The following is a 230,686-nucleotide window of genomic DNA, read 5'->3' on the forward strand; positions in this document are numbered from 1 at the left end:
CGGCAGCGTGTCGTCAAACCAGCCCTTGATCAGCGTCACGTTGGGCGGAACGATTGGCAGGCTTGCCCGCGCGAATGCTCCCTTGTCGAATCCGCTCCGCCACGCCTCGGGCAGCCCTTCGAAAGAGTCGAAGCCGTAGAAATGGGTCCGCGGTGTGTTCCGGCCCATGTGGCTGATCGTGCGACCCGACGCCACCCCGAATTCGAGGAAGAGGCCGTTCGAGTGGGCCAGCTCCAGTGCTTTCGACAGCAGCGACAGATCGTTGTCGAACGCCGGGCATGTCAGAAAATGCTTCTCGTAGTGCTCCGCGCTGTCGAGCGCTGCCTTGAAACAGGCGACGTCCAGAATGTCGAAGCTATCCCCTCGGGGTCTGGGAAAGTTCATGCCGGGTGACGGGGTTCTCGTCGGATTTTTCGGGACCACCGGTATGTGGATTTCAGGCTGCGGTCGCCCGTCGTGCATCAGATAAGAGAGCGCGCCGGCCACCTGGGGGCTCAGGGGATCCTGCGCCTGAAGCTGCCTCAGCCTTGCGATGGCCTCGTCGCGCGGACCCGCGATGCCCTGGATGAAGGCCTCGAGGACATCAAAAATCTTGGCGACCTTGGGCTGCTGAACGGAGCGCAAAGCGCGTAGCACCACGAGGAGGTCGCCAGCATCGCCCTCTTCGACGACCATCTTGAGGAGCAGCCAGAGCTCCGGATGATCCAGGCCATCCTCCATGTCCCTCACAAGTCGATCGAGGGCCTTAAAGGCCTGGGTTTCCTCGAGCTCGGTCGCGCTCGTGCTCTCGTTTGATTGTAGTACGTGTTCGGTCACAGTCCCACCTCGCCGGTACGCCTGCGGACGCATCGGAATTTGTCGATCCTCACGCAGCGCGGCGGACGCTTGACTGACCGTCTCATGAGTCGCCCCAGGAGCGCCAAACATGGCTTACAATTGGTTAACATTCTCCATATGCGACCGGCTCGGGCCGCGGCACGCGGCTACGTAGGGTGGGTGGAGCGAAGCGATACCCATCAATGTTGTGCCGCGCGGCGGGATGGTGGGATATCGCTGCGCTCCACCCATCCTACGGGCGACAGAAAGCCGGCGTTGCCGCCGGCTTTCGTCACGCCATTATGTCCGCGGAGCCTTCCCCTTTCCGGGAAATGCCCTGGGGAGTCCGGCCGAAGGTTTCGTGACGATCTGGTGCGCATCGCGCCAGATCACTTCGTGCTGGCGCGACGCAGTGATCGTGCGCACCGGCAGGCCGCCTTCTTCGAGCAGCCAGGCGCAGTAGCGCGCGCGGCTGATCGCCTCGCAGGCCTCGGGATCGAACCAGCAAATACCCCAGATCGAGTCGCGCCGCTTGAAGTGCCGCGCGATGCGCCCGGGAATCGGCAGATGCTGTCCGAACCAGTCGAACTGGTCCGACAATTCGTGTCGGATCCAGTCGGGGCAGTTGTTCTGATAGAGATACCAGGATGCGCGAAAGAAGCCGCTCTCCACTCGGCTGCGCGGGTGGATGAGCGGTGTAACGAACCGCAAATACATGACGACACGGCGCCACGCCGTGTTGCGTGACGCCCCTCGCAATCGAATTGGATGAACGCAAGAACAGCCGCGCGGCGGCGTTCAGCTCATGACCGATCGCCGGTCACCAATGGGGTGGCGGCGTTCAGAACGTGTCGATCTCAACTTCATGCCGCCTCCCTTGAAAGCGCTGAACAGAAAGGCGCGATCTCGCGCCGGGCGGCAGGACATACACCCGCCCGTGTCCAGTGACAAGCGCGTTACGGTTCGAGCGGCTCCGTAGGATGGGTGGAGCTAACGGGTCGCACGAATGCCGCGATACCCATCGAACCTTGTGCGTCTGGCGGGACGATGGATGTCGTTGCGCTCCACCCATCCTACGGGCAACAGACAGCGGGCGTCACCGCCGGCTTTCGCATCTCGTAGTTACGCTTCGTTCGGGTCTCGGGCGGCACTATCGGGGCCATCGATTTCGCATCGCGCTACTGAAGTCCTGCCAGGACCAGAAGCTCAGGAATAACCGCTCTCCGCCAATCACGCGAAAGTCGCTTACGACAAAACCGCCGAACACTTGAAACTCGCCGCCAATATAATACGAGCGCTTTGCGAACTCCTCAAATTTCGTCTTGTCATTTGGAAAGCTCCACCCGCATTGACCGTCCCAGCTGGTTTGGACAACGAAGATTTGTCCTTCTTCAAGACCTTTAAGAGCCTCGACAACGCGAACACGGATGCGTCCCGTATCGGACCAGCTATCATCTTGCGCCCCAAATGGTCGCACAAGTTCCAGCGGTTCGACTCTGGCGACCAGCGGTTTGCTCTCCCATTTCATCGGCAAGTCTAGAGACATAGGGCTCGGTTGTAGAAGGCAGGCAGAAGCGGGCTGCATGATCAATAGCGGCGCTGCAAACAAGACAAACGGTTTCATGCCCAACGGCCCGTCCTATCACTCCGAAACCCAACCATCCTACGGCAACAAAAAAGCCGGCGTTGCCGCCGGCTTTCGTGTCTCTTGGTTTGGATCCCGCGCGCTTAGTGCGCGGCCTCCAGCGCTGCTTCCTGCCGGGCGATCGTGCCCTTGACGGCCGACTGCACCTTCTCGAAGGCGCGGACCTCGATCTGCCGCACGCGCTCGCGCGACACGCCGAATTCGGCGGCGAGGTCTTCCAGGGTCATCGGCTCGTCCGCCAGGCGCCGCGCCTCGAAGATGCGGCGTTCGCGCGGGTTGAGCACGCCGATCGCGCCGTTGAGGGCCTGGCGGCGATGATCGAACTCCTCGCTCTCCGCCATCACGGCTTCGGCGTTGGGCGAGTTGTCGACCAGCCAGTCCTGCCATTCGCCGGCTTCGCCGTCGTCGCGGATCGGAGCGTTGAGCGACGCGTCACCGCCGAGGCGGCGATTCATGTCGATCACGTCCTGATCGGTCACGCCGAGGCGCTTGGCAATGATCTTGACCTGGTCGGGGCGGAGATCGCCTTCTTCCAGGGCCGAGATCTTGCTCTTCGCCTTGCGCAGGTTGAAGAACAGCTTCTTCTGGTTCGCTGTGGTGCCCATCTTCACGAGCGACCAGGACCGCAGGATGTACTCTTGAATCGACGCCTTGATCCACCACATGGCGTAGGTGGCGAGACGGAAGCCCTTCTCGGGCTCGAATCGCTTCACCGCCTGCATCAGGCCGACATTGCCTTCCGAGACTACCTCGGAGATCGGCAAGCCGTAGCCGCGATAGCCCATGGCGATCTTGGCCACGAGCCTGAGATGGCTGGTGACGAGTTTATGCGCCGCGTCGCGATCGTCATGCTCGCGCCAACGCTTGGCGAGCATGTACTCCTGCTGGGGCTCCAGCATGGGGAACTTGCGAATTTCGGCGAGGTATCTTGAGAGGCCAGATTCTCCATTGAGAACCGGCAACGTAGCTGTACGGGCCATTCGTGCGCCCTCCAGTGGTTCAGGCCCCCGATAGCGGCGGGCCCGGCAGGCGGCCGCTGGGTTAAAGCCGGCCGTGCTGCGATGTTCCGCGTTGGATATTCAACGCAGGTGCAACATACACCAAACTGTCCGTGATAGGGAAGGATTGCTGACGTCACGTCCCCGTGTGGCAGATATAACCTGCTGTCATATCTCAGCTTTTCGGGAAGGGGTGCGTCATACCGCCGCTGTCAGCGCCCGTTGCAGGAGAAGCAAATCCTCCGGCAAAGCCCGTTCCCAGCGCAAAAGTTCCCCGGTTCTGGGATGCTCCAGAGCGAGCAGATAGGCGTGGAGGGCCTGCCGGTCGAGCGCGGTAAGTGCGTCCTTACCTTCCGTGCCGAGGTGCCCGGCCTTGGTCTTGAAGTGAGGTCCGTAGACGGAGTCCCCCAGCAGGGGGTGCCCGATATGGGCGAGGTGAACCCGGATCTGGTGCGTCCGCCCGGTCTCGAGCTGGCAGGCCAGCAGCGAGGCGACCGGCTTGCCATCGCGGCCGGCGAAGCTCGAGAGCACCTCATAATGCGTGACCGCCTCGCGACCGCCCTGGCGCACCGCCATCTTCTCGCGGGCATGCGGATGGCGGTCGATCGGCGCGTCGACCGTGCCATGCGGCCGGTTCGGCACGCCCCAGGCGAACGCCATGTAGCCGCGCTCCATCGGGCCGGTGCGGCCGTGATCGGCGAATTGCGCGGTCAGCGACGCGTGGGCCTGGTCGTTCTTGGCGATCACCATCAGCCCGGTGGTGTCCTTGTCGAGCCGGTGCACGATGCCCGGCCGTTTGACGCCACCGATGCCGGACAGGCTCGCGCCGCAATGGGCGATCAGCGCATTGACCAGGGTTCCGGTAGCGTGGCCGGCGGCGGGGTGCACGACCAGGCCCTTGGGCTTGTCGATGACGATGATGTCGTCGTCCTCGAAGACGATATCGAGCGCGATGTCCTCGCCCTGCGGCTCGGCGGGCGCGGCCTCCGGCACGTCGATTATGATCGTATCGCCTTTGGCGACATGATAAGCGGGGTCGCGGATGGCGGCGTCCTTGATGGTCACGGAACCGGCGAGGATCAGTGCCTTGAGCCGGGACCGCGACAGCTCGGGGGTGCGCTGCGCCAGCACGCGGTCGAGCCGCGCCGAGCCCTCGTCGCCGGCGACGATGACCTCCAGTTTCCGAGCACTATTCGAAGACGCCTGTTGCAATAGAAGAGCCTTGTGATGACCGACACCGCCGTGACCGAACCGACCGCCGAGCAGGCTGCGCTGATCGCGCGGGTGCGGCGCATGATGCTGATCGCGGGCCTGAGCTCGGCGCTGGCCGTGGCGGTGGTGCTGATCGCCGTGGGCTACCGCCTTTATCGCGGCGAGGGAAGCCCCGTTTCGGCGTCGGATGTCACCGCTGCGCTGCCGAAGGGCGCCCGCATCGTCGCGACCGGCACAGCCGGCGACCGTTTGGTCGTTACCCTCGACATCGGCGGTGCAACCGAAATCCGCACATTTGATGCAAAGACGCTGAAACCGGCCGGCAGGCTGTCCTTCGTCAGCGAGCCGTAAGGCGAAGGCGTCGCGAACAACGCCGCCGATCAACCAAAGGCTGCAAAGTATTTTTTGCACCTGCGTTCGCGCAGCGAGAATGCGCGCCGCCATCTTTTCGGCCGAGTTGCACGTTCAGCTTGCGCCATGTCGGAGTCCAACCCCAGCGCTTCCGTCGAACCGTTCGGTGCATCCGGGCCATCAGCGTCGTGCACGGATCCGACGCGCCGCGCGCTGCTGACGGCGCTCGCGGGGTGCGCCTGCCTCGCGGCGATCGAACCTGCTTCCGCCGATGATGAGGACAAGCCCGGCGCCAGTGAGCGACCGCAAAAAGCCGACGTGCTGGTGCGCGCCGAAGGCGACAAGGCCGGCGAGGTCATCAAGGCCGATGACCTGACGCTCGGCGGGCCGCCAATCCGCGCCTGGCCGAAGGATCCCAAATCCTCCGTCGTGCGCAGCGGCTCGCGGCTGAATGAAGTGGTGCTGGTCAAGCTCGATCCAAAAGAGTTCGACGACGACACGCGGGCCCGCTTCCCCGACGGCATCGTCTGCTACTCCGTGATCTGCTCGCACGCCGGCTGTCCGATCACCGCCTGGGTGAAGCAGGAGCAGGGCGACAAGAACGTCCTGAAATGCATGTGTCACAACTCTGAATACGATCCGCGGCAGAATGCGCAGGTGGTGTTCGGGCCGGCGCCGCGGCGGCTTGCGGCGTTGCCGCTCAACGTCGCCGACGGTGCGATCACGGTTGCAGCAGCGTTCGTCGGAAAGGTGGGTGCCCAGCAGGGAGGATGAGGCCGCACGGGTTTTGTGCACGACCAGGAGCATGATCCGGAACGGCGCGAAGCGGTTTTCCCGCGCGGACAAGCGGAACCGGTTGGCGTGGAGACCATGCTCACACACGACTGAAAAAACGTCTCAATAAAAATAAACGTCTCAATAAAGCGTCAAAACAAAACATCGCAGGGAGGTAGCATCTCATGACAAGCAAGCACTTGTTGTTGTCGAGCTGTGTCGCGTTCACGTGCCTCATCTCGACCGTCGCCGTCGCTGGGCCGATCGACAACTACAGTCCGGTGACGTCTCAGCGTCTCGAAAATCCCGAACCCGGCAACTGGATGCTCTATCGCCGGACCTATGACGGACAGGGTTACAGTCCGCTCACCCAGATCAACACATCCAACGTCAAGGACCTGAAGCCGGTCTGGACCTTCTCCACCGGCGTCATCGAGGGCCACGAGGCGCCGCCCATCGTCAACAACGGCGTGATGTTCGTCGCCACCCCGATGGGGCAGGTGATCGCGCTCAACGCCAAGACCGGCGAGGAATATTGGCGCTACAAGCGGCAGCTTCCCGACGATCTGTTCCAGCTGCATCCGACCAGCCGCGGCGTCGGCCTGTGGCAGGACAAGCTGTTTCTCGCCACCACCGACGATCATGTCGTCGCGCTCGACGCCAAGACCGGCAAGGTGGTGTGGGACACCAAGGTGCAGGACTACAAGAAGGGTCAGTACATGACCCTGATGCCGCTCGTGGTCGACGGCAAGGTGATCGTCGGCGGCTCCGGCGGCGAGTTCGGCGTGCGCGGCTATGTCGTCGCCTTCGACGCCAGCAGCGGCAAGGAACTGTGGCGTACCTTCACCATCCCCGGCGAAGGCGAGCCGGGCCACGAGACCTGGAGCGGCGACGACTGGAAATCGGGCGGCGGATCGGCCTGGATGACCGGCACCTACGACAAGGACAACAAGACGGTTCTCTGGGGCGTCGGTAACGCCGCGCCGTGGCCGGGGTCGATGCATGCCGGCGACAATCTCTACACCAGTTCGGTGATCGGCCTCGATCCCGAGACCGGCAAGATCAAGAAGCACTTCCAGTATCACCAGAACGATTCCTGGGACTGGGACGAGGTCGATGCGCCGATGCTGGTCGACCTGCAGCGCGACGGAAAAACGTTCAAGAGCCTGATTCACCCCGGCCGCGACGCGATCTTCTGGATCCTCGAGAACACGCCGGACAAGATCAACTACGTCGCCGGCTGGCCGTTCGTGAAGACCAACGTCTGGAAGGGCATCGAGGCCGAGACCGGGCGGCCGATCCTCGATCCCGACCACAAGCCGGTGCTCGGCAAGCGGGTCGAGTTCTGCCCGTCATTGTGGGGCGGCAAGGACTGGCCGTCGGCGGCCTACAGCCAGAACACCAAGCTCGTCTACGTGCCCGCCAACGAGAACTTCTGCGGCGGCTTCACCGGCGAGAAGCAACCGCTGGTGCCCGGCCAGCTCTGGCTCGGCACCAAGCCGGAAGACATCGGGCTGACGCCGGCGCCCAACGCCGACCATTTCGGCGAGCTGCAGGCGTGGGATCCGTCGACCGGCAAGAAGGTCTGGCAGCACGACTACAAGACCTCGCAGCTGTTCGGTGCGGTGACTGCGACGGCCGGCGACCTGGTGCTCGCCGGCGGCACCAACGACCGCATGTTCCGCATCTTCAACGCCAAGACCGGCGAGGTGTTGTGGGAGCAGAAGACCAACTCCGGCATCATGGCGATGCCGATGTCCTATGAGGTCGACGGCACGCAATACATCGCGGTGCAGTCGGGCTGGGGCGTCGACGCGCAGCGCATCCAGGACGCGCTTGCCGGCAAGGTGGCGGGCTTCGAGAACAACGTCCCGCAAGGCGGCGTGATCTGGGTGTTCGCGCTCGACAAGAAGTAGCGGAGCAAGCCTCGGACAGGGGGCGATGCGATCGGGAAGCGGCGGAGGGGGGAGCCCCGCCGCTTCCTGGTCCGCAACTGTCATTCCGGGGCATGCGAAGCATGAACCCGGAATCCATTTCGCCGCAGGTGATGTGGCCTGATGGATTCCGGGTTCTCGCTTCGCGAGCCCCGGAATGACGAGGAGTGGTTGGCAGCTCGAGCTACTTGCCCTTCGTATCGACCTTCCGTTTCTCGTCGTCGTTCATTTTCTTGATCGTGGGATCGCGGCTGGTCTCGCCGGTGGTTTGACCGGTGGTCGCCGGCGGAGCGTTGCTCGGCTCCGAGGTCTGGTCCGGCAGTGTCTTGGCCGGGCGCGTCGCGGTCGCGGCCGGCGGCGGGTTGGTCTGTGCGAGCGCAGCGTGCGCCGCGAAAACAAAGACGCCCGCGAACAGGGTTGCCGCGAGCGTCCGTGACGTCTTGGAAGGGGTTCTCATCGGTCTCTCCTCTGGACCGATGAGAACGAGCCGTCTGGCCTAACGTTCCAGTCTCACGTCTCCAGCTGCTTGCCGATCGGAAGCGCGCGGATGCGTTTTCCCGTCGCGGCGAAGATCGCGTTGATCAGGGCCGGTGCGAACGGCGGCACGCCGGGCTCGCCGACGCCGCTCGGCGGGGTGCCCGGGGCCGGCGGCACGATGTGGACGTGGGTCACCGCAGGCGATTCGTCGATCCGGATCACCGGGAAATCGTCGAAATTGCCCTGCTGCACCTTGCCGTCCTTGAAGCTGATCTCGCCATATTTAGCGAGGCTCAGCCCCATGATCGCGGCGCCCTCGATCTGCGACTGTATCCGCTCCGGGTTGACATAGGTGCCGCAATCGATCGCGGTGTCGACGCGCGGCACCGTGAGCTTGCCCTTGTCGTCGACTGCTACCTCGACGATGGTCGCGATGTAGCTGACGAAGGAGCGATGCACGGCGATGCCGAGCCCGTGGCCTTTCGGCACTTGTCGTCCCCACTCGCCCTTGTCGGCGACCAGCTCGAGCACCTTGCGTAAACGTGCGGTGTCGATCGGGTAGCTGTCATAGGGCTCGCCGTAGTTCCAGGGATCCTTCACGGAAGCGAGGTTGACGATCCGCGGGCTGCCGATCAATTCCAGCAGCATGTCCTTCTGGTCGCGGCCGGTCGCATGCGCGATCTCCGCGGCCATCGATTGCACCGCAAACGCCCGCGGGATGTTCGACACCGAGCGGAACCAGCCGATCCTCGTGAACGCGGCCGCTTCCGGATTCTCGCATTGCAGATTGGCGATCTCGAACGGGTTGTCGATCAGGCCCATGCCGAGCTCGAACGGCGCTTCGTGGTTGGCGCCGGCGGCAAAGGTCGAGGCGATGGTCGGCGCCACGCTGCGGTGCCGCCACGCGATCACCTTGCCGCTCTTGTCGAGGCCGGCCTCGATCCGTTCCACCGACACGGTGTGCAGGAAGTCGTGGTGCACGTCGTCCTCGCGGGTCCACTGCACCTTGACCGGCGCGCCGAGCTCCTTGGACAGCAGCGCCGCCTCGAGCGCGAAATCGCATTTCGATTTGCGCCCGAAACCGCCGCCGAGCAGTGTCACGTTGACGATGACATTGTCCTCGGGGATGCCGAGTGTCTTGGCGACGTCCTCACGGGTGCCGCCGGGGCTCTGCACCGGCGCCCAGACCTCCGCTCTGTCGCCGGTGACGTTGGCGACCGCGACCGGCGGCTCCATGCTGACATGGGCAAGATGCGGCAAATAATATTCGCCGACGAGCACCTTGTCGGCGCTCTTCAGCGCCGCATCGACATCGCCTTCCTTGCGCACCACGAGGCCGGGCTTGCGCGCGGCTTCTTCCAGCGAAGCACGATAGGTGGCGGAGTCATACTTGGCGTTGGCGCCGTCATCCCAGACGATCTTCAGCGCGTCGCGGCCCTTGATTGCGGCGCCGGTGTTGCGCGCGATCACGGCCACGCCGCCGAGCGGCTGGAATTTCGACGGCCACGGCCAGCCCTTGACCTCCATCACCTTCTCGACTCCAGGCACCTTCATGGCGGCGCTGTCGTCAAACGACTTGACCTTGCCGCCGGTGACGGGAGGACGTGCGATCACGGCGTATTTCAGGCCCTGCAGCCTTGTATCGGCGCCGTAATGCGCTTTGCCGGTGGTGATGTCGTGCAGGTCGACGATCGAGACCTCGCCCTTGCCGAGATAGCGGAAGTCTTTCGGGTCCTTCAGCTTGAGGCTATCGATGGCCGGCACCGGCTCCTTCGCGGCATCGGCCGCGAGCTCGCCGAAGCCGATCTTGCGTCCGCTCGCGGAATGCACGACCTCATGGTTCTGCGCCTTCGCCTCGGTGACCGGAACGCCCCATTTCTTGGCCGCTGCGGCTTCCAGCATGCCGCGCGCCGAGGCGCCGATCTGGCGCATCGGGATCAGATAGTGCCGGGTGCTGCGGGACCCGTCGGTGTCCTGGTTGCCGAACTTGACCTCGTCGCCATGGGCCTGCTGGACATGGACCCGGTTCCAGTCGGCCTCCATCTCCTCGGCGACGATCAAGGGCAGGCTGGTGCGCACACCGGTGCCCATCTCGGAGCGGTGCGCCAGGATCGTGACGACGCCGTCAGGCGCGATCGCGACGAATACGCGCGGGTCGACCACGACGCCATGCGGCATCTTGCCGGCGCCGGTCTCGTAGGCGAAGGCCGGCCGCGACATCACGGGGGCGGCGAGCACGAACGAGCCGGCGATGCCGAGCCCCTTCAGGATGCTGCGGCGCGAGACGTTCTCGACCTTGATTTGCTCGACCTTCACGTGCTTCTCGAAGCCGCGAAGTTTTCCGGGATTGGTGATGATGTTCATGTCACACCCCCGTCGATGCGAGATGCACGGCATTCTCGATTCTTTGGTAGCAGCCGCAGCGACAGATGTTGCCCGCCATGGCCTCGCGGATCTGGTCGTGGCTGGGCTTGGGGTTCTCGTTCAGCAGCGCCGCGGCCTGCATGATCTGGCCGGCCTGGCAATAGCCGCACTGGGGAACATTGACCTGGCGCCAGGCCTTCTGCAGCGGATGATCGCCGGTCGGATGCAGGCCCTCGATGGTGGTGACCTCGCGGCCGACCACGTCGGAGACCGAGGTGATGCAGGCGCGGACCGCCTCCTTGTCGACGATCACGGTGCAAGCGCCGCACAGCGCCTGGCCGCAGCCGAATTTGGTGCCGGTGAGACCGGCTTCATCGCGCAGATACCAGAGCAGCGAAAGATCCGGGTCGCCGTCCCAATTTTGTTCCTGGCCGTTGATTTTGAGTTTGATCATGGTCTGTCCTCGCTCTGCTTAAGCTATTGACCGGTTGCGGTGCGAGCGGCGGAACATCTTCCATCGCCTGCGGCCGCGTTGATTTTTGTGTGCCAAGATGTCGGTGAGCCAAATTGCCGTGCGCCAAAGGCCTGCGCTGTGTTCCAAGCACTCCTCTCGCTTCTCGCGCGCCTCGCTGGGTGCAGCATGGTGAAGAGCTGCGATGCTATCAGAGCCGGACGCCGAGTGACTTCACAGGCAGGTGTTTTGCATTTGCCGTTTGGCAAAAGCGGGGCCGATCGCGGCGACGATGTCACGTCAGGAGATGGGGCATCCTGTGATCGATGCTGCGATCTCGCGTTGCGGTGCGAGTGAGAGGCAAGGGGCCGGCAGCTGGCTTGGGACCGCTCCGCGCCGAAACCCGGCTCCGGCCTTTAGAGGATTGGTGACAAATTCCCCACCGCAGCGCACAAGCCATCTTGCGGCAGGCCGATTTCAAGGCTATTGCCTACCCTCTCAACGCTCCCTTCGTCTAGCGGTTAGGACGCGGCCCTCTCAAGGCTGAAACAGGGGTTCGATTCCCCTAGGGAGCGCCAAACTGCGATATTCTGCGATGATGTACGGATGTCGTACGATCCAGCCGCCAATCGACGCCCCGACTACGTCATTTTTCTTCGAATAGTTCGCGTTCATCGAGGAAGACTTGCGCGAGAAAGTCAATCATGCCGACGCGGGCCCTGCTTTTGCGCAGCCAATTCGTGAACCTTCAGCATTCCGTTGCAGGTTGATCTTGACCCGTTAGCCGCCAATCTTATGCAAGCGTCGTGTGATTGTAGCGGCTAGCGCGCTTCCAGCCGTCACTCACTTCTCCTCCGATCAGTGAGTGTTCGCGTCGAGCTCTTGCATGAAGGTCGCGACGTGATCGGCCCACAATTCGGGACGGGTCATCGTCAGATGACCCAAGGTGGTGGCCGATCCGGGCTGCACGACGTAGCGGCCATGGGCAACCTTGGGCGTCAGGCGCTGCAAGATGCCGAGCTCATCGGGATTGAACTCGTCATCGCCGAAGTTGAGCGCGAAGAGTTTCGCCTTGATCCGGCCAAGCCCTGGCTCGGGGTCATAATCAGCTGATGACTTCAACGAATAGATCAAGTCATTGGGGTCGGCGGTTTCGCCCTGTCTGTCCAGATTGTCCAGGAACGTACCTGCAGCGGCCCAGTCGGGCGTCGATGTTTGCAGGTGCGGCACGCCATCGATCATCATGAAGAGCAACTGATAGGCGTGAATAAAGCCGGAAAAAGTCCCCGTGTAGTCGCCGCCCTTGTAGGCGGGATCGTGCTCGATCATGTTGGTGGCAAGGTGGCGCCAGATCGCATTCCGTCCGGCGATCTTGGACGGGAGCGATACCACCGGCATGACGCCCTCGACATCATTGGGGTAGGTTTCCGCCCATTGCCACGCATTCATGCCACCCATGGAGATACCGAGAATGGCGTGCAGCCGCTTGATGCCTAGGGTCTCGGTCACGAGCTTGTGCTGCAAATCGACCATGTCATTGTAGTCGTAATGCGGGAAGCGTGCGTGCAGGCCGTCGCTCGGCTTGCTCGACTCCCCGCACCCGACGCTGTCGGGAAGGATCAGGAAGTATCGACGGGCGTCGAGCGGCTTGCCGGGCGCATAGAAGGACTTCACAAAGGTGGGGGTCATCAACTGACGCCCGTTTCCTCCCGTCCAGTGCAGGACAAGCACGGCGTTATCGATTTGGCCGTCCTTGTCGCGATGAGGCGTACCCATCGTGGTGTAGTGAAAACGCAAACTTTCCAGCGTCTCGCCACTTCGGAACTTGTAATTCGGGTAGACCACGTCGGCTTGGGTCTGCGCGGGGCTGTTCGCCTGGGCGAAAGAGCTGGCGGTCTGTGCCGCGGCCGGCCTTCCCATTGCCAGAGAGAGGGCGAGCGCGGCTGCGACGACGTCAGAGCGGATCATTTTCGTCTCCTGATTCCTGGCCGGATCGACAGCACTCGGAGGCTTACCTGAGCGGGCCGCCGCAGGCGATGCGGCGCATCACGCTCCTACGCCGCCCGGCCGAGATCGCGAGCGGATCTCGGCGCGAGAGCGACGAGGGGACTAACCCCTTGCAAACGCTGATGTCCGCCACCTCGATCAGCACAGCGGTTGATGCGGTAAACAGCGAGTTGGGCGTCTTCCGCGGGACGATCCGGCGCAACCCGTAGACGACGAGTCCATCAATCATGACCGCCTGGACGAGAGTACTCGACCGAGAAAATCATGCATCCGGTTGGCTATCTCTTCGCTCTTGTCGGCCAGGGTGCAGTGACCGCTGTCCGTCAGATGAATCTCGGCGTTTGGCACCACCTCGCGATACCGCACCTGATTTTCAGCCGTGAACAAGACATCGTTCTTTCCGCTGACAACCAGCGTCGGCGGCTTCTGTGCCCGCAGGTAGGCCTGAGCATTCTTCAATGTCGGACCGTTGGTACGGATATCGTAGAGCAGATCGAGCGAAATATCCCCGCCACCTGGACGTCGCAACGCGGAATAGTCCGATTGCCACTGATCGGGATCGATCAGGGAGGGATCGCGCACGCCGGTGACGTACAGATCGCGAACCACCTCGAGGGTGAGATAATGTTCGCCCGCCTTCAGGCGGCTGTCGGCCGTACCGTCCTTCCAATACGGCACGAGCGGCCCGAACCATGGGCTTTCACCGGGGATCAGCGGATTGTTCTGCGCGACCAGTGCTTTCATTCGTTGAGGCGATTTCAGCATCACGCGATATCCAACAAGGCCTCCGAAATCCGTGGCGTACAAAACGAATTGCTTGATCCCGACCTTGTCGACGAACTTGCCAATGACCTCGCCAAGGCCGTCGAACGTATAGCGGAAGCGCGAGCGGTCGGGCGCATCGCTGTTGCCGAAGCCAGGATAATCCGGCGCGAAAACATGATAGTTCGCGGACAGCTCACGGATGAGATCACCAAACATTGCTGACGACGACGGCCAGCCAGGCAGCAGCAGCACAACCGGCGCATTTGGTGCACCAGCTTCACGGTAAAAAATGGAAACTCCGTCGATATCTACGGTTCGGTAGTGGGTCTGAAGGACCGAATTTCCGGTGCGGGACGATTTTCTACCCGCAATGGTGGTTTGGGCTTTGGCCGGTGTTGCGTTGGATACGGCCAGGGCCGCGGGACCAGCGAGAAAACTCGTTGTAAGGGAACGACGCGTGAGCATGAAGGATTATCCTGCAAAGGTTGAATAGGTGGTGGGTTGTGGGTGGTGTTCGACACCTTCGGTATTTCTATCCGCCGAGGTGCAGCGCGACGTATTCCAGCTTCCGGTTGTCGGTCGACCACAGTTGCTGGACCTGCTGCGCCATGGGATCGGGGAAAATGTAAGTCTGCCCTTCGGCAATACCCTTCACGATATTGGCGGCGGCATATTCGGGTGTCGCCTTTTGCGGGTAGGGCACCGGCTTAGCCAGATCGGTTTCGATCGGTCCCGGATAAACGCCGATGACCGTGATGTTGTCCTTTTCCAGGGTCCCGCGCAGGGACTGCGTGATGGAATGGACTGCGGCCTTGGATGCGGAATAGCCGGCCATCACGGGCACCGCCGACAGGCCAACAACGCTGCTCATATTCGCGATCGTGCCGGACTTGCGGGCGATAAATTGCGGCGTGAAGGCTCGTAGAACCCGAAGGGTGCCGAAGTAGTTGGTCCGCATGTCGTCGTCGAAGGTCTCCAGGCCGCTGTCGATATAATCGCCGAAGGCCAGCGTTCCCGCGTTGTTGACGAGAACATCGACATCCCCGGCCACGTTTGCCGCTGAATCGACTGACGCATCGCTCGTGACGTCGAGCTGCAGCGGGACGACGCGCGGGTCGCCGAACGCCGGCAGCGTGTTCGGATCGCGGGCGGTGGCGTAGATTTTCGCTACACCCGCCTTCAACAGTTCCCGCACGATAGCCGCGCCGATGCCGCGATTGGCGCCTGTCACCAACGCAACCTTGTTCGAGAGACTCATGCTCTTCTCCTGAATGTCCGATCACTTACGGTTGGCGGGAGATGGGAATCATTTGGTTCGACGCCAACGATTTATGTTGCCAAAGCGCATTCATCCCTGGTCGCGCGAAAGGACGATGGACTCGATGTCAAGCATGAAGATCGAGGGCCCGGTCGGGAACGTGCGGCCGCTCGCATCGCGCCGGACTACCCTCCGATGGGTCGGGAAGACAAAGCCGTCGAACTTCCGGTGATCGAAGGTGTAATGCGCCGCTGTGCCGCCGCTGACCTCGGGGGCGTAGTCGTTGCGAACGAGATAGCTCGTATCGTTGAAATAGAACTTCTGTTCCGGGCAATGCACATGGATGCCGGCCGGGAAGGTCACCTTGAGCACCCGCCAGCTTTCGCCGTGCTCTTCGTGCGGTGCGATCTCCTCGCAACACACGCCATCCGTCGCGAGCAGGAACGGCATGGTCATGTAGTTTTGCAGTGCGTAGCCGACGAAGTAGAGAAATTGCTGTTCTGTCCAGGGCGTTTCGGGCCGATAGCCCTCAAAGGACTTGCGTGGCTCGTCGAGCTCCGAAATCTTCACTCCCGCCTCGGTCTCGATCGTCACACGACCGTCACCGAAGATGCCGCGCCTGCCCGGCGTCGGGAAAGGCGTGATCAGCGTGCGCTGGCGCCGCGGATCGATCTTGACCAGCACGTTCCGCAGGCCCTGCGGCTGCTTCTTGAATTCAAGGGCGGCGCCGCGAAACGTCATGCGGAAGTCGATCGTGTTCACGTGACGCCAATTGTCCAACCCGCCATGAACGGCGAGTACTTTTTCAAGAAGATCGGTCATTTGAGTGCCTGGTCCTCAAAGTTGCGCGGTGACGGCGCGGCTCAGCGGGCATCAGAGCTAAGTAAACAATATCGTTTACCTTGAAGGAGGATGTAAACGATATCGTTTACTTGGTCAACGGGATTCGCTATGAATGCTGAACAGGCGTTCGTGAGGATGATGTGATGGGCCAAGAGATTGGGATCGAAGGCAAAAAGCTTGAGATCGTGAAATATGCGTTCGACCGGTTCTCCGAGAACGGCTTTCACGCAACGGGAATGGAAGCGGCGCTGGCCGGTAGCGGCATATCCAAGCGGACGATCTACAAGTATTTCCCGTCGAAGGAAGACCTGATCGAGGCCGTGCTGGAGCTCTACAGCGCGGTCGTCCTGCAACAACTCTTCGGTCCGGTCGCGGACATCAGCGACCCGCGCGAACAGATCGTCGCGTTCTTCGATGTGCGCAAGATAGCCGGCCGGTTGCTCACACGCGGTTGCTTGGGCATGAAGGCCGCGCAGGAGTTTGCCGGAAAGCACGAAGACATCGTAACGCTTGGACGATGCGCGGCCTCACTTGGTGAATCGAAGTTCCTCGAGCTTTGCAAGGCGGCTGGTTTTGCCGAACCCACGCGCCTGGCAAAACAGCTCAACCTGATTTTTCAGGGCGCGCTCGCGATTTCTCATGCATCCGGCGACACATCGTCCTTCTTGCTGGCAAAGGACGTGGCGTCAGCCGTTCTGGAAAAGGCCGCCACGGCGCGCCGCAAGAGCACAAGACCGAAGCACTAGCCTTCTTCATTTCACGCGCGCTCGCGCGACGACAACCGCGGCGCGATCGTACCATTGACCAAATCGAAAACCGGGATCTGACAGGCAAGCAAATGAGCGACAAACCGTTACCGAAGAAAACCATCGAAATCCTTGGCAAGAAGATGGCCTACTATGATGAAGGAGAAGGCCTTCCGATTTTCTTCCTTCACGGCAATCCCACGTCATCCTATCTCTGGCGCGATGTGCTCGCCGAGCTCCATGGATGCGGTCGACTCATCGCCCCCGACATGATCGGAATGGGCGATTCCGAGAAGCTGCCCAATCCTGGACCCGAGACCTACACGTTCGAGACCCACAGGACCTATCTCTGGTCGCTCATCAACGGACTCGTTGGGCCGAGCCAAAAAGTCGTCATGGTCGTTCACGACTGGGGATCCGCCCTTGGCTTCAACTGGGCCTATTCTCATCCCAATCGCGTCGCGGGAATAACGTATATGGAAGCAATCGTCAGCCAATACGCCAAGTGGAGCGAGTGGAGTACGAACGCCATTCCGGTGTTCCAGGGCTTCCGCTCCGACAAGGGCGAGGAGATGATCCTGGATCAGAACATGTTCGTCGAGCGCGTATTGTTCGGCTCGATTTTTCGTGAACTGTCGGAGAAGGAAAAGGCGGAATATCGCAAGCCATTTCTGCAGCGCGAAGATCGATGGCCAACTCTTTCATGGCCGCGACAGCTACCGATTGAAGGTGAGCCGCCGCATATTGTGGATATGGTCAACGTCTATTCAAAGTGGATGTCCGAGAACGAGATCCCGAAATTGTTCATTAACGGTGATCCCGGAGCGATTTTGCACGGTGCTCGCCGGGAGTTTTGCCGCGGATGGAAAAGCCAGGATGAAGTCACCGTCAAGGGAAGACATTTCCTCCAGGAGGACTCCGGCGCGGAGATAGGACGTGCCATTCGGTCATGGCTCGGCAAGTACAAGCTGTAGCCTATGAAATGACCTGGCGACGTGCGCGAAGATCGCCTGCGGCATGATGACGTGATTGAAGACATGCCCCGCTACCCGGCACGGGCAAAGCCTACCAATGTCTGTTTGTGGACCCGACTCGGACCCAGCGCGATGTCTGACGTGAGGCGGTAATGCGATCAAAAGGCGGACCTTGGCCCAGCCGCTGCTGACAAACCTCGATCGGACGATACCGTGCCGCGCCGGCCAGCGCGTAGAGCGGAATTGCGAAAGCCATCGAACTCAACTACGGGATCCGCAGTACGGCGGGGTTATGGCGCACTGACCAGCGGGTCTCCCTGGTCGCTCTAAGAATTAGATAGTGATCTCAATCACATAAGAGTTCACAGGTTTTATTCTGGGTGGCGCGCCAAATTCCGCCCAAGCGCTGATAGCTCGGCCTGACAGCACCCGCATGTCATGCCGACGGGCCCGCGATCCAAATTCCTTTTGCCGGCCATGTCCCTTCGATCACGTTCGAGACGACGTATGTCGTCTCGTCGAGCATGTCGATGCCGGCCGTGCCGCGCAGCACGGTGCCGTCAGGCTTGACGATCAGGACCGGCCCCTCCTTGGCGACCATCTTCGACGTCACGATGAGATCGCCGTTCGGCATCGCAACCACCGGCCCCGCGCCCCAGTTCGCCGTGTCCTGCGCGTTGCAGGCGACGCGCGCCGCCGTTGCCTTGTCGAACGGCGACATTGCGGCGCACGCATTCAGATCGTCGATCAGGGGACGCAGGATCCCGGCTCCGCTCACGCCATGGTCCCTCAAGCGAGCCACGAAAGCCTTGCCGTAGGCCACGCCCGGCCCGCAATCGGGCGTCAGCGTCGAGGTCGGCGCGCTCGACACACCAGGCGATGAGGCTTCGCTGTCCGGCTGCTGCATGATCTGCAATCTGTGGTCGTCCTCGCGGCGGGACAAGACCGCCAGGCGCGGCTCCGCGCGCACTCGGACCGACTGTCAAACCGCCTCGTAGGACGCGATCTTCCTGATTTGCGGCGCGAGCAGGTCTTCGGCCGTTTCGAGATCGAAGCGGGCCTGCATGTTCATCCAGAACGCCGCACCGGTCTTGAAAAACTTGCCGAGCCGCAGCGCCGTGTCGGCCGTCACGGGCTTTTCCTCGCGCGCGAGGCGTTCGATCCGGGTCCGCGGCACATGCAGCGCGGCCGCAACGGCGTAAGGGGTCAGCTTGAGCGGAACGAGAAATTCCTCCCGCAGGATTTCGCCGGGGTGAACCGGCGGAAGTTTCCTTGCCACGTGCGATCACCATTTTTGGCAGCATTCGGCCTGTTCATACGTGTTCCAAGTTAATTCGTATCTCGATGAGATACTAGGGGTGACGCAACGTTTCCGTCCGTAGGGTCGGTTTGCGCCTCCTCACGCCGCGGCGAGCACGGCCTGCGCCGGCCGTCGGGTGATCAGCAGCGACAGCACGGCAGCGATGATGCCGGTCAGGCCTGCGATCATGAAGGCTTGCAGGTAATCGCCCTGGGCGGAGCGCATGAAGCCGGCGAAGAAGGCGGCGCAGGCGGCGCCGAGCTGATGGCCGGCGACCACCCAGCCGAACACCAGCGGCGCGTTCTTGTCGCCGAAGGCTTCGTTGGCGATCCGCACGGTCGGCGGCACGGTTGCGATCCAGTCGAGACCGTAGAACACCGCGAACACCGACAGGCTGACCAGCGAGAAGTCCGAATAGGGCAAATAGATCAGCGACAGGCCGCGCAGCCCGTAATACAGGAACAAGAGCTTGCGCGGATCGAACCGGTCGGTGAGCCAGCCCGAGAAGGTGGTGCCGAACAGGTCGAAGAATCCCATCAGCGCCAGCAGGCTTGCTGCCTGCACCTCGACGATGCCGTGGTCGCCGCAGAACGCGATCAGATGGGTGCCGACGAGGCCGTTGGTGGTGAAGCCGCAGATGAAGAAGGTGGCGAACAGGAACCAGAACGCCCGCGTCTGCGCCGCGCGCGCGAGGTTCGAGAGCGCCGCGAAGAACGGATTGCCTTGCGCCGGTCCTGCCGGATGATCGTCGTGCTGGCTGCCGTACGAACGCAGGCCGACCGAGGCGGGCCGCTCGGGCACCAGGACATACACCAGCGGAATGAGGGCCGCGCAGCATGCGGCCACCGTCAGCACCACCGGCTGCCAGCCGCCCCATGCCACCAGCGCCGCGAGGCCCGGCATGAAAATGAGCGTGCCGGTCGCGGTGCTCGCCGTCAAAAGCCCCATGACGAGGCCGCGATTGGTGGTGAACCAGCGATTGACGATGGTGGCGCCGAGCACGTTGGCGACCGCGCCCGAGCCGATGCCGGAGAGCAGCCCCCAGCTCAGGAACAATTGCCACGGCGCGGTCATGAAGTAACTTGCGCCTGTCGACACCGACATCAGCGCCAGCGCGCCGAGCACGGTGCGGCGGATGCCGAAGCGCTGCATCACGGCGGCTGCGAACGGGCCGGCGAGGCCGTAGAGGAAGATGCCGATCGCAGCCGACGACGAGATCACACCGACGTTCCAGCCGAACGCCTGTTGCAGCGGCAGCATCAGCACGCCCGGCGTCGCGCGCAGGCCGGCCGACGAGAGCAGCGCGAGGAAGATCACGGCGACGACGACGAACGCATATTTCTGGCCGAACGGGCGCCGTGCGACGGGGGCGGGTTGAATCGGGGTGCTGGGCATGTTACTTACCGGTACGTATTGCGACGCAGTCTGTATACGTACCGGTCAGTAACATTGTCAAGCGTGCGGGTGAGAACCCCGGAGAGCCGCCATGAAGAAAACCGCCGAACCAGCCGCCGAACGCCCGGCCAAAGCCGCCGACCGGATTCGTGCCTCCGCCAGTGAGCTGTTCTATCGCGAAGGCATCCGCGCGGTCGGCGTCGACGAGGTGGTGGTCCGCGCCGGCGTCACCAAGCCGAGCCTCTACCGCAGCTTCGCCTCTAAGGACGATCTCGCCGCCGCCTATATGCGCGACTACGAGGAGAACTTCTGGGAGAATTTCGAGAAGCCCGGCGGAAAATCCTATTCCGATGCGCGAGAGCACGTGCTGGCCTATATCCGCGGGCTGTCGGCGCGCGCCGTAGATGAGGGCTATCGCGGCTGCGGGCTGAGCAACGCCACCGTGGAATATCCGTCGCGCGACAATCCCGCGCGCCAGGTCGCCGAAGCGCACAAGAAGGTGTTTCGCAAGCGCCTGCGCGAGCTCGCAGCCGGCATGGGCGCCCGCCACCCCGCCGTGCTCGGCGACGCCCTGCTGTTGCTGATCGAAGGCATCTACGTCACCGGCCAGCAGTCGGAAGCCGGCCCGGCGCAGTCGGCGCTCACGGCGGCGAAGCTCCTGATCGATGCGAGCGTGGCGAAGCCGTCAGGCCGATGAAAGTCCGATGACCAGCGGCAAGGTCTGCCTGGACCGCGATACGAATGGCAGACCTGCCGCTGCGCCGCTCTGGTAACGGCCGCTATTTCCCGGCCGGAAACACCAGCTCGCGCTGGCTGGTATCGACCACGAAGACGGCGAGCAGTTTTGCCGGCTTCGTCTTGCTGGCATTTTCGCTCACGCCATGGCGGTCGCCCGGCATTTCCGAAAAGCTTTCACCGGCCTGGTAGACCGTGACGGGACCATCATTGACCTGGCTGCGGATCGCGCCTTCCAGCACGGTGGCGTAGATGAAGGCCGACGGCGGATGGGTGTGGGCCTCCGAGAATCCGCCGGGGCCATATTCGACGAGAACTCCCTTCATGCTCTTGCCGGGCACGTTCGGCAGTTCATGGTCGTAGACCAGCGTGACCTTGGCGCCCTTGCCGCCGCCGGGCGCATCGTGTGCGATGGCCGAACCCGACAGCAGCGTCGCGAGAGCGATCGCGATAACGCGTGATTTGATCATATCGATTGTCCTTCTCGAAGCCGGACGCCGCGCCGCCGAATTGCGGCAGGCGCGCGTGCTCATTTCCTGCTTTGGGTTGCGAACCATTGATCGAAGCCGATGCGGCCGATGCGGGGATTGCCGTCGGAGACGAGCGAGCCGTCCTGCAGCCTGGTCCCGAAATACTGCGCCTCCGGATCGGCGATCACGGTGCGGGTATCGCCAATGGCCTTGAGGTAGCGGGCGGCGAAATCGCACAGCCGCAGGCGCTCGGGGCCGGAGATCTCGATGATGCCGTTGACCGGCGCGGCAACGGCCGCATCCGTCACGAAGTCAGCGACGTCATCGGAGGCGATCGGCTGCAGATAGCCCGTAGACAGCCGCGCCGTATTGCCCACCGTGCCGCCCTGGGCGATGCCGCCGAGGAATTCGAAGAACTGCGTCGAACGCAGGATCGTGTAGGGGATGCCGGAATCCCTGATGATCTGTTCCTGCGCGACCTTGGCGCGAAGATAGCCGCTCTCGGGCAGTCGATCCGTCCCGATGATCGACAGCGCGACATGATGCTTGACGCCGGCGGCCTTCTCCGCGGCCACCAGGTTGCGGCCCGAGGTCTGGAAAAATTCCAGCACGGCCTTGTCCTCGAAGGACGGCGCGTTGGCGAGGTCGATGACGACCTCGGCTCCCTTCAGCGCCTCCGCGAGGCCTTCGCCGGTGATGGTGTTGACGCCGGTGCTGGGCGCGGCGGCCATCACGTCATGGCCCTGCTTGCGCAGGCGTGCAGCGGTTTTCGATCCGATCAGGCCGGTGCCACCGATGATGACGATTTTCATGTGATGTCTCCATTCGCGCCGCCTTCGCGGCGCACGTTGTTCGATGCTGCGAAGAGTGACGGGCCGTGAGCTAGTAGTCCCAAAAGGCGGGCACCCAGCGAAACACGTCGCCGGCGATCGCCACCCGACCGACGGACGGGAACGGCATGTGGGTCGAGACCAGAAGCTCACCACTCGCCGCCAGCTCGCGCAAGAGCCTGACCCGGACGCGGACCGCCTCGTCGGGGTCGTGCTCGAAGCCGTTGTGCCAGTCGGGATGCTCGAACCCGACCGGGAACACGATGTCGCCGGCGAAGGTCAGCCGCTCGCCGCCGGACGATACGCGCACCACGCTGTGCCCGGGCGTGTGGCCGCCGGTGCGGCGGACGACGACGCCCGGCGCGACCTCGGTCTCGTCCGCGAACGGACGCAACCGGCTGCCGTAATCCTTCACGAATTTGTTCGCGGCCGAGCGCAGCACGTCCGGCACCGGTGAGGGCATGTCGGTGTGGGAGAAATCGGGCGCGGCCCAGAACTTGACCTCGGCGTCGGCGACGTGAATCCGCAGATCCGGACGCAGCCGCTCCTTGACGCCGTCCACCAGCAGCCCGCCGACATGGTCCATGTGCATGTGGGTCAGCACCACGTCGGTGACCGAGCCGAGATCGATGCCGGCGGCCTCGAGCCGATGCATCACCTGGCCGGCGCGCGGAAAACCCGGGAACTCGCTGCCGAGGCCGGCGTCGACCAGGATGGTCCGGCCGCCGCTGCGCACCACGACCACGTTGAGCGCCCAGTCGAACATCTCCGGCCCCACGAACATGGTCTTGAACCATGCGCTGCGCTCGGCCGGTTCGACGTTGGTGGACATCGTCTGGGTCGGCAGCGGCAGCACGCCATCGCTGATGATCAGCACGTCGATGTCGCCGACCCGAACGGCGTAGCGCGACGGGACCATTTCGTCGGATGTCGGTCGCGCGCGTTGCGCGGTGTTGGCTGTACTCATGTGTCTCTCCTGCTGTCTTCGGATGTGAAATCGATCGCGTCGGCCACACCGCAATGACGCCATCGCGGTCGGCTCTTATTACGGATAATAAATATCCTTATGGATATGTACGATCCTTAATTTGGATTGTAAAGTGACTCCCGAGGTGGACATCCGGTCGCAGGTCCGTCGTGTTGCTCAAGCGCAACCGATCGCTCGGGCATGACCGAAAGCGGCTTTCCGAGAAGTCCATGTTCAAACGAGGAGAGTCGAGTCATGTCCGGTGAAGACCAGGTGCCGTCGCTTGCGCTCATCAGCACGCTGGGAGCCGCCGGCATCGTCATCTGGCATCTTCAGGGCCGCAGCCGTCCGACGGGCCGGCTGATCGTCCAGATCCTGGTCTTCGCCGCCATGAGCCTCGTGCTCTACGCGGGCGCCATCTCGCCGGCCCGCGTCGACGGCATCCACGCGCACGGCTTTGCTGCGCTGCTCAGCAAATCGGCCAGGATCCTGTGGTGGACCCATCTGGCATGGACCATCATCGGCCTGATCCATATCTGCATCAGGCTCAATCGCCGGCCGCAGGACGCACACCTGCTGCAGGACATGGCGGTCGGCGCGATCTATCTCGGCGTCGCGCTCTCGATCATCGGCTTCGTGTTCGACGTGCCGGTCGGCACGCTGGTTGCGACCTCCGGTGTCGTCGCGATCATTTTCGGCCTCGCGCTGCAAAACACCCTGGGCGACGTGTTCTCGGGCATCGCGCTGACGCTCGGCATGGCCTACGCGATCGGCGACTGGATCCAGTTGAAGGACGGCACCGAAGGCCGCGTCGTCGAGACCAACTGGCGCTCCACCAATCTGCTCACCGGCGGCTACAATGTCGTCGTGGTGCCGAACAGCGTGCTGGCCAAGCAGGGCGTCACCAATCTGAGCCGCCCCGACGAGAGCCACCAGATCGCGCTGACCGTGCGCATTGCGACCACGACGCCGAGCCTGGTCGAGCACGTCATGCACTCCACGCTGCAAGCCAGCACCGAAATCGTCAAGGACCCGGCGCCGATCGTCGCCTTGAAGGCGATCGATGCGGCTGCGATCGAGGTCGAGCTGCTGTTCCGCGTCGCGAGCCCGGCCGGCTGGACCGCGGCCCGCAACGAGATCATCGACCTCGTCTACAGCAAATGCAGCGCAAACGGTCTTGCGCTGGCCGCGCCGGCCGAAAGCCTCGTGCTCGGCCCGGCCGCGATCGACGCCGAACGCGCCGCCGGGGGTCTCGACGCGCGGTCATCCCGCGCGATCTGACACCCAAGCGAACGTGGCCTTCCAGAGCGCCGCAGGCGTTTCCTCTGCGAGCATCTCGCCGAGATCCGCCAGCGTGATGCTGCGCAGCTTCTCGCGCCAGGCCTCGTCGGCCTCCCACATGATGCGCGCGACCGCGCAGGTGCCGCGGCTGCGCTGGTTCTTGGCCAGGCAGGGATTGTTGTCGCGGATGTTGTTGCAGACGAAGGTGCGGCTCTTGCCTTCCACCGCCTCGACGATGTCGAGAAACGTGATGTCCGCTGGCCCCTTGGCGAGCCGGTATCCACCCGACGGGCCGAGCGTCGTATCGACCAGGCCCGCCTGCGACAGGCTCTGCAACGCCTTGGAGAGATATTCCTTCGGCAGCCCGTGCAATTCCGCCAGCGCCTTGGTCGACAGATAGCGCCCCTCGGGCAGCCCGGAGAGAATGGCGCAGCAATGCAGCGCCCATTCAACTTGGCTTTTCAGAATCATCGCGTTGTCGAGACCCTCGCCATCAGCGCTTATTATGGATACAGGCTATCCCTATTGTTAGGTGCTTGTAAATATGGGGGTTTGGCTCGCCTCGAGCTCAAGGGGCAAGCTCAGCCGGCTTCGCATTTCCCGCGCGGCAGGTCGCCGAAGCGCAAAAGGTGTTTCGCAAGCGTGATGGTGCACACAATTGCGAACTTTACTTTGTCGATCTCAGAGCTGTGCCATCTGATCAGCTTCCAGTCTTTGCAGGTATCGCAGAACAACTTCACCTGAAGTCATGATGTGTTGCTCGATAAATGCCGTCACGCCGACCTGGTCTTTGGCAACGCAGAGGTCCAATATTTTCTGATGCTCATGCTGAGTACTGGCCGGGAACGTCTGGTCGCCCCATGCGAGCCGCCAATAGCGATTGAGATTGTTGCGGGCGCGGCTGACCTGCTCCAGAAAGAATGGCCGGTTGGCGCGCGCATAAATGACGGTGTGGAATTCGGTGGCGAGTTGCAGGCGCTGCGTCGCATTGTCGGTGTTATCGATCTTCGCCATGATGAGGCGGGCGTGCTCGATATCGCGCTCCGTTAGACGATCGATCGCCCATCCGGCCAGCCGAGGTTCGAGGAGGGCGCGGAATTCCATCAGCTCACGCGCGACCGTGCTCGACAGATCCGAGACGAAACAACCGCGGTTGTGATGCAGGGTGGCAAGCCCCTCCGAGACCAGAACCTTGAGTGCCTCGCGCACGGGTGTATGGCTCACGCTGAACTCTGCCGCGATCTCATCCTGTTTCAGCGGTGTACCGGGCGCAATGTCTCCGCTACAGATCGCGGCGCGGAGTGCGTCGGAGATCATCTCTGTACTGCCGATCGATTTGGGTCTCGCCGCGCCTAGCACCGCTGTCTCCTCGAATCTGATTTGACATATAATATATGATCTACTAAGCTCTGCAATGGGAGAGGCCGAACAATGTCGTCGTATATTATATATAATATGCAATACCGCGTCAGTGTTGGCCCGACGACAGCCATAAGAGCTCCGGTAGATCTCCCAGCGGCTATCTCTGGTTGCTCGGATTAATTGGCCATGTCGTTCGCCATCGATTATTCGCGCCAGGAGATCGGTCAGTTGCTCGAGGTCCTGGAGACGCCGTGCCTGGTCCTGGAAAAATCTCGCCTCATTGCGAACGTCGCGCGATTGAAGCGGCATCTGCGACCGTATGGGAGCAGGCTTCGTCCGCATCTCAAGACCGCGAAAAGCATCGATGTCGCGCGGCTGGTGATGGACGGCGCGCGGGGGCCGATCACGGTCTCGACCCTGAGGGAGGCCGAATACTTCTTCAGCCACGGCGTGAGCGATCTGCTCTATGCGGTCGGCATTGCCCCGAACAAGCTCGATCATGTGTTCGATCTGCGGCGGCGCGGCGCCAACCTGGCGATCATTCTCGACAATCTGGAAACCGCACGACTGGTGGCAGCGAAGAGTGTCGAGCGGTGCGATCCGCTTCCCGTCCTGATCGAGGTCGATACCGACGACCATCGGTCCGGGATAAGGTCGACGGACCCTGCGCTTATTGCGGTAGGGCGGGCGCTTCACGCGGGCGGCGCGGTGCTTCGCGGCGTGCTGACGCACGCCGGCAGTTCCTACAACTTGCATGACCAGACCTCGTTCGAGGCGATGGCTGAACAAGAGCGGTCCGGCATCGTGGCGGCCGCCGCGGCGCTCAGAGCTGCGGGCTTACCTTGCCCGGAGGTGAGTGTGGGATCGACTCCGACCGCGCATTTTGCGCGCGACCTCACCGGCGTCACCGAGGTGCGTGCCGGGGTTTTCATGTTCTTCGATCTGGTGATGGCGGGCATCGGCGTCTGCGATATCGGGGACATCGCTCTCTCGGTGCTGGCAACTGTGATCGGCCATCAGCATGACAAGGGCTGGATCATCGTCGATGCCGGCTGGATGGCGATGTCGCGTGATCGCGGCACCGCGCGGCTCGCCGTCGATCAGGGCTATGGCGTGGTTTGCGATCTCGCGGGCAATCCGGTCCCCGATCTGATCATGATCGACGCCAATCAGGAACATGGCATTCTGGCTGGGCGCCCTGGCGCTCAACCGCCTGCGCTGACACTTCCGGTCGGCGCGATGGTGCGGATTTTCCCCAACCATGCATGCGCCACCGGCGCCCAACATGACCGCTATTACGTCGTCGACCAGGGCAGGACCGTGTCCGCGATCTGGCCCCGTATTTATGGATGGTGATCTGATGTCGAGTCCAATCAAGGCCATTGCAACTGAAGCAGCTCCGCCGCCATTTGGGCACTACGTGCAGGCCACGGAGGCCGGCGGAGTTGTGTACGTCTCCGGCCAACTCGCAGCGCGCGCCGACGGGACGTCGCTTGCGGACGAGCCTTTTGAGGTCCAGGCCGGTCAAGCGCTCGCTAACGTCATTGCGATCGTCGAGGGAGCCGGTCTTGGCCGCGATCGCATCGCGAAAGTGACTGCCTATCTCGTCGGCGTCGAGTACTGGCCGGCGTTCAACGCCATTTATGCCGACGTCTTCGGCAGTCACCGTCCGGCACGCGCGGTGGTGCCGGCTCCGGCACTACATCATGGCTACCTGATCGAGCTCGAAGCTATCGCCGTGCGATGAAGCCCGCACGCGTGCGACCGCGCACGCTCATTCAGAATGAAAGCATCATCCGGAAACTCGATTGATGAATAGCGAGACATACCCGACACGCCTGCGACCGAAGCTGATGTCATTCGATGTGTTTGGAACGCTGATCAGCGTTCGCGACAGTTCCTATGCCGCGTTCGAGCGCATACTGGCCGATGCCGGCGCTCACCACCTCGATGTCAAGGCGTTCTGGGAGCATTGGGAACACCGGAATATCGTGCACTATTGGGACCCATATCGTTCCTACCGGGAGATATGCGAGCTCTCGCTCGTCGAGACCTTCAAGCACTTCGACGTCAAGGGCGACGGCCGGCTGATCAATCGCTATTTCGAGGCCTTCCCGAGCTTCTTTCTTTACGACGACGTGGTCCGCACCCTGGATCGACTGTCACGCCACTACAGGCTCGCCGTCGTATCCAACATCGATGACGATCTTCTGGCGTTGACACCCCTGAAGCGGAACTTCGACCTGGTATGCACCGCGCAACGCGCCAAGGGCTACAAGCCTGACGGGACGCTGTTTCGCTACCTGATCGAGCATGCGGGCGTCGCGAAGGACGAGATCCTGCATTCGGGGCAATCGCAATTCACCGATCTCGTCGGCGGTAAACCGCTGGGATTGACCATCGCTTGGATCAATCGCCGCCAGATCTCCCTCGACGATTCCGTTCCACGTCCGGATTTCATTTTTCCGGATATTCAGTCGCTCAGTCGCGTCGTCCATACCTGAGATCAACACAACGAGGTACGCGAGATGTTCGTTAGAAGGTTTGGTTTGCTGACCCTTGTTGTCGCAAGTCTACTACCCGCGCTGGCGCGCGGAGAGGAAGTCGATACTGCACTGACGCGCATTCGGCAATCCAAGGCTGTCACGATCGGATTTCGCGAGAGCGCGGCGCCATTCGCGTATCTCAACGAGGGCAAGCAGGCGAGCGGCTATTCCATCGACATCTGCAACAAGATCGCGCAGGAGATCGGCCGCAAGCTCAACATTCCTCACATCGATATCAAATACGTACCGGTGACGCCGCAAACGCGGATTCCGCTGATCGCCAACGGAACGGTCGATATCGAATGCGGCACCACCGTCAATTCGTTGGCACGTCAAGAGCAGGTCGACTTCAGTTACGCCGTCGCGCTCGCCGAGGGCAGGCTTCTGACAAAAAAGACATCAGGCATCAAGGATCTGTCAGACCTTAACGGCAAGATCGTCGCGCTTGCCGCAGGCACAACGGCCGAGCGCTACGTGCGCGCCGCATTGGATCGGGACAAGATAAACGCCCGGGTACTTCAGGTCCGGGACAATGCGGAAGGGCTTCTTGCAGTCAACTCGCAGCGGGTCGACGCATTCGTCAATGATACCATCTTGCTCGGCGGCGTACTCCGCACGGCGCAAAACAAGGATGATTTTGCAATCGTCGGCAAGCCGCTGTCGTTCGAGCAGGTCGCTTTCATGGTTGGGAAGAACAACTCGGGACTCTTGACCATCATCAACGTGACAATTGCCCGGCTTCTGGCCAGCGGCGAACTTCAGAAACTCTATGACCAATGGATCACCCCCTACGGAGCGCCGATCGAGGGTGAGGTCGACGCGATGTTCAAGATCGAAGCCATTTCCGAATGACGACAGGCCGGCAGGCGTGGTGCTGTTCTCAGCGATAGAAGGGCGAGGCGCGGCGTCATGAACTATCAATGGAATTGGGGTCTCTTGATCAGGGATCCCTATGCCGGCTGGTTGCTGACGGGACTTGGCTGGACGGTCGGGTTGTCGATCGCGGGCTGGCTCATCGCGTTGCCGCTCGGAGCTGCAATCGGCATTGCGCGCACCTCTTCGTCGAACTGGGTACGACGCCTGTCCGGCTTTTACGTTTCCGTGTTTCGTAATATTCCATTGCTGCTGCAGATGTTCGTGTGGTTCTTCGTGGTACCGGAACTGCTGCCTGCCAGGCTCGGTCTGTGGTTCAAGCGAGATCTCCCCAATCCCGAGTTCTGGACCGCCGTGCTGGCGCTCGCGTTCTATACGTCCGGCCGTTTGGCGGAGTTATTTCGGGCCGGGTTGCAGGCCGTTCCGCGCGGGCAGAGGATGGCTGCCGACGCAACCGGGATGAACCGGGCGCAGGCCCTGCGGTACGTCGTCATGCCTCAGGCGCTGAGGATCATCCTGCCGCCACTGACTTCGGAATTTTTGTCCATCGTCAAAAACTCGTCGTTGGCCTTGACCATCGGCGTGCTCGAACTGACGGCACAGAGCCGGCAAATCGAAAACTTCACCTTTCACGGCTTTGAAGCATTTGGTGCCGCGACGGCCTTCTATGTGCTGGTCGCGTTCGTTCTCAATCTGGCCATGGTCCGCCTGCAACGGACCCTGGCCTTGCCCGTTGCGGTATGACCCTGATGCTCGACTATGCCTTCATCGTGCGGAATGCCGGCTTTCTCTTCGACGGTCTGCTGCTCAGCCTGATCCTGACATTGGCCGGCGTTATCGGCGGACTTGCCGTCGGCACCGCGCTTGCCCTGGTCCGGCTGTTCACTGGCGCCATCGGCAACTACGTGGTCGACACCTACGTTTTCCTGTTTCGGGCGATCCCCCTGATCCTCGTGATCTTCTGGTTCTATTTCATGGTGCCTTTGATCTTGGGGAGACCGGTCGGCGCCTGGACCTCGGCGATCGTCGCCTTCACGCTGTTCGAGGGCGCTTACTACAGCGAAATCCTCCGGGCGGGTTTGAAAAGCGTTCGCGCAGGACAATTGAACGCGGCACTGGCCAGCGGCATGAGCCGGGCGCAGGCGCTGCGCTATGTGATCCTTCCGCAAGCGTTCACCGCGATGATACCGATTTTCCTCACCCAGGCGATCATCCTGTTTCAGGACACGTCGCTGGTTTTTGTCGTCTCGCTGCATGACTTCTTGACCGCGACGTCGATCATCGCGAACCGGGACGGCCGACTGATCGAATCCTATACGTTTGCCTGTCTGGTTTATTACCTGATCTGTCTTGCTGCGACAGCCGGCGTGCAAAAGCTAAAAAGGACCTTCGCCCGATGATCGAGTTCAAGCGCGTCAACAAGTATTATGGCGCACATCATGTGCTTCGCGATGTCAATATGACGGTCTCACGCGGAGAGGTGGTCGTGGTTTGCGGACCGTCCGGTTCTGGCAAATCCACGCTGATCAAATGCGTCAACGCACTCGAACCCTATCAGCACGGCCAAATTCTCGTAGACGGCATCGAGGTCGGAAGCAAAGCTCGGCGCGCTACGGATCTGCGGAAACGCGTTGGCATGGTGTTCCAGAATTTCGAGCTCTACCCGCACCTCAGCGTGATCGAAAACATCTGCCTTGCGCAACGTGTTGTCCTTAAACGCGAGGTCGAGGAAGCGCGAGAGCGAGCAAGGCGTCTGCTCGATCGGGTTGGCCTGAGAGAAAAGGAGGCGGCTTATCCCATGAACCTTTCGGGCGGGCAACAGCAGCGCATTGCGATCGCGCGAGCGCTGGCGCTCGATCCGGCGATCATGCTGTTCGACGAGCCGACGTCGGCGCTCGATCCGGAAATGATCAATGAAGTTCTCGATGTCATGACGGCGCTAGCGGACGACGGCATGACCATGATGGTCGTCACTCACGAAATGGGATTTGCACGCCGCGTCGCAGGCCGCGTGGTGTTTATGGATATGGGCGAAGTGGTGGAGGATTGCTCGACCGACGAATTTTTCGGTCATCCGCAGTCTCGCTCGGATCGCGCGCAGTCGTTCCTCGACAAGATATTGTCCCATTGATGAGGAGCAATTGTTGCTCAGCGAGCTCGCGCCGACTGTTGATGGCCGGTGCCCACGCTGTTAACGCGCGCCATTTGCGAAAGCCAATCATCTCATCCTCGCCAGCATCCTCCGCGCTTCCCCCAACAACACCCGTATCTCTCTCCGCTCCGCGATCGCACCCCTGGTGAACAGCCCGTGCTTGCGCGCGTTCCGGTTTGCCCTCGGCGCGCCCGAGCCCTTGGCGCCGCCGTGCATGCGACAGCGCTTCTTGCCGTGCACCGCCGGCGAGCGGCACGCGCCGCCCGCACGGGTCTTGGCACCACAACGCGGGCTCGCCAGCATCGGGCCGGTGTCGGGCGTGTGATCGCTCATGCCTGTGCGTCTCGCCCGGTATCGGCGCAATGGCGCCGTTGCCTGGCGCCCGTGGTCTTTCGCGCTTTCAGCGCCGCGGATGTCGCCGGCTTGTCGGACACGATCACGCTTGCATGCTGGGTGACGTTGCCGACGATGGCCTTGCCGCCGTCCTCCACCTTGACGTTCTGCACGGTGATGGCGGGCTCGCCGTGGCTGCGGTAGCGGTTGAGCGCCTCGAGCTGCGCCGGGAAGGTGCGGGCGAGCCGGCCCAGGGCGCGCGCGGCGCTGTCGTGCTGCGCGAGGTCGTTGGCATTGGCGAGGTGCTGGGCGCAGCGCATCGCCATCACATGCACCGAGACCATCTGCGCCACCAGCATGGCCTCGACGGAATCCCGCGGGCGAATGCTTTTCACCATCGCGACCATGAAGGAGAGGTTGGTCTGGTCGCGCCTGCCGCCGCTCGTGCTCGCCTTGACCAATTGCCGGAGGATGCCGTGCATCGCCTCGCGGTCGGCGACGCCCAGCGCGTTCGCCATCAGCGCCTCGCCGAGCTCGCGCTCCGGGTGGTCGATGAAGAAGCCGCGCGGCGAGAGTTTGACCCGCGGCACTGTGGCGGCTTGGCTGTCGGTCTGGGATTGGGTCTGGTCGGTTGCGGCGATCGTCGCCGGTGCGGTGATTTCAGGTGCGGTGGTCATGTCGATATGTCCTGTCGATAGTTGCTTGCACGCGCGCTGAACGCGCGCATGTCTGGCCACGCGCAGGCAATCGCTCGCCGCGGCGGGGCATCTGCATGATTTCGGAATATTGGAATAGTGCCCCTGAGTTGCCCGACGTGTCAAGTTGCCTGATCGACTGCCGGGCCGCCGGCCCCTTTGCATGGGGTTGTTTTCGAAGTTTTGCCAGCAAGCACCTTCGGGCACCGTTCCATCTGTTTGCGCGCCGAATAGTGGGTGCGAGCGGCGGAAGTGCCTTGAACCCGCCGTCCGATGGGTTAGAAGGCGGCGCACGCGATATGTACGCTGGAACGCGCTGAAGGACGCCGGCACCGTGGACACCAATCATTCTCCCCAGTTCTCGCTCGCCAAGGACAAGATCCGGGTCCTGCTGCTCGAAGGCGTCAACGACAGTGCCGTCGAGCTGATCGAGGCTGCCGGCTATTCCAGCACGACGCGGCTGGCGAAGGCGCTGGAGGGCGATGCGCTGAAGGAGGCCATCAAGGGCGTCCACATCCTCGGTATCCGCTCGCGAACCCAGATCACGCCAGAGGTCCTGGAGGCCGCGGACCGGCTGATCGCGATCGGCTGCTTCAGCGTCGGCACCAACCAGGTTGAAATCGACGCCGCGCGCCGCAGCGGCATTCCGGTGTTCAATGCGCCGTTCTCCAACACCCGCAGCGTCGCGGAGCTCGTGATCGGCGAGATCGTGTTCCTGTTCCGCCGCATCGTCGCGCGCTCCAATGCCGCCCATGACGGGCGCTGGGACAAGTCCGCCAATGACAGCCTCGAGGTCCGCGGCAAGACGCTCGGTATCGTCGGTTACGGCAATATCGGCTCGCAGCTCTCCTATCTCGCGGAAGCGATGGGGATGCGGGTGATCTTCTACGATCACACCGACAAGCTCCGCCACGGCAACACCGAGCCGACCGCGACGCTGCACGATTTGCTGGCCTCGAGCGATGTCGTGAGCCTGCACGTGCCGGAGACGCCGGCCACCGCCGGGATGATCGGCCGCGACGAGATCGCGGCGATCAAGCGCGGGGCTTTCTTCATCAACAACAGCCGCGGCACGGTGGTCGATCTCGACGCGCTGGCCGAGGCGTTGCGCGACGGCCGGCTCCGCGGTGCCGCCGTCGACGTGTTCCCGGTCGAGCCGAAGTCGAATGCGGATCGCTTCGAGTCGCCGTTGCAGGGGCTTCCGAACGTCATCCTGACCCCGCATATCGGCGGCTCCACCGAGGAGGCGCAGGAGCGCATCGGTGCCGAGGTCGCGCGCAAGCTCGTCGACTACAGCGACACCGGCTCGACCATGGGCGCGGTCAACTTCCCCCAGGTGCAGTTGCCGGCCCGCGCCCTGGGAACGCGGTTCATCCAGGTTCAGCGCAACGTGCCGGGCATGCTCGGCCGCTTGAACGAAGTGCTCGCCCGGCATTCGGTCAACATCGCCGCGCAATATTACGAGACGGCGAATGACGTCGGCTACGTCGTGCTCGATGCCGACGCCTCGGCAGCCGACAGCCAGCGCGTCCTCGCCGATATCCGCGGGCTGGAAGGCACGATCCGCGCCCGGCTGCTCTATGAGCACAAGATCTAGATTCTCGAAAAAATGAGCGGGGCGGACGGACCACCCCGCTCAGTTTCAGGAGAGACGCTGCCCGCTCACCAGGTATAGCGCGCCACGACCTTGCCGGCGTAGCTCTGGGTGACGTTGGAGAATTCTCCCTCGAAGGTGCCGGCGAGCGAGAAACCGTTGGTCCATCGCTGCTCGACGCCGGCGGTGGTCAATGCGGCATCGCGGGCCTGCGCCGCGCCGCCGACCACGAAGGACGCGCCGGGCAACGACTGGAAGGTGGCGGCGACCGTGCGATCCGGATTGTAGTCGTGCGCCCAGGCAATGCGTCCGCGCAAGGTGACGACCGAATTCGCCGCGGCAAAGGACTTGTCGGTGCGGATGCCGAGTTCGCTGCGGGTATCCGTGACGTCACGTGCGCCATAGGCGAGTGCGAAGGTGCCGCTGCCGGACAGGACCTGCTCGGCGTAGCCCGGCAGGTCGAAGCTGGTGAATTGGCCGGCCGCATAGGGCGTGATGCCGAGGCCGCCGATCCACGGCGCGACGAAGCGATAACCGCCTTCGAGGCGTCCCGACCAGGTATTGGCATTGAACTCGGCGCGCAGATGGTCGATGCCCGCAATGGCGATGGTCCGGTCGGTCGTGATGTCCTGCCAGCCATAGGCGAGGGTGCCGGTGACATAGGCCTGACCGATCGTGTGGCGGACGAAGGCGCCGGCCTGGAACAGATCGGACCGACCGCTGCCGGCGCCCGCGACGCTGAAGCTGGTGCCGCCGCCGGCGAGCGCGAAGCCCGCAACCGTGAACGGAGAGAAGCGATAATCGGCACCGACCGCCGTTCCCGCGATGCTGCTCGTCGCGCTGCTCGAGCCGAGCGTCGCGTTGCCGTCGGTGGTCTGCGAGCCGCCGAAGCCTGCCGCCCACACGCTCCAATGCGCGTCATAGACATCGCGGATCGGCGCCTTGGTGAACATGGCATAGGCGTCACGCGCCGCGTTGGACTCGTTCTTCTTTGCGGCATAGGCGTTGGCTGTTGCTTCCTCCGTGTAGCCCGGTGCGGGATTGGTCACATTGCCCCTGCCGTCGGCGAACGGATCGGTCAGGATTCCCATGAACTGGGTCATCGCGTCGAAGGTGGTCTGCTGCGAGCCGGTGGCGCTCTCGCCGGAGGCCTGGCTGAGGTTGCCCGGGGTCAGCGCGCCGAAGCCGAGCGGAATGCTGCCGGTGCGATTGAAGAAGGCGCCGAGCGCATTGCCGACCGCCTGCTGATTGCCGTTGAGCTGCCCGGACGCGCCATAGTTCAGGCCGAGATTGAGGAAGACGTCGTTGGCGTCGTAGCTCAGCGTGCTCTGCACCGTTCCGGGAAGGTTGGTGGTCACTGTCGTCGCGAACGTCCCGGAGATGCCGCCGCTCGCAGTGAGGATGGTGTACTGCTTGGCAAGATTGCCGGAGGTGAGGAACGCATTCACCGTGCCGCCGCCGAGCGTGGCGGTGCCGGTGACCTTCGCTAGCGAAGCCGCGGACGGGCCGACCTGGACCAGATAGATCGCGCCGGACTGGAAGGCGAGATTGCCGGAGACCGTCATCGACGATCCCGCCGTGCCGTTGCCGGGAGCGAACATCGCACTACTGTTGACCTGCGTATTGCCGACGGTGCCGGTGCCGATCAGCGCGGCACCGGCGTTCACCGTGGTGAGACTGGACGACGCGATCGAGCCGTTCACCTGCAGGATGCCGCCGGCGATGGTAGTGGCGCCGGTGTAGGTGTTCGCTCCGAGCAACGTCACCAGGCCCGAGCTGTCCTTGATCAGCCCGCTGCTGCCGCCGAGCGGTGCCCAGATGGTGCCGACTTGCAGTTCATAGGTCGAGACGGGCCCGCCGGCCCGCACGGTGTCGGCGGCCGCGATCGCGAGTAGCTGCGCCGTCGATGCCGAAATGCCCAATGCATTCGCGGCCGATGACGCGAACGCCGGATCGTTCGGGTTGGCTTCGGAGGCCAGCAGGACCGGGTCGATGCCGGTGATCTTGTAGAACAGCGTCATGGCATCGAGATAGGCGCCGTAGGCGCTCGGATGATAGCCGATCGGCGTGGTGCAGCACGCGGTGAGCGGATTGCTGTCCCACAGGTTGATCTGGTTGGCAGGGTTGTTCGCCAGATACGGATTCTGAACCGCGATGCCGAGATTGATCGCGCTGACCCAGGCGTCGCCCGACAATGCGACGCTGACGTTCGATTTGGTTGGATTCGCGGCGTTATAGGCGGCGGCTGCATTGCTGTAGGCGTTGTGCAGATCCGAGGCCATCTGGGCGATCGGATTGGCGGCGCCGACATACGGCGCATAGGCTGGATTGTTGCCGTTCTGCGCCGGCGTGCTGCTGCCGAACAGCGGCGCACTCGGGTTGCTGCTCGTATAGCCGTAGGAGGCGAGCGGCTGGGTCTGCTCCAGGGTGATCGCGGCATTCGACTTGCCGGCCGATGCGTCCGCGGCGTCGATGGCGTTGACGAGGCCGGTCATGCCGGACACGAAGCCGGAGGGATTGCCACGGGTCGGCACCGCCACGCCATTGACCATGACGGTCGTGGGCAGCGGCCGGAAGCTCTGGTCCTGCATCACGACCTGATTCCACTTCGAATTCGCGATCAGCGGAAGCATGCCGGCTTCGCTGCCGGCATTTGAGAGGTATCCCGTCAGCGTGGCGCTGCTGACGGCCACCAGCGAAACGTCGTAGTGCAGACCGGCTTCCTTGGTGAATTGCAGGAACACACCGGCGACGCCCGAGAATGGCCCGACCTCCGAATATTGCGACGAGGGATGGTTTTGCAGATAGGTCAACTGTCCCGGCAAGGTGCCGCCGGGCGTGTTGGCCGATGTCGGCGTCACCGGAGCCACCGCCTCCGGACCCGACGAGCAGGCGCCCGACGCCGTCAGCGATGGGCAGAGCAGATCGTGGACGACGCCGGGATTCGTCGAGTTGCCAGGGCCGGCATTGTAATTGAGCGCCGGCGGATATCGTCCATGCGTGAAGCTGTTGCCGACGAACAGGAGCTCGATCGGATTGTCGGCGGTCTGCGCAAAAGCGGGACTGTCGGCCAGTATCCACGTCGCCGCGATCGTCGCGGATGCGATCGACCAGACCCGCGCTGCACGAATGCCGTTGTCCGGCTTGCTTTTGCGCGCGCCAAGACCACGACCGATTGAGTTCGGCATGACGTCCCCCTGCCCCTATCGCGCCGCGGCTGTGCCGTCGGCGGCCCCTGCGAGTCCATTTCCGGACCTCGCTTGGGTTGCAGTAGAGCAAGCAGGAGACATGTTGTAAAATATACTGTAACACTGTGATCCATATGTTTTAGATATCGGTCTGCAAATGGAACTGCGCCATCTCCGCTATTTTCTGGCGATCGCTGAAGAGCGGCACATGACGCGTGCGGCAGCCCGGCTCGGGTTGCAGCAGCCTCCGCTCAGCCAGCAGATCCACGCACTGGAAAAAGAACTCGGCGCGAAGCTGTTCACGCGCCTGCCGCGTGGTGTCGAGCTGACGCCGGCCGGTGAAGGATTTCTCGAGGAGGCGCGCGCGGTGCTGAGCGGCGCCGAGCGGGCCATGGTGCGCGCCCGCGCGGCCGCCATGGGCCAGCGCGGCCGGATCGCGATCGGCCTGACCACCTCGGCTTCGCTGCATCCGGGCGTGACGCGGATGTTGCGCGCCTATGCCGACGGTCATGCCGCCGTCGCGCTCGAGTTGCGCGCGAGCAGCGCCGCCGGCCTGACCGAAGCGCTGCTGCGCCGGGACGTGCAGGTCGCCATCATTCGCGCGGCCGTCGCGCGACCGGCGGATTTGATCTTCAAGGAGCTGACCCGGGAGAACATGCTGATCGCGCTGCCGATCGATCATCACCTCGTCAAACGCAAGGCATCGGGCGGCAACGCACCGGTGCCGCTGCGGGCGCTGGCCGGCGAGCGCATGATCCTGGTGCGCCGCCACGCCGCTCCCGGCATGTACAGCAACGTGATCGATGCCTGCTACAAAGCGGGCTTCGAGCCGCTCGTCGTCGCCGAGGTCGAGCAGATGCTGATCAGCATCAACCTGGTCGCGGCCGGTGTCGGCATTTCGCTGGTCCCGGCCTCGATCCGGGAGGTCCGGCAGGAAGGCATCGCCTATTGTCCGATCCTGGATGCGCCGTCGCTGGTTGCACCGCTGACCCTGGTCTACAGGCGAGACGAAGAGCGTCCCATCGTCACCGATTTCATCGGGCTCACGATCAGCCAGGGCAAGGCGCTCAAGGCAGGCCGCACCAGAAAGGCGAAAGGGTCTTAACCGATCAGATCAACCATTGCGGAGATAGTTGACGACCATCATCGTGATCATCCCGCCGAGGGCCGGGATCACGGTGCGCCTGACGATATCGAACGGCGCGCATTCGCCGGCCTTGCTGACCGCCACGATGACCCCGGACACCGGGGAAATGGCCCGCCCCATCGCCGCAACCAGTTGCATCGGCAGCAGCATCGTGACCGCGCTGACCCCGAACTTGGTCGCGATACCGGGCGCGAGGCCCGAGAATGCAAAGAACGCCGCGACGCCCGACCCGGTGATCACGGCGGTCACCGCCACGATCAACGTCATGACCACGGACATCGTATCGACGCCGAAGCCGGCGTTGCGCGCGGACGCGATCAAGAAGTCCACCGCGCCGATCGCCTCGACGCCCTGCGCGAAGACATCGGCGCAGACCAACAGCGAAACGACGCTGGCGAAACTCGAGCCGATGCCGTTGAAGAAGACCTGAAAACCCTTCAGGACGCCGCGGACGTCGCGCTTGATGCAAAGCTCGCAGGCGAGGCCGACCACCGCGCCGATCACCATTGCGGTGACGACGTCGATGCTGATGTCCTTCACGAGCAGTGGGCTGAACAGCAGAATCAGCGCGATCGGAACCAGCGGCAGCAACGCATAGAGGTTGGGCGCATCGCTTCGGATCTCCGCGCCCTGCGCTGCCTCGGATGTTGCCTCCGCGACGGAGACGTCGCTTTTGCCGTCGAAGGAGCGGCATGTGACGAAGATCAGGATCGCGACGACCGGCACGACCCACGCGACGACCGGAAGCTGGTACTGCACAAAATAGATTGTCGGCGCGAGCCCGGCGGTCTTGGCGGCGAGATTTGCCGTTCCGACCGCCGGTCCGAGATCCATGAACGAACACAGCGCAATCGTGGCCGCGGCGGCAGGCTTGCTGACGCCGAGCGAGACCATCATCGGAAAGAAGGTCACCAAGAGCAGCATCGCGAGCCCGGCAGCGCTCGGAATGGCGATGTGAAGGCATTGGCCGAGAACATAGCTCAGCGCCACCACGAGATGTGGCGCCTTGATCGCCTGCAACGGCTTGATGCATAGCCGCACCATCGCGGCGGTGGCGCCGATATGATCCATGTAGTCGGCGAACGCGGCGGCGGCCATGATGATCAGCCCGATCCCGCTGAGCTGCGCGACAAGGGAGTCCTTGACGACGGCAAAGACGTCGAACCCGGTCCATCCGCTCGATTTGGCCTTGTGATGCAGCGCGAATTGTTCGGGAAACAGGATCGCGGCCGATGCCAGCAGGATCAGCCCGGCCAGCAGCAGGACGGTCTGCGGCTGATAATTCCGCACGATCATCGCCGCGGCGACGGCAACGATGGCAATGCCGATCAGGAGGCCGATCAAGATCTGCTCCTTATGCGTGCTGCGGTTCCGACAGAAAGCCCGCAATGAGGCCGCTGTAGTAATCCGGGGCCTGCAAATAGGGGGCATGGCCGAGGCCCGGCATTTCGACGTGCCGGCTCGCGTGTGTCAGCCGGAGCAGGTCCGCCTTCAGGTTCGGCCTGACATCGGTGTCCATTTCGCCGGTCAGGATCAGGACCGGCATGTTCAGCGTGGGCAACAATGGCCGGTTGTCCGCGCGCTGCAACATCCGCGTCGCACGACGCAGGCCTTCCGGATTGATCTCCGAGGCGATCTCCGCGGCATGACCGAATACGCTGACGGGGACGGAGGCGGGCAGCAGATCGCGCGCGCGGTTGACGCCATAGGCTGCCGGACCGATCGCATGAAACTCGCGCATCCGGTTCTCGAATTTCTCGGGCATCGGTGCGGTTTCAGGCTCGCCGTAACCGGCATGCGAGCACGACAGCACGAGACGCGAGACGCGCTCCGGAAACCATGCGGCAAAGCGTGTAGCAACCGTTCCGCCCATGGAATGCCCGACCAGCGAGATGGTGGGACCGCAGACATAGGCGACGAATTCGCGCAACGCTTCGACATATGCATCGATCGAGGCGTCGACCAGCGCGGACTGTCCGAACCCCGGAGCATCCCAGGCGATCACGCGGTAATTCTGCGAGAGCTGCGCAAACTGGAACGCCCAGCTTTTCGAGCTGCCGAGCAGACCGTGCAGGAACACGACGGCCTCGCCGTCGCCCTGCGAACGGAACGATAACGGGCCATCCGAAAGCGAAGCCAGTTGCAGCGGCGGAGGCGCAGGGACGGAGACTGCGGTGGCGCTGGTCACGGGAGAGTTCTCACGGACAAGGCGCATCGGCAAAAATTCGGGTCGTGGATTCCGCTTCGCAACACCATGTCTCCGCCGTCTGTCCGCAGACAGTAAATCGCAATTGCCTGGCTCGGCATCGGGCCAACGGGCCGGGCCTGCCAACGCACCTCGCACTGCTCGATCGCAGTTGATCAAGCATGCTTCGCCGGAGCGATACATGTTGCCGGAAACCGGTCAAATATCCAAAACTGCGTCGTGCGATATGAATTAGATATGAGTGGCGTGGACCGCGGCGATTCCGCGGGCCTTAGCCCTGCGGTCTTGCCGATGCCGTCAGAGGCCGCGCCGTCGCATTCGAGCGCCTGTCGTCGCGTGGGATGAACATCGCAAACGTTTCCCTAACGCGTGCGGCCGGTGTCGGGTCGACGGATGCCGCGGGACGGGCGTCGGCGGCAGTACGGAATTCATCTGCGGCCGGCCATCGGCTCGCAACGATGTCGGCGACTGCGAGCGCCGCAGGGCCGCCAATGCGCGAACACGCATCGTAGACGTACAAAAAAGCAAGACACGCCGCTGTGGCGGCAAGAAAAGTCCTGAAAATGGGCATCTGAAATCGCGCCTTCTTGATTGAGGCGACGATGCCATCGCGATGGTGAAGGTCGCGTTCAGGGTCGCGAACGATCGTGCGATACGGTTCCTGCTTGGTGAATGCGGCCAATAAACCCTTCGCTCACCAATACGCGCAAGATCGCGGCAACCAGGTTTCCTCATCCGCCGGCAACGACTCTCAGGCATTGGAGACAAGGATCAAAAGAGGAGAGGCACCATGTTCGTCGTCGTCAGGATCATGATCTTGATCGCCACTGCCTACGCCGGATCCGCGTTTGCGGAGATGCAGTTCGCGCCGCTGCCGAGCACGGCGCTGTCGTCTCAACCGTAGCGCAGGGCAGCCAGCGAGCTCTTCAAAGATCGACCGAGATTCTCAAGATCGCCTTTTCCAGGCGGGTCTTGATCGCGTTCATCTTGCCGGTCAGCTGGAGCAGCTCCTTGAGATCGAGGTCCGCATAGACGAACTCGTTCAGCTCCCTGCGCTGCGAGGACAGGCTCGCCATCTGCTTGTGCGCGTGGTCGGTCAGCGACAGGTTCACGACGCGGGCATCCTCGGTGGAGGTTTTCCGGCGCAGAAGATTCTTCTTCTCGAGCAATTTCGATTGCGTCACCACGAACGACTGATCGACGCGCAGGGCCCGCGACACGGCCCCGACGGGCAGGCCGACGGCGCGGTCCTCGGCGTTCGCCAGAACCATCATGATCATCCATTGCGGGCCGGTGATTCCAATCATCTTGGCCCAGATGCCGCGCAACTCGTCGAGGCGGGTGGAGGTCGACACGATCTCCCAGGCCAGTCGCTCGGCCGCATCCTGCAGCTTGTCGGTCGATTTGCGCTCGTTCATGGCTTTCCTTCGCAATGAATCATTTTCACAGATATCCGGCTCGTTTTGAAGCTCGGTCGGCGAAAATGTTCACGTCTGCGGGCGTTGCCTGAATGTCACATGGCGGCATCAAACATAGAATGACTTACTAATATAAGTTGAACACGTGAATACCTAATGCATAGTCGCGTGGTGGCGGAGGGGGGCACCCACCGTCTCATACCTAAGGTGGCCTAATCGACCACTGGCATCTCGAAAGTCGCTGCGGGGCAGCGGTTTTCGGGACGGGGTAGTTTTGTCGCTTTGCCAGCGGGCAGGGCATCACTTGGAGGACGACAATGAAGATGGTTAAGGGCCTTTTGTTCGGCTCTGCGGCGACGCTCATCGCGGTCGGCGGAGCCCAGGCGGCCGACCTTCCCGTCAAGGCCAAGGCGGTCGAATACGTGAAGGTTTGCTCGCTCTATGGTCCCGGCTTCTACTACATTCCGGGCACCGACACCTGCATCAAGCTGGGCGGCTATTTGCGCGTTGACGTGCTGGCGAACACCAACTCGGACGCGACCGGCAACACCTCGGGCGCTGCCGGCGCCAACAATCGCTTCACCAACGGTTACACCTGGCGTTCGCGTGAAGACCTGAACGTCGATACGCGCACCCAGACCGAATACGGTGTGGTCCGTACCTATTTCGACGCGACGTTCTCGTGGACGACGGATAGCTACGGCGCGAACAACGCGGCCGCCGGCGCGACCGTCTATTCGCCGCTCGGTGGCGGTGGCACGGTCGCCCCGGGCTCTGCGGGCGCCAACGCCGGTGCCGGCAACGTCGCTTACGGCACGGTCGGCGTGTACTACGCCTTCATCCAGTTCGCCGGTTTCACGATCGGTAAAGCGGTCTCGCAGTTCTCCGCTCCGTGGGCCAACTATCCGGGCAACAGCGTCGACAGCCTCGTCGGCGGCGGCGGCACGATCACGGGCGTGAACCAGTTCACCTATACCGCGCAGTTCGGCAACGGCGTGTCGCTCTCTCTGTCGGCTCAGGATCAGGCGGCCTACTACCAGGCCGGCGTGAACAACATCAGCGCCGGTGGTGCGTGGGGCACCAGCGACTATGCCGGCACGATCTCGCCGGACCTCGTCGCAAGTCTCCGTGTCGACCAGGCCTGGGGTCTGTTCCAGGCGTCGTTCGCGGCGCATGACAACCACGCGGCCTATTACGGCGCCACCGAAGTCACCGGTCATCCGGACGACAAGTGGGGCTGGGCCGGTCAGCTGGCCCTGTCGATCAAGAACATCCCGACCGGACCTGGCGACACCATCAACGTGCAGGGCGTCTACACCGACGGTGCGACGCGCTACAACATCCAGGATCTCGCTGCCTCGGCCGGCGGCAACACCATCTTCGGCGGCACCAACCTGCCTGGCGCCTACCAGAGCGTCGGGTTCGGCATCGCGCCGGACAGCGTGTTCATCGCCGGTGGCCAGCAGCAGCTGGTGCAGACCTGGGGCTTCCGTGGTGCTTACGTCCACAACTGGAATCCGAACTGGAACACCAGCATCTACGGTGCCTATGCCGGGATCTCCTACACCGGCACGGCCAAGTCCTACATCTGCGGTCCGACCGGCTCCGGCGTGGGTGGTTCGTTCGGCGCAACCTTCGGGACGGCCGGCCTGACCTCCTGCAACCCGGACTACAACATCTCGCAGATCGGTACCCAGACCCAGTGGACCCCGGTCAAGAACCTGACCTTCTCGGCTGACTTGACCTATACCCACCTGGATCAGAAGTTCGCCGGCACCATCACTTCCGCCAGCGGCGCGGTCGGCAAACCGGCTGCCGTGTACGAGCTGAAGGACCAGGATACGGTCACCCTGCTGCTCCGCGCTCAGCGCAACTGGTAACACCGGTTGATCTGATCACGATACCAACAAGGCCCCGGCGGAAAATCGCCGGGGCTTTTTCGTTAATACGAAACCAAATATATAATTTACTAACATGATTTGATCAGCTAAGATCAGGTTATCGGCTTAGCCGCCGATGACGAGGAGAAATCTTCGTGTACTAACCTCCGAAAGCCTCCGGCAATGCCCTGCCGGAGGTTTTTTGTTTGGGCGCTGCCTCCGTGGTCGGTGAACCCAGTTCGGCAAGTGCCGAACCCAGTTCGGCAAGTGCCGAACCCGGTTCGACAAGCGCATCATTACGGTTTCGCAATCTCGGTTTCGCTTACGCAGGCCCGGCACACCGAATAGTGACGGCAGATGCGAGCAACGCGGCACGATCTCGCTGGACGAAATAAGGGGTCTTTTTTATATGACCATATCATGTAATTGCGGCTCGGATCGGGAAGCGTCGCTCGGCATGCCGAAGACAACTGCAAAATCAGGCCGTCACCGCAGAGCCCTCTCGACGGCGTTTCGCTCGGCCGCTCGACCCGGCCGTCGTGCGAGGGCTGCCGAACCCGCGCTCGAGCGCCTGACGGGCTGCTTGCATTCCTTGTCGTTGCGCCATCATGACCTGATCCAGGGTTATGCAGCACGCGTCGGGATCGCGAGCATGCAGTACACGATCTTGACGACGATTCGTCATCTCGAGGCGAGAGGTGACGTCTTCCTCGTGACCGTCGCCGAGCACCTCCGTTTGACGAGCGCGGGCGTCACGAAAACGATCCAGCACCTGACCGAACTTGGATTGGTCGAGAAGGCCGAAGACCTCGGGGATCGGCGCCGTACCAGGCTGACCGTCACGCCCCGCGGCCGTGAGCTCCTGGACTCGCTCGCGCCCATGCAATCGAAGATCAACAACGTCTGGCTCGACTGCATGAACGACACGGAGTTCTCGCTGTTCCTCGACCTTGCCGAACGCTTCGTCAGGTCCAGCGATCGAGCACTGGCACTGCAGAACTACCTGGCGAAGAATGCCGACGCCGTTCCGCTCTAGCGTTGCGATCGCGCAGGGGCCCGGTGCGGTGTGCAGTCCTGCCGCGAGGTCACCAACGAGTGATGACCGATCTCTCAAGTCTCGCGATTCCGTGAATGCTCGCCGGTCAAGATGATTGCGCGCAACCAGCTCGCGACAGGCATAAGCGCAATGCATTCCTGTATCGCCATATCGTCGATTGTGACCGACGGACGACTCCTATTAAACAAGCAAATACTGCGCACTCGATCTGAAGCGCGTAACGGGGGAGCGAGGTGCGCTGCTAGTCGCAGGGGAAACAATTGCCGCACAATTCGTTCACGCCGATTACTTCAGCCTTAGCGATGTTGACCGACCGTGCATTGCCGGAAGGTGTCGTCACGGTGCTCGATATTGAGACGCGCGCTCGCCGAGCTGCACTGAAGGCGGTCGGCACCTCAAGCAAAATCGTCGGCTTGCCCTCGAGGCATTAGGATCAGGAAACCGCTACGAGAAGCGCACGGGTTGACGGGAAATGCATGGTCAATGTGGGGCGCGGGGCGCCTCGTCAAGCAGCGTCGAGTTCGATGACAAAGGCTGGCCGTTCTGGCCGGATCGCGAGGATTTGTCGGCGGAGTTCGTCAGGGTCCTGGCCGCCGCGCAAGAGGGCGGCGCAACGGTTTCCGAATGCTGGCTGACGTTGAGCAGGATCGACCTTTGCTCGGAGAGCTCCTGGTCCGAGGAGTGGATCAAGACCGCCGAGCTGAACGAAGAGAGGGCTGAGCAGTCCCACGCCAACGGCAACTTGATCACCGCGCGTCGGAATTGGCTCCGGGCAATCACCTATTTTCACGCAGCCGCAAGGCCGCCTGGATCTTCCAGCAACCTCCTGCAATACGCCGTCGACGGCATGCGGCGATGCGCAAGCAGCTTCTTGAAGAGCCGGGTTCCGGAAGGCCAGGTGCTTTCGATTCCCTGGACGGACGACGTCTCGCTGCAAGCGTACTATTTGCCGTCCTCGTTTCGCGATAATGGGCCCGTGATCGTATGCGTCGGCGAGCCCGGTTCGTACAAGGAAGAACTGATCGCGAAGTACGCCAATCATGCGAACGAACGCGGTCTCTCGCTTCTGACGGTGGACATGCTGGGCACTGAGACGACTTTGCCGCCGGAGCCGCTCGAGGGCCGGAAGTTCGAAGCCGCCATGAGCCAGATCCTCGATTATCTGGCGGAGAAGCCCGGCGTCGACAGCACCCGGATTGCCATCGTCGCAGATGCGTGGAGTTCATCTGTGGTCGCTCGCGCGGCGGCAAGCGACGCCCGATTCGCCGCGGCCGTTTGCGACGCGGGAATCTGGGATGCGCATGAGAGAAGCTTCTTCTTCCGGCACGCCGGCCATCGGCGCAGCACGTGCCTCGACGAGCCCAACGCGATTTCACGCGGTATCGATTGCCCGTTGCTTGTCACGGCGGCTGAAGGCGGCTGGCTGCTTCCAAACGCCCTGATCGAATTCGGCAATCAGCTCGCCAATATCCATCATGATGCGAGATTGGTCATGTTCCGGCGTGCCGAGACGGCGGCGATGCAGGGGCATATCGATAACCCGACCCTGGCCAATGAATTGATATTCGACTGGCTCGAAGACCGGCTCCGGTTGAGGAAGGGACTGTCCTGAGGCTTGGTCGGCGTTGCTTTCGGCATTGCGAGTCACGCGGTAGCGGCTAAAACTGGCCGTTTCGCAATCAGGACGTCGCCGAATGACCGAAACGATTGGCTATCCCGATCCCGGCCTCGACCTGTCCGACGGCTTCAAGCCGCACACGTCGCATTGGGGTGTGTTCTCGGCGCGTCTGCGCAAGGACGGTCTCGAGGTCAGGCCGTATGCCGCTGATCCCGATCCGAACCGCATCATCGACAATTTCCCCGCGGCCTTGCGCCACCAGGCGCGGATCGCGCAGCCGGCGATCCGTCGCGGCTGGCTCGAACGCGGGCCCGGGCCCGACGACCGTCGCGGCCGTGATGAATTCGTCCCGGTCAGCTGGGAGCAGGCGCTCGACCTGCTCGGTGGCGAGCTGACGCGGATTCGCGACACGCGCGGCCCGGGCGCGGTGTTCGGCGGCTCCTACGGCTGGTCCAGCGCGGGCCGGTTCCACCATGCGCAGAGCCAGGTGCATCGCTTCCTCAACGTCGCGCTCGGCGGCTATGTGCGTTCAGTGAACACCTATTCGTCGGGCGCGTCCTCGGTGCTGCTGCCGCAGATCCTCACCGGCTACGAGGACATCACCAAGCGCAACGTCACCTGGGAGCAGATCGCGGCCGAGACCGACATCGTGCTGGCGTTCGGCGGCATGGCGCTGAAGAACTCGATGGTCGCCGGCGGCTCGATCAGCAAGCACGTCGAGCGCGGCGCCATGGCGGCGGCGCGCCGGCGCGGCTGCGAGTTCGTCCTGGTGAGCCCGCTGCGCGACGATCTGCCTGTCGAGGCCGGTGCCGAATGGATGACGGCGGTGCCCGGCACCGACACGGCGCTGATGCTCGGCATCGTCCACACGCTGGTCAGCGAAGGCCTGCACGACCAGGCCTTCCTCGATCGCTACACCGAGGGCTGGCCGGTGTTCCTGCGCTATCTGATGGGCGATACCGACCGTCAGCCGAAAACCGCGGAATGGGCGGCCGCGATCTGCGGCGTCGGCGCGCAGACTATCCGAAAGCTCGCGCGCCGGCTCGCCGGGCGTAGAGCGCTGATCACGGTCTCGCATTCGCTGCAGCGTGCCGAGCATGGCGAACAGCCGGTGTGGATGGGCATGGTGCTGGCGGCAGCGCTCGGCCAGATCGGCCTGCCCGGCGGCGGCTACGCCTATTCGCTGGGCGCGATCGGCTACTACGGCCGTCGCGTCAATGCCGTGCCGGGGCCGACGCTCGGGCAGGGCCGCAACGGCGTCGCCGATTTCATTCCGGTGGCGCGCATCGCCGACATGCTGCTCAATCCAGGCGGCAGCTATCGCTACAATGGCGAGACCCGCAGCTATCCGGATATCCGTCTGGTCTACTGGGCGGGCGGCAATCCGTTCCACCATCACCAGGACATCAACCGCCTGCGCAAGGCGTTTGCCAGGGTCGATACGCTGGTGGTGCATGAGTTGGCCTGGACCGCCACCGCGCGCCATGCCGACATCGTCTTGCCCTCGACGATGACGCTGGAGCGCGAGGACATCGGCTATTCCACCAACGATCCGCTTGTTGTCGCGATGCACCGGATCGCCGAACCGTTCGGGCTGGCGCGCGACGACTACGAGATTTTCGCGGATCTCGCCGAGCGGCTCGGCGCGCGCGAGCCTTTCACCGAAGGGCGCACCGCGCGGCAATGGCTGGCGCATCTCTACGAGCCGACCCGCAAGTCGCTGGCCGGGCAGGGGCTCGAAGCGCCTGATTTCGAGGCGTTCTGGGAGCGCGGCAGCCTGGTCGTGCCGCAACAGCTCGACGACGGCGGCACGCTGCGCCGCTTCCGCGAGGATCCGGTGGCCCGGCCGTTGCCGACGCCGAGCGGGCGCATCGAGATCTTCTCGGCGAAGATCGCCGGCCATGGCGATGCGGATTGTCCGGGCCATCCGGTCTGGCTCGAGAAGACCGACGTGCCGACGCCGGGTTCTCCCTGCTTCCTCGTCGCCAACCAGCCGGCGACGCGGCTGCACAGCCAGCTCGATTTCGGCGGGCATTCGACCGCGGCCAAGCATCGCGGCCGTGAGGTCGCGCGCATGAACCCGCGCGACGCGGAGGTACGCGGCATCAGGGATGGCGACATCATCCGCCTGTTCAACGCGCGCGGCGCCTGCCTCGCGGCGGTGCATGTCACCGACGGCATCGCACCCGGTGTCGTGCAGCTGCCGACCGGGGCCTGGTACGACCCTGTTGATCCCGAGGAGGAGGCGCCGCTCTGCGTGCACGGCAATCCGAACGTGCTGACGCGCGACATCGGCACCTCGTCCTTTGCGCAGGGCTGCACCGGCCAGCTCACCACCGTCGAGGTCGAGCGCTTCAACGGCAATCTGCCGCCGATCCGCGCCTTCGATCCGGTGTAGCGGCGTCTCGCGGCCGGATCACGAACAAATCATCGGAGGGACGCTGGATGGCGCCGATCCGATCGGCTACGGCAGCGCCAGATCAACCTCACGTCTGGATCTCCTAAGATGCACCCCAAAGCCCTGTTTCATGTTGCCGTTGCTGCGATCGTCATATTCGGCGCATCCAATGCGCTCGCGCAATCGACGAACGAACCGGCTTACGGACCGGAGCTGCAGGGCTTCGACTATCCTTATCCGGTCGCGCATTATCGCTTCAGCTCGCAGGGCCACGAGCTCGACATGGCCTATCTCGACGTCAAGCCGGCGACGCCGAACGGGCAGACCGCGGTGCTGCTGCATGGCAAGAATTTCTGCGCCGCGACCTGGGACGGCACCATCAAGGCGCTCAGCGGCGCCGGCTACCGCGTCATTGCGATGGATCAGATCGGCTTCTGCAAATCGTCGAAGCCGGAGGGCTATCAATTCACCTTCCAGCAGCTGGCCGGCAACAGCCGCGCGCTGCTGGCTTCGCTCGGGATCGAGCATGCGATCATGGTCGGCCACTCCACCGGCGGCATGCTGGCGATGCGCTATGCGCTGATGTATCCCGACGCCGTCGACCGGCTGGTGCTGGTCGATCCGATCGGGCTGGAGGACTGGAAGGCCAAGGGCGTGCCGTGGCTCAGCCTCGACGGCTGGATGCAGCGCGAGACGCGCGTCACCGCGGACGGCATCCGCGCCTATGAGCGCGCGACGTATTATGCCGATACCTGGGATCCGTCCTACGAGACGTGGGTGCAGATGCTGGCCGGCATGTATCGCGGTCCGGGCCGCGCGGCGGTGGCGTCGAGCTCGGCGCGGCTCTACGACATGATCGCCACCCAGCCGGTGTTCTACGAGTTCGAACAGATCAAGCCGCCGACCTTGCTCGTGGTCGGCGACAAGGACACCACCGCGATCGGCAAGGACACCGCGCCGCCGGAGATCCGCAAGACGCTCGGCAACTACCCGGTGCTGGGCAAGGAAGCCGCGAAGCGGATTCCGCATGCGCAGCTGATCGAATTTCCCGACCTCGGCCATTCCCCGCAGATCCAGGCGCCGGCGCGCTTCCACGCCGCGCTGCTCGGCTGGCTGCAGCATCCGGAGACCGGCGCGACGCTGGTCAAGTAGCGACACTTTCGAGCCGGGCTGATCGACCCCGCGGACGAAGCGGTCGACGATGGGCTGCGCCAGTCTCTCAATGAAGGGCTAAGCCTGCTCGACGGTTTTCCTGGCGCGCTCCTGCGCCTTGGCGTGCACCGGTGAGGATTTCTGCGCGCCGGGGCCGCGATGGACGTGGACGGCCTTCGCGCTCAGCGGCTCGCCGCATTCCGAGCAGACCATGATGGGGTCGAACATCTTCTGGCAGGTCTTGTGTTCGTGCAGCATCGGCCGGCCGCGCGAATCGACCATGTGGATGTCGCCCCAGTGCACGATCGACATGATGACCGGATAGAGGTCGAGACCCTTCTGCGTCAGGATATACTCGTAGCGCTTCGGCGCGTCCTGATACGGAATCTTGCGTAGCACGCCAAAGCGCACCAGCTTCTTCAGCCGGTCGGCGAGCAGATGGCGCGTGATCCCGAGCGACGCCTGGAAATCATCGAACCTGCGGATGCGCAGGAAACATTCGCGCAGGATCAGCAGGCTCCAGCGATCGCCGATCACGGCCACCGTGCGGGCCAGCGAGCACGGCTGCTCCTCGAGGGCATCCCATTTCATCGATGTCTCCAGCGATCCGTCACTGCATTGCAAACAAAATTCTAAAACAGAACTTACGACATTTCAATAGGATGCCTTTCGGAGTGATATGGGATGATAAATATCATATTGACAGTTCTAAAATAGAACTTAATGTCCGGCCACGATCAACCCGGCGGTACGGCACCGCCGCATCTCGCAAGGGTAGGGCGTTCGATGGCTGCTCCGCTGAAGGTCGAATTCCACTTCGATTTCGGAAGTCCCAACGCCTATCTCGCCGAGCTCGTGCTGCCGGAGATCGAGCGGCGCACCGGCGTGAAGTTCGAATACGTCCCTGTGCTGCTCGGCGGCGTCTACAAGGCGACCGGCAACATGTCGCCCGGCGAGTCGCTGCTCGGCATCAAGAACAAGCCGGAATACAACGCGCTCGAGACCGAGCGCTTCCTGCGCCGCCATGGCATCACGACGTTCAGGTCGAACCCGTTCTTCCCGGTCAACACGCTGGCGCTGATGCGCGGCGCCGTGGCCGCGGAATTCGAAGGGCTGTTCGAGCCGTATTTCCGCGCCGCCTATCATCACATGTGGTCCGAGCCCAAGAAGATGGACGATCCGCAGGTATTCCGCGAGGCGTTCCTGTCTTCCGGCCTCGACATCGACCGCATCAGCGCCCGCGCCCAGCAGGACGACGTGAAGAAGAAGCTGATCGAGAACACCGGCAATGCCGTGGCGCGTGGCTCGTTCGGCTCGCCGACGTTCTATGTCGGTGACGAGATCTTCTTCGGCAAGGATCGTCTGCGCGAGGTCGAGGAAGAGATCGCAGCGCAACTTGCGGCGAAGCAGCGCAAGACGGCCTGAGCAATACGCCCCGGAAATAAAACAGGCCGCAAGGCCGTCGCAGGGAGGTTTCGGTGGACGCGTTGACCGAGTTGGAAGGAAGTGTGGAAGGTTTGCCGAACCGCATCCATGAGGTGATGGATGCGCACGTCGCCGCGACGCCGGATCATCCGGCGCTGATCGACGACAAGGTGCGGCTCTCCTATCGCGAGCTCGATCGCGCCTTGAGCGGTGTTGCGGAGGCGCTGCGTGCGCTCGGCATCCGCGCCGGCGACCGCATGATGATCGTGAGCGAGAATTCCGTTCCGCTGGCTTGCCTGCTGCTGGCGGCGAGCCGGCTCGACGCCTGGGCGATCGTGGTCAATCCGCGGCTGTCGGCGCGCGAGCTGGACCAGATCAGGGATCACAGCGGTGCGCGGCGCGTGTTCCTGACGTCTGATGTCTCGCAGGAGGCCGCCGCCCACGCCGATCGCTACCAGGCAGCCGTGCAGGATATCGGCCCGCTGCGTGGCGTTGCCGTCACCAGCCTCAACCTGGCGACCGTCGCCGAGCCGCTCGAGGCCGACGGCGCCAGCCAGGTGGCGGTGCTGATCTACACGTCGGGCACCACGGGCACGCCGAAGGGCGTCATGCTCACCCACCGCAATCTGCTGTTCAGCGCTCGCGCCACCGCCTCGTTCCGCAAGATGGCCGACGATGACGTGCAATATTGCGTGCTGCCGATCTCGCACATCGTCGGCATCTCGCTGCTCACGATGACCTTGATGGTCGGCGCCACCGTGCGTCTGGTCGCAAAATACGATCCCGCCGCGCTGGTGAAGGCGATCACGCAGGAGGGCATCACCATCCTGAACGGCGTGCCTGCGACCTATCAGCGGCTGCTCGAATACCGGCGCAACGCCGGCTTGCCGAAGCTCGGCCGCGGCAAACTGCGCGTGATCTCGGTCGCCGGCGCGCCGCTCGACCTCGAGCTCAAATCGCGGGTCGAGCAGGAGCTCGGCCTGCCGCTGCTGAATGGCTACGGCATCACCGAATGCTCGCCGGGCATCTCCGGCGTGCGCCCCGGCAGCCCGCGGTCCGACCATGCCGTCGGCACGATCATGCCCGGCATCGAGGCCAGGCTGGTCGGCAACGACGGCAGTCCGGCCGCGGACGGCGCGGTCGGCGAGCTGCACGTCCGCGGCCCCAATGTGATGCGCGGCTATTACCGCGCGCCGGACCTGACCGCGAAGGCGATCGATACCCACGGCTGGTTCAACACCGGCGATCTCGCGCGTTTCGAGGATGGCGCCATGTACATCGTCGGGCGGACCAAGGAGATGATCATCCGCTCCGGCTTCAACGTCTATCCCGCCGAGATCGAGGCGGTGCTGAGCACGCATGATGCCGTGGTGCAATGCGCCGTGGTCGGCCGGCAGGTCGAGGGCAATGAAGAAGTCGTCGCCTTCGTGCAGCTGATCAAGGGCTCGACGGCGACGGTGCAGGACCTGATGGCGCATGTCGCCCCACAACTCACCTCGTACAAGCGCCCGTCCGAGATTATCCTGATGGATGCGCTGCCCGCGACTTCGACGGGCAAGCTCCTGAAGCACAAATTGGCCGAGTCGCTGCGCAGCTGACGCAGCGTTCGGAGAACGAGCTTAGACCAGCACACAGGCCGGAGAACGCCATGCAGAAGAGAAACAGGACGGTGGCCGTTATCGGTGCCGGTGACTTCATCGGCGGCGAAATCGCCAAGAAATTCGCATCCGAGGGTTTCACGATCTTTGCTGGCCGCCGCAACGGCGACAAGCTGGCGCCGCTGGTCAAGGATATCGAGGCTGCCGGCGGCGAGATCCATGCCCGCTCGCTCGATGCGCGCAAGGAGGAGGAGATCATCTCCTTCCTCAATGATGCCGACAAGCATGCGCCGCTGGAGGTCGTCATCTTCAACATCGGCGCCAACGTCAACTTCCCGATCCTGGAGACCACCGAACGCGTGTTCCGCAAGGTGTGGGAGATGGCCTGCTATTCCGGCTTCCTGGCCGGGCGCGAGGCGGCGCGACTGATGCTGCCGCGCGGCGGCGGCAACATCTTCTTCACCGGTGCCACCGCATCGCTGCGCGGCGGCAGCGGCTATGCCGCGTTTGCCAGCGCCAAGTTCGGCCTGCGCGCTGTGGCGCAGGCGATGGCGCGCGAATTGGGGCCGAAGAACATTCATGTCGCGCACCTCATCATCGACTCCGGTGTCGACACCGAATGGGTCCGGCAGCGGCGCATCGAGGCGCTCGGCCCGAACGCGCTGGACAATCCCGACCTGCTGATGCCGCCGGCCTCGGTCGCCGCGTCCTACTGGCAGCTCTACCAGCAGCCGAAGAGCGCCTGGACCTTCGAGCTGGAGATCCGGCCATTCGGCGAGAAGTGGTAGGGAGCAGGTCCGATGGAGCTCGCGCTATCCCCTGAAGACGCCGCGTTTCGCGACGAGGTTCGCGCCTTCATCAAGGACAACTACCCGGCGGAGATGCGCGTCGCCAATCCGGAGACTGATCTCTCCAAGGAGCAGATGCTGCTGTGGCATCGCATCCTGCACCAGAAGGGCTGGATCGCGCCGCTCTGGCCGAAGCAACATGGCGGACCCGGCTGGTCGATCACCCGCCGCTTCATCTTCGAACAGGAGACCACGCGCGCCGGCACGATGCCGCCGCTGGCGTTCAGCGTCACCATGGTCGGTCCAGTCATTTATACCTTCGGCAACGACACACAGAAGAGCAAGTACTTGCCGCGTATCCTTTCCGGCGAGGATTGGTGGTGCCAGGGCTATTCCGAGCCCGGCTCCGGCTCCGACCTCGCCACCGTCCGCACCAAGGCGGTGCGCGATGGCGACCATTATGTCGTCAACGGCCACAAGACCTGGACCACGCTGGCCCAGCACGCCGACTGGATCTTCTGCCTGGTCCGGACCGATCCGACCGCCAAGCCGCAATCCGGCATCTCGTTCCTGCTCATCGACATGAAGACGCCTGGCGTCACCGTGCGCCCGATCATCACCATCGACGGCTCGCACGAGGTCAATGACGTCTTCCTGGAGAATGTCCGCGTCCCCGCCGAGAACCTGATCGGCGAGGAAAACAAAGGCTGGACCTACGCCAAATTCCTGCTCGGCAATGAGCGCACCAGCATGGCCGGCATCGGCCGCTCGACGCGCTACATCCAACGCCTGAAAAAGATCGTGAAGGCTGAGATTCCGGAGGACGATCCGGCGCATCTGGAGTTCATCCGCGACATCGCCCGCGTCGAGCTCGACGTGCTGGCGCTGGAGGCGACCGAGTTGCGCGTCGTGGCGCAGATGGCGCGCGGCATCGATCCGGGACCGGCAGCATCGCTGTTCAAGATCCGCGGCACCGAGATTTTCCAGAACATCACCGAACTGACCCATCGCGCGATCGGCAATTACGGCCTTGCGATCCGCGAGCATCCGGTCAGCGCCAACCATTTCATGCCGGGGCCGGACTACGGCCATACGGCGTCGGAGAAATACCTCAACGCGCGAAAACTCTCGATCTACGGCGGATCGAACGAGATCCAGCGCAACATCATCGCCAAAGCGGTGCTTGGTCTCTAGCAGCAGGCAACGAGGATCGGATGGATATCCAGTTCACGGAAGAGCAGGAATTGTTGCGATCCAGCGTGCAGCGGCTGCTGCGCGACCAGTATGATTTCGACGCCCGCCGCAAGATCGTCGCGAGCGAGGACGGTTTCAGCCGTAAGCGATGGGGAGCGTTCGCCGAGCTCGGTCTGCTCGCTGCGCCGTTCTCCGAGGATGTCGGCGGGCTCGACGGCGGGCCGATCGCGACCATGATCATCATGCAGGAGTTCGGCCGCCATCTCGTGGTCGAGCCCTTCGTCGAGACCGTCGTGGTTTGCGGCGGATTGATCGCGCAGGCAGGGTCAGGCGAGCAGAAGCAGGCATTCATCCCTGATATCATCGCCGGAACAAAACTCTGGGCGCTGGCCTGGACCGAGAAAGGCTCGCGCTTCGATCTCGCCACCGTCACCACCACGGCGCGTCGCGACGGCGACGACTATGTCCTGACCGGCGAGAAGACCGCTGTGATGACCGCACCCTGGGCCGACTATCTCATCGTGTCCGCCCGAACCTCCGGGCATCGCCACGACCGCGGTGGCGTCAGCCTGTTCGTGGTCGATCGCCGCGCCGCCAATCTCGACCTGCAAAGCTTCAAGACCATCGACGGCCGCCGCGCCGCCGAGATCGGCCTGCGTGGCGTGCGCGGGCAGCTTGTGGGCAAGGAAGGCGAGGGCGTCGCCGTGCTGGAGGCCTGCCGCGACCGCGCGATCGGCGCGTTCTGCGCCGAGGCGGTCGGCGCGATCGACGAGCTCAACGCGGCGACGCTGGACTATTCCAAGACGCGCAAGCAGTTCGGCACCACGATCGGCGGTTTTCAGGTGCTACAGCACCGGATGGTCGACATGTTCATCGCGCATCAGGAAGCGCTGTCGCTGATGCAGCATCTCACGCTCGGTCTCAGTGACGGCGACGCCGGCGTCTCGCGGCTGGCCTCGGGCGCCAAATCCAGGATCGGCTATGCCGGCAAGTTCGTCGCCGACCAGGCGGTGCAGCTGCATGGCGGCATGGGCATGACCGACGAGCTCAATGTCGGGCATTACTTCAAGCGGATTTCCTCCATCAACATCCAGTTCGGCGACCCCGCCTATCACGTGCTGCGCTATGCGCAGCTCGACGCGGCCGCCTAAGTCGAGAAAGGCAAGCAATGTCATCCCCAGAAGCAGTCATCGTCTCCACCGCGCGCACCGGCGTCGGCAAGGCCTATCGCGGCGCGCTCAACAACACCGAAGGTCCGACCCTGGCCGGCCATGTGATGGCCGAGGCCGTGAAGCGCGCCGGCATCGCGCCCGGCGAGGTCGAGGACGTGGTGATGGGCTGCGCGATGCAGCAGGGCACCATGGTGATGAACGTCGCGCGCAAGGGCGCGATCCGCGCCGGGCTTCCCGTCACCGTCGCCGGCACGACCATCGACCGCCAATGCGCGTCCGGCCTGCAAGCGATCGCTGTCGCAGCGCGCTCGGTGATGCATGACGGCGTGGAGATCGCGATCGGCGGCGGCATCGAATCGATCAGCCTGGTGCAGAACGAGCACATGAACAGGTTCCACGCCGTCGACGACGAACTGATGGCGATGAAGCCGGACATGTACATGTCGATGCTGGAGACGGCGGAAGTCGTCGCCGAGCGCTACAAGATCGGCCGCGACAGGCAGGACGAATACAGCCTCGAATGCCAGCGCCGCGTCGGCGCCGCGCTGCAAGGCGGTCGCTTCAACGACGAGATCGTTCCGTTCGCGACCAAAATGGCCGTGCTCAACAAGGACACCAAGGAAGTCAGCTATCAGCAGGTGACGCTCTCGAAGGATGAGGGGCCGCGTCCCGACACCACCGCCGAGGGGCTCGCAAAGATCAAGCCGGTGTTCGAGGGCAAGACCATCAGCGCCGGCAACGCCAGCCAGCTCTCGGACGGCGCCTCGGCCTGCGTGATCATGAGCGACAAGATCGCCGCGCAGAAGGGCCTCAAGCCGCTCGGCATCTTCCGCGGTTTCGTCGCCGCCGGCGTCGAGCCGGACGAGATGGGCGTCGGCCCGGTCGCCGCGATCCCGCGGCTCCTGAAGCGGCACGATCTGAAGATTGACGACATCGACCTCTGGGAGCTCAACGAGGCCTATGCGGTGCAGGTGATCTATTGCCGCGACAAGCTCGGCATCGACCCCGAAAAGCTCAACGTCAACGGCGGCTCGATCGCGATCGGCCATCCCTACGGCATGACCGGCGCGCGGCTCACCGGCCATCTGCTGATCGAAGGCCGGCGGCGCAAGGCGAAGTACGGCGTGGTCACGATGTGTATCGGCGGCGGCATGGGTGCGGCCGGCCTGTTCGAAATCATCCACTGATCGGCAACGCGGGGAGAGAGACGTGAAGACAGCGATCACTGAACTGTTCGGCATCCAGCATCCGATCATCCAGGGCGGCATGCACTATGTCGGCTTTGCCGAGATGGCGGCTGCGGTGTCCAACGCCGGCGGCCTCGGCATCATCACTGGGCTGACCCAGAAGACGCCGGAGCTGCTGGCGAAGGAAATCGCGCGCTGCCGCGACATGACCGACAAGCCGATCGGCGTGAACCTCACCTTCCTGCCGAGCTTCACCGCGCCGCCCTATCCGGAATATATCGCGGCGATCAAGGAGGGCGGCATCAAGGCGGTGGAGACCGCGGGCCGCAGCCCCGAGCAGTACATGCCGGCGCTGAAGGCCGCCGGCATCAAGGTGATCCACAAATGCACCTCGGTGCGGCATTCGCTGAAGGCCGAGAAGATCGGCTGCGACGCAGTCAGCGTCGACGGCTTCGAGTGCGGCGGCCACCCCGGCGAGGACGACATTCCGAACATGATTCTGCTGCCGCGTGCGGCGGACGAACTGAATATCCCCTTCGTCGCCTCCGGCGGCATGGCCGATGCCCGCAGCCTGGTCGCGGCGCTGTCGATGGGCGCCGCCGGCATGAACATGGGTACCCGTTTCATCGCGACCAAGGAAGCGCCGGTCCATCCCAATGTGAAGCAGGCGCTGGTCAAGGCAACCGAACTCGACACGGTGCTGGTGATGCGCGCGCTGCGCAACACCGAGCGCGTGCTGAAGAACAAGGGCGTCGACGAACTGCTCGAGGTCGAGCGCGAGAAGGGCGCGAAATTGAAGATCGAGGACATCCACGAGCAGGTCGCCGGCGTCTACCCGAAGGTGATGATCGACGGCCAGATGGATGCCGGCGCCTGGAGTTGCGGCATGGTGGTCGGTCTCATCAACGACATCCCGACGGTCAAGGAGCTGATCGATCGGATCATGGCCGAGGCCGAGCAGATCATCCGCCAGCGGTTGACCGGCTTCCTCGACGGCACCTTCGAAACCAAGCCGGCCCGCGCGGTCGCCTGAGGGAGATGATCATGACCGAGCATGTCAAGACCGAGATCGCAGACGGCGTGCTGACGCTGACCTTGCAGCGGCCGGAGAAGAAGAATGCCCTGACCGGCGCGATGTACAACGCCATGTCCGACGCGCTCAACAAGGCGGAAGCGGATGCATCGGTTCGCGTCATCCTGTTCCAGGGCGAGGGCGACAGCTTCACCGCCGGCAATGATCTGGCCGATTTCGCCAGTCAGGCGCGTGGCGAGGCGGCGGTCGATAGTCCCGCGCATCACTTCATCGAGACCATCAGCAAGGTCGGCAAGCCGATCGTGGCCGCGGTGCAGGGCAATGCCGTCGGCGTCGGCACCACGATGCTGCTGCATTGCGACCTGGTCTATCTTGCCGAGAACGCACGGCTGATCACGCCGTTCGTCAATCTCGCGCTGGTGCCGGAAGCGGCGTCGAGCTGGCTGTTGCCGCTGCGGATCGGGCACGCCCGCGCCTACGCGATGTTCGCGCTCGGCGAGCCGATGGATGCGGCGGGAGCGGTGGCGTCCGGGCTCGCCAATGCGGTGGTGCCGCAGGGCGAGCTGCGCAAGAAGGCGCATGACGCGGCGGTTGCGCTGACCAAGCGGCCGGCAGGTTCGCTCAGCTTCACCAAGAAACTGATGCGCGAGCAGCAGCGGATCGCAGCCCAGATCGCCGAGGAAAGCCTGCTGTTCAAGGAGCGGCTGAGCACGCCCGAAGCGCGCGAGGCGTTTGCGGCGTTCGCCGAGCGGCGTCCCCCGGACTTTTCCAAGCTCTCGAGCTGATTGACCGGGGATCACGGATACACCGAGGGAGTGAACCGCATGCGCGTCGTCGGCAGCCATCAATATCCCACCATGGAATCCGTGATCTATGGCAAGCCGGCGGCCGAAGCGCTGCGTGAGGAGGCCGAACGGCTCGGCGTCAGCCGCGTCTATCTGATCGCCAGCCGGACGCTGAACACCACGACCGACGAGATCGAGAAGATCCGCAAGGCGCTCGGCGAGCGTCACGCCGCGACCTTCGATGGCGTGCCGCAGCACACGACGAGAGATGTGGTGACAGAGATCGCGCGGCAGGCCAGCGAGGCCAAAGCCGACCTAGTCGTTGCGATCGGCGGCGGCTCGGTGGTGGACGCGGCGAAGATCGTGCTGATGTGCATGGAGAACGAGATCTTCGAGCCGGCCGGGCTCGACGGTTTCGAGACCACCCCGGAGCGCCGCTTCGGGCCGTTCCGGACGCCGAAGGTGCGGATGATCGCGATCCCGAGCACACTGTCGGGTGGCGAGTACAACTCCGGCGCGCTGGTCACCGACACCGGCCGTAAGCTGAAGCAGATATTCAATCACCCGATGATGATGCCGCGCGCCATCATCCTCGATCCCGCGATCACGAAATATACGCCGGAAAAGCTCTGGCTCGGCTCCGGAACGCGCGCGATGGATCACGGCATCGAGGCGATCTGCTCCAGCCGTCCCAATGTGCTGGTCGATGCCGTGTGCCAGCAGGGCCTGCGTTATTTGCGCTACGGCCTGCTGCGCACCAGGGAGAACCCCGACGACGAAGCGGCCAGGCTGAACTGCCAGCTCGGTTCCTGGCTCTCGGCCTTCGGCTTGCAGTCGCGGGTGCCGATGGGCGCGAGCCATGCGATCGGTCACGTGCTCGGCGGCACCTGCGACGTGCCGCATTATTTCTGCACGGCGGTGATGATGCCAAGCGTGCTGCGCTACAACCGGCCCGCCACGGAGGCAGCCCAAACCTCGATCGCAGCCGCGCTCGGTGCGCCCGGGCGCGACGCCGGGGAGGCGTTCGCCGCGTTCATCGCCGAGCTCGGCCTGCCGCGGCGGCTCGCCGATGTCGGCGTTTCCGAGGACCGTTTCGAGCTGATCGGCAGGAACGCGATGCTGTCGATCTTCACCCGGGCAAATCCACAGCCGATCCGCGAGCCCGCCGACGTCGTCAAGATCCTCAAGCTCGCTGCCTGAGCTTTCACATCCGGAGCAATTCCGATGGCCGACCTGCGGATATTCTCATATTTGCCGAATCCACGCGTCTGGAAGGCGACCATCGCCGCGCGGTTCTGCGGCGTCGACGTCGAAGTCAGGGGTGCGCCGAGCAAGGAATTGCGCGACTGGCTGTGGGACTATGATGCCCGCCCCCTGGCCGAGGACGAGCGCAGCTCGCTGTCGTCGCTGGCGCGGCGCGGGCGGGTCGGCTTGACCGGCGCGCAGCTGCTCAAGACCGAAGCGTTCATGGAAGCACAGCCCTTCGGCACCGTGCCCGCCGCGTTCGGCCCCGACGGCAAGATCGGAATCTTCGAGTCAAACAGCATCATGCGCACGGTGGCGCGGCTTGGCCATGCGAAGTTTCCACTCTACGGCCGCGACGCCTACGAAGCGTCAAGGATCGACGGCTTTCTCGATGTCAGCCTGGTCTTTGCCAGGGACTCGCAGATCTATCTTCTCGCCCTGTCGGGCGGCACGGTCGATGCCGCTATTCATGCGCGCGCCAGGGAAGCGTTCGCGATCTATGCTTCCGGTATCGAACAGGCGCTGTCTCCCCAGCGTGAGACGCTGGTCGGAAACATCATCTCGCTCGCCGACATCTGCTTCGCGGCCGAGCTGGCGCTGTTCATGAACGAGCATGCGCGGGCCGCGCAACTGCGCGAGCGGGGGTTGGAGAGGATCCTGCATCCGGGCGTGCAGCAGGAATACCCGCTGGCCTTTGCTCATTTTGCCCGGCTGGTCGAGCACGCGCATTTCAGGCCGGACCTCAAGCCCTATGTCGAAAAATTGCAGTCGAAGGCGGCCGCCTGACCTGGGCGGCGGAAGCCTGCAACGCGGAGATTGGATCGCATGACCGCACCTGTCTGTCTGATATCCGGCGTCGGACCCGGCACGGGGTCGGCACTCGCACGGCGGTTTGCCGAGGGCGGCTATCGCGTGGCGATGCTGGCGCGGAACGAGGAGCGCCTGGCCGCGCTCGAAAAGGAGCTGCCGGACGCGAAGGCCTATCGGTGCGACGTCTCGGATCCGGCGCAGATCGATGCGGTGGCGTCCGCCGTGGAGTGCGATCTCGGCAACCCCGGCGTCGTTATCCACAATGCCGTCGGCGGTGGGTTCGGCAGCTTCCGCGAGATCGATCCGGCGATGCTCAATCGCAACTTCCAGGTCAATACCATGGGATTGTTGTATCTGGCGCGGCGGTTCGCCCCGGCGATGATCGGCGCCGGCAACGGCGCCATCGTCGCCACCGGCAACACCTCGGCCCTGCGTGGCAAGGCCGGCTTCGCCGGATTCGCGCCGACCAAGGCGGCGCAGCGAATCCTTGCCGAAGCGATGGCGCGCGACCTCGGGCCGCAGGGCGTTCACGTCGCCTATGTCGTGGTCGATGCCGTGATCGACCTGGAATGGACGCGCAAGCGCTGGCCGGAGCGGCCGGACGATTTCTTCATCAAGCCGAGCGCGATCGCGAGCGAGATCTGGCACGTCGTGCATCAGGACCGCAGCGCGTGGTCGTTCAATGTCGAGCTGCGGCCGTTCGGAGAAAATTGGTAGCGGTTCGCGCAACAGCGGTCCGTGCAATCAATCATGAACATAAGGGGGAATTCGATGTTGTTTGGAAAGCTTGCATTATCCGCTGCGGTGCTCGCGGCGTTCATGACCGCTGCCGTCGCGGCCGATACGCCGGGCGTCACGGAATCGGAAATCAAGATCGGAGCGACGTTCCCGTTCAGCGGCCCGGCATCGCCGCTCAGCAACACCGGCAAAGGCATGATCGCCTACGTCAAGTCGATCAACGATCGCGGCGGCATCAACGGCCGCAAGATCAACCTGATCACCTATGACGATGCGTATACGCCGCCGAAGTCGGTCGAGCAGACCAGGAAGCTGATCGAGAGCGACGAGGTCGCATTCCTGTTCGGCCCGCTCGGCACGCCGGCCATCGCCGCGACGATCAAATACGTCAACTCCAAGAAGGTGCCGCATCTCTTCGTCGTGAGCGGGGTGTCGAAGTTCACGAACTTCGCCGACTATCCGATGACCACCACGGGGCTGCCGAGCTACAACACCGAAGGCAAGATCTACGCACGGTACATCACCCAGACGGCGCCCGACGCCAGGATCGCGATCCTCTACCAGAACGACGATCTCGGTCGCGATTTCGTGGGGGCATTCAAGGAAGCGCTGAAGGGCGACTTCGACAGGAAGGTGGTGGCGTCGTCCTACGAGGTGACCGAGCCGACGATCGAGTCCCATGTGGTGACGCTCAAGGCGTCGGGAGCGCAGGCATTCCTGGTCGCGGGCACGCCGAAATTCGCGGCGCAGGCGATCAAGAAGGCCGCCGAGATCGGCTGGACGCCGCTCACCATCATCAACTACGTGTCGAGCTCGGTTTCGGCGACCATCGTGCCGGCCGGCGCGGACAAGGCGGCGGGCGTCGTGGCGGCGACCATCACCAAGGATCCGACCGACAAGAGGTGGGACGACGATCCCGGCATGAAGTGGTATCGCGCGCATTTCGAGAAATATCTCGTCGGCGCCGACATTGCCGACAACAACTATCTGTTCGGCACCCAGCAGGGCCAGATTCTGGAGCAGGTGCTGAAGCAATGTGGTGACGACCTGTCGCGCGAGAACATCGTCAAGCAGGCGCGTAACATCAAGGGGCTGGTGCTGCCGACGATGATGCCCGGCATTGCGATCAACACCGGGCCCGACAACAGCATGGCCTACACCCAGTTGCAGCTGCAGCGCTGGACAGGAAGCTCGTGGGAGCAGTTCGGCGGCGTGCTGAGCGCCGATCCGAAGTGATCAAAGCGCGGCGGCGCGCCAAAGCACGGTGACGATTGACCCGATCTCATCGCGCTTCAGTGCAGCCGCCTCGCGATCGGCTTCGCCAGTGCGCTGTGCCAATCCCATTGCGATGACGGATCGGCCGAGCGACGTCCGCCCAGGAAGGCCGTGGTCTTCGGCTGAATTCGCGAGCCGTCGATCACCTCGAGCTGGCCGCAGCGGTTGAGCGTGTGCAGCTTCCGGCCGTTCCACAGCGGCCCCGGCTTGAGCACGTGCCGAACGGCCTGCTTGTATGTCGTCGGCGACAATTCGAGGATTTCCGCGAGCCCGAGCGCCGCGCCGTAGCCGTTTGAGCAATCCTGCACCGGCCGCCACAGCGCGCCATTGACGGTGACGAAGTTTCCCGCTGGCCGCGCCGTGGCGCGATCCATCAGCACCGGATTGCTCGCATGCGGCAGCCACGGGCCGAGCAGCCGCTCGGCATAGTAGATCGCCAGCGTGTCGGAATATCCACCGGTGCCGTCGCGCCAGGCGCCGAACATGTAGTGCAGGCCGTTGTGCCGCGTGATGGTCACGTCGGCGAGCTCGAGCCCGGTCAGCAGCGTCGCGTGGCGCTCCCATCTGTCCGGGAAGCGGACGCATTTGTAGAGCGGCACATCGCGATGCGCCGTACTCTCCGGGATCATCCAGAGCTCGCCATTGTCCTCGATCAGGAACGGGTAGGACAGATGCCAGGGTTCCTCGAGCACCGGCAGCACACTGCCAACCGGTCCGTGGCCATCGAACTCGATCGCGGAAATGATGCCCTTGCCGGTGCGGTGGGCGAGGTCCTCGAAGTAGACGAAGGTTCGTCCCTGCCATTTCACCGGAAACGGATCGGCGTAGAAGCGGTTGCCGGGATCGCCGAGCACGTTCCAGGCCGGGCCGGAGAGGTCCCCGGTCCGCCAGACGTCCGCACTCTCGCTGTAGCGCCAGCCGACATGCCAATGCGGCGCGTAGCAGCACAGCCGATAGATCTCCTTGGCGATCGAAGCCGCCAGGCCGCGCGCGACATAGCGGGTCGGGCTTGGCGCCGCGCTGCTGCCCGCCGGTGCGGCCAATTGCGGCGTCAGTCGCGGTGCGTCCGATAGGACAGCCGACAGCATGCCCAGGGTTCGCGCCATCACCGTGTCGAGCCCGCCGCTCAACCCCGCTGCGATTTCGGCGGACGGATGGCCGCGATCCATCACCGTGCCGTCGAGCTCATTGACGATCTCGATCACCGGCAGGTCGCCCGCGACGATGGCCGCGAGCGCCGCATTTTCTCCGGCGCAGCCGTTGAAGCGTGGACGGAGATACAGTCTGGCGGACGAGTTCGCCTCCCGCTTGCCACTGGTGAAATCGATCACCACGTCGGCGTTGCCAGCGTGCGGCCGCTCCGGGATCGTCTTCAGTTTGTCGGCGCCGCCGGCCTTGCCCTTGCGCAGGATCATGCGTTCGAGCTCGAACAGCATCTCCAGGCCGGCTGGCCGAGACTCCGCCGTTGCAGTCCAGGCGATTTGAACCGGAATGTCCTGATCGTTGACGCGCAGCGTCTCGCGGTTCATCCAGAGCCGTGCTTTCTCACGGTCGCAGCGGAACTCGATAATCATGCCCAGCCCATTTCCTAGTCCGCGTCCGCTCCTGCGGCATTGCCGAGAATACGGACGTATTCCTCTATCATGGCATCCAGCGAATAACGCGACGTCAGGCCCACGGCGCTTTGCCGCAGCGCGTCGCTCAAAGTCTTGTCGGTCAGGATTCGCGAAACGGCGGCCGAGAACTGGGCCTGATCCGACGCATCGACAAAGAGCGCGGCGGGCTTGCCTTCAAAGGACAGCACCTCGCGCAGAACGGGAAGATCGTTGACCACGCAGGGAATGCCCGCGCTGGCGGCCTCGACGGCGGCAAGACCAAACGTTTCGGCCTGCGTCGGAAACACGAAGACGTCGAGGCAGGCGAGAAAATCCGCCATCCGGCGCGGCGGAATCTCGCCGATGAAGTGCATCCGGTCCGAGACACCGAGCTCATCCGCGAGCGCCCGCAACCGCGCTTCGTCCGCTCCCTGGCCGGCGAGCGCAAGGTGCCAGGATGCATCTTGGGTCAACAGCCGTATGGCGGCGTCGAGCCGCTTGTGCGGATGCAATCTTGCCGCGCAGCCGAGCAGGATCCGATCGGGCGGCAGCTCAAACTGTTGCCGCGCGACGTCCTTCGTCAGGCTGTGCGACTTGTCGTCGAAGCCGTGCGGGACGTGCTTCATGCGCGCGCGATAGGCCGCCGGATACCGTGCGTATTCGCGCTCCATGTCCTGCGAGTTCAGTGTGATGCACTGGTAAAAGCCCGTGCTGCCCATCACGATGTCGGCGGCCCGCACCGGCCAGCTCATCGACATCGCCGACGACACCTGGTTGGCGATGACGGGCGCGCGGCTGACGAGCCGCGACACGCCGCCGCCGATCACATTGCCGAAATGCTGGAAGGTCAGCACCACGTCGGGCCTGATGGCTCTCAGATGACCGGCGAGCGTCCACAGCATGCGCAGCAAAGCCAGCGGATTGCCGGGGCGGCTCGGCGCGCAATAGAACGTGTTGGGCGGCTCGTCGAAGGAGTCCGATTTGCGGAAGAAGAACAGGTTGAAGACCTGGTAGCCGCGCGCGGTCAGCCCGGTGCCGAGCAGCCGCGAAATTTCCTGCGCGCCGGCGTTCTCGGCCTGGGTCTGCACCAGGACGATGCGCAGCTTCGGCTTGCTCTCGTTCGGTCGATCGCGTGATGCGGTCGATGCCTCGCGCAATTCTGTGCTTGGCGTGTAATGGAGCACGGATTCCTCACCCGCTGAAGGAGTGGATTTTCCTCCTTCATTTTTGCGCGCGTCCATAGCACGCGAAGGGCGCTCGTACACCGGGTAGCGCGAGTTGAGGTTACTGCTCATTTAGTCGTCAGACGTTCGATGCAGGCAAGCGCGATTGTCGCACGGGCAGGATACAACTGGCTCGTTAACTAATTGGTTACGGCGACGGCGCTGAGGGGTAACCGCGGATTAACCATAGATATTTACGCTGGAGCAGGCACTGAACGGTGTTGCCAGTTGAATTCGAGTTCAAACCCATGATGTTCGGTGGCCGCGCAGGCCCGAAACGGTCCGGTCCGACGGAACCCGCAGCCTCGTGGGACACGTCCGGCTCTGCCAACGCCGCAACAGGCGTGCTGAGCCTGTCCGGCGTCCTTTCCTTTCTGCGTGAGAACGGCCAGCGCATCCTGATGCTCGCCGCCGTCATCTTTGCAATCGGTATCGTCGCCCTGATGGTGATCCCGGTGCGGTACGCCGCAACCGCGCTGGTCGTCGTCGATCCGCGCGAGCAGCGTGTCACCGCCGACCAGGATGTGTTGCCGGGGATCGGCCAGGATACCGCCGCGCTGCAAAGCCTCGTCGAAATCGCCAAGTCCGACGGCTTTCTCCGGCCGCTGATCGATCAGCTCAAGGTTGCCGATGACGCCGATATCGCCGGCGGCAGGACCGAGCCGATGCGCGTGCTCGAACGGTTCCGTAACCGTCTCGACATTTCCCGGCGCGGACTAACCTATGTTATCGCCATCAAGTTCACGTCGAACAATCCGCAACGCGCCGCCGCCTATGCCAATGCGGTGGCCGAGGCCATCGTCGCCAACCAGCGCGGCACCCGCAGCGTCGCGACCGACGAGGCGGCCGACTGGCTGAAGGGCCGGCTCAAGACATTGAACGACCGGCTGCGCGCGTCGGAGGACGCCGTCGCCGCCTTCAAGCTCGAGCACCGCATCGTCAATGCCGGCAAGGAATCCACCACCCAGCAATTGCGCGTCACCGACCTGACCCTGCAGGTCGCGGCCGCGCGCGCCCGCACCGAGGAAGCCAAGACCCGCTACGACCAGGCGCAACGCGACTTGAAGGCGAATGTCGAAGGGCCGGTGAAGCAGGATCTCCTGAGCACGCTGCGCGCGCAGCGTTCCACGTTGAACGACCAGATCGCACAGAAGCGCGCGGTGCTCGGCGACCGCCATCCGGATCTGGTGGTCTCGCTCAGCCAGTTGAACGATCTCAACCGGCAGATCGAGGTCGAGCGCAAGAAGAGCATCGACACCGCCAAGTCGGAATATGACGCGCAGCGCGACCAGCAGAAGGCGCTGGAGGACCAGATGAAGGCGGCGGAATCGCAAATCCTGGTCGACGGCCAGGCCCTGGTGAAGCTGCAGGAGCTGCAGCGCGACGCCGACGCCAACAAGAACATCTACGAGCAGTTCCTGTCCCGTTACAAGGCGACCGACGAGCAGCGCCAGTTGCAGGCCTCGCAGACCAAGGTCGCGTCGGCGGCGACGCCGCCGGTGCGCTCGACGCTTCCGCCGCTGCCTTTGCTGCTCGCCGCGCTGGCGTTTATCTCGCTCGCGACCTCGACGGCCATCGTCGCCATCCCCGGCCTGAAGCTGCCGTCCGTCAGGCCGGAGCCGAAGGTTCGTCGTGCGGAGGCGCCGGCGCTGCAGCCCACGCAGCAGCCCGCATTGCCGCCGGGTCTGCCGGTGCTGGCGCGTGTCCCGAACCTGGCGTCACCGGCGGCGGTCAGGACGGTCTGGCAGAATCCGGCCTCCCCGACAGCCGAGCCGGATCTCAGCCCGCATCTGCACCTCCTGGTCGAGAACATCGAGCAGCTTGCGGGACCTCACGGCAAGGTCGCGCTGCTGCTGTCGGTCGAGGCGGGTGCAGGCGGCAGCACGGTGGCGCGGTCGCTCAATCGCGCGGCGGTGAAGAACGGGACGCTCAGCGTCCTGATCGAGATGGAGCCGAACGGGGCCGCGGCTGCGCCCGCACCGGGTGCCGGCATCATCAAGTCGGATATTCACTCCGTCGTCGAGTTGCTGGGTGGCAGCACGAAATCCCAGCCGTTGCCGCCGGACGACATCCGCGCCGATTTCGGCCTGATCATCGTCGACGCCTCATCCTTCGCCTTGCAACCGGACGCGATGGCACTGGCCGCCCATGCCGACCTGGTGATCCTGGTGGTTCGCGACGGCGCCGCCGATCCCGCCGCGATCCGCAAGGCGAGAGCCGATCTGTCCAGGTCGGGCTCCATGCCGACGGCGCTGGTTGTCAATCGCGTGGCCGTCAGCTCTGCGGCCCGTGGCGCCCGAAGCGAGGCGCTGGCGAGTTGACCGGTCAGTCGTTGCTGTCTGCCCCACGAACTGCATAGCCGCCGGTCTTGGGCGACGAGACGTGGAACAGCGCCAGCACTGAAGGATCGACGCCGGTGCGCCGGCGGCACAGCACATTGAGTGCGATGGTGGTCAGCGCCAGCGAAACCGAGGCCGAGATCGCGGCACCGAGCACGCCGAGCCAGGGGATCAGCACCAGGAACCCGGCCAGTCGCAACACCACATTCGCAGCGACGACCGGAACATATTCGCGCTCGTGGCCGGTCAGTTGCAGCACCGCCGCGGACGGGCCGCCCGCCGCCTGAAACGCCGTCCCGACCGCGAGCACGATCAGCACCCATTGCTGCGCGGCGAAATGCGGCCCGAACAGGCCGAGCAGCGTGGGAGCGCCGATCCAGATGATGACGAGCCCAGTGACGACGCAAAGCCCGGTGACCTCGGCCATCAGCTTCAGCGTGTGCTCGAGCTCGCGATGATTCTTGCTGAAATACAGCGACGGCAGCCGGCGCGCGCCGAACGTATAGAGCGCGGCCGAGAGCATGGCGAACAGGTTCGCCAGCCGCGAGGCCGCGAAATAGACGCCGGCGGTAGCGGGATCCAGCATCCAATAGACCAGGATGACGTCGAAATACTGATTGGCGGCCTCGAGGATCGAGGCGAGCCAGAACCGGAATGCGCTCGAGCGCCAGCGCGACGTCTCGGCGCGCGCCGTCACGTTGCGCAGGTTCGGCAGCACGCGCACGATCGAAATGACCTGCACCGCCAGCCCGACGGACATTGCAATCGCCATCGCGGCGAACAGCTCGGCGGGGCTGAGCTGCCGGTGGCCGAACAGCGCGGCGATCAGAAACAGCACGACGGCAACCCGCCAGAAGAATTCCCGGTTGCCTTCCCCCATCAGGATGCTGACCAGCGATCGCGCGATCTGGCTGCCGAGCATCAGCCCGGAATTGACGGCGGCAAATGCCGAGACCGAGAGGATCAGCAGCCACCATTCGCCGCGGACGACCGCGACGGCCGCGATCGCCGCGATCGAGATCAGCATGCCGATCGCGGAGATCTTCAGGCTCGACAGCAGGACGCCCTTGGTGAGGTCGGCCTGCCCGCGCACCTGGTACTCGTTGAGGAATCGAACCAGCAGCAGCTCCTGGCCGAGCAACCCCACCACCGATGCGATCTGGGCAATGGAAAGCAGCGTTGCAAAATCACCAAACGCGTCGGCCGACATCGCGCGCGCGGCCAGCGAGAACAGGGCAAAGGCAAGCCCCCCGCTGCCGACCTTGAGCAGAATGGTCCCGGCAACGCCGCGCGTCACATCACGCCGCATCAATTGGAGCAGAGAGGCAAACATGAAGACGTGGACTTCTCGCTATCCTGTCAGGCGGTTGAACGTAACACTCGGCGGAGCCCGAAGTGTTAATGAGCGGTTGCTAAGATTCCGTTGGTCCGGGGCCGCTCCGGCACCGCGAAGATGCGAGATCGGACCGATACACGACCCTGCGCCATTCTGAAACGCAGCCGTCCTTGCTGTCTCCAAACGACGCAGCCGCATTCCTTTCGTCGAGATGCGTGCAACCGTGCGGACGACGCCGGATCGGCGCATCGCGCGCGAGGCCTCGCCGCAAATGGCCGTCCATCCTGTCGCCGGGCGTGAGTCATCGATTTCCATGGCGCTTGCGGTGCAAGGCATGTGCCGGGACCTTGTCAGTCGTTGTCCAGATATTGCCGTTAACCTCGATTGCCGAACCCATCGCGCTCGCACGGCGGACGTCGACGATGGGCAAGGAAATTGCAGTTCCGCTGCCAGCAGCCGGAGCTGACACCATGATCGTCGACGAAAATACGATACGGCCGATCGTCACGGACGAGGCCCAAGATGAGGCCCAAGCAGAGGCCAGAGCAGGGACCGAGGTCATCGAAACGGACGTCGCCATCATCGGCGCCGGGCTGGCGGGATCGCTTGCGCGGGCGATCCTCGTGCGGGCCGGATACCGCGTTGCCCTGATCGACAAGCGCGTGGTTCCGCCGGATGAATTCCGCGTCGAGAAGATCGGCGGTCGGCAGGTCGACATCTTCCGCCGGCTTGGCTTCATGGCCGACGTCGAGGCCGTCGCGTCGCCCTACGATCGCGTCCTGAACATCAAGGATGGCAAGCTCGTCGACGTCAGCGTCGGCCGGGCCTATGGCCTGCTCTATTCCGATCTGGTGGCGATGGCGCGCGGCCTGACCCCCGATCAGGACGGCCTCCTGATCGACCAGGTGAACAATGTCAGCTGCAGCAACGATCGCCAGCACCTGACGCTGGCTTCCGGAAAGCGCGTTTCGTCACGGCTGGTCATCCTGGCGACGGGCATGGCCGGCGCGCTCGCGTTCAATCTCGGGATCAAGCGGCGGATGATCGCGCCGCGCCATTCGGTCTCGTTCGGATTCACGATTGCTCGTCCCGACAACGCGCCGTTCGATTTCGAGGCGCTGACCTGCTATGGCGAGCGGACGTCCGACGGCGTCGATTATCTCAGCCTGTTTCCGGTCTCGTCGGGCATGCGGGCAAACCTGTTCATGTTCCGCGACCCGAACGATCCGATCATGCGCGAGCTGCGCCGCGACACCAGGCGGACGCTGTTGCGCCTGATGCCCGGGCTGCAATCCTATCTCGGAGATTTCCAGATCGTCGGCCAGGTGCAGAACTGGGTGATGGATCTGTCGGTGGCGGAAGGCCATCTGCAGCCGGGCATCGTCCTGATCGGCGATGCATTCCAGACCAACTGCCCGGCCGCCGGAACCGGCGTCAGCCGCCTGCTGGTCGATGTCGAGCGGCTCTGCACCGACCACGTGCCGCGTTGGCTCGCGACATCAGGCATGAGCACCGAGAAGATTGCGCAGTTCTATTCCGACCACGACAAGCTCGCCGCCGACCGTCACTCGCTGCAGATGGCCCGCTTCCGGCAAGCCATGACGTCGAACACCGAAGCGAAGTGGCATGTCCGCCGGAGGCTGCACTTTCTGCGCCGCATGATCACATATCGGGTGGACCGGATTCATCCGGGCTGGGTCTCGCGCCTCCGCGGCGCGCTGCGCTAGCACTTTCCCGTTCAGATGGAATCGGAACGGCGCTTCAGCTTTGTTTGGACGAGCTTTCTTCGGGCGCCTAGCGCGTGCCGGTCGAGGTGCGGATCGGCGGCAGCCTGAGATCGGCCACCTTCTTGGCCGCCTGCTTGATCCAGGGCGCTTGCTTCAGCGCGAACAAGGCGACCGAACCGGCGGCGCTACCAGCCTGTGTCACGACGGAAACCGGCGTCGGTTGTCCGCCGAACTGCTTCTTGTACGGTTCGTCACCGATGGTGAAGTCCAGGATTTGATCGCCGCGCGCGATACAATCCCGGGCGACGCTTTCGAACGTCAACGCGCCGATCGACTGGCTCTTGTAGCCTTCGATGTCGAACGCGGTCATGATGACGAGCAGGCTGTCACAGTGCGCCAGCCCCAGCGCGGTCGCGATCACGTTGCCGTCCATCTTCATGGTATAGAGCCGGACGAAGGAGCCGAGGCCGCGGAGCGCCACGTCGGAATAGAAGTCGAAATATTCCGGACGCTGCAGCAGGTCGCCGTCACCGTCCTCCTGGAACCGCGGCCCGCGGAACTTCTTCATCGTCTCCATGGCTTCGCGGATCGAGTCGCTGTCGTCGCAGCATGCGAACTTCAGATCGCCCTTCTTGTGGATCTGGCGCCACTTCTTGGCGAGTTCCTTCTGATACGACTTCCCCAGCGCATTGGCCTGCCACTGCTCGAACGGCGCGACCAGCATCGTCGCATAGGCATTGGTATCCATCGCGGCGCGGCGCGGCGCGCCCAGCAGGTTTTCGATCGGCATCCTTGCGTCGAGCAGCTTGGGGATGCGCAACAGGTCGAACGGTTTGAGAAGCTCGCGAAGCCTGGCGCAGGCAGCCTTGTCGCGGAGCAGGTCGGCGAATGTGTTGACCGCGCAAACCGGGGCCAGATAGTCGGAGACACGGAGATCCGCGAACTCGATCGTGCGCATCGGCCCGCGCCGTACCCGCAGCAACGGCAGCACCGCTGCCAGCGCTCCGGTCGCGCGGCGGCGAACCAGGACGATCAGCGGCTTCGCGGCCATGGCGGGAGCAAGCTTGCGATACAGGCTGTCCAGCCACAGCGGATGCTGGAAGGCAGTAGCGTCAGAGCCTTCGAACAGGTCCGCATATTCTTCAGACAAGAAATCGAATGCGTCGTCGATACAGACATCGAACGCGTCATCGTGCTGATTCATGTGAGACCAAACAGCCGGCAGTTCCAAAAAAGCACCGGTCAAGCCGGCGTGTTCCAATTATAGCAAGAGCCGGGCCAACCGGGCAGCGGTGCAATGCGATTTGTATTAATAGACTGCACTGATGTTTACGCAGTATTGCTGACCAGCCGTCGCGTCCATCCGGGGAAGGAAGACCCGCTGATTGCGCGTACGCCTGTCCGGCTAAGATGTCAGTCGGCTGTTTTCGTCGCATTGTTGCGCGTCGTTAACGCTCCTTTAACCACATGCTTAACCGCCCGCGCGGCACGCGATGGCCGGACCGGATATTGCAATTCAGGGCTCGCAAGTATGGGAGCCCTTGGTGAGATGCTGATTCACAATCAAAAGGCCCGCGTTTCCTACGCAATTTCGCCCTCGCGATACGATCGCGAGCCGAACGGGCGTATCAATTCGGGCACCGATGCTCCGCCTGTCCGGATTTGCAACACCTCGCGCGCCTCGCAGCCGAAGCCGTCGTCTGATGTGCCAACCCGGTCAGCGGGGTTTGGCGAGGCGGCCGGCATGCGCGAACGTCGCATCAATCCACTTGGCCGTGCCGCAACCGCCGGCATCGCGCGCGCCTCGGTGGGCGGGCTGCGGCTCGCCGTGCTCGACCTCGAGCAAACTGCGAACTTCATGATCGACATGGTGCATCCGCAGCGGCGCCTGCGCCGGCCGCTCTATCTGACCTCGGCCAACGGCGAGGTGCTGTCGCGCTGCTCGACCGAGCCGGTGACCGACAAGCTGTTCCGCGCCGCCGACCTGATCAATGCCGACGGACAGCCGTTGGTCATGATATCCCGCCTGAGGTCGTCGAAGCCGCTTCCCGAGCGCGTTGCGACCACCGACCTGTTCCACGTCGTCGCCCGCAAGGCCGAGGAACTCGGCTTGACCTTCTATTTGTTCGGCGCGGACGAGGCGGAGAACGAGGCGGCGGTCGTCAATGTCCGCCGCGCCTATCCCGGACTGAAGATCGTCGGCCGGTGCCATGGCTACCTGCGCGGCGACGCGCTGAGGTCCAAGGTCGACGAGATCAACTTGCTGGCGCCCGACATCCTCTGGGTCGCGCTCGGCGTGCCCTATGAGCAGGCCTTCGTCGAGGAATTCATGCCGCGGCTGTGCAATGTCGGCGTCATCAAGACCTCGGGCGGGCTGTTCAACTTCCTCTCGGGAAGCCGGCCGCGCGCGCCGCAATGGATGCAAGACATGGGTCTGGAATGGGCCTGGCGCATCTGGCTCGAGCCGCGCCGGCTGTTCTGGCGCTATCTGACCACCAATCCGCGCGCGCTCTATCTGCTGTTCAACCAGACCCGGTCCTCGCTCACCAAGCGGGACTGAGCGGCGAACTAAATACCGGCCAGTATGGCGTAGCGAATAATTAACTGCGTCTTACGAAGCTCGCGAGATCAAGGAGCACGAACTGGGATGGATGGGCGCGCGCTCGACGGCACGATCTGGCAAGCGCCCGACGTCGAGGCGGGAACGTTCACGCGAACCATCATCAATTGGTCCGTCACCCTCAACGTCGTCATGTCGATGGGGCTCTTCAACACGACACTGTTGCCGCCGGCATTGACCCTGGTCCAGCAGATGGTCGCCCTCCTGATGTGGGGCGTGTTGATCTACGCCAGCCTGTTCATCCGCCCCCGGCTGCGGCTGGCGTTCAATCTCGATACGCTCTCGATCGTCGCGTTCTACGGCTTCGCCACCATCTCCGTGTTCTGGGCCAATATGAGCGCCGAGGCGTTCATGAAGGCTGCGGCGCTCGCCATGACCACGCTCGGCGCGTTCTGCCTGATCACCCGCGTCAGCATCGATGACATCGTGAAATCGACGTCGCACGGCCTCTTCATCCTGGCCGCGGCGTCGGCGCTGTGTGCGGTGCTGTTTCCCGACATCGGCGTCGACCAGAGCTGGATGCACAAGGGGCAATGGCAGGGTGTCTACGAATCGAAGCAGACGCTCGGCTTCGTCGGTGCCTACCTGATGTTCTTCGCGTGCTATCGGAAGATCACCGGCCAGGGATGGCTGTCGTTCCTTGTCATGTTCCTGCTGGCGTCGGCCTGCGTGCTGCTGTCCGGATCGCGCGGCGCCGGCGCGCTGGCGCTGGTGGCCTGCGCGCTGGTCCTGACCTCGCTGTGGTCGGTCCGGTGCATGCAGATCTATGCGGTGCTGCCCTGTGTCATGTGCGTCGCGGCAGCGCTCCTGATCTCCTATTTCTACGTGACCGGCTACGATTCGATCCATGTCGGCGACGCGACGATCGACTTCACCGAGCGCACTTTCATCTGGCAGTATGCCATCGGCCATTTCGACGATGCGCCGCTGCTCGGATTCGGCATCAACGGGTTCTGGACCAATCCGGCGATCTACGACTATTTCGAGCAGAACCACGGCTGGGTGCTCGACAATTACCACAACGGCTATATCGCCGTCCTGATCGAGACCGGCTTCCTCGGCTATCTCCTGTTCACGACGAGCATCGTGCTGCTCTCCTACAAGGTGCTGCATCTGATCGCAGCGCAGGCCATCGACCGGCTGCATTGCGCGCTGATCATCGCTTTCGTCTTCCTCAATTGCCAGACCAACTTCACCGAGACGACCTTTCTGCGCTCGACGATGTTCACGTCGGTGCTGTTCGTCGCGTTCTTTCTCGCAATTTGCCGGCCGGTGCCGCCGTCGGACTATCGTGAACCGGAGCTGCAATCATGACCGTTCGTGCGCGTTGGCGACGAGCCATTGGCCATCTGATTCCAGCAGTCCTCACCATCGTGCTCGCGTCGCCGGCTGATGCGGCCGGGCAGGGCGCATCAGCCGACGCGGCGGCGTTGGGACGCGGCATCAACATCCTTGGCTATGACGGAATCTGGGACGGCTATCCGAATGCGCCGTTCCGCCTGGAGAATTTCGATGCCATCCGTGACGCCGGCTTCTCGCATGTCCGGATCAACTTCTTCGCCTTCAGGCACATGGGTGCAGCGAACGTCGTCGACGAGGCCGTTCTGAAGCGTCTCGATAGCGTGATCGAAACGGTGCTCGCGAAGAAGCTGATTCCTATTCTCGACGAGCACGACACCGACCTGTGCCAGCGCGACGTTTCGACATGCACCGTGAAACTGACCTCGTTCTGGCACCAGGTCGGCGCACGGTATGCCGGAAAGTATCCCGGGTTGATCTTCGAGGTCTTGAACGAGCCGGGAGGACACATGTCGTCCGCGCAGTGGAACGCGCTGCTCGGCCAGTGTCTCGGTATCATCCGTGGCACCAATCCGGTGCGCAGCGTCATTGCTGCGGTGCTGAATGTCGACGAGATGCCGATCGACGACTTGATCTTGCCGGCCGATGACCGGAACATCATCGTCACGTTCCACTATTACGCGCCTCTGGAATTCACGCACCAGGGAGCGCCTTGGTCCCGGAAGTTTTCGAAGATCGGACCGCTGCCCTGGGGCTCGGCCGAGGATGAGGCCAGGGCGGCCGCCGATTTCGACAAGGTCCGGGCCTGGTCGGAGCGCGAAAAGCGTCCGATCTATCTCGGCGAGTTCGGCGTCTACGAGCGTGCACCTGCGGACAGCCGCGCAAGATACCTGTCATTCATGGCGAGACGCGCGGAAAAATTCGGCTGGCCGTGGGCCTTCTGGCAGTTCGATCACGATTTTTCCGCGTTCGACAGCGACCGCCAGAGCTGGAAACCGGATATCCTGCGCGCGCTCATCCCTGCCACGCACTGAACGCAGCACGCGCTGCCGTCGGTGCCTTGCCTAACGCGGCCGGAGCAATGATACTCCGCGGAGGCAGGCGCACAGGGAATCAAGATCGTTGTCCGATATTGCGAGCAAAGACGGGCTTGACGTCAAACGCGCAGCCTTTGCGGCGACCATCGGCAACATGCTGGAGTTCTACGACTTCATCACCTACAGCTTCTTCGCGACCGAAATCGGCCACACCTTCTTCCCGGCGCAGAGCGAATACGGCAGCCTGATGCTGTCGCTGGCGACGTTCGGCGCCGGTTTCCTGACCCGGCCGATCGGCGGCGTGGTGCTCGGTATCTTCTCCGATCGGGTCGGGCGCCGGCCGGCGATGCTGCTGAGCTTCGCACTGATGGGCTGCGCGATCCTGACCATCGCGCTGACACCCTCCTATGCATCGATCGGGGTGGTGGCGCCGATCATCGTGATCCTGGCGCGGATGGTGCAGGGATTTGCGCTTGGCGGCGAGGTCGGGCCGACCACGGCCTATCTGATCGAGATCGCAGCGCCCCGGGATCGCGGGCTGGTGGTGGCGTGGCAGCCGGCCAGCCAGGAGATCGCGGCGACCACGGGCGCGCTGGTCGGCGTCATCCTGAGCAGCACGATGGCGCCCGAGGCGCTGCAATCGTACGGCTGGCGCGTCGCCTTCCTGATCGGCGCGGTCTGCCTGCCGTTCGGCATCTGGATGCGCCGCACCTTGCCGGAGACGATCGCGCATGGCGAGCACGCTGCCGGGCCGGTGGAAAGCGCGAGCCATGTCGTGCTGGCGCGCCGGCATCTGCGCGTGATCGTGCTGGCCGTGATGATCCTGGCCAGCGGCACGATCTCGACCTATGTCACGCAGTACATGACGACTTACGCCAAGACCACGCTGCACGTGTCGCAGTCGCTGGCGTTCACCGTGTCGCTGGTCAGCAACGGCCTGCAGATCATCGGCGCCGTGCTCGGCGGCTGGCTCGCCGACCGCCTCGGGCGCAAGCCGATCATGATCTGGCCGCAGCTCGTCGTGCTGGTGCTGACCTATCCGGCGTTCCTGTGGATCGTGCAGTCGCCGGGCGCATGGTCGCTGCTGTTCGGCTTCGGCATCCTGTCGTTCATCGGATCGCTGCCGTTCACCGCATTCTACGCCGCCTTCACCGAGGCGCTGCCGCAGAACATCCGCGGCGGCGTGTTCGCGACGATCTATGCGGTTGCGATCGCGACCTTCGGCGGCACCGCGCAGCTCGTGGTCACATGGCTGCTGCACGTGACCGGGGATCCGCTGGCGCCGTCCTGGTATCTGCTGCTCGCGGCAGCGGTCGGCATCCTCGCCATGAGCCTGATGCCCGAGACCGCGCCGGTCAAGACGGGTGAAGCGTAAGCGCGCTCAATCCATATCGCGGAAGGCGTGGCCGTTGGCCTCGATCTCCTTCACGATCTGGGGCGGCAGGTTGGCCTGCGCCGAGGTGCCGTCGAACACCCAATCCTTGGCATCGGAGAGATCGGGAAGGCCGGCGCCTTTGCGGACGTAGAGACCGACCGAAGCCTTCTTCGCGTTGATGTAGAGATCGTATTCCTGCATCAGGGTCTCCTCTCCATGTTCGCGTTTGACGGATCCTCGTCGCGGGCGGTGGCGCCGCCCGCGCGATGTATGCGGCAGCGGTCAGCCGGCCTTCTTCGCCTCCGGCGCCAGCACCACGGAAGCCTCGCTGGTCAGCATCAGGAAGGTCATGGTCTCCTGGAAATAGAGCTGCACGGCCGTCGCCGAATGGCCGAGATAACCGATCGACAGATCCTGGCCGATCGAAAGCTGGAAGTCGCCGCCGCGGGTGGTGAGCACGACGCCGCCTTCGATCGCCGGCGCCCAGATGATCCTGTCTTCGACCAGGCGCTGGATGTGCGTCAGCACCGGATAGCCGTCGTCGGTCGCGCCGCCGATTGCGGTATATGGCTCGGTGCCGAGCAACAGCGCGTAGGGGCCGTTGACGCCGGCCAGCCGCAGCTGGCTCACCGCCTGCGCGACCACGCTCGGGTAATTCTTGACGCTCGACGGCAGCGTCAGCACCGGGTTGCTGGAGCCCGGGCGAATGCCCTCGATGGCCGCGGCGGCGTAGCCATCGAATACCGCGCGGTCCTCGGCGAACGCGATCTTCCGCGCGGCCTCCTTCAGCGGGTCCCAGTCGGAATCATTGGAGCCGCGCTCGACATCGTCGATCGCCTGGCGCGTCAGCTCGAACGGAACGCGCAGCTCGACCAGCGGGCGGACCTCGCGCTGCCTGGCCTCGATGCCGTCGCCCGGCTTCGCGATCTGCTTGAGATGGCCGGTGCCGACCGCGGCAAAATCCGTGCCCTTCGGGCCGTCGACGTCGACGACACGGCGCGCCGCCAGATGGCGCTTCAGCGTCCGCGAAGCTTCTTCCTCGATCTGAGCCCAGGCTGCGTCCGAGACCGGGGCTAAGGCGCGATGAAGGTTGTTCATGTTCAACTTCCTTTCAGTGAGCCGATCCCGAGCGAGCCGTCGGACGGCGGCATTTTGGCTGTGGGCGCCGCGTCGGCCTGATCCTCATTGGCCGGCGACGGCGCGGCAGGTGCCGCGTTCGCGGCATCCTCGAGGAACGGCGCCGACGGCACGAAGAACAGCATGCCGGTCACGGCGCGGCTGAAGTCGAGCAGGCGGTCGTAATTGCCCGGCGGCTTGCCGATGAACATGTTCTGAAGCATCAGCTCGATCCGGTGCGGCGACCTGGCGTAGCCGATGAAGTAGGTGCCGAACTCGCCCTTGCTGATGTTGCCGAACGGCATGTTGTCGCGGACGATGTCGAGCTCTTCGCCGTTCTCCACGATGGTGGTCAGGGCGTTGTGCGCGTAGCTCGGCTTCACGCTGTCATCGAGCTCGATGTCGGACAGCTTTTTCCGGCCGATGATCTTCTCCTGCATCTCGACCGGCAGCTCATTCCACTTGCCGAGGTCGTGGAGGTATTTCTGCACGATCACATAGCTGCCACCGGCGAAGGCCGCATCCTCACCACCGATGATGGTGGCGTCGGTTGCGGCCTGGTCCTCAGGATTCTCGGTGCCGTCGACAAAGCCGAGCAAATCGCGCTCGTCGAAATATTTGAAGCCGTGCACCTCGTCCGCCGAGGCGACCGCGTCGCCGAGCCGCGTCATGATCTGGTTCGCCAGCTCGAAGCACAGGTCCATCGGCACGGCGCGGATGTGAAACAGCAGATCGCCCGGCGTGGCGACGGCGTGATGCACGCCGTGGATCTCGCGGAACGGATGCAGATCCTTCGGCCGCGGCGCGCCGAACAGCCGGTCCCAGGCGTCCGAGCCGATCCCCATCACGCAGGACAGCCGGCCCTCGAGATCGCGAAAGCCGACGGCGCGCACCAGCGCCGCCAGATCGCCGCACAGCGATCGCACCACCCTGTCGTAAGCCGGATCCGGCTTGATCGTGACCGCAAGGAAGATGGCGGCGCGTGTCAGCTTCGCAGCGACCGGTTGCGGAACGGCTGATGGCACGCATCTCTCCTTATCGAACTGCTTTCACGACCACGGGCGGGGGCAGGACGTCCGCAGGCGCCCAAGCATTTGGAGAGGAGCATGCCGATGGAACCTTTACAAGGGCCGGATATCTAGGCTTCCGCGGAGGGCCCGATCGGCTTTCCGGATTGCTCCTCCTCGAGCGTCACCGCAATCGCGGCGTTGGCGGACAGGCGTACCTTCGTGCCTTCGACGCCGGCAACGAAGCCGAGCTCGATGTAGTGATGATGGCCCTTGTGCTGCCCATCGCCACTGTCGCTCTTCTTGAGCTTGATGCGCTTGTCCTCGACGCGGTCGACCGTGCCGACATGGACGCCGTCGGCGCCGATCACGTCCATCCCGTCCTTGATGTTGTGTTGCGACATGGCTTCCTCCTGGTTGAAGGCCTGCTTGCATATGCTGCCGGCAGACGACGTGGCGATGACATCGCGCGCGGTCAGCGTGATCGGATGGATGGGCTCACGCCTGCTCGAACTCGTCGGCCGATGCGCTCTCCGGCTTCTTGCCGTTGAAGGTGAGACCGGCTTTGGTCGCGGAGATCTTGACCTGCGCGCCGTCGCGGACCTCGCCGGCGAGGATCATTTCGGCGAGCGGGTCCTGCACGCTGCGCTGGATCACGCGTTTCAGCGGGCGGGCACCATAGGCCGGATCCCAACCCTTTTCCGCGAGCCAGTCGCGCGCCTTGGGCTCCAGCTCCAGCTCGATCTTGCGGTCCTCGAGAAGCTTGCGCAGCCGCGCGAACTGGATCTCGACGATGCGGCCCATCTCGCTCTTCTGCAAGCGGTGGAACAGGATGATCTCGTCGATGCGGTTGAGGAATTCAGGACGGAAATGCGCGCGCACCATGTTCATCACCTGGTCGCGCACCGCGCTCGTGCCCTGGCCCTCCGGCTGGTTGACCAGATATTCCGCGCCGATGTTCGAGGTCATGATGATCAGCGTGTTGCGGAAATCGACGGTGCGGCCCTGGCCGTCGGTCAGGTGGCCGTCGTCGAGCACCTGCAACAGCACGTTGAAGACATCCGGATGCGCCTTCTCGATCTCGTCGAACAGCACGACCTGATACGGCCGCCGCCGGATCGCCTCGGTCAGCGCGCCGCCCTCGTCATAGCCGACATAGCCGGGCGGCGCCCCGATCAGCCGCGCCACCGAATGCTTTTCCATGTATTCGGACATGTCGAGACGGATCATCGCGGTCTCGTCGTCGAACAAATATTCGGCGAGCGCCTTTGCGAGCTCAGTCTTGCCGACGCCGGTGGGACCCAAGAACATGAACGAGCCGATCGGCCGGTTCGGATCCTGCAGCCCGGCGCGCGCGCGGCGGACCGCGGTCGACACCGCGCGTACCGCCTCGGCCTGGCCGACGACGCGCTTGCCGAGCATTTCCTCCATCTTCAGCAGCTTGTCTTTCTCGCCTTCCAGCATCTTGTCGACGGGAACGCCGGTCCAGCGCGACACCACTTGCGCGATGTTGTTGGCAGTCACGGTCTCGCTGGCCGACGAGGTCTCGCTGGCCTCGACCGTGGCGAGCTTCTTCTCCAGCTCGGGAATGCGGCCATAGGCCAGCTCGCCCGCCTTCTGGAATTCGCCACGGCGCTGCGCATTGGCCAGCTCGACGCGCAGTGCATCGAGCTCGCCCTTCATCTTCTGCGCATCGGAGAGCTTACTCTTCTCGGAGCGCCATTTCGAGGTCATGTCGGCCGACTTCTTCTCCAGCTCGACGAGATCCTTTTCCAGCGTCTCGAGGCGGCTGCGCGAGCCGCGGTCGCTCTCCTTCTTCAGCGCCTCCTGCTCGATCTTGAGCCGGATGATCTCGCGGTCCAGCGAGTCGAGTTCTTCCGGCTTGGAATCGACCTGCATCTTCAGCCGCGCCGCGGCCTCGTCCATCAGGTCGATCGCCTTGTCGGGCAGGAAGCGGTCGGTAATGTAGCGGTTCGACAAGGTCGCGGCGGCGACCAGCGCCGCGTCGGAGATGCGCACGCCGTGATGCTGCTCGTATTTGTCCTTCAGCCCGCGCAAAATCGAGATGGTGTCCTCGACGGTCGGCTCCGATACGAATACCGGCTGGAAGCGCCGCGCCAGCGCTGCGTCCTTCTCGACATGCTTGCGATACTCGTCGAGCGTGGTGGCGCCGATGCAGTGCAGCTCGCCGCGAGCGAGCGCTGGCTTCAAGAGATTGGAGGCGTCCATGGCGCCGTCGGCCTTGCCGGCGCCGATCAGCGTATGCATCTCGTCGATGAACAGGATGATGCCGCCTTCAGCCGAGGTCACTTCCTGCAACACCGCCTTGAGCCGCTCCTCGAACTCGCCGCGGTATTTTGCGCCCGCGATCAGCGCGCCGAGGTCGAGCGCGAGCAACGCCTTGTCCTGCAGGCTCTCCGGCACGTCGCCGTTGAGGATGCGCAGCGCCAGGCCCTCGACGATCGCGGTCTTGCCGACGCCGGGCTCGCCGATCAGCACGGGATTGTTCTTGGTCCGCCGCGACAGAACTTGAATCGTGCGGCGGATCTCCTCGTCGCGGCCGATCACCGGATCGAGCTTGCCGTCGCGCGCGGCCTGGGTCAGGTCGCGGGCATATTTCTTCAGTGCGTCATAGGCATTTTCCGCCGAAGCGCTGTCGGCGGTGCGGCCCTTGCGCAGCGCATTGATCGCTGCGTTCAAATTCTGTGGCGTGACACCGCCCTTTGCGAGCAGTTTGCCTGCGTCGCCGTCCTTGTCAGCGGCGAGTGCCTGCAACAGCCGCTCGACCGTGACGAAACTGTCGCCGGCCTTGTCGGCGGCCTGCTCCGCGGCGGAGAAGGCACGCGCGGTGTCCGGCGCCAGGTAGATCTGTCCCGCGCCGGCGCCGCTCACCTTCGGCATCTTGGCGAGCGCGTCCTCGGTCGCTTGCAGGATCGCGCGCGAATTGCCGCCGGCGCGGTCGATCAGACCGGCCGCAAGGCCTTCATTGTCGTCGAGCAGCACCTTCAGAATGTGCAGCGTGGAGAATTGCTGGTGCCCTTCGCGCATTGCGAGCGACTGCGCCGATTGAATGAAGCCACGCAGGCGATCGGTGTATTTCTCTATGTTCATCGTGGCACCTCAAGGCAGAAAAATTGCTCGATTGCCGCAAGGAAGCTGTGGGCATGGCGTCGTTGGAGCTTATCGTGTGGCGGTTTCCGGGGAGTGTCAATCTCCGGCTGCCGGCCGCTTCGTGTCATCAGAATTGCAGGCGCGGATGCCGATCCGAACCATCCCGGCGACGCGACAGCTCGAGTTGACGCAGCAGACGAACAGGCGAACATCTGCGTTGCGCGTCACCATCGTCGACGTTCAACGACGGTGGCACGACGCGCGCGTGACATCAGGCGTGGCTGAATTGTGGCGAGGTCTGGGTCGTTTCGCGTAACGCGACGCTTGTTGTGTCGCCGGCTGTGACATTTCAGTCCGGTGTAAGGTTCGGGCGCTAGCGATGACGTGCGTCGGCGTGCGCCGGCACGGGAACCTTTGTTCCTGCATCTTCGTTCAAACCTCCCCAACAAGAGGCTCACAATGACAGTTCGTCTCCCTCAGACCGTGTGGCGTGCGGCGATCGCTGCGGCGTTGCTTGGCACAACCAGCATCACCGCCGTGCCCGCGATCGCACAGGACGCGGCCTGTGCGCCGGTCAATGCCGTCGAGACTGCGCCGCCGCCGCTGCCGACCTATGATCAGCCGCCGGTGCCTGGCGCCGGCTACATCTGGTCGCCGGGCTACTGGTCGTGGGATGAGGATCGTGGCGATTATTATTGGGTGCCCGGCACCTGGGTGCAGCCGCCGCGCGCCGGCTTGTTGTGGACGCCGGGCTATTGGGGCGGGTTCGCAGGCGGCTACATTTTCCACCCCGGTTACTGGGGCGATCGCGTCGGCTTCTACGGCGGCATCAACTATGGCTTCGGCTATGGCGGCGCTGGCTATGAAGGCGGCCGCTGGGACCATGGCCAGTTCTTCTACAATCGCACCGTGAACAATCTGCAGGGCGCGCGGATCATCAACGTCTACGAGAAGAACGTCACGATCAATCAGACGACGATCAACAACATCAGCTACAATGGCGGCAAGGGCGGCATCGAGGTGCGGCCGACCGCCGAGCAGCGGACCATCGCGAAGGAGCAGCACTTCGCGCCGACGCCGTTGCAGCGCAAGCAGGTGGAGACCGCGAGCCAGGATCCGAGCCTGTTCAAGCGCACCAACAACGGCGTGCCGGCGGTCGGCGCCACCGCGCGTCCGGGTGAGCTGAAGGGGCCGGGCGTGGTGCGCGCGCGGCCGGCCGGCGAGGCGGTGCCCGCGAATGGCGCGCGGCCACCGGCCGAGGAGCCGAAGCGGCCGGGAGCCGCGCCCGCGGTTGCGCCCGCCGAGCAGTCCCACGCGCTTCCGGTTCCCGGCAAGGATGTCCCGGCGCGCGTGCCTGTGCAGGAGGGCCGGCCCTCCACAGCGCCTGCTCCCGAAACGCGGGTCGAGCCGAGGCCCGCGGCAGAGCCGACACGGCCTGCGGCAGAGCCGACACGGCCCGCGGTGCAGGAAAGCCGGCCGGCGGTTGAAGAGAAGCGACCTGCGGAGGTGCAGCCGCGGCCCGAGCAACTCGCCCGACCAGAGCCTGCCGCGAAACCCGAGCCGAGACCGGAGCCGGCGACGCGGCCTGAAGCACGACCGGAGCCAGCGGCGAGACCGGAAGCGCGGCCGGAGACGATGGCCCGCCCCGAGGCGCGACCGCAGCCAGCGGCGCGGCCGGCGGTGCCGCCGCATGCTGCGGCTCCCGCGGGACATCCCGCCGAGGAGAAGCGGCCCGAGCAGCATTGATGCAACGGCGCGCTCCGTTCGATGTGGCGGAGCGCGCCGCCCGCGCGCAAGCGATTATCCAGAGGAGGTCGATCATGGCACAGCGACTCGGCGGCGATGGACAGCTCGACGACGGAAAGCCGCGTTTGAGCGAGGACGATATGCAGCGGGCCCTGCTCGGTCCGCGAGGTGTGCCCGGAAAGCCGGACACCGCCAAGATGACGCCGCAGCAGGAAAAGAATATGCCGAAATATCTGGACCCAGGACACACGTCTTAGTCTGCGCGGCATGAATGTGTCCCGCGCCGCCCGTCGCAGGGTGGCGTCCGAGCGGTATTGCAAATCGGCCGATTTTGCGCCCTCATGACGCCGGGCACACTCATGCTGTCGCGGAGCAGGATGTGAAAAATCCGTACGAGGTTCTCGGCGTTGCCCCGGCTGCGTCAGCGGCCGATATCCAGAAGGCCTATCGCAAGCTGGCAAAGAAGCTGCATCCGGATCTCAATCCGGGCGACAAGGCGGCCGAAGAGAAATTCAAGGAAGTCGCCGCGGCCTACGATCTGCTCGGCGATGCCGACAAGCGCAAGCGCTTCGACGCCGGCGAGATCGACGAGAGCGGCGCCGAGCGCCCGCAGCATCGCTACTACCGGGATTTCGCCACGGCAGACGAGGGCCATCCCTATGCCGACAGTTCCGGCTACGCCGACTACATGGAATCCGACGACGGCCTTGCCGAGCTGTTGCGGCGCGCCGAGCAGGCGCGCGCCAACCGCCGCGGCCGCGATCTGCACTACAGCCTCGCGATCGATTTCGCCGACTCGATCACCGGTGCGAACAAGCGCGTGACCTTGCCCGATGGCGGCACGCTCGAGGTGACGATCCCGCCGGGCCTGCTCGATGGGCAGATCATTCGCCTGCGCGGCAAGGGCGCGCCCGGTGCCGGCAAGGGCGGCCCCGGCGATGCGCTGATCGAGGTGGAGGTGCGCTCCGACCCGCGCTTCACCCGCGAAGGCGATGACATCGCGCTGGAGCTGCCGATCTCGCTGGTGGAAGCCGTGCTCGGCGGCAAGGTGCGCGTTCCGACACCGACCGGTGCCGTGACCATGACGGTCCCGAAGGGATCGAACTCCGGCACCACCATGCGCCTGCGCGGCAAGGGCGCGCCGCGCCTTGGCGGCGGCCACGGCGATGAGCTGGTCAAGCTCAAGGTCGTGCTGCCGAAGGGACCCGATCCCGAGCTCGAGGCGTTCGTCGAAAAATGGGATCGCAAGGCATTCAATCCGCGCGAGGATGGCGCATCATGAACAAGCAGCAATTCCTCGCCGATGCGGGGCTGGAAGTGCAAACCTTGGAGATCTGGATCGAGCAGCAGTGGCTCGTTCCCGATCAGACCGAAAGCGAGCCGAGCTTCTCCGAGGCCGACGTGGCGCGGGCGCATCTGATCCGCGACCTCAGCGGCGATTTCGGCGTCAATGACGAGGGCATCGACGTCATCCTGCATCTGGTCGATCAGCTTCACGGCCTGCGCCGCGCCTTCGCGCAATTGCAGCAGGATCTCGCCCCACCCGAAGCATGATCCGGACCGGCACGGCCGCGTTAGCGCAAAGTGCGAAGCGGTTTCCGAAAAAGAAGCGCTAAGGTGCGGTCAGATCGGGATGTGTATCTCAGGAGACGATCAAGATGGAAAAGCCGACGCAGCTTGCTCACGGCGAGATCGACGTTCTTATTTTGCAGGCGCTGGTGCGCAAGCTGGTCGCCAAGGGCGTGCTGACGCCGGATGACGTCAGATCGATGCTGTTCGAGGCCGCCAAGAATCTCGACCTGGTCGGCAGCGAGCTGACGGCACAGGCAGCCAACATCATCGTGCAGGAAGACTTGGCCCCCGCATTCCTTGGCGGCTGAGCCATCGCCACAATTCGTGATCTATTGCTCAGATGGTGAGCATATGATCTCATGTCGGGATGGATACGAGGCTTCCCGACACCGATCTCGTCATCTTCGACTGCGACGGCGTGCTCGTCGACAGCGAGGAGCTGAGCTGCCGCTGCCTGTCCGAGGCATTGGGCCGGGCAGGCGTCGCCGTCAGCACCGAACAGGTGCTCGTACTGTTCCTCGGGCGCAGCACGGCTGCCGTGATCGATTACTGCCAAAGCCTTGGACAGCCCTTGCCGCCCGATTTCCTCGACTCGCTGGCAGGCGAGGTGCGCGAGACATTCCGCACCGAGCTCAAGCCGATCTTGGGTGTCGCGACCGTGTTGGCCGATTTGCGCCTGCCGCATTGTGTCGCATCATCGAGTGATCTCGAACGTGTCAGATTTTCACTGTATCTGACCGGCCTCTCGTCTCATTTCGGGCAGCATCTCTACACGTCCCAGATGGTCAAGCACGGCAAGCCGGCGCCGGATCTGTTCCTGCTTGCGGCGAGCCGGATGGGATGCGAGCCGCGCCGGACGCTGGTGATCGAAGACAGCGTCAGCGGGGTGCAGGCGGCGAAGGCGGCCGGCATGAAAGTCTGGGGATTCGTCGGCGGCGCCCACTACCGCGCGCGGGATGCCGGTGATTTGCTCCGGGACGCCGGAGCGGATCGAATCTTCGCTTCGATGACCGATTTCTGGACGCAAGGCTGATCTCAAGGCTGACGGACGAACAATGGCGCCGCCCGACAATGAAAAGTCCCGCCTCGACGACGCGGCGCGCGCCGGCTGGCTCTATTTCATCGCCGGCCACACCCAGGATGAAATCGCCAAGATGCTGCAGGTGTCGCGCGCCTCGGCGCAGCGGCTGGTGTCGCTGTGCCTGGCGGAGCGGCTGATCACGTTTCGTCTCGAGCATCCCATCGCGGCCTGCATGGAGCTGGCATCCCGGCTCAAGGCGCGCTTCGATCTGGTGCATTGCGATGTGGTCCCGACCGATCCGGCGGCGCCGCTGTCGACCGCCGGGATCGCCGAGCGCAGCGCCAATCTGCTGGAGATGACGCTGCGCGCGGAAACGCCTGTCATCGTCGCGCTCGGCACCGGCCGCGCGGTGCGCGCCGCGGTCGAGCGCGTCTCGCCGGTCGAGCGGCCCGATCACCAGATCGTCTCGCTGGTCGGCAATATCTCGACCGACGGCTCGGCGAGTTTCTACGACACGGTCGGGCGGCTCGCCGACCGCACCGGCGCGCGGCATTACCCGATGCCGCTGCCGTTCTTGATGTCAAGCGAGGACGAGCGCAACCGCATGATCCGGATCGATCCGATCGCGCGGGTGCGGGCGGTGGCCGCCAAGGCCGATCTCCGGCTGATCGGCATTGGCCAGATGGACCAGAAGGCGCAGGTCCATGTCGATGGCTTCGTCACCCGCGAGGAGCTGCTGGAGATGATGCGGCTCGGCGCCATCGGTGAGGTGACCGGCTGGGCCTATGACGCCAAGGGCAAGCTGATCAAGGGCGGCACCAACAAACGCCTGACCAGCATTCCGCCGCAGATCCCGGCGGAAGCGACCACGATCGGCGCCGCGGTCGGTACGGCAAAAGTGCCGGCGATCAAGGCCGCGCTGGCGGGCAGGGTGGTCAATGGGCTGATCACCGACGAGGCGACCGCGCGCGCCGTGCTCGATCGATAGCTCTTCACCTCGCCCCGCCTGCGGGGAGAGGTCGAAATGCATCGTAGATGCGTTTCGGGTGAGGGGGAGTCTCCGCAAACTCCCTGTCACCATCAATGCGGAAGCGGCCCCTCACCCCAACCCTCTCCCCGTAAGAACGGGGCGAGGGAGCGCAGTCCCGCCGCAGTCGCAAATTCGACCTGACTTTGTCGAATGCTCAGCGTCGTCTTCGCAGCTGCACAACTCCATCCCAGCGTGTAGCGGAACCCACAATCGCGCGCGCCGACCTTCGCGCCGGCTTGACAAAATTTGGCGACAGGATGAACATACGCTCAACACGTGGGCATATGCTCAACGTGACATATGGGAGGTCACCTTGAAAAACGTCCTTTGCGCCGTTGCGGGCGCCGCAGCCATATTGATATCCGCTCCCTCGCTGGCCCAGACCACGTTGACGATCGCGACCGTCAACAATGGCGACATGATCCGCATGCAGGGGCTCACCAGCGAATTCACCGCCAAGAACCCCGACATCACGGTCAAATGGGTGACGCTCGAAGAGAACGTGCTGCGCCAGCGCGTGACCACCGACATCGCCACCAAGGGCGGCCAGTTCGACGTCCTGACCATCGGCACCTACGAAGTTCCGATCTGGGCCAAGAAGAGCTGGCTGGTGCCGCTCGACAAGCTCGGCGCCGACTACGACGTCGGTGACCTCCTGCCGAAGATCCGCGACGCGGTCTCGGTCGACGGCAAGCTCTACGCCGCGCCGTTCTATGGCGAGAGCTCGATGGTGATGTACCGCACCGACCTGTTCGACAAGGCCGGCCTGAAGATGCCGGACAGCCCGACCTGGGACTTCGTGGTCGATGCCGCCAAGAAGCTGACCGACAAGAACGCCGGCGTCTACGGCATCTGCCTGCGCGGCAAGGCCGGCTGGGGCGAGAACATGGCGTTCCTGACCGCGATGTCCAATTCGTTCGGCGCGCGCTGGTTCGACGAGAAGTGGGAGCCGCAGTTCAATTCGCCGGAATGGAAGAAGACGCTGACGACCTATGTCGACCTGATGAAGCAGGCCGGCCCTCCCGGCGCCTCCTCGAACGGCTTCAACGAGAACCTCGCGCTGTTCAACGCCGGCAAATGCGCGATGTGGATCGATGCCACGGTGGCGGCGTCGTTCGTGACCAACCCGAAGGAATCCTCGGTCGCCGACAGGGTCGGCTTCGCGCTGGCCCCGAACACCGGGCTCGGCAAGAACGCCAACTGGCTGTGGGCGTGGAGCCTCGCGGTCCCCGCCGGCTCGAAGAAGGTCGACGCGGCCCAGAAGTTCATCGCCTGGGCGACCAGCAAGGATTACAGCAAGCTCGTCGCGGACAAGGAAGGCTGGGCCGCAGCCCCTCCCGGCACGCGCACCTCGCTCTACAAGAACCCCGACTATCTGAAGGCGGCGCCGTTCGCCAAGATGACGCTGGCCTCGATCGATGCGGCTGATCCGAGCCACCCGACCGTCAAGCCGGTGCCTTATGTCGGCGTGCAATATGCGGCGATCCCCGAGTTCCAGGGCATCGGCACCGCGGTGGGCCAGCAATTCTCGGCCGCGCTCTCGGGCTCGTCCACGGTCGATGCCGCGCTGGCGGCTGCCCAGTCCTCGACCGAGCGTGAAATGAAGCGCGCGGGCTATATCAAGTAGCGCTTCCCGCACACTGAACGCCAGGACGCGACACGCGCCCTGGCCCTCCGACCAGCTCAATCCTCCCGAGCTGGGCCACTGGCGGCCATCCTGTCCCGCAACGGGATGGCCGCTCCTTCGGTTCTTTTGATTGAGGCGTTTTCTTCGCGCGAACCGGCGTCCACTTCGCTGGAAAACGCTATGGGCAAGGAGACGGGGATGGCGACCCAGCAGACCCAACTGCTCGCGCGAACACTGCTCACGCCCGCCGTGGCGCTGTTGTTCATCTGGATGATCGTGCCGCTCGCGCTCACGATCTATTTCGCGACGCTGCACTACAATCTGCTCGATCCCGGCTCGGAGGCCTTCGTCGGGCTGGAGAATTTCCGCTACTTCCTGACCGATCCGGCCTTCCTCGCCTCGCTGCAAAATACCCTGGTCCTGGTCGGCTCGGTGCTCGCGATCACGATCCTGCTCGGCGTGCCGATCGCCATCTTGCTGAATCAGCACGTGGTCGGGCTCGGTATCGTCCGGTTGATGGTGATCGCGCCGTTCTTCGTGATGCCGACCGTCAGTGCGCTGGTCTGGAAGAACCTCCTGATGCATCCGGTCTCGGGACTGTTCGCCTGGATCGCAAAATTGTTCGGCGCGACCCCGATCGACTGGTTCACCGACGCGCCGCTGCTCGCGGTGATCCTGATCGTCTCCTGGCAATGGCTGCCGTTTGCGACCCTGATCCTGCTGACGGCGCTGCAATCGCTCGACGAGGAGCAGAAGGAGGCGGCCGAGATGGATGGTGCCGGGGCGATGTCGACTTTCATCTACATCACGCTGCCACATCTGGCGCGCCCGATCACGGTGGTGATCCTGATCGAGACGATCTTTCTGCTCACCGTGTTCGCGGAGATCTTCGTCACCACCGGCGGCGGCCCTGGGCTGCAGACCACCAACATCGCCTTCCTGATCTATTCGTAGGCGCTGATCCAGTACGATATCGGCAGCGCCTCGGCGGGCGGCCTTGTTGCCGTGGTGATCGCCAACATCGTCGCGTTCTTCCTCGTTCGTATCGTCGGCCGGAATCTGGAGGCGTAACGTCATGGCGCGGATGGTCACGACACAGAACAAGGTGATCTCGACGGCGGCGGCCTGGCTGGTCGGCTTCCTGATCTTCTTCCCGATCCTCTGGATGGTGCTGACGAGCTTCAAGACCGAGCTCGATGCCTTCTCGATCCCGCCGTCGTTCCTGTTCTTCCACTGGACGACCGAGAACTACGTCACCGTGCAGGAGCGCAGCGACTACTTCCATCACGCGCTCAACTCGATCATCATCGCCGGCGGATCGACGCTGATCGCGATGCTGATCGCGATCCCGGCGGCGTGGTCGATGGCGTTCTCGCCGACCAAGCGGACCAAGGACATCCTGCTCTGGATGCTCTCCACCAAGATGATGCCGCCGGTCGGCGTGCTGGTGCCGATCTACCTGATCTTCCGCAATGTCGGCCTGCTCGACACCCGCACCGGGCTCGTCTTCATCCTGTGTCTCGGCAACCTGCCGATCGTGATCTGGATGCTGTTCACGTATTTCAAGGAAATCCCGAAGGACATCCTCGAGGCCGCGCGGATGGACGGTGCCACGATCGGGCGCGAGCTGATCTACGTGCTGACGCCGATGGCGATCCCCGGGCTCGCCTCGACCATGCTGCTCAACCTGATCCTGGCCTGGAACGAGGCGTTCTGGACGCTCAATCTGTCGACGCTCGAGGCCGCGCCGCTCACCGTGTTCATTGCGTCCTATTCGAGCCCGGAAGGATTGTTCTGGGCGAAATTGTCGGCGGCGTCGACGCTCGCGATCGCGCCTATTCTCGTGCTCGGCTGGTTCAGTCAGCGGCAACTCGTCCGCGGCCTGACCTTCGGCGCGGTCAAGTAGCAGAAAGGCTTTTGCCATGGGTCAGATTACGCTGCAGGGTGTGCAAAAATCGTTCGGGCCGGTCCACATCATCAAGGGGGCCGACCTCGATATCGCCGACGGCTCGTTCGTCGTGTTCGTCGGGCCGTCCGGCTGCGGCAAGACCACGCTGCTGCGGCTGATCGCGGGGCTGGAGGACGTCACGGGCGGCGCCATCCTGATAGACGGGCGCAACGTGGTCGATGTGCCGCCGGCCAAGCGCGGGCTGTCGATGGTGTTCCAATCCTACGCGCTCTATCCGCATATGAGCGTGCGCGGCAACATCGCCTTCGGCCTCAAGATGGCCGGGTTGGCGAAAGACGAGATCAACCGCAAGGTCGAGGGCGCCGCGGCCACCCTCAATCTCACGCCGTATCTCGATCGCAAGCCGCGCGAGCTCTCCGGCGGCCAGCGCCAGCGCGTCGCGATCGGCCGCGCCATCGTGCGCGAGCCGAAGGCGTTCCTGTTCGACGAGCCGCTGTCGAACCTCGATGCAGCGTTGCGGGTGCAGATGCGGCTCGAGGTGACGCGGCTGCAGAAACAGCTCGCCACGACCGCGATCTACGTCACCCACGACCAGGTCGAGGCGATGACCATGGCCGACAAGATCGTGGTGCTGAACGCCGGCAAGATCGAGCAATATGGTTCGCCGCTCGAGCTCTACGAGAAGCCGGCCAATCTGTTCGTCGCGGGGTTCATCGGCTCACCAAAGATGAACTTCGTCACCGGCGAGCCGGCGAAGCAGCAGGGCGCGGCGACCATCGGCGTGCGGCCCGAGCATCTGAAGGTGGAGCGCAACGGGCAGGGCGGCTGGCCCGGGACGGTCTCGGTCGCCGAGCATCTCGGCAGCGACACCTTCCTTTATATCGACGCCGGGCCGCTCGGGACATTGACGGCTCGCTATGTCGGCGAGCTCGGCCTGAGCCCGGGCGACAAGGTGTCGCTGATCCCCGAGCCGTCACGCGTCTATCGTTTCGACGACAGCGGAAAATCGATCCGCGCGTAAGACGCGGACGACGATCTCAGGGGAGAACGCTCGGGCCGGGGCGACGCGCCCGCTCATCGCGGGCATTGGCAAAGGAAGAAGAAAATGTATCTCGAGAAATTCAAGCTCGGCGGCAAGACCGCCATCATCACCGGCGCCGGCCAGGGCATCGGGCTCGCCTGCGCCGAGGCGCTGGCGGAAGCCGGCGCCAAGGTGATCATCGGCGACCGCGACGCCAAGGCGGCCAATGACGCCAAGGCCGAGCTGAAGGCCAAGGGCCTCGACGCCGACATCGCGCTGATGGACGTCACCGATTCCAAGCGCGTCGCCGCGGTGGCCGATGAGCTGGTCGCGAAGTACGGCAAGGTCGACATCCTCGTCAACAATGCCGGCATCGCGCGCAGCGAGACGCCGGCCGAGACCGTGACCGACGAGCACTGGCTCAACGTCGTCGACGTCAATCTCAACGGCACCTTCTGGTGCTGCCGCGCCTTCGGCAATCACATGCTGAAGGCGAAGTCCGGCACCATCGTCAATGTCGGCTCGATGTCCGGCTTCATCGTCAACAAGCCACAGGAACAATGCTTCTACAATGCCTCAAAGGCCGCGGTGCACCATCTGACCAAGTCGCTGGCCGCCGAATGGGGCACGCGCGGCGTCCGCGTCAACGCCGTGGCACCGACTTATATCGAGACGCCGCTGAACGCCTTCGTCAAGAACAGTCCGAAGATGTACGACGCCTGGATCGGTGGAACTCCGATGGCCCGGATGGGCCAGGTCGACGAGATCGCCTCGGTCGTGCTGTTCCTCGCCTCCGAGGCCGCCAGCCTGATGACCGGCAGCATCGTTTTGGTCGATGGCGGCTACACTTGCTGGTAAGCTCGCGTCAAAGCTGACGGAGCGGAAATGCAGCAAGCCTATATCGGGGTGGACGTCGGGAGCACCAGCGCCCGCGCGGGCGTATTCGACGAGAGGGGAAAGCTGCTCGGTTCGGCGCGGCATCCGATCCGGGTCTGGCACGAGCCCGGCGACATCGTCGAGCAATCGTCCGAGGACATCTGGGCGGCCTGCACGGCTTCGGTGCGCAACGCGATGCGCGAGGCGGCGGTTGCCGCCGAGCACGTCAAGGGCATCGGCTTCGACGCGACCTGCTCGCTGGTCGTGCTCGACAAGGCCGGGCAGCCGCTCACCGTCAGTCCCTCCGGAGATCCCGCCCGCAATGTCGTGGTCTGGATGGACCACCGCGCGATGGACGAAACCGCGTTCGTCAACGCCACCGGCGACCGCGTGCTGCGCTATGTCGGCGGTGTCATCTCGCCGGAGATGGAGATCCCGAAGATCCTCTGGTTGAAGCGGCATCTGCCCGCGACGTATCAGGCCGCCGGGCATTTCTTCGATCTCGCCGACTATCTCTCGTTCCGCGCCACCGGTTCGCTGGCGCGCTCGACCTGCACGGTCACCTGCAAATGGACTTACGTAGCCGGCGAGGGCGGCTGGAGCGAATCCTTCCTGAGGCGGGTCGGGCTCGAGGCGCTCGCCGCCGGTCGTTTTGCCCGGATCGGCACCGAGATCGTCCCGCCAGGCTCGCCGCTCGGCCGCGGCCTGTCGGAGGCCGCCGCGCGCGATCTCGGCCTGATGCCGGGGACAGCGGTCGGCGCCTCCTTGATCGATGCCCATGCTGGTGGCGTCGGCGCGATCGGCGGCCGTGACGGCTCGGGCGCCGAAGTCGATGTCTGCCAGCGGCTCGCCTACATCATGGGAACGTCGGCCTGCATCATGGCGACGACGGTCGATCCTTGCTTCGTGCCCGGCGTCTGGGGCCCGTATTTCGAGGGCATGGTGCCGGGCTTCTGGCTGAACGAGGGCGGCCAATCCGCGGCCGGAGCTGCGATCGATCATCTGCTGCGCTCGCATCCGGCGCACGTCGAGGTGCAGACTGAAGCGAAAAAGGCCGGCGTCGATATCATCGAATACCTCGAGAAACGCATTCTGGCGCGCAGCGGCGATGCCGGCGCGGCGGCGCTGCTCGCGCGCAACGTTCACGTGCTGCCGGAATTCCTCGGCAACCGGTCGCCCTATGCCGATCCCGGCTCGCGCGCGGTCATTGCCGGCCTCGATCTCGACACCGACGTGTCGGCGATGGAGCGGCTGTTCATCGCCGGCCTGTGCGGGCTCGCTTACGGGCTCGCCGATGTGATCGACGCGCTGCAGGCCCACGGCGTCACTGGCAAGACCATCGTGATCGGCGGCGGCGCCAGCCGCAGCCCGCTGGTGCGCCAGATCATGGCCGACACCACGGGTTACACCGTCGCGCTGCCGCAGACCCAGGAGCCGGTGCTGCTTGGGGCTGCGATGCTCGGCGCAGTTGCGAGCGGCGCGCACAACTCGATCAACGCGGCGATGGCCGGGATGTCGGCGCTCGGCCGCCTGAGCGAGCCGACGAAGCCCGCGATGACACAGTTCCATCAACGCAAGCGCGCCGTGCACAAGATGCTCCGCGAGCTCGATCTCGGCGCGCGCGAAGCCATGAAGTCGGCGCCCGAAGCGCCGGCGACGTGAGGTGATGGCATCATGCTGCTGAGCTGCGGAGATGCGCTGATCGATTTCCTGCCGTCCAGGACCGCGGATGGAGGCGAGGCGCTGACACCCGCGGTCGGCGGCTCCTGCCTCAATATCGCGGTCGGCATGTCGCGGCTCGACGTGCCCACCGGTTTCGTCGGCGGCATCGCCAATGATACGTTCGGCAAGATGATCGCCGATCACGCGGCCAATTCCGCCGTCGATCTCAGCCGCGCCACGCGCAGCGACGATCAGGCGACATTGGCCTTTGCGCGCGTGACCGGCACCGAGACGCAATACGCCTTCTACGACGCGGATACCGCGTCGCGAAACTGGACCTATCGGCACGATGCGGTCGCGCTTGCCGGCGTCGCATGCATTCATACCGGCTCGACCACGCTGGTGCATGATCAGGGCGCGGCCGAGACGCTGGCCCTCATCGACGCTGCACGCGCGAACGTGACGATCTCGCTCGATCCGAACTGCCGGCCCAACCTGGTCAAGGACAAGGACGCCTATCGCGCGCGCATGCTGGCGTTCTGCGGCAAGGCCGACATCGTGAAGATGTCCGATGTCGACTTCGCCTATCTGTTTGGCGACAAGGCCTATGCCGACCGAGCCGAGATGCTGCTGTCGACGGGCCCATCGCTCGTCGTCGTGACGTTCGGTGATCACGGCGCCTGTGGCTGGCATCGCCAGGCCGGGATGATCGGGGCCCAGTCGCCGGCGGTAACGGTGGTGGATACGATCGGCGCCGGTGACAGCTTTCAGGCCGCGCTGCTCGCGGCGCTGCATCGGCTGGATCGGATCGCGCGGCCACGCTTGCGCGACGTTTCCGCGGCGGAGCTCAGCCGCGCGCTATCCTTTGCCTGCAAATGCGCCGCCTTCACCTGCACGCGCGCCGGTGCCGATCCGCCACGCAGCCGGGAATTGCCCGCTGATTATTGGTAGCGGTGCACGGCGTCACAGTCGCGCGACGACCTTCTCCGCGCTCTTCAGGAAATTCCGGATCAAGGGGCTCGAAAAATCCCGCCGCCAGCAGGCTGCGATCTCGATCGTGTCGGCGATGTCGACGAAGCGGCGGAACACGATGCCGGGCGGCGCGCCGAGCTTGGCGCAAGCGGGGAGGATCGCAAACCCTTCGCCGGCGAGCACCAGGCTGAGCGCCGAGTGCACGGTCTCGACCCGGCTGACGACCGGCATCACGACCTGATGCCGTCGCAGCATCGCCGAGACCGCCGAGGATGTCGGCTCTTCCGGCCGCGGCAAGGCGACCAGAGGCCGGCCCTGCAACCGGCTCACCGGCACGGCGGCGAGGCGCGCCAGCGGCGAGCGCGCCGGCATCGCCAGCATCAGGGGCTGGGTGCCGATCTGCGCCACCTGGATCTCCGGGTGATGGATCGCAGGCATGCACAATGCGACGCTGACGGCGCGGTCGAGCAGCAGCGTCTCGCGCGTCGAGGCGCTGAGCTCGACGAAGTCGAGATCGACGCCCGGCAGCGCGCGGCGCAGCTCCGGAACCAGCCGCGGCAGCATCGCGCTCGCCAGCACGAACATGTAGCCGACCGAGAGCCGGCCCCGCTGCCCGGCGGCGATCGCGCGCGCGGCCTCGACGCCCTCCTCGGCCAGCGCCAGCGCCTCGCTCGCCCGCGACAGCAGAGCGAGACCGGCCTCCGTCAGGTCCATGCCGCGGGTGCCGCGGCGAAACAGCGGCGTGGCGAGCTCGGCCTCGAGCTTGCGGATCTGCACGGAGAGCGGCGGCTGCGCCATCCGCAGCCGTTCGGCCGCCTTGCCGACGCTGCGCTCTTCCGCCACCGCCACGAAGTAACGAAGCCGACGCAAATCCATAGGCATACCCAAATCGTATGGGTTGGTCTTCAAATTCGTATTGGACGGCGAGTTAACACGGGTGTCATTCTCGCTGTCAACGATCATGGAAGGCGCGGCCTTGATGATACGAGGCGCGGCCCTGGGAGACCAATTCTGAGATGAGCGGCGATCCCTGCCTTCTGTCGGCGACCGAGCTGCGCGCGCGCATCGGCCGCAAGGACGTTTCCCCGGTCGAGATCACGGCCGCGGTGCTGGCCCGCGCCGAGCGGCTGCAACCCGAGCTGAACTGCTTCATCACGCTGTGCGGTGATGCGGCGATGGCACAGGCGAAGGCCGCGGAACGGCAAGTCATGGCCGGCGAGCCGCTCGGCCTGCTGCACGGCATCCCCTTCACCGTGAAGGACATCGTCAGCACCAAAGGCGTGCGAACGACGTTCGGCGCGGTGCCTTACCGTGACAATGTCCCCGACCACGATGCCGTCGCGGTGGCGCGGCTGCGTGCGCAGGGCGGCATCCTGATCGGCAAGACCACGACGCCCGAGTTCGGCAGCAAGTGCCTGACCGACTCGCCGCTGTTCGGCCGCACCCGGAATGCGTGGGACGCACACCGTTCCAGCGGCGGCTCGAGCGGGGGCGCGGCAGTGGCGGTCGCGAGCGGCATCGCGCCGCTGGCGGTTGCGACCGACGGCGGCGGCTCGACCCGGATCCCTGCGGCCTGCAACGGCGTGGTCGGAATCAAGCAGAGCAACGGCGTGATCCCGCACAGCCAGGTGCAGGATGCCTTCGGCAATCAGACCTATGTCACGCCGACCACGCGCACTGTCGCCGACACCGCGCTGATGATGCAGGCGATGGCCGGGGAGGATCCGTCCGATCCCTGGTCGATCGGCGTGCCGGTGCCCGATTATCTCGAGCTCGCCGCGCCGCGCGGCGATCTCCGCGGCAAGCGGGTTCTGTTCTGCCTGTCACCGCCGGGAAGGCCGGTGACGGCGGATGTCGCCGCCGCCTTCAAGGCGAGCCTCGACCGGTTGGCCGGTCTCGGCGCCGAGCTCGAAGAATTTTCCGGCGACGATTTCGATATCGAGCCGATCTGGCGCGCCATCAACCACACCGTCTGGCGCACCCGCTTCGAGAAGCTCGCGGCCGATCATCCGAACGATCTCAGCGAGACTTTCCTGAAACAGCTCGCGCTGGCCGCCCATGTCAGCGGCGTCGAGTACCAGCAGGCGATGTTCGACCGCACCGCGCTGTTCCGGCGCGTCCAGTCGCTGTTCGCGCGTGCCGATTATCTGGCGATGCCGACGCTGACCCGCACCGCGCTGCCGATCGACCAGGACCTGTTCGGCACCATCGAAATCGACGGCCAGAGCTTCGACAGCGTGCGGCCGCACTGGTTTCCCTGGACCATGCTGTTCAACATGACCGGCCATCCCGCGATCAGCCTGCCGGCCGGATTCGGCCGCGACGGCCTGCCGATCGGCCTGCATCTGGTCGGCCGCTTCCGGGCCGACGCGGAACTGCTGCGCGTCTCCGCGCTGTTCGAGCAGGCCAGCGACCTGCTCGGCCGCTGGCCGGCGTGATCCCATGCACGGCGCCGCAAAGCACTTGCTTTCGCTGCCAAACCTGTTGAAACCTGCGGCCAGTTCGACCTGCTCCGGGCACGCATGAGCCTGTTCATCCTACGGCGAATCCTGACCCTGGTGGCGACGCTGTTCGCCGCGTCGGTGATCATTTTCCTGGTGCTCGACGCGTTGCCCGGCAATGCCGCCCAGATGCTGATGGGCGCCGACGCCTCGCCCGACGCGGTGCGCGCGCTCACCGTCAAGCTCGGGCTCGACCAGCCGCTTGCGCTTCGCTATTTGCTCTGGATCAAGGGCATCGCGGTCGGCGACCTCGGCAACAGTTATGTCTACGGCACGCCGGTTGCCGCTCTGATCGCGGAGCGGCTGGTGCTGACCATCCCGCTCGCCATCATGTCGATGTCGATCACGGTGACACTGGCGCTTGCCGCCGGCATCTACACCGCCGCCAACCACAACAAGCTCGGCGACGTCGGCGTGATGTCGCTGACCCAGGTCGGCATCGCGTTGCCGAATTTCTGGTTCGCGATCCTCCTGATCCTGCTGTTCTCGGTGAAGCTGCATCTGCTCGCCGCCGGCGGCTTTGCCGGCTGGGATGACGGCATCTGGCCCGGTGTCAAATCGCTGCTGCTGCCTGCGGTCTCGCTCGCGGTGGTGCAGGCCGCGATCCTCGCCCGCGTCACCCGCTCGGCGGTATTGGAGGTGCTGCGCGAGGATTTCGTGCGCACGGCGCGCGCCAAGGGACTTGGTAAACGCGAGGTGCTGTGGCGTCACGTGCTGCGCAACGCGATGATCCCTGTCATGACGGTGATGGGCCTGCAATTCGCCAACCTGCTCGCCGGCACCATCGTGATCGAGAACGTGTACTACCTGCCGGGCCTCGGCCGGCTGATCTTCCAGTCGATCGCCAATCGCGACCTGATCGTGGTGCGCAACTGCGTGATGCTGCTCGCTGCGATGGTGGTCATCGTCAACTTCGTGGTCGACGTGCTCTATGCCTTCATCGATCCGCGCATCAAGGTGGCCAATCTGTGAGCGCCCCGCTGACCATTCCCGCCGATGCGCCGGCGATCGTGCCCGGCATGAGGCCGGCAACCGGCTTCTGGCGCCGCGCACTGCGCCATCGCAGCTTCGTGCTCGGCGCCGTGCTCAGCCTGCTCGTGCTCGGTTCGGCTTTGCTGTCGCTGGTCTGGACGCCGTGGCCGGCCACCGACATCGACATCGCCGCGAAGCTGCGCCCGCCCTCGGCCGCGCATTGGCTCGGCACCGATGCGTTCGGCCGCGACATCGTCTCGCTGCTCCTGGTCGGCGCGCGCTCCACCATCATGGTCGGCGTCATCGCGGTCGGCATCGGCCTCACCTTCGGCGTCTGCCTCGGCCTGATCGCCGCCGCGCGCAGGGGCTGGACCGAGGAGCTCATCATGCGGATGAGTGATTTCACCTTCGCCTTTCCCGCGGTGCTGTCGGCGATCATGCTCGCCGCGGTGATCGGGCCGGGCATGGTGACGTCGATCACCGCGATCGGCATCTTCCAGATCCCGACCTTCATCCGCGTCACCCGCGGCTCGGCCAATGCGGTCTGGGCCCGCGAATTCGTGCTGGCGGCGCGCGCCGCGGGCAAGGGCAAATTCCGCATCACCATCGAGCATGTGCTGCCGAACATCCTGTCGATCCTGATCGTGCAGGCGACGATCCAGTTCGCGCTGGCGATCCTGGCCGAGGCCGCGCTGTCCTATCTCGGGCTCGGCACCCAGCCGCCGCAACCGTCCTGGGGCCGCATGCTCAACGATGCGCAGACGCTGCTGTTCCAGTCGCCGATGCTCGCGGTCTATCCCGGCGCTGCGATCGCGATCGCCGTGCTCGGGCTCAATCTGCTCGGCGACGGCCTGCGCGATCTGCTCGATCCGCGGCTGGCACGGGAGCGTTGAGCATGAACGAGGCCAACGCAGCGCTGATCGAGGTCAGGAATCTCGGCGTCAGGCTCAACACCAGCCGTGGACCGGCGCAGGCGGTGCGCGGCGTCAGTTTCTCGCTTCGTCGTGGCGAGACGCTCGGGCTGGTCGGCGAATCCGGCTGCGGCAAGTCGGTCACCGCGCTGGCGCTGATGGGCCTGTTGCCCGACAGCGCCGTCGTCAGCGGCAGCATCCGGCTCGACGGCTCCGAGCTGGTCGGCCTGCGTGATGCGAGTTACTGCAAGCTGCGCGGCAACCGCATCAGCATGATCTTTCAGGAGCCGATGACCGCGCTCAATCCGATGCACACGATCGGGCGGCAGGTCGCTGAGCCGCTACGGCGTCACACCGGCTGCTCTCCGTCGGAGGCGCGCCGGCAAGCCATCGCCTTGCTCGATCGCGTTGGCTTGCCGGATGCGGCAAAACGCGTCGACGCCTATCCACACCAGTTCTCCGGCGGCCAGCGCCAGCGCGTCACCATCGCGATGGCGCTGGCCTGCCAGCCCGACGTGCTGATCGCGGACGAACCGACCACCGCACTCGATGTCACGATCCAGGGCCAAATCCTGGATCTGATCGCCGACCTGGTCGAGGAGCGCGGCATGGCGATGATCCTGATCTCGCATGATCTCGGCGTGATCGCCGAGAATGTGCAGCGCATGATGGTGATGTATGGCGGCACCGTGGTCGAAAGCGGCGCCACCGATGCCGTCTTCACCCGGATGGGCCATCCCTACACGCAGGGCCTGTTCCGCGCCCGCCCGCGGCTCGGCGCGCGCAAGGGGACGCGGCTGAGAACCATCGCCGGCACCGTGCCGGAGCTCGCCGACCTGCCGGCCGGCTGCACTTTTGCGGATCGCTGCGGCATCGTCGAGCCGCGTTGCCGTGCGGCGCTGCCTGATGTGGTCGATGTCGGGGCCGGCCATGGCGTGCGCTGTATCAGGACCGACGTGTCGATGGCCGACGCCGCTGGGGTCGGCGCATGACGCTGCTCGACCAGCCGCCCGCGCCCGAGACGCCGCTGCTCGACGTCAAGGACCTCGCGCAGCGCTACACGTTGCCGCGGGAAAATCTGTTCAAGCCGGCGGCGCAGGTGCATGCGCTCAACGGCGTCACGGTGCAGGTCGCCGCCGGGAAAAGCCTCGGCGTGGTCGGCGAGTCCGGCTCGGGCAAATCGACCTTCGCGCGGCTGGTGATGGCGCTGGAGCGGCCGACGTCGGGCTCGGTCTCGCTGCTCGGCCGCGATCTCAACCGGATTCCGGCCGAGGAGCTGCGCCGCGCCCGGCGTGATTTCCAGATGGTGTTCCAGGATCCTTATGGATCGCTCGATCCGCGGCAGACCATTGCGCGCATCGTCGCCGAGCCGTTGACGGCCTTGGGGCGGATGGATCGCGCGGAGCTGCGCCAGCGCGTCGCCACGGTGCTGCGCCAGGTCGGCTTGCGCGACGCCGACATGGATAAATTTCCGCACGAATTCTCCGGCGGCCAGCGCCAGCGCGTCGCGATCGCGCGCGCGTTGATCACCCAGCCCAAGCTGATCGTCGCCGACGAGCCGGTCAGTGCGCTCGACGTCTCGGTGCAGGCGCAGGTACTGAACCTGATGCAGGATCTGCAGGACCAGTTCGGGCTGAGCTACATCCTGATCAGCCACGACCTCGCGGTGGTCGACCTGATCTGCGACGAGATTGCGGTGATGTACCACGGCCGGGTCGTCGAGCAGGGGCGGCCCGAAGACCTGTTCGCGCGCGCGGCCCACCCCTACACGCGTGCGCTGCTCGATGCGGTGCCGCGGGCAGCTGCCGGCGGCACCCGACGGCGGCGCGGCGCGCAGGCGATCGCTTCGCAATCATCGGCCGGTGCGGGGTGTCCCTATGCGTCGCGCTGCCTGCTGGCCGATCCGCATTGTCGCGAGATCGTGCCTGCGTTACGCAGCATCGGGCCGGCGCATCTCGCCGCATGCCACCACGCCGAAGCCGTGATGGCGTTGCCGTCGGTGATGGCCGGGCCGGGTTAGCCTTTTGCGCGGGATTGGCCTAGGCTGATCGAACGAGACGTCCGGGAGCGAACGAATGTTGAAGAAACTATCGATTGTCGCGGTGCTGGCCGCAATTGCCGCGGCGCCGCTGCCGAGCCTTGCTCAGTCCAAGAAGGACAGCGTCGTGATGGGCATGACGCTGGAGCCGCCGGGGCTCGATCCCACCAACGCGGCGGCGGCTGCAATTGCCGAAGTGACGCTCTACAACATCTACGAGACGCTGACCAAGATCAACGAGGACGGCTCGGTGGCGCCGCTGCTGGCCGAGAGCTGGCAGGCTTCGGCGGATCTCAAGACCTACACTTTCAAGCTCCGCAAGGGCGTCAAATTCCACAATGGCGAGCCGTTCGATTCCGCGGCGGTGAAATTCTCGTTCGAGCGCGCCGCGGCGCCGACCTCGACCAACAAGGACAAGAGCCTGTATCAGGCCTTCGAGTCCGTCACCGCGCCCGATGCCGACACCATCGTGGTCAAGCTGAAATACTCCGAGCCGAACCTGCCGTTCCTGCTCGGCCAGGCCTCCGGCTCGATCGTCGAGCCGAAGAGCGCGCCGACCGACGTGACGCAGCCGGTCGGCACCGGGCCGTACACGCTCGGCGCCTGGGCCAAGGGCTCGTCGATCACGCTGGTGAAATGGCCGGAGTATCGCAACGCCGCCGCAATCAAGCTGTCCAAGGTGACGATCCGCTTCATCGGCGATCCCGCCGCGCAGGTCGCGGCCCTGCTGTCCGGCGACGTCGATGCGTTTCCGCGAGTTGCGGCGGCGCGCAGCCTTGCCCAGTTCAAGGCCGATCCGCGCTTCTCCGTGCTGGTCGGTGGCAGCAAGGCAAAGACCATCGTCGGCATCAATGAGCGCAAGAAGCCGTTCGACGACGTCCGCGTTCGCCGCGCCATCCTGGCTGCGATCGACCGCAAGGCGATGATCGACGGCGCCGTCGACGGTTTCGGCACGCCGATCGGCAGCTTCTACACGCCGGGCTCGCTCGGCTATGTCGATACGTCAGGCATCAATCCCTACGACCCGGAGAAGGCCAAGAAGCTGTTGGCCGAGGCCGGCGTCACCACCCCGCTCGAGCTGACACTCAAGCTGCCGCCGCCATCCTACGCGCGGCAGGGCGGCGAGATCCTCGCGGCCCAGCTCGCCAAGGTCGGCATCACCGCCAAGATCGAGAACGTCGAGTGGGCGCAGTGGCTGTCGCAGGTCTTCACCGGTCTGCACAATTACGACCTCACCATCGTCTCGCATGTCGAGCCGTTCGATCTCGTGAAGCTGACCGAGCCGGATTATTATCTCGGCTACCGGTCCGAGGCGTTCAACGGACTCTATCAGCAGATCATGGCGACCCCGGACGAGGCCGGCCGCGCCAAGCTGCTCGGCGACGCTCAGAAGATGCTGGCAACCGACGCGGTGGCCGGTTTCCTGTTCCAGCCGCAATGGATCACCATTGCCAACAAGAAGCTGAAGGGCGTCTGGAAGGAAGTCCCGCAGTTCGAGAACGATTTCTCCGCGTGGTCGTGGGAGTAGTAGGAAGACGTTCCCCGTCATCTTGAGAGGATGTGAGGTCATATATTCTCATCCACCGCTGTCATCGCCCGGCCTGTGCGCAATTGCGCACATGGACCGGGCGACCCAGTACGCCGCGGCCCATCGGTTCAATCACTGCTGCCTCTGGAGTACTGGGTCACCCGCATGCGCGGGTGACGACACTGAGCAAATTACCCCGTCTTCCCCGTGCTCGCGTCGGCCACCGCACGCGCCACCTTGGCGATCGCCGCATTGCAGTCGGCGAGCGGTGCGGTCGCGCCGGTGAGATAGACCGTCACCACGATCGGCTTGCGGCCGGGCGGCCAGAATACGCCGATGTCGTTATAGGTACCGCGTTCGCCGGTGCCGGTCTTGTCTGCGACCCGCCAATCCTTCGGCAGCCCGGCGCGCAGCCTTGTATCGCCGGTCTTGTTGGCCACCATCCAGTCCGTCAGCCGCCGACGTGACGCCGCGGACAACACGTCGCCGAGCAGCACGCGCTGCAAATTTTTCAGCATCGCGGTCGGGCTCGTGGTATCGCGCTCGTCACCGGGAACGGCCTCGTTCAGCGCGACTTCCCAGCGGTCGAGCCTGGAGACATTGTCGCCGATCGCGCGGAAGAAGCTGGTGAAGCCGGCCGGCCCGCCGATCTCGCGCAGGATCATGTTGCCGGCGGTGTTGTCGCTCTGGGTGATGGCGGCTTCACAGATCTCGGCCAGCGTCATGCCGGAGGCAACGTGCTCCTTGGTCACAGGCGAGTAGGGCTGGATGTCCTTGGCCTCGAACTGCACGCGCTGATCGAGGCTCGATTCGCCGCGGTCGACCCGGCGCAGCACGGCGGCGGTGGCCAGCGCCTTGAAAGTACTGCACATCGGAAACCGCTCGTCGCCGCGCAGGCTGGCGCGCGCGCCGGTTTCGGTGTCGAGCACCGCGATCCCGAGCCGCCCGCCGGTCCCTTGCTCGATGCGCGCGAATTCCTGCTGTAGCCGCCGTGTCGGCTCGTTGCCGTCCGTCGCCGCGCTGTAGCGCGGCAGGGCGAACGACATCGCAAAGCCCAGGGCGCGCCCGCCAAATGTCCGTCTCGTCAGCATGTTTTTCTCCGTTGACGGCGGCGAACCTGCCGGGCGGCGTGACGGCGCACAAACGATCATTTATACAACGAGGCATGAGAAAAACTTGGTCATGATACCGTGCGCCGACATCTCCCATTGAACGCGTTGCGCGCCTTCGAGGCGTCGGCCCGGCTGTTGAGCTTCACCCGCGCCGGGATGGAGCTGCGGGTGACGCAGACCGCGATCAGCCATCAGGTCAAGCAACTCGAGGACACGTTGGGCGTGCCGCTGTTCCGCCGCCTGTCGCGTGGTCTCGTGCTCAGCGACGAGGGCCTCGCGCTATTGCCGGTGCTGACCGAGGCGCTCGACCGGATCGGCGCCGCGATCGATCGCATCGAAGCCAAGGGCACCCGCGAGGTCGTCACCGTCGGTTGCGTCGCGACCTTTGCCACCGGCTGGCTGCTGCAGCGGATCGACCGCTTCAAGCGCGCGCACCCCTATATCGATCTGCGCCTGCTCACCAACAACAACCGTGTCGACATCGCCGGCGACGGGCTCGATCTCGCGCTGCGCTTCGGCGACGGCTCATGGCACGGCACCGAGGCGATCCATCTCGTCGCCGCGCCGTTCTCGCCGGTGTGCCGGCCCGAGGTCGCGGTGCGCCTGCGCAAGCCGTCCGATCTTGCCCAGGAATTTCTGTTGCGCTCCTACCGCGCGGAGGAATGGCCGCTGTGGTTCGCGGTCGCAGGCTCCCCATGCCCGAAAATCCAGGGCCCGATCTTCGACAGCTCGGTGGCGATGGCCGAGGCCGCGGCACGCGGCGTCGGCGTCGGGCTGGTGCCGGTCGCGATGTTCCAGAACGAGTTGACGTCGGGCCGGCTGGCGCGGCCATTCGCGATCGAGGTCGCAGCGGGGTCGTATTGGCTGAGCTGGTTGAAGTCGAAGGAGGTGACGCCGGGCATGCGCGCGTTCCGTGACTGGCTGCTGGAGACGCTGCGGGTGGATGCGAGCGAGGCGGAGACGGCGAGGGACGAGGCGGTCCCAATCGCGCGCCCCGAGGCGAGAAAGTCGAAAGCCAAGGCAAAGACCAAAACAAAGGCAAAGACCAAAACAAAGGCCGCGAAGAAGCGGCGACGTTAGTCACAGGCCTCGCCAAATAGCCGCTGTCGTCCCGGCGTAGGCCGGGACCCATAACCACCAACGATCATTGTGCGCACCGGTGGTACGACGAGCTCCGCCCACGACATTCGCCACGGAGTATGGGTCCCGGCCTTCGCCGGGACGACAGCGGTAATTTCGGAATATTGGAATATTGCCCCTGAGTTGCCCGACGTGTCAAGCGGCCATGTCGACACTGCAATGTTGACGTCGACAGCCGTCTGCTCCTTTGCATGGGGTTGTTTTCGCTATTTTGGCAAGACGCGCCCAACGACGGCTCGCATCCGGCGCGGCAGCTACGCCAGATGGCACGCCACGAAATGGCCGTTGGCGCCCTCCCGCAGCTCCGGCGCGCTTTGCTTGCAGCGCTCCTCGGCCACCGGGCATCGCGTGTGGAAGTGGCAGCCATTCGGCGGATTCATCGGGCTCGGCACGTCGCCCTTGAGGCGGACGCGCAGCTTCTTCGCCTTGGGGTCCGGCACCGGCACGGCCGACAGCAGGGCCTTGGTGTAGGGGTGCTGCGGGTTGCGGTAGAGGTCGCTGGCCTTGGCGAGCTCGACGATGCGGCCGAGATACATCACCGCGACGCGGTCGGAGATGTGCTCGACAACAGAGAGATCGTGGGCGACGAACAGATAGGTCAGGTTCAGCTCGGCCTGCAGGTCCTCGAGCAGATTGATCACCTGGGCCTGGATCGAGACGTCAAGCGCCGACACCGGCTCATCGCAGACGATCAGCTTCGGCTCCAGGGTCAGCGCACGCGCGATCGCGATGCGCTGGCGCTGGCCGCCGGAGAACTCATGCGGGTAGCGCCGCATGTGCTCGGCCTTCAGCCCGACCTTGATCAGTAGGCTCGCGACGCGGTCCTCCCGCTCGCTCGCCGAAGTCACGGTGCCGTGGATGATGAAGGGCTCGCCGAGGATCGCCCCGACCGTCATGCGCGGGTTCAGCGAGGCGAACGGATCCTGGAACACGAGCTGCATGTTGCGCCGCATGGCGCGCAGGTCGCCGCCGCCGAGGCCCATGACGCTTTGTCCGTCGAACACCACCTCGCCGGAGGTCGGTTCGATCAGCCGCAGCACGCAGCGGCCGGTAGTCGACTTGCCGCAACCGGATTCGCCGACCAGCCCGAGCGTCTCGCCGCGGTTGACCGAGAACGACACACCGTCCACCGCATAGACCTGGCCGACCTCGCGCGACAGCAGGCCGCCGAGCACCGGAAAATGCTTCTTCAGATTGCTGACGCGCAGCAGCGGTTCGCTCATGACGCCTCTCCGAGATGGCAGGCGATGCGATGGCCGGGCGCGATCGCGCGCAGGCGCGGCTCCTGCGCGGTGCAGATCGGCATGGCATGCTTGCAGCGCGGCGCGAAGCGACAGCCGGGCGGCGGATTGATCAGGATCGGCACCGAGCCGCCGATCGCCTCCAGCCGGGTCTTGTGCTCGGCGTCGAGATCGATCCGCGGGATCGAGCGGATCAGCCCCTGGGTGTAGGGATGGCGCGGATCACCGAAGAGATCGTCGACCGGCGCCTCTTCCACCACCTTGCCGGCATACATCACGACGACGCGCTGCGCGGTCTCGGCAACCACGCCCATCGCGTGGGTGATCAGCATCACCGCCATGCCCAACCGTTCTTTCATGTCCTGCAAGAGGTCGAGGATCTGGGCCTGGATGGTGACGTCGAGCGCGGTGGTCGGTTCATCCGCGATCACGAGCTTGGGCCGGCACGCCAGCGCCATCGCGATCATCACGCGCTGGCGCATGCCGCCGGAGAACTGGTGCGGATAGTGGTGCACGCGGCCTTCGGCGTTGGGGATCTGCACCAGCTTCAGCATTTCGATGGTGCGCTCGAGCGCCTGCTTCTTGGTCACAGGCTCATGGCGGCGCAGGCTCTCGGCGATCTGCTCGCCGATCGTCAGCACCGGGTTGAGCGAGGTCATCGGCTCCTGGAAGATGAAGCCGATCTCCTTGGCCCTGATGTCGTCGAGCTGGTCGCTCGTCAGTGGCACCAGGTCGCGGCCCTCGAAGATGATCTCGCCGGAGACGATCCTGCCCGGCGGCATTGCGATCAGCTTCAGGATCGACATCGCGGTCACGGTCTTGCCGCAACCGGATTCACCGACCACGCACAGCGTCTCGCCGCGGTTGATCGAGATGTCGACGCCGTCGACCGCCTGCAAGATGCCGTCGTCGGTTGAGAAATGGGTCTTCAGGCCCTTGATCTCGAGCAGCGCCATCAGATCACCTTGCGGGCGTCGAGCGCGTCGCGCAGCCCGTCGCCGATGAAGTTGATGGCGACCACGGCGATGAAGATCGCGCCGCCGGGAAACAGCGCCCAGTGCGGGCCGATGTCGAGAAAGTCCTTGGCGTCATAGAGGATGCGGCCCCAGGTCGGGGTGTCCGGCGGAAAGCCCAGGCCGAGGAACGACAGCGTCGATTCCGCGATGATCGCAGCCGCGACGTCGATGGTGCCGGCGATGATCACAGGCCCGAGCGCGTTGGGCAGGATGTGGCGGATCACTTGCCGCGTCGGGCTCGCACCGAGCGCCCGCGCCGCCTCGACGAATTCCTTCTCGCGCAGCGAGAGGAACTGGGCGCGCACCAGCCGCGCCACCGGCATCCAGCGCAGGCCGCCGATCACCAGCACGATCAGGATAAAGATGCCGCCCTCCGGGCCGAAAACCGCCTTCAGCCCGTCGCGGAACAGATAGATCAAGAGCAGCAGCAGCGGCAGTTGCGGCAGCGACAGGAACAGGTCGGTCACCCACATCAAGAGATAGCCGAGCGGCCCGCGCGACATGCCGGCGAGCGCGCCGATCAGCGTGCCGACGAACACCGAGACCAGCATCGCGGCGAGCCCGACCGCGAGCGAGATGCGGCCGCCATAGATCATGCGGGCGAGCAGGTCCTGGCCGAGATCGTCGGTGCCGAACGGATGCGCCAGTGACGGCCCCTGCAGGCCGGCGACGACGTCGACGTCGTTGATGGCGACGCGCCAGATGAACGGGCCGATCACGACGGCCGCGATCAACAGCAGCAGCAGCACGGCGCTCACCACGGCAAGCTTGTGCCGGCGGTAGCGCCGCCAGGTTTCCCGCCACGGCGAATAGCCGCGCCGCTCAGCGGAAGGAGATGCGAGGGTCAAGCCAGCCATAGAGGATGTCTGCGATCAGGTTGAACAACACGACAAGGCACGCGAAGACGAAGGTCACTGCCATGATGACCGGCGTGTCGTTGGCGAGGATGGATGAGATCAGGAGCGAGCCGATGCCGGGGATCCGGAAGATCTGCTCGGTGACGATGGCGCCGCCGAATACGGCAGGCATCTGCAACGCGATCAGCGTGACGACCGGGATCATGGCGTTGCGCATCACATGCTTGACGATCACCTTGGCCTGCCCGAGCCCCTTGGCGCGCGCGGTGGTGACGTAGTCGAGCCTGATCACATCGAGCATCGCCGAGCGCACGAAGCGGGTCAGCGACGCCGCCTGGAACAGGCCGAGCACCATCACCGGCATGATCGCCTGGCGGATCATCTCCAGCGCCCATTTGATGCCGCCTCCGGGGACATCGGTGTAGACGAAGGGCAGCCAGTCCAGCTTCACCGAGAAGATCAGGATGAACAGGATGCCGGTGAAGAAGGTCGGCAGCGAGAAGCCGATGAAGGCGAAGGTGTTGGCGAGCTGGTCGAACAGCGAGTAGGGGCGGGTCGCGGCATAGACGCCGACCGGGATTGCAATCAGGAGCGCCAGCAACTGTGCAGATCCGATCACGTAGAGCGTCGCCGGCAAGCGTTGCAGGATCAGCGTGTCGACATCCATCCGGCTGACGAAGGAAAAGCCCCAGTCGCCATGCGCCATCGCCGCAAGCCAGTGCAGGTAGCGAAGATAGATCGGGTCGTCGAGGCCGAATCTGGCGCGCAGCGCCGCCTGCACTTCGGGCGGCACGTTCGGATTGGTGGCGAGCTCGGAGAAGGGGTCGCCCGGCGCCAGCGCCAGCACGACGAACAGCACGAGCGAGATGCCGAGCAGGCTCGGCACCGCGATCATCAGGCGACGCAGGATATACTGACTCATGAGGAAGCGATCCGTTCGAGGCTTGTCGTCACGCCTCGCGGCACCAGTCCTGCAGATTGTCGAGATCGTTGGCCCAGCCGCTCATCACCGGGCGCAGCGTGTTGGAGGTCGCGCCCACCTTGATGCGATGCATGACCGGAATCATCACGTTATCCTGCCACATCAGGTCGTTGCACTTGATGTAGAGATCCGCGCGCTTGAGCGGATCGATTTCGGTCTCGGCGGCGTCGACCGCCGCGTCGTAATCCTTGTTGACCCAGCGCGGGAAGTTCTGGCCCTGCCACTTGTTCTCCTTGGTGGCGACATAGCGCGAGTGATAGCGGCGCATCTGCAGCGCGGGATCGGGCTGCGCCATCGGGATCTGGAACATCTCGATGTCGGCATAGAAGTGGGCGTAGGTGTCGGGATTGGCGACATCGGAGGAGAAGAACACGGAGGCGACCACCGATTTCAGCTCGACGTCGATGCCGGCCTTCTGGCAGGCCTGCTTGACGATCGCCTGGGTCTTCTGCCGCGGCCCGTTGATCGAGGTCTGGTACAGGAGCTTCAGCTTCTTGCCGTCCTTCTCGCGGATGCCGTCACCGCCGGCCTTCCATCCGGCTTGATCGAGCAGCGCGCCCGCCTTCTCGATGTTGAACTCCCATTTCGTGTTCTTCGAGACGAACTCCTCGGGGCCGTTGAGATAGTTCGCAGTGGTGCGGCCGGCGCGGCCGTAGATCGCCTTCTTGACGGAGTCGCGATCGACCAGCATCGCCAGCGCCTGGCGCACGCGGGGATCGGACAGGATCGGATGCTTGGTCTTCATCGACGAGCGTTCGCCGTCGACCTCGGTGTTGGGATCGGTGAAGTTGACGGCGATGAACTCGATGTCGCCGCCGACGGCGTAGATCGTCTTGCCCTTGCCACCCTTCTCGAGCCGCAGCAGCACCTCGTCCTCGACCTGCATGTTCCAGGCATAGTCGTATTCGCCGGTCTGGATGATGGCGCGCGCCGCCGAGACGGCGTCGCCGCCGCCCTTCAGCTCGATCGTGTCGAAATAGGGCCGGTTGGGCATGTGGTAGTCGGGATTGATCTCGCCGCGGATCTGGTCGCCGGGCTTGAACTCGACGAATTTGTAGGGTCCGGTGCCGACCGGCTTCAGATTGTTCGGCGCCTCGCGCGATTTGCTGCCCTTGTACTCCGCGAACAGGTGCTTGGGGATGATGCAGCCATAGGCGCCGATAAAGGCGTTGGCCCAGAACGGCGTCGGCTTCTTGAATCGGATGCGAATGGTGAGATCGTCGACCTTCTCGATCGCGTCGACGTCGCTGTAGGAGCCGATGCTGACGGCTGCGGTGGCGGGATCGGTCGCATACTCCCAGTTGAAGATCAGGTCGTCAGCGGTGAGCGGCTTGCCGTCGTGAAACTTGACGCCCGGCTTGAGCTTCCAGACCACCGATTTGGCGTCGGCGGCGAGCCCGCCGTTCTGCAGCGATGGGATTTCGGCGGCGAGGATCGGGTTGAGGTGGCCCTCGAGATCCCAGCTCGCGAGCGGCTCGTAGAAGATGCGCGAGCCGTCCTGGTCCTTGGTGCCGGTGGCGAAATGCGGGTTGAGCAGCGTCGGACCCTGCCACCACAACAGCTTCAGCGGACCGCCGCCGCCGCGCTTGGTCGGCTTGTAGGGCGACGGGCTTTGCGCCATCGCGACGCCGCCGAGGCTGAGAAGCTGGCTCGCCATCGGCGCGGTGAGGCCGACGGCGATCATGCGCTGGATGAAGGCGCGGCGATCGATCCGCCCGCCCTTCACGTCATCGATCATTGTTCGCAGGTTGGTGTCGAACATTGTCCCCTCGGTCCGGCTCAAATGTGATTGCGGCGGGCCGTGAAAACCGGCCGCCGTTGCTGGCGGCAGATGGCACACCGAATGACCGCTGAGGTCAACGCCTCCCGGGCCACACCGTCTCAGTCTTTTGGCTATCGCTTGAGCAGAATGTCCTGCGGCCGCACATCGCTTCGGCAATTCGGCGGCAAAGACCGCCTATCCGTGGCTCGTGCTTGCGGAAAATTTGTGCGTTATCCCTTCGTTCCGAGGCCTTTTTTTCAAGGCGCTTTTCTCTAGCGCAAGCCGGGCCATGCCGCCGAAGCGCCGGCCCGGCTCGCAACTGCTACATCACCGACATGGTCAACGGCGGTGCAACATTTGATGGCAGCGGGCTGACATAGGGGGTGCGGGCCGTCCGCCTGGTCAGGTCGGCCTTGGCGTCTTCGATCAGCTTGGGCTCCAGCAGCGCCCGTACGCCGAGGCCGGCCATCGCCTTGGCGGCCTGTACCATCGCCTTGTGCGCGGCCGGGGTCTTGCCCTGCGCCACCACCTGCCAGGTGTGGAACGGGGTGCCGATTGCAACCGTCGGGGCATGGACCTGCACGGTCGGCACCACCCAGGAGACGTCGCCGACATCGGTCGAGCCGATCAAAGGGTTGCGCTTTGCGTCCATCGGCACCAGGAAATCGGCGAGCGGCCGCTCGGTCGGCTCCATGCCGATCGCGTAATAGACCGAGGCGATGTCCTTGTCGGTCAAGGTCGCGCGGATCTTGCCGGCGAAATCCTTGTCGGCATCGTCGAAATGCGGCGGGCCGAGCTCTTCCATGATGCCGTGCAGCTCCTGCTCCAGCGGCGTATTGGGCAGGATGTTGGAGACCGCGGAGATGATCTTCATCTCGACCTTGGTCTCGGTCATCAGCGCAGCACCCTGTGCGATCTTGTGCACGCGCTCGACCAGTTCGTTCATGCCGGGCAGGTCGCGGGCGCGGATCGAGTAGCGCACCCGGGCATGGGCCTGCACCACGTTCGGCGCAATGCCGCCGGTGTCGAGCAACGCGTAATGCACCCGGGCGTCGCTCGGCATGTGCTCGCGCATGTAGTTGACGCCGACATTCATCAATTCCACCGCGTCGAGCGCGCTGCGGCCGAGATGCGGCGAGGCCGCGGCATGCGAGGTGCGCCCGGTGAAGGTGAAATCGGCGCGGGTGTTGGCGAGCGACGGCGTCACCGCCACTTCCCAGAAGCTGTGCGGATGCCAGGTGATGGCGATGTCGGCATCCTCGAACGCGCCGGAGCGCACCATGAACGCCTTCGCTGCGCCGCCTTCCTCCGCGGGGCAGCCGTAGTAGCGCACGCGGCCCGGCACCTTGTTGGTGGCGAGCCAGTCCTTGACCGCGGTCGCGGCGAGCAGCGCGGAGGAGCCGAGCAGATTGTGGCCGCAGCCATGGCCATGGCCGTTGGTCTCCACGGGACGATGCTCGGCGACACCGGCTTCCTGGCTGAGGCCGGGCAGTGCGTCATATTCGCCCATGAACGCGATCACGGGCCCGCCTTCGCCCCATTCGCCCATCAGCGCGGTCGGAATGCCGGCGACGTTCTCGGTGATGCGAAAGCCCTGATGGCGCAGTTCGGCCAGATGCTCGGCGGACGAGCGCGCCTCGGTGTAGCAGACCTCCGGCGTCGCCCACACTTTGTCGCTCAATTCGATGAAACGCGGCTTGATCGCGTCGACGCCGCGCCAAACGTCACTACGGTTGTCCATTTGCTTCGGTCCCTTTAGATAAGGCAATCTGAAGCGCCGGAAGCTAGCAGCTTGCCGTGAGCCCGCCTAGCACTTGCCGGCAGAGCAGGTTCCCCGCCGCGTCACGTCTCGCAGAAATGCGTCTGTCGCACTTCGTCAACGCGCGCTGAGCCGCTCCAGCCCGTTCCAGTCGAAGGCGATGCCGTGGCCCGGGCGGTCCGGCGCGATCGCCATGCCCTGATCCAGCACCAGCGGGTTCTCGATGTAACGGTCGAGGCCGAAGCCGTGCGCTTCGAGATAGGAGCGGTTCGGGCAAGCGGCCAGCAGATGCACGGTGACGTCGTGCGCGCCGTGGCTGGTCACCGGGATGTTGAAGGCTTCCGCAAGGCGGGCGATCTTCATGAAGCTGGTCACGCCGCCGCAATTGGTGACGTCGGGTTCGGCATAGGACAGCGCGTTGCCTGCGATATAGGGCTTGAACTCCCACAGGCTGCGCAGATTCTCGCCGGCTGCGATCGGCACGCCGCCGGCCTGCAGGATGCGCGCATGCCCTGCGACGTCGTCGGGAATGGTCGGCTCTTCCAGCCAGGTCAGGTCGAACGGCTGCAGGGCGCGCGCGGCGCGGATCGCCTCCTCGACGGTCCATTTCATGTTGGCGTCGGCCATCAGCGGAAACTCATCGCCGAGATGGCCGCGCATCGCCTTCACGCGCGCCACATCGGATGCAAGGCTGGGCCGGCCGACCTTCATCTTGATGGCGCGAAAGCCTTTCGCGAGATTGTCGTCAGTCTGCTTGAGCAAGCCGTCCAGTGGCAGGTCGAGATCGATGCCGCCGGCATAGCAGGGCACGCGCCGGTCGAATCCGCCGAGCAGGCGCCACAGCGGCAGCGACGCCCGCCGCGCCTTGAGATCCCACAGCGCGATGTCGAGCGCGGAGAGCGCCAGCACCGTCGGGCCGCCGCGACCGCCATAATGCAGCGCCCACCACACTTTGTGCCAGAGCTGCTCGGTGTCCTCGGCCTCCATCCCGTGTGCGACCTCGGTGATTTCGCGGGCGAGGATGTTGGCGACCGCGCCGCCATTGCGGCCGACGGTGTAGGTGTAGCCGATGCCCTCGGCACCGTCGGCATCGCGGGCGCGGATCGTGATCAGCTCGAATGCCGTGATCTCGCCATGGGTGCTGTCGCTGAGCACGACCGGCAGCGGGATCCTGTAGAAGCCCACTGCAAAATCCTTGAGGATGGCCATGGCAAAGCTCCTTCGCGCGGGGATCGGATGCGCAGCACGATCCCAAGAGGCGCGACAAGCTGCAACCCTTGGCCGCCGAATGCCTGCCTTGAGCGATCAGCCTGCCTGATCCAGGTGGCGGCTTCGATGCATCGGCGCAAAAGAACGCGCTCAAGGCGCTCAGCGCCGAAGCCCAGGCGCTCGCCGGCCTGCTGCCGGCAAGCGAGGCGTGATCGCGCGGCTAAGGTTCGGAGCCCTCGATCCGCTTCAGCTCGCGGTCGATGATCGTGCAGACCCTTCGCTGCGCCAGCAGGTCGAGCCGTGCGCGCGTGGTGCCTTGCTTGATCTTGCCGTTGATTTCGAAGGACCAGCTCCACAGGTCCGGTTCGATGTTGGTGAGCGTGTATTCGATGTCCCGATGTCGATCGATCAGCTTTTTCATTCCGTTTCTTCTTGTTGGCTGACTGTTGCATAGCGAGATCGGGAACTCCTCTGTATCCGGTCCACTACTTACGCATTTGGTCTAACCGTTGCGCCGTGCGGCGGAATTTCCGCAACCAGGTTGGGATGCTTGCCCCCGGAAAGCCGCGAGAATGCGGACTCAAGTTCTGATCGCTATTTGGCAGTCGAACCGGGCCAACCCGTCATCCTGAGGTGCGAGCTCTTGCGAGCCTCGAAGGATGCACGGCCCGGCCGGTGGCCGTCGATCCTTCGAGGGCTGCTGAAGAAGCAGCCACCTCAGGATGACGGGACTACGGGTGTCGTCCGGGCAAGGGACGGGATGACTGGGCAGCTGGACCTTCAGAATCTCGCCGCCATCTCCGCGAGCCTGCGATGCGCGGCGTCACGGGCGGCGCGGATCGGCTCGGCGGGGCCGGTAGTCGGGCCGATCGGCACGAAGCTGACGTTGCTGATGCCGATGAAGCGCAGTGCCTCGCGCAGGTAGGGCGTCGCCATGTCGATGCGGCCGCGGTTCATGCCGGTGACGAAATCGCTGCCGCTGGCGAGGATCACGATCGTCGGACGATCCTTGAGCAGCGGCAGGTAGCCGGTCGCGGGATCGAAGCGGAAGGTCAGTCCCGGCTGGATGATGAGGTCGAGCCATTGCTTGAGCTTGTAGGGAATCGAGAAATTCCACATCGGCGTCGAGATCAGCACCCGATCGGCCAGCGACAGCCGCAGCGCGAGGCGTTCGGCGACCGCAAACGCATCGCGCTGTGCGTTGTTGAAAGCGCGTCCGCCGATGCGGGCATATTTGGCCTCCAGCACGTCGCCCGTGAATTCGGGCAAGGACTCGCGCCAGAGGTTCAGCTCATCGATATCCCAATCAGGCCGCGCCTTGTGGAACTGATCGAGAAAGACGCGTGCCGCCGCCGCCGACTCCGAGTCGGCGCGGGGCGAGCAGGCGACGTGGAGCAGCTTTGGCACCGCGTTCACCTGTCAGCCGAGCGCCTTGATCACGGCATCGGCGTTGGTGACGACGGAGACGTTTTGCAGAGCGAAGTTGATCGCGGCGTTGTGCCAGTCGGCGTTCATGGTCGAGCAGCAATCCTCCGGCACGATCATGAAATAGCCCTTGTCGGCGCCGGTGCGTGCGGTGTGCTCGACCGACATGTTGGTCCAGGCGCCGGTGTTGATGATCATGTCGCGGCCGGTGGCTTTGAGGATCGTTTCGAGTCTTGTGCCTTCCCACGCGCTCATCCGCATCTTCTCGACCACGAAATCGCCCGGCCGCGGCTCGAGCCCCGACACCGGCGCCGCGCCCCAACTGCCACGCACCATCGCCTTGCTGTCGACCAGCCCTTCGAACAGCGGCGCGTTCAAGGTGACGCCGGGCGCGCCCGGCTCGACCACGAACCAGACATGGATGATGGCGACGCCACGGGCGCGCGCCGCCTCGGCTACGCGGCGGACATTCTCGACCACATGCTGCTGGCGCGCATGCGCGGGCGCGCCGGACTCGGCGAACGCGCCGCCGTCCATGATGACGTCGTTCTGCATGTCCTGGATGATCATCGCGCAGCGCTGTGGATCGATCCGCATCTCGCCGGTGGCAAGGTTCGGTGCGGAAGCGGACGGCGACGTCGTCGAGGCCGTCGCACCCGCGCCGCCGCGTCTGCCGCTCATATAGGGCTCATGCCGCGGCCCGACCTTGGTCGGGATCGCATAGACAGAATGCGTCGCGGTCAGATAGAGCGTGCGAAAATCAGCGCCGCCCCAGGCGAGGTTGGCGACGAGCTCCGGCAGTCGCAACTTGCCGAGCAGATTGCCATCTTGCGAATAGACCCAGACGCCGCCGGGCGCGGTGACCCAGACATTGCCGCGCTGGTCGCACTTCATGCCATCGGGAAGGCCGGGCTCGAGCTCGGAGCGGATGCCGGAGGCGAACACGCGGGGATTGGCGAGCGAACCGTCGCCCAGGACATCGAAGGCGCGGATCAGCGCCTGCACGGTGTCGTTGACATAGAGAGTGCGCTCGTCCGGCGAGAAACACAGCCCGTTCGGCTGCTCGAACAAATAACGGTCGACCAGAAGCTGCGGCGCTCCGCCACCTGGCGGCACGCGATAGACACCCTGGAAACCGAGCTGACGCGGCCGCTCGACGCCATAAACCGGCATGCGGCCGTACCAGGGATCGCTGAAATAGATCGCGCCGGAGGAATGAACGCAGACGTCGTTCGGGCTGTTGAGCTCCTGGTTGTCGAAATGCGAGGCCAGCACTTCACGCCGACCATCGGGCCGCTCGCGAATCAGCGACGACGTCGTATGCTCGCAGACGATCAGATTGAGCTCGGCATCATAGGTCATGCCGTTGCATTTGTTCGACGGGCGCTTGACCTCGACCACGCCGCGCCGCGCATCCCACCTCCTGCGCACATCGCCCGGCATGTCCGAGAACAGCAGGAAATGATCGAGCGGGTGCCAGATCGGCCCCTCCGTGAATTCGAATCCCGTACCGACCTGGCCGACCGGCGCATAGGGATCGATCAGGGCCTCGAACTCGCTGCGCAGCGTGACATGCGTCATCGCATTGATCCTCTAGGCGGGGAACCAGCTGCGCTGCGGCAGGCTCTGCACGATCGGCCCGGGCACCTGGTCGTGCAGACGGCCCACGACCATGCCACCCTCGATCTTCGCCGGGCGATCATGCACCGGCAGCAGATAGCGCGAACTCGACAACAACTTCTTGATCGAAGCCTTCTCCGCCCGCTTGCTGGTGCCGTGATTGCCCGTCGTGCGCGGCTCGGCGTCGTGGATCTCATTGAAGGGATTCACAATCTGGTCGTTGAAATCGTAGATCACGTCGCCGCAGATCGTGGCGATGCCGTCGGCGGTGTGGACGTGGATGTTCATCGACCCTTCGGTGTGGGCGTTGGCGGCGTCGCAATAGACGCCGGGCATCAGCTCGACCGGCCCGGTGATCTCGAGGTCGAGGAAGCGCAGCGCGCTCTTGGTGTGCAGGCGGTCGATCAAATGCTTGATGTCGGGCGCCGGATATTGCGGATGCATCAGGCCGGAGACGGAGTATTCCAGCTCCTTGCGGTTGACCACGACCGTCGTGTTCATCGGGAACAGATCGTCCTTGCCGGCATGGTCGATGTGCAGGTGGGTGTGGCAGACGAAGCGCACGTCGCCCATCCGCACGCCGTGGCGCGCGAGCTGGTTCTCGATCATGTTCTCGTGGAACTGGAGCCCGCGCATGCCGAGCGTCTCCATGATCCGGTTGGAGCGATAGCCGGTGTCGACCAGCACCGGGTAGGGACCGCCGAGGATCAGAAAGCCGAGCGTCAGCACGCGGCGGGTGCGGCCGCAATTGTGCCCGAGCACGAGGAAACTCGATTCCAGCTCGATATCGCCATAGTCCAGGACCTTGATCTCCAGCGGCATTGCATCCCTCCCAATTCGTTGCGTGTGTCCGTCTGCGCAGCGCGGCTATGGATCAAGCCGGTAGACCTGCGCGGCCGTCGTGTTGAAGATCGCCTCGCGCTGATCAGGGCTCAGCCGTGCGGCTGCCGCCTTGAAGGCGTCGACCAGGTCGCGGTAGCTGGTCCACAGCTTCTCGATCGGAAAGTTCGAGCCGAACAGGCAGCGGTCGGCGCCGAAGATCGCGACCGTGTCGGTCACGACATCGGCGATATGCGCGGGATCGTTGCGGTGGATGAAGGTGCCGAGCCCGGAGAGCTTCGACACCACGTTCGGGCAGCTCGCGAGCCGCGCCATCCCGGCGCGCCAGGCCGCGTGGCCCCGCGGCGACAGATCCTCCAGCATGCCGGCATGCTGCAGGATGAAGGTGACGTCGGGACAGGCCTCGGCGAGGCCCGCGGCCTCGGCCATCTGCGGCGCGAACACCTGGAGATCAAAGCTCCAGCCATAGTCGGCGAGGCGGCCGACATTGCGCCGGATCACGGGATCGGCGCAGAGGTCCGGCCGCGACGCGAAGCGATACAGCGGATTCTCATGCCAGTGCAGCTGCATGCGCACGCCGCGCACCAGCGGATAGCGCTTGAGACGATCGAGCTGCGGGCGGACATCGTCGACCGAGAAATCGGCATAGGCGACCAGCGCATGCGGCCAGCCGTGCGCGTCGGCGGTCTGCTGCACCCAGGCGGCCTCGTCCTCGAACTGGCCGGTCGGCCAGTTGGTCTGGACATAGACCGAGCGGGTGACGCCGGTGCCCTTGAGGTCGTCGCGGAATTCTTCGATCGGATAATCGCGGCGGATCGGCTCGTAGGGACCGAAGATGCGGGGCTGCATCGGGCCGGACAGCCAGGCGAGATCGGACTTCCGCCAGATGTGGTGATGTCCGTCGACGATATCGGTCACGCAACTCTCCTTCGTCCAAGCGACAGCAGGTGCGCAACGATCGCCGCGCTGGAGCCGCCGTCCACGAGATCATCGACAAAGCGCTGGATCGCGACCAGCGCCTCGGTCTGCGGCTTGAAGCCGGGCGACGTCGCAAGCGGCGTCAGCCAGCTCACCCGCCAGGCCCGGCGCGACAGCTTTGCCACCGCATCGCGCAACGCCGTGGGGTCGCCGCGCTCCAGGCCATCGGAGACGATCACCACCGCGGCGCCACGGGCATATCCGCCGAAGCGCGGCACGGCGAGGAACGCCTGCAACGCATCGCCGATCCGGGTGCCGCCGTCCCAATCGCTGACCAGGAACGATGCCGCACTGAGCGCCTGCTCGCGCCGCTTCAGCCGTAGTGCCGACGTGACGCGGGTCAGCCGCGTGCCGAAGGTGAAGACCTCGACATTGCCGGCCGATTGCACCAGCGTATGCGCGAGCCGCATGTTCTCCTCGGTGCGCGCCTTCATCGAGCCGGATACGTCGATCAACAGCAGGATTTTCCGTGCACGCTGCCGCCGCCGCATCCGACCGAGCCGCTGCACTTCGCCGTCATTGCGCACGCTGTCGCGCAAGGTGCGACGGAGATCGGCGAACGGGCCGGAGCGTGCGCGCCGCCGCCGGTGGCCGCGCCGCCGCGGCAGGCGCCTGGCCGCCTCGCGTGATAATTGCCGCAGCGGATCGCTGGTCGCGATCTGCGCGAAACGGCGCTCGACCAGCGCCTCGGCCCGCGCCGCGGCGAGGCCGGATTCGTTGGCCTCGTCGGCGAGCGGCGGCTCGTCGTCGCCGCGACCTTCTTCCTGCAGGCGGACGACTTCCTCGTCCTCGCCCTCAGCCCTTTCGATCGCCTCCGCTCCGCGGAAGTGGATGTCGAACAGGCGGTCATATGTCGCGCGGCGCTCCGGCGGCGGCGCCAGGGTCGCAAGGCCGGCCTGGCGGATGTGCTCCAGGCTGCGCGGTCCGAGCAGCTCGATTGCGGCGAGGAAGCTCGTGGTCTGCTCCGGGGCGACGGAGAAGCCGTTGGCCCGCAGCAGCGCGACAAAAGAGACGAAGACCTGCGCGGCGCGCGGCAGCCTGAGATCGTCGCTCACGCGGCAGCCTCCGCGATGATCGCATCGAGCCGGGGCGAGATGAAATGAATATCTTCCTCATCCTTCAGCGCCACACCGATCGAGCGCTTGAACGCGTCGGGCCAGCGCGTCCCGCCCTTGTTGAGCAGGGTTGCGGCCTCCGCCCAGTCGACGGCTTCGGCGATGCCCGGCGCCTTGCTCAGCGGCTCGCGGCGCAGGCGGCCGACCGCCGCCACGACGGCGCGCGCCGTAGCCTCGGCGACGCTCGACGCCCGCATCATCACGATGCGCGCCTCGCGCTCGGCATTGGGATAACCGATCCAGTGATAGACGCAGCGGCGGCGCAGCGCTTCGTGCAAATCGCGGGTCCGGTTCGACGTCAGCACCACGACGGGATGCTCGGCGGCGCGGACGGTGCCGCGTTCCGGGATCGAGATCTGGAAGTCGGAGAGGAATTCGAGCAGGAAAGCCTCGAACTCCTGGTCGGCGCGATCGATTTCGTCGATCAGCAGCACCGTTGCATCCGGCGCGCGCAACGCGGCGAGCATCGGGCGCTCGATCAGGAAGGATTCGCCATAGATGTCGATGCTCTGTTCGCCTGCTTGCCGGATCGCCAGCATCTGGCGCGGATAGTTCCACTCGTAGAGCGCCGATGCGGCGTCGATGCCCTCATAGCATTGCAGGCGGATCAGCCTGCGGCCGAGCACCGCGGCGATCGCCTTCGCCGCCTCGGTCTTGCCGACACCCGGCGCGCCCTCGAGCAGCAGCGGCTTGCCGAGCGCGAGCGAGAGATAGGATGCGGTCGCGATGCCGTCGTCGGCGAGATAATAGGCCGCGCGCAGCGCCTTCTCCAGCGCCTCCGGGCTGTCGATGCCGACGATGTTGCTGCGAACCGGCATGCAAAGACCTCAGCGCCGCGGTTGCGGCCGGGCGCCGCCCTGTGCCTTGATCGCGCGCAGCACCTTCTCCGGCGTAATCGGCAGATCGTCGATCCGCACCCCGACCGCATTGAAGATCGCATTGGCGACCGCGGGCAGCACAGGATTGGCGCACATTTCGCCCGGCCCCTTGGCGCCGAACGGGCCGTCCGGCGCCGGACGTTCCAGCACCGCGATATCGTGCGGGCAGATGTCACCCGGACCCGGCATCAGATATTCGACGAAGTCGCGCGGGCCGTGCACGGGATCGGGATAATAAGGCTCGGGCGTCTCGTACAGCGCGTGGCTGACGCCCATCCAGGCACCGCCGACCAGCTGCTGCTCGACCAGGCGCGGATTGAGCGCGCGGCCGAGCTCATAGGCCGAGTCCATCCGGATCATCGCGACCTCGCCGGTCTCGTCGTCGACCTCGAGCTCGGCGACGAGGCAGGCATGCGCGTAGCAGGTCGCTGGCGACATCTCGCCGGTCTCCGGATCGACGTCGGACAGCGGCACCAGGAAGATGCCGCGGCCCGAGATGGTCTTGCCCTGCTTGAACTGGGCGGCTATGGCGACGTCCTTGGTCGAGATCGAACGGTGCGGTGCGCCCTTGATGTGGATATTGCCGCGGCCGTCGGTTTCGAGGTCGGCGGCGTTGACCTCGAGCTCCTCGGCGGCCGCCTCCATCATCACGCCGCGCGCCTCCCGCGCCGCCGCCATCACGGCATTGCCGACGCGATGCGTGCCGCGCGAGGCGAACGAGCCCATGCAGTGCGGACCGGTATCGGAATCCGCTGTGTCGACATAGACGTCCTCGACGGGCACGCCGAGCGTCTCGGCGCAGATCTGCCGCGTCACCGACTTCATGCCCTGGCCGAGATCGATCGACGACAGCGCCACGGTGAATTTGCCGCTGGGATTGGAATGCACCAGTGCCTGGCTCGGATCGCCGCCGAGATTCATGCCGATGGGGTAATTGACCGACGCGATGCCGCGTCCGCGATGCCTGGTCATGCTTAGCGCCTCCTGGTACCGAAGACGGAAGAGAAACGCGTGGCGCCATGCGACGGCGCATTGGGTCGCGGCGGCGAGGGTGGTGCCGGCGGAGGAGGCGGTGGCGGCTCACGGGTCGCGGCCGGTGCGCGGTCATATGTCGTGCGCTGCTGGGCCGGGGCGGCGGCCATCGGCGCATGCGTCTCGCGCGGCGTCAGCGGGACGGCTGCGCGGAGACCGCCGCCATCCTTGCGCGACGACATCTGCCTGAACTCCTCGCGCAGCGGCCATTTCGCTTTCTCGGCGGCGACCTGCACGCATTCGATCAGCGCCGTGTTCTTGGCCTCGCGGCGATGCGCCTTCATGTCGCCGTCGCGATACGCATTGAGGATGCGGAACTCCATCGGGTCCATGCCGACGAGATGCGCGAGCTTGTCCATCTGGCATTCGATGGCGAAGTCCATGGCCGTGACGCCGAAGCCGCGCATCGCGGTCGCCGGCGTCCGGTTGGTGAAGACGCAATAGACGTCGCCATGGACATTGGGGATCGTGTAGGGACCGGGCAGATGCGCGGCGCATTTCACGGCGGCGTAGCTCGACAGCCGCGTGTAGGCGCCGCTGTCGAAATAGGCGCGCACCTTGCGTGCGACGACGCGGCCATCACGCATCACGCCATCCTTGATGTAGATGCGCTCGGCGCCGCGCGGCGGGCCATATTGCATTTCCTCCTCGCGCCCGAACAGATAGCGCACCGGGCGTCCCGTCAGCATCGCGCCGAGGATGCACAGCGGCTCGGTCAGCGTATCGACCTTGCCGCCGAACCCGCCGCCCACGGTGCCGCCGATGAAATGGAAGGTGTTGGACGGCATATCGAGGATCTTTGCGCAGGTATCGACCGAGAAGAACAGCGCCTGCGTCGAGGTGTAGACGATGTAGCGGCCATTGGTGTCGGGCGCTGCGATCGAGCCGTTGGTCTCGGTCGGCGCGTGCTCGATCGGCGACATCTGGTAGCGCTGCTCCAGCACATGGTCGGCGGAGGCGAGCGCATGGTCGGCATCGCCGAAGCGCAGCTGCTGGCGATCATAGGTCTCGTGATAGGTGAAAGTGTTCTTGGGATAGACCTCGTTGACGACGGGCGCGCCCGGCTTCAGCGCGTCCTCGACGTCGAACACCGCCGGCAGCACCTCGTAGTCGATCTTGACCTTTGCGATGGCCTCATAGGCCTCGCGCGGGCTGTCGGCGACGATGGCGACGATGGGCTCGCCCTTGTAGCGCACCTTGTCGACTGCAAGCGACGGCTCGTCGTCCTTGCCGAAATTGATCAGGCTGAGCAGCGTGTTCAGGTTGCGTGGCACGTCAGAGGCGCGGATGACGCGACGCACGCCCTGCGACCGCTCGGCCTCAGACGTGTCGATGCGGCGCAGCCTTGCATGCGAATGCGCGCTGCGCACCACCTTCAAATGCAGCATGCCCTGCAGATTATGGTCGTTGAAATAGGGCGAGGTACCGGTGACATGGCCGAGCATGTCCTGGCGCTGCGTGCCTTTGCCGATTTCCTTGAGATTGTCGTCGCGCTCGTCGGCGAACAGGTCCTTGCGCAGTTCCAGCATGGTGTTGTTCCTCTACGCGCGAGCCCGGCCGCCGGATGCGGCGGCGAGCACGGCGTTGATGATCGGCTCATAGCCGGTGCAGCGGCAGATATTGCCCGAGATCGCCTCGACCACCTCGGCGCGGCTCGGCTGCGGATTGCGGTCGAGCAGCGCTTTTGCGGCCATCAGCATGCCCGGCGTGCAATAGCCGCACTGCGCGGCGAAATTATCGGCGAAGGCGCGCTGCAGCGGATGCAGGTTGGGGCCGTCCTTGATGCCGTCGAGCGTCTCGACCGAGCGGCCGGCGACCGTCTCGGCCAGCGTCAGGCAAGACAGATGCAACTCGCCGTCAACAAGCACGCTGCACGTGCCGCAGCCGCCCTGGCCGCAACCGAATTTCGGCGTCATGTCGCCGATCAGCTCGCGCAGCGCGACCAGGAGATTGGTGCCGCCGTCGACGAAGATCGCGACGTCGCGGCCGTTATGGCGGAATTGCAGGGGAGTTTTCGCCATCGTGCTCTATTCCTGACCGGACAACAGGCGCTTCAGATGCACGCCGACGATCTCGCGGCGATACCAGGCGCTGGCGATTGCATTGTCGCCGGGCGAGGTGCCTTCGACAGCGGCTGCGGCGGCCGCGTTGATCGTGGATGCATCGAGAGCGCGCCCTTCCAGCGCGCGCTCGGCGGCGCGGGCGCGGATCGGGGTCGGCGCCATCGAGCCGAGCGCGATGCGCGCGCCGACAACGCGGCTGCCGTTGACCGGTAAATGCGCGGCCAACGTGATCACGGCGCCACCTTTCGGCTTGATCCGTGCGATCTTGCGGTAACGGAAGGCCTCGGAGTTGCCGGGCTTCGCGAAAGAGATCGCGAGCACCAGCGCGCCGGCCTGCCGGTCGCGCGATTGCAGGAATTCCTCCAGCGCGATCTCACGGCCGCCAAGGCCGCCCTGGACCGATACGACAGCATCGAGCGCCAGCATCGCGACGGTGAAGTCGCCATACGGAACGGGCGCGAACAGGTTGCCGCCGATGGTGCCCATGTTGCGCACCGCCGGTCCGCCGATCGAGCGGGCCGCGGCATGCAGGAAAGCAAGCTCGCGCTCGGCGAGGATGCGCGCATAGGTGACGCCGGCGCCGAGCATGATCCGCGCGCCCGAGGTGTCGATCCTCGTCATCGCCTGGTCGCTTGCGCGCACGATGGTCGAGATCGAGATATCCCCCTCGTTCAGCGCCCGCATCACCAGCGTGCCGCCGCCGAGATAGCGCGCGCCGCGATCCGACGACAGCGCCGCCGCCGCGTCATGGGTGCTGGTGAAGGTCTTCACCGTGATGGGCATGATGTCTTTCTCCGCTTACGCGGCCTCCTTCAGATGCCGGCGGATCGCCTCGAAACCGGCTTGATAGATGTCTTCCGCAACCATCTGCGTGATGCGATCCATGTCCTCCGGCCGGGTCGAGAAGCGCGATTCCCAGTGCCAGAAGGTGCGGTCGCCATCGGTGACCGGCAGCAGACGGACATGCGCCACATAGTTGAACATCGGGATCGGCGTATCGAGCAGGCAGTAGCTGAACGACTGCTCCAGATCGGACAGCGCCAGCAATTGCTCGCGCAGTTCGGCACCGTCCTTCAGCTTGAATCGCCTGACACAACCAACCTTGTCCGAAGATTGCGCGCGCTCGATCGCGCTGGTCGCGACCGCAGGATGCCAGCGGTCGTGGCCATTGAAATCGCGCAGCACGGCCCACGCCGCGTCGGTCGATGCGTCCAGGATCGTGCTTTTGACGATATGCGGCACGGCTACAATCCAACATCTGACGTTTGCACCGATATTGGCGCGCGCATCACCTCTCCCCAACGGGGAGAGGTCGCGCCGGAGGCGCGGGTGAGGGGGCTCAGGTCTCTCGATAGACCGCAACCCCTCACCCGGATCGCATCTGGCGATGCGATCCGACCTCTCCCACAAGGGGAGAGGTGGACCGTCTGCGTGGCTGTGAGTGATCGATGCATCCGTCAGCCTCCAAATGCCCGCTTCAGGGCGTCGAAGCCGCCCTGGAACACGCCGCCGCCGATATTGTTGACCAGCTCCGCCTCCCGCTCCTGGGCGCAATCGAACTCCGCCGTCCATTCCATGAAGGTCTGGTCGCCGTCGGTGACCGGAGTCAGCCGCAAGGTCGCGACGTAGTTCTCGACGCCCATCGGCGATTCCAGGATCGAGTAGGTGCAGAACATGTCGTAGTCGGAGAGCCCGAGCAGCTTCTCCCTGATCCGGTCGCCATTGCGCAGCCGGAAATCCCTGACGCAGCCGATCTTGTCCGAGGGCTCGCCGCCCTCGATGCGGCTTTCGGCGATCGCGGGATGCCAGTTCGGCAGGCCGTTGAAGTCGCGCACCCGGGCCCAGACGCGGTCGTTGCGGGCGTTGACGACAGTGGAGACGTAGACTCGTGCCATGGCGTCAGCTCAGTCCTTCTTGCGCGGCGTACGCTCGGGGCGCGCTGGCTCGCCGCCGCCTTCGGGCGCGGCCGGCTTGGCTTCGCCGCCGCTCTTGCGCGCGGAGTCCTTGATGCCCTGCATGTCGCGGGCCTCGCGGATCAGGCCGGGCATTTTGGCGAGGCTGCCGCCCTCGACGCCGATGTCGGAGAGGATCGAATCGATCAGCGGCGCCTGCACGCGATAGCGCAGCGCGGAGTCGATCACCTCGTCGGTGGCGCTGCGGCCGCTGCCATTGCCATGGCCGTTGCCGTTGAGCCCATCGACCTGGAGGATGCGGATGCCCTCGATCTTCTCCATCGGCTTGACGCTCTCGCGCACGATGCCCTCGATGCGGTCGAGCAGCTTGCGGCGGAACAGCGAGTAGCGCGCCTGGTCGGTCAGCACGTTCTCGGCTTCGTTGAGCAGGCGTTGCGCCTCAGCCTCGACCGTGGCGCGGACACGCTCGGCCCCGGCCGCGATCCTGGTCTCCTCGGCCTGCTTCTCGGCGAGCAGCACCTCGACGGTCTTGCGCCGTTTTGCGATCTCGCTCTCCCGGGCGGTCACGACGCGCTCGGCCGCTTCAGTGGCATGCATCCGCGCTTCCTCGGCCGCGGCGCGCGCTGCGGACTCTTCCAGCGATTTCTGATGGATCGCAATAGCCTTCTCCATCAGCGTGGTCTCGACGTCCCTCTCGCGGTTGACCTCGAGCTTGCGCAGCTCGCGTTCACGGCCGACCCTGGCCTCGTCGAGGCCGCGGTCCGAAGCAATACGCGCGCGCTCGACCTCCTCGCGCGCGGCGATCTCGGCCTCCTGCAGCGACTGGTTGCGCGAGACTTCGAGCTGCTCGATGGAACGGCGCCGCGCGATCCGAGCCGCCTCCAATGCCTGCTCACGCGAGACGTCGGTGGTCTCGACTTCCTTGCGGGCCACGATCTCGGCCTGCTTGACCTGCCGATCGGCGTCGATCCGTTCCGAGCGCTTGGCGGCGAGCGCGATCACGCGTTCCTCGTCGGCGAGCTCGATCGCCTTCTTCTGGTCGATGTTCAGCACCTCGCGGGTCCGGGAGGAGGCGATCCGCTCGCTCTCCAGCGTCAACTCGACATCGATGCGCTGCCGCTCGATCGCGTCGCGGCGCTTCAGCTCGGCGGCCTCGATCGCCTCGGTGCGCTTGATCTCGAGCCCGCGGGTCTCCTGCTCGGCGCGAATGCGCTGCGCGGCGACGGATTTCTCCTGTGCAATGCGCGCCGCCTCGATCGCTTCGCGCGCGGCGATATCGGCTTCCTCGATCGTGCGGGTGCGCGCGATCTCGAGCGCCCGGACGTGTTCCTCCTGCGCGATCCGCGACGCTTCGGTGGCGTCGCGCGCCGTAATCCCCGCGATCTCGACGGCCTGGTTGCGTTCGATTTCGAGCTTGCGCGTGGTGTGATCGGCGCTGATGCGCTCGGCGGCGAGCGTCTTCTCTCGGGTGATGCGCGCTGTTTCGACCGCCTTCTGCGCCTCGATCTCGGCCTCCTGGATGGTGCGGACCTGATGGATTTCCAGCGCGCGGGTGCGTTCGTCGGAGGAAATCCGCTCGACATTGACTGTCATGGTCTGAGCGATGCGTGCCTTCTCGGTCGCCTCGCGGGCAGCGATCTCGGCCTCCTCGACGGCGCGGGTGCGCTCGATCTCGCGCCGGCGGGTCTCTTCCTCGTTGGCGATGCGGGCGTCGGTGACGACGCGATCCTGCTGGATGCGCGCCTTCTCGATCGATTCGCGGGCGGCGATCTCGGCTTCCTCGACCGTGCGCATCCGCTCGATCTCGCGCTGGCGAACCTCGCGCTCCGAAGCAATGCGCGTGGTGTCGACCGCGCGCTGGTTGGCGATCCTGGCCTTCTCGATCTCCTCGCGCGCCAGCAGCTCCTTTTCTTCCACCGCGCGGGTCCGCTCGATCTCCCGGTGCCGGGTCTCGCGTTCGGAGGCTATCCGCGCCTCGGTGATGGCTTGCTCATTGGCGATGCGGGCCTTCTCGATGGTTTCGCGCGCGGTGATCTGGGCCTGTTCGGCCTCGGTCTCGCGCAGCGCGCGTTCGCGGGCGACCTCGGTGCGTTGCAGGGCGCGGCGCATCTCGATGTCGCGTTCCTGCTCCAGGCGCGCGGTCTCGCTCTCGCGCTCGATGTCCAGCGCCTGCCGCTCGGCCTCGAGGTTGCGGGTGCGGATCTTGATCATCGAGTCCTGTTCGATGTCGTTGCGCAGCTTGCGCCTGGCCTCGATGTCCTCCATCAGGCGGGTCAAGCCTTCGGCGTCGAAACGGTTCGAAGGATTGAAATATTCGAGGTCGGTCTGATCGAGGTCGGTGATCGCGACCGATTCCAGCTCGAGACCGTTCTGCGCCAGCGCTTCCGCGGCGTTGGCCTTGACGCGCGCGACATAGTCGCCGCGCTGCTCATGCATCTGCTCCATGGTCATTTCGGAGGCGACCGAGCGGATCGCGGAGATGAACTTGCCGGAGAGCAAGGTGTGCAGCTGCTCGGGCTCCATGGTGCGGCGGCCGAGCGTGGCGGCGGCGATCGACACCGCTTCGCGAGTCGGCTGGACGCGGACGTAAAAATCGGCCTCGATGTCCACGCGCATGCGGTCGCGGGTGATCACGGCGTCCTGCCGGGAGCGCACGATCCCCATCGGCAGCACGTTCATGTTGACCGGCGTGGTGTCGTGGATGAACGGTAGCACGAAGGCGCCGCCGTTGATCACCACGCGTTCGCCGAGGAAGCCGGTGCGGACGAAGGAGACCTCCTTCGATGAGCGGTGGTACAGCCAGTTCACGACATAGACGATGATGATGATCGCGACGATTGCGACGATGAGCCAGAGGATCAATTCACCTGCCAGCATCCCCGACATATCTTCCTCCCTTGGTCACAGCGCGTTAGCGCGCGCCGATCGCCTTGAATTTACGAACCTGATCCGTCAGTGCCCGCTCCACCGGCAGGCGCTCCATCGAGGAGGCGCCGTAGAAGCCGTGGCAGTTGCGGGTCTGCTTCATGATGAAATCGGCATCGGCGGGGTCGGCGATCGGACCGCCATGCGCGAGCACGATGATGTCGGAATTGACCGCGAGCGCGGCCTCGGCCCAGGCCTCGATCCGGGCAGGGCAGTCGGCGAGCTTCAGCGCGGTCTGCGCGCCGATCGTGCCGCCGGTGGTCAGGCCCATGTGGCAGACGATGATGTCGGCGCCGGCGATCGCCATCGCGGCGGCTTCCTGCTCGCTGAACACGTAGGGCGTGGTCAGCATGTCCTTGTCATGGGCCTTGGCGATCATGTCGATCTCGAGTGCATAGGACATCCCCGTTTCCTCCAAGTTGGCGCGGAAGGTGCCGTCGATCAGGCCGACGGTCGGGAAATTCTGCACGCCGGCGAAGCCGAGCGCCTTGATCTGGTCCAGGAACAGATCCATGTCGCGGAACGGATCGGTGCCGTTGACCCCGGCAAGTACCGGCGTCTTGCTTACGACCGGCAGCACTTCGCCGGCCATCTCGACCACGATGGCGTTGGCGTCGCCATAGGGCATCAGGCCGGCAAGGGAGCCGCGGCCGGCCATGCGGTAGCGGCCGGAATTGTAGATCACGATCAGGTCGACGCCGCCGGCCTCTTCGCATTTTGCGGAGAGGCCGGTGCCGGCGCCGCCGCCGACGATCGGCTCGCCGCGCGCGACCATGTCGCGAAATCTCTTCAGCAGCGCCGCGCGTTCAAACCTGGCCATGGGTCACCTCGCCACTCTCCGCCGACCACCGGCGCGTCCGAGCAAAGGACGGAACGCGCTGACGATGGCGGCGGTGAACTCGGGATCGTTGATGTTGCGCTTGATGCGGATGATCTGTCGGTTGCTGGTTTGGCGCACGGTGCGCTCCAGCGCGCCGAACAGCGCCGCGTCGGCATCGGGGTCCCAGAACGGCTGGCCAGGCGCATCGAGCGCGGAGACGCCGCCTTCGGGGAGGAAGAAGCGCACGATGCCGTCCATCTGGTTCAGCCTGTCGCCGATCCAGCGGCCGATCCGCTCGTTTTCGTCCGGCGTCGTCCGCATCAGGGTGACCTGCGGATTGTGGACGTGGAATTTACGCTGCCGGTAGCGTTCGGGGATGGTGTCCGGCGCACCGAAGTTGACCATGTCGAGCGCGCCGACCGAACCGACATAGGGCACGCGGCTGCGGATGATGGCACCGAAGCGGTCGTCGGTCGCCGGGAATACGCCGCCCATCAGGAGGTCGCAGACTTCGGTCGTGGTGAGATCGATCACGCCGGCGATCTGGCCGGACTCGACCAGCTTCTCCATCGAGCGGCCGCCGACGCCAGTGGCGTGGAACACCAGGCATTCGAAGTCCTCGCGCAAGTCGGCTGCCATCTTCTGGACGGCCGGCGTCGTCACACCGAACATTGTGATGCCGATCGCGGGCAGGCCGGAGCCTGCGTTACGCGGCTTGCTCGACTGTTCATCGAGCCGCGCCTTGACCATGCCGACCAGCGCGTTGGCGCCGTTGCCGAGCACCGTGCGCGAGATCGCGTTGAGGCCCTGCACGTCGGTCACGGAATACATCATGGTGATGTCGGCCGGGCCGACATAGGGACCGACATCCCCGGAGGCGACCGAGGAAATGATGAGCTTCGGCACGCCGACCGGCAGCGCGCGCATCGCCGGCGCGACCAGCGACGCACCGCCCGACCCGCCGGCCGAGATGATTCCCGCGATATTGCCCTGACGGCGCAGCCATCGTTCGAATGCCTCCGCCATCGCGGTGACCGAGGCGCCGCGATCGCTGCCGAACACGCCCGAGCCGCCACGGCCATGATTCAGCGCGATCTCCTGCGCCGTGACATCGCAGCTCGCCGCCTTGCCGCTGGTCGAGACATCGACCAGGCGCGTGCGCAGTCCGCTGCCCGCAATGATGTCGCGGATGAAGCGCAGCTCGGCGCCCTTGGTGTCGAGCGTGCCAACGACCAGCACGACGGGTGGCCCCGACGTCCTCGATGCCACAGGCTCGCTCGTTCGGCGATTTGTCCCGTCCAACCGCGTGACACCCGCGGATTGCGTCCGTGCCGCCGCCTCGATCCGGGCGATCGGCACCGGTCGCGACCAGCGCGTCGGGAGCACGGGATTGGAGACGTAGATGCGGACCGGGCCCTTGCGTTCGGGTTGCGGGCCGCCGGCGGCGTCAGTCTTCGCCGGTCGGACCTCGACGTCGGTCTCGTCGCTGCCATGCGTGCCGACGCCGAGCAGCCGCTGCTGCAACTCGCGGTCGGCGGCAAGGCGCGCGGAGTCGATGATGCGGTTGATACGGCCATTGACCATGATCGCGACGTTCTGCGACACAGCCGTCGCCACGCCGATATTCTGCTCGATGACCAGGACCGAGATGTCGCCTTCGTCGCCGAGCCGCAGCAGCATCTCCTCGACCTGCGCCACGATGACGGGCGCCAGCCCCTCGGTCGGCTCGTCCATGATCAAGAGCTGCGGGTTGGTCAGCAGCGCGCGCGCGATCGCGAGCATTTGCTGCTCGCCGCCGGAAAGCTGGCTGCCGCCGTGACCCTTGCGCTCGGCGAGCCGCGGGAAGGTGTCGTAGATGCGTTCGGCCGTCCAGGCGCCGCGCCGCAGGCCGCCGGCAAGTGCGAGATGCTCGTCGACGGTGAGCGAGCGCCACAGCCGCCGGCCTTGCGGCACATAGCCGACGCCGAGCCGGGCGATCCGCGCCGGAGGTTGCCGCGTTACCTCTTCGCCTCGGATCCGGATCGAGCCGGCGCTGACACGAACCAGGCCCATGATCGCCTTGCACAGGGTGGTCTTGCCCATGCCGTTGCGGCCGACCACCGAGAACACGCCGGAAGAGAGCGTGAGGTCGACGCCCTGCAGCGCGTGCGAATGCCCGTAATAGACATCGAGGCCCTTCACCTCGAGCGCGGGAGCTGTGCGGCGGTCATTCATGGCCGCCTCCGAGATAGAGCTCCTGCACCTCGGGATCGGTCTCGATCTCGCGCGGAGGGCCTTCCTTGAAGATGCGGCCGTTGTGCATCATCGTCACGCTCTCGACCACGCGCAGCGCGACGTCCATGTCATGCTCGATGATGATGTAGCCGATATGCGCCGGCAGCGAGGTCAGGATCTCGATCAACTCGCGGCGCTCGGTCGGCGACAATCCTGCCGCCGGCTCGTCGAACAGGATGAAGCGTGGCGCGCCGGCGAGCGCCAGCGCAATCTCCAGCTGGCGTTGCTGGCCGTGGGCGAGCTCGGCAACGCGTTGGTCCTTCACGGCGGTGAGATGCACGGCTTGAACCAGCGTCTCGGTCGCGTGCATCAGCGCGTCGTTCTGGCCGGGGCGGAGGAACGAGAAGCGGCCGCGCGAGACGCCACGGCAGGCGAGGTAGACGTTGTCCTGTACCGTGAGGCCGGGGAACAACGCCGAGATCTGGTAGGTGCGGCGCAGGCCGCGGCGGATCCGTTCGTAAGGCGGGAACTGGGTGATGTCCTCGCCGAAGAAGCGGATGGTGCCGGATGAGGGCGGGAAGTCGCCGGTGATGCAGTTGAACAGCGTGGTCTTGCCGGCGCCGTTGGAGCCGAGCACCGCGCGCCGCTCGCCGGGACGGACGGTGATAGTGACGTCGGTCAGCGCCGCCAGCGCGCCGAACAGCCGCGTCACGCCGCGCAGCTCCAAGGCCGCACCGGCGCCGACCGCGGACAGTCGCTGTGCGACGCTATCCATGGCGGCCTCCGCGTGAGCGCGTTGCAGAGGAGGTGTTGCGGCGGCGCCAGCGTTCCCACAGGCCGATCACGCCGTCGGACGACCAGAACACGATGGCGAGGAAGCCGAGCCCGATCAGCAGCCGGAAGCGATTGCCGTCGAGCCCCACCTTGACCAGCAGGTCGATCGCAAATGTCCGCAGCAGGACGAAGATCAAGGCACCGATGAACGGGCCGATCGGCCGCGTGATGCCGCCGACCACGGCGATGATCAGGACGTCGATGCAGGCGTTGACGCTGACCGAGCCCGGCGAGATTTGCCGGTAGTTCCAGACCTGCAGCACCCCTCCGAGCGCGGCGATGAAGGCGGCGAAGGCATAGGCTGCGATGCGGTGCGCATTGGGATTGAAGCCGAGCGCGGCCATGCGGCGCGAATTGTCGCGCACGCCTTGCAGCGCGAGGCCGAACGGGGCGCGCGAGATGTACTGGACCGCGAAGTAGCAGATCGCGGCGACGCTGAGCGTCACGTAGTAGAAGGCGATATCTGCGCGCCAGTCGACACCCCAGAAATGCGGCGTCGCGATCGTGTTCATGCCGGTATGGCCGTTGAAGATCGCCCAGTTCTGGTTGGTGAAATAGTAGAACGCCGCGCCGATCGCCAGCGTGATCATGATGGTGTAGATGCCCTCGGTGCGCACCGCGAGCGCGCCGCCGAGCGTGCCGAACAGCGTCGCCAGCGCCAGCGCCATCGGGGTCGCCAGCCACCATGGCCAGCCCAGGCTGATATTCGCGTTGCCGCTGACGCCGAACACCGCGACCATGTAGCCGGCAAAACCGGCGATGGTGAGCTGCATCAGGCTGACCATGCCGCCATAGCCGGCGAGGAACATCAGGCTGAGCGCGATGATGCCGAGGATCAGCGTGGTGGCGAAGATCTCGATCAGGAAGAAGCCGTTGGCGATGACAGGCATGATCACGAGGATCAGCGCCACCAGCCATGCCGCCGGGTTCTGGAACTCCGGCCAGGCGCGGATGAAGGCGCGGCGCGCCGTTGATGCGGTGGCGTCGGGGCGAAGCTGGGTGCTCTGCAACAGCGACATTCATCGCCTCGCGAGCAGGCCCTGCGGCCGCACTGCCAGCACCAGCACCATGATCAGGAAGGTGACGACGATGGCGTAGGTCGGGATGTAGACCGAGCCGAGCTGTTCGGCGAGGCCGATGATGACGGCGCCGAGTGCCGCCCCCGGGATCGAGCCCATGCCGCCGACGATCACGACCACCAGCGAGGCGAGCAGGAAGCGGGTGTCCTCGCCTGGCGACAGCGACTGGAAGGTGCCGCCGACGACGCCGGCGATGCCGGCCAATCCAGCGCCGAGCGCGAACACCAGCACGAAGACGAGCTGGATCCGCACGCCTGTCGCCGCCAGGATGTCGCGGTCGTCGACGCCGGCGCGCACGATCATGCCGATCCGGGTGCGGTTGAGCGCGAGCCACATCGCGACGCCGATCACGACGGAGGCGGCGAAGATCACCAGCCGCACCAGCGGATATTGCAGATAGACCGGCTCGCCGGAGGATTTCACCGCCGTGAGCAGCGGCAGCTGTACCGGGCCGATCAGCCAGCTAGGGGTCTGGATCTGGTAGAAGTCGCCGCCGAACACCCACAGCATCAGGTCGGCGAACACGATCGACAGACCGATCGTCACCATGGTTTGCCTGAGGTCCTGGCCCTCCATGCGGCGGAACACGGCAAGCTGCAGGATCACGCCGAGCGCCGCCACCGCGATGAAGGCGACGATGAAGCTCAGGATCCACGACCCGGTCCAGGTGCTGATGGCGTAGCCGATATAGCCGCCGAACAGATAGAGCGAGCCGTGCGCGAGGTTGACGTTGCGCATCAGGCCGAAGATCAGCGTGAAGCCGCTCGCCACCAGGAAATACAGCCCGCCGAGCGTGATGCCGTTGAGCACCGCGTTGAGGAACACGCGCTTGCGGCCGATCGCGGCTTCCAGCCCCGGCGGCCAGATCGCGAACACGAGCCACAGCAGCACCGCGATCGCGATGATTGCGATCAGCGCCCAGGCCGGATGGCGTTCGATGAAGGAGGCCATCTCCGTCGCGTTCCCTCGAGCCGCGACCGTCTGCCGGGTCGCGTATCTCCCATCCTATCGAGGGCGAGCGGGCCTGATTTGATCGAGAGTATCTTTTATCGTTCCGGAACCCGCTTACGGCCGCAACACCTTGGCGGCGCGGCGATAGTCGGTCGGGGCCATGCCGACATTGGCGGCGAAGAAGCGGGTGAATCCGCTCTGCGAGGAGAAGCCGAGGTCGAAGCCGATATCGGCGATCGGCGATTCCGTCGCGACCAGTGCATCCAGCGCCTGCTCCATGATCAACGTGTTCATGTAGAGGTGTGGTGTGACGCCGGTCTGGGTGCGGAACAGCCGGTAGAAATGCGGCCGCGACAGGCCGGCTTCGCGCGCGATCGCGTCGAGCTCGATCTCGGCGCCGGGGCTTTCCGACATCAGCTTGATCGACTTGCGGACCCGGAAATCGGTGACCGCAGCCGTCGCCCGCGCCTCGGCTGCCGCCTGCCAGCTCTCCTCGTAGCAGGAATCGATCAGTTGCCGCAGCTCGCAATCGAGGCTGCGCAGCGATGGCGCGCCGCACACCAGCGCTGCGGTGCGGCGGATCAATTTGTCGAGCGCCGCGGTGCGGGGAAAGAAGGTGCGGCCGAACCGCATGGCTTGCGTATTGGCGCCGGCGGGCGCGAACCATTCGGCGTTGACATAGAGCACGAAGAAGATCGCGCCGTGGTCGATGTCGGCCGGCAGAAAATTGTGCGGCTCCCATGGGTTGACCGCGACCACGGTATCATCCTTGAGCAGCCAGCGCTGCTCGGAGACGTCGATCTGCGCCGGCGTACCGCCGACATGAAAGATCAGGTGCCCTTCGCGGTGCGCATGCACGTTGAAGGGACGGTTCAACTGATAGACCGTCGCGCGGCCGAACCGGCCGTGGAAGACGGCAAGCGCCCTGCTCATGCCTCCCCTCCCGCGGGATGTTCTTGTCTTTTCGACAAGCGTTCAACATCCGCCCGCGGAAAGCAAGGGCGAGCAAGGCACCTGACGCAACCTTGTCACGGCCGGCTGCCCGCACTGCAACAAATACGTCAGTACTTCTTGCACTCCGGAACCGTGCGGCTCGGCAGCCCGATCTTGGCGAATACCGCCGGATCGTAGCCCAGCGTCTGGTTGACGTTCGGGATCACCTTGACGACCTTGGAGAACAGCGCGCCCTTGCCGTCATCGACCACTTCGGTGACGAAATTGGTGCCGATCGCCTGGCGGTTGGAGTCGAGCTTGATCTTGCCGTTCGGCGCGTCGATCTCGATCTTGGCCAGCGCGTCCTTCAGCTTGGCCTGGTTGTTGGAGAGATCGCCATTGACCTGGCGCAGCGCCAGGATCAGCGCCATCGTCGAGTCATAGTAGTTGGTGGCGAGCAGCGACGGGCTCGGGAAACGCTTCTCCGGCGGGAAGGCGTCCTGATAGGCCTTGACGAATTTCTGCCAGGCCGGGTCGTCCCAGGTGTCGGCCTGGCCGCTCGCCGCGAGCGTGCCGACCAGCGCGTTCTTGGCGCTGCCTTTCGACGACAGGATGGTCTGGTCGATCATGATCGAGCCCCCCATCAGATGCGCCTTGCCGCCGGCCTGCTGGTACTGGTTGAGGAAGTTGACGGCGTCGGCGCCGCCGAGGCCGAGATAGATCGCGTCGACATCGTCGGGCAGTGCTGCGATCACCGAGGCAAAATCCTTGGTGCCGAGCGGCACCCATTGCCGGCTCGTCACCTGGCCGCCGGCGCCGCAGAATTCCAGCACCAGGCCGAACACCTGGGTGTAGATGAAGGAATAATCCTCGCCGACGGTTGCGATCTTGCGATAGCCCTTGGTCTCATAGGCGTATTTACCGAGGCCCACCTGCCACTGCGCGCCATCCATGTTGTAGCGGAAGAAGTTCGGCGCCGGATCGACATAGGTCGTCTCCTGCGCGCCGGAGGCGGCGTTGACGAAAGTCAGCTCCGGATGCGTCTTGGCGAAATTCTTCACCGCGATGCCCTCGTCGCCGGACAGCGGTGAGAGCAGGATCTGCACCTTGTCCTGCTCGATCAGCTTGCGCACCGCACGCACCGCGGAGTCCGGCGTCGCGTCGGTCGAGGCGACCACGAATTCGAGTTCCTTGTCGCCGATCTTCTTGCCGAGCACGTTGAGCGCGGTCTGGAAGCCGCGCATGCCGTCCTCGCCGAGCACGGTGTAGGTGCCTTCGAGCGTGGCGGTGACGCCGACCTTGATCTTCTCCTGCGCCGACGCCGTGCCCGATAGCAACAGGCTCAACGCGATCAGTCCCACACTGCGTTTCAACATCGCTCTCCTCCCTGGCGTTTTTCTTGGCGTTGTCGCCGGCCTGCGTTTGGGCGCGGGCGTTCGGCTATTGCGCGCAAGGCTAGCCGATGGCGAGCGGATCGCGGATGTCGTCGCCCGTCACCGGCTTGACGGGTAGTCTCATTTTGATTGTTGCGCCGCAGCGGGATCAGCGACGCTATGCCGCTGACATCGTCGGCATTCGCAGGACGCCAGCAATGCTTTCTCTGCATCGATCGATAGCCATTCGCTTTTGGCGCGACTGCGGTTGCCTCGCTATCATCGGCTGAACAAGACAAGCCGCAAGAAAAACTGAAGGAGGCCCCATGATCGGATCGATACGCGCGTTCGCCGTCGCATTGCCGCTTGCGCTAGTGGCGATCCTGGCCGGAGGTGGAGCGGGAATGGCCGATACGTATGTCTATGTCGCCAACGCCGACAGCAACGACATCAATGTCTTCCGTCTCGCGCCCGAGACCGGCGAGATGGTTCCGGTGCAGACCGCCGCTTTCACCGGCGTCGAGAAGCCCGGCGCGTCGACGCCGCTCGCGATCAGTCCGGACCACCGCATCCTGATCGCCGGCGTGCGCTCGCAACCTTATCAGGCGGTGAGCTTTGCGATCGACCCGAACAGCGGCATGCTCAAGCATATCGGCAACGGACCGCTCGCCGACAGCATGGCGAACATCGCGATGGACCGCACCGGCAAGGTGCTGTTCAGCGCGTCCTATGGCGGTAACAAGGTCGCGGTCAATCCGATCCAGACGGGCGGCGTGGTCGGCGCGCCGAGCCAGGTAATCCCGACCGGACTGAACGCCCATGCCATCCTGCCCGATCCCGCCAATCGCTTCGTGTTCGCCACCAATCTCGGCTCCGATCAGGTGCTGAGCTTCCGCTTCGACGCTGCGCGCGGCGCGCTCACCGCGAACGATCCGCCGGCCATCAAGGTCCTGGAGAAGTCTGGGCCGCGGCACTTCGTGTTTCATCCGAACGGCAGGTTCGTCTATCTGGTCCATGAGCTGAACGGCGACGTCGCCGCCTTCAGCTATGACGGAGGTGCCGGCACATGGCAGGAGATCCAGCGCACCACGGCGCTGCCGTCCGGCTTCAGCGGCAAGCCGTGGGCCGCCGACATCCATCTCACGCCCGATGGGCGGTTCCTCTATGCGTCCGAGCGCGGCTCCGACACGATCGCCGCCTTCAAGGTCGATGCCGCGACCGGGAAGCTGACGACGATCGGAAGCGTGCCGACCGAGCGACAGCCGCGCGGCTTCAACATCGATCCGTCCGGGCGCTATCTCGCCGCGGTCGGCGAACTGTCCGACGGAATAACGGTCTATCGCATCGATCCGGCCAGCGGCGCGCTGACCAGGCTGAAATCCTATCCGGTCGGGAAAAAGCCGAACTGGGTGGAGTTTGTCAGCCTGCCGTGATGGGCCTGTTTTTTTGTCGTCCCGGCGCAACTTGTTCGATGTCGTCACCCGCGAAGACGGGTGATCCAGTATTCCAGAGGCAGGAGTGCTTGAGCCGAGAGGCCGCGGCGTACTGGGTCGCCCGATTAAATCGGGCGATGACAGTTGTAGGTGGGGATACAGCTTCGCGTTCTCGCGACATGAATTGTCCGAGTCTTGCTGTTCGTTCCGCCCTCTCATTTCGCAGAGGGCGCAGGGAAAGCCGGGTGCCGATTGCACCCATGGGTCCCGTGCAACAAAAAGCACGGGAGTAGGACCACAGGTGTAACCGGGAACAACCCGGCTTTCCCTGCGCGATGGGTTACGGCTTATACGTGCTCGCCCCGGCGAGACTGGGCTTTTGTGTCACCGCGCCCAGCAAGAAGGCTTCGCCTTCTGCCAGGGGACATCTGCCACTAGGACGTCAGGCCTGCACGATTTCGCCGTCCGCCTCGCATGCTGTCGTCACTGGCACGCGAACCGTCCACCGCATCTCACACCGCGTCTGTGACGATGCGCAGCGCCCCTCGATCGGGTGAGACGGGGACACCATACATCGAACCGGTGTTCGGATAAAGAGAATTATATTTATCCGAAGGGCTTGCGCCGTCGGGCAACTCAGTGATAGCGGCGCCGCCTCACGACTTCGTGGAAGCGGAGAGCCCAGCGCCTGCTTGCGATCGGCCAACCTAGCGAGTTCCAATGACACCGGCGTCACCCAATCAGGTGACGCAGAGACGCGCTGACGAAGTATTCTCGGCGTCGCCATAGGTTTGCTCACAAGCGAACACGCCGTGTGAATGGGATCATAACCCTTCGACAAGCCACCGTCTAACGTTCGCTTGCGACGACTCTGGCGCCATTGAACGCCACTCGAATTGCTCATGGTCGCCCTCGCAATTCGACATGAACCGCTGCTCCGGAGTATCCAACATGAGACGTTTATTGGATCTTGACCTCGGTGCGAAGGATAGATCGCCGGCGCGCCATTGGGCGATCGCCCTTCCTTCGGCTTGTTCGTCGATCCTCGTCATCGCCATGATTGTCGTCGCCTTGGTCACTTCAGCCGCCGACAAGCCGATTGTCGTGACCAGCTCCGAATCGAAGAATCCGTTGCCGGACCGATCCGGCGTTCGACCGCACGGACTTTCGCCATACGGATCGCTGCCCAGCATGGTCGCCGGCTGGTCGATGACCAAAACGTGAGTCGTCGCGATCTGACGCCAGCGCGGCGGCGGTCGATCCGTGGCGAGCGCTTCAGGAAAGATGGTGTGGTGCAGTGCCGTGACTGATCAATTTGAAGCGTTGGTCACCGAGGTTTACGACGCCGCAGTCGACCCGCTGCTTTGGCCCATCTTCCTCGAACGGCTGAGGACGCGCCTCGGCGCCGAATTCGTTTCGATTGTCGCAATCCACAAGCCGACGATCCGGGTGACCCATGTCCATCACACGACATGGGATGCCACGGCGATCAGCGATCTTGCGGACCGACAACTGGTGCGGATTCCCATGCGGGACAAGATCCTGTTCGGCATGCTCGATACGCCGGTCTCCACGCTACAACTGATGCCGGAGCAGGAATTTCAGCAATCAAGCTTCCATCGCGAATGGGTCGCGCCAAACGGTCTGCGCGACGGCAGCACCACGCTGATCGCGGACACGGCAGAAGAACTGATTACGATCGGTTTCGTGACGTCGCAACGGCGTGACCCGGTCACGGCCGACGAAATGATGCTCGTGCAACGGCTTTCCCCTCATCTGCGGCGCGCCTTCATGATCGGGGAAACGCTGGAGCGGACGCGCTGGGGCGCCGAGATCACTCTTGCGGCTCTTTCCGGGATCGCGACGCCCATTCTGATCAGCGATGCGACCGGGCGTCTGATCTTCGCCAATCCCGCCGCTGAAAGGATCCTGGGTGCCGACGGGCCATTGCTTGTGCGACGCGGCCGTGTCGAACCACGTTCGGCTGCAGTCAGGGCGAATTTCTCGGAGGCCTTGCAGCGGGCGGCGTCGAGCGACCTTGCGCTCGGGCGGCGCGGTGTAGGCGTGCCGCTGCTGGCACAACTCGAGGCGACCTATGCCTACATTCTTCCCTTACTCGGAGTCGGGACCCGACGCGTCGGCAATCAGCCGCTCGTCGCGATCTTTCTCTCAACCCGCGAGAGCCGTGCGCTGCCCGAAGACGCCGTTCTCATGACCCTGTTCGATCTGACGCCTTCCGAGGCCAGAATCATGTCGCGGATTGCCGACGGACAAAGCGCGATAACCCTCAAGGATGAGCTTGGGATCAGCATCAATACGTTGAAGTCGCACCTGGCACGGATTTTCGCCAAGACAAATTGCGGCAGGCAGGCCGACCTCGTGAAATTGATGTCAGAACTCTCGCTGCCAACGCGGCTGTGACACGCCGGCCCTCATCCGGCGGCGTCCGCTGCCGCCGGCCGCGTCTTCATTTCGCCGAGATAGGCCTGCTGCACCATCTCGTTGTCGCGCAGGCTCCGGGCCGAGCCGTGCAGCACCACCTGGCCGGTCTGCAGAACGTAGCCATAATTGGCGATCGACAGCGCCATGTTGGCGTTCTGCTCGACCATGAAGATGCTGGTGCCCTGGCGGTTGATGACCTGGATGATGTCGAACACCTGCTCGACGAAGGCAGGCGACAGCCCCATCGACGGCTCGTCCATGCACAACAGCTTCGGACGCGCCATCAGCGCGCGGCCGATCGCGACCATCTGCTGCTCGCCGCCCGACAGCGTGCCGGCCTGCTGCTTGAGGCGCTCCTTGATGCGCGGGAACAGGTCGAAGACGCGTTCCTTGTCGGCCTCGATCTCGGCGACGTCGTCGCGGGTGAAGGCGCCCATTTCCAGGTTCTCGAGCACGGTCATGCGCGGAAACAGCCGGCGCGCCTCCGGCACCGGCGCGATACCGCGCTTCACCCGCTGCGCCGTCGGCAGATCGTTGATCCGCGACCCCGCGTAGCTGATCGTGCCGCTCTTCGGCGTAACAATGCCGAGGATCGTCTTCATGGTGGTGGACTTGCCGCAGGCGTTGCCGCCGAGCAGGCAGACGATCTCGCCTTCGCCGACGCGATAGTCGACGTCCTTCAGGACGTGCAACTCGCCGTAATAGGTGTTGACATCCTTGAACTCAAGAAGCGGCGGCGGCCGCTGCGACGGCGTCGGTTGTTCGTCCGAGATAGGCACGCAGCACTTCCTTGTTTGAATGAACCTGTTTCGGGGTGCCCTCGGCGATCTTCTCGCCATGGTCGAGCACGATCACCTTGTCGGCGATCTCATTGACCACATCGAGCTTGTGCTCGATCAGGAGGATCGAGACGCCGCGTTCGCGCAATTGCCGGATCTGGTCGGTCAATTCCAGCGTCTCGGTCGGGTTCATGCCGGCGGTCGGCTCGTCGAGCAGCAGCAGCACGGGCTCCGACACCAGCGCACGCGCGATCTCCAGCCGCCGCCGGTTGGCGTAGGACAGCGAGAAGGCGAGATGCTGCAGGCGCGGCATCAGCCGGTTGCCGAAGATGCCGAGGATGTCGAGCGCGCGGGCGCGTGCGGCGGCTTCCTCGCGCTTGACGCGGGGCAGGCGCAGCACCGCGCCGATGGCCCCCGTCGCGGTGCGCGAATGGGCTCCGACCAGCGCATTCTCCATCAGCGTCATGTGCGGGAACAGGCGCAGGTTCTGGAAGGTGCGCGCAATGCCCTTTTCGACGATCCGGTGCGGCTTCAGTCCGGTGACGTCCTCGCTTGCAAGCCGCACGTGACCGCCGTCGGGTGCGATCAGGCCGGTGATGAGATTGAAGAACGTCGTCTTGCCGGAGCCGTTCGGTCCGATGATGGCGACGATCGCGCCGGGCATCACGTCGAGATCGACGCCGTTCACGGCCTTGATGCCGCCGAACGACTTCTTCAGGCCCTTGATCTCGAGCAGCGGTCTGCCCGGGTCGATCGTCCGCCGGTGCAGCGGCGCTAGTCCGGCCTCCACCTCGTTGCGCGACGGCATCGCGTTCTGCTGGTCGTAGGACAGCGCCGTCACCGGGGCACGTTCGGGAATCAATCCCTGGCGGCGATAGAGCATCATCACCACGAGGATGATGCCGAAGATCAGCTCGATCGACTGCACCAGATCGAGCTTCTGCAGGAAGCCGATGCCGGTCAGCTTGCCGAGCGCGTGGATCCATTGCGTCAGGTCCTGCAGGAACCAGGATTGCAGCAGCTGCAGGAGCAGTGCGCCGACCACCACGCCGGCGACGCTGCCGATGCCGCCGAGCACGATCATGACGAGGATCATGACCGAGACCGGGAACATGAACATCTCCGGCGTGGCGGTCTGCAGCTTGGCGACGTAGAAGGTGCCGGTCACGCCGGCAAATCCCGCACCGATGGCAAAGGCGAGCAGCTTGAGCCTGGTGCGGTTGACCCCCATCGCCTCGGCGGCGATTTCGTCCTCGCGGATCGCAAGCCAGGCCCGGCCGACGCGCGAATTCTTCAGCCTCGTGCTGATGAAGATCAGGAGCACGATGAGGGCGAGCCCGAGATAGTAGTAGGGCGTCGACATCACGCCGAAATCGTAGCCGAACAATTTCGGCGTGCTGACGCCGCTGAGGCCCTGCGCGCCGTTGGTGACGGTGGGCGTGTTGCGCGCCACGATCGGCACGATCTCGCCGAAGCCGAGCGTCACGATAGCGAGGTAGTCGCCCTTGAGGCGAAGCGTCGGTGCGCCGAACACGACACCGAAGAAGGCGGCAACCAGGCCCGCGATCGGCAGCATCAGCCAGAACGACACGTCGAAATGCACGGTGCCGGCGCCGCCCCCGGCGTTCAGATGCTGCACCAGCCCAAGCCACTGGAACGGCTCCCAGAAGCCGCTCCATGGCGGCTGGATCTGGTAGGACGACAGCGCGCCGTAGGTGTAGGCGCCGATGGCGAAGAACGCCGCATAGCCGAGATCGAGCAGGCCGGCGAAGCCGACCACGATGTTCAGCCCGAGCGCCAGCATGGCATAGGAGAGCGCATTGGCGGCGGCGTCGATGTCGCCCTCATTGCCGTCGAGATAGGGGAAGGCGAGCGCCGCCATCAGGATGATGACGAGCAGATAGGGACGGAACTGCTCGCTGGCGACGCGCGCGCGGAGCGCCGCGATCCCGCCTTGCGGGCGTGCGATTGCAGGGGCTGCGATTTGCTGGGCGCGTTCGAGAGGTGAATCCGACACGCCGTCACCCCTTACGATTTGTTCGGCGCGGCGCGGCCGAGCAGCCCCGAGGGGCGCAGCACCAGCACGATCACCAGCAGCGAAAAGATGATGACGTCGGTCCAGCGCACCGCGATGTACTGGCCGCCCAGCGATTCGATCAGTCCGATCACGACACCGCCCAGCATCGCCCCCGGGATGTTGCCGATGCCGCCGAGCACCGCCGCGGTGAACGCGCGCAGGCCGGAGGTGTAGCCGATCAGATAGCTCGTATAATTGTAGTACAGGCCGAAGATCAGCCCGGCCGCGCCGGCCAGTGCCGAGCCCAGGAAGAAGGTGATGATCACGACGCGGTCGACATCGATGCCGACCATGCGCGCCGCCTCCTGATCCTGTGCCATCGCCCGCATCGCCTTGCCCATCTTGGTCCGCCGGACGAAATAGTTCAGCGCGATCATGAGCAGCAGCGATATGGTCCAGAGCAGCACCTCGCGCAGCCGCAGCGTGACGCCGCCGAACTCCCACGCGGTCTTCGGCATCGGGTTGGAATAGTTCTTGGTATCGGCGCCGGCCCCGAGCAGAACGATGTTGTAGAGGATGTAGGACACGCCGATCGTGGTGATCATCGGCGCGGTGCCCGATACGCCGCGCAAGGGTCGCAATGCGAACCGCTCGATCACGACGCCGAGCACGCCGGATCCGAGCATCGTCACGGCGAACGCGGCGATCAGGATGCCGGCCAGCGGCAGCCCGTAAAGGACGTGCGACTGCCCGGCGAAGCCCATCGCCTCCAGCGTCCACATGGCGATGAACGAGCCCACCATGAAGACGTTGAAATGCGCGAAGTTGATCAGCTCGATGATGCCGTAGACCATGGTGAAGCCGAGCGCGAGCAGCGAGTACATCGCGCCCAGGCTCACACCGTTGATCACCTGCTGGAGCAGGACATCCCAGTTGCTCATGGCCGGCCCCCTCGATGCGGCATCGCGAACCGAATGCCTACGATTGCGGCGCGGGTTCCAGATACTTCAGCTGGTGCGTGACGTCGTCCGCAGGGAATTTGTCGTCATGCCGATACTGGAACACGCTGACGGTGCGGTCGAGGATGTCGCCGTTCTCGTCGAAGGCGACGGTGCCCTGCAGGGTCTGGACGTGTGAGGCCTGGATCGCGTCACGGACGTTGGAGCGGTTCATCTCCTTGCCGCTCTTCGCCACCGCCTCGACCGCGGCGAGAATGACCTTGGTCGCGTCATAGGCGGTGATCGAATAATCGTCCGGCGTCTGGTGATACTTCTCCTGGAAGGTCTTGACGAAACCGGCCGCCTCCGGGCTTTCGGTCAAATGCGGACCGGCATTGGTGCCGTACCAGCCCTCGACCGCCGGGAAGCCGCCGCCCTTCAGGAAGCTGCCGCCGGCCACGCCGTCGCCGCCTGCCTTGATCACTTTCGGAATGGTCTCCGCAGCCTGCTTGGCGAGCTTGACGCCGGCCTGGGCGACGCCGCCGTAATAGATCGCGTCCGGATTGAGTGCCTTGATCTTGGTCAGAACCGTCGTGTAGTCGGCTTCCTTGGGATCGAGCTGGTCATGCCCGAGCACCTGGATGCCGATCGCCTTCGCCCGGGTTTCGAACGCATTGGCGAGACCGACGCCGTAGGCGCCGGAATCGTCGAGCACGAACACCGTCTTCACGTTCAGCTTGGCCTTGTAGTAGTTGGCCATGTTCGGCCCCTGGTAGGCGTCCGTCGTCACGGTCCGGAAATAGACGGCCTTGCCCTTGGGGCGGAATTGGCCGGCCATCTTCGGATCGGTGATGTCGGGGTTGGTCGAGGAGGGCGTGATCGTCGCCATGTCCGCCTGGCTGAGGATCGGCGACATCGCCTTGCCGCTGCCGCTCATTTCCGGCCCGACATTGGCGACGACCAGGGGATCGGAGACGAGCTTCTTGGTGTTGGTGGCGGCCTGCGCCGGATCATACTGGCCGGCGGTGGCCGTGCCGTCGTCATAGATGACCGGCTCGATCTTGTAGCCGGCGACGCCGCCCGCCGCGTTGGCCTCGTCGAAGGCGATCATCGCGCCGTTCTTGATCAGGGTGGCGTCCTCGGCGTCGGCTCCCGTGAACGGCAGCGTGATGCCGATCTTGACGACCTTCTGCTCGGCCAGCGCCGCGGCGCCTCCACCAATCGCGGCAATCGCGGCGACCGCAACGGCTGCTGCATTCAACGCTCGGCGTGTGGTGTGGAACGGTTTCATCGGGGTCTCCTCATCAGGGTGAGAGCGCCTCAACCAGAGCCTACATCCGATCTGTTCGCTCGCCTATTTGACTTAAGCACCGCATTTTGACCTCGAGCTTGAGAAAGCAACATTCAGGCCACAGGGCCAAGCATGCATGAGTTCGGGACTTGCCGCGAGGGAGCGATTGACGAATTCGCGAAATTGCGACGCCGGCAGCGACGGCGCTTCCACGGCCTGGTTCGACAGTTTTGTGCAGTGCCGCTGAATTATTAGGCGCTTCGCAGAACTGGAGGTGATCGCTCGAGAGCAGGCCGCAATTCAGCAGCGATAACAACCAGACCCGTTGAGGTCAGCCGTTCCGCTGCATCGCAAGATGCCGGGCCGCAGCTCACGCGTTCCAGCGCAACACCAGCGGATCGAGCCGTCTGGCGATCTCGATCAATTGCTGCCGCGTCGCCGGATGCATCGGCGGCATCGGGTGGCGTCCCGCCTCGCAGGAAATGATCCCGCCTTCCTTCATCAACGCTTTCGCCGCCAAGAGGCCGGCCTGCCGGTTCTCGTGATTGATCAGCGGCAGCCAGCGTTGATAGACGCGAAACGCCTCGTCGCGGTTGCCCTGCCGGAACGCCTCGAGGATGGGGCGGATGCCGTCCGGGAAGCCGCCGCCGGTCATCGCGCCGGTCGCGCCGGCCTCGAGGTCGGCCAGCAAGGTGATGCCTTCCTCGCCATCCCAGGGACCTTCGACGGCGTCGCCGCCCAACCGGATCAACTCGCGGAGCTTGTTCGCAGCGCCCGCCGTCTCGATCTTGAAATAGGCGACGTGCGCGATCTCGCGCGCCATGCGCGCCAGAAACTCCGGCGAGAGCGCGACGCCGCTGGCCGGCGCATCCTGGATCATGATCGGAATATCCAGCGCATCCGACAGGCGCTGGAAGAACTCGAACATGCGCGCTTCCGGCACGCGAAAGGTCGCGCCGTGATAGGGCGGCATCACCATCACCATGGCGGCGCCCATCTCAGCGGCGAGCCTGGAACGCTCGACGCAAATCCCGGTCGCATAGTGGCTCGTCGTCACGATGACCGGAACCCGTCCGGCCACGTGCTCCAGCGCAGTGCGGGTGAGGACCTGGCGCTCATCGTCGGAGACGGAAAACTGCTCGGAGAAATTCGCCAGGATGGCGAGGCCATCGACGCCGGCATCGATCATGAACTCCAGCGCCCGCTTGTAGCTTGCGATGTCCAGCTCGCCGGACTCGGTGAATGTGGTCGGAACGACTGGAAAGATGCCGCGATAGGGCCGCGCTGAAGATGTCATGGAAGGTTCATGCTCCGCTTGGCTCTCACAGAGAGCAGCGCAGCCTATGAATCGGCCACACATCAATCAAGTGACTATTTCTCGCCGGCACATGGCGGTTTTGACATGTGCGTGAGACGACGATCGGGCCTTCGTCAGAGATAGCCTGACACCCCGTCCCACAGCAGCTTCAGCGCGGTCACGACCAACAGGCCGTAGCAGGCGCGATAGATCTGGCGCTGGTCGAGGCTGCCGTGCAGCCGCCAGCCGAGCCACACGCCGGCGGGGATCGCGAGCAGGCAGATCGCCATCAAGGTCCAGACGTTGCCCGCGGGCTTCACCAGCAGCAGCCACGGCACCGCCTTGGTGGCGTTGCCGACGGTGAAGAACAGGCTGGTCGTTCCCGCATAGACCTCCTTGCTGAGGCCGAGCGGCAGCAGATACATCGCAAGCGGCGGGCCGCCGGAATGCGCGACCATGGTCGTGACGCCGGAGGCGAGGCCGGCCGCGACCGCCTTCGGTGCCGAGCGTGGACGGATCGCGACTTTCGAGCCGGTGACCAGCCACAGGCCGACGAAGATCAGGGTGACCGTCGCCATCACGATCGAGACGGCGCGATGATCCAGCACCCGGAACAGGAGATAGCCGAGGCCGATGCCGATCACGAGTCCCGGCACAGCAGCACGAGGTCCGGTCGAGACCAGGTCGACGGCTTCCAGTAGCGCAGCGCGAACAGGTCCATCGCGATGAACAGCGGGGCGAGCAGGCCGCCGGCCGTCACCGGGTCCATCACGATCGACAGCAGCGGAATGCCGACGATCGAGAAGCCGCCGCCGAACGCGCCCTTCATGAAGCAGATCAGGAACACGCCGGCAAAGGCGATCAGGATCGTGGTGACTGTCAGCTCCATGCGCCACGATGTTGCGATCGACCCGGCGGTGCAAGCGAAACATTGCACTCGGTGCAATGGAGCGGGAGGTGGCGGGATCAGAACGCGCCCGCCACGGTGACTCTGAAGGTCAAGGGTTCGATCGGATGCAGCGCGGTGTCCATCACGCCGGTCTGGCAGACCGCGGCGGGAGCGGTCTGCACGGGATAGCAGAGGTTATAGACGATCATCGCCGGCGCATTCCATGTCATCGCAGAGCGCGGCGTCCGCCATGGTCATGTCGTGATGATGCCGCTCGACGGCGAGCACGCGGGACACAGCCACGACACCCGACACCACCATCGGCCGAAACGCTAGGCTGATCGTTTAGCGGGCGATCACCAACGCGAATAGGATCACAAACAGCATGCCCGTCATCACGACCGCGGCGACGGTCCCGGCCGTGATCCTGGTGGTCTCTTTGCGGACCCAGGGCAGATCGTCCCAGCGCGCCACATCGCTCTCCACGGCTGCCGGCGCAAGTCTACATCCCGCGCCGCGCCGGTAGAAGCAGAAAGCCGAACGCTCCCCCTCAGAACTTCGCCCTGATGCCGGCATAGGCGGCGAGCGGCATGCCGGGCACGAAGGTGCGGGGATCGGTCAATTGCGCCATCAGCGCGGTGACGCCGCGCGTGGTGCTGGCGAAGCCGCCGGTCTGGAAGAAGGCGCCGGCGGAATAATACTGCTGGTTGAACACGTTGTTGATCAGGCCGAACAGCTCGATGTTCTTGGTGAGCTGGTAGGAGGTGTGCAGATTGACGACCCAATAGGCCGGCACCTTCGGGCTCTGGTTGGTGTCGTCGTGGATCAGCCACTGGCTGCCGACCACGTTGAGGTCGGCGCCGACCTTCCAGGCGTCGGTGGCGAGATACTCGACACCGGCCTTGAAGCGGTGCGCGGGAATGCCCGGGATGTGATCGCCGGGCTTGACGTTGACATAGGAGACGTCGCCGTTGTTCGGGTCGGTCAGCGCATTCGGGTTGTTCGGCGAGAACAGCGTGATGTTGCTCTGATAGGTGGCGTCGACATAGGTGTAGTTGGCGTAGGCGTTCCAGCGATCGTAGCGATAGTCGATCTTGGCCTCGATGCCTTGCCGCAGGGTCTTTCCGGCGTTCTGGAAGAAGCCGAAATTGTTGACGCCGAGCGGGCTCGCCACTTCGATGATGTCGTCGTCGGACAGCGTGTGGAACGCGCCGAGGCCCCAGGTCAGCATCCCGGTCCTGACGTCGCGCCCCCAGCCGCCGCGCAGGCCGGCCTCGACGGTGTGCGAGACCACCTGCTTGAGCGGCGGATCGGCCACCAGGAAGCTGTCGATCATGCAGGGATGGTTGGGATCGGAGCAGCCGAGCTCGAGCGGCGTCGGCGCGCGGTTGGCTTCGGAGTAGCCGGCATAGGCGGTGACGTTGGGCGTGATCTTGAAGGTGCCGCCGATCACCGGGTTGAAGCGCTGGAAGGTGTTGCTGCTGTTGAGCAGCGGGTTGAGGCCGGTCTGGTCCTGCAGGTCGATCTGGGCGAGGTTGAAGCGGCCGCCCGCGGTGACCGCCAGGCGGTTGGTCACATCGAACGTGTCGGTGGCGTAGACGCCGGTATAGGTGTTCTTGGCGTTGAGGTCGACCGGGCTCAAGCCCGCGTCAGGCTGGTTGATATAAATGCCGGTACCGGTCACGAACAGGTTCTGCTGGACCTCGCCGAGTTCGCTCGATGCGGTGAACTTGGTGAAGCCATGGTCGACGCTGGCGCCCATCACGACATGGTTGTCGTGCCCGAAGATCTGATCGGTGTTGGTGAACTGCCCGGTGCCGCCGACGGTGTTGCTGGCCACCCAGTTGCGATCGATCTCGCCGAGGAAGAAGGTGCCGAGCGTGTTCTTGACCGGCGGACCGCCGACCGGTCCGTAGATCGGGTCGTTGTCGTTGACGCCGTCGATGCAGAGGTTGGCGCCCCTGCTGCAACCTTCGACGTCGGTGCCGTTGCCGTCGACATGCGCCTGCCAGAAGCCGCGGTAATAGACGTTGCCCTGGAACGACCAGGTGTCGGAGAAATTATGGTTCAAGGTCGCGTTGATGAAGGCGAGCTGCAATGCCGTCGATTGCGGCCAGGTGTAGACGCTCGACCAGCGCGAATTGAGCATCTGGATCGGCGTCGCCGCGACGTTGCCGAGAATATTGCTGGCGCCGGTGAAGTTGATGTGGGCCTCGGTGTCGTCGTTGCGCGCGCCGACATCGACATACATCCGGTTGACATGCGACGAGTTGGCGTAGTCGCGCCAGCCGCTGTCATAGGCGGATTCGAACGCCGCATAGGCCGAGACGTTGTCCTTCTGGGCGCCGACCTGCACGCTGCTCTGCACCCGGCCGTAGGAGCCGCCGAACAATTCGGTCTCGATGCCGTGATAGGTGAAGCCGTTCTTCATCTGGATGCTCAGCGCGCCGCCGACCGCGTTGAGGCCGTACACCGGGTTGTTGGGGAACAGCGAGACCCGGTCGATGGCCTTTTCCGGGATGAAGTCCCAGTTCACCACGTCGCCCCAGGATTCGTTGATGCGGACGCCGTTCTGGTAGACCGCGATGCCCTGCGGCGTGCCCTGCACCGGCGAGGCGGTGAAGCCGCGATAGTCGAGGTCGCGCTGGAACGGATTGCCGGTCTGGTCGCTGAGCGAGACGCCTGGCAGCTTGCGATTGACCGAGTCGAGGAAGTTGGTCGAGTAGTTGCGGCTGAAATCCTCCGACGTCAGCACTTCGGTGTTGGACGGCACCTTGTCGCGATCGATCAGGTTCGGATCGTGCTCCGGCTGTCCCGGAATCGCCGTGGTCGCCGCCGGCGGCGCGGCGGCCGTTTCGACCGGCGCGCGCCGGGTTCTGGTGGTGGTTCGCGCCGTGCGCGCGACCGGCCGCGCCACGGGCCGGCTGCGCGTGCCGGCCAGCGGCGAGGGCGCGATCACGGTCACCGGCGGCAGCGCGGTGGCGGCGGGCGTGTCCGTGCTTTGCGCGTGCGCGCCCGAGGACAGTGTCACCGCGCCAATAGCGGCCAGCACGGCTGCAGCTTCGCGGGTATGTGAAGAAGAGAACAGAAATCGTGTTGCCGTACGCAACAACGTCCCAGCCATGACGCCCACCCTGTTGTCGCGGTTCGCCATTTTCCCCAACGAACCTGCGGGTTTGAGACTGCTGGAGCGGTACAAATTTGGCAAACGAGTTCTGTCCCGAAGGTTCGGGATTCTTTTCCAGATACGATCGGGAAAAATTCCCGATTGCCCTGGAGCCGGCCTTGGAACCGGGACCCGCAGGGGCTGAATGAGGCGGCTTCACTCCGCAAACAGGTGGATGGGGGCCCGGCTGTCACCGGGCCCCATCCGTCAGTCCATGATCTCCGTCACGACGCCCGCACCGACGGTGCGGTTGCCTTCACGGATCGCGAAGCGCGACCGCTCCTCGAGCGCGATCGGCTTGTGAAGCTCGATCGTGAACTCGGCGCTGTCGCCCGGCATCACCATCTCGGCGCCGTTGCCGAGCTGGACGGTGCCGGTGACGTCGGCGGTCCGGAAGTAGAACTGCGGACGATAATTGGCGAAGAAGGGCGTGTGGCGCCCGCCTTCGTCCTTTGTCAGCACATACACTTCCGCGCGGAAGGTCTTGTGCGGCGCCGCGCCACCCGGACGCGACAGCACCTGACCCCGCTGCACGACAGCCTTGTCGATCCCGCGCAAGAGGCAGCCGACATTGTCGCCGGCCTGCCCCTGGTCGAGGATCTTCCGGTAGCTCTCGATGCTGGTCACCACCGACTTCCTGGTGTCGCCAAGGCCGACGATCTCGACCTCGTCGCCGAGCTTGATCGTGCCGCGCTCGATCAGCCCGGTCACGACGGTGCCGCGGCCGGCGATCGACTGCACGCCCTCGATCGGCATCAGGAACGGACGATCCTTCGGCCGCTCGGGCAGCTCGATATAGGCGTCGAGCGCCTCGAACAGTTTGAGGATCGCCTGATCCGCCAGCGGACCGTGCTCGCCGCGCAGCGCGGCCATCGCCGCACCGCGCACGACCGGCGCGTTGTCGCCGTCATACTGGTACTTCGACAACAGGTCGCGCACCTCGATCTCGACGAGATCGACCAGCTCCGGATCGTCGGCAACGTCGCACTTGTTCAAGAACACGACGATGCGCGGCACGCCAATCTGGCGCGCCAGCAGGATATGCTCGCGCGTCTGCGGCATCGGTCCATCGACCGCGGAGACGACCAGGATCGCGCCGTCCATCTGCGCCGCGCCCGTGATCATGTTCTTCACATAATCGGCGTGGCCGGGACAGTCGACATGCGAGTAATGGCGTTCCGCCGTCGAGAACTCGACGTGGCTGGTCGCAATAGTCAGGATCTTCGAATCGTCACGCGTACCTTGCGCGGCCGACGCCTTGGCAACGTCCTGGTAGGACACGAATGCGCCCCAGCCATTGTCGGCCGAGACCTTCGTCAGCGCTGCCGTCAGCGTCGTCTTGCCATGATCCACGTGGCCGATCGTGCCAACATTGCAGTTGGGCTTGAGGCGGATGAACTTCTCTTTGGCCATGGGACACCTGTGGTGTTCGAGCTCCCGTGCTTGGTTTGCACGACTCGAGGCACCGCGAGAGCTCGTTCGGCGCCAGGAGCCGCTTCCGCTCCGGGCCGCTTACCGATGTCAGGTGTGACGTGGTGAGGTCAGGTCCAAAGCAGATTGGCGGCGGACGAGGGTTCTAGCCCTCCCGTCGTCATCAGCATCGATGCTCGCTGTGACTGCCGCATTGTTGGAAACCTGGGTCGCTCTCTGCTTGGAAAGAGGCGTGTACATAAGGGGTGACTGCGCCGTTGGCAAGAGGCACGCCCGTGGTGCCGTGGCGCCGGCTGGCGTTTCCGCGGTGCCTGGCGTATGATTTCGACCCAGGAACGGTTACTCGAATGTCGATCTTTGCAAGCAAAACTGGACTCGCAATCGTGCTGGCGGCGCTCTGCCTGGACGGCCAGCAGGCCCTCGCGCAGTCAGCCCCCGTGCAATACTGGACCGCTGGTTCGTTGTTCGGTTTCGGCGGCAGCTTGGCCGATGCCCAGAAGGCGGATGCTTACGGGAATTTTCCGAGTTTTGGCGATCCGCGCGCCCAGGGCGGGAACGCGTATCTGAACGGCAAGGGTCCAGACGGCTGGTTCATGGGCAGCGAGGGCGGGCGCTTCGGTCTGACCGGGCTCGGCCAGTCGAGCGCGTTCGGCTCGTATGAATACCAGGGCGCGCAGGTCGGCTACAATTTCAAGAGCGGCGACGGGTCGTCGCCCGTGACGTTCTTCGCCGGCTTCGACAGCCTGAAATACAATCCGCCGGGCGCCGGCGGCCCGCTGGCGCCGTTCAGCAGCAGTTCCAGCACCAACGCCGGCTATGCAGCGCGGGCCGGGATCGAGTACCGGCCGACCTCGAACCTCAGCCTGTCGATTGGCGCAAGCTTCGCCCAGCCGCAGGCGGAGCGCATGGACAGCGACATCAATTCGCCGTTGCTGCCCGGCCAGTCCCCGCTTCTGTTCGGCGGCCGCTGATCAAGCTGACATACCCCGGTCGTCATGGCCGGGCTTGACCCGGCCATCCACGTCTTTCGTACATTCGGTGAAGCAAGACGTGGATGCCCGGGTCAAGCCCGGGCATGACGAGCTACGGACTGTGGCGCCAAGCCTCAGTCCTTGTACTCGCAGCCGAGCCGCGCCAGCGTCTCGTCGACCCAGCGACGATCGGGGGTGCCGGCGAGGATCTGCTGGATCGCTTTCTCCTCGCTCGCCTTTTTGGCTTCGGTCTGCTTGCAAATATCGACGGCCTGGTCATAGGGCACGCAGAGCACGCCGTCGTCGTCGGCTACGATCAGATCGCCCGGCTCGACGATCATGCCGTCGATCGAGATGGCGCAGTTGATCTCGCCCGGGCCGTCCTTGTAGGGGCCGCGATGGGCGACGCCGGCGGCGAACACCGGGAATTTTCCGGCGCGGATCGCACCGGCATCGCGGATCGAGCCGTCGATCACGAAGCCGGCCACGCCCCTCTTCTCGGCCAAGGTCGACATGATCTCGCCGATGATGGCGTTGATCAGCACGCCACCGGCATCGACCACGATCACGTCGCCCGGCTGGGCGAGATCAATCGCCTTGTGCACCATCAGATTGTCGCCGGGGCGGGTCTTGACGGTGAGGGCAGGGCCGCCGAGCCAGCCGCCGGCATGCATCGGCCGCAGCCGATTGGTGCCCGCGATCCGCGACATGTTATCGCTGATGTTGGCGACGGGCAGGGTGCGGTAACGCGCGACGAGGTCGGGCGCCACTTTCCGCTTCGCCTTGTGAATTGCAAATCCTATGGCCATCGGTTTTCTCCGGTTGTTCCTGTGCGCGATTGCTTAGTGCGCGCGGCGGTCGAGATGGGCGTTGAGGCGGGGGTAGACGCGGCGGGCGTTGCCTTCGAAGATCTTCGCCTTGTCCTCGGCGCTGAGTGGCAATGCGTCGACATAGCGGCGGGTGTCGTCGAAGTGATGGCCGGTCTCCGGATCGATGCCGCGCACGGCGCCGACCATTTCCGAGGCGAACAGGATGTTCTCGACCGGAATCACCCGCGTCAGCAACTCGATGCCGGGGAGATGATAGACGCAGGTGTCGAAGAACACGTTCTTCAACAGATGGTCCTTGAGCAGCGGCAGCTTCATGTCCTGCGCCAGACCGCGATAGCGGCCCCAGTGATACGGCACCGCGCCGCCGCCATGGGGGATGATGAACCTGATGGTCGGGAAGCGCTTGAACAGGTCGGAAGTCAGGAACTGCATGAAGGCGGTGGTGTCGCCGTTGATGTAGTGCGCGCCGGTGCCGTGGAAGCAGGGATTGCAGGACGACGAGACGTGGACCATCGCCGGCACGTCGAGTTCGACCATCTTCTCATAGAGTGGGAACCACCACTCGTCGGTCAGCGGCGGATCGCACCAATAGCCGCCGGCGGGATCGGGGTTGAGGTTGCAGCCGACAAAGCCGAGCTCGTTGACGCAGCGCTCCAGCTCCTTGATGCAGTTGTCCGGCCGCACGCCGGGGCTTTGCGGGAGCTGGCAGACCGGCACGAAATTATTCGGAAACAGGGTGCAGACCCGGTGCACCATGTCGTTGCAGATCGTGGTCCATTCGACGCTGGTGGCTTCCTTGCCGACATGATGCGCCATGCCGGCGGCGCGCGGCGAGAAGATGGTGACGTCGGTGCCGCGCTCTTTTTGCAGCTTGAGCTGCGCGCCCTCGACGCTGTTGCGGATCTCGTCGTCGGTGATGCCGAGATTGGTGGTGAGCGGGCGGCGGCTCTTGTCGGCGAGGCCGGCGAGCTGCTTGTCGCGGAAGGCGTGCAGCTTGGGCGGCTCGGTGGTGTAGTGGCCGTGACAATCGATGATCATGGATCTGTCTTCTCCTTCAATGCGTGACGGATGACGGGATGGCGCCCGTGATGTCCGTCTCGCGGGGCGTGACGCGCATGGTGGCGGCGACGGCGGATGCGATGAGCAGGAAACCGGCGATCCCGACCAAGGCCCATGAGAAACTGCCGGTGGAATCCTTGATCAACCCGATGCACCAGGGCCCGATCAGGCCGCCGAACTGCGCCAGCGTGTTGACCATGGCGATCGAGGCGGCGCCGGCCGCGCCGGTCAAGAGCGAGGCGTTGATGCTCCAGAACAACGGATTGCCGGCGTTCAGGCTGAAGCCGACGATGCAGAGGAAGACGAAGGCGAGCACCGGGCTCGCCACGTAGGCGCTGCCAAGCATCGCCACCGCCGCAAGCAGATAGACGCCGGCGAGGTGGAACTTGCGGTCGCCGGTCCTGTCCGAGCTGCGGCTGACCACGATGGTGCCGATCACGCCGAGCAGCGGCGGGATCGCCGAGAGAAAGCCGACCTCGATGTTGCTGAGATTGCCCATTCCCTTGATGATCTGCGGCAGCCACAGCAGCAGGCCGTAGATGCCGACCAGCGCGCAGCCGAACAATGCGGCTAAGAGCCAGACCCTGATGTCGAGGATGCATTCGATCAAGCGGTGCTGTCCCTGTCGTTCGATCTCGGCCCGCTCGGCGGCGAGTTCGCCCTCCAGCCAGGCCGCCTGCTCCCTGGTGAGCCAGTCCGCCTTGGCTGGGCGGTCGGTCAGATAATAGAGCGTGAACAGGCCGAGCAGAATGGTCGGCACGCCCTCGGCGAGGAACATCCATTGCCAGCCATGCAGGCCGGCGACGCCGTCGAACCAGGTCATGACGCTGGTCGAGATCGGCCCGCCCAGCACCGCCGAGAACGAGCCGGCGATGATGTAGCCGGCCACGGCACGGGCGCGGTAGCGCGCGGGAAACCACCAGGTCAGATAGAGCACGACGCCCGGCATGAAGCCGGCTTCGGCGACCCCGAGCCCGAACCGCATCACATAGAGGCTGAGCGGATTCCAGACGAAGGCGGTGAGCGCGGCGACCAACCCCCAGGTGATCAGGATGCGCGCCAGCCAGATCCGCGCGCCGAGCCAGTGCAGCATCAGGTTGCTCGGCACCTCCAGCACCATGTAGCCGAGGAAGAAGATGCTGGCCGCGAAGCCGAAGATCGCCGGGCTGAGGCCGAGATCGTTGTTCATGGTCAATCCGGCATAGCCGAGATTGATGCGGTCGAGATAGTTGAAGAACATCATCACGAACAGGATCGGGATCAGCCTCCAATAGACGCGGCTGATGGTTTGCCGTTCCAGCTCGCTTGCAGCCGCTTGGGCCATCTCAAATCCTCCCGTTGATTGCGATGGCGTTCATTGGGTGGCGACGCCATTTCGCATGGTGTTGGGGCGCCCGGCTGCGTGGTCGGGCGCCGTTTCGTTGGATGGCCCGCTGGCCATCGTTCTGAGGTCGATGCCCTGCTGTTCCGGTAGCATCAGAGCAGCGATGAACGCGGCCGAGTAGCCGCAGATCGCGCAGAGCGCCATCGCGTCGCCGAGATGCATCCGGGTCGAGAGGATGCCGACGGTCGCCGGCACGATCGAGCCGAGGCCGCGGCCGGCGCTGAGGCCGAAGCCGGCGCCATTGGCGCGGATCGAGGTCGGAAACAATTCGGCGAAGGTCGGCATCAGGCCGGAGGCGAGACCGGCCTGCAGCGCGCCGAGGAAGAAGCCGAGGATGATAGTGATGCCCTGGCCGATCGGCAGTTGCGTGTAGGCGGCGACGTTCACTGCCTGGCAGACCAGGAACAGCATGAAGCTCTTGCGACGGCCGAGGCGGTCGGCGAGCAGGCCGAACGCGATCGGGCCGACGAACGAGCCGAAGATATTGACGCCGAGATAGCCGGCGGCGTGGGCAACCGGCAGATGCAGCCCGGTCTGCAAGTAGGTCGGCAGCCAGGTGATCATCACATAGGCGGCGCCGAGTGTGCCTGTGGTGAAGAAGGTCGCGACCAAAGTCTTGAACAGATGCTCGCCGGTGAAGATGGCCCAGAAGCTGCTCCGCGCGGTGCTGTCGCGCGCGGCCTGCTCGGCGAAGATCGCGGATTCCGGCACGAAGCGGCGGACGAAGAACACCAGGAGCGCCGGCAGCACGCCGATCGCGAAGAACACGCGCCAGGCCATGTCCTGCGACAGCCAGCCGAAGATCACCGGAAACAGCGCCACCGACAGCGCGTTGCCGACGGCATATCCGCTCTGGATCGCCGCGGCGACACGGCCGCGCATGTTGGCCGCAACGACCTCGGACACCAGTACGGCGCCGACCGCGGCCTCGCCGCCGTAGCCCATGCCCTGGATCGCGCGCGCGACCAAGAGATACCGGAAGCCGTCGGCAAAGGCCGCGGCGAAGGTCGAGACCGCGACCAGCAGGATGGTGAACTGAAGCACGCGCACCCGGCCGAACCGGTCGGCGGCAATGCCTGCGATCCAGCCGCCGATCGCGGTGCCGATCAGCGAGGACGACGCGAGGATGCCGGCATCGGGTCGCGACAGGCTCAAGGTCGCGATCAGCGCCGGTGTCACCAGCGCGTAGATCGTCGTGTCCATGGAGTCGAGCGCAAGGCCGCCGAAGGCTGCGAAGAAGGTCTTGCGCTCGACGGCGGATAGCTCGGACAGCCATCCCAGTTTCATTGTCGTCTCCCCCGGTGATCTTGCTTGTTGTTTGTCGTTGTATCCCGCTCCGGCTACGGCGGGCCGAGCGCGGCCGGGTTCACCACATTGCCGCGATCGATCTCGCCTTGCGTCAGCACGGCGGCGATGTTGCGCGCCGCCTCGATTCCGGTCCGGGTGATCGAGGCGCCGGTTTGCGCGGCGATGTGCGGCGTCACGATCAGGTTCGGTGCGGCGAGGATCGGGCGATCCTTGGCGGGCGGCTCTTCTGCCAGCGTATCGACCGCGGCGCCGGTGAGGTGGCCGCTCTGCAGCGCCGCCAGCAGCGCAGCCTCGTCGACCAGCGCGCCGCGCGCGGTGTTGATCAGGATCGCGCCCTGCTTCATGGCACTCATGCGTTCGGCATTGATCATGCCGCGCGTCGCGTCGGTCAGCGGCGCATGCAGGCTGACGATGTCGGAGATCGCGAGCAATTCGCCGAGATCGGCGGCTTCGCGCGCCAATTGCGGATCGACGCGCCCCTTGTCACGGCCGAGCGCGATGACCTCCATGCCGAGCGCGCTCGCGGTGCGCGCGACATGGCGGGCGATGCGGCCGAAGCCGATCAGGCCGAGCGTGCGGCCGCGGATCTCGCGGCCGCGATAGGTGGCGCGGTCCCAGATCCCGGCATGGGTGCGTTCGTTGAGGCTAACGACGTCGCGGCCGAGCGCGAGGATCAGCGCCATGGTGTGCTCGGCGACCGCGGGCGCGTTGGCGTCGCCCGCCACCATCACCAGCACGCGATGCTCCGTCGCGGCGTCGAGATCGACGCTGTCGACGCCGGCGCCGTGCTTGGCGATTACGCGCAGATGCGGGTTGCCGGCGATGACGGCGGCGGAAAAGACCGGATTGCCGCGCATCAGGATCGCCTGCGTCGGCACCGCCGCCATCTCGTGCGTGAGGCGTTCGGGCGTGACGGCATCGCGCATCAGCACGACTTCGGCGCCGATATCCTGCAAGACCTTGACGGCCGCTGGGGCGAGGTTGTCGCCGGTGACGAGAACGCGGAACGGGCCGGACATCGCTCTAGCGCCCGCCGCGATTTCGCATGGCTGATCGGCGCGCCCATTCTCCCATCTTTGGCATTTTTCGCGCGTCTCCTCTTGGAGGTCAGGTCAATTCGCGCCAAGATCGGGAAACGGTCCGGTGAGGTCAAATACCGCTTTGGCCCCTCACTTATAGGGAATCGGAATAAGCGATGGACTACAGGCAGCTTCGTTACTTCATCGCTGTGGCCGAGGAGCTCTCGTTCAGCCGCGCCGCCAAGCGCTTGCACGTCAGTCAGCCGCCGCTGAGCACCCAGATCAAGGCGATGGAGGAGGAACTCGGCACGCAGTTGCTGGCGCGGACACGACGGACCGTGGAACTGACCCAGGCCGGACGGCTGCTGCTGGAGCATGCGCGGCGCGCGGTCAGCGAGCTCGATCTGGCGTCTGAGACGGTGCGACGTGCCGCCCGCGGCGAGGCCGGTGTGGTTCGCGTCGGCTTCACCGGCTCGGTCCCGATGCTCGACATGTTCGCCGAACTGTTCCGCAGCTTCCGCTCCAGCTATCCGCGGGTCAAGATCGAGCTCAGGCACATGTCGACCGCCAAGCAGTTGCAGGCGATTGCGGACGCGGAGCTCGACGTCGCGATCATGCGGCCGCCGCTGGATTTCCGCCCCGCCCCGGATCTGCAAGTCCATGTGGTCTGGCGCGACCGGCTGATGGCGTTCCTGCCGCTCGATCATCCGCTGGCCGGCACGACCGGCGCACTGAAGATGGCCGAGCTTGCCGAGCATGAATTCGTCGGCATGGCCGATAGCGGCTGCGGCGTGGCCGACCAGGGCGCGATGCTGTGCCGGCGCGCCGGCTTCGTGCCGCGCGTGGTGCAGGAAGCGCACGAGCTGCGCACCGTGCTCAGCCTGGTTGCGGCGGGGCTCGGCATTGCGATCCTGCCGTCGTGTTATCAGGACGCCGGCGTTGCCAATGTGGTGGCCAAGCCGCTGGACACGGTGGATGCCGAAAGCCGGATGCTGGTCGCGATGCGCGCCAATGCTTCGCTGTTGCCGCGCCGTTTCGTCGAGTGCGCGCTGCAGGCCGCGTCACGCAGCGCACCCGCGCTGGTCCCTGATGTCGCCGTCGTGAGCCGCTGATCATTCGGCGAGATCGCTCGTGCGCATGTGCCGCGAGGGGTACGCGCGCATCCCATACTTTCGTCGGCAGTAATCTCCCGGAATCCAGTTTGGCGCCCCTCTTGCATACCTGAATGACGAGTGGCCGGGGCGCCGATGTGTCGTCTTCTCGCTCGCCGCTGCGCGGGCGGGTGAGCGACAATGCGCGTGTCCGCGGCCGGATCGAGACCTGCGGAGACGACAACATGCACGCCACCACGCGTGCGGCATTGCTGCTGGGAATCATGTGGGCCGCATCGCCGGCGCTGGCACGCGACGATGGCCGCTACGCGAACTCGCCTCTCAAACCCTGGTTCGAGAGCCTGCACAGCGGCTACGGGCAATGCTGCTCGGACGCCGACGGATACGTCCTCGCCGATCCCGACTGGGAGTCGGATCACGGGCACTACCGGGTGCGTATCGATGATGAGTGGGTGGTGGTGCCGAACGAGGCCGTGATCACCGAGCCGAACAAGATCGGGCGGACCATGGTGTGGAAGCGCTATATCGACGGCCATCCGCGCGTGCGCTGCTTCATGCCGGGCAGCATGACCTGAGGTGCGCGATCGGGATACGCACTCACGCCGGCGGCACGAAGACGCGGTTCGGAAACGCCTGCTCGACGACGTCGAGGAACGCGCGAACCTTGGCGCCGACCAGGCGGCGCGAGCTCTGCAGCGCCCAGATCTCGACCGGCGGACCGGCCCTGGTGCCCCAACAGGCGAGCCGGCCGGCGGCGATATCGTCGTCGACCAGCAGCTTGGGCAACAGCGCCGCGCCGGCGCCGGCCAGCGTCGCCTCGCGGATCATCAGCAGCGAGGACAGGCGCAGGATCGGCTTGGGCATAAGCGTGATCTCGTCCCCGCCGTGTTTCCGGAAGCGCCAGGTGACGTCGGCAGGTGTCGTGCTCGTCAGCACCGCATTCACCGTCACGCTCTCATGCACGGCACCGATCGGCTCCGGCAGATCGGGGTGGGCCACGACGAGCAGATCATCGTTGAGGAAGCGGCGGCCGACGAGCTGTTCATCCGGCGACGGGTTGATGCGGATCACGAGGTCATAGCCGTCTTCCACCGGATCGACCACGCGATCCTCGGCGACGATCTCCAGCTGGACGTCGGGGTAGGCGCGCGCAAAGCGCGCAGCGATCCGGCCGAAGGCGACATGCGCGATCACGAGCGGCGCACTCACCCGCAGCCGGCCGCGCGGGGTTGAGGCGCCGAGCACCACGGCTTCGCCGGCCTCTGCGATATCGGAGAGGGGGCCGGTGGTGCGCTCATGCAGCGCGCTGCCCTCGTCGGTCAGTCGAAGACTCTGCGAGCCGCGGTCGATCAACCGGACGCCGAGGCTTTGCTCGAGCTCGGTGACGCGGCGGGACAAGGTGGCCTTGGCCCGTCCGGACGCGCGGCTGGCGCGGCCGAATCCGCCATGCGCGGCAACCAGATTGAAGTCGGCGAGCGCCTGAAGATCCATCTTTCCGTTCCATAATTGAGACGATCTGTCCAGATATTGGCATCTCGGAAATAAAAATGGAACGGATAGTTTCCTCCTCAACGGCAGACGGTCTGCCCTGAAGAGGAGTATGCGAAATGGCTATTCTGGTTACCGGTGCCACGGGCACCATTGGGATGCAGGTGCTCAATCACCTCGCCGGCCGCGGCGTTGAGGTCCGCGCGCTGACCCGCTCGCCCGGCAGTGTGCAGCTTCCGTCCCACGTCACGGCGGTTCGCGGCGACACCGCCGACGTGGAGTCGGTGCGCGCGGCGCTCGATGGCGTCAGCACGCTGTTTCTGCTGGTGCCCAATGTCGCCGACGAATTGACCCAGGCCATGCTGACGCTGACCGCCGCCCGCGAGGCCGGCGTCAAGGGCATCGTCTATCTCTCGGTGTTCAAGGGCGAGGCCTATGCCGACGTGCCGCACTTCGCCGGCAAGCACACGGTCGAGCGGATGATCGAGGCGCTCGATCTGCCCGCGACCATCCTGCGTCCGGCCTACTTCATCCAGAACGATCTTCGGCTGAAGGATGTGCTGCTGAAATTCAGTGCCTACGGCATGCCGATCGGTGCGAAGGGAATTTCGATGGTCGATATTCGCGATATCGGCGAGGCCGCCGCGGTCGAACTGGTGCGGCGCGAGCGCGCCGCCACGCCGCTCGGCCGCGAGACCTACGCGCTGGTCGGGCCCGACGCGCTGACCGGCGAAAGCATCGCTGCGATCTGGAGTGAAGCGCTTGGCCGCACCATCGGCTATGGCGGCGACGATCTTGCGGCGATGGAGCAGCGCCTCAAGGCAGCGGCGCCGGCCTGGCTCGCGCTCGATATGCGCCTGATGCTCGGCCGCTACCAGACCGACGGCGCGGTCGCGACCGCCGACGACCTTGCGCGCCTGACGCAACTGCTCGGCCACGCGCCGCGCGCGTACCGCGACTTCGCCCGCGATGCCGCCGCCCAGTGGCGCAACGGCTAAGCGCGCGGCGGGTTCAGGAACCGCGTGATCACGCCGCCGAGCCTGGCGTGATCGAGCGGGGCTGTGAGCGAGGCCTTGGCGGTCGCGATCACGTCGTCCGGCGCGCGGCCGCGGCGCAGGTCGCACAGCGCGTCGGCATAGTCGGCGCTGAATTCAGGATGGGGCTGCACCGACATCGTGGTGCCGCCGGTGTAGAGCAGTCCGGCATGCGGCGTGAACTCGGACGACATGAAGGTGCGCGCGGAAGCCGGCGGGGTGATCACCTGGTCCTGATGCGAGCAGGCGACAGCGATCTCACGGCCTTCGATCAGGCCGTTGTCCGGCGCTATCTGATAGACGTGGCGCCCGATGCCCCAGCCCTTCTCCGATTTGCGCACGGTGCCGCCGAGCGCCTGCGCGATCAGCTGATGGCCGAAGCAGACGCCGACCATCGGAATGCCGTTGTCGTGGGCGGCGCGGACGAACGCCTCGAGCGGTGCGACCCAGGCGACATCGTCATAGACGCCGGCCGAGGAGCCGGTGATCAGGATCGCATCGAGGCCGGCGGGATCCGGCAGCGTCTCGCCATTGGCGACGCTCACCGCGCCGGATGTGACGTTCTGGTCGGCGGCCGCCATCATCCGCTGGAACATCAGCGGATAGGTGCCATGGCGCTCGCGGAATTGCGGGCTGACGAGCCCGGTTTCGATGATGGTGATGTGGGGCATCGGATGCAGGGTCGGGGTAAGCTGGTGCGTGCTTACCCCGAAAGTGCGGTCGCGCTCAAGACGCGCGGTTGATCAATTCCGCGCCGCCGCCTCGATCGTTGCGGTGTGCTGTGCCGCCGGTGCGGTGGTAGCAATCGCCGGCGTTGCACTCGCAATCGCCGGCGTTGCACTCGCGATCGCCGGCGTCGCACTCGCGATCGCCGGCGTCGTGCTGACGATTGCCGGCTCGGTGCGGTAGCGCGGCAGCTGGTCCTCCAGCGAATAGCCGACGCAGAGCGCGAGGCTCGACCACACCGCCATGCTGAAATAGAGCGACATCCAGGCGATCTCTTCGCGCCACTCGGCGATGTCGTGGGTGACGACCCAGCGCGTGCTGACGTCACGCCAGCCCTCGAGCGGATGCAGCAGCTTGCCGCCGGCGGCAAGCTCGGCGCGCCAGCGGTTCAGGTACATCGGGACATCGACCGTCATCAGGAAGGCGAGATAGCCCGTGATGCCGGCGATCGCGACGATCAAGGTCCAGCGTACGACTCCGTGAAATTCCGGCAGCAGCCGGCACAGCGCAGCCCCGACCAGGAAGAACACGACCGCCCAGATCGAGTTCTCGATCGCGTTGCCGAGATAATGCTTGGTCAGCACCGCATACCAGGAGAAGCATTCCGCGATCAGGATCAGCGGCACGATGATCCAGGCGATGTTTACCGTGGTCTCCGCGCCGGTCATGGTGCCGAGCTGATGGAGGATCATCGCCCATTGCGCGGCAAAGCACATCTCGGCGACCGTGGCGACGGTGCGGCCGACGGCCACGCTCGACAGCCAGGTGTCGACCAGGCAGATGCGCTGCACGTCGGCGCGCGGCAGCACCGAGCGGAAGGCGCAGCCGAACACATAGCCGGCACAAAGCAGCAGCATCAGCCCGGTGCCGGACGGGCCGCCCAGGGCGCCGCTCGTCTGCTCGTGGAACTGGCGATACAGCACGAACCAGACCGCGATGTTGGCGCCGCTGACGGCCGTCAGCAGGCCCCACCACCGGACCACCGGATTTGACCAGGCCAGCGAAACCGGCCGTGCCCGCCACTCGCTGCTCATTCACCGCTCCGCATGTAACCGAACTGATATGTTTGTGTAGTAATTCTGTCACAAAAGATTGGGAATCACGACTAAAAAATGCGTGTGGAAGGGACCGGGCGGCTCCGGTGGTGAAGAGCGCGCCAAGGTTCTCCTCACGTCATTCCGGGATGCGCGAAGCGCAGGCCCGGAATCCATCAGGCCGCAATGTTGCTGATGAATGCATTCCGGGCTCGCGCCTCGCGCGCCCCGGAATGACGGTGGAAGGCCTCTGCCGCCTTCGCGATCGTGATCGAAATTGACCCTTGCGCCGGTAGGCAGGCGCGGCGCGATCATCTACTCAGCGGCCCCGAACCCAGCTCGAAGGCTGCTTGTGACGACGGAAGTGAAGGCCAGCTACGATCCGCTGCTGCGCAAAATCCATTGGGCGACGGCGGTCTTGTTCATCGCGGCGATGCTGATCGGGCTCTATTGCGGATTGCAGCCGGCAGGGACGTCGCCGCGGCGCGAACTGCTCGAGGTGCACAAATCGCTCGGCGTCACGCTGTTCTTTCTCGCGATCCTGCGGCTGATGGTGCGGGCCGCGACCACGGCGCCGCCGGAGCCGGGGTCGTTTTCGCCGCTGGTCAGGATCGCCGCGCGGCTCAATCACTGGGCACTCTACGCCATCCTCTTCGTCATGCCGGTGACCGGCTACATGTTCTCGTCAGCCGGCGGCTATTCGCTGCGCTACTTCTGGACCTTCAGCTGGCCGCGGCTGTTCGCCGGAAATCGGGCGGTCGAGCATGCCGGCGAGGTGGCGCACGGCCTGCTCGCCTATCTCGTCTATGCCGTGGTCGCGCTGCATATCGCCGCGACGCTGTGGCACGTGCTGGTGAAGAAGGACGAGACGTTCTCGCGGATGTGGCCACGGGCGAGCCGCAGTCCATTGGCATAGCGCGTCAGCCGCGCAGCGCCGTCTCCGGAATGGTACGGCGGACCACCTCGCGCATCGCAAAGCTGGAATGAATGCGGGCGACGCCTGGCATCCGCGACAGGTGCTGCTTGTGGATGCGCTCGAAGTCGGCGATGTCGCGGGCGATCACCTGCAGATGATAATCGTCGCTGCCCGACATCAGATGGCAGGACACGACGTCGGGGCAGCGCGCGATCGCGGCTTCGAAGGCCGCAAGATAGTCCTCGCTCTGCTTCTCCAGCGTGATGGTGACGACAACTGTCGTGACGAGGCCGAGCGCGGTCGGCTCGAGGTCGACGCGATAGCCGCGGATCACGCCGCTCTCCTCGAGATGGCGGATCCGCCGCGCGCAGGCGGTCGGCGACAGCCCGACCTTTTCCGCCAGCTCGATCTGGCTGGCGCGGGCGTCGGCGACCAGCTCGGCCAGGATTCGCAAGTCGATACGGTCGAAACCGTCCACGCAGTTTTCTTTCAAAAGGTGAGCCGCAGGCGAAGAGTATGAGCGTATTCCGATGTGCACAAGCCGGAATTCGCTGAGAAACGCCATAGGGCCGGGACTAGCCTTGATGATGGCGGAAACCCATTTTCAAGGAGCGGACCATGCGCATCGGCGTGCCCAGGGAGATCAAGGTCGAGGAGTATCGGGTCGGGCTGACGCCGGCCTCGGTCCGGGAATATGTGGCGCATGGGCATGAAGTCGTGGTCCAGCGCGGCGCGGGCGAGGGCATCGGTGCCGGCGATGACGTCTACCGGCAGGCCGGTGCCGGGATCGCCGACACCGCCGAAGAGGTGTTTTCCGTTGCCGACATGATCGTGAAGGTGAAGGAGCCGCAGCCGGCGGAATGGGCGCGGTTGCGCGAAGGTCAGATCCTCTTCACCTATTTGCATCTCGCGCCCGACGTGCCGCAGACCAAGGGGCTGATCGCCTCCGGCTGCACGGCGGTCGCCTACGAGACCGTGACCGACGCGCATGGCGGGCTGCCGCTGCTTGCGCCGATGAGCGAGGTCGCCGGCCGGCTCGCGATCGAGACTGCCGGCGCGGCGCTGCGCAAATCGGCCGATGGCATGGGCAAGCTGCTCGGCGGCGTGCCGGGCGTCCCGCCGGCCAAGGTTGCGATCATCGGTGGCGGCGTGGTCGGCACCCACGCGGCTCGGATGGCCGCTGGCCTCGGCAGCGACGTCACCATCCTCGATCGCGCGCTGCCGCGGCTGCGCCTGCTCGACGATCTCTTCGCCGGCCGCGTCCGCACCCGCTACGCCACGCTGGAGGCGATCGAGCAGGAGATCACGGCCGCCGACGTCGTGATCGGCGCGGTGCTGGTGCCGGGCGCCAGCGCGCCGAAGCTCGTCTCGCGCGCGCAGCTCGCCGGCATGAAGCGCCGCGCGGTGCTGGTCGACGTCGCGATCGACCAGGGCGGCTGCTTTGCGACCTCGAAGCCGACCACGCACCAGGCGCCGACCTATCTGGTCGACGACATCGTGCATTACTGCGTCGCCAACATGCCCGGCGCGGTGCCGGTCACCTCGAGCCATGCGCTCAACCATGCCACGCTGCCGTTCGGCCTGGCGCTGGCGTCGAAGGGCCTCCGCGCGCTGGTCGAGGATCCGCATCTGCGCGCCGGCCTCAACGTCCATCGCGGCCGCATCACCAACCGCGCCGTCGCCGAGAGCCAGCATCTCGCCGTCGTGATGCCGGAAGAAGCGCTGGCGTCGTAAGGTTTGCAGGCTTTCTCCAATCGTCGTCCCGGCCGAGTGCGCTGTTGCGCACGGAGCCGGGACCCATACCGCGCGATCTCTCCAGCGCGGAGATCGCAGTACCGTGGCAAGGACGATAACTTCCAATCTTCGCTAAACTTTGCCCTGTGGTTATGGGGCCCGGCTCCGTGCGCAACCGCGCACTCGGCCGGGACGACACCGAATATGTTGTGCGGGCGCGTAGTCGCGCTCCATCCGGGCTACGACACTCAGGATGTTGCGACGTCCGTCACCGTCATCCGCACGATGCGTTCGGCGTCCCGAGATGTCATTTCTCGGACGATCGTCGCCCGGTTTCGTCCGTCAGTTTTTCCAGCCGACGCTGCATGACTTCAATGATCAGCTCGCGCTTTGCCGCGATTCGTTCGATTGGTCCGCCGATGCCGATAGCGAGCGGAGCGCGTCTCTTTGGCAGGGGAACGAGCATGCCTATCGTGTTTGCTCCCGGCGTCGTGCGGCCGCCTGACTCGGAAAACCCGCGGCGGCGGATGCGCTCGATCTCTTCGAGAAAGACCGATTCTCGAACGCGCACCGACTGAATCGGCTCTTCAGCGTTGTTGCGACGGATAATGCCGCGCACGGTTGCGTTTGGCATTTGGCTCAGCAGCACGTGTCCGAGGGCGGTGCGAACCATCGGTCGTACCTGACCGGCTTGCGCAGTGTATTGAAGCCGAGAGGCGCTGGGCACGACGTGGAGATACTGCATCCCCGCGGCGCCCGCCTGATGTCCGAGCATAACGGTTTCGCCGCCAGCCGCCCTCCAGAGTTCTTCCATCAGGTCTGTGAGCTTTGTATCGCGGAACGGAGAACGACGGATCCAATCACCAAGCAGGTTGACCCGATAGCTAGGTATGAAACGCCGGGTCAGTCGGTCGTATTCAAGGTAGTTCAATTCAACGAGACTGCTCAGCAACACCGAAGTGCTCGACTGAGGCATCTCCAGCGCGGCAGAAATTTCAGTCACGGACGCAGCCCGCTTTGTTTCCCGAAAGAACTCCAGAACCGCAAAAGTCCGCATGGCCGATTTGACGATGGGCGTCTTGTTCGAGTTCGGCATGCCTGTCTCCGCAGCGGGGCAAGCCGCACCTCTATCACATATGTGATGTTAGGGCGAAGCGGCTTCACTTCAGGGCAACTTTGGCACAGATTGGCGTCAATTAAATCAAGCCGCATGGAAACGCAGAGCACAGGGGAAGGCGGATGCCCGGACGAAGCCTGTTCGAGAAGATCTGGGACCAGCATGTCATTGCCCGGTTGAACGAGGACACTGACCTTCTGCACATCGATCGTCATCTGCTGCACGATCTCGGCGGCTCGCGCGGCTTGCTCGATCTGAAGAGCCGCGGCCTCAAGGTTCACAATCCCGAACTGACCTTTGCGACGCCCGATCACGCGCTGTCGACTGCGCCGGGCCGCGCCGGAACCAGCAAGATCGGGATGGAATTGCTGGCGGCGCTGCGGGTCGAGACGTCGGCGAGCGGCATTACCTTGTTCGATGTCGATCAGCCCGGCCAAGGTATCGTCCACGTCATCGGGCCGGAGCTCGGCCTGAGCCTGCCGGGCGCGACGATCGTCTGCGGCGACAGCCACACCTGCACCCATGGCGGCCTCGGCGCGCTCGCCTTCGGCATCGGGTCGAGCGAGCTCACCCATGTGCTGGCGACGCAGGCGCTGATCCAGCGCCGGCCGAAGACGCTGCGCGCAAGGTTCGAGGGCAAGCTGCCGCTCGGCGTCACCGCCAAGGACATGATCCTGGCACTGATCGGGCATATCGGCGCCGCCGGCGGCACCGGCCATGCGGTCGAATATGCCGGCAGCGCGATCCGCGAATTGCCGGTCGAGGGGCGGCTGACGATCTGCAACCTCTCGATCGAGCTCGGTGCCAAGATGGGGATGGTCGCACCCGACGAGAAGACGTTTGAATTCCTGCGCGGCCGTCCCTACGCGCCGAAAGGCGAGATGTGGGACTTGGCGGTGAAGGCCTGGCGCGAGCTGCCGAGCGATCCGGACGCGGTGTTCGATCGCGAGGTCATGATCGATGTCACGAAGATCATCCCGCAGGTGACCTGGGGCATCAGCCCCGAGCACGTCATCGGCGTCGACGGCAAAATTCCCGATCCGAAGGCGGTCGACGATCCGGCGCGCCGCGCCGCGATCGAGACCGCGCTCGACTATATGGGCCTCAAGGGCGGCGCGCCGATCGCGGGCACGCCGGTCGATTGGGTGTTCATCGGCTCCTGCACCAACAGCCGGCTGAGCGATCTCCGCGCCGCGGCCGAAGTGGCGCGCGGCCGCAAGGTCGCCGCCGGCGTCCGCGCCTGGGTGGTGCCGGGTTCGGAGAACGTCAAGCGCGAGGCGGTGGCCGAAGGGCTCGACAAGATATTCGTCGATGCCGGCTTCGAATGGCGCGAGCCGGGCTGCTCGATGTGCCTCGCCGCCAATGGCGAGGTGGTGGCGCCGGGCCAGCGCTCGGTCTCGACCTCGAACCGCAATTTCGTCGGCCGGCAAGGACCGCGCGCACGGACGCATCTGGCAAGCCCGGCGAGTGCTGCGGCCTCCGCCATTGCCGGCGCGATCGCCGATGTCCGGATGATGGGACGCTGACCATGCCAAAACCGTTCGACAAGCTCACCGCAACCGCCGCGCCGATCATGCGCAGCAACATCGATACCGACGTCATCATCCGCATCGAGCGGCTCGTCGGCAATTCGATCCGCGGCACGCTCGGCAAATGGGCGTTCGGCTCGCTGCGCTATCTGCCCGATGGCTCGGAAAATCCGGAGTTCATCCTCAACCGCGAGCCGTATCGGGAGGCGGAGATCCTCGTCACCGGGCCGAATTTCGGCTGCGGCTCGTCGCGCGAGGGCGCGGTGTGGTCGCTGCAGGAACGCGGCATCCGCGCCATCATCGGCTCCGGCTTCGGCGACATCTTCTTCGCCAACTGCTTCCAGAACGGCATCCTGCCTGTCATCGTCGACAAGGCGGTGGTCGATTCCCTCGCCGCCGACATCGAGGCGACACAGGGCGCGGGCAAGGTCTCGATCGATCTGGAGGCGCAGACCATCGTCTCGCCGTCGGGCGCGCGCCATTCCTTCGAGATCGACCCGCGGCGGCGCGACGGACTTCTGAAGGGCCTCGACGAGGTCGCGCTGACATTGCAGCGCGACGACGAAATCCACGCCTTCCAGGCTTCCGACCGGGCGGCGCGGCCCTGGATTCATTCGACAAGGATATCGGCATGAGCACGCAATCCAACATGATGAAGGTCGCCGTCGTCGGCGGCGAGGGCATCGGCCCCGAGGTCACCGCGCAGTCGCGGCGCGTGCTCGAATGGTTCGCGGCCAATCGCGGCGCGCCGATGACGCTGCGCGACGCCGAGTACGGGCTGATCCCGTATCTCAAGACCGGCAAGGTGCTGCCCGAGGATACCGCGGAGGCGATGGACGAGGCTGACGCGATCCTGTGGGGCGCCACCGGCGGACCGGAGACCACCGAGGTGCCGCCGGCCGCGCGCAAAGCGGGCAGCCTGCTCGGCCTGCGCAGCAAATACGATCTCTACGCCAATCTGCGGCCGATCCTGGCGAGCCCGGCGCTTGCGGCCTCCGCGCCGCTGAAGCCCGAGGTGCTCGACGGCGTCGACTTCGTCATCATCCGCGAACTGACCAGCGGCATCTATTTCGGCCAGCCGCGCGGCATCGAGACCTTGCCGGACGGCCAGCGCCGCGGCTTCAACACCGAGGAATACGCCACCAACCACATCCGCCGCGTGGCGCGCGCAGCGTTCGAGCTGGCGCGGACCCGCCGCAACAAGGTGTGCTCGGTCGACAAGGCCAATGTGCTGGAGGCCAGCGTGGTCTGGCGCGAGGAGATCATCGCGCTGCATAAGGAAGAATTCTCCGACGTCGAGCTCGTCCATCTCTATGTCGACAACGCCGCGATGCAGATCGTGCGCGAGCCCAGGCAGTTCGACGTCATGGTCACCGGCAATATCTTCGGCGACATCCTGTCCGACTGCGCGGCGATGGCCTCGGGCTCGCTCGGCATGCTGCCGTCGGCCTCGCTCGGCCCGGTCGACCGCTATGGCCGGCGCAAGGCGCTGTACGAGCCGGTGCATGGCAGCGCGCCCGACATCGCGGGCAAGGGCATCGCCAATCCGCTCGGATCGATCCTCAGCGTCGCGATGCTGCTGCGCTTGACACTGGACCGCCCCGCGGATGCCGACCTGCTGGAGAAGGCGGTGCAGACCGCGCTCGCATCGGGGGCGCGGACCGCCGATATCGCCGAGGCCGGCGCGAAGAAGCTGTCGACCGCCCAGATGGGCGATGCGGTACTCAGCGCGCTCGACAAGATCGCGGCGAGGGAGCACGCCTGATGGCTCACATTTCCAGGCGCTCGGCACTGACCGTGATCGCGACCGGCGGTGCTGCGCTTGCGTCGCGACACGCCTGGGCGGAGGCGATGCCGGGCCGCGCGATCTATCCGGTCGCGGTGCCGGTCTACCAGACGCAGTTTGTGGCCGATCGCATCGGCTACTTCAAGGAAGCAGGCCTCGACTGCAAGCTGATCCAGGGCGGCAGCGGCGTGAAGACCCGCGAGATCATCGCCTCCTCGCAAGGCGATATCGGGATCGGCGACGTCACCCATCCGATGCAGCTCACCAATCACGGCCGCGCCGCGCGCGTGCTACTGCCGATCGACACGCGGTCGAATTCGGTGATGTTCATCATCCGCAAGGACCTGAAGGACCAGGGCATCACCACGCTGGAGGCGTTTACGCAGTGGAAGCGGCCGGATGGCCGCAAGCCGATCGTCTCGGTCTCATCGCTCGGCGGCACCAACCATGTCTGGGCGTCCTACTACATGGAAACCATGGGGCTCGACGACAAGGTGACCTGGATCGGCACCGGCAATGTCGACACCATGCTGGGTACGCTGAAGTCGAAGCAGGCCGACATCCTGGTCTCGTCGCTGTCGCTCCTGACCGACGCGCAGAAGCAGGGTTGGGGCGAGCTGCTGTTCGACGGCACCGATGAGGCGATCTGGAATAAGCATATCGGCGGCAAGGTGCCCGTGACGGCGCATTTCACGTTGCAGGCCACGATCGACAAGGATCCTGCCAAGATGGAGGCCTATGTCACCGCGCTGTGGCGCGCCGCGCAGTGGATCAAGGCGCACAAGGCCGAAGAGGTCTACGACGCGATCGAGCCCTATGTTGGCAGCACCTCGCGCGAGTCCAACCTACTCGAGATCTCCTCGATCCAGAAGGTCGCGGACTATGACGGCCGGGTCGACGCCGCGAGCTTTGCGCGCGGCGAGAAGGTCTGGTTCCGCGAGATGACCGGCATCAAGCCGCTCAAGATCGAGGACGTGGTCAACACCGCCCTGATCGACGCGGCGCGAAAGGCCTATCCGGGTTGAGCGCGCTGGAGACGAGCGTCGTTGCGCCATCGCGCTCGCCGGCGGACCGCCGCGTCGAGGTCAAAAGCCTGAGCAAATCGTTCCAGCTCGCCAAGACCACGATCGAGGCCGTCCGCGACGTCACCTTCGACGTCCGCCGCGGCGAGTTCGTCGCGCTGCTCGGTCCCTCGGGATCCGGCAAGAGCACCGTGCTCAACATGATCGCCTCGCTGATCCGGCCGAGCGGCGGCGAGATCCTGATCGACGGCAAGCGTGTCATCACGGGCAAGGCGACGCCTGATGTCGGCTATGTCTTCCAGCGCGACACGCTGTTTCCATGGCGGACGGTCGCCGACAATATCGGCTACGGGCTGGAGCTCGCCGGCATTCCCGCGCAGGAGCGGAAGGAGCGCATCGCGGAATGCGTCGCGCAGGCCGGCTTGAGGGGATTTGAGACCGCCTATCCGTCGGCGCTGTCGGGCGGCATGCGGCAGCGTGCGGCCTTGATGCGGACGCTGATCGTCGAGCCGCAGATTCTCCTGATGGACGAGCCGTTCGGCGCGCTCGACACCCACACCAAGATCGACATGCACGAAGTGCTGCTGCGGATCTGGGAGCGCGAGCAGCAGACCGTGCTGTTCGTCACCCACGATCTCGGCGAAGCCCTGACCCTGGCCGACCGCATCATCCTGTTCTCGGCACGGCCGGGCCGGATCAAGGACATGTTCGAGGTCGACTTCGCCCGGCCGCGCGACGCGGTGAAGGTGCGCGAGACGCCGCGCTACGCGGAGCTGTTCCAGCACATCTGGCACTCGCTCGGCGAGGAATTCGTCAAGGGCCGCAGTGCATGAGGCGGTTCAGCACGCTCAGCACGATCGCCTGGCAGGTCCTGATCTGCGCCGTCGTGCTGTCGGTCTGGCAATGGGGCTATGACTTGCGGGCCAAGCTGCCGTGGCTGGTGCCTGATCTGCTCGACCCCTACTTCATTTCAAAACCGTCGATGATCTTCGACAACTTCCTGATCCAGAGCTGTCTGACCTCCAAGCTCGGCGCGTTCAACAGCTGGTTCAATGGCGAGTTCGGAAAGTGCCTGGCGCGCAATGAGAACAATCTCTGGGCGGCGACGGCGATCACGCTGAAGAACACCTTCTTCGGCTTCGTCACCGGCGTGGTCTCCGGCTTCGTCGCGGGCTTGATCCTGGGACGCTCCGATCGGCTGAGCGCGATCTTTCAGCCCTTCATCACCGCGGTCAATTCGATCCCGCGGATCGCACTGGCGCCGATCATCGTGCTGGCGTTCGGCATCGGCGACATGTCGAAGATCGTGACGTCGTGGATCGTCGTCGTCTTCCTGGTGTTCTTCAACACCTTCGAGGGCGCGCGCTCGATCGATGAGGGTTTTACCAACGCCGCGCGCCTGCTCGGCGCCAGCGAGTGGCAGATCACGCGCACGGTGGTGATCCCCTCGACCATGGCCTGGGTGTTCGCCTCGCTGACGCCGGCGATCTCGTTCGCGCTGATCGGCGTGATCGTCGGTGAATTCATCGGCGCCGAGCGCGGCATCGGTCGGCTGATCATCGAGTCAGAGGCCCGCGGGGAAGCCTCCGGCATGATGGTCGCCGTCGTGGTTTTGATGCTGGTCGGCGTCGTGCTGTCGGCGATCATCCGGCGGCTGCAGACCTATCTGCTGCGCTGGCGGGTCCAGCGCAGCGCGGAGTAGGGGACCCGCCAGGGCTAGGCGGCGTGTTCCGCCGGCGAGGTCTCGCCGTCGAGCCAGTCCTGCTCCTTTGCCAATGCGCGCCAGGCCGCTTCCATCCGCTTGTAGCGATTGTGGGTGGGCTCATCGTCGGCGCGCTCGGCAAGCTGGGCGCAATTCTCCGCATTGTCGAGAAAGTGCTGCGACTGTTTCATGGAATGTCCTCCTGTTGATGAGGACGTGGGACGGCATTTGAGGCTATTCAACGCGTGGAACATGATCATTTGGCCACACTGGTGAATGCCCGTTCACGCTGGTTCCAGGAGGATTGTTCCGCGTGCGGTGCGTCGCTGAGGTAGGAACGGTTTGTCGCAATCGACGTTCGTCTCTTGCACATCGTAACTCTGGAGGAGACGAGCCATGAAGAAATATCTGTTGGCTGCGGCCATGGTGACTGTGATTGCGGCGCCTGCTTTTGCTGATGAGATCGGCGTTCGTGCCGGCCCCGTCGGCGCAGGCGTGACGGTTGGCGAATCGCATGAATATCGCGACCGCGATCGTGACCGCACCACCGTGATCAAGGAGCGCGAGCCGCGCGATCGCACCACCGTCATCAAGAAGCAGGATGACATGGGCAACCGCAGCAAGACCGTGATTCATCACGACGACGAGTGATGCCTCGGAGCGCATCCGGTAAAGCAGGAATCCGTCGCGGACGCTGTCCGCGGCGGATTCCGCTCTTGGTGCCCCCTCAACTCACCTCGTCATTCCGGGCTTCGCGCCAAGGGGCGCGCCCGGAATGACGAGGTCAGAGCTAGGTCACCGGCGCCGGGTTGAACAGCGTGAGGTCGTTGTGGATGCCCCAGCGATCCGACCACGGCTTGGTGCGGCCGCTCGCGACGTCGAGGATCAGGCGGAACAGGTCCCAGCCGGTCTCCTCGATCGTCTTGTCGCCGGTCGCGATGCAGCCGGCATCGAAATCGATCAAATCCTTCCAGCGCCGCGCCAGCTCGCTGCGGGTCGCGACCTTGATGACGGGCGCGGCAGCCAGGCCATAGGGCGTGCCGCGGCCGGTGGTGAATACCTGCAAGGTCATGCCGGAGGCCAGTTGCAGCGTGCCGCAGATGAAATCGCTGGCCGGCGTCGCCGCGAACAGCATGCCCTTCTGGCGCGCTTTCTCGCCGGGCGACAGCACGCCGGCGATCGGTCCCGAGCCGGACTTGACGATCGAGCCCAGTGATTTCTCAACGATGTTGGCGAGGCCGCCCTTCTTGTTGCCCGGCGTGGTATTGGCGCTGCGATCGGCGCCGCCGCGGGCGAGATAGGCGTCGTACCACGCCATCTCGCGGATCAGCGCGCGGCCGACATCCTCGTTGATCGCGCGGCGGGTCAGAAGCTGGATCGCGTCGCGCACCTCGGTCACTTCCGAGAACATCACGGTCGCCCCGGCACGCACCAAAAGGTCGGCGGCGAAGCCGACGGCAGGGTTCGCCGTGACGCCCGAAAACGCGTCGCTGCCGCCGCATTGCAGGCCGATCACGAGATCGGCGGCCGGGCAGGTCTCGCGGGTGCGGGCGTTGAGCACCTTCAGGCGCGCCTCGGCCTGCGTCATGATCGCATCGACGATGGCGCCGAAGCCGTCGAAAGCCTCGTCCTGCATCCGGACGATGGCGTCGTTGATGCCCTCCGGCACCAGCCGCTCAGGCGCGAGCTTTTCGCAGCCGAGACCGATGACCAGGATCTCGCCGCCGAAATTCGGGTTGAGCGCGAGGTTTTGCAAGGTGCGGATCGGCACCACCGCGTCGGGCGCCGTGATCGCGACACCGCAGCCATAGGCATGGGTCAGCGGCACGACGTCGTCGACATTGGGATATTTCGGCAGCAGCTCGGCGCGGATACGCTTCACGGCATACTCCATCGTGCCCTTGACGCATTGCACGGAGGAGGAGATGCCGAGGATGTTCTTTGTGCCGACGGAGCCGTCGGGATTGCGAAAACCTTCGAAGGTGAAACCTTCCAGCGGCGGCAGCGGCGAGGGCACCGCCGTCGAGATCTCGAGCTGGTCGAGTGGCGGTGCCTCCGGCATGCGGATGCGCGCCTCGTCGACCCATTCGCCGGCCAGGATCGGCGAAAGGGCATAGCCGATCACCTCGCCGTAGCGGATGATCGGCGCGCCCTCGGCGATGTCCGCGAGCGCGGTCTTGTGGCCCTGCGGCACGAAGGCGCGCAACGTCAGGCCGCAGGCGAAGCGCGAACCGGCGGGCAGGCCGAAATCATTCACGACGATCGCGACATTGTCGCGCGCGTTGAGCTTGATGTAACGGGGCTGCTCCTTGGCGCCGATCGACTGGTCCATGACGTCTTCCGCTGTTTGCAAACTTCGTAGGATGGGTAGAGCGTAGCGAAACCCATCATCGCGCCTTGCCGAAAGTCGATGGGTTTCGCTGCGCTCTACCCATCCTGCGATCCCATCATCAACCTGGGAACGTATAGGCCGTCTTCACCGTCGTGTAGAACTCGCGGGCGTAGGCGCCCTGTTCGCGGGCGCCGTAGCTCGAGCCTTTGCGGCCGCCGAACGGCACGTGATAGTCGACGCCGGCGGTCGGCAGATTGACCATCACCATGCCGGCTTCGCTGTTGCGCTTGTAATGCGAGGCGTATTTCAGGCTGGTGGTGCAAATGCCGGACGCTAGCCCGAACTCGGTATCGTTGGAGATCGCGAGCGCCTCGTCGTAGTCCTTGGCGCGGATCACGCAGGCGACCGGGCCGAAGATTTCCTCGCGGGCGATGCGCATCGAGTTGCTGGCCTCGGTGAACAGCGCCGGCTGCAGATAGAAGCCGGGTGTCTCGCGGTTGAGCAACTCGCCGCCCCAGTGCAGGCGGGCGCCTTCGTCCTGGCCGATCTTGATGTAGCGGAGGTCCTGGTCGAGCTGGCTCTGGTCGACGACGGGGCCGACATGCACGCCGCTCTTCAGCGCGTCGTCGACCGAAAGGCCCTTCATCCGCTCGGTCATCGCGGCGACGAAGCGGTCATGGATGCCTGATGTGACGATCAGCCGCGAGGACGCGGTGCAGCGCTGGCCGGTCGAGAAATAGGCGCCGTTGACGGCGACCTCGACCGCGACCTTGACGTCGGCATCGTCGAGCACGACCAGCGGATTCTTGCCGCCCATCTCGAGCTGGAACTTCTTCATCGGGTTCGACAGCACGCAGGCCTGCGCGATCTTGCGGCCGGTCTGCACCGAGCCGGTGAAGGAGATCGCGGCAACATCGGGGTGTTCGAGCAGGGTCTGGCCGACCACCGAGCCCGAGCCCACGACCAGATTGAACACGCCGGCCGGGATGCCGGAGCGCGCGATGATTTCCGACAGCGCGTGTGCCGAGCCCGGCACCAGCTCGGCCGGCTTGAACACCACTGAATTGCCGTAGCAGAGCGCGGGCGCGATCTTCCAGGCGGGAATCGCGATCGGAAAATTCCACGGCGTGATCATGCCGACGACACCGACCGGCTCGCGGGTGATCTCGACGTCGAGGCCGGGGCGCACGGACGCGCCTTTCTCGCCCGTCAGCCGCAGCGCTTCGCCGGCGAAGAACGCAAAGATCTGCCCGGCGCGGGCGACCTCGCCGATGCCTTCCGGCAGCGTCTTGCCTTCCTCGCGCGCAAGCAGGCGGCCGAGCTCTTCCTTGCGGGCGAGGATTTCGAGGGAAACCTTGTTCAGCGCGTCGAAGCGCTCCTGCGGCGTCGAACGCGACCAGGCCGGGAAGGCGGCCTTGGCGGCGGCGATCGCTTTCTCGGTCTGCGCCTTGTCGGCCTTGGCATATTCACCGACGACGTCGTTGGTGTTGGACGGGTTGATGTCCCGCGTGATGGCTGTGCCGTCGACCCATTCGCCGGCGATGAAGTTCTTCTGGTGAGCGGTCATGTGTCCAACCTTTCTTTCTAACGCACGAGGCAGGGACGCTTGTCGTCGAAGGTCCAGCCCGGAATCAGGAACTGCATGGCGAGCGCGTCGTCGCGGGCGCCGAGGCCATGCTGCTTGTATAGCGCGTTCGCGGCCTCAATGGCAGCGCGATCGATCTCGATGCCGAGGCCGGGGCGATCCGGGATCGCGATCTTGCCGCCCTTGATCTGCAGCGGCTCCTTCGTCAACGCCTGGCCGTCCTGCCAGATCCAGTGGGTGTCGATCGCGGTCACCTTGCCGGGCGCGGCGGCGCCGACATGGGTGAACATCGCCAGCGAAATATCGAAATGGTTGTTGGAGTGCGAGCCCCAGGTCAGGCCGTTGTCGCGGCAGGTCTGCGCCACCCGCACGGAGCCCTGCATGGTCCAGAAATGCGGATCGGCGAGCGGGATGTCGACGGCACCGAGCCGCAGCGCGTGGGAGAGCTGGCGCCAGTCGGTCGCGATCATGTTGGTTGCGGTGGGCAGCCCGGTGGCGCGGCGGAACTCGGCCATGATCTCGCGGCCGGAGAAGCCGGCCTCGGCGCCGCAGGGATCCTCGGCATAGGCGAGGACATCGTGCATGTTGCTGCACAGACGGATCGCCTCGTCGAGGGACCAGGCACCATTCGGATCGAGCGTGACACGCGCTTTGGGAAAACGTTTTGCAATTGCCGTGACCGCTTCGATTTCTTCCTCGCCGCGCAGCACGCCGCCCTTCAGCTTGAAATCGGCAAAGCCGTAATGCGCCTGGGTGGCTTCAGCGAGGCGGACGATCGCGTCCGGCGTCATCGCCTCCTGATGGCGCAGGTCGAACCAGTCGGACTTGCCGGTCTCGCCTTCGACGTAAGGTAGACTGGTCTTGCGGCGGTCGCCGACGAAGAAGAGATAGCCGAGCGTCTCGACGCTGGCACGCTGCTGGCCCTCGCCGAGCAGCGCAGCGACCGGCAAATTGAGATGCTGGCCAAGCAGATCGAGCAGGGCGGACTCGACCGCCGTCACGGCGTGGATCGTGACGCGCAGGTCAAACGTCTGCTTGCCGCGGCCGCCGGCGTCGCGGTCGGCGAATGTCTTGCGCATCGAGGCCAGAATATTGTTGAGGGCGCCGATGCTCTGGCCGACGACGAGGTCGCTTGCGTCCTCGAGCGTCTTCCTGATTTTCTCGCCGCCGGGCACCTCGCCGACACCGGTGTGGCCGGAGTTGTCGGTGAGGATGACGAGGTTGCGGGTGAAGAACGGCGCATGCGCGCCGCTCAGATTGAGGAGCATGCCGTCGCGTCCGGCGACCGGGATCACCTCCATCGCCGTGACAACGGGGGCGCCGGCAAAACCGGTGTGGACCGTATCCTGGATCATCTGCTCCTCCCTTGTCTTTTGCCGTTCGGCTTATTCCGCCGCCTGCTGCTTCGCGGCCCGCGGCAGCTTCGCCACCAGTGCCGCAAGCTCGGCGACCTCCTGCTCGGCGAGATCGGTGAGCGGTGGCCGCACCGGGCCGGAATCGCGGCCGATCACCTTCATGCCGGCCTTGATGATCGAGACCGCATAGCCCTTCTTGCGGTTGCGTATCGCGATCAGCGGCAGGATGAAATCCTTCAACCCTGCATGGATGGCCTGATGATCGCGCCGGCGCACCGCGGCGTAGAAGCTGGTGGCGAATTCCGGCACGAAGTTGAACACCGCCGATGAATAGGTCGTGACGCCCATGTCGAGATAGGGCAGGGCGAAGGTTTCCGCCGTCGGCAGCCCGCCGACATAGGTCAGGCGGTCGCCGAGCTTGGTGTAGACCCGGGTCATCAGCTCGATGTCGCCGATGCCGTCCTTGTAGCCGACCAGGTTCGGGCAGCGTTCACAAAGCCGCGCCAGCGTGTCGGGCTGCAGGATCGCATTGTCGCGACTGTAGACGATGACGCCGATCTTCACCGAGGCGCAGACCGCCTCGACATGGGTCGCGAGGCCGTCCTGCTCGGAATGCGTGAGGTAGGGCGGCAGCAGCAGCAGGCCGTCGGCGCCGGCCTTTTCCGCGCCGATCGCGATCTCGCGCGCGATTGCCGTGCCGTAGCCGGTGCCAGCCAGCACGGGCACGCGGCCCTTGGTCTCCTCGACCGCGACCTTGACCACTTGCGGAACTTCAGACGGCGTCAGCGAGAAGAACTCGCCGGTGCCACCGGCGGCGAACAGGCCCGCGACGTCGTAGCCGCACAGCCAGTCCATGTTGCTGCGATAGGTCGCCTCGTCGAACGAATAGTCGGGATTGAACGGGGTCACCGGAAACGACAGGAGGCCGCCGCCGATCTGCCGGGCCATCTCCTGAGGGGACATCTTGCTCATGGCGCCACTCCTTGAATGTCTGGGAACGGGATGCGCTGACGAGCAGCGCGTCCATGGCGGTATGTCTAGAAAACGGTTCGATTCGGGTCCAAGCCAAAGCGGGTATCGAGCGATGCAGAATCCGCATCAATCGCCGCGCAGATGCGGTTCGGCGACGTCGGTCGCGATCTCGATCAGCGACGGCAGCAACTGGTTCTCGTGCTCGCGCCGCCACACCATGAACAGCTCGACCGGCACCGGCGTGCGCAGCTTCAAGGGTTTCAGCCGGACCTCCGATATCTTCAGGCTCGCGGCGGCCTCCGGCACGATCGCAATCCCAAGGCCGGCGCGGACCATCGCGAGGATGGAATGGATCTGGCTGAGATGCTGGACATAGCGCGGCAGCACGTCGGCGCGGGTGAACATCGATACCAGCAGATCGTGGAAGTAGCGGCTCTCATAGGGCGAATACATCACGAAGGGCTGGTCGTCGAAATCCTTGATCGCGACGGTCTCCGCCGAGGCCAGCGGATGCTTCTTGGGGATCGCGGCCAGCAGCGGTTCGGCGACGACGCGGCGGCTCGCGAGCTCCGGCCGCGCGACCGGCGGCCGCAGCAGGCCGGCGTCGATCTGGCCGGTGGCGAGCGCCTCGAACTGGTCGCCGGAGACCATTTCCTTGAGCGAGAAATCGACCTCGGGCAGCCGCGCGCGGCAGGCCGCGATCAGATCGGGCAGGAAGCCGTAAGCGGCCGCGGCGGTGAAGCCGATCTTCAGCGAGCCGGTCTTGCCGAGCGCGATGCGCCGCGCCACCTGCGCGGCGGATTCCGCGAGCTTCAGGATGCGCCGCGCCTCGGGCAGGAAGCTGCGCCCGGCCGGCGTCAGCCGCACCGAGCGGCTGGTGCGTTCCAGCAGCGGCGCGTCGATAATGTGTTCCAGCACCTGGATCTGCCGGCTGAGCGGCGGCTGCGTCATGTTGAGCCGCGCCGCGGCGCGACCGAAGTGCAGCTCCTCGGCCACCGTGACGAAGCAACGGAGCTGGTTCAGGTCGAACATCGATGCTAGCCTGGAATGGATCAAGCGAGGTTTTGTGCGTTCTAGCATCGATGCCTCCCCAAGACCAACCCAACAAAACGGCGGCCGCAGCCGCCGTCGACATGTTGCCATTTGCCGCGGCGGCTTTCTCACGCCGCCTTCAGCTGCACCCGCTTGATCTCGCCGACGATGAAGAGGTAGGCGATCGCCGCGACCAGCGCATTGGCGCCGACGAACACCAGCGCGCCGTTGAACGAGCCGGTGGCGGCCAGGATGTAGCCGATGATGATCGGCGTCGTGATCGAGGACAAATTGCCGAAGGTGTTGAACAGACCGCCGGAGACGCCGCCGGCCTCCTTCGGCGAGGTGTCCGAAACCACAGCCCAGCCGAGCGCGCCGATGCCCTTGCCGAAGAAAGCGAGCGCCATGAAGCCGATCACCAGCGCCTGGCTGTCGACATAGTTGCAGCCGATGATCACCATCGACAGCAGCATGCCGCCGACGATCGGGATCTTGCGTGCCATGGTCAGGGAGCCGGTGCGGCGCAGCAGATAGTCCGAAATCACGCCGCCGAGCACGCCGCCGATGAAGCCGCACAGCGCCGGCAGGGTCGCGACGAAGCCGGCCTGCAGGATCGAGAGCCCGCGCTCCTTGACGAGATAGACCGGGAACCAGGTCAGGAAGAAATAAGTCAAGGTGTTGATGCAGTACTGGCCGATATAGACGCCGAGCATCATGCGGTTGCCGAGCAGTTGGCGGATGTGATTCCAGCTCGGGCCGCTGTCTTGCGTCTTGGCACCTTTCGCGGTGTCCATGTCAACAAGCGCGCCGCCGTCCTTGATGTAGTTGAACTCGGCCTCGTTGATACCAGGGTGCTGCTTCGGCTCGTGGATCGTCTTGATCCAGGCGATCCCCATCAGGATGCCGAGGCCGCCCATCACGTAGAACACGTGGCGCCAGCCATATTCATGCGCGATCCAGCCCATCAGCGGCGCGAAGATCACGGTGGCGAAATACTGCCCGGAATTGAAGAAGGCCGAGGCGGTGCCGCGTTCGTTGCCGGGGAACCAGGCCGCCACGATGCGCGCATTGGCCGGGAATGACGGCGCTTCCGCGAATCCAACCAGGAAACGCAGCCCGAACAGGACGATGACGGCAGTTCCCGCGGCGAGGAAGCCGACCAGGCCCTGCATCGCGGTGAAGATCGACCAGATGATGATGCTGACCGCATAGACCCATTTGGAACCGAAGCGATCGAGCAGCCAGCCGCCCGGCACCTGGGCGATCACGTACGACCAGCCGAACGCCGAAAAGACATAGCCCATTGCGATGGGATCGAGATGCAGTTCCTTGGAAAGCGCGGTGCCGGCGATCGAGAGCGTGGCGCGGTCGGCGTAGTTCACGGTGGTGACGAGAAACAGCATCGTCACGATCAACAATCGGACGCGGGATCGCCGCGCCTCGGCGGCGGACACAATTGCGCTCATTAGCGCCTCCTCGAAAATTTCCTCGCGAACTGTCCTAGAGAGGTGGTGGCAATGGGTCCAAGCCGAAACGGGTATCGATCGATACCCGTTTTGAATGGATCGACCCGGTGCCATGCCACCGGTGGCAAGCATCTGGGGCCGTCCTGGCGAAAGCCAGGACCCATTACCCAGTCGCTTATTGTTGCGCGACGTTGGGGCCGCGATCCTGCTCCCAATCAAATGCGGTGGTAATGGGTCCTGGCTTTCGCCAGGACGACTGCGATGGAAAGCTGCATCACAGAATGACGGCCTTGCGATGGTCTGAAGATTAGTGTACTTATAGTACAGTTATTAAAGGCGCAACGATGCGCTGCTTCATCGAGGTCGATTGCCCATGACCACGCCTCGCGACCATGAAGTGTTCGAAGCCGGCGACGTGACGCTGCAGGGCGGGGCGGTGTTTCCGCAGGCGATGCTCGCCTACAAGACCTACGGCACGCTCAATGCGGCCCGCGACAACGTCATCCTCTATCCGACGTCGTTCAGCGCGCAGCACTACGACACCGAATGGCTGGTGCAGCCGGGCGGCGCGCTCGATCCCGAACGTTATTTCATCATCATCCCGAATCTGTTCGGCAACGGCCTCTCTTCCTCGCCGTCGAACTCCGCTGACGTGCTCGGCAACGCGCCGTTTCCGGCGTTCAGCTTTCACGATGCCGTTGCGATCCAGCGACGGCTGCTGGTGGAGCGGTTTGGCATCTCCAGGCTGGCGCTGGTCTATGGCTGGTCGATGGGCGGTATGCAGGCCTATCACTGGGCTGCGCGTTATCCCGATATGGTGGAGCGCGCGGCCGTGGTCTGCGGCAGCGCGCGGTGCTCGCCGTACAATCATGTCTTCCTCGAGGGCGTGAAGGGCGCGCTGACGGCCGATCCCGCCTACCGGGACGGCCGCTTCGTCGCCAAGCCTGTGGCTGGTTTTCGCGCGATGGGGCGCGTCTATGCCGGCTGGGCGATGTCGCATGAGTTCTATCGCGAGGAAGCCTGGCGGGAGGCCGGCTTCAAATCGCTGGAAGACTATCTGGCGGGGGTATGGGACGCCGCCTTCGCGCGGCGCGCGGCCGACGACCTGCTGGCGCAGATCGCGACCTGGCAGAACGGCGACATCGGCCGCTGCGACGAATTCGGCGGCGATTTCGACCGCGCACTGGCAGCGATCAAGGCGCACATGCTGCTGATGCCAGGAAGCACCGATCGCTATTTCGATATGCGCGACAATGCGGACGAGCTTCGTCGCCTGGTCAATGCGCGCTCGGCCGTGCTGCATGCGATTCCCTCTATCCACGGCCACCGCGCCGGCAATCCGGTCAAAAATGCCGCCGATCGCGCCTTCATCAACGCCGAGATATTGGCGCTTCTGCAACGTTGACGGATGAGACGATGAGCACCGCAGATATCCATGACGCCGGTCCCCGGTTGAAGCCGCTCAACCCCGCGCACTTGCGTGAATTGTCGGCCAAGTCGAATCGTCAAGGCGTGGTGCGGGCGGCAAGCCACTACGGAATGATCATCGTGGTTGGAACGCTGATCTGGCTGGTCTCGTCGCGCGATGGCCTGCCATGGGCATTGCCGTTGATCGCGCTGCAAGGCTATTTCGTCGCGTTCCTGTTCATGGTGGTGCATGAGACTGCGCACAAGACGGCATTCCGCAGCCGCGCACTCAACCTCGCGGTTGGCAACCTCTCCGCATTCGTGATCGGGCTGCCGTACGAATATTACTGCCTGTTCCACTGGAATCATCACCGCTACACGCAGGACCCCGACAAGGACCCGGAGCTGATCCTGGGACAGAAGCCAATGTCCGACGCCCAGCTCGCGATTGCCTATACCGGCTTGCTGCAAGTGCTGACCCGCGTGCGCCTGATGGTTCGCCATGCGTTGACCGGCAAGGTCACCGTGCCGTGGATTCCTGCGCACAAACGGGCGATGGTCGTGAGGGAGGCGCGGTTCTATCTCGCCGCTTACCTGATCCTGCTCGCCGCATCGCTGGCGCTGCACGGCGCGCTCCTGCTCTGGGTCTGGATCGTGCCGCTGCTCGCCGGCCAGCTCATCCTGCGGCCCTATCTTTACGCCGAGCACACCGGGTGCGAGCGGACGCGCAGCGCGTTCGAGAACACGCGAACGACGATGACGGGCCGCATCATGAAGTGGTTCGCCTGGAACATGCCCTATCATGTCGAGCACCATGCCTACCCGACGGTGCCGTTCCACGCGCTGCCGAAGCTGAACGCGATGGTCGACGGCCATATCGTGTTTCGCGGCAGAAACTATCGCGCCGTGACGCGCGAGACCTGGGCCTGGTTCCGCAGGCAGCGCCGGAGTGCTGCCTGATCACAGATCGGGATTTGGTCGCAGCACCAGATTGACCAGATTGCGCGCATAGGCCGGCGTCAGCGGCGCGATGCCGAAGATGGAGCGATAGAACAGGCTGCCATAGATCGCGTCGTAGAGATCGCCGGGCGCGCCCGATGCGCCGATGCTGCCGTCACTCTGGCCGGCAACGATGATCTCCAGCAGCTTGCTGCGGCGATGGCTGAGGTAGCGGTCGTAGAACATCTCCGCCGATCCGGTCTTCGAGATGCATTCCGAGATCACCGCGAGCTGCACCCGCCCGACCTCGCCTTGCAGGGCGCCGACATAGCTCGCCACGTGGCGGCGGATGCGTGCGATGGGCGTGCCGGTGCCGGCGATCGGCACTGCGCGCGAGGCCTGGTCGAGGAAGGCGTCGATCAGCAGCGCCTCGCGCGACGGCCACCATTTGTAGACCGTCATCTTCGAGACGCCGGAATGCCTTGCAATGGCGTCGATCGTGGTGGCGGCAAGCCCGGTCGTGGCCATCAGCGTGTAGGCGGCTTGCAGGATGGCGGCGGTGGTCGCAGCGGAACGCGGCCGGCCGCGGCGCGGCGTCGCGTCGTCGGCGGTTTCCACCCTGCTGTCCACCATCGGTCCGGTCTTCCATGGGCGCATCTGAATCACGCGCCATCGCGACCGACTTAGCACAAATCGGCGAACGGCGTGGTGCGCATGCGCGCCATCATGCCGCTTGACAGTCGCTCGCGCTCGCTTCAACGAGCAGGTCTGTCCGCTCCCGGAGTTTTCGAATCGACAATGGACAACCCTTCCCGGTCAGAACGATCCCGCAACGCGGCGCTGCAGGCCGCGATCACGATCATCTCGCGCGATGGGCCGGGCCGGCTGACGCTGGACGCGATCGCGCGCGAGAGCGGGCTGAGCAAGGGCGGACTGATGCACCAGTTCCGCACCAAGGAGGCGGTGCTGAAGGCGCTGCTCCAGCAGCAGATGGCCCATTTCGACGAGTTCGCCGCCCGCTACAAGGAAAAGGCGCGCGCAATGTCGGCGCAGCCTGAGCTGGCGACGCAACTAGCGACCGTTCGGGAGGCGACGACCAAGCCGAATTCGGCGGCGCTGGCCCTGCTCGCGGCGATGGTCGAGGATCCGAGCCTGATGAACGCGCCTCGCGACATCGACATCGAGCAGATCAAGGCGATCAAGGCCGAAGCCAGCGATCCCGAATTGGCGATGCTGCGCTGGGCGGCGGCGAGGGGGCTGCTGCTGAGCTCACTGTTCGGACTTTCACCGCTCACCGAGGCCGAGCGCGACCGGCTGTTCGAGCGCCTGCTCGACGACCAGCAGTGGGCTGCGCTCGAGCGGCCCAAGCCTGACGCCAAGCCTGCCAAGCCTGCGCCCGCTGCCAAATCCGCTTCGCCCGCACGGCCGTCCCGCAAGCGCCACCCATCCACCTGATCCCAGCGGCGATCCTGCGGTCGAACGTTTCTGTTCATTTTCGCACTTTACAAACCGACTGGTCGGTTTTATGGTGATTGCATCAATTCGGGCTGGGCATGCGTCGGATGTCGACGCTGCCGGCGGCGTCGGGCCTTTGCCCGCGTCACCTGCCTGCAGACGGGGGCTTGCCCGCAAGGCCGCCAAAGGAGACTGGAATGGATAGCTCGATCGCGACACGCGGTCTGGGAGTGCTGGCGCTTTGCTCGATCGCAGTGGGGTGCGCCAGCGTTGCGCCGGTGCCTTATGCGGACGTGGCTTCCTCGTCCTACATGGCGCCTGACCCCTCCGACACGACGGGCCGCGTGCCCTATCGCTACGACGCCCAGGTCGACTGGCGCAGCTACAACAAGGCGATCCTCGATCCGGTCGTGGTCTATCGCGGCCGCGACCAGCAGTTCGGCGACATGTCCGACGGCGACAAGGCCGAGCTCGCCGCGCACATGCAGTCGAGCTTCATGACCAGGCTCGCGACCCGCTTCACGATGGTCAACAGCCGCGGCCCCAACACGCTTCGGGTGCGGTTGACCCTGACCGGTGCGGTCGCCACCACGCCGGTACTCGGCACGCTGTCGCGCTTCGACATGGCGGGCGCCGTGTACAACGGCGTGCAGGCGGCGCGCGGCGGCGAGGGCATGATGACCGGCTCGGTGATCTATGCCGTCGAGATCTTCGACGCGCCGTCATCGCGCCTGCTCAGCGCCTATGTCAGCAAGCAATTCCCCGACGCCTACGACATCAAGGCGAGCATCGGCTCGCTCTCGGCGTCGTTCGCCGGCATCGACAAGGGCGCCGAAAGCCTGGTGGCGCAGTTCAGATGATTTTTGCGCGGATAGCTGCGCGCCGTTTGGCGCAAGGCCGAGCGCAGGCATGTGTGAGACCAACGAGGAGTGCCACGGATGAATTTCTTGTTTCGATTGATCGTGCGCGGCGTCATTGCCGCGGTCCTGATGAGTACGATCGGCCGCGCCGAAGCCGTGAGCCCGGTCGATCCCAGCGGGACATGGGTGACCGAAGACGGACGCGCCCGCATCCGGCTCGAACGCTGCGGCATGACGCAGTCGCGGATCTGCGGCTACATCGTGTGGATGAACGCGCCGCTCGACGAACGGGGGCAGCCGATCCGCGACAGCTACAATCCGGATCCCTCGAAGCGGGCGCGCTACGTCCTTGGCCACCAACTGATCATGGGCCTGAAGCCGACACCGGAAGGCTGGTTCGACGGCGACATCTACAATGCCGAGGACGGCCGGTCCTATTCCGTGATGCTGTGGCGCGACGCCCCGGATCGGCTCAAGCTCCGGGGATGCATGCTGAAGCTGCTGTGCCAGACCCAGACCTGGAAGCAGACCAATGACGTGCTGCCGGGCCAATTGGTCGGGCTGACCGGCGATCCCGGCGGTCCCAAGGCCGACAAGGAATGGGCCGCACTGCCGCCGTCGAAGACCGTGGCGGTCGGAGCGAAATAGACGCAAGGCCGCCGTTGTCGGTCAGCCCCGCGGGATATCGCGCAGCGCCTGGTCGAGCGTCTCGATCAGGAGATCGGCATGCTCCCTGCCGAACACCAGCGGCGGCCGGACCTTCAGCACATTGGCGTTCGGGCCGGCCGCGCTGATCAGCACGTGCCGCGCGCGCAGGCCATTGACGAGCTGCGCCGTCTCCTTGGCCGCGGGCGCATCGCCGCGGCGCAGCTCGACGCCGATGAAGAGGCCGGCGCCGCGGACGTCATGGATCAGATCGTGCCTGTCGCGCAGCGCGACGATCCGCTCGCGCAAGTACGCGCCGGTGCGCTTCGCGTTCTCGACCAGGCCCTCCTGCTCGATCACATCGAGAACGGCGGTCGCCGCGGCAGCGGAGACCGGATTGCCGCCAAACGTGTTGAAGTAGCGCGAGCGCGCGCCGAATTCCTTCAAGAGCTCGGGCCGTGCGGCCATCGCGGCCACCGGATGGCCGTTGCCCATCGGCTTGCCCATCGTGACTACGTCCGGGATGAGCCCGTGGCGGGCGAAGCCCCACAGGCCGTCGCCGCAGCGGCCGAAGCCGGGCTGCACCTCGTCGGCGATGAACAATGCACCGGCGGCGCGTGCGGCATCGACGGCGGGACGCAGGAAGCCGGGCGGATCGGCGAACACGCCGTCGCTGGAGAAGATCGTGTCGACAAGGAGCGCGGCCGGGCGGATACCGCTGCGCTTCATGTCGTCGAATGCCGCGCGGATGTGGCCTGCGAAGATGTCCCCGGTTGCGTCGCCTGCGGGTTGCGGTGCCGGCACCAGACGGACATGGGGCGCGGTCGGCTCGGGCAGGCCGAGCGACGGCGACAATTCGGCAAGCAAGCCCGTAACGCCGTGATAGGCCGTTTTGGTGACGACGACACCGGTGCCGCCGGTGCAGGTGCGGGCGACGCGGAGCGCCAGATCGTTGGACTCGCTGCCGGTGCAGGTGAACATCACATTGCCGATCTCGGGCGGAAAGGTCGCGAGCAGGCGCTCGGCATAGTCGAGAACGGTCTCGTGCAGATAGCGGGTGTGGGTGTTGACGATCGCGGCCTGCCGCGCGATCGCCTCGACCACGCGGGGATGGCAGTGGCCGACGCAGGCGACGTTGTTGTAAGCGTCGAGATAGCGGTTGCCGGCCTGGTCGTAGAGCCAGACGCCGTCGCCGCGGACCACCTGCACCGGTTGCTCGTAGAACAGCCGATAGGCCGGGCCGAGCAGGCGATTGCGCCGCGCGATCAGGTCTTGTGTCGAATTTTCCACCGACATCGTGTCACTCCGCTTGGCAGGCGCGTTCGATCTGCTGCGCGGCTTGCGCGCGCGACAAGGTCGCGATCCGGGCGAGCCGCGCCGAGGCCTGCTTGTTGTTGCGCAGAATATACGCGCTGTTCTCGGGATAGCGAGCGGCCCTGATGTTGCTGATCACGATCGTCATCACCATGCGGGTCGCGATCAGGTCGAACAGGATGCCGCACTCATGTGCCTCGAGCGGCGCCACCGCATGATAGGCCGCGATCAGCTCGAGCGCCGGCGCCAGCGGATCGTCGCTGTCGGTCACTTGGTAGGCGGCAGCGATCGCGAGGTCGTTGATCCGGGCCGTCGCGGTCAGATCGCCGAAATCGATGATTCCGACAATGCGCGTCGCGTCGGCGGGATCGACCACGACGTTGTGCGGGTTGAGGTCGTTGTGCAGCGGCTGCTTCGGGAGCCGCGCCAGCACCGGCACGGCATGGGTTTCAAAGTCATCGAGGAAACGCGCGACCAGATCGCGCTGGGTGGATGGCACCGTGCCGATCAACGGCCGCAGCTCGGCGGCGTGCTGGATATCCCACAATAGCTTGTGGTTGGCGCCGGGATGGACGAAATCGCGCATCGCCAGTGCGAGCCGGGCCGCGCATCGGCCGACATCGCGGCGCAAGGCTGCCGACGGTGGTGCCTGATGCATCGGCGTTCCCGCCAGGAAGGACAGCAGCCGCACGATCCGCTGCGAGCCGTCGTCGAAGGCGAGGTCGAGCTCGACCGCGCCATTCAGTGCCGGAACGATGCGCGGGATCGGCAGAAGCGGATCGCGCGCGGCGACGTGGCGCAACACCTCGGTCTGCAGATTGGTGACGGCGCGGTCCTCCGCGGGATTGGCGATCTTCAGGACGTATTCGCTGCCGTCGGCCGCGCGCAGCCGGAAATTCTGATCGCGCTCGCTGTCGAGCCGGCGCACCGCGGCCTTGACGCCGAAATGCTCGGCGACCAGCGCCGTGGCGCGGGCTTCGGGGATGGGGGAGGCCGCGCGCAGTCCGTCGATCGGATCCGCGGCTGCGATGGCGGTTGAACGGTCCTGCACGCGAGGCGTCCTTGCGTCTTTCAATAGCCGCGGCCGCGGTCGATCGCATGCGGCGGACGCTGTCCGGCGCGGAGTGCGTCGGCGGTCACGGCAAGCGTCGTCGCGACGGCGTTGATGCTGACGTCGCTGGCGTCATGCGGCGTGATGACGATCTGCGGATGGTACCAGAACGGATGCGCCTGTGGCAGCGGCTCGGTGGCGAAGACGTCGAGCGCGGCGCCGGACAATTGGCCGCAATCGAGCGCGGCCACGAGGTCGGCCTCGACCAGATGTTCGCCGCGGCCGACCTGGATCAGAAAGCCGCCGCGGCGCATCCGGTTGAAGAGGTCGCCATTGAGGATGCCGCGCGTCTCGGACGTGAGCGGCAGCAGGTTCACCAGCACCTCGGTCTCGCCGAGCATGGCAGTCAGGCCATCAGGCCCGTGATATGAGCGGCTCGCCGAGGTGACCGCCTTGGCGGTCCGGCTCCACGACATCACGGGAAAGCCGAGACGGGCGAGATCGGCGGCGACCCGCTGCCCGATCTCGCCATTGCCGAGGATGCCGACCGCGACGTCTTGCGCGCGCCGCTGGTCGCCGCGCCGCCAGATGCGGTCTCGCTGCTGCGTGCGGAAGGCGGCAAAGCCGCGCTGGTGGCCGATCACATGCCAGGCGATGAAGCCCGACATCATCTGCGCCTGTCCGCGATCGACGACGCGCACTACGTCGACACCGGACGGCAGGCTCGGGCAGGCCACGATGTTGTCGACGCCGGCGGCGATCGAGCACACCGCCTGCAGATTGGGATAGCGTTCGAACGCATCGTCCGGCGGATGCCAGGCCAACGCGAGACGGACTTCCTCGACTGGACTGCCGGCTGCGTGGTCCACCACCTCGATGCGGGGTGCCGTGCGCGCGAGTTCCGCGCCGAAATAGCCGCGGAGATCGAGGCTCTTGCTCACAAGGACGCAACGCATGATCAGGCCGCCCGTGATGACGCGATCTGGCCGGGCACCGCCGCGAGCAGTTCGCGCGTGTAGGCATGCTCCGGCGCCGAGAACAACGCCGCCGTCTGCTTCAGCTCGACGATGGCGCCGCGCTGCATCACCGCGATGCGGTCGCAGATCTGCGCCGCCACCCGCAAGTCGTGGGTGATGAACAGCATCGACAGGCCAAGGCGCGCCTTGAGGTCCTCCAGCAGGTTCAGCACCTGCGCCTGCACGGAAACGTCGAGCGCCGAGACGGCCTCGTCGGCGACGATGATCTCCGGTTCGAGTGCGAGTGCGCGGGCGATGCCGATGCGTTGGCGCTGGCCGCCGGAGAATTCGTGCGGATAGCGTTCCATCGCGCCGGCGTTGAGGCCGACCATGCCGAGCAGCTCGGTGGCGCGCTTGTGTGCGGCCGCAGGAGTGGTGCCGTGGGCGATCGGGCCGTCGGCAATGATGTGGCCGACCTTGCGGCGTGGATTGAGCGAGGCGAACGGATCCTGGAAGATCATCTGGATGCGGCTGCGCTCCTTGCGCAACGCGCGGCCGGCAATGCGGGTGAAGTCGGTGTCGCCGAGGCGCACCGTGCCTTGATCCGGCTCGATCAGCCGCATCACGAGCCGGGCCACCGACGACTTGCCGGAGCCGGATTCGCCGACCAGGCCGACGGTCTCACCCTTGAGGATGTCGAAATTGACCTGGTTTGCGGCGCGCACGCGGCGCTCCGGCTGGAGCCAGCCGCCGCCACTGACATAGGTCTTGTCGAGGCCGACGACCTCGACCGCCCTGGCGCGATCCGTGAGCGGCGCGCGGGGCGGCGGCTGCATCGAGGGAACGGCCGCGAGCAGCGCGCGTGTGTATTGGTGTTGTGGACGCCGCAGCACATCGTCGGCCGCGCCCTGCTCGACCACCTTGCCGTGCTGGAGCACGACGACGCGGTCCGCGATGTCGGAGACGACGCCGAAATCGTGAGTGATGAACATGACTGCCATGTTGCGCCGCCGCTGCAGGTCGCGGATCAGCTCGAGGATCTGCGCTTGCGTGGTGACGTCGAGCGCGGTGGTCGGCTCGTCGGCGACCAGCACGGCCGGCTCCAGCGCCAGCGCCATCGCGATCATGGCGCGCTGGCGCTGCCCGCCGGACAATTGGTGCGGATAAGCGCGCATCGATCGTTCCGGGTCGGGCAGGCCGACCTCGCGCAACAGCTGCAACGCCTTCTGCTGCCGCGCCTTCGGCGTCAAGAGATTGTGTGCCTCGAACATCTCCGCGATCTGGTCGCCGATCCGCATCAAGGGATTGAGCGCGGTCATCGGCTCCTGGAACACCATCGCGATGTGCCGGCCGCGCAGCGCGAGCCAGCCTGTGTCGTCGAGGGTCAGCAGGTTCTTGCCCTCATAGGCGATCGTGCCGGCCTCGCGGATGATGGTGTCCGGCAACAGCCCCAGCAGTGCATGCGCGCACATCGACTTGCCGGAGCCGGATTCGCCGACCACGCACAGGATTTTTCCCGGCGTGAGATCGAAGGAGACGTCGTCGACGGCGTAGGGTCGGTCGGAGCCTGGCGGCAGCGCGAGCTTGAGGTTCTTGATCGAAACGACAGATGCGGCGGACATGCGTCAGCGCCCCTCCTTGTTGAGGCGCGGGTTGAGCGCGTCGTTGAGGCCTTCGCCGATCAGGTTGAGCGCCAGCACCGCGAGCAGGATCGCGATGCCGGGAAACACCGTGATCCACCAGGCCTGCCGGATCACGGTCCGGCCGGCGCCGACCATGTAGCCCCAGGACATCAGGTTCGGATCGCCGAGGCCGAGGAAGGAGAGCGAGGATTCCAGCAGGATCGCGGTTGCGACCATCAGCGAGGCCAGCACGATGACGGGCGACAGCGCATTCGGCAGGATCTCGCGCCAGATGATCCAGCTGTGGCTTTGTCCGGTCACGATCGCGGCCTGGACATATTCGCGGGTGCGCAGCGACAGCACCTCGCCGCGCACCAGCCGCGCCACCGGCGGCCAGCTCACGATCGCGATCGCCAGCACGATCGAGACGATCGAGGGCTGCAGGATCGCGACCAGCACGATGGCGAGCGCAAAGCTCGGCACGGTCTGGAAGAACTCGGTGAAGCGCATCAAGGCGTCACCGATCTTGCCGCCGTAGTAGCCGGCCAGCGCGCCGACCGGAATCCCGATCGCGAGCGCGGCCATGGTCGACACCAGGCCGACCAGCAGCGAGACACGGGCGCCGTAGATGATGCCGGCGAGCACGTCGCGCCCGAGCGCGTCGGTGCCGAGCGGCACGCGTGAGAGGGTGAACGGCGGCAGGAACGGCCGCTGCACCATACGCCAGGGCGAGGTCGGGAACAGCAGCGGGCCGAACACCGCGATCGCGATCGCCAGCAGCAGGATCACGAGGCCGATGGCGCCGCCCGGGTTGCGCAGCATCGTGCGCCAGAACTTGCTCATGAGGCGAACTCGATACGCGGATCGACCGAGCGGTAGATCAAATCGGTGATCAGGTTGAAGGCCAATACCATCGCCGAGCAGACCACGAAGACGCCGAGCAGGAGATTGTAGTCGCGTTGCAGCAACGCCTCGTACATCAGCCGGCCGATGCCGGGCCACGCGAACACGGTCTCGGTCAGCACGGCGCCGCCGACCAGCGTGCCGGCCTGCAGGCCGGCCAGGGTCACGACCGGCAGCAGCGCGTTGCGCAGCACGTGGCGGCGCTGGATCACGCCATCGCGCAGGCCCTTGGCGCGCGCCGTCTTGACGAAGTCATGCCGCTTCACCTCCAGCATCGAGGCGCGGGTCATGCGGGCATAGGTCGCCATGAAGAACAGGCCGATCGTCGTCGCGGGCAGGATCAGGTGCGCGCCGACGTCGAGCATATGGGCGAGGCCGGTATAGTTGGCGCCGACGGTCTCGTAGCCGAAGCTCGGCAGCCAATCCATCGTGACCGAGAACAGCAGGATCGCCATCAAGGCCACCCAGAACAGCGGCGTGGCATAGAAGATCAGCGCCAATATCGTGATCGCGGTATCGGCCCAGGTGCCGGCGAAGCGCGCCGCGAGCGCGCCGAACAGCACGCCGAACAGTAGCGAGATGAGGAACGCAGTCCCGGTCAGGAGCAGCGTCGCCGGCAGTCGCTCGGCGATCAGTCTGGCGACCGGCATCTGCTGGCGGAACGAGAAGCCGAGATCGAGCGTCGCGATGCCCTTGACGTAGCGATAGAGCTGCACCGGCAACGGCTGGTCGAGCCCGAACTTCTCGCGCAGTTGCGCGACGAAGATCTTGTCGCTGGCGCCGGCCTCGCCCGCCATCACCATCGCCGGGTCGCCCGGCGCCATGCGGATCAGCATGAAGTTGAAGACCACGATCGCGAGCAGCACGACGACGGCCTTGGCAAGTCTCTGGGCAATGAATGCGAGCATCGGTGAGGTCGGTTGCGTTCGAGGAAACGACTGCGGTGCCTGGACAGCGCCGCAGTGGGAAGCGTCGTTACTTGTCGAGCCAGGCGTCGCGGAAGCCGTCGTTGACGCCGATCGCGGTCGTGACGAGGTTCTTGACGTTGCAGCGGGTGATGGTCGGGAACTGGAGCTCGAGCTGCCAGGCCACCGGCACGTCGTCGGTCAGGATCTTCTGCGCCTTGAGATAGATCTCCTCGCGCTTCGAGTCCGGGAAGGCGGTCGCGCCGTCGGCGAACAGTTTGTCGATTTCGGGATTGGAATAGCCCTCGACATTGTTGAACGGCGAACCCTTGGCTATCTGGCTCGAGATGTAGTTGCGGCCGACGCCGAGCGCGGGATCGCCATACTGATAGAGATAGGTGAAGGCGATGTCGTAATCCCAGTCGGCGACCTTCTGGTTCCAGCCGGGCACGTCGGTTGCGATCATTTCGACATTGATGCCGACGTCCTCGAGATTCTGCTTCACGGCTTCGGCCCAGCGCTGCCAGGTCTCGCCATAGGGTAGCGGCAGCAGGCGGACCTTCTCGCCGTTGTAGCCGGCTTCCTTCAGCAATGCCTTGGCCTTGGCCGGATCGTAGTCATAGGTCGTGACCTTGTCGGTGTAGTACTTGATCGTCGATGCCGACGGGCCGGTCGCGACCTTGGCGAGGCCGTTCCAGATCACGTCCTTGGCGAAGTTGCGGTCGATCGCATACATCAGCGCCTGGCGGAATTTCTTGTTCGCGGTCGGGCCCTGGCGGTTATTGAGCCACAGCCAGGAGTGCGGGCTGAAGAATTCCCAGCCGGCGCCGGTGACGCAGACATTCTTCAATTTAGTCAGACGCGGTACGTCGAAGTTCTCGACCGATCCGCCCGGCAGCACATCGACCTTGCCGGTCTCGAACGCCACCGCGCGCGCCGCGGCGTCGGGGATCACGTGCCAGTAGATCTCGTCGAGATGGGGCAGGCCCTTGATGTAGTAGTTCGGGTTCTTGACCAGCCGGATGAACGAACCCTTCTGCCATTCCTTGAACATGAAGGGGCCGGTACCGATAGGTGTGTTGTTGGCCGGATTGGTCTTGAAGTCGGTGCCTTCGTAGATGTGCTTGGGGATCATCGGCAGCGAGCCGACCTCGAAGATGCCGAGGAACGGACCGAACGGCTGCTTCAGCGTGAACACCACAGTGGAATCATCAGGCGTCTCGACCTTGTCGAGCATGGCGAGATTGCCGCGGGCGCGCGCATGGGTCTGCTTGAGGAATTCGATCGAGAAGGCGACATCCGCCGATGTGAACGGCTTGCCGTCGTGCCAGGTGACGCCCTTGCGCAGCTTGAACGTATAGGTCTTGCCGTCCTCGCTGACGCTCCAGCTTTCGGCGAGGCCGGGGAGCGGCTCGAGCTTCGGTGAGTAGCGCAGCAGGCCTTCATAGATGTTGCCCGCGACCATCTGGGTCGGGCCGTTCTGCACCAGGCCGATCATCAGGCTCGGCGGTTCCGGCTGGATCACCGCGTTGACGATGCCACCGGATTTCGGCTCCTGCGCAAACGCGGCAGCGCTCAACGCACTCGCCATGACAAGACCAAGCAATACTCGTTTCAACATATCCAATCTCTCTTGTTCGCTTCGCCCGGCAGCGGCCCCGAGCAAATGGCTGACGGCTAGTTCACGAAATCCGGATCGGTGCGCGCCAGCATGCGCTTGAAGGCGGCCCACTCGGTGTCGGGCACGCCCTTGGTCTCGATGCTGTCGTAGAAGGTTGCGTATTGGCCGGCGGTCTTGTGCGCGACCGCATCCGACAGCGGCACGACCGCGGCTCCAGCGGCCTGGATCGCTAGCTGCGCGCGGCAGGAGCGCTCCAGATTGTGCATCAGCTTGAACGCTTCGGCGACCGAGCGGCCGCAGGTCAGCATGCCGTGATTGCGCAGCACCATCACGAACTTGTCGCCGAGATCGGCGACCAGGCGCTGCCGCTCGTCGAGATCGAGCGCGATGCCTTCATAGTCGTGATAGGCGAGGCAGCCGGTGAACTGCATCGACCATTGATTGAGCGGCAGCAGTCCCTGCTTCTGGCTGGACACCGCGACGCCGGCCACCGTGTGGGTGTGCAGCACGCAGGCGACGTCGTGGCGCGCGGCATGCACTGCGCTATGGATGGTGAAGCCGGCCGGATTGATGCCGAGTCCGAGCGGATCGTCGATCACGTTGCCGTCGAGATCGACGGTGACGAGGTTCGAGGCCGTCACCTCCTCGAAACGCAGGCCGTAGGGATTGATCAGGAAGCGGTCATGGCTGCCGGGCAGCCGCACCGAGATATGGGTGTAGATGCTGTCATCGAGACCGAGCCGGTGGACCAGCCGATAGGCCGCGGCGAGGTCGATGCGGAATTGCTGGTTCTGGTCCGTCACGGCCTCGGGCCGTACATGCGTCGTCATCGTTGCTGCTCGTCCCTGTCCACGGGCGTTCTTGTTGCGCTGCAATACCCGCGCCACTAAACTGTCGACAATCTAAGAATTGATCAAGGCTAAACTGTCGACAATCGGCGATTAAATAATGTACAAGGGTCGAAACGGACCCTTCTGATGCGCACAATGTCCCCTCCGGTCGGCTTGCCGGCCCTCAACGAGACCGATCTGGTCGGCCAGGTCGCCCGCCGTCTGACCGAGGCGATCGTCCAGGGCCGACTGCCGCCAGGATCGAAGGTCGTCGAAGCGGGAGTCGCCCGCGAACTCGGGGTCAGCCGGGCGCCAGTGCGCGAGGCGGCGCGGCTGCTCGAACAGCAGGGCCTGCTCGTCGCCCATCCGCGCCGCGGCTTCTTCGTCCGCCAGTTCGCGGCCGACGATATCGACGAGATCTACGATCTGCGTCTTTGCGTCGAGCGCCACGCCTCCGTGCTCGCCGCGCGCAACCTGACGCCTGCGACGCGCGACATGCTGCGCCGGCAGATCGACGTGCTGCACGAGATGGCCGATCTCGACGAGCCGGCGCGGCAGGTCGAGGAGGACTATCGCTTTCACCGCCTGATCTGCGAGATCGCCGGCAACAAGCGCATGCTGCGGCTGTTCGACGATCTCGCCTCCGAGCTGCGCATGGTGATCGGCCTGATCGGCCGGCTCTACGACGATCCGCACGAGATCGCGCGCACGCATGAGCCGGTGCTCGCGGCGATCGAGGCCGGTCATCCCGAGCGCATCGTCGCCCATGTCGACTATCACATCGGCCATGCCTGGCGCGAAGTCGGCAGGCTGGTGCGGGAGATTCCGCCCTGGCCGGTGCCGGCGAAGTAGCTGCCGCATCGCGCGCAGACAATTCAGGGTTCAGCGAACAGGAGTATGTCAGTGAAGGCCGTCTACAGCGAAAAACACCGCAGCCACGATCCGCAATTCTTCCTGGTGCGCGGTGTGGTCCAGCGCACCACCGAGCAGCCCGAACGTGCCGATCGCCTGCTCGCGGGATTGAAGGCGGGCAAGCACACGCTGGTCGAGCCTGTCGCGTTCGGGCAGGGGCCGCGCGCCCGCGTGCACAGCCCGGAATATCTGGGCTTCCTTGCAACCGCCTTCGAGGAATGGACCGCGCTCGGCGATTCCGGACCGGAGATGATTGCGAACATCCACCCCGTGCGCAACGCCGCGACCTATCCGACGCATATCGTAGGTCGGCTCGGCTGGCACACCGCCGACACCGCGGCGCCGATCGGGCCGGGCACCTGGGCCGGCGCCTGCGCGTCGAGCGACGTCGCTGTCACCGCGGCGCAGATGGTGCTCGACGGCGACGATGCCGTTTACGCGCTGTGCCGTCCGCCCGGCCATCACGCCTATCGCGATATGGCCGGCGGTTTCTGCTTCCTCAACAACAGCGCGATCGCGGCCGAGCATCTGCGCCAGAAGCACGAGCGGGTCGCGATCCTCGACGTCGACGTGCATCACGGCAACGGCACGCAGGGCATCTTCTACGAGCGGCCGGACGTCTTCACGGTCTCGATCCATGCCGATCCCTCGTTCTTCTATCCGTTCGTCTGGGGCTACGCGCACGAGCGCGGTGCCGGACCCGGGCTCGGCGCCAATCTCAACATTCCCCTCGCGCGAGGCACCGGAGACGACGGCTACATGCAGGCGCTCGCGACCGCCGAGAAGGCGATCCGCGCCTTTGCGCCGACTGCACTCGTGGTCGCGCTCGGTCTCGATGCTTCCGAAAAAGATCCGCTTGCCGGGCTCGCCGTGACCACCGACGGCTTTCGTCGCATCGGCGAGGGGCTCGCGCGAATCGGCTTGCCGACCGTGCTGGTGCAGGAGGGTGGCTATCTCTCCGACATCCTCGGCGCCAACCTGACCTCCGTGCTCGGAGGGTTCGAAGCGGCGCGCTGAAGCGCCATCGCGTCATTGCGAGGAGCGATAGCGACGAAGCAATCCATTCCTCCGCTTGTGGCACGATGGAATGCTTCGCTCCGCTCGCAATGACGTGGGGATGGTGCATCCCCCGTCACCAAAAGTAAGATTATATGACTAGGAATTGCCGCTGACTTGTGGTCATCCTTGCGGATGAGCCGATCAGGGGTAACCGATCGATCGATGACGTCCGGCCTGGTGATCATTCCGGCGCGGCGCGCGCATTCCAATCACGCCGAGATCGCGCGCAGCATCGGCATCGACATCATCTCCGGCCGTCACGCCGAGGGTGCGCGGCTGCCCGGTGATGCCGAGCTCACCGCAAGCTTCGGTGTCTCGCGTCCGGTGCTGCGCGAGAGCATCAAGACGCTGGTGGCCAAAGGCCTGCTCACGACCAAGGCGCGGGTCGGCACCGTGGTGCGCGGCCGCGGCGCCTGGAACATGTTCGATGCCGATGTGCTGGCTTGGCATCTCGACGTCGGAATCGACAAGCAGTTCCTCGGCGATCTCGCCGAGATCAGACTGGCGATCGAGCCGCGCGCCGCCGCGCTGGCCGCGTTGCGCCGGTCCGAGGCCGACATCGCGGAGCTGCGCCGCTGCGTCGAGACCATGCGGCGCGAGCCCTCCGATTCTGATGCCTTCACGGATGGGGATCTGGCGCTGCACATCGCGGTCGCCAATGCGTCCGGCAATCCGTTCATGCGTTCCGTGGACGGCGTGATCGAGGCCGCGTTGCGCGCCTCGTTCGTCGTCAGTGCGCCGGTCGATCCCGATGACCGCGAGACGGTGCTGACCTGGCACCAGCGTATCGTCGATGCGATCGCCGATGGTCGTGCCGTCGACGCCGCCACCGCTATGACCGGCGCCATCTTCCACGGCATCCGCCGCCACGGCGCGACGGTGGTCGATCCTGCTTCGTACGACAGCAAGGGTGCTGCCGCCAAATCCGAGCCGTGAGGACCTGTTGTGAGCGAAGCGCTCCGCATCGCCATCGTCGGTTTCGGCGCGATCGCGCAGCGCCAGCACGTGCCGGCGATCGCGAAGACCGCAGGCGCAGCGCTCGTCGCCGTCGTCGATCCCGTCAATTCGCCGGCGGACCAGCCGCATTTCCGCGACCTCGAAGAGCTGCTGCGTGACGGTCCCGAGATCGATGCGGTCGCGCTGTGCACGCCGCCGCAGGTGCGTCGCGCCCAGGCCGCCACTGCGCTTGCGGCGGGCAAGCATGTGTTGCTGGAAAAGCCGCCGGGCGCCACCGTCAGCGAACTCGCGCCGCTGATCGCGGCCGCGCATGAGGCGGGACGGACGCTGTTTGCGGCCTGGCATTCGCGTTACGCGCCCGCCGTCGAGCCGGCGCGGCATTTGCTGGCCGGCCGCAACATCGCCAAGGTGACGATCATCTGGAAGGAAGACGTGCGGGTCTGGCATCCGGGCCAGGCCTGGATCTTCGAGGCCGGTGGTTTTGGCGTGTTCGATCCCGGCATCAACGCGCTGTCGGTGTTGACCCGCATCCTGCTGCAGCCGGTGTTTGCCCGAAAGGCGGAATTGATGTTCCCGTCCAACCGGCAGGCGCCGATCGCGGCGGAACTCGAATTGTCTGACGCGAACGGCACGCCTGTTCATGCCGAGTTCGATTTCCGCCAGGCCGGTCCGCCGAGCTGGGAGATCGTGTGCGAGACCAATGCGGGACCGGTGGCGCTGTTGAAGGGCGGGCGGCAATTGCTCGATGGCGGCCGGCTGGTCGTCGACGCCGAGAAGGATGAATATCCCGCGCTCTATCGCCACTTCCTCGCACTGACTGCGGACGGCGGATCCGACGTCGATCTGGCGCCCTTGCAGCTCGTCGCCGACAGCTTCATGCTGGGACGTCGGCGCCTCGTCGAGGCGTTTGAGGACTGATCATGACCAAAGCCACCATCGATCGCGCGCCCTTTGGCAAAATGCCCGACGGCACCGTGGTCGAGCGCGTGACGCTGCGCGGCCTGGGCGGCTTCGAGGCCGTCATTCTTCCGTTCGGGGCGACGATGCAGGCGCTGTTGACGCCCGACCGCGAGGGGCATTGCGACGACATCGTGCTCGGCCACGACGATTTCGACGGCTATCTCGCGCAGCGCAAATTCTTCGGCGCGACCATCGGGCGCTACGCCAACCGGATCGCCGGCGCGCGTTTCATGCTCGACGGCGCGGCAGTGGCGCTCGATGCCAACAACGGCCCCAATGCGCTGCATGGCGGGCCGCATGGATTCGACCGCAGGCTCTGGCAGATCGCCGAGCTCACCGACAGTCCGGGGCCGACACTGGTGCTGGAGCGTGAGAGCCCGGATGGCGAGGAAGGCTATCCCGGCAACCTCGCGACGCGCGTGACCTATCGCGTCCGCAGCGCAACCGAGCTCTCGGTGACGTATGAGGCGACCACCGATCGCCCGACATTCCTGAACCTGACCAACCATAGTTTCTTCAATCTCGACGGCGCGCGTTCGGGCACCCAGATCCTCGATCACCGGCTGACGATCGCTTCCGATCATTTCCTCGCGGTCGACGCGACCGCGATCCCGCTGCCCCAGCCGCCGCGCGCCGTCGACGGCACGCCGTTCGATTTCCGCAGGCCAATCGCGATCGGCGCGCGCATCAGGATGAACGACGAGCAGCTCCGGCTCGGCCGCGGCTACGACCATAATTTCTGTCTGGCCGCTGGTACCGGCCTGCACTTCGCCGCGCGCCTGGAGTCGCCGCGCAGCGGCCGGGTGCTGGAGCTGTTCACCGATCAGCCGGGATTGCAGTTCTACTCCGGCAACTTCCTCGACGGCTCCACGGCCGGCAAGGGCGGCCGGCTGTACCGGCAGTCGGATGCGCTGTGCCTCGAGCCGCATGCCTGGCCCGATACGCCGAACCGGCCGGACTTTCCGTCGGCGCGGCTCGATCCCGGGCAGATCTACCGGCGCACCATCGTCTATCGCTTCTCCACGCTGTGAGCATTGCAATGACTGTGTCGATCGAAGACGTGCCGACATCCGTGCTGTCGGCCGAACGTTGCCATCTCGGCGAGGGCCCGACCTACGACGCCACAACCGACACGGCGTGGTGGTTCGACATCCGCGAGCGGCGCCTGTTCGAGCATCGCTTTGCGGAGGGACGGACCGTCATCCATGCGCTGCCCAACAAGGCGAGTGCGCTGGCGCGGATCGATGATGCGCGGCAGCTGATCCTCACCGAGAACGGGCTTTATGTCCGGGACGTCGCCACCGGTCGCCTGGAGTTGTTCGCCGCGCTGGAAGCCGACAATGCCGCGACGCGCTCCAACGATGCGCGGGTGCATCCGTCCGGCACGTTCTGGCTCGGCACCATGGGGAAGCGCGCGGAGAAAGGCGCGGGCGCGATCTACGCGCTGCATCGTGGGCGGATCACGCGGCTCTATCCTGACATCACGATCCCGAATGCGATCTGCTTTTCGCCCGCCGGCGACATCGGCTATTTCGCCGATACCGAGATCAACGTGCTGTATCGTGTGCCGCTCGATCCATCGACCGGATTGCCGGTCGGCGAGCACGCTGCGCTGATCAGGCACGAGGGCGTCGGCGGCATCGACGGCGCGGTGGTCGATGCCGACGGGCTGATCTGGAACGCGCGATGGGGCGGCGGCTGCATCGACGTCTACGATCCCGCGGGCCGTCATCTGCGCTCGCTGCGGGTGCCGGCGACGCAATCGAGCTGCCCGGCCTTTGTCGGCCGCGATTTCTCGCGCGTGCTGGTGACATCGGCCTGGCAGGACATGGACGAGACGCAGCGCGCTGCCGATCCGGAGCATGGCAAGACGTTTCTGCTCGACGCCGCGGCGCGCGGCCGCGCCGAGGCGGACGTCAAACTGTCCTGACATCAGCCGCCTTGTTGACGCGACCTGATCATTTGTACGATAGTACAAATATGGTCCGCAGACCCGCCAAGAACGAGCCAAAGGCCGAACTCAAGGCCGTCAGCAGCCGCAAGCCGAACATGCGCGAGGCGATTCTCGCTGCGGCCGAGGAATTGTTCTCGACCTACGGCTTCAACGCGGTGTCGGTGCGCGACATCGCACAGGCCGCCGGCGCCAATCCCGGCAGCGTGACCTACCACTTCAAGACCAAGGACGGCCTGCTGCTGGAGATCTACCGGCGGCATTGCGGTCCGATGAACCTGCGGCGCTCCGAACTACTGGCGGCTGCGCGACGCGTGCGCGACTTGCAGGACCGGCTGGAGGCGGTCGTGCGTGCCTATGTGTTGCCGGCCTTCACGTCGGGCAGCGATCTCGCCGGCGGCGGCACCCGCTTCACGCGGCTGCGCGCGATCATGTCGGCCGAGGGCAACGAGGTGGTGCGCAAGATCATCGCGCAGACCTTCGACGACACCAGCCACGCCTTCGTCGACGCGATCCATGAAAGCCTGCCGCATATCCCGCGCACCGACATCGTCTGGCGCAGCCACTTCCTGCTCGGCGCGCTCTATTACACGCTGGTGACGCCGGAGCGCGTTTCCCGCCTGTCGCGCGGCAGTGCCGACGGCACCGATGCGGGCCAGGCGATCGAGGAACTGGTTCACGCCACCGTCGCCTCGCTGCAGGCCGCGCCGCTCGATCCGGCGACGCCGCTGCGGCGCAGGGCCCCGGTCGCAGCCAAGAGCGAAAGCTAACCTCAACCTGCCGGGTGCGCTGACATGGAAAAACTCAAGCTGCGGACCGTGCTCGGCAACCATCCGCACGTCGCGGCGGTCAAGTCCGGCGAGCTGCGCTCCGACCTGTTCGATCTCGACTTTGCCGAGTTCACGCCGACCCACACCGCATTCAAGCCGATGGTCCGCGAGCAGGCGTTCGACGTCTGCGAGATGGCGATCGTGACCTATCTGATGGCCAAAGCGCACGGCAAGCCGATAGTGCTGCTGCCGGCGGCGATGCTCGGCCGCTTCCAGCACGGCCATGCGCTTTACCGCGCGGATCGCGGCGCGCTCGCGCCCGCCGATCTCGCCGGCAAGCGGGTCGGCATCCGCTCGTTCACCACCACCACGGGCGCCTGGATGCGCGGCATCCTCGCCAATGATTACGGTGTCGATCTCGACAGCATCGATTGGATCACCTTCGAGGAGGCGCACGTCGCCGAGTATGTCGACCGGACCACGCGCGCGCCTGCCGGGAAGACCATCATCCAGATGCTGAAGGACGGCGAGCTCGACGCGGTGCTCGGCGAAACCTCGAGCGATCCCGCGCTGAAACCGTTGCTGGCCGATCCGGCCGGAGAGGCCGCGCGCTGGCATCAGCGGCATGGCGTCGTGCCGGTCAATCATCTGGTGGTGGTCAGCGGGCAACTCGCGGCATCGCGGCCCGATGTGGTGCGAGGGCTCTATGAGCTGCTCAAGCGCAATAAGGCGAGCGCGGGCTCGCCCGGCACGCCTGACGTCGTGCCGTTCGGCGTCGAGGCGAACCGCAAGTCTCTGCAAATGATCGTCGACTATTGCGTCCAGCAGGCGCTGATCCCCCGGCGCGTCGCGGTGGAGGAGCTGTTCGACGACACAACACGGGAACTGAATTGATGACAATCTCGAACGATCCGCGGCAATGGCAGATCGGCATGCTCGGCTATGGCGAAGTCGGTCGCATCCTCGCCGAGGACCTGCGCAAGCAGGGCGCCAAGGTCTCCGCTTACGACATCAAGCTCGGGGGCGAGCAGGGCGCGCCGTTGCGCAAGCATGCGGCGGAGATTGGCGTCGAGCTGATGCGATCCCACGCCGACCTTGCCGCGCAAGCCGATTTCATCGTCTCCGCGGTGACCGCGAGCCAGGACGTGCCGGTGGCCGACGCCTGCGCGCCCGCGATCAGGAATGGCGCCTGGTTCCTCGACTTCAATTCGGCATCACCCGGCGCCAAGCGCCGTGCCGCCGCTCGGATCGACGGCGCCGGCGGCCGCTATGTCGAGGGCGCGGTGATGACCTCGCTGCCGCCATACCGGATCAAGGTGCCGTTGCTGCTTGGCGGCGCCGGCGCGCGGGAATTGGCGCCGCTGCTGGTGACATTGGGCTTCGCCGCCAAAGTGGCGAGCGACGAGCTCGGCGTCTCCTCGGCGGTCAAGATGTGCCGCAGCATCATGATCAAGGGCCTGGAGGCGATGGTGATCGAGAGTTTTACCACCGCGCGCGCCTATGGCGTCGAGGACGCGGTGCTGGCTTCGCTGAAGGAAACCTTCCCCACCATCGACTGGGAAAAGCAGGGCGCCTATTTCTTCCAGCGCGTGATCGAGCACGGCCGGCGGCGCGCCGAGGAAGTGCGCGAGGTGGCGGAGACCGTGCGCGAGGCCGGGCTTGCGCCCTGGTCGGCATCCGGCACCGCGGAGCGGCAGGCCTGGATCGCCGATCTTGCCGATGAGGGCGTGTTCGGGACCAAGGGAACGGCGGACTTCGCCCGCAGCGCGGACTGGCGCACCGAGGCCGACCGGATCCTGGCGCGGATCAAATCCTGACCGGTCCGTACGCGGCGCATCCGCCGCGTTCCCTGTAGCCGCGCGATGCGCTATTGCTCCGGGAACGTTTTTCCTGGAGGCACTCTCATGAGATTTTCCGGCAAGGTGGTCGCCATCACCGGCGCAGCGCGGGGCATCGGCAAGGCTTGCGCGGAGCGCTTTCTCGCCGACGGCGCCAAGGTCGTCATCTCCGACGTCGATGGCGCGGCGCTGACGAAAACGGCCGGCGGGCTCGGTCATGCCGACAGGCTGCGCACGGTCGAGGCCGATGTCAGCAAGCGCGCCGATGTCGACCGGATCGTGGCCGCGGCGGTGAAGGAATTCGGTCGGCTCGACGTCATGGTCAACAATGCCGGCGTGGCGCGCAACCGCGATTTCCTCGAGATCAGCGAGGCCGAGTTCGACGACGTGATGGGGATCAACCTCAAGGGCGCCTTCTTCGGCGTCCAGGCCGCGGCGCGCCAGATGATTGCCCAGGGTGGCGGCGGCGTGGTGGTCAACATGTCCTCGGTCAACGCGCTGCTCGCGATCCCCTCGCTTGCGACCTATGCGATGTCCAAGGGCGCGATGAAGCAGCTCACCTCGGTTGCCGCAGTGGCGCTGGCGCCGCACGGCATCCGCGTCGTGGCGGTCGGGCCGGGCACCATCCTGACCGAGATGGTGGCAACGGCGATCTTCTCCTCCGAGGAGGCGCGGCGCAGCGTGCTGTCGCGCACGCCGGCCGGCCGCTGCGGCGAGCCGAGCGAGGTCGCCTCCGTCGTCGCCTTCCTCGCCAGCGACGATGCGTCCTACGTCACCGGCCAGACCATCTATCCCGACGGCGGCCGGCTGATTTTGAATTACACGGTACCGGTCAGCGAGAAGGGGTAGCCGGGCGCGATAGCCTGCCGTTGCAGGGCGCGCTGCCAAAACATCGAAAACAACCCCATGCAAAGGAGCCCGACGGCTGCCGGCGTTCGACACGGCAACTTGACACGTCGGGCAAATCAGCGATATTATTCCATTATTCAGAAATATAGCGGCGGCGTCCTCGTCCTCGACTGTCATCGCCCGGCCCGTGCGCAGTTGCGCACATGGACCGGGCGACACAGTACGCCGCGGCCCATCGGCTCAAGTACCGCTGCCTCTGGAATGCTGGATCACCCGCTTTCGCCTGCGCGGCTGACGACCCCGGATGGCTACCGCCCCTTGAACTCCGGCTTGCGCTTTTCCATGAAGGCGCGGCGGCCCTCGCGGAAATCCTCGCTGTCCATGCAGTCGCTGCCGATCTGCTTGATCGCGGCCATGTCGCGATCGGCGGGGTCCTTCAGCACCTGCGCGATGGTGATCTTGGCGGCCTTGATTGCGAGCGGCGCGTTGCCCGAGATGGTGCGTGCGATCTCCATGGTCGCATCCCACAGCGCGGCGTCCGGCAGGACGCGATCGACCAGGCCGATCCGCAGCGCCTCGGCAGAATCGATCCGCATCCCCGTATACATGATCAGCCGCGCCCAGGACGGCCCGACCAGCGAAACCAGATTGCGCAGGCCGTCATAGCCGTAGGCGATGCCGAGCTTGGCGGCGGGGATGCCGAACTGGCTGCTGTCACCTGCGATGCGCATGTCGGCGAGCATCGCGACCTGCATGCCGCCGCCGAGGCAGAAGCCGCGGATGCAGGCGATCGTCGGCTTCGGGTAGTTGGCGAGCAACGCGCGCTGGGCCTCGCTGCGCCTGGAATATTCCTCGGACGCCTCGGCGTTGTGCCTGGTCTTCTCGAACTGGCTGATGTCGGCGCCCGATACGAAGGCCTTGTCGCCGGCGCCGACCAGGATCACGACGCGGACATCGCCGTCGTCGCGCAATGTGGTCAGCGCCTCGCCAAAGCCTTCCCACATCTCCAGCGACATCGCGTTGCGCTTGTCCGGATTGTTGAAGGTGACGACGCCGACGCCGTCGGCGACGCTGTACAGGATCTTGCCGTCGGCGAGCGATTTTTGCGGAATGTTGAGCATGCGAAAGTCCAGTCTGCTTCAGGAATCGAGGAACGGGCCGAAATTGGCGCGAGCATAGGCAGGCCGAGCCTGCAGTCTGCCCCACCATTCGGTGACGCGAGGATGCCGGTTCGTCGTCACCTCGTCGGGCGCGATTTCTTCATCGATGCGCTTGACGAAGGGCGCGGCGGCGATGTCGGCGATCGAATAGCTCGCGCCGACCAGCCAGCCGGAAGTTGCCAGTGCCGCTTCCATCTTGTCGAGCAATTGAACGAGTTTCGCGCGCGCGGCATCGCGTTCTTGCTCGGTGTAGGGCTTGCGCGCCGCGCGCAGCCAGGCCTCCTGGCGCTCTTTGCTCGGAATGCTCTTCAGCTTCGCCGCCAGTTCCTCGTCCGACCATTGCGCCGCGACCTTCGCGAGATGGTGACGCCAGTTGAAGATGATCAAATTTCCGATCAGTGCGTCGATATGGCGGACCCAGTTGCGCATCTCGGCGCGCTCGAAGGGCGTGTCGGGCCGCAGCGGTGGGTCGGGGAAGGTTTCATCGAGATACTCGCAGATCGTGCCGCTTTCATGCAGCGGCCGATCATCGTGGATGATGGTCGGGATCACGCCGAGCGGATTGATCTTCAGATAGTCGGGCGAGTGATGCTCCATTCGGCCCATATCGACGACGTGGCCCTCATAAGCCAGCCCTTTTTCCTCGAGGCACAGCCGCACGCGGCGCGAGGCGCTGGATCGCCAGCCGTGGTGAAGAATGATCATGGGCGCGGTTCCCAAACCTTGTTCTTGTTGTTGCATTTCGAGCCTTCGCCACCGGCGGCGAAGTTTAGCCGAAGCCTCGGGCGAGTCATCCGCCGCCGACACGTACCGTGCGATGGATCGTTGCCTGATATTTCTCCCGGTAGTTGTACGGCTCGCGAAATAAACTTATGAGTAAAGGTTGGGCAATACACTGCAGCGCCCGCCTTGTATGCAGATTTAGCATTTTTTAGCTTTTCGACGGTACAACCGTACGTACCTGAGCGCCAGGACCATTCCCGCGCCGCGCAGGGGCGCGTATCGCAGCCCGTCCTTCTGCAATCGCGCCGGTAACGGACGTCCTCACCACCCGACCGGCAAGGGAAGCCGGTCAATCCAGACCTCCGTGCACTCTTCATCGCGTCAAGCGAGGGTCGTGTTGTGTCTGTCGAAAAGTTCCTCAAGCAGCGCGGCGTCAAGGTCACGGTTGACGGCAGCTACACGCTGCCGAACTGGTACGATGCGCAGGGCCGCCTGCGCACCTTCGCCTGCCGCACCACACGCGTCTCGCCGTTCCGCATGATCGTGGACGTCCCTGTCGTCGGCAAGATCGGCGACCGCCTGACGTCGTATTTCGAGGAGTTCGGCAAGTTCGAGGGTTGCATCACCGACACCATGAACCGCAGCTTCCTGGTCGAACTCGAGATGACGCAGGCGATGCGCGAGAAGTTCGCCGACAAGCTGACCTGGATCGAGAAGAAGCAGAAGGACCCGAGCGTCCTCGAGACCCGCAACAGTCCACGCTTCATTCCCGCGGCGCCGCACGCCATGCTGACGCTGGCGGACGGCAGCATGCAGAGCTGCTTCATCATCGACATGTCGCTGTCGGGCGCCGCGGTGTCGTCGGCGGTGCAGCCGCCGATCGGCATGCCGCTGGCGATCGGCGCCTGCGTCGGGCGCGTGGTCCGGCATCTGCCGAACGGCTTCGCCATCAAGTTCGTCGAGGCCTACAAGCAGAACGACCTCGGCCGCCTGATCGTGCGCAAGACCAAGGAGGTCCAGGCGGCACCCGCCGATGCGGAGCCGGTCGCCTGACGGAAGGCCATCGACCATGCCAGGACAGGAGCGACGTCTATCCCCGCGCGTGAGATTCGAGCAGCCGATGCCCACGCAGATGATGGCGATCGACGGCACCTGGCGCCGTGAGTGCACCCTGGAGAATGTCTCCGAGAACGGCGCGAAGCTCACCGTCGGAGCCTCGATCGAAGGCTTGCAGCTGAACGAATTCTTCCTGCTGCTGTCCTCCAAGGGACTTGCCTACCGGCGCTGCAAGCTCGCCTGGGTCAATGGCGACCAGATCGGCGTCACCTTCCTGCGGCGCGGCAAAAAGGCGGGGCCGCAAGCGAAGGAGCGACAGGCCTGATCGCTGTCGTGTTCTAGAGCCTCGTTCCGATGGAATCGGAACGGGGCTCCAGGTTTTTGTTTTGACGCGTTTTCTTCACGCGAACCGGCTTCCACTTCGCTCGAAAGCGCTCTAGCCCACGGCGTCGAGTTCTGCCGGATCCTGTGCCGCCCGCACGCGCGAGGCGATGTCGTCCGGCAACGCCGGACCGGACGCCGCGAGCGCGATTTCCCTGGCGAGGTTGGTGCACTCGCCCCATAGCAGGAAGAACACCAGCGGCGGCCGTTCGTGCGCCTCGAGCATCTGGGCGCAGCGCTCCGTGGCGCCGTCGATCGCCCACCACTGGCGCGCCACGACCATGACCTTGCGGAAGCTGCGCAACGTGCCGGAGAATTTTTGCGGGTCGGCACCCGCGATGGCGCCGCAATGGTTCAGCCAGTTCAGCGCGGCGTAGATCGCGATCCCGTAATCCTCGATCGCCAAGCCCGTGAAATCGACGACGGTGTTGTCGTGCGCGCGCTGTCGCAGGAAGGCGTCGATCATCTCCGCCTGTCGCGACGGATCGGCGAGCAGCGCTGTATCCTGCCGCGGCAGCATCGGGATGTAGCGCATCGCTTCGAGCCGCGTATGCTCCCAGATCGCGCGGATGTCGCCCAACAGGTCGCTGGGCTTGCGCTTGCAGGCCGGATAGATCAGCACGCCGGTGTCGGCGAGGTCGAGATAGCGCGGCACCACCTTGTCCAGCGCGGCGAGAAATGCCAGGGGATCGCTCAGGCCGCGCAAATCGGTGGCGGCGTCTTCCGCGGCTGCAGGCTTGTTGACGCGTGTCCAGCCGAATGCGGCCATGCCGGGGCGCCCCGATCTCAACCCGTCCGTCAGGTTAGATAAAAAATGCACCAAATCAAATGCGTCATTTGCGGCGAGGCGGCAGGTCGCGGCGCAGGCGCGCCTGGGAGGGCCGGTTGACGGAGGCAATCGCCGCGCCTAGCTCATGGTTAATGAGCTCGCGGCGTTGCTTTGCCGCCGATGCCGTCGGAAAGTTATCGCCATGACCGTGCCGGATCGCCAGTCGCATTGGCAGACCGTCTACCTGACCAAAGGTGAAGGGCAGGTGAGCTGGTCGCAAGCCAGCCCACAGCCGTCGCTGCGCCTGATCGAATCCGTCGCAGGCGGCCGCGACGTCTCCATCATCGATGTCGGCGGCGGGGCGTCTCGCCTGGTCGATGCGCTGCTCGCGCGCGGCTACCGCGATGTGACCGTGCTCGACCTCTCCGAGGCCGCGCTCGCAAGCGCGCGGGAGCGTCTCGCCGCTGCGGGCAAAGGTGTGCGCTGGATCGCCGGCGATGCGACCGTCTGGCAGCCGCCGCGCACCTTCGACGTCTGGCACGATCGCGCGGCGTTTCACTTCCTGGTCGAGGAGCATGATCGCGCGGCCTATCTCGACCGGCTCCATTACGGCCTCAGGCCGGGCGGCCACGCCATCATCGGCACTTTTGCGCCCGACGGTCCGGACAAGTGCAGCGGGCTGGCGGTGCAGCGCTATGATGCCGCGGCACTCAGCCGGACCGTCGGTCCGGGCTTCGCGTTGATCGCGCATGAGCCGCATCACCATGTCACGCCCTGGGGGGCGGCGCAGTCGTTCGAGTTCAGCGTGCTGCGGCGGATGTAAGACAGCGAGGAGATCGCCTATGACGGATCATGCGACTGACGCGCCACGGACGATCGGCGAGATCGCGAGCTACCACGCCCATGTCTATTACGATCCCGCCACCAGCCGCGGCGAGGCGGAGCGGCTGCGGGACTGGATCGGCGAACGCTTCCTGGTCACGCTCGGGCGCTGGCACGACGTCAAGGTCGGCCCGCATGACCAGGCGATGTACCAGGTCGCGTTCGCGGCCGAGCTGTTTCCGAGCTTCGTGCCGTGGCTGATGCTGAACCATGGCGGCCTCAGCATCCTGGTCCATCCCAACACCACCAATCCGCGCCGCGACCATCGCGACGATCCGCTCTGGATCGGGACGCCGCTCGCGGTGCATGCCGACAAGGTGCCTGAAGAGGCCGAGCTGGAGCATGCTCCGGCGCCGAACACGACGCCGACGCTGCGTCCCTGAACCTCGCCAAGTGCCGGGAGCCAGGTGCCGGGATCAAGTAAAATTTGAAGCAATTTCACTGCAACCAAGTCGTTTCAAACTCATCGCGTTTTGCAACGTGAGGTTAAATCACAGTTCTTACGCTCACCTGACAGTTTGTGTCGGGGCGTATCGGAATGTTCTTTTCGTTTCGAAGCTGGTCACTCTGGCGGGTGGTCGGACCGCTGATCGGGATCGTGTTGCTGCTGGCGAGCCTGTCGGCTGGCAGCCTGCAGGTGATGTCTGCGGTGCGGGCGTATGTCGCGGGCGAGAGCCTGTGGTCCAAGGGACAGAAGGACGCCGTCCACTACCTCCAGATCTATGTCAGCACCGGCACGCCGCTCTATCTGCAGAAGTTCGATGCCGCGATCGCGGTGCCGCTCGCCGACCGCATCGCGCGGCGTGCCCTCGAATCGCCGGGCAACAACGACGCCGTGGCGCGCGCAGGTTTTGCAAAAGCGGGCAATCATGACGACGACATTGGCGGCCTGATCTGGCTGTTCAAATATTTCCGCACCCTGCATCACGTGGCTGGCGCGGTGACAGCGTGGCGGAATTCGGATGCGCTGCTCGATCAGCTGATCGAGATACGCAACGAGGCCGCCAACGACGTCGCGCTGCATGATCCGTCAGCGGCGACGATCCGGCGCTGGGCCGAGCGGATCGGTGCGGTGGACGCCGCGCTGAGCACGCTTGCCGTCGACTTCTCCGATAACCTCGGCAAGGCCTCGCGCCAGGTCTCGGCGCTGCTGTTGCTGGTCAATGCGGTGATCGCGGCGTGCCTCGCCGGCATCGTGCTGCTCCACACCAGGCGGATGCTGCTGCGGCGCTGGCTCGCCGAGACCGCGCTCGCAGTCGAGAAGGAGCGCGCCCAGCTCACCCTGGCCTCGATCGGCGACGCCGTCATCGTGACCACGCCGGACGATCGCGTCAGCTACATGAATCCCGCCGCCACACGCCTGATCGCGGCAGCGCAGGACGTCGCCGACCGGCCGCTCTCGTCGCTGTTCAGCATCGCCGAGCAGCCGGTGCGCGGATCGTTCCGCAGCGGCGAGGCCGGTGGTGAAAACCATCCGCAGCAGCGGCTCCTGGTGCGGCCGGATCATTCCAGCGTTCCGGTTTCGGTGGTCGAGACCCCGATCACGCATGACGGCCACTGGGCCGGCCGGGTCATGATCATCCATGACATGACGGCGGAGCGGCGCCTGGTCGAGGAGCTGGCCTGGGCCGCGTCGCACGACGCGCTGACCGGGCTCGCCAATCGCAGGCAATTCGACTTCGAGCTGCACCGGTCGATGTCGGGACCCTCGGTCGCAAGCGCCGACCTGATGCTGATCGATCTCGATCAGTTCAAGATCGTCAACGACACCTCCGGCCATATCGCAGGTGACCGTCTCTTGAAGCATGTCGCCAAGCTGCTGACGGCCGAGGTCGGCGGGAGCGGGCTGGTCGCGCGCCTCGGCGGCGACGAGTTCGGCATCCTGCTGCGCGACGCCGCCGCTCACGGCCATGAGGCCGCCTCCAACGTGGCGGAGCGGATCCGCGCCGTGGTCGAACAGTCGAGCTTCGTCCATGAAGGCGCGAGCTTCCGCATCAGCGCGAGCATCGGCCTGGTCAGGCTCGCGGATTGCGCCGGCGTGCAGGACGCGCAGCGGCTTGCCGACGTCGCCTGCTTCCTCGCCAAGGACAAGGGCCGTAACCGCGTCCAGGAGCACTGTCCGTCGGATACCGACATGACGGTGCGCGTCGCCGAGATGAGCTGGGTCAATCGTATCCGCAAGGGCTTGGACGACGGCCGCTTCTGCCTCTACGAGCAGGAGATCCGGCCGGTGACCGGCGCGCTGAAGGGCCATGAAGGGCGCGAGCTGCTGCTGCGCCTGCGCGACGAAAGCGGCGGCCTGGTGTCGCCCGGCAGCTTCCTGCCCGCCGCCGAGCGCTATGGGCTGATGCCGCTGATCGACCGCTGGGTGGTGCGTCGCGCCTTCGAGATCATCGCGGAGCGCAGGCACTCGCCGCGCAAGATCGCGAGCTACGCCATCAATCTCTCCGGCGCCACCATCGGCGACAATGGTTTCGTCGATTTCGTCGCCGAGCTGTTCGCCGAGCATGACGTGCCGCCCACGGCGGTCTGCTTCGAGATCACCGAGACCAGCGCGATCTCCAATCTCGTCGAGGCACAGAAGTTCATCGCGCGGCTGCGCGAGATCGGCTGCAGCTTCTCGCTCGACGATTTCGGCACCGGCATGTCGTCGATTGCCTATCTGAAGCACCTGCCGGTCGACATCATCAAGATCGACGGCTCGTTCGTAAGGGAGATCCTCAACAGCAAGGTCGATCGCGCGATGGTCGAGATGATCACCAAGACCGCCAAGATCATGCAGAAGCAGGTGGTCGCCGAATTCGTCGAAAGCACCGCGATCCTGGATGAGCTGCGCCAGATCGGGGTCGACTATGCCCAGGGCTATGCCATCGGCAAGCCGGTGCCGGTGCTGACCTTGCGGGAGGAGAAGATCGCCTGAGGGACCGAATTTGTCCCGAATCGGGGCTTTTTCGGCCGGTTCTGCTGATTCCCGGCACTTTCGGCCTAAAAACTGCTTAAAAATCCTGTCGTTGGCCTGACGGTCTCGATTATGCCTTACTCTAATTCCCTGATATGATGAGCAATCGGTGAATCTCGGACGGGTCGGTAAAAGGCCCCTGAGCAACCGAACTTGGGGACGGATGGGTCATAGACCAACGAAAGTTGCCGGGCGGGGCTTGAGCCGCGGCATTTCTCTGGTGGGCAGCACGGCATTTGCCGTGGGCGCGCTGGCGTTGTCGTCCGCTCTTGCCGCCTGGATGGTCGGGGTCGATCCCACAGCATGGCTGCATGGCTCCGCGATGGCGAACACCAGCGCCGCGCTGAGCTTCGATGACCGCTTCGGCTCCCGCTCGACGATCAACTCGGCTTCGCTGTACTACCCGCTGCGCCGTGGCACGAGTGCCGGCCGCCGCGATTTCGATTCCGAGTTCGGACAGATCGAGGACGCGCTGGCCGGCCAGCTGCGTGACACGCAGACCGATCAGCCGAGCCAGACGGCTTCCGCGTCGGCTGCAGCCACCACTTCAGTGCCGATGCCGCGCTCCCGTCCGGCCGAGGCCAACCTGATCGCCCGCAACGACGCGCTCGTGGCACCGCCGCCGGCTCCGGTGCAACAGGGCGATAACCGTACATTCCTGCAGAAGCTTGCCGACATGATGCCGGGCAAGATGCAGCTGGCCTCGCTCGATCCGAATGACGGACTGCTGGCCGGCCCGAGCCTCGATCTCGGCGCACTCGGCTACGACGGCACCACGGCGGTCTACGACATTACCGCCCGCATCGTTTACATGCCGGACGGCAGCAAGTTCGAAGCGCATTCCGGTCTCGGCAACCTGCTCGACGATCCCTCGCATGTGAACGCGCGCAATGCCGGCGCGACGCCGCCCGGCATTTACGAGATGAAGCCGCGCGAGAAGCTGTTCCACGGGGTACCCGCGCTGCGCATGAACCCGGTCGAGGGCAGCGATACGTTCGGACGGGTCGGTCTCCTCGTTCACCCCTACATGCTCGGCCCGAACGGCGATTCCAACGGCTGCATCTCGGTCAAGCATTACGACAAGTTCCTCGCGGCCTACCGCAGCGGCGTCATCAGGCGCATCGCGGTGGTGGTCAGCGTCAAGGATATCCAGTCGGCCCCGACGCGCTCGGCGTCGAACTCGTAAGGCTCGGATAGCGCCGTCGCGGGTCGACGGCTGATTTCGTCTTCCCATCGCAATGATCGTCTGGGAACATGCCGGCCTTTGAGGCTGCCATGATTGCCAGAGCCCGCCATTTGCACCGGATAATCCTGATTGCGCTTCTGATCGCGGTGGTCGGCAGCGTCGGCGACCGGCCCGCCACAGCCGCTGATACCATCGATACGCTGGCCGCGCAGATGGCCGACGCCGGCAACACCGGCCGCAACGAGGAGGGGCTGAAGATCGCCCGGCGCCTCGAGGAGCTGGTGCGGCGCCAGCAGGGCACCAACAACATGAATTTTGCCGGCGTGCTGCACAACGAGGGCATGTTCCTGCACAATCTCGGCCATTACCAGGAAGCCGCCGACCGGCTCAACACCGCGCTGACGATCAAGCTGCGCTTCCACGACGCGGCGTCGATCCTGCGGACCTCCAACATCCTGATCAATTCCCTGATGATGCTGGAGCGCCGTGCGGATGCCCTCACCGTCGCCAGGCAGGCGCTGGCGATCGGCACCTCGGCGTTCGGCCCCGACGATGCGCGGCTCGCCGGCGCGCTGGAATCGATGGGCGGAATCGCGAAGACCCAGGAGAATTATCGCGAGGCGCAGGACTATTTCGAGCGCGCGCTCGCGATCAAGCAGCATTCGCCGCTCGTGTCGCCGCCCGAGGTCGCGATGGCGCTCGACGATCTCGGCGACCTCTACGGCCTGCAGGGCCGGTTCGACGACGGCGAGAAGCTGCTGAAGCAAGGCCTCGCGTTGCTCGAACAGGCGTACGGTCGGCAGGCGGCCGGCGCGCCGAACTACCTGAACATCCTGAACGACCTCGGCAATCTCTATAATGATGCGGGCCGGCTGCCGGAGGCCGAGGCCACGCTGCGCAAGGCCTATGCGCTGGGCCGCGACCGCGTAGGCGACGGCGACCCGAATGTCAGCTCGATGCTCGGTAATCTCGCCAACGTGCTCAACAAGCAGTCGCGCTATGCGGAAGCCGAGGCGCTGTTCAACCAGGTGCTGCTCGCGCGCGAGAAGACCTTCGGGCCAAACCATCCCGCCGTGGTCTATGCGCTGAACAACCTCGCCAACAATTACGCCGATCAGGGCCGCGACGCCGACGCGTTGCCGCTGCAGCAGCGCGTGCTCGCGATCCAGGAGAAGATCGCCGGGCCCGACAGCCCCGACGTCGCCCGCGTGCTGGTGGCGATTGCGAGCACCTACAAGGAGACCGGCCGGGCCGCCGAAGCGACGCCGCTCTACGAGAAGGCGTTGCGGATCTTTTCCGGGAAGCTCGGCAGCGACAGTACATTCACGGCCGACACGCTCGCGGCGATCGGGCGGCAGCAACTCGATGCCGGCCAGTTCGAGGCGGCCGGGCAAAATTTTGCCCGCGCGCTTGCGATCCAGGAAAAGGCGTTCGGCAACGATCACGCCAATCTGCTGCCGACGCTGCGCGGCCAGGCATTGCTTGCCCTGCGCACCAAGAACTACGCCGACGCGCGCAGCGTGCTGGGGCGCGCGCTTGCGATTGCGCAGTCGAAGCTCGGTGCCGATCACCTGACGACATCTGCGACCTTGATCAACCTGTCCGACGTGTCGGCCGGCGAGACCAAATGGCCCGAAGCGCTGGCCGAGCTTCGGCAGGCGGCCGGACCGCTTGCGAGCCGCGCCGGCACCGGTGAGGCAGCGGGACTGCTCGCCGATCTCGACGTTCGCCTGATCCGGGCGATCTGGACGGTGTCCGGCGGAAAGCCCGACGCTCAGGGGATCAACGAGGCCTTCGCGTCGGCGCAACGCCTGCACGAGACCAGGGCTGCGTCCGCGGTCGCGCTGATGTCGTCGCGGTTCGCCGCCGGCAGTGATGCCGTTGCGTCGGCGGTGCGCCGCCAGCAGGATCTCAAGGCGTCGCTGGAGAGCCTGGACAAGCGCATCACCGCGGAGCTCGGTGCGCCCGACGGCAAGCGCAACGACAGCCTGATCGCAAACCTGCGCAACGAGAGCGACGGTGTGCGGAAGTCGCTCGGCGAGATCTCGGCGCGGATCGCGCGCGATTTTCCGGCCTATGCCGAACTCTCCAGCCCGGCGCCGCTGTCGGTGGCACAGGCGCAGGCCCTGCTGAAGCCCGATGAGGCGCAACTGCTTTTCGTTGCGCTGAGCGATCGCAGCTTCGTCTTTGCAGTCACGCGCGAAGCCGCCGCGATGCAGGAAATCCCGCTGTCTGCCCGGGACCTGACCGACCGCGTCGCGGCCCTGCGCAAGGGGCTCTTCAACGGGACTTCGGATGTGGTGCCGTTCGATCTCGATGCGTCGTACCAGTTGTACGCCGCGCTGTTCACTCCGGTTGCCGGCATCATCGCGGCCAAGCCGAAGCTGCTCATCGTGCCGACCGGCGCGCTGACCAGCCTGCCGTTCCAGGTCCTGGTGACGCGCAAGCCGGATGCCGGCGCGAGCCAGGCCGATCGCTACAGGTCGGCCGCGTGGCTGATCCGCGACAAGGCGATCGACGTCTTGCCGTCAGTGAGCAGCCTGCGCGCGCTGCGGCTCTATGCCAAGGTGTCCCGCGCCAGCAAGCCGTTCATCGGATTCGGCAATCCGGTGCTGCAGCTCGACGGCGGCAAGACCAAGGTCTCGCGCAATGTCGATCCATATTCCACCTACTACAAGGGGACGGCGGTCGACATCGATACCTTGCGCAAGGGACTTGCGCCGCTGCCGGAGACCGCCGGCGAGCTGCTCGCGGTTGCGCATCAGCTCGGCGCCGCCGACGGCGACGTGCGGCTGGGAGCGGACGCCACCGTGACCAATGTCAAGCTCGCGCAGCTCGACCAGTATCGCGTCGTCGACTTCGCGACCCACGGCCTCGTCGCCGGCGAGGTGAGGGGGTTGAGCGAGCCGGCATTGGTGCTGACCCTGCCGGCGCATCCGACCGCTGACGACGACGGGCTGCTGACCTCGAGCCGCGTCGCGCGGTTGACGCTGGACGCCGACTGGGCGGTGCTATCGGCGTGCAACACGGCGGCGGGCGACCAGCCGGGCGCGGAGGGCCTGTCCGGGCTCGCCCGTGCATTCTTCTACGCCGGTGCCCGGGCGCTGCTGGTGTCGCACTGGCCGGTCGAGTCCGACGCCGCCGTGAAGCTGACGACGGGCGCATTCTCCGAACTGGCTGAGCATCCGGAGATCGGAAGGGCGGAAGCCCTGCGCCGATCGATGCTGGCGCTGATCGCCAATCCGTCCGATCCGAGAAACGCGGAACCGGCTGTTTGGGCGCCGTTCGTCCTGGTCGGCGAGGGCGGCTAAGACGCTCGCTTCGCCGAGATATAGCCTGTTATGTATACTGAAATAGCCATTTTCTCGCTTTTCAGAGCTATATTGCGTCATATCCGGAATTGATGTATACAATCGGTACGCAAAAAAATGCTAGAGAGTGTCCGGATGCCCAAATCCTTTCCGATGAACGCCTGGTACGCGGCCGGCTGGGATGCCGAGATCAAGCATGCGCTGCTGCCGCGCACGATCTGCGGCAAGCATGTCGTGATGTACCGGACGGGCGATGGCGCGGTGGTGGCGCTGGAGGATGCCTGCTGGCATCGCCTGGTGCCGCTGTCGAAGGGCCGGCTCGACGGCGATACCTTGGTCTGCGGCTATCACGGCCTGAAATACAATGCGCAGGGCCGCTGCACCTTCATGCCGTCGCAGGAGACGATCAATCCCTCCGCCTGCGTGCGGGCCTATCCCGTGGTCGAGCGGCATCGCTTCATCTGGTTGTGGATGGGCGATCCCGCGCTCGCCGATCCGGCGCTGGTGCCCGACATGCACTGGAACGACGATCCGGCCTGGGCCGGCGACGGCAAGACCATCCATGTGAAATGCGACTACCGCCTCGTGGTCGACAATCTGATGGACCTGACGCACGAGACCTTCGTGCACGGCTCGAGCATCGGCAATGACGCGGTCACGGAGGCGCCGTTCGACGTGACCCATGGCGAGAAGACGGTGACGGTGACGCGCTGGATGGCCGGCATCGAGGCGCCGCCGTTCTGGGCCAGGCAATTGCAGAGACCGGGGCCGGTCGATCGCTGGCAGATCATCCGCTTCGAGGCGCCATGCACCGTCAATATCGATGTCGGCGTCGCACCTCACGGGACGGGCGCGCCGGAGGGCGATCGTTCGCAGGGCGTCAACGGCTACGTGCTCAACACCATCACGCCGGAGACTGAGGCGACCTGCCATTATTTCTGGGCCTTCGTCCGCAATCACCGCCTCACCGAGCAGCGCCTGACCAGCGAGATCCGCGACGGCGTCGCCGGCATTTTCCACGAGGACGAGATCATCCTGGAAGCGCAGCAGCGCGCGATGGACGAGAACCCGGACCGCGTGTTCTACAATCTCAACATCGATGCCGGCGCGATGTGGGCGCGGCGCGTCATCGACCGCATGGTGGCCAAGGAACAGCCGCCGCAGCATCTCCAGGCCGCGGAGTAGCCATGGCGGACCGCGAGGCCGATCGCGCCGTATCGCAGACCGTGCGGGCGCAGCTCGCGCTGCGCGACCTGATCCTGTCGGGGGGCTTGCGCCCGGGCGAGCGCATCTCGGAATTGCAGGCGGTGGAGACCACCGGCGTGTCGCGCACCCCGGTGCGGATGGCGCTGGTGCGGCTGGAGGAGGAAGGCCTGCTGGACGCGATTCCCTCCGGCGGCTTCATGGTCAAGGCGTTCTCCGAGCGCGATATCCTCGATTCGATCGAGCTGCGCGGCACGCTCGAAGGCCTCGCGGCGCGGTTTGCCGCCGAGCGCGGCGTGTCGTCGCGCGATCTCGAGCCGCTGAAGCAGTGCCTCGGCGAGATCGACACCCTGGTGCGCCAGCACCCGATCTCGGTCGAGGCGTTCTCGGCCTATGTGACGCTCAATGCGCGTTTCCACGCCGTGCTGACCGAGCTGTCGCGCAGTCCGCCGCTGATCCGGCAGATCGACCGCGCCTCCGCGCTGCCGTTCGCCTCGCCGAGCGGCTTCGTGATGGCGCAGTCGGCCCTGCCCGAAGCGCAGCAGATCCTGCTGATCGCGCAGGATCATCATCGCATCGTGGTCGACGCCATCGAGAACCGCGAGGGGGCGCGTGCCGAAGCGATCATGCGCGAGCATGCGCGGCTTGCCGCGCGAAACCTGCGGCTGGCGCTGCGCAACCGCACCCATCTCGATCTGCTGCCGGCGCTGGCGCTGATCAGATCGGCAGCCGACTGAGCGGAGAATAGTGATGCGTTTCATCGAAACCTGGACGCCCGCAACCGTCGTCGCCACGCGCGATCTCACTGCCGGCATCCGCGAACTCCTGCTGCGTCCCGATCAATTCGCCGCCGCGCCCTATCTGGTCGGCAGCCACATCCAGGTCGGCGTCACCATCGCCGGCCGGCCCGAAACGCGCTGCTATTCGCTGGTCGGCGAGGTCGACGCGCAAGGCTACCGGATCGCGGTGCGCCGCGCGCCGGATAGCCGTGGCGGCTCCCGCTATATGTGGTCGCTGACGCCAGGCGCCCGCCTCAACATCACACGGCCGATCTCGCTGCTGGAGGTCGACTGGACACGCAGGCATTTCTGCCTGGTGGCCGGTGGCATCGGCATCACGCCGATCCTGGGCGCCGCGCAGGCGCTCATGCGCCGCAACGCCGACGTTACGCTGCATTATGCGGTGCGCTCGCGCGGCGATGCCGCCTATCTCGACGTGCTGGAAGCAACACTGGGTGATCGCCTGATCGTCCACGCCGCCGACCAGGGCCACAGGCTCGATCTCGCCGCAGCGTTCGCGGCGCTGCCGGAGCGGACGATGACGCTGTTCTGCGGTCCGATGCGGATGCTGGAGGCGGCGCGCCGTGCCTGGGAAGCGGCGGGCCGGCCGATGACCGACCTGCGCTACGAGACCTTCGGATCGAGCGGATTGCTGCCGACCGAAACCTTCCGCGTGCGGCTGAGAGGGGAGGGCGTCGAGCTCGTGATCCCGCAGGACCGCTCGATGCTGGATGTGCTCAACGAGGCCGGCCATGAGGTGATGAGCGACTGCCGCCGCGGCGAATGCGGCGTCTGCGCGCTCGACGTGGTCGAGGTCGACGGCGAGATCGACCATCGCGACGTCTTCTTCAGCGGCCACCAGAAGCAAGAGAGCCGCAAGATCTGCGCCTGCGTGTCGCGCGCCCGCGGCACCATCACGGTCGATACGTTGCGCCGCGCCGACACGGTCTGACGGCCCCGCCACCTGCCGGACGCTATGCGGCGTGCACCGTATCCTGCGGCTTGTGGTCGAGCAGCGTGGAGATTTCGGCCGCCGTCATGGGACGGCCGATCAGATAGCCCTGGACTTCGTCGCAACTGGTCTGGCGCAGATATTCGAGCTGGTCCACGGTCTCGACGCCTTCGGCCACGACGCCGATCTGAAGATCCTGGGCCAAGGCGATCACCGACTTCACGATCGCGGCGCAGTCCGGCTGGGTCAGCATGTCGCGGATGAAGGACTGGTCGATCTTGATGCGGCTGAACGGCAGCTTGCGCAAATATGTCAGCGACGAGAAGCCGGTGCCGAAATCGTCGAGCGCAACCGTCAGCCCCAGTTCGAGCAGCGCGTTGAGGATCGCGGGCGCCGATCCGTATTTCGAGATCAGCATCGATTCGGTGATCTCGATCTCGAGCCGATGTGGCGCGACCCTTGCTTCAGTCAGCGTCTGCACGATGGTCTGCAGGATGCCCGCATTCTGGAACTGGACCGCGGAAAAATTGACCGCGATCCGGACATCCTCCGGCCAGTGCGACAGCATCGCGCAGGCGCGGCGGATCACCCATTCGCCGAGCTGGTGGATCAGCCCGCTCTCTTCGGCGATCGGAATGAACACGCTCGGCGGGATCAGGCCGCGCGTCGGGTGCTGCCAGCGCAGCAGCGCCTCGAACCCGGTGATGCGGCCTTTGCGGAGGTCGAGGAACGGTTGGTAGACGAGGAACAGCTCGTTGGCCTCGACGGCGTGCTCGAGGTCGCGCTGCAACGCCCTGCGGTCGCGCGCCGACCGGTCGTCGCTCGCCTCGAAGAAGGAGATCGTGCCCGGTCCGGATTTCTTCGCCCGGTAGAGCGCGATGTCGACATGCTTGAGCAGCTCATGGGAGGTGGTGCCGTCGCGTGGCGCCAGCACGATGCCTATGCTGGTCGCGCCGGCGACCTCGCAGCCCTCGATCATGAACGGATCGGCGAATGCCGCGACGAAGCGCTCGGCGATCGCCAGCGCATCGTCGGGCCGCGTCAGGTTGGACATGATCAGCGCGAATTCGTCGCCGCCGATCCGCGCTACATGCTCGGCCGCGCGCGTGCAGCGCTGCAGCCGGCTCGCGACCTGCACCAGGAATTCGTCGCCGGCCGGGCGGCCGAAACGGTCGTTGACCTCCTTGAAGCGGTCGAGATCGAGCAGCAGCACGGCGAACTCCTCGCCGGAGCGGGTGAGCCGGTTCAGCGCGCCGTTCAGCGCTTCATTGAAAGCGAAACGGTTCGGCAGATGCGTCAGCGGATCCTGCCGCACCGTGCGCTCGGCTTCGTGCTGGGAAATGATCCGCCGCCGGAACTCGAACGCGTTGACGAACACGCCGCGCAGCAGCACCAGCCCGTAGACGATGACGAGTACGGCTACCAGCAGGTAGACGAAATCGCCCTCATGGCCGAGGCAGATTGCGGTGCCGACGAAGATCGGCGCGGTGAATGCGAGTGCTGCGATCGGGATGGTCGAGAAGGCGAAGGCGCCGCCGGCGAGCATGCCGGCGCACAGGCAGGTGATCACCAGTTGCGCGCCGCTGGAAGCGTCGGCGAAGAAGGCGACCGGGACGATGCCCCAGGCCGTGCCCAGCGCCAGCGCGTTGCGCACCAGCCGGACCATGGTCCGGCGCGAGACGAATTGCGGCTTGGCGATCCGTCGCGAGGCGCGCGCCTGCAGGCCGAAGAACAGCGCCGCACAGCTCACGCTCACCGCCCACACCAGCGCAAACGCCCAGTTGGCCGACGGCCACAGCGCGACCGCGAGCACCAGCGCGTTGCAGGCATTGGCGAGCATGATGCCGAAGGAGTAGCCGAGCACGAGCGAGATCTGCTCGGCGCGGATGTGGCCCGCAAGGGCGTCATCCGTCGATGGCGCACCGAACGCTGTCAGGTCGCCCGCGAACAGCTTCGCGACATATGAACTCAGGTACTTACGCATCCAGATACTTGCGCGATCGGGCCCGGTGCCGAACCGTAAAATTCCCCGCAAACCTTTGACAAACTATGAATTTTAGAACCGATCGTGCCGCGGCCGGTGCGCGCAGGTCGGGTTCCAATCGGGGCCGTTGCCGACAACACGGCACAAATGAGTCGGGAGGGCGCCGCGGGCTTCATTGCCGCGGTGGGCTGCAAATGTTGCCGTCGGCCGGCCTGCTTGATCCGCTGTCGTTTTTTCGCAATGAGTTGGACTCCCGCGACGGCAAGCCAGAAGGTGCGCATGAGCCTCCCGACCACGAACCATGATCCCGGGTTTCGCATCACGCGGGCCAGCCATGTCGTGCTTGATGTCCGCGACCTCGCGGCGAGCCGGCAGTTCTACGAAAAGGTGATCGGCCTGATCCTCACCGCGGAAGAGGGCGATGCACTGTACTTTCGCGGGGTTGAGGAGGCCTGTCATCACAGCCTTGTGTTGCGCAAGGGGAAAAGTCCGGCGTGTGCGCGGCTCGGCTTGCGGGTGTTCCAGGATGATGACCTCGACCGGCTGAAGGTGTTTTTCGAGGCGCATGGATGTCGGGCCATTTGGGCAGAGCAGCCGCATCAGGGCCGCACCCTGCATGCGACCGATCCCGCCGGCACGCCGCTGGAATTCTGCGCGACCATGCCGGTTGAGCCACGCATGATCACCAAATTCAGCCGCCACGCCGGCGGCTCGGCGCTGCGGCTCGACCACTACCAGGTGCTGACACCGGAGGTGCGCAAGGCCTGCGCGTTCTACACCGCCGCCGGCTTCCGTCTGACCGAATATATCGCACCCGCTGATACCTTCGACCTGCGCGGCGTCTTCCTGCAGCGCAAGGGTAATCCGCACGACATCGTGTTCTTCAACGGCGCCGGCCCGCGGCTGCATCATTTCGCATTCCTCGCACCGGAGGTGCATCATCTGCTGCACGCCTGCGATCTCGCCGGTGAGCTGGGCTATGGCGCGTCGGTGGAGCGCGGCCCGGGGCGGCACGGGCCGGGGCACGCGATGTATGTTTATATGCGCGATCCCGACGGCCACAGGGTCGAGCTGTTCAACACCCACTACCAGACCATGGATATCGAGAACGAGCCGGTCGGCTGGGATCCGTCCGACCACACGCTCTCCTTCCCCTGGGGCCTGCCGGCGCGGCAGGCTTGGTTCGAGGAGGCGACGCCGTTCGCGGACGTTGCGGTCCGCGAGCCGCAGGTGAAGCCGAGGCCGCTGACGCTCGAAGCTTATCTTGCGAAGTAGCGTGTCGATGTCAGCAGCGAACTCCACTTACGATGTCGCAATCGTCGGCCTCGGACCGGTCGGCGCCATCTTCGCCAATCTGCTCGCGAGCGGCGGGCTCAAGGTCGCGGTCGTCGAGCGGACCGCGGAGGTCTACGACAAGCCGCGCGCGATCACGCTCGACCACGAGGCGCTGCGGGTATTTCAGGCGATCGGACTCGGCGATTTCATCGAGCAGGCGACCGCCCCGCATAACGGCTCGCACTTTCTCGGGGTCGACGGCGAGATCATCAAGAAGTTCGACCCGATGCCGCCGCCGCTGCCGCTCGGCTGGACCCCGAACGTCACCTTCGTGCAGCCCGAGGCCGAGCTGGCGCTGCGCGACCGGCTTGCCGAGCACGCCAATGCCGACGTGCTTCTCTCCACGACTTGCGTCGCGGTGGCGCAGGATGACGATGCCGCAACCCTGATCGCCCGCCGCGAGTCCGGCGAGGACATCACCATCCGCGCGCGCTATCTGGTCGGCTGCGACGGCGCCAACAGCTTCGTGCGCAAGCAGCTCGGCGTCGGTCTCGAAGACCTTGCCTTCGACGAGTGGTGGATGGTGGTGGATACGCTGACCAGCGACCCCGCCAAGCGGCCGGCCAAGGGTTTCCAGTATTGCTGGCCCCGGCGTCCCGGCACGTTCATCCCCGGCCCGCGCAATCTGCGGCGCTGGGAGATCAAGCTGTTGCCGGGCGAGGATCCCGAAGCTGCGGGGACACCGGAGAATGTCGAGAAGCTGCTGCAAGGCTTCACGGACATTTCCGACCTCACGATCTGGCGCTCGGCGGTCTATCGCTTCCACGCCTTGCTCGGGCAACGCTGGCGCGACCGCCGCGTGCTGTTGATGGGGGATGCCGTGCACCAGACGCCGCCCTTCCTCGGGCAAGGCCTCTGCGCCGGCATCCGCGATGCGGTCAATCTTGCCTGGAAACTACGTCTCGTGTTGCGTGGGGACGCCGATGAGGCTTTGCTCGACAGCTATGAGATCGAGCGCAAGCCGCATGTCCGCGCCGTCGTCGCCAGCGCCAAGGAATTCGGCAAGATCATCGGCGAGCTCGATCCGGTCGTGGCCGCCGAGCGCGATGCGCGGCTGCGCGCCGATCTCAAGGCCGGCCGGGCGGAGACGATCAGGCAGAAATGCATTCCCGATCTGGTTTCCGGCCTGATCGCGCGTGACGCCAAACTCGCCGGGCGGCTGTTCGTGCAACCGCATGTGCGCGCGCCGGATGGGCGCGATCGCCGTCTCGACGATCTCTTACGGAGCGAATTTGCGATCGTGACGGCGGGGGCCGAGCCGATGGCGTGGCTGTCGGATGCATCATTGGCCGGCTGGCGACGGCTCGCCGGCGAGCGCGTCGTCATCGCGACATCGGGGCAAAGCTGCGACGCGGATGGCGTCCTCACCGTGGTCGAGCGCGACGCGCTGTTCGCCGACTGGATGCGGGAGAATGCCGTCGCCGCGGTGATCGTGCGGCCCGACCGCTACGTGTTCGGCGCCGCGACCAGCGCCGACGAGCTCAATATGCTTGTCGGGCAACTGCTCCAGAACCTCAGCGCAGGGCGCTAGCCTTTTCAAGTCGTCGCTTTGTCTGTACCACCGGGAAAAGACTTTCTCCGGGGGAAACCAGTGAACAACAATGATACCGCGGAATATGATTACGTCATCGTCGGTGCCGGCTCGGCCGGCTGCGTGCTCGCCAATCGCCTGAGCGCCGACGGCAAGCACACGGTGCTGCTGCTCGAGGCCGGGCCCGAGGACCGCAATATCTGGATTCATATTCCGCTCGGCTACGGCAAGCTGTTCAAGGAAAAATCCGTCAACTGGATGTACCAGACCGAGCCCGAGCCCGGCCTGAACGGGCGGCAGGTGTTCCAGCCGCGCGGAAAAGTGCTTGGTGGCTCGAGCTCGATCAACGGCCTGCTCTATGTGCGCGGCCAGCACGAGGATTACGATCGGTGGCGGCAGCGCGGCAATGCCGGCTGGGGCTATGACGATGTGCTGCCCTATTTCAGGAAGGCCGAGGACCAGCAGCGCGGATCCGACAAATATCACGGCAGCGGCGGTCCGCTGCCGGTGTCGGACTGGCGGCATCACGATCCGCTGTCGGAGGCCTTCGTGCATGCCGCGGCCGAAGCCGGCATCCCCACCAATCCCGATTTCAACGGCGCGACCCAGGAGGGCGCCGGCTTCTTCCAGACCACGACGCGGCGCGGCCGGCGCGCCTCGACGGCGCGGTCCTATCTGCGTCCGGCGCTGACCCGCGGCAATCTGCGCGTCGAGACCTCGGCGCTGGCGCAACGCATCCTGTTCGATGGCAAACGCGCCAGCGCGGTCGAATTCAAGCAGAATGGGCAACTGCGGAAAGCGAAGGCACGCCGCGAGGTGCTGGTGTCGAGCGGCGCGTACAACTCGCCGCAATTGCTGCAACTCTCCGGTGTCGGCCCGGCCGACCTGTTGAAGCAGCACGGCATCGAAATCGTGCTCGACGCGCCCGGCGTCGGCAACGATCTGCAGGATCACATGCAGGTCCGCATCGTCACGCGATGCGCACAAACCATCACGCTCAACGACGTCGTCAACAATCCGGTGCGTCGCGTCATGGCCGGCCTGCGCTACGCCGCGCTGCGCAAGGGCCCGCTGACGATCGCGGCCGGCACCTCCGGCGCGTTCTTCAAGACCAGCCCGCGGCTGGCCTCGCCCGACATCCAGATCCACTTCCTGCCGTTCTCGACCGACAAGATGGGCGAGAATTTGCATCCGTTCTCGGGCTTTACCGCATCGGTCTGCCAGCTGCGCCCGGAGAGCCGCGGCTCGCTGAAGATCAGGAGCGCGGACCCAAGCGCGCCGCCGGAAATCCGCATCAACTATCTGGCGACCGAGACCGATCGTCGCGCCTTCATCGACGGCATCCGCATCCTGCGCAAGATCCTGGCGGCGCCGGCGCTGAAATCTTACGCGGTCGCTGAAGTCGATCCCGGCGCCAAGGTGGTCAGCGACGACGATCTGCTGGAGTTCTGCCGCCGCACCGGCAGCACGGTCTATCATCCGACCTCGACCTGCCGCATGGGCAACGATCCGCTCGCGGTGGTCGACCAGCGGCTCAAGGTGCGCGGCATCGAGGGCCTGCGCGTGATCGACGCCTCGATCATGCCGGACCTGATGTCGGGCAACACCAATGCACCGACGATCATGATCGCGGAAAAGGCGTCGGACATGATTCTGGAGGACGCGCGGTAGTCCGTCATCTTGAAGCGTGCACGGCGCCGCATTCTCCATTGTCGTCCCGGCGAAGGCCGGGACCCATACTCCGCAGCGGAAGTTGTGGGTGGGACTCGTC

210 protein-coding genes, 1 tRNA gene and 2 pseudogenes (1 of these 213 only partly in view) are annotated in these 230,686 nt (G+C 65.1%); 105 read left to right on the forward strand and 108 right to left on the reverse strand.

What is annotated here, in order from left to right; translation table 11 throughout:
- The 5 genes from IC762_RS07170 to IC762_RS07190 all read right to left on the reverse strand — a co-directional run.
- Positions 1-816 carry the 5' portion of a class I SAM-dependent methyltransferase gene (locus IC762_RS07170; protein ID WP_195788047.1) on the reverse strand. The gene continues 276 nt to the left of window position 1, outside the view, so the window shows 816 of its 1,092 coding nt (coding positions 1-816); it begins with the start codon at positions 814-816; its stop codon lies off the left edge, out of view.
- A gap of 300 nt (positions 817-1,116) precedes the next feature.
- The gene (locus tag IC762_RS07175) at positions 1,117-1,533 is read right to left on the reverse strand and encodes a hypothetical protein (RefSeq protein ID WP_195788049.1); all 417 of its coding nucleotides are present in this window, start codon (positions 1,531-1,533) and stop codon (positions 1,117-1,119) included.
- 433 nt (positions 1,534-1,966) lie between these two features.
- Positions 1,967-2,440 (reverse strand): hypothetical protein, encoded by a 474-nt coding sequence (locus IC762_RS07180; protein ID WP_195788051.1) that lies wholly within the window; start codon positions 2,438-2,440, stop codon positions 1,967-1,969.
- 104 nt (positions 2,441-2,544) lie between these two features.
- Positions 2,545-3,441 carry an RNA polymerase sigma factor RpoH gene (rpoH, locus tag IC762_RS07185; protein ID WP_195788053.1) on the reverse strand — a complete coding sequence of 299 codons (897 nt, stop codon included), beginning with the start codon at positions 3,439-3,441 and terminating at the stop codon, positions 2,545-2,547.
- 216 nt (positions 3,442-3,657) lie between these two features.
- Positions 3,658-4,638, reverse strand: a complete 981-nt coding sequence (locus IC762_RS07190) for an RluA family pseudouridine synthase (protein WP_195790029.1) — start codon at positions 4,636-4,638, stop codon at positions 3,658-3,660.
- A gap of 48 nt (positions 4,639-4,686) precedes the next feature.
- Between IC762_RS07190 and IC762_RS07195 the strand changes: the two genes are divergently transcribed.
- The 3 genes from IC762_RS07195 (at position 4,687) to IC762_RS07205 (ending at position 7,712) form a co-directional block, all read left to right on the forward strand.
- The gene (locus IC762_RS07195) at positions 4,687-5,022 is read left to right on the forward strand and encodes a hypothetical protein (protein ID WP_195788055.1); all 336 of its coding nucleotides are present in this window, start codon (positions 4,687-4,689) and stop codon (positions 5,020-5,022) included.
- 126 nt (positions 5,023-5,148) lie between these two features.
- The gene (locus tag IC762_RS07200; RefSeq protein ID WP_195788057.1) at positions 5,149-5,796 is read left to right on the forward strand and encodes a ubiquinol-cytochrome c reductase iron-sulfur subunit; all 648 of its coding nucleotides are present in this window, start codon (positions 5,149-5,151) and stop codon (positions 5,794-5,796) included.
- Between the two features lie 185 nt (positions 5,797-5,981).
- Entirely contained in the window at positions 5,982-7,712 is a 1,731-nt protein-coding gene (locus IC762_RS07205) for a methanol/ethanol family PQQ-dependent dehydrogenase (RefSeq protein WP_195788059.1), read from the forward strand.
- A gap of 202 nt (positions 7,713-7,914) precedes the next feature.
- Here IC762_RS07205 and IC762_RS07210 read toward each other — a convergent pair whose 3' ends face one another.
- Genes IC762_RS07210 through IC762_RS07220 form a run of 3 tightly spaced genes read right to left on the reverse strand, consistent with a single transcriptional unit; the run spans position 7,915 to position 11,025 of the window.
- The gene (locus IC762_RS07210; RefSeq protein WP_195788061.1) at positions 7,915-8,187 is read right to left on the reverse strand and encodes a hypothetical protein; all 273 of its coding nucleotides are present in this window, start codon (positions 8,185-8,187) and stop codon (positions 7,915-7,917) included.
- Between the two features lie 53 nt (positions 8,188-8,240).
- Positions 8,241-10,571 carry a xanthine dehydrogenase family protein molybdopterin-binding subunit gene (locus IC762_RS07215; protein WP_195788063.1) on the reverse strand — a complete coding sequence of 777 codons (2,331 nt, stop codon included), beginning with the start codon at positions 10,569-10,571 and terminating at the stop codon, positions 8,241-8,243.
- A gap of 1 nt (position 10,572) precedes the next feature.
- Positions 10,573-11,025, reverse strand: coding sequence for a (2Fe-2S)-binding protein (locus IC762_RS07220; RefSeq protein ID WP_195788065.1), 453 nt, complete (start codon positions 11,023-11,025; stop codon positions 10,573-10,575).
- 500 nt (positions 11,026-11,525) lie between these two features.
- Between IC762_RS07220 and IC762_RS07225 the strand changes: the two genes are divergently transcribed.
- A tRNA-Glu gene (locus IC762_RS07225) sits at positions 11,526-11,600 on the forward strand.
- Between the two features lie 280 nt (positions 11,601-11,880).
- Here IC762_RS07225 and IC762_RS07230 read toward each other — a convergent pair.
- The 5 genes from IC762_RS07230 to IC762_RS07250 all read right to left on the reverse strand — a co-directional run bounded on the left by IC762_RS07230 (position 11,881) and on the right by IC762_RS07250 (position 15,874).
- Entirely contained in the window at positions 11,881-12,990 is a 1,110-nt protein-coding gene (locus IC762_RS07230) for an alpha/beta fold hydrolase (protein WP_195788067.1), read from the reverse strand.
- A 43-nt stretch (positions 12,991-13,033) separates the two neighbouring features.
- Positions 13,034-13,258 (reverse strand): hypothetical protein, encoded by a 225-nt coding sequence (locus tag IC762_RS07235; RefSeq protein ID WP_195788069.1) that lies wholly within the window; start codon positions 13,256-13,258, stop codon positions 13,034-13,036.
- Positions 13,255-14,259, reverse strand: a complete 1,005-nt coding sequence (locus tag IC762_RS07240; RefSeq protein ID WP_195788071.1) for an alpha/beta fold hydrolase — start codon at positions 14,257-14,259, stop codon at positions 13,255-13,257. The genes IC762_RS07235 and IC762_RS07240 overlap by 4 nt, the downstream gene beginning before the upstream one ends.
- A 67-nt stretch (positions 14,260-14,326) precedes the next feature.
- Positions 14,327-15,052, reverse strand: coding sequence for an SDR family oxidoreductase (locus tag IC762_RS07245; RefSeq protein WP_195788073.1), 726 nt, complete (start codon positions 15,050-15,052; stop codon positions 14,327-14,329).
- 90 nt (positions 15,053-15,142) lie between these two features.
- Positions 15,143-15,874, reverse strand: a complete 732-nt coding sequence (locus IC762_RS07250; protein ID WP_195788075.1) for a hypothetical protein — start codon at positions 15,872-15,874, stop codon at positions 15,143-15,145.
- A 164-nt stretch (positions 15,875-16,038) separates the two neighbouring features.
- On the opposite strand from IC762_RS07250, the gene IC762_RS07255 reads away from it, so the two are divergent.
- Both IC762_RS07255 and IC762_RS07260 read left to right on the forward strand, forming a co-directional pair.
- Positions 16,039-16,641 (forward strand): TetR/AcrR family transcriptional regulator, encoded by a 603-nt coding sequence (locus IC762_RS07255; RefSeq protein WP_195788077.1) that lies wholly within the window; start codon positions 16,039-16,041, stop codon positions 16,639-16,641.
- A gap of 92 nt (positions 16,642-16,733) precedes the next feature.
- Positions 16,734-17,615 carry a haloalkane dehalogenase gene (locus IC762_RS07260; protein WP_195788079.1) on the forward strand — a complete coding sequence of 294 codons (882 nt, stop codon included), beginning with the start codon at positions 16,734-16,736 and terminating at the stop codon, positions 17,613-17,615.
- Between the two features lie 436 nt (positions 17,616-18,051).
- On the opposite strand, the gene IC762_RS07265 is transcribed toward IC762_RS07260, so the two are convergent.
- The 3 genes from IC762_RS07265 to IC762_RS07275 all read right to left on the reverse strand — a co-directional run bounded on the left by IC762_RS07265 (position 18,052) and on the right by IC762_RS07275 (position 20,310).
- Entirely contained in the window at positions 18,052-18,522 is a 471-nt protein-coding gene (locus tag IC762_RS07265) for a hypothetical protein (protein ID WP_195788081.1), read from the reverse strand.
- Positions 18,523-18,597: 75 nt separating this feature from the next.
- Positions 18,598-18,894 (reverse strand): HigA family addiction module antitoxin, encoded by a 297-nt coding sequence (locus IC762_RS07270; RefSeq protein WP_195788083.1) that lies wholly within the window; start codon positions 18,892-18,894, stop codon positions 18,598-18,600.
- A 120-nt stretch (positions 18,895-19,014) separates the two neighbouring features.
- Positions 19,015-20,310 (reverse strand): MFS transporter, encoded by a 1,296-nt coding sequence (locus IC762_RS07275; RefSeq protein WP_195788085.1) that lies wholly within the window; start codon positions 20,308-20,310, stop codon positions 19,015-19,017.
- A gap of 91 nt (positions 20,311-20,401) precedes the next feature.
- On the opposite strand from IC762_RS07275, the gene IC762_RS07280 reads away from it, so the two are divergent.
- Positions 20,402-21,007 carry a TetR/AcrR family transcriptional regulator gene (locus IC762_RS07280; RefSeq protein ID WP_195788087.1) on the forward strand — a complete coding sequence of 202 codons (606 nt, stop codon included), beginning with the start codon at positions 20,402-20,404 and terminating at the stop codon, positions 21,005-21,007.
- Positions 21,008-21,089: 82 nt separating this feature from the next.
- Here IC762_RS07280 and IC762_RS07285 read toward each other — a convergent pair whose 3' ends face one another.
- The 3 genes from IC762_RS07285 to IC762_RS07295 all read right to left on the reverse strand — a co-directional run bounded on the left by IC762_RS07285 (position 21,090) and on the right by IC762_RS07295 (position 23,312).
- Positions 21,090-21,515, reverse strand: a complete 426-nt coding sequence (locus IC762_RS07285) for a cupin domain-containing protein (RefSeq protein WP_195788089.1) — start codon at positions 21,513-21,515, stop codon at positions 21,090-21,092.
- A gap of 59 nt (positions 21,516-21,574) precedes the next feature.
- Entirely contained in the window at positions 21,575-22,327 is a 753-nt protein-coding gene (locus IC762_RS07290) for an SDR family oxidoreductase (RefSeq protein ID WP_195788091.1), read from the reverse strand.
- Between the two features lie 70 nt (positions 22,328-22,397).
- Positions 22,398-23,312, reverse strand: a complete 915-nt coding sequence (locus IC762_RS07295) for an MBL fold metallo-hydrolase (RefSeq protein WP_195788093.1) — start codon at positions 23,310-23,312, stop codon at positions 22,398-22,400.
- Positions 23,313-23,567: 255 nt separating this feature from the next.
- Between IC762_RS07295 and IC762_RS07300 the strand changes: the two genes are divergently transcribed.
- Positions 23,568-24,593 carry a mechanosensitive ion channel family protein gene (locus IC762_RS07300; protein WP_195788095.1) on the forward strand — a complete coding sequence of 342 codons (1,026 nt, stop codon included), beginning with the start codon at positions 23,568-23,570 and terminating at the stop codon, positions 24,591-24,593.
- On the opposite strand, the gene IC762_RS07305 is transcribed toward IC762_RS07300, so the two are convergent.
- Positions 24,576-25,064, reverse strand: a complete 489-nt coding sequence (locus IC762_RS07305) for an RrF2 family transcriptional regulator (protein ID WP_195788097.1) — start codon at positions 25,062-25,064, stop codon at positions 24,576-24,578. The two genes, IC762_RS07300 and IC762_RS07305, sit on opposite strands and share 18 nt — an antisense overlap.
- 210 nt (positions 25,065-25,274) lie before the next feature.
- Complete coding sequence (locus IC762_RS07310) at positions 25,275-25,910, reverse strand: GntR family transcriptional regulator (RefSeq protein ID WP_195788099.1); 636 nt, start codon at positions 25,908-25,910, stop codon at positions 25,275-25,277.
- A 231-nt stretch (positions 25,911-26,141) separates the two neighbouring features.
- On the opposite strand from IC762_RS07310, the gene IC762_RS07315 reads away from it, so the two are divergent.
- From IC762_RS07315 to IC762_RS07345, 7 genes are all read left to right on the forward strand, one after another.
- Positions 26,142-27,311: a DSD1 family PLP-dependent enzyme gene (locus IC762_RS07315; protein ID WP_195788101.1), complete on the forward strand. Its 1,170-nt coding sequence runs from the start codon at positions 26,142-26,144 to the stop codon at positions 27,309-27,311.
- A gap of 4 nt (positions 27,312-27,315) precedes the next feature.
- Entirely contained in the window at positions 27,316-27,702 is a 387-nt protein-coding gene (locus IC762_RS07320) for a RidA family protein (RefSeq protein WP_195788103.1), read from the forward strand.
- Positions 27,703-27,766: 64 nt separating this feature from the next.
- Positions 27,767-28,459 (forward strand): HAD hydrolase-like protein, encoded by a 693-nt coding sequence (locus IC762_RS07325; RefSeq protein WP_246801611.1) that lies wholly within the window; start codon positions 27,767-27,769, stop codon positions 28,457-28,459.
- Between the two features lie 45 nt (positions 28,460-28,504).
- Complete coding sequence (locus IC762_RS07330) at positions 28,505-29,353, forward strand: amino acid ABC transporter substrate-binding protein (protein WP_195788107.1); 849 nt, start codon at positions 28,505-28,507, stop codon at positions 29,351-29,353.
- A gap of 57 nt (positions 29,354-29,410) precedes the next feature.
- The gene (locus IC762_RS07335; RefSeq protein ID WP_195788109.1) at positions 29,411-30,118 is read left to right on the forward strand and encodes an amino acid ABC transporter permease; all 708 of its coding nucleotides are present in this window, start codon (positions 29,411-29,413) and stop codon (positions 30,116-30,118) included.
- Positions 30,115-30,774, forward strand: coding sequence for an amino acid ABC transporter permease (locus IC762_RS07340; protein WP_210338420.1), 660 nt, complete (start codon positions 30,115-30,117; stop codon positions 30,772-30,774). The genes IC762_RS07335 and IC762_RS07340 overlap by 4 nt, the downstream gene beginning before the upstream one ends.
- On the forward strand, positions 30,771-31,505 hold the full coding sequence (locus IC762_RS07345) for an amino acid ABC transporter ATP-binding protein (protein ID WP_195788113.1): 735 nt from the start codon (positions 30,771-30,773) through the stop codon (positions 31,503-31,505). Before IC762_RS07340 ends, IC762_RS07345 begins: the two co-directional genes overlap by 4 nt.
- 87 nt (positions 31,506-31,592) lie before the next feature.
- Here IC762_RS07345 and IC762_RS35550 read toward each other — a convergent pair whose 3' ends face one another.
- The gene (locus IC762_RS35550; RefSeq protein WP_349629749.1) at positions 31,593-31,859 is read right to left on the reverse strand and encodes an HGGxSTG domain-containing protein; all 267 of its coding nucleotides are present in this window, start codon (positions 31,857-31,859) and stop codon (positions 31,593-31,595) included.
- Positions 31,856-32,536 (reverse strand): hypothetical protein, encoded by a 681-nt coding sequence (locus IC762_RS07350; protein ID WP_195788115.1) that lies wholly within the window; start codon positions 32,534-32,536, stop codon positions 31,856-31,858. Before IC762_RS07350 ends, IC762_RS35550 begins: the two co-directional genes overlap by 4 nt.
- A 352-nt stretch (positions 32,537-32,888) precedes the next feature.
- Between IC762_RS07350 and serA the strand changes: the two genes are divergently transcribed.
- Positions 32,889-34,151: a phosphoglycerate dehydrogenase gene (serA, locus tag IC762_RS07355; protein WP_195788117.1), complete on the forward strand. Its 1,263-nt coding sequence runs from the start codon at positions 32,889-32,891 to the stop codon at positions 34,149-34,151.
- A gap of 65 nt (positions 34,152-34,216) precedes the next feature.
- Here serA and IC762_RS07360 read toward each other — a convergent pair whose 3' ends face one another.
- A complete protein-coding gene (locus IC762_RS07360; RefSeq protein WP_195788119.1) occupies positions 34,217-37,336 on the reverse strand; it encodes an autotransporter outer membrane beta-barrel domain-containing protein in 3,120 nt (1,039 codons plus the stop codon).
- Between the two features lie 208 nt (positions 37,337-37,544).
- Here IC762_RS07360 and IC762_RS07365 point away from each other — a divergent pair, with 208 nt between their 5' ends.
- Complete coding sequence (locus tag IC762_RS07365; RefSeq protein ID WP_246801460.1) at positions 37,545-38,441, forward strand: LysR family transcriptional regulator; 897 nt, start codon at positions 37,545-37,547, stop codon at positions 38,439-38,441.
- A gap of 9 nt (positions 38,442-38,450) precedes the next feature.
- On the opposite strand, the gene dcuC is transcribed toward IC762_RS07365, so the two are convergent.
- From dcuC to IC762_RS07385, 4 genes are all read right to left on the reverse strand, one after another.
- Positions 38,451-39,914 (reverse strand): C4-dicarboxylate transporter DcuC, encoded by a 1,464-nt coding sequence (gene dcuC, locus IC762_RS07370; RefSeq protein ID WP_210338421.1) that lies wholly within the window; start codon positions 39,912-39,914, stop codon positions 38,451-38,453.
- The gene (locus IC762_RS07375; RefSeq protein WP_195788123.1) at positions 39,838-40,671 is read right to left on the reverse strand and encodes an alpha/beta fold hydrolase; all 834 of its coding nucleotides are present in this window, start codon (positions 40,669-40,671) and stop codon (positions 39,838-39,840) included. The genes dcuC and IC762_RS07375 overlap by 77 nt, the downstream gene beginning before the upstream one ends.
- 289 nt (positions 40,672-40,960) lie before the next feature.
- Positions 40,961-41,371 (reverse strand): hypothetical protein, encoded by a 411-nt coding sequence (locus tag IC762_RS07380; RefSeq protein WP_246801462.1) that lies wholly within the window; start codon positions 41,369-41,371, stop codon positions 40,961-40,963.
- A 244-nt stretch (positions 41,372-41,615) separates the two neighbouring features.
- Positions 41,616-42,107: a MarR family winged helix-turn-helix transcriptional regulator gene (locus IC762_RS07385; RefSeq protein WP_195788125.1), complete on the reverse strand. Its 492-nt coding sequence runs from the start codon at positions 42,105-42,107 to the stop codon at positions 41,616-41,618.
- 317 nt (positions 42,108-42,424) lie between these two features.
- Here IC762_RS07385 and IC762_RS07390 point away from each other — a divergent pair, with 317 nt between their 5' ends.
- The 5 genes from IC762_RS07390 (at position 42,425) to IC762_RS07410 (ending at position 50,212) form a co-directional block, all read left to right on the forward strand.
- Entirely contained in the window at positions 42,425-43,987 is a 1,563-nt protein-coding gene (locus tag IC762_RS07390) for a porin (RefSeq protein ID WP_195788127.1), read from the forward strand.
- A gap of 652 nt (positions 43,988-44,639) precedes the next feature.
- Positions 44,640-45,023, forward strand: coding sequence for a MarR family winged helix-turn-helix transcriptional regulator (locus IC762_RS07395; RefSeq protein ID WP_195788129.1), 384 nt, complete (start codon positions 44,640-44,642; stop codon positions 45,021-45,023).
- Positions 45,024-45,516: 493 nt separating this feature from the next.
- Positions 45,517-46,656, forward strand: coding sequence for an alpha/beta hydrolase (locus IC762_RS07400; RefSeq protein ID WP_195788131.1), 1,140 nt, complete (start codon positions 45,517-45,519; stop codon positions 46,654-46,656).
- A gap of 82 nt (positions 46,657-46,738) precedes the next feature.
- Positions 46,739-49,060 (forward strand): molybdopterin guanine dinucleotide-containing S/N-oxide reductase, encoded by a 2,322-nt coding sequence (locus tag IC762_RS07405; protein WP_195788133.1) that lies wholly within the window; start codon positions 46,739-46,741, stop codon positions 49,058-49,060.
- A 108-nt stretch (positions 49,061-49,168) separates the two neighbouring features.
- Entirely contained in the window at positions 49,169-50,212 is a 1,044-nt protein-coding gene (locus tag IC762_RS07410; protein WP_195788135.1) for an alpha/beta fold hydrolase, read from the forward strand.
- Positions 50,213-50,290: 78 nt separating this feature from the next.
- Here the strand turns inward: IC762_RS07410 and IC762_RS07415 are convergent, their stop codons facing one another.
- Positions 50,291-50,803, reverse strand: a complete 513-nt coding sequence (locus IC762_RS07415) for a winged helix-turn-helix transcriptional regulator (RefSeq protein ID WP_195788137.1) — start codon at positions 50,801-50,803, stop codon at positions 50,291-50,293.
- 195 nt (positions 50,804-50,998) lie between these two features.
- Between IC762_RS07415 and IC762_RS07420 the strand changes: the two genes are divergently transcribed.
- Genes IC762_RS07420 through IC762_RS07475 form a run of 12 tightly spaced genes read left to right on the forward strand, consistent with a single transcriptional unit; the run spans position 50,999 to position 63,423 of the window.
- Positions 50,999-51,637 carry a 2-hydroxychromene-2-carboxylate isomerase gene (locus tag IC762_RS07420; protein WP_195788139.1) on the forward strand — a complete coding sequence of 213 codons (639 nt, stop codon included), beginning with the start codon at positions 50,999-51,001 and terminating at the stop codon, positions 51,635-51,637.
- A gap of 53 nt (positions 51,638-51,690) precedes the next feature.
- Entirely contained in the window at positions 51,691-53,235 is a 1,545-nt protein-coding gene (locus tag IC762_RS07425; protein ID WP_349629750.1) for a class I adenylate-forming enzyme family protein, read from the forward strand.
- Between the two features lie 50 nt (positions 53,236-53,285).
- On the forward strand, positions 53,286-54,023 hold the full coding sequence (locus tag IC762_RS07430; RefSeq protein ID WP_195788141.1) for an SDR family oxidoreductase: 738 nt from the start codon (positions 53,286-53,288) through the stop codon (positions 54,021-54,023).
- Between the two features lie 12 nt (positions 54,024-54,035).
- Positions 54,036-55,217, forward strand: a complete 1,182-nt coding sequence (locus IC762_RS07435; protein ID WP_195788143.1) for an acyl-CoA dehydrogenase family protein — start codon at positions 54,036-54,038, stop codon at positions 55,215-55,217.
- A gap of 20 nt (positions 55,218-55,237) precedes the next feature.
- The gene (locus IC762_RS07440) at positions 55,238-56,368 is read left to right on the forward strand and encodes an acyl-CoA dehydrogenase family protein (protein ID WP_195788145.1); all 1,131 of its coding nucleotides are present in this window, start codon (positions 55,238-55,240) and stop codon (positions 56,366-56,368) included.
- A 17-nt stretch (positions 56,369-56,385) separates the two neighbouring features.
- Positions 56,386-57,576 carry an acetyl-CoA C-acyltransferase gene (locus IC762_RS07445; RefSeq protein ID WP_195788147.1) on the forward strand — a complete coding sequence of 397 codons (1,191 nt, stop codon included), beginning with the start codon at positions 56,386-56,388 and terminating at the stop codon, positions 57,574-57,576.
- Positions 57,577-57,598: 22 nt separating this feature from the next.
- The gene (locus tag IC762_RS07450; protein ID WP_195788149.1) at positions 57,599-58,609 is read left to right on the forward strand and encodes an NAD(P)H-dependent flavin oxidoreductase; all 1,011 of its coding nucleotides are present in this window, start codon (positions 57,599-57,601) and stop codon (positions 58,607-58,609) included.
- A gap of 11 nt (positions 58,610-58,620) precedes the next feature.
- The gene (locus tag IC762_RS07455) at positions 58,621-59,394 is read left to right on the forward strand and encodes an enoyl-CoA hydratase-related protein (protein WP_195788150.1); all 774 of its coding nucleotides are present in this window, start codon (positions 58,621-58,623) and stop codon (positions 59,392-59,394) included.
- Between the two features lie 39 nt (positions 59,395-59,433).
- Positions 59,434-60,594, forward strand: coding sequence for an iron-containing alcohol dehydrogenase (locus tag IC762_RS07460; RefSeq protein WP_195788152.1), 1,161 nt, complete (start codon positions 59,434-59,436; stop codon positions 60,592-60,594).
- 51 nt (positions 60,595-60,645) lie between these two features.
- The gene (locus IC762_RS07465) at positions 60,646-61,425 is read left to right on the forward strand and encodes a glutathione S-transferase (RefSeq protein ID WP_246801464.1); all 780 of its coding nucleotides are present in this window, start codon (positions 60,646-60,648) and stop codon (positions 61,423-61,425) included.
- A gap of 39 nt (positions 61,426-61,464) precedes the next feature.
- Positions 61,465-62,166, forward strand: a complete 702-nt coding sequence (locus tag IC762_RS07470; RefSeq protein ID WP_195788156.1) for an SDR family NAD(P)-dependent oxidoreductase — start codon at positions 61,465-61,467, stop codon at positions 62,164-62,166.
- Positions 62,167-62,220: 54 nt separating this feature from the next.
- Entirely contained in the window at positions 62,221-63,423 is a 1,203-nt protein-coding gene (locus tag IC762_RS07475) for an ABC transporter substrate-binding protein (protein ID WP_195788158.1), read from the forward strand.
- A gap of 56 nt (positions 63,424-63,479) precedes the next feature.
- On the opposite strand, the gene IC762_RS07480 is transcribed toward IC762_RS07475, so the two are convergent.
- Both IC762_RS07480 and IC762_RS07485 read right to left on the reverse strand, forming a co-directional pair.
- Positions 63,480-65,036, reverse strand: a complete 1,557-nt coding sequence (locus IC762_RS07480) for a glucosamine inositolphosphorylceramide transferase family protein (RefSeq protein ID WP_195788160.1) — start codon at positions 65,034-65,036, stop codon at positions 63,480-63,482.
- Positions 65,037-65,050: 14 nt separating this feature from the next.
- On the reverse strand, positions 65,051-66,241 hold the full coding sequence (locus tag IC762_RS07485) for a glycosyltransferase family 4 protein (RefSeq protein ID WP_246801465.1): 1,191 nt from the start codon (positions 66,239-66,241) through the stop codon (positions 65,051-65,053).
- 287 nt (positions 66,242-66,528) lie between these two features.
- Between IC762_RS07485 and IC762_RS07490 the strand changes: the two genes are divergently transcribed.
- Complete coding sequence (locus tag IC762_RS07490) at positions 66,529-68,601, forward strand: GumC family protein (protein ID WP_195788163.1); 2,073 nt, start codon at positions 66,529-66,531, stop codon at positions 68,599-68,601.
- 4 nt (positions 68,602-68,605) lie between these two features.
- On the opposite strand, the gene IC762_RS07495 is transcribed toward IC762_RS07490, so the two are convergent.
- Complete coding sequence (locus IC762_RS07495) at positions 68,606-69,952, reverse strand: lipopolysaccharide biosynthesis protein (RefSeq protein WP_195788165.1); 1,347 nt, start codon at positions 69,950-69,952, stop codon at positions 68,606-68,608.
- Positions 69,953-70,425: 473 nt separating this feature from the next.
- Between IC762_RS07495 and IC762_RS07500 the strand changes: the two genes are divergently transcribed.
- Complete coding sequence (locus IC762_RS07500; protein ID WP_195788167.1) at positions 70,426-71,682, forward strand: FAD-dependent oxidoreductase; 1,257 nt, start codon at positions 70,426-70,428, stop codon at positions 71,680-71,682.
- A 67-nt stretch (positions 71,683-71,749) separates the two neighbouring features.
- Here IC762_RS07500 and IC762_RS07505 read toward each other — a convergent pair whose 3' ends face one another.
- On the reverse strand, positions 71,750-72,886 hold the full coding sequence (locus IC762_RS07505; RefSeq protein ID WP_195788169.1) for a GNAT family N-acetyltransferase: 1,137 nt from the start codon (positions 72,884-72,886) through the stop codon (positions 71,750-71,752).
- Between the two features lie 540 nt (positions 72,887-73,426).
- Between IC762_RS07505 and IC762_RS07510 the strand changes: the two genes are divergently transcribed.
- From IC762_RS07510 to IC762_RS07525, 4 genes are all read left to right on the forward strand, one after another.
- Positions 73,427-74,242 carry a WecB/TagA/CpsF family glycosyltransferase gene (locus IC762_RS07510; RefSeq protein WP_195788171.1) on the forward strand — a complete coding sequence of 272 codons (816 nt, stop codon included), beginning with the start codon at positions 73,427-73,429 and terminating at the stop codon, positions 74,240-74,242.
- Positions 74,243-74,329: 87 nt separating this feature from the next.
- Entirely contained in the window at positions 74,330-75,616 is a 1,287-nt protein-coding gene (locus IC762_RS07515) for an O-antigen ligase family protein (RefSeq protein WP_195788173.1), read from the forward strand.
- Complete coding sequence (locus IC762_RS07520) at positions 75,610-76,635, forward strand: glycoside hydrolase family 5 protein (protein WP_433995899.1); 1,026 nt, start codon at positions 75,610-75,612, stop codon at positions 76,633-76,635. The genes IC762_RS07515 and IC762_RS07520 overlap by 7 nt, the downstream gene beginning before the upstream one ends.
- A gap of 157 nt (positions 76,636-76,792) precedes the next feature.
- Positions 76,793-78,013 (forward strand): MFS transporter, encoded by a 1,221-nt coding sequence (locus tag IC762_RS07525; RefSeq protein ID WP_246801612.1) that lies wholly within the window; start codon positions 76,793-76,795, stop codon positions 78,011-78,013.
- 6 nt (positions 78,014-78,019) lie between these two features.
- Here IC762_RS07525 and IC762_RS07530 read toward each other — a convergent pair whose 3' ends face one another.
- From IC762_RS07530 to clpB, 5 genes are all read right to left on the reverse strand, one after another.
- A complete protein-coding gene (locus IC762_RS07530) occupies positions 78,020-78,214 on the reverse strand; it encodes a hypothetical protein (RefSeq protein ID WP_195788179.1) in 195 nt (64 codons plus the stop codon).
- Positions 78,215-78,295: 81 nt separating this feature from the next.
- Positions 78,296-79,111 carry a family 1 encapsulin nanocompartment shell protein gene (locus tag IC762_RS07535; protein WP_195788181.1) on the reverse strand — a complete coding sequence of 272 codons (816 nt, stop codon included), beginning with the start codon at positions 79,109-79,111 and terminating at the stop codon, positions 78,296-78,298.
- 2 nt (positions 79,112-79,113) lie between these two features.
- Complete coding sequence (locus tag IC762_RS07540; RefSeq protein ID WP_195788183.1) at positions 79,114-80,154, reverse strand: Dyp-type peroxidase; 1,041 nt, start codon at positions 80,152-80,154, stop codon at positions 79,114-79,116.
- Positions 80,155-80,267: 113 nt separating this feature from the next.
- Positions 80,268-80,540 (reverse strand): DUF2171 domain-containing protein, encoded by a 273-nt coding sequence (locus IC762_RS07545; RefSeq protein WP_195788185.1) that lies wholly within the window; start codon positions 80,538-80,540, stop codon positions 80,268-80,270.
- A gap of 94 nt (positions 80,541-80,634) precedes the next feature.
- Entirely contained in the window at positions 80,635-83,247 is a 2,613-nt protein-coding gene (gene clpB, locus IC762_RS07550) for an ATP-dependent chaperone ClpB (RefSeq protein ID WP_195788187.1), read from the reverse strand.
- 459 nt (positions 83,248-83,706) lie between these two features.
- Here clpB and IC762_RS35555 point away from each other — a divergent pair, with 459 nt between their 5' ends.
- From IC762_RS35555 to IC762_RS07620, 14 genes and pseudogenes are all read left to right on the forward strand, one after another.
- The gene (locus IC762_RS35555) at positions 83,707-84,993 is read left to right on the forward strand and encodes a YXWGXW repeat-containing protein (RefSeq protein WP_210338422.1); all 1,287 of its coding nucleotides are present in this window, start codon (positions 83,707-83,709) and stop codon (positions 84,991-84,993) included.
- Positions 84,994-85,067: 74 nt separating this feature from the next.
- On the forward strand, positions 85,068-85,250 hold the full coding sequence (locus IC762_RS07560; RefSeq protein ID WP_195788189.1) for a hypothetical protein: 183 nt from the start codon (positions 85,068-85,070) through the stop codon (positions 85,248-85,250).
- 122 nt (positions 85,251-85,372) lie between these two features.
- Positions 85,373-86,275, forward strand: a complete 903-nt coding sequence (locus IC762_RS07565) for a DnaJ C-terminal domain-containing protein (protein WP_195788191.1) — start codon at positions 85,373-85,375, stop codon at positions 86,273-86,275.
- Positions 86,272-86,547, forward strand: coding sequence for a chaperone modulator CbpM (locus IC762_RS07570; RefSeq protein WP_195788193.1), 276 nt, complete (start codon positions 86,272-86,274; stop codon positions 86,545-86,547). Before IC762_RS07565 ends, IC762_RS07570 begins: the two co-directional genes overlap by 4 nt.
- Positions 86,548-86,651: 104 nt before the next feature.
- Positions 86,652-86,873, forward strand: a complete 222-nt coding sequence (locus IC762_RS07575; RefSeq protein WP_195788195.1) for a hypothetical protein — start codon at positions 86,652-86,654, stop codon at positions 86,871-86,873.
- 59 nt (positions 86,874-86,932) lie between these two features.
- Positions 86,933-87,598 (forward strand): HAD family hydrolase, encoded by a 666-nt coding sequence (locus IC762_RS07580; RefSeq protein WP_195788197.1) that lies wholly within the window; start codon positions 86,933-86,935, stop codon positions 87,596-87,598.
- A gap of 22 nt (positions 87,599-87,620) precedes the next feature.
- Positions 87,621-88,574 (forward strand): sugar-binding transcriptional regulator, encoded by a 954-nt coding sequence (locus tag IC762_RS07585; protein WP_195788199.1) that lies wholly within the window; start codon positions 87,621-87,623, stop codon positions 88,572-88,574.
- Positions 88,575-88,929: 355 nt separating this feature from the next.
- Entirely contained in the window at positions 88,930-90,243 is a 1,314-nt protein-coding gene (locus tag IC762_RS07590) for an ABC transporter substrate-binding protein (RefSeq protein ID WP_195788201.1), read from the forward strand.
- Between the two features lie 198 nt (positions 90,244-90,441).
- Positions 90,442-91,314: pseudogene (locus tag IC762_RS07595) on the forward strand (carbohydrate ABC transporter permease).
- A 4-nt stretch (positions 91,315-91,318) separates the two neighbouring features.
- Positions 91,319-92,149: a carbohydrate ABC transporter permease gene (locus tag IC762_RS07600; RefSeq protein WP_195788203.1), complete on the forward strand. Its 831-nt coding sequence runs from the start codon at positions 91,319-91,321 to the stop codon at positions 92,147-92,149.
- A 16-nt stretch (positions 92,150-92,165) separates the two neighbouring features.
- A complete protein-coding gene (locus IC762_RS07605; RefSeq protein ID WP_195788204.1) occupies positions 92,166-93,173 on the forward strand; it encodes an ABC transporter ATP-binding protein in 1,008 nt (335 codons plus the stop codon).
- Between the two features lie 84 nt (positions 93,174-93,257).
- Positions 93,258-94,031: an SDR family NAD(P)-dependent oxidoreductase gene (locus IC762_RS07610; protein WP_195788205.1), complete on the forward strand. Its 774-nt coding sequence runs from the start codon at positions 93,258-93,260 to the stop codon at positions 94,029-94,031.
- A 27-nt stretch (positions 94,032-94,058) separates the two neighbouring features.
- Positions 94,059-95,711 (forward strand): FGGY-family carbohydrate kinase, encoded by a 1,653-nt coding sequence (locus tag IC762_RS07615; protein ID WP_195788206.1) that lies wholly within the window; start codon positions 94,059-94,061, stop codon positions 95,709-95,711.
- 12 nt (positions 95,712-95,723) lie between these two features.
- Positions 95,724-96,662 (forward strand): carbohydrate kinase family protein, encoded by a 939-nt coding sequence (locus IC762_RS07620; protein ID WP_195788207.1) that lies wholly within the window; start codon positions 95,724-95,726, stop codon positions 96,660-96,662.
- A 12-nt stretch (positions 96,663-96,674) separates the two neighbouring features.
- Here the strand turns inward: IC762_RS07620 and IC762_RS07625 are convergent, their stop codons facing one another.
- A complete protein-coding gene (locus tag IC762_RS07625) occupies positions 96,675-97,559 on the reverse strand; it encodes a LysR family transcriptional regulator (RefSeq protein WP_195788208.1) in 885 nt (294 codons plus the stop codon).
- A gap of 140 nt (positions 97,560-97,699) precedes the next feature.
- Here IC762_RS07625 and IC762_RS07630 point away from each other — a divergent pair, with 140 nt between their 5' ends.
- The 6 genes from IC762_RS07630 (at position 97,700) to IC762_RS07655 (ending at position 104,633) form a co-directional block, all read left to right on the forward strand.
- The gene (locus IC762_RS07630; RefSeq protein ID WP_195788209.1) at positions 97,700-99,121 is read left to right on the forward strand and encodes an amidase; all 1,422 of its coding nucleotides are present in this window, start codon (positions 97,700-97,702) and stop codon (positions 99,119-99,121) included.
- A gap of 84 nt (positions 99,122-99,205) precedes the next feature.
- Entirely contained in the window at positions 99,206-100,156 is a 951-nt protein-coding gene (locus IC762_RS07635; protein ID WP_195788210.1) for an ABC transporter permease, read from the forward strand.
- On the forward strand, positions 100,153-101,049 hold the full coding sequence (locus IC762_RS07640) for an ABC transporter permease (protein WP_195788211.1): 897 nt from the start codon (positions 100,153-100,155) through the stop codon (positions 101,047-101,049). Before IC762_RS07635 ends, IC762_RS07640 begins: the two co-directional genes overlap by 4 nt.
- 2 nt (positions 101,050-101,051) lie before the next feature.
- A complete protein-coding gene (locus tag IC762_RS07645; protein WP_195788212.1) occupies positions 101,052-102,059 on the forward strand; it encodes an ABC transporter ATP-binding protein in 1,008 nt (335 codons plus the stop codon).
- Positions 102,056-103,087, forward strand: coding sequence for an ABC transporter ATP-binding protein (locus IC762_RS07650; RefSeq protein WP_195788213.1), 1,032 nt, complete (start codon positions 102,056-102,058; stop codon positions 103,085-103,087). Before IC762_RS07645 ends, IC762_RS07650 begins: the two co-directional genes overlap by 4 nt.
- Before the next feature lie 55 nt (positions 103,088-103,142).
- Positions 103,143-104,633, forward strand: a complete 1,491-nt coding sequence (locus IC762_RS07655) for an ABC transporter substrate-binding protein (RefSeq protein WP_195788214.1) — start codon at positions 103,143-103,145, stop codon at positions 104,631-104,633.
- A gap of 191 nt (positions 104,634-104,824) precedes the next feature.
- Here IC762_RS07655 and bla read toward each other — a convergent pair whose 3' ends face one another.
- On the reverse strand, positions 104,825-105,724 hold the full coding sequence (gene bla / locus IC762_RS07660) for a class A beta-lactamase (protein ID WP_195788215.1): 900 nt from the start codon (positions 105,722-105,724) through the stop codon (positions 104,825-104,827).
- Positions 105,725-105,823: 99 nt separating this feature from the next.
- Here bla and IC762_RS07665 point away from each other — a divergent pair, with 99 nt between their 5' ends.
- Positions 105,824-106,825, forward strand: coding sequence for a LysR family transcriptional regulator (locus tag IC762_RS07665; protein WP_195788216.1), 1,002 nt, complete (start codon positions 105,824-105,826; stop codon positions 106,823-106,825).
- Between the two features lie 314 nt (positions 106,826-107,139).
- On the opposite strand, the gene IC762_RS07670 is transcribed toward IC762_RS07665, so the two are convergent.
- From IC762_RS07670 to IC762_RS07805, 28 genes are all read right to left on the reverse strand, one after another.
- Entirely contained in the window at positions 107,140-108,108 is a 969-nt protein-coding gene (locus tag IC762_RS07670) for an ABC transporter ATP-binding protein (protein ID WP_195788217.1), read from the reverse strand.
- The gene (locus IC762_RS07675; RefSeq protein ID WP_195790033.1) at positions 108,105-109,085 is read right to left on the reverse strand and encodes an ABC transporter ATP-binding protein; all 981 of its coding nucleotides are present in this window, start codon (positions 109,083-109,085) and stop codon (positions 108,105-108,107) included. The genes IC762_RS07670 and IC762_RS07675 overlap by 4 nt, the downstream gene beginning before the upstream one ends.
- Positions 109,082-109,999, reverse strand: a complete 918-nt coding sequence (locus IC762_RS07680) for an ABC transporter permease (protein ID WP_195788218.1) — start codon at positions 109,997-109,999, stop codon at positions 109,082-109,084. The genes IC762_RS07675 and IC762_RS07680 overlap by 4 nt, the downstream gene beginning before the upstream one ends.
- Positions 109,965-110,921 (reverse strand): ABC transporter permease, encoded by a 957-nt coding sequence (locus tag IC762_RS07685; protein ID WP_195788219.1) that lies wholly within the window; start codon positions 110,919-110,921, stop codon positions 109,965-109,967. Before IC762_RS07685 ends, IC762_RS07680 begins: the two co-directional genes overlap by 35 nt.
- A 28-nt stretch (positions 110,922-110,949) precedes the next feature.
- Complete coding sequence (locus IC762_RS07690) at positions 110,950-112,743, reverse strand: peptide ABC transporter substrate-binding protein (RefSeq protein ID WP_195788220.1); 1,794 nt, start codon at positions 112,741-112,743, stop codon at positions 110,950-110,952.
- Between the two features lie 322 nt (positions 112,744-113,065).
- The gene (locus IC762_RS07695; RefSeq protein ID WP_195788221.1) at positions 113,066-114,484 is read right to left on the reverse strand and encodes a M20 family metallopeptidase; all 1,419 of its coding nucleotides are present in this window, start codon (positions 114,482-114,484) and stop codon (positions 113,066-113,068) included.
- 135 nt (positions 114,485-114,619) lie between these two features.
- Positions 114,620-115,711, reverse strand: a complete 1,092-nt coding sequence (locus tag IC762_RS07700; RefSeq protein WP_195788222.1) for a mandelate racemase/muconate lactonizing enzyme family protein — start codon at positions 115,709-115,711, stop codon at positions 114,620-114,622.
- Between the two features lie 220 nt (positions 115,712-115,931).
- Positions 115,932-116,132 carry a hypothetical protein gene (locus IC762_RS07705; protein WP_195788223.1) on the reverse strand — a complete coding sequence of 67 codons (201 nt, stop codon included), beginning with the start codon at positions 116,130-116,132 and terminating at the stop codon, positions 115,932-115,934.
- A gap of 359 nt (positions 116,133-116,491) precedes the next feature.
- Entirely contained in the window at positions 116,492-117,118 is a 627-nt protein-coding gene (locus IC762_RS07710) for an FMN-dependent NADH-azoreductase (protein ID WP_195788224.1), read from the reverse strand.
- A 12-nt stretch (positions 117,119-117,130) separates the two neighbouring features.
- Complete coding sequence (locus tag IC762_RS07715) at positions 117,131-118,717, reverse strand: isochorismatase family protein (RefSeq protein ID WP_195788225.1); 1,587 nt, start codon at positions 118,715-118,717, stop codon at positions 117,131-117,133.
- Positions 118,718-118,729: 12 nt separating this feature from the next.
- Positions 118,730-119,578 (reverse strand): MBL fold metallo-hydrolase, encoded by an 849-nt coding sequence (locus tag IC762_RS07720; protein WP_195788226.1) that lies wholly within the window; start codon positions 119,576-119,578, stop codon positions 118,730-118,732.
- Positions 119,579-119,623: 45 nt separating this feature from the next.
- Complete coding sequence (locus IC762_RS07725) at positions 119,624-120,514, reverse strand: amidohydrolase family protein (RefSeq protein WP_195788227.1); 891 nt, start codon at positions 120,512-120,514, stop codon at positions 119,624-119,626.
- Positions 120,511-121,629 carry a vWA domain-containing protein gene (locus IC762_RS07730; protein ID WP_195788228.1) on the reverse strand — a complete coding sequence of 373 codons (1,119 nt, stop codon included), beginning with the start codon at positions 121,627-121,629 and terminating at the stop codon, positions 120,511-120,513. Before IC762_RS07730 ends, IC762_RS07725 begins: the two co-directional genes overlap by 4 nt.
- Positions 121,626-122,507: an AAA family ATPase gene (locus tag IC762_RS07735; RefSeq protein WP_195788229.1), complete on the reverse strand. Its 882-nt coding sequence runs from the start codon at positions 122,505-122,507 to the stop codon at positions 121,626-121,628. Before IC762_RS07735 ends, IC762_RS07730 begins: the two co-directional genes overlap by 4 nt.
- A gap of 9 nt (positions 122,508-122,516) precedes the next feature.
- Positions 122,517-123,539, reverse strand: coding sequence for a xanthine dehydrogenase family protein molybdopterin-binding subunit (locus IC762_RS07740; protein WP_195788230.1), 1,023 nt, complete (start codon positions 123,537-123,539; stop codon positions 122,517-122,519).
- 2 nt (positions 123,540-123,541) lie between these two features.
- Positions 123,542-125,128, reverse strand: coding sequence for a xanthine dehydrogenase family protein molybdopterin-binding subunit (locus tag IC762_RS07745; protein WP_195788231.1), 1,587 nt, complete (start codon positions 125,126-125,128; stop codon positions 123,542-123,544).
- 12 nt (positions 125,129-125,140) lie between these two features.
- On the reverse strand, positions 125,141-125,620 hold the full coding sequence (locus IC762_RS07750) for a (2Fe-2S)-binding protein (RefSeq protein WP_195788232.1): 480 nt from the start codon (positions 125,618-125,620) through the stop codon (positions 125,141-125,143).
- A 6-nt stretch (positions 125,621-125,626) separates the two neighbouring features.
- The gene (locus IC762_RS07755; protein ID WP_195788233.1) at positions 125,627-126,445 is read right to left on the reverse strand and encodes an FAD binding domain-containing protein; all 819 of its coding nucleotides are present in this window, start codon (positions 126,443-126,445) and stop codon (positions 125,627-125,629) included.
- 15 nt (positions 126,446-126,460) lie between these two features.
- Positions 126,461-126,904 carry an SRPBCC family protein gene (locus tag IC762_RS07760; RefSeq protein WP_195788234.1) on the reverse strand — a complete coding sequence of 148 codons (444 nt, stop codon included), beginning with the start codon at positions 126,902-126,904 and terminating at the stop codon, positions 126,461-126,463.
- A gap of 215 nt (positions 126,905-127,119) precedes the next feature.
- Complete coding sequence (locus tag IC762_RS07765; protein WP_195788235.1) at positions 127,120-127,557, reverse strand: SRPBCC family protein; 438 nt, start codon at positions 127,555-127,557, stop codon at positions 127,120-127,122.
- A gap of 9 nt (positions 127,558-127,566) precedes the next feature.
- Complete coding sequence (locus tag IC762_RS07770; protein ID WP_195788236.1) at positions 127,567-130,461, reverse strand: flotillin family protein; 2,895 nt, start codon at positions 130,459-130,461, stop codon at positions 127,567-127,569.
- 25 nt (positions 130,462-130,486) lie between these two features.
- A complete protein-coding gene (locus IC762_RS07775) occupies positions 130,487-131,320 on the reverse strand; it encodes a phosphoenolpyruvate hydrolase family protein (RefSeq protein WP_195788237.1) in 834 nt (277 codons plus the stop codon).
- A gap of 3 nt (positions 131,321-131,323) precedes the next feature.
- Complete coding sequence (locus IC762_RS07780) at positions 131,324-133,534, reverse strand: ABC transporter permease (protein ID WP_195788238.1); 2,211 nt, start codon at positions 133,532-133,534, stop codon at positions 131,324-131,326.
- Positions 133,527-134,309, reverse strand: a complete 783-nt coding sequence (locus IC762_RS07785; protein WP_195788239.1) for an ABC transporter ATP-binding protein — start codon at positions 134,307-134,309, stop codon at positions 133,527-133,529. Before IC762_RS07785 ends, IC762_RS07780 begins: the two co-directional genes overlap by 8 nt.
- Positions 134,302-135,387 (reverse strand): branched-chain amino acid ABC transporter permease, encoded by a 1,086-nt coding sequence (locus IC762_RS07790; RefSeq protein WP_195788240.1) that lies wholly within the window; start codon positions 135,385-135,387, stop codon positions 134,302-134,304. The genes IC762_RS07785 and IC762_RS07790 overlap by 8 nt, the downstream gene beginning before the upstream one ends.
- Positions 135,388-136,398 carry a branched-chain amino acid ABC transporter permease gene (locus IC762_RS07795; protein WP_195788241.1) on the reverse strand — a complete coding sequence of 337 codons (1,011 nt, stop codon included), beginning with the start codon at positions 136,396-136,398 and terminating at the stop codon, positions 135,388-135,390.
- Between the two features lie 114 nt (positions 136,399-136,512).
- Complete coding sequence (locus IC762_RS07800; protein ID WP_195788242.1) at positions 136,513-137,331, reverse strand: AraC family transcriptional regulator; 819 nt, start codon at positions 137,329-137,331, stop codon at positions 136,513-136,515.
- Between the two features lie 128 nt (positions 137,332-137,459).
- On the reverse strand, positions 137,460-138,707 hold the full coding sequence (locus IC762_RS07805) for an ABC transporter substrate-binding protein (protein WP_195788243.1): 1,248 nt from the start codon (positions 138,705-138,707) through the stop codon (positions 137,460-137,462).
- A 323-nt stretch (positions 138,708-139,030) separates the two neighbouring features.
- Here IC762_RS07805 and IC762_RS07810 point away from each other — a divergent pair, with 323 nt between their 5' ends.
- The 3 genes from IC762_RS07810 (at position 139,031) to IC762_RS07820 (ending at position 142,558) form a co-directional block, all read left to right on the forward strand.
- Positions 139,031-140,137: a lactonase family protein gene (locus IC762_RS07810; protein ID WP_246801466.1), complete on the forward strand. Its 1,107-nt coding sequence runs from the start codon at positions 139,031-139,033 to the stop codon at positions 140,135-140,137.
- Positions 140,138-141,088: 951 nt separating this feature from the next.
- Positions 141,089-141,361: a hypothetical protein gene (locus tag IC762_RS07815; RefSeq protein WP_195788244.1), complete on the forward strand. Its 273-nt coding sequence runs from the start codon at positions 141,089-141,091 to the stop codon at positions 141,359-141,361.
- A gap of 78 nt (positions 141,362-141,439) precedes the next feature.
- On the forward strand, positions 141,440-142,558 hold the full coding sequence (locus IC762_RS07820) for a LuxR C-terminal-related transcriptional regulator (RefSeq protein WP_195788245.1): 1,119 nt from the start codon (positions 141,440-141,442) through the stop codon (positions 142,556-142,558).
- Between the two features lie 11 nt (positions 142,559-142,569).
- On the opposite strand, the gene IC762_RS07825 is transcribed toward IC762_RS07820, so the two are convergent.
- From IC762_RS07825 to tuf, 10 genes and pseudogenes are all read right to left on the reverse strand, one after another.
- Positions 142,570-143,358: an ABC transporter ATP-binding protein gene (locus IC762_RS07825; RefSeq protein ID WP_433995879.1), complete on the reverse strand. Its 789-nt coding sequence runs from the start codon at positions 143,356-143,358 to the stop codon at positions 142,570-142,572.
- On the reverse strand, positions 143,303-145,375 hold the full coding sequence (locus tag IC762_RS07830) for a branched-chain amino acid ABC transporter ATP-binding protein/permease (protein ID WP_210338423.1): 2,073 nt from the start codon (positions 145,373-145,375) through the stop codon (positions 143,303-143,305). The genes IC762_RS07825 and IC762_RS07830 overlap by 56 nt, the downstream gene beginning before the upstream one ends.
- An 11-nt stretch (positions 145,376-145,386) precedes the next feature.
- Complete coding sequence (locus IC762_RS07835; RefSeq protein ID WP_195788247.1) at positions 145,387-146,316, reverse strand: branched-chain amino acid ABC transporter permease; 930 nt, start codon at positions 146,314-146,316, stop codon at positions 145,387-145,389.
- Between the two features lie 37 nt (positions 146,317-146,353).
- Positions 146,354-147,604: a branched-chain amino acid ABC transporter substrate-binding protein gene (locus IC762_RS07840; protein WP_195788248.1), complete on the reverse strand. Its 1,251-nt coding sequence runs from the start codon at positions 147,602-147,604 to the stop codon at positions 146,354-146,356.
- A gap of 370 nt (positions 147,605-147,974) precedes the next feature.
- On the reverse strand, positions 147,975-148,901 hold the full coding sequence (locus IC762_RS07845) for a dihydrodipicolinate synthase family protein (protein WP_195788249.1): 927 nt from the start codon (positions 148,899-148,901) through the stop codon (positions 147,975-147,977).
- 134 nt (positions 148,902-149,035) lie between these two features.
- Positions 149,036-149,790, reverse strand: a pseudogene (locus IC762_RS07850) (sulfite exporter TauE/SafE family protein).
- A 77-nt stretch (positions 149,791-149,867) separates the two neighbouring features.
- The gene (locus tag IC762_RS35560; RefSeq protein WP_283816367.1) at positions 149,868-149,999 is read right to left on the reverse strand and encodes a hypothetical protein; all 132 of its coding nucleotides are present in this window, start codon (positions 149,997-149,999) and stop codon (positions 149,868-149,870) included.
- Between the two features lie 136 nt (positions 150,000-150,135).
- Positions 150,136-150,264, reverse strand: a complete 129-nt coding sequence (locus IC762_RS35565; protein WP_283816352.1) for a hypothetical protein — start codon at positions 150,262-150,264, stop codon at positions 150,136-150,138.
- A gap of 76 nt (positions 150,265-150,340) precedes the next feature.
- On the reverse strand, positions 150,341-152,542 hold the full coding sequence (locus IC762_RS07855) for a TonB-dependent receptor (RefSeq protein ID WP_246801621.1): 2,202 nt from the start codon (positions 152,540-152,542) through the stop codon (positions 150,341-150,343).
- Between the two features lie 621 nt (positions 152,543-153,163).
- Positions 153,164-154,369: an elongation factor Tu gene (gene tuf / locus IC762_RS07860; protein ID WP_195788250.1), complete on the reverse strand. Its 1,206-nt coding sequence runs from the start codon at positions 154,367-154,369 to the stop codon at positions 153,164-153,166.
- Positions 154,370-154,734: 365 nt separating this feature from the next.
- Between tuf and IC762_RS07865 the strand changes: the two genes are divergently transcribed.
- The gene (locus IC762_RS07865; protein WP_195790037.1) at positions 154,735-155,358 is read left to right on the forward strand and encodes a hypothetical protein; all 624 of its coding nucleotides are present in this window, start codon (positions 154,735-154,737) and stop codon (positions 155,356-155,358) included.
- Between the two features lie 134 nt (positions 155,359-155,492).
- Here IC762_RS07865 and IC762_RS07870 read toward each other — a convergent pair whose 3' ends face one another.
- The 5 genes from IC762_RS07870 to IC762_RS07890 are packed head-to-tail and all read right to left on the reverse strand — an operon-like array spanning position 155,493 to position 160,958.
- Positions 155,493-156,167 carry an RraA family protein gene (locus tag IC762_RS07870; RefSeq protein ID WP_195788251.1) on the reverse strand — a complete coding sequence of 225 codons (675 nt, stop codon included), beginning with the start codon at positions 156,165-156,167 and terminating at the stop codon, positions 155,493-155,495.
- Between the two features lie 33 nt (positions 156,168-156,200).
- A complete protein-coding gene (locus IC762_RS07875; protein WP_195788252.1) occupies positions 156,201-157,226 on the reverse strand; it encodes an amidohydrolase family protein in 1,026 nt (341 codons plus the stop codon).
- A gap of 16 nt (positions 157,227-157,242) precedes the next feature.
- Positions 157,243-158,571 (reverse strand): MFS transporter, encoded by a 1,329-nt coding sequence (locus IC762_RS07880; RefSeq protein ID WP_195788253.1) that lies wholly within the window; start codon positions 158,569-158,571, stop codon positions 157,243-157,245.
- Positions 158,572-158,601: 30 nt separating this feature from the next.
- A complete protein-coding gene (locus IC762_RS07885) occupies positions 158,602-159,918 on the reverse strand; it encodes an MFS transporter (RefSeq protein ID WP_195788254.1) in 1,317 nt (438 codons plus the stop codon).
- Between the two features lie 53 nt (positions 159,919-159,971).
- Positions 159,972-160,958: a hydroxyacid dehydrogenase gene (locus IC762_RS07890; protein ID WP_195788255.1), complete on the reverse strand. Its 987-nt coding sequence runs from the start codon at positions 160,956-160,958 to the stop codon at positions 159,972-159,974.
- 176 nt (positions 160,959-161,134) lie between these two features.
- Here IC762_RS07890 and IC762_RS07895 point away from each other — a divergent pair, with 176 nt between their 5' ends.
- Positions 161,135-162,070: a LysR substrate-binding domain-containing protein gene (locus tag IC762_RS07895; RefSeq protein WP_195788256.1), complete on the forward strand. Its 936-nt coding sequence runs from the start codon at positions 161,135-161,137 to the stop codon at positions 162,068-162,070.
- Between the two features lie 224 nt (positions 162,071-162,294).
- On the forward strand, positions 162,295-162,645 hold the full coding sequence (locus IC762_RS07900; protein WP_195790038.1) for a hypothetical protein: 351 nt from the start codon (positions 162,295-162,297) through the stop codon (positions 162,643-162,645).
- 22 nt (positions 162,646-162,667) lie between these two features.
- Here the strand turns inward: IC762_RS07900 and IC762_RS07905 are convergent, their stop codons facing one another.
- Positions 162,668-163,561, reverse strand: coding sequence for a LysR family transcriptional regulator (locus tag IC762_RS07905; protein WP_195788257.1), 894 nt, complete (start codon positions 163,559-163,561; stop codon positions 162,668-162,670).
- 116 nt (positions 163,562-163,677) lie between these two features.
- Between IC762_RS07905 and IC762_RS07910 the strand changes: the two genes are divergently transcribed.
- Complete coding sequence (locus tag IC762_RS07910) at positions 163,678-164,556, forward strand: NmrA/HSCARG family protein (RefSeq protein WP_195788258.1); 879 nt, start codon at positions 163,678-163,680, stop codon at positions 164,554-164,556.
- On the opposite strand, the gene IC762_RS07915 is transcribed toward IC762_RS07910, so the two are convergent.
- Entirely contained in the window at positions 164,553-165,263 is a 711-nt protein-coding gene (locus IC762_RS07915) for a type 1 glutamine amidotransferase (RefSeq protein ID WP_195788259.1), read from the reverse strand. The two genes, IC762_RS07910 and IC762_RS07915, sit on opposite strands and share 4 nt — an antisense overlap.
- 72 nt (positions 165,264-165,335) lie before the next feature.
- A complete protein-coding gene (locus IC762_RS07920; protein WP_246801467.1) occupies positions 165,336-166,352 on the reverse strand; it encodes a hypothetical protein in 1,017 nt (338 codons plus the stop codon).
- Between the two features lie 352 nt (positions 166,353-166,704).
- Here IC762_RS07920 and IC762_RS07925 point away from each other — a divergent pair, with 352 nt between their 5' ends.
- The gene (locus IC762_RS07925) at positions 166,705-167,268 is read left to right on the forward strand and encodes a cytochrome b (protein ID WP_246801468.1); all 564 of its coding nucleotides are present in this window, start codon (positions 166,705-166,707) and stop codon (positions 167,266-167,268) included.
- Between the two features lie 4 nt (positions 167,269-167,272).
- On the opposite strand, the gene IC762_RS07930 is transcribed toward IC762_RS07925, so the two are convergent.
- Positions 167,273-167,761 (reverse strand): Lrp/AsnC family transcriptional regulator, encoded by a 489-nt coding sequence (locus tag IC762_RS07930; RefSeq protein ID WP_195788260.1) that lies wholly within the window; start codon positions 167,759-167,761, stop codon positions 167,273-167,275.
- Between the two features lie 125 nt (positions 167,762-167,886).
- On the opposite strand from IC762_RS07930, the gene ald reads away from it, so the two are divergent.
- The gene (gene ald / locus IC762_RS07935; RefSeq protein WP_195788261.1) at positions 167,887-169,002 is read left to right on the forward strand and encodes an alanine dehydrogenase; all 1,116 of its coding nucleotides are present in this window, start codon (positions 167,887-167,889) and stop codon (positions 169,000-169,002) included.
- A 307-nt stretch (positions 169,003-169,309) separates the two neighbouring features.
- On the opposite strand, the gene IC762_RS07940 is transcribed toward ald, so the two are convergent.
- Positions 169,310-170,098, reverse strand: a complete 789-nt coding sequence (locus tag IC762_RS07940; RefSeq protein ID WP_195788262.1) for an IclR family transcriptional regulator — start codon at positions 170,096-170,098, stop codon at positions 169,310-169,312.
- Positions 170,099-170,241: 143 nt separating this feature from the next.
- On the opposite strand from IC762_RS07940, the gene leuC reads away from it, so the two are divergent.
- The 6 genes from leuC to IC762_RS07970 are packed head-to-tail and all read left to right on the forward strand — an operon-like array spanning position 170,242 to position 176,158.
- Positions 170,242-171,645 (forward strand): 3-isopropylmalate dehydratase large subunit, encoded by a 1,404-nt coding sequence (gene leuC, locus IC762_RS07945; protein ID WP_195788263.1) that lies wholly within the window; start codon positions 170,242-170,244, stop codon positions 171,643-171,645.
- A gap of 2 nt (positions 171,646-171,647) precedes the next feature.
- Positions 171,648-172,283, forward strand: a complete 636-nt coding sequence (leuD, locus tag IC762_RS07950; RefSeq protein WP_195788264.1) for a 3-isopropylmalate dehydratase small subunit — start codon at positions 171,648-171,650, stop codon at positions 172,281-172,283.
- Positions 172,280-173,413, forward strand: coding sequence for a 3-isopropylmalate dehydrogenase (gene leuB / locus IC762_RS07955; protein WP_195788265.1), 1,134 nt, complete (start codon positions 172,280-172,282; stop codon positions 173,411-173,413). The genes leuD and leuB overlap by 4 nt, the downstream gene beginning before the upstream one ends.
- The gene (locus IC762_RS07960) at positions 173,413-174,459 is read left to right on the forward strand and encodes an ABC transporter substrate-binding protein (protein WP_195788266.1); all 1,047 of its coding nucleotides are present in this window, start codon (positions 173,413-173,415) and stop codon (positions 174,457-174,459) included. The genes leuB and IC762_RS07960 overlap by 1 nt, the downstream gene beginning before the upstream one ends.
- Positions 174,456-175,289 (forward strand): ABC transporter ATP-binding protein, encoded by an 834-nt coding sequence (locus tag IC762_RS07965; protein WP_195788267.1) that lies wholly within the window; start codon positions 174,456-174,458, stop codon positions 175,287-175,289. The genes IC762_RS07960 and IC762_RS07965 overlap by 4 nt, the downstream gene beginning before the upstream one ends.
- Positions 175,286-176,158 (forward strand): ABC transporter permease, encoded by an 873-nt coding sequence (locus tag IC762_RS07970; protein ID WP_195788268.1) that lies wholly within the window; start codon positions 175,286-175,288, stop codon positions 176,156-176,158. The genes IC762_RS07965 and IC762_RS07970 overlap by 4 nt, the downstream gene beginning before the upstream one ends.
- A 14-nt stretch (positions 176,159-176,172) precedes the next feature.
- Here IC762_RS07970 and IC762_RS07975 read toward each other — a convergent pair whose 3' ends face one another.
- Positions 176,173-176,349, reverse strand: coding sequence for a hypothetical protein (locus IC762_RS07975; RefSeq protein ID WP_195788269.1), 177 nt, complete (start codon positions 176,347-176,349; stop codon positions 176,173-176,175).
- 205 nt (positions 176,350-176,554) lie between these two features.
- Between IC762_RS07975 and IC762_RS07980 the strand changes: the two genes are divergently transcribed.
- Positions 176,555-176,809, forward strand: a complete 255-nt coding sequence (locus IC762_RS07980; RefSeq protein WP_195788270.1) for a hypothetical protein — start codon at positions 176,555-176,557, stop codon at positions 176,807-176,809.
- A gap of 139 nt (positions 176,810-176,948) precedes the next feature.
- Here IC762_RS07980 and garD read toward each other — a convergent pair whose 3' ends face one another.
- The 6 genes from garD to IC762_RS08010 form a co-directional block, all read right to left on the reverse strand.
- A complete protein-coding gene (gene garD, locus IC762_RS07985) occupies positions 176,949-178,490 on the reverse strand; it encodes a galactarate dehydratase (RefSeq protein WP_195788271.1) in 1,542 nt (513 codons plus the stop codon).
- Between the two features lie 118 nt (positions 178,491-178,608).
- The gene (locus IC762_RS07990) at positions 178,609-180,057 is read right to left on the reverse strand and encodes an aldehyde dehydrogenase family protein (protein ID WP_195788272.1); all 1,449 of its coding nucleotides are present in this window, start codon (positions 180,055-180,057) and stop codon (positions 178,609-178,611) included.
- Positions 180,058-180,074: 17 nt separating this feature from the next.
- Positions 180,075-181,430 carry a glucarate dehydratase gene (gudD, locus tag IC762_RS07995; RefSeq protein WP_195788273.1) on the reverse strand — a complete coding sequence of 452 codons (1,356 nt, stop codon included), beginning with the start codon at positions 181,428-181,430 and terminating at the stop codon, positions 180,075-180,077.
- 30 nt (positions 181,431-181,460) lie between these two features.
- A complete protein-coding gene (kdgD, locus tag IC762_RS08000; protein WP_195788274.1) occupies positions 181,461-182,402 on the reverse strand; it encodes a 5-dehydro-4-deoxyglucarate dehydratase in 942 nt (313 codons plus the stop codon).
- A 126-nt stretch (positions 182,403-182,528) separates the two neighbouring features.
- A complete protein-coding gene (locus IC762_RS08005; RefSeq protein WP_195788275.1) occupies positions 182,529-183,434 on the reverse strand; it encodes a LysR substrate-binding domain-containing protein in 906 nt (301 codons plus the stop codon).
- Between the two features lie 128 nt (positions 183,435-183,562).
- On the reverse strand, positions 183,563-184,900 hold the full coding sequence (locus IC762_RS08010; RefSeq protein ID WP_195788276.1) for an MFS transporter: 1,338 nt from the start codon (positions 184,898-184,900) through the stop codon (positions 183,563-183,565).
- A gap of 373 nt (positions 184,901-185,273) precedes the next feature.
- Here IC762_RS08010 and IC762_RS08015 point away from each other — a divergent pair, with 373 nt between their 5' ends.
- The gene (locus tag IC762_RS08015; RefSeq protein ID WP_195788277.1) at positions 185,274-186,305 is read left to right on the forward strand and encodes an alpha/beta fold hydrolase; all 1,032 of its coding nucleotides are present in this window, start codon (positions 185,274-185,276) and stop codon (positions 186,303-186,305) included.
- Positions 186,306-186,316: 11 nt separating this feature from the next.
- Positions 186,317-187,267, forward strand: a complete 951-nt coding sequence (locus tag IC762_RS08020) for a fatty acid desaturase (protein WP_195788278.1) — start codon at positions 186,317-186,319, stop codon at positions 187,265-187,267.
- On the opposite strand, the gene IC762_RS08025 is transcribed toward IC762_RS08020, so the two are convergent.
- Positions 187,268-187,879: a TetR/AcrR family transcriptional regulator gene (locus tag IC762_RS08025; protein ID WP_195788279.1), complete on the reverse strand. Its 612-nt coding sequence runs from the start codon at positions 187,877-187,879 to the stop codon at positions 187,268-187,270. It lies immediately after the preceding gene.
- 165 nt (positions 187,880-188,044) lie between these two features.
- Between IC762_RS08025 and IC762_RS08030 the strand changes: the two genes are divergently transcribed.
- The 3 genes from IC762_RS08030 (at position 188,045) to IC762_RS08040 (ending at position 190,209) form a co-directional block, all read left to right on the forward strand.
- Positions 188,045-188,701: a TetR/AcrR family transcriptional regulator gene (locus IC762_RS08030; RefSeq protein ID WP_195790041.1), complete on the forward strand. Its 657-nt coding sequence runs from the start codon at positions 188,045-188,047 to the stop codon at positions 188,699-188,701.
- Positions 188,702-188,898: 197 nt separating this feature from the next.
- Positions 188,899-189,561 (forward strand): DUF3313 domain-containing protein, encoded by a 663-nt coding sequence (locus tag IC762_RS08035; protein ID WP_195788280.1) that lies wholly within the window; start codon positions 188,899-188,901, stop codon positions 189,559-189,561.
- 78 nt (positions 189,562-189,639) lie between these two features.
- Positions 189,640-190,209, forward strand: a complete 570-nt coding sequence (locus IC762_RS08040; protein ID WP_195788281.1) for a DUF2147 domain-containing protein — start codon at positions 189,640-189,642, stop codon at positions 190,207-190,209.
- A gap of 21 nt (positions 190,210-190,230) precedes the next feature.
- Here IC762_RS08040 and IC762_RS08045 read toward each other — a convergent pair whose 3' ends face one another.
- The 8 genes from IC762_RS08045 to IC762_RS08080 form a co-directional block, all read right to left on the reverse strand.
- Positions 190,231-191,502: an aspartate aminotransferase family protein gene (locus IC762_RS08045; protein ID WP_195788282.1), complete on the reverse strand. Its 1,272-nt coding sequence runs from the start codon at positions 191,500-191,502 to the stop codon at positions 190,231-190,233.
- Between the two features lie 4 nt (positions 191,503-191,506).
- A complete protein-coding gene (locus IC762_RS08050; protein ID WP_195788283.1) occupies positions 191,507-192,571 on the reverse strand; it encodes a phosphotransferase in 1,065 nt (354 codons plus the stop codon).
- Between the two features lie 20 nt (positions 192,572-192,591).
- Complete coding sequence (locus tag IC762_RS08055; protein WP_195788284.1) at positions 192,592-193,527, reverse strand: 2-hydroxyacid dehydrogenase; 936 nt, start codon at positions 193,525-193,527, stop codon at positions 192,592-192,594.
- A 2-nt stretch (positions 193,528-193,529) separates the two neighbouring features.
- Positions 193,530-195,149, reverse strand: coding sequence for an ABC transporter ATP-binding protein (locus IC762_RS08060; protein ID WP_195788285.1), 1,620 nt, complete (start codon positions 195,147-195,149; stop codon positions 193,530-193,532).
- A 3-nt stretch (positions 195,150-195,152) separates the two neighbouring features.
- Positions 195,153-195,992 carry an ABC transporter permease gene (locus IC762_RS08065; protein WP_195788286.1) on the reverse strand — a complete coding sequence of 280 codons (840 nt, stop codon included), beginning with the start codon at positions 195,990-195,992 and terminating at the stop codon, positions 195,153-195,155.
- Positions 195,989-196,960 carry an ABC transporter permease gene (locus tag IC762_RS08070; RefSeq protein ID WP_195788287.1) on the reverse strand — a complete coding sequence of 324 codons (972 nt, stop codon included), beginning with the start codon at positions 196,958-196,960 and terminating at the stop codon, positions 195,989-195,991. The genes IC762_RS08065 and IC762_RS08070 overlap by 4 nt, the downstream gene beginning before the upstream one ends.
- A gap of 67 nt (positions 196,961-197,027) precedes the next feature.
- Positions 197,028-198,578, reverse strand: a complete 1,551-nt coding sequence (locus IC762_RS08075) for an ABC transporter substrate-binding protein (RefSeq protein ID WP_195788288.1) — start codon at positions 198,576-198,578, stop codon at positions 197,028-197,030.
- A 56-nt stretch (positions 198,579-198,634) separates the two neighbouring features.
- The gene (locus IC762_RS08080; RefSeq protein WP_195788289.1) at positions 198,635-199,408 is read right to left on the reverse strand and encodes a class II aldolase/adducin family protein; all 774 of its coding nucleotides are present in this window, start codon (positions 199,406-199,408) and stop codon (positions 198,635-198,637) included.
- A gap of 147 nt (positions 199,409-199,555) precedes the next feature.
- Between IC762_RS08080 and IC762_RS08085 the strand changes: the two genes are divergently transcribed.
- From IC762_RS08085 to IC762_RS08130, 10 genes are all read left to right on the forward strand, one after another.
- Positions 199,556-200,260, forward strand: a complete 705-nt coding sequence (locus IC762_RS08085) for a GntR family transcriptional regulator (RefSeq protein WP_195788290.1) — start codon at positions 199,556-199,558, stop codon at positions 200,258-200,260.
- 51 nt (positions 200,261-200,311) lie between these two features.
- The gene (locus IC762_RS08090) at positions 200,312-201,337 is read left to right on the forward strand and encodes a histone deacetylase family protein (RefSeq protein ID WP_195788291.1); all 1,026 of its coding nucleotides are present in this window, start codon (positions 200,312-200,314) and stop codon (positions 201,335-201,337) included.
- Positions 201,338-201,541: 204 nt separating this feature from the next.
- Positions 201,542-202,315 carry a FadR/GntR family transcriptional regulator gene (locus tag IC762_RS08095; protein ID WP_195788292.1) on the forward strand — a complete coding sequence of 258 codons (774 nt, stop codon included), beginning with the start codon at positions 201,542-201,544 and terminating at the stop codon, positions 202,313-202,315.
- A 9-nt stretch (positions 202,316-202,324) separates the two neighbouring features.
- Positions 202,325-203,254, forward strand: coding sequence for a Gfo/Idh/MocA family protein (locus IC762_RS08100; protein ID WP_195788293.1), 930 nt, complete (start codon positions 202,325-202,327; stop codon positions 203,252-203,254).
- A gap of 2 nt (positions 203,255-203,256) precedes the next feature.
- Positions 203,257-204,327, forward strand: a complete 1,071-nt coding sequence (locus IC762_RS08105) for an aldose epimerase family protein (protein ID WP_195788294.1) — start codon at positions 203,257-203,259, stop codon at positions 204,325-204,327.
- A gap of 20 nt (positions 204,328-204,347) precedes the next feature.
- On the forward strand, positions 204,348-205,226 hold the full coding sequence (locus tag IC762_RS08110) for an SMP-30/gluconolactonase/LRE family protein (RefSeq protein ID WP_195790042.1): 879 nt from the start codon (positions 204,348-204,350) through the stop codon (positions 205,224-205,226).
- Positions 205,227-205,276: 50 nt separating this feature from the next.
- Positions 205,277-206,017, forward strand: coding sequence for a TetR/AcrR family transcriptional regulator (locus IC762_RS08115; RefSeq protein ID WP_195788295.1), 741 nt, complete (start codon positions 205,277-205,279; stop codon positions 206,015-206,017).
- A gap of 24 nt (positions 206,018-206,041) precedes the next feature.
- The gene (locus IC762_RS08120) at positions 206,042-206,911 is read left to right on the forward strand and encodes an ABC transporter substrate-binding protein (RefSeq protein ID WP_195788296.1); all 870 of its coding nucleotides are present in this window, start codon (positions 206,042-206,044) and stop codon (positions 206,909-206,911) included.
- On the forward strand, positions 206,911-207,834 hold the full coding sequence (locus tag IC762_RS08125; protein WP_195788297.1) for a DUF1932 domain-containing protein: 924 nt from the start codon (positions 206,911-206,913) through the stop codon (positions 207,832-207,834). Before IC762_RS08120 ends, IC762_RS08125 begins: the two co-directional genes overlap by 1 nt.
- An 87-nt stretch (positions 207,835-207,921) precedes the next feature.
- A complete protein-coding gene (locus IC762_RS08130; protein WP_195788298.1) occupies positions 207,922-208,704 on the forward strand; it encodes an SDR family NAD(P)-dependent oxidoreductase in 783 nt (260 codons plus the stop codon).
- A 308-nt stretch (positions 208,705-209,012) separates the two neighbouring features.
- Here IC762_RS08130 and IC762_RS08135 read toward each other — a convergent pair whose 3' ends face one another.
- Positions 209,013-209,825 (reverse strand): enoyl-CoA hydratase, encoded by an 813-nt coding sequence (locus IC762_RS08135; protein ID WP_195788299.1) that lies wholly within the window; start codon positions 209,823-209,825, stop codon positions 209,013-209,015.
- A gap of 18 nt (positions 209,826-209,843) precedes the next feature.
- Positions 209,844-210,671: a glutathione S-transferase family protein gene (locus IC762_RS08140; protein WP_210338424.1), complete on the reverse strand. Its 828-nt coding sequence runs from the start codon at positions 210,669-210,671 to the stop codon at positions 209,844-209,846.
- Positions 210,672-210,986: 315 nt separating this feature from the next.
- On the opposite strand from IC762_RS08140, the gene IC762_RS08145 reads away from it, so the two are divergent.
- Both IC762_RS08145 and IC762_RS08150 read left to right on the forward strand, forming a co-directional pair.
- On the forward strand, positions 210,987-211,640 hold the full coding sequence (locus IC762_RS08145) for a PilZ domain-containing protein (protein WP_195788300.1): 654 nt from the start codon (positions 210,987-210,989) through the stop codon (positions 211,638-211,640).
- Positions 211,641-211,707: 67 nt separating this feature from the next.
- The gene (locus IC762_RS08150; RefSeq protein ID WP_246801469.1) at positions 211,708-211,968 is read left to right on the forward strand and encodes a PilZ domain-containing protein; all 261 of its coding nucleotides are present in this window, start codon (positions 211,708-211,710) and stop codon (positions 211,966-211,968) included.
- 111 nt (positions 211,969-212,079) lie between these two features.
- On the opposite strand, the gene IC762_RS08155 is transcribed toward IC762_RS08150, so the two are convergent.
- The gene (locus tag IC762_RS08155; RefSeq protein WP_195788302.1) at positions 212,080-212,793 is read right to left on the reverse strand and encodes a hypothetical protein; all 714 of its coding nucleotides are present in this window, start codon (positions 212,791-212,793) and stop codon (positions 212,080-212,082) included.
- Between the two features lie 202 nt (positions 212,794-212,995).
- Here IC762_RS08155 and IC762_RS08160 point away from each other — a divergent pair, with 202 nt between their 5' ends.
- From IC762_RS08160 to IC762_RS08195, 8 genes are all read left to right on the forward strand, one after another.
- Positions 212,996-213,616, forward strand: coding sequence for a class I SAM-dependent methyltransferase (locus IC762_RS08160; protein WP_195788303.1), 621 nt, complete (start codon positions 212,996-212,998; stop codon positions 213,614-213,616).
- Positions 213,617-213,635: 19 nt separating this feature from the next.
- Positions 213,636-214,058 (forward strand): DOPA 4,5-dioxygenase family protein, encoded by a 423-nt coding sequence (locus tag IC762_RS08165; protein WP_195788304.1) that lies wholly within the window; start codon positions 213,636-213,638, stop codon positions 214,056-214,058.
- A gap of 155 nt (positions 214,059-214,213) precedes the next feature.
- Positions 214,214-216,595 carry a putative bifunctional diguanylate cyclase/phosphodiesterase gene (locus IC762_RS08170; protein WP_195788305.1) on the forward strand — a complete coding sequence of 794 codons (2,382 nt, stop codon included), beginning with the start codon at positions 214,214-214,216 and terminating at the stop codon, positions 216,593-216,595.
- A gap of 259 nt (positions 216,596-216,854) precedes the next feature.
- Complete coding sequence (locus IC762_RS08175) at positions 216,855-217,820, forward strand: DUF2778 domain-containing protein (RefSeq protein ID WP_246801471.1); 966 nt, start codon at positions 216,855-216,857, stop codon at positions 217,818-217,820.
- 89 nt (positions 217,821-217,909) lie between these two features.
- Positions 217,910-221,131 carry a CHAT domain-containing tetratricopeptide repeat protein gene (locus IC762_RS08180; RefSeq protein WP_210338425.1) on the forward strand — a complete coding sequence of 1,074 codons (3,222 nt, stop codon included), beginning with the start codon at positions 217,910-217,912 and terminating at the stop codon, positions 221,129-221,131.
- A gap of 135 nt (positions 221,132-221,266) precedes the next feature.
- Complete coding sequence (locus tag IC762_RS08185) at positions 221,267-222,316, forward strand: aromatic ring-hydroxylating oxygenase subunit alpha (RefSeq protein ID WP_195788307.1); 1,050 nt, start codon at positions 221,267-221,269, stop codon at positions 222,314-222,316.
- Between the two features lie 2 nt (positions 222,317-222,318).
- Entirely contained in the window at positions 222,319-223,071 is a 753-nt protein-coding gene (locus IC762_RS08190) for a GntR family transcriptional regulator (RefSeq protein WP_195788308.1), read from the forward strand.
- Positions 223,072-223,084: 13 nt separating this feature from the next.
- Complete coding sequence (locus IC762_RS08195) at positions 223,085-224,065, forward strand: PDR/VanB family oxidoreductase (RefSeq protein WP_195788309.1); 981 nt, start codon at positions 223,085-223,087, stop codon at positions 224,063-224,065.
- A 22-nt stretch (positions 224,066-224,087) separates the two neighbouring features.
- Here the strand turns inward: IC762_RS08195 and IC762_RS08200 are convergent, their stop codons facing one another.
- Positions 224,088-226,049, reverse strand: a complete 1,962-nt coding sequence (locus IC762_RS08200) for a putative bifunctional diguanylate cyclase/phosphodiesterase (protein WP_195788310.1) — start codon at positions 226,047-226,049, stop codon at positions 224,088-224,090.
- Positions 226,050-226,328: 279 nt separating this feature from the next.
- Here IC762_RS08200 and IC762_RS08205 point away from each other — a divergent pair, with 279 nt between their 5' ends.
- From IC762_RS08205 to IC762_RS08215, 3 genes are read left to right on the forward strand one after another with little or no spacing between them, the layout of a single operon-like run.
- Positions 226,329-227,324 (forward strand): VOC family protein, encoded by a 996-nt coding sequence (locus tag IC762_RS08205; RefSeq protein ID WP_246801472.1) that lies wholly within the window; start codon positions 226,329-226,331, stop codon positions 227,322-227,324.
- Between the two features lie 7 nt (positions 227,325-227,331).
- On the forward strand, positions 227,332-228,915 hold the full coding sequence (locus tag IC762_RS08210) for a bifunctional 3-(3-hydroxy-phenyl)propionate/3-hydroxycinnamic acid hydroxylase (protein ID WP_195788312.1): 1,584 nt from the start codon (positions 227,332-227,334) through the stop codon (positions 228,913-228,915).
- A gap of 60 nt (positions 228,916-228,975) precedes the next feature.
- On the forward strand, positions 228,976-230,586 hold the full coding sequence (locus IC762_RS08215; protein ID WP_195788313.1) for a GMC family oxidoreductase: 1,611 nt from the start codon (positions 228,976-228,978) through the stop codon (positions 230,584-230,586).
- Positions 230,587-230,686: the final 100 nt, after the last annotated feature.

The sequence above is a fragment of the Bradyrhizobium genosp. L genome (assembly GCF_015624485.1).
Taxonomy (GTDB): Bacteria; Pseudomonadota; Alphaproteobacteria; order Rhizobiales; family Xanthobacteraceae; genus Bradyrhizobium.

Excerpts from the sequence above, each read along its gene's own strand:
- IC762_RS07175 (WP_195788049.1), bottom strand. The coding sequence starts at position 1,533 with ATGTATTTGCGGTTCGTTACACCGCTCATCCACCCGCGCAGCCGAGTG.
- IC762_RS07180 (WP_195788051.1), bottom strand. The coding sequence starts at position 2,440 with ATGAAACCGTTTGTCTTGTTTGCAGCGCCGCTATTGATCATGCAGCCC.
- rpoH (WP_195788053.1), bottom strand. The coding sequence starts at position 3,441 with ATGGCCCGTACAGCTACGTTGCCGGTTCTCAATGGAGAATCTGGCCTC.
- IC762_RS07195 (WP_195788055.1), top strand. The coding sequence starts at position 4,687 with ATGACCGACACCGCCGTGACCGAACCGACCGCCGAGCAGGCTGCGCTG.
- IC762_RS07200 (WP_195788057.1), top strand. The coding sequence starts at position 5,149 with ATGTCGGAGTCCAACCCCAGCGCTTCCGTCGAACCGTTCGGTGCATCC.
- IC762_RS07205 (WP_195788059.1), top strand. The coding sequence starts at position 5,982 with ATGACAAGCAAGCACTTGTTGTTGTCGAGCTGTGTCGCGTTCACGTGC.
- IC762_RS07210 (WP_195788061.1), bottom strand. The coding sequence starts at position 8,187 with ATGAGAACCCCTTCCAAGACGTCACGGACGCTCGCGGCAACCCTGTTC.
- IC762_RS07215 (WP_195788063.1), bottom strand. The coding sequence starts at position 10,571 with ATGAACATCATCACCAATCCCGGAAAACTTCGCGGCTTCGAGAAGCAC.
- IC762_RS07220 (WP_195788065.1), bottom strand. The coding sequence starts at position 11,025 with ATGATCAAACTCAAAATCAACGGCCAGGAACAAAATTGGGACGGCGAC.
- IC762_RS07230 (WP_195788067.1), bottom strand. The coding sequence starts at position 12,990 with ATGATCCGCTCTGACGTCGTCGCAGCCGCGCTCGCCCTCTCTCTGGCA.
- IC762_RS07235 (WP_195788069.1), bottom strand. The coding sequence starts at position 13,258 with ATGATTGATGGACTCGTCGTCTACGGGTTGCGCCGGATCGTCCCGCGG.
- IC762_RS07240 (WP_195788071.1), bottom strand. The coding sequence starts at position 14,259 with ATGCTCACGCGTCGTTCCCTTACAACGAGTTTTCTCGCTGGTCCCGCG.
- IC762_RS07245 (WP_195788073.1), bottom strand. The coding sequence starts at position 15,052 with ATGAGTCTCTCGAACAAGGTTGCGTTGGTGACAGGCGCCAATCGCGGC.
- IC762_RS07250 (WP_195788075.1), bottom strand. The coding sequence starts at position 15,874 with ATGACCGATCTTCTTGAAAAAGTACTCGCCGTTCATGGCGGGTTGGAC.
- IC762_RS07255 (WP_195788077.1), top strand. The coding sequence starts at position 16,039 with ATGGGCCAAGAGATTGGGATCGAAGGCAAAAAGCTTGAGATCGTGAAA.
- IC762_RS07260 (WP_195788079.1), top strand. The coding sequence starts at position 16,734 with ATGAGCGACAAACCGTTACCGAAGAAAACCATCGAAATCCTTGGCAAG.
- IC762_RS07265 (WP_195788081.1), bottom strand. The coding sequence starts at position 18,522 with ATGCAGCAGCCGGACAGCGAAGCCTCATCGCCTGGTGTGTCGAGCGCG.
- IC762_RS07275 (WP_195788085.1), bottom strand. The coding sequence starts at position 20,310 with ATGCCCAGCACCCCGATTCAACCCGCCCCCGTCGCACGGCGCCCGTTC.
- IC762_RS07280 (WP_195788087.1), top strand. The coding sequence starts at position 20,402 with ATGAAGAAAACCGCCGAACCAGCCGCCGAACGCCCGGCCAAAGCCGCC.
- IC762_RS07285 (WP_195788089.1), bottom strand. The coding sequence starts at position 21,515 with ATGATCAAATCACGCGTTATCGCGATCGCTCTCGCGACGCTGCTGTCG.
- IC762_RS07290 (WP_195788091.1), bottom strand. The coding sequence starts at position 22,327 with ATGAAAATCGTCATCATCGGTGGCACCGGCCTGATCGGATCGAAAACC.
- IC762_RS07295 (WP_195788093.1), bottom strand. The coding sequence starts at position 23,312 with ATGAGTACAGCCAACACCGCGCAACGCGCGCGACCGACATCCGACGAA.
- IC762_RS07300 (WP_195788095.1), top strand. The coding sequence starts at position 23,568 with ATGTCCGGTGAAGACCAGGTGCCGTCGCTTGCGCTCATCAGCACGCTG.
- IC762_RS07305 (WP_195788097.1), bottom strand. The coding sequence starts at position 25,064 with ATGATTCTGAAAAGCCAAGTTGAATGGGCGCTGCATTGCTGCGCCATT.
- IC762_RS07310 (WP_195788099.1), bottom strand. The coding sequence starts at position 25,910 with ATGATCTCCGACGCACTCCGCGCCGCGATCTGTAGCGGAGACATTGCG.
- IC762_RS07315 (WP_195788101.1), top strand. The coding sequence starts at position 26,142 with ATGTCGTTCGCCATCGATTATTCGCGCCAGGAGATCGGTCAGTTGCTC.
- IC762_RS07320 (WP_195788103.1), top strand. The coding sequence starts at position 27,316 with ATGTCGAGTCCAATCAAGGCCATTGCAACTGAAGCAGCTCCGCCGCCA.
- IC762_RS07325 (WP_246801611.1), top strand. The coding sequence starts at position 27,767 with ATGAATAGCGAGACATACCCGACACGCCTGCGACCGAAGCTGATGTCA.
- IC762_RS07335 (WP_195788109.1), top strand. The coding sequence starts at position 29,411 with ATGAACTATCAATGGAATTGGGGTCTCTTGATCAGGGATCCCTATGCC.
- IC762_RS07340 (WP_210338420.1), top strand. The coding sequence starts at position 30,115 with ATGACCCTGATGCTCGACTATGCCTTCATCGTGCGGAATGCCGGCTTT.
- IC762_RS07345 (WP_195788113.1), top strand. The coding sequence starts at position 30,771 with ATGATCGAGTTCAAGCGCGTCAACAAGTATTATGGCGCACATCATGTG.
- IC762_RS35550 (WP_349629749.1), bottom strand. The coding sequence starts at position 31,859 with ATGAGCGATCACACGCCCGACACCGGCCCGATGCTGGCGAGCCCGCGT.
- IC762_RS07350 (WP_195788115.1), bottom strand. The coding sequence starts at position 32,536 with ATGACCACCGCACCTGAAATCACCGCACCGGCGACGATCGCCGCAACC.
- IC762_RS07360 (WP_195788119.1), bottom strand. The coding sequence starts at position 37,336 with ATGCCGAACTCAATCGGTCGTGGTCTTGGCGCGCGCAAAAGCAAGCCG.
- IC762_RS07365 (WP_246801460.1), top strand. The coding sequence starts at position 37,545 with ATGACGCGTGCGGCAGCCCGGCTCGGGTTGCAGCAGCCTCCGCTCAGC.
- dcuC (WP_210338421.1), bottom strand. The coding sequence starts at position 39,914 with ATGCCCCCTATTTGCAGGCCCCGGATTACTACAGCGGCCTCATTGCGG.
- IC762_RS07385 (WP_195788125.1), bottom strand. The coding sequence starts at position 42,107 with ATGAACGAGCGCAAATCGACCGACAAGCTGCAGGATGCGGCCGAGCGA.
- IC762_RS07390 (WP_195788127.1), top strand. The coding sequence starts at position 42,425 with ATGAAGATGGTTAAGGGCCTTTTGTTCGGCTCTGCGGCGACGCTCATC.
- IC762_RS07395 (WP_195788129.1), top strand. The coding sequence starts at position 44,640 with ATGCAGTACACGATCTTGACGACGATTCGTCATCTCGAGGCGAGAGGT.
- IC762_RS07400 (WP_195788131.1), top strand. The coding sequence starts at position 45,517 with ATGCATGGTCAATGTGGGGCGCGGGGCGCCTCGTCAAGCAGCGTCGAG.
- IC762_RS07405 (WP_195788133.1), top strand. The coding sequence starts at position 46,739 with ATGACCGAAACGATTGGCTATCCCGATCCCGGCCTCGACCTGTCCGAC.
- IC762_RS07410 (WP_195788135.1), top strand. The coding sequence starts at position 49,169 with ATGCACCCCAAAGCCCTGTTTCATGTTGCCGTTGCTGCGATCGTCATA.
- IC762_RS07415 (WP_195788137.1), bottom strand. The coding sequence starts at position 50,803 with ATGAAATGGGATGCCCTCGAGGAGCAGCCGTGCTCGCTGGCCCGCACG.
- IC762_RS07420 (WP_195788139.1), top strand. The coding sequence starts at position 50,999 with ATGGCTGCTCCGCTGAAGGTCGAATTCCACTTCGATTTCGGAAGTCCC.
- IC762_RS07430 (WP_195788141.1), top strand. The coding sequence starts at position 53,286 with ATGCAGAAGAGAAACAGGACGGTGGCCGTTATCGGTGCCGGTGACTTC.
- IC762_RS07435 (WP_195788143.1), top strand. The coding sequence starts at position 54,036 with ATGGAGCTCGCGCTATCCCCTGAAGACGCCGCGTTTCGCGACGAGGTT.
- IC762_RS07440 (WP_195788145.1), top strand. The coding sequence starts at position 55,238 with ATGGATATCCAGTTCACGGAAGAGCAGGAATTGTTGCGATCCAGCGTG.
- IC762_RS07445 (WP_195788147.1), top strand. The coding sequence starts at position 56,386 with ATGTCATCCCCAGAAGCAGTCATCGTCTCCACCGCGCGCACCGGCGTC.
- IC762_RS07455 (WP_195788150.1), top strand. The coding sequence starts at position 58,621 with ATGACCGAGCATGTCAAGACCGAGATCGCAGACGGCGTGCTGACGCTG.
- IC762_RS07460 (WP_195788152.1), top strand. The coding sequence starts at position 59,434 with ATGCGCGTCGTCGGCAGCCATCAATATCCCACCATGGAATCCGTGATC.
- IC762_RS07470 (WP_195788156.1), top strand. The coding sequence starts at position 61,465 with ATGACCGCACCTGTCTGTCTGATATCCGGCGTCGGACCCGGCACGGGG.
- IC762_RS07475 (WP_195788158.1), top strand. The coding sequence starts at position 62,221 with ATGTTGTTTGGAAAGCTTGCATTATCCGCTGCGGTGCTCGCGGCGTTC.
- IC762_RS07480 (WP_195788160.1), bottom strand. The coding sequence starts at position 65,036 with ATGATTATCGAGTTCCGCTGCGACCGTGAGAAAGCACGGCTCTGGATG.
- IC762_RS07490 (WP_195788163.1), top strand. The coding sequence starts at position 66,529 with ATGATGTTCGGTGGCCGCGCAGGCCCGAAACGGTCCGGTCCGACGGAA.
- IC762_RS07495 (WP_195788165.1), bottom strand. The coding sequence starts at position 69,952 with ATGTTTGCCTCTCTGCTCCAATTGATGCGGCGTGATGTGACGCGCGGC.
- IC762_RS07500 (WP_195788167.1), top strand. The coding sequence starts at position 70,426 with ATGATCGTCGACGAAAATACGATACGGCCGATCGTCACGGACGAGGCC.
- IC762_RS07505 (WP_195788169.1), bottom strand. The coding sequence starts at position 72,886 with ATGAATCAGCACGATGACGCGTTCGATGTCTGTATCGACGACGCATTC.
- IC762_RS07510 (WP_195788171.1), top strand. The coding sequence starts at position 73,427 with ATGCGCGAACGTCGCATCAATCCACTTGGCCGTGCCGCAACCGCCGGC.
- IC762_RS07515 (WP_195788173.1), top strand. The coding sequence starts at position 74,330 with ATGGATGGGCGCGCGCTCGACGGCACGATCTGGCAAGCGCCCGACGTC.
- IC762_RS07525 (WP_246801612.1), top strand. The coding sequence starts at position 76,793 with ATGCTGGAGTTCTACGACTTCATCACCTACAGCTTCTTCGCGACCGAA.
- IC762_RS07530 (WP_195788179.1), bottom strand. The coding sequence starts at position 78,214 with ATGCAGGAATACGATCTCTACATCAACGCGAAGAAGGCTTCGGTCGGT.
- IC762_RS07535 (WP_195788181.1), bottom strand. The coding sequence starts at position 79,111 with ATGAACAACCTTCATCGCGCCTTAGCCCCGGTCTCGGACGCAGCCTGG.
- IC762_RS07545 (WP_195788185.1), bottom strand. The coding sequence starts at position 80,540 with ATGTCGCAACACAACATCAAGGACGGGATGGACGTGATCGGCGCCGAC.
- clpB (WP_195788187.1), bottom strand. The coding sequence starts at position 83,247 with ATGAACATAGAGAAATACACCGATCGCCTGCGTGGCTTCATTCAATCG.
- IC762_RS35555 (WP_210338422.1), top strand. The coding sequence starts at position 83,707 with ATGACAGTTCGTCTCCCTCAGACCGTGTGGCGTGCGGCGATCGCTGCG.
- IC762_RS07560 (WP_195788189.1), top strand. The coding sequence starts at position 85,068 with ATGGCACAGCGACTCGGCGGCGATGGACAGCTCGACGACGGAAAGCCG.
- IC762_RS07570 (WP_195788193.1), top strand. The coding sequence starts at position 86,272 with ATGAACAAGCAGCAATTCCTCGCCGATGCGGGGCTGGAAGTGCAAACC.
- IC762_RS07575 (WP_195788195.1), top strand. The coding sequence starts at position 86,652 with ATGGAAAAGCCGACGCAGCTTGCTCACGGCGAGATCGACGTTCTTATT.
- IC762_RS07580 (WP_195788197.1), top strand. The coding sequence starts at position 86,933 with ATGGATACGAGGCTTCCCGACACCGATCTCGTCATCTTCGACTGCGAC.
- IC762_RS07585 (WP_195788199.1), top strand. The coding sequence starts at position 87,621 with ATGGCGCCGCCCGACAATGAAAAGTCCCGCCTCGACGACGCGGCGCGC.
- IC762_RS07600 (WP_195788203.1), top strand. The coding sequence starts at position 91,319 with ATGGCGCGGATGGTCACGACACAGAACAAGGTGATCTCGACGGCGGCG.
- IC762_RS07605 (WP_195788204.1), top strand. The coding sequence starts at position 92,166 with ATGGGTCAGATTACGCTGCAGGGTGTGCAAAAATCGTTCGGGCCGGTC.
- IC762_RS07610 (WP_195788205.1), top strand. The coding sequence starts at position 93,258 with ATGTATCTCGAGAAATTCAAGCTCGGCGGCAAGACCGCCATCATCACC.
- IC762_RS07615 (WP_195788206.1), top strand. The coding sequence starts at position 94,059 with ATGCAGCAAGCCTATATCGGGGTGGACGTCGGGAGCACCAGCGCCCGC.
- IC762_RS07620 (WP_195788207.1), top strand. The coding sequence starts at position 95,724 with ATGCTGCTGAGCTGCGGAGATGCGCTGATCGATTTCCTGCCGTCCAGG.
- IC762_RS07625 (WP_195788208.1), bottom strand. The coding sequence starts at position 97,559 with ATGGATTTGCGTCGGCTTCGTTACTTCGTGGCGGTGGCGGAAGAGCGC.
- IC762_RS07630 (WP_195788209.1), top strand. The coding sequence starts at position 97,700 with ATGAGCGGCGATCCCTGCCTTCTGTCGGCGACCGAGCTGCGCGCGCGC.
- IC762_RS07635 (WP_195788210.1), top strand. The coding sequence starts at position 99,206 with ATGAGCCTGTTCATCCTACGGCGAATCCTGACCCTGGTGGCGACGCTG.
- IC762_RS07645 (WP_195788212.1), top strand. The coding sequence starts at position 101,052 with ATGAACGAGGCCAACGCAGCGCTGATCGAGGTCAGGAATCTCGGCGTC.
- IC762_RS07650 (WP_195788213.1), top strand. The coding sequence starts at position 102,056 with ATGACGCTGCTCGACCAGCCGCCCGCGCCCGAGACGCCGCTGCTCGAC.
- IC762_RS07655 (WP_195788214.1), top strand. The coding sequence starts at position 103,143 with ATGTTGAAGAAACTATCGATTGTCGCGGTGCTGGCCGCAATTGCCGCG.
- bla (WP_195788215.1), bottom strand. The coding sequence starts at position 105,724 with ATGCTGACGAGACGGACATTTGGCGGGCGCGCCCTGGGCTTTGCGATG.
- IC762_RS07670 (WP_195788217.1), bottom strand. The coding sequence starts at position 108,108 with ATGAGCGAACCGCTGCTGCGCGTCAGCAATCTGAAGAAGCATTTTCCG.
- IC762_RS07680 (WP_195788218.1), bottom strand. The coding sequence starts at position 109,999 with ATGGCTGGCTTGACCCTCGCATCTCCTTCCGCTGAGCGGCGCGGCTAT.
- IC762_RS07685 (WP_195788219.1), bottom strand. The coding sequence starts at position 110,921 with ATGAGTCAGTATATCCTGCGTCGCCTGATGATCGCGGTGCCGAGCCTG.
- IC762_RS07690 (WP_195788220.1), bottom strand. The coding sequence starts at position 112,743 with ATGTTCGACACCAACCTGCGAACAATGATCGATGACGTGAAGGGCGGG.
- IC762_RS07695 (WP_195788221.1), bottom strand. The coding sequence starts at position 114,484 with ATGGACAACCGTAGTGACGTTTGGCGCGGCGTCGACGCGATCAAGCCG.
- IC762_RS07700 (WP_195788222.1), bottom strand. The coding sequence starts at position 115,711 with ATGGCCATCCTCAAGGATTTTGCAGTGGGCTTCTACAGGATCCCGCTG.
- IC762_RS07705 (WP_195788223.1), bottom strand. The coding sequence starts at position 116,132 with ATGAAAAAGCTGATCGATCGACATCGGGACATCGAATACACGCTCACC.
- IC762_RS07715 (WP_195788225.1), bottom strand. The coding sequence starts at position 118,717 with ATGACGCATGTCACGCTGCGCAGCGAGTTCGAGGCCCTGATCGATCCC.
- IC762_RS07720 (WP_195788226.1), bottom strand. The coding sequence starts at position 119,578 with ATGCCGCTGGAGATCAAGGTCCTGGACTATGGCGATATCGAGCTGGAA.
- IC762_RS07735 (WP_195788229.1), bottom strand. The coding sequence starts at position 122,507 with ATGCCGGTTCGCAGCAACATCGTCGGCATCGACAGCCCGGAGGCGCTG.
- IC762_RS07740 (WP_195788230.1), bottom strand. The coding sequence starts at position 123,539 with ATGACCAGGCATCGCGGACGCGGCATCGCGTCGGTCAATTACCCCATC.
- IC762_RS07745 (WP_195788231.1), bottom strand. The coding sequence starts at position 125,128 with ATGCTGGAACTGCGCAAGGACCTGTTCGCCGACGAGCGCGACGACAAT.
- IC762_RS07750 (WP_195788232.1), bottom strand. The coding sequence starts at position 125,620 with ATGGCGAAAACTCCCCTGCAATTCCGCCATAACGGCCGCGACGTCGCG.
- IC762_RS07755 (WP_195788233.1), bottom strand. The coding sequence starts at position 126,445 with ATGCCCATCACGGTGAAGACCTTCACCAGCACCCATGACGCGGCGGCG.
- IC762_RS07765 (WP_195788235.1), bottom strand. The coding sequence starts at position 127,557 with ATGGCACGAGTCTACGTCTCCACTGTCGTCAACGCCCGCAACGACCGC.
- IC762_RS07770 (WP_195788236.1), bottom strand. The coding sequence starts at position 130,461 with ATGTCGGGGATGCTGGCAGGTGAATTGATCCTCTGGCTCATCGTCGCA.
- IC762_RS07775 (WP_195788237.1), bottom strand. The coding sequence starts at position 131,320 with ATGGCCAGGTTTGAACGCGCGGCGCTGCTGAAGAGATTTCGCGACATG.
- IC762_RS07780 (WP_195788238.1), bottom strand. The coding sequence starts at position 133,534 with ATGAATGACCGCCGCACAGCTCCCGCGCTCGAGGTGAAGGGCCTCGAT.
- IC762_RS07785 (WP_195788239.1), bottom strand. The coding sequence starts at position 134,309 with ATGGATAGCGTCGCACAGCGACTGTCCGCGGTCGGCGCCGGTGCGGCC.
- IC762_RS07790 (WP_195788240.1), bottom strand. The coding sequence starts at position 135,387 with ATGTCGCTGTTGCAGAGCACCCAGCTTCGCCCCGACGCCACCGCATCA.
- IC762_RS07795 (WP_195788241.1), bottom strand. The coding sequence starts at position 136,398 with ATGGCCTCCTTCATCGAACGCCATCCGGCCTGGGCGCTGATCGCAATC.
- IC762_RS07800 (WP_195788242.1), bottom strand. The coding sequence starts at position 137,331 with ATGAGCAGGGCGCTTGCCGTCTTCCACGGCCGGTTCGGCCGCGCGACG.
- IC762_RS07805 (WP_195788243.1), bottom strand. The coding sequence starts at position 138,707 with ATGTTGAAACGCAGTGTGGGACTGATCGCGTTGAGCCTGTTGCTATCG.
- IC762_RS07810 (WP_246801466.1), top strand. The coding sequence starts at position 139,031 with ATGATCGGATCGATACGCGCGTTCGCCGTCGCATTGCCGCTTGCGCTA.
- IC762_RS07815 (WP_195788244.1), top strand. The coding sequence starts at position 141,089 with ATGAGACGTTTATTGGATCTTGACCTCGGTGCGAAGGATAGATCGCCG.
- IC762_RS07835 (WP_195788247.1), bottom strand. The coding sequence starts at position 146,316 with ATGAGCAACTGGGATGTCCTGCTCCAGCAGGTGATCAACGGTGTGAGC.
- IC762_RS07840 (WP_195788248.1), bottom strand. The coding sequence starts at position 147,604 with ATGAAACCGTTCCACACCACACGCCGAGCGTTGAATGCAGCAGCCGTT.
- IC762_RS07845 (WP_195788249.1), bottom strand. The coding sequence starts at position 148,901 with ATGACATCTTCAGCGCGGCCCTATCGCGGCATCTTTCCAGTCGTTCCG.
- IC762_RS35560 (WP_283816367.1), bottom strand. The coding sequence starts at position 149,999 with ATGATCGTCTATAACCTCTGCTATCCCGTGCAGACCGCTCCCGCCGCG.
- tuf (WP_195788250.1), bottom strand. The coding sequence starts at position 154,369 with ATGGCCAAAGAGAAGTTCATCCGCCTCAAGCCCAACTGCAATGTTGGC.
- IC762_RS07865 (WP_195790037.1), top strand. The coding sequence starts at position 154,735 with ATGTCGATCTTTGCAAGCAAAACTGGACTCGCAATCGTGCTGGCGGCG.
- IC762_RS07870 (WP_195788251.1), bottom strand. The coding sequence starts at position 156,167 with ATGGCCATAGGATTTGCAATTCACAAGGCGAAGCGGAAAGTGGCGCCC.
- IC762_RS07875 (WP_195788252.1), bottom strand. The coding sequence starts at position 157,226 with ATGATCATCGATTGTCACGGCCACTACACCACCGAGCCGCCCAAGCTG.
- IC762_RS07880 (WP_195788253.1), bottom strand. The coding sequence starts at position 158,571 with ATGGCCCAAGCGGCTGCAAGCGAGCTGGAACGGCAAACCATCAGCCGC.
- IC762_RS07885 (WP_195788254.1), bottom strand. The coding sequence starts at position 159,918 with ATGAAACTGGGATGGCTGTCCGAGCTATCCGCCGTCGAGCGCAAGACC.
- IC762_RS07890 (WP_195788255.1), bottom strand. The coding sequence starts at position 160,958 with ATGTCCGGCCCGTTCCGCGTTCTCGTCACCGGCGACAACCTCGCCCCA.
- IC762_RS07895 (WP_195788256.1), top strand. The coding sequence starts at position 161,135 with ATGGACTACAGGCAGCTTCGTTACTTCATCGCTGTGGCCGAGGAGCTC.
- IC762_RS07900 (WP_195790038.1), top strand. The coding sequence starts at position 162,295 with ATGCACGCCACCACGCGTGCGGCATTGCTGCTGGGAATCATGTGGGCC.
- IC762_RS07905 (WP_195788257.1), bottom strand. The coding sequence starts at position 163,561 with ATGGATCTTCAGGCGCTCGCCGACTTCAATCTGGTTGCCGCGCATGGC.
- IC762_RS07910 (WP_195788258.1), top strand. The coding sequence starts at position 163,678 with ATGGCTATTCTGGTTACCGGTGCCACGGGCACCATTGGGATGCAGGTG.
- IC762_RS07915 (WP_195788259.1), bottom strand. The coding sequence starts at position 165,263 with ATGCCCCACATCACCATCATCGAAACCGGGCTCGTCAGCCCGCAATTC.
- IC762_RS07920 (WP_246801467.1), bottom strand. The coding sequence starts at position 166,352 with ATGAGCAGCGAGTGGCGGGCACGGCCGGTTTCGCTGGCCTGGTCAAAT.
- ald (WP_195788261.1), top strand. The coding sequence starts at position 167,887 with ATGCGCATCGGCGTGCCCAGGGAGATCAAGGTCGAGGAGTATCGGGTC.
- IC762_RS07940 (WP_195788262.1), bottom strand. The coding sequence starts at position 170,098 with ATGCCGAACTCGAACAAGACGCCCATCGTCAAATCGGCCATGCGGACT.
- leuC (WP_195788263.1), top strand. The coding sequence starts at position 170,242 with ATGCCCGGACGAAGCCTGTTCGAGAAGATCTGGGACCAGCATGTCATT.
- leuD (WP_195788264.1), top strand. The coding sequence starts at position 171,648 with ATGCCAAAACCGTTCGACAAGCTCACCGCAACCGCCGCGCCGATCATG.
- leuB (WP_195788265.1), top strand. The coding sequence starts at position 172,280 with ATGAGCACGCAATCCAACATGATGAAGGTCGCCGTCGTCGGCGGCGAG.
- IC762_RS07960 (WP_195788266.1), top strand. The coding sequence starts at position 173,413 with ATGGCTCACATTTCCAGGCGCTCGGCACTGACCGTGATCGCGACCGGC.
- IC762_RS07970 (WP_195788268.1), top strand. The coding sequence starts at position 175,286 with ATGAGGCGGTTCAGCACGCTCAGCACGATCGCCTGGCAGGTCCTGATC.
- IC762_RS07975 (WP_195788269.1), bottom strand. The coding sequence starts at position 176,349 with ATGAAACAGTCGCAGCACTTTCTCGACAATGCGGAGAATTGCGCCCAG.
- IC762_RS07980 (WP_195788270.1), top strand. The coding sequence starts at position 176,555 with ATGAAGAAATATCTGTTGGCTGCGGCCATGGTGACTGTGATTGCGGCG.
- garD (WP_195788271.1), bottom strand. The coding sequence starts at position 178,490 with ATGGACCAGTCGATCGGCGCCAAGGAGCAGCCCCGTTACATCAAGCTC.
- IC762_RS07990 (WP_195788272.1), bottom strand. The coding sequence starts at position 180,057 with ATGACCGCTCACCAGAAGAACTTCATCGCCGGCGAATGGGTCGACGGC.
- gudD (WP_195788273.1), bottom strand. The coding sequence starts at position 181,430 with ATGATCCAGGATACGGTCCACACCGGTTTTGCCGGCGCCCCCGTTGTC.
- kdgD (WP_195788274.1), bottom strand. The coding sequence starts at position 182,402 with ATGAGCAAGATGTCCCCTCAGGAGATGGCCCGGCAGATCGGCGGCGGC.
- IC762_RS08005 (WP_195788275.1), bottom strand. The coding sequence starts at position 183,434 with ATGTTCGACCTGAACCAGCTCCGTTGCTTCGTCACGGTGGCCGAGGAG.
- IC762_RS08010 (WP_195788276.1), bottom strand. The coding sequence starts at position 184,900 with ATGAGCGCAATTGTGTCCGCCGCCGAGGCGCGGCGATCCCGCGTCCGA.
- IC762_RS08015 (WP_195788277.1), top strand. The coding sequence starts at position 185,274 with ATGACCACGCCTCGCGACCATGAAGTGTTCGAAGCCGGCGACGTGACG.
- IC762_RS08020 (WP_195788278.1), top strand. The coding sequence starts at position 186,317 with ATGAGCACCGCAGATATCCATGACGCCGGTCCCCGGTTGAAGCCGCTC.
- IC762_RS08025 (WP_195788279.1), bottom strand. The coding sequence starts at position 187,879 with ATGGTGGACAGCAGGGTGGAAACCGCCGACGACGCGACGCCGCGCCGC.
- IC762_RS08030 (WP_195790041.1), top strand. The coding sequence starts at position 188,045 with ATGGACAACCCTTCCCGGTCAGAACGATCCCGCAACGCGGCGCTGCAG.
- IC762_RS08035 (WP_195788280.1), top strand. The coding sequence starts at position 188,899 with ATGGATAGCTCGATCGCGACACGCGGTCTGGGAGTGCTGGCGCTTTGC.
- IC762_RS08040 (WP_195788281.1), top strand. The coding sequence starts at position 189,640 with ATGAATTTCTTGTTTCGATTGATCGTGCGCGGCGTCATTGCCGCGGTC.
- IC762_RS08045 (WP_195788282.1), bottom strand. The coding sequence starts at position 191,502 with ATGTCGGTGGAAAATTCGACACAAGACCTGATCGCGCGGCGCAATCGC.
- IC762_RS08055 (WP_195788284.1), bottom strand. The coding sequence starts at position 193,527 with ATGCGTTGCGTCCTTGTGAGCAAGAGCCTCGATCTCCGCGGCTATTTC.
- IC762_RS08060 (WP_195788285.1), bottom strand. The coding sequence starts at position 195,149 with ATGTCCGCCGCATCTGTCGTTTCGATCAAGAACCTCAAGCTCGCGCTG.
- IC762_RS08065 (WP_195788286.1), bottom strand. The coding sequence starts at position 195,992 with ATGAGCAAGTTCTGGCGCACGATGCTGCGCAACCCGGGCGGCGCCATC.
- IC762_RS08070 (WP_195788287.1), bottom strand. The coding sequence starts at position 196,960 with ATGCTCGCATTCATTGCCCAGAGACTTGCCAAGGCCGTCGTCGTGCTG.
- IC762_RS08075 (WP_195788288.1), bottom strand. The coding sequence starts at position 198,578 with ATGTTGAAACGAGTATTGCTTGGTCTTGTCATGGCGAGTGCGTTGAGC.
- IC762_RS08080 (WP_195788289.1), bottom strand. The coding sequence starts at position 199,408 with ATGACGACGCATGTACGGCCCGAGGCCGTGACGGACCAGAACCAGCAA.
- IC762_RS08085 (WP_195788290.1), top strand. The coding sequence starts at position 199,556 with ATGCGCACAATGTCCCCTCCGGTCGGCTTGCCGGCCCTCAACGAGACC.
- IC762_RS08095 (WP_195788292.1), top strand. The coding sequence starts at position 201,542 with ATGACGTCCGGCCTGGTGATCATTCCGGCGCGGCGCGCGCATTCCAAT.
- IC762_RS08105 (WP_195788294.1), top strand. The coding sequence starts at position 203,257 with ATGACCAAAGCCACCATCGATCGCGCGCCCTTTGGCAAAATGCCCGAC.
- IC762_RS08115 (WP_195788295.1), top strand. The coding sequence starts at position 205,277 with ATGGTCCGCAGACCCGCCAAGAACGAGCCAAAGGCCGAACTCAAGGCC.
- IC762_RS08120 (WP_195788296.1), top strand. The coding sequence starts at position 206,042 with ATGGAAAAACTCAAGCTGCGGACCGTGCTCGGCAACCATCCGCACGTC.
- IC762_RS08125 (WP_195788297.1), top strand. The coding sequence starts at position 206,911 with ATGACAATCTCGAACGATCCGCGGCAATGGCAGATCGGCATGCTCGGC.
- IC762_RS08130 (WP_195788298.1), top strand. The coding sequence starts at position 207,922 with ATGAGATTTTCCGGCAAGGTGGTCGCCATCACCGGCGCAGCGCGGGGC.
- IC762_RS08135 (WP_195788299.1), bottom strand. The coding sequence starts at position 209,825 with ATGCTCAACATTCCGCAAAAATCGCTCGCCGACGGCAAGATCCTGTAC.
- IC762_RS08150 (WP_246801469.1), top strand. The coding sequence starts at position 211,708 with ATGCCCACGCAGATGATGGCGATCGACGGCACCTGGCGCCGTGAGTGC.
- IC762_RS08155 (WP_195788302.1), bottom strand. The coding sequence starts at position 212,793 with ATGGCCGCATTCGGCTGGACACGCGTCAACAAGCCTGCAGCCGCGGAA.
- IC762_RS08160 (WP_195788303.1), top strand. The coding sequence starts at position 212,996 with ATGACCGTGCCGGATCGCCAGTCGCATTGGCAGACCGTCTACCTGACC.
- IC762_RS08165 (WP_195788304.1), top strand. The coding sequence starts at position 213,636 with ATGACGGATCATGCGACTGACGCGCCACGGACGATCGGCGAGATCGCG.
- IC762_RS08170 (WP_195788305.1), top strand. The coding sequence starts at position 214,214 with ATGTTCTTTTCGTTTCGAAGCTGGTCACTCTGGCGGGTGGTCGGACCG.
- IC762_RS08180 (WP_210338425.1), top strand. The coding sequence starts at position 217,910 with ATGATTGCCAGAGCCCGCCATTTGCACCGGATAATCCTGATTGCGCTT.
- IC762_RS08185 (WP_195788307.1), top strand. The coding sequence starts at position 221,267 with ATGCCCAAATCCTTTCCGATGAACGCCTGGTACGCGGCCGGCTGGGAT.
- IC762_RS08190 (WP_195788308.1), top strand. The coding sequence starts at position 222,319 with ATGGCGGACCGCGAGGCCGATCGCGCCGTATCGCAGACCGTGCGGGCG.
- IC762_RS08195 (WP_195788309.1), top strand. The coding sequence starts at position 223,085 with ATGCGTTTCATCGAAACCTGGACGCCCGCAACCGTCGTCGCCACGCGC.
- IC762_RS08200 (WP_195788310.1), bottom strand. The coding sequence starts at position 226,049 with ATGCGTAAGTACCTGAGTTCATATGTCGCGAAGCTGTTCGCGGGCGAC.
- IC762_RS08205 (WP_246801472.1), top strand. The coding sequence starts at position 226,329 with ATGAGCCTCCCGACCACGAACCATGATCCCGGGTTTCGCATCACGCGG.
- IC762_RS08210 (WP_195788312.1), top strand. The coding sequence starts at position 227,332 with ATGTCAGCAGCGAACTCCACTTACGATGTCGCAATCGTCGGCCTCGGA.